This window comes from Streptomyces sp. NPDC001351 (genome assembly GCF_042896045.1).
In the GTDB taxonomy this organism is placed as follows: domain Bacteria; phylum Actinomycetota; class Actinomycetes; order Streptomycetales; family Streptomycetaceae; genus Streptomyces.
Window position 1 is genome coordinate 712,559 of sequence record NZ_JBIAWS010000001.1, and the last position, 226,555, is coordinate 939,113.

The window sequence follows — 226,555 nt, forward strand, 5'->3', positions numbered from 1 at the left end:
CTGATGGCCGAGGACGGTCCCCGCGTCATCGACTTCGGCATATCCCGTGCCGTGGAGAACCACAACACCCTCACCGAGACCGGCCAGATGATCGGCACCCCGCCCTTCATGTCACCGGAGCAGTTCACCGACGCCCGCACGGTCGGACCCGCCTCGGACGTCTTCTCGCTCGCCGCGCTCCTGGTCTTCTCGGCCACCGGACGCGGCCCCTTCGACGCCGACAGCCCGTACCTGACCGCCTTCCGGGTCGTCCACGAGCCGCCCGAACTGGACGGCGTACCGGGCCCGTTGCGCGCGGTCCTGGAGCGCTGCCTGGTCAAGGACGCCGCCGACCGGCCCTCACTGGACGTACTGGCGAAGGAGTTCGCCGAGGCCCTGCCCGAGCCCGGCCCCATGGACCCGGACACCACGACCGTCCGCCTCGCCGACCCGGGGACCTTCGAGGAGACATACGCCGGGACCGGCGGCGCGGGGCCAGGAAAGGTCACCCGGTCCGGGCGCACGCGACGCCGCAGGCTGCGCCCCTTGCCGGTGGTGGCCTGCGCGGTGGGCGTGCTGGCCCTGGGGACGGGGTGGTACATACGCTTCGGACCCGGCTTCCCGGACGGCGCCCCGGCGGCGGCTTCCGCCTCGTCCGCGGACTCCCGCTGGGCGGCCGTTCCCACCGGCTGGCAGCCCTGGCAGACGACGATGTACGAGACGGCACAGCGGGGCGAGACCAACCCGCTCGCGAAGGACAGCGCGGACGCGGGCGACGCCACCTGCCAGACGTACGAGAACGCGGTCTACTGCGCGGGCAACAACATCCTCCCGGTCCGTCTGGACGGCCGTACCGGCAAGACAGTCTGGCGCTCCGCGCTCGCGACCTCCGCCGAGGGCGCGGACAAGGCGCGGGACAACTTCGAACTCCTCGGGGTGCGGGACGACGCGATGCTCCTCCAGCACGACGTCTACGGGGCCGACGGCAGCACCAAGGCGAGCATCGTCGCCCTCGACACCAGGAGCGGCGAGCAGCTGTGGTCCCGTCTGCGCAACAACGTCACCGTCGACCAGATCGTCTCCGGCGACCTCGTCCTGACCCCCGACCCCACCGGCCGGCTGGTGACGGCCCGTTCCGCGCGCACCGGCACCGACCGCTGGACCCTGCAGCTGCCCTCCGACGACTACTGCCAGTTCACAACGGCCGGCTCCCGCCTGTACGCGCAGTGCTTCCCGGACGACGCGGCCAAGGGCGCCGTACTCCTGGAGCTGAACAAGGCCGACGGATCGGTGCTGCGGCGGCTGAAGACCCCGTACACGAGCAGCCTGCTCGGCACCGTCGGCGGCCGGCTGGCCTTCGTGGTCGGCGGTACAACCGGCCCGGCCCGCCCCGAGGACCTGAAGTTCGGCGAGATCTGGCTGCTCGACCCGGACACCGGCGCCGCCACCACCACGAAGCTGACGACGACCTACGACGGCTCGGTGCGGCTGGCCGCCGACACCCTGTGGATCACCCAGGCCAACGGCCGGGTGACCGCCGTGTCCCCGCTGACCGGCAGACCGCTGTGGCAGACCCGCACCGGCGTGGAGGGCTCGGGACAGCCCACGTACGACGCCCGCACCCGCACCCTCTACCTGGCCAGCACCAGCGGCCGGGTCGCCGCCCTCGACACCCGCAAGGGCACGCTGCTGTGGGAGACGGGCGCCCACGCCGACCAGCTCGCGAGCGGCGACGTGACCAAGTCCAAGGTGCTCCTGTACGACGGCGCGCTGGTCGTGAGCACCCCGGACGGCACCGTCTTCAGCCTGGATCCCGCGCACCCCGGGCGGAAACCCGTCCCGGGGTGACAGCGGGGCAGACGGCTACGGCAGCGCCAGCATCCGCTCCAGCGCCAGCTTCGCGAACGCCTCCGTCTCCTTGTCGACCTCGATCCGGTTGACCAGGTTGCCCTCGGCCAGCGACTCCAGCGCCCAGACCAGATGGGGCAGGTCGATGCGGTTCATGGTCGAGCAGAAGCAGACCGTCTTGTCGAGGAAGACGATCTCCTTGCCCTCGGGCGCGAAACGGTTCGCGAGCCGTCGTACGAGATTGAGCTCCGTGCCGATGGCCCACTTGGACCCGGCGGGTGCGGCCTCCAGGGCCTTGATGATGTACTCCGTCGAGCCCACGTAGTCCGCCGCGGCCACGACCTCGTGCTTGCACTCCGGGTGGACCAGCACGTTCACGCCCGGGATGCGCTCGCGCACATCGTTCACCGAGTCCAGCGAGAACCGGCCGTGCACCGAGCAGTGGCCGCGCCACAGGATCATCTTCGCGGCGCGCAGCTCGTCCGCCGTCAGCCCGCCGTTCGGCTTGTGCGGGTTGTAGACGACGCAGTCCTCCAGGGACATGCCCATGTCGCGGACGGCGGTGTTGCGGCCGAGGTGCTGGTCGGGCAGGAACAGCACCTTCTCGCCCTGCTGGAAGGCCCACTCCAGGGCCCGCTGGGCGTTGGAGGAGGTGCAGATCGTGCCGCCGTGCTTGCCCGTGAACGCCTTGATGTCCGCGGACGAGTTCATGTACGAGACCGGCACGACCTGCTCGGCTATCCCGGCCTCGGTCAGCACGTCCCAGCACTCGGCGACCTGCTCGGCGGTGGCCATGTCCGCCATCGAGCACCCGGCCGCGAGGTCCGGCAGGACGACCTTCTGGTCGTCGGAGGTCAGGATGTCCGCGGACTCCGCCATGAAGTGCACACCGCAGAACACGATGTACTCGGCCTCCGGGCGCGCCGCCGCGTCCCGGGCCAGCTTGAACGAGTCACCCGTGACGTCGGCGAACTGGATGACCTCGTCGCGCTGGTAGTGGTGGCCGAGCACGAAGACCTTGTCGCCGAGCTTCTCCTTGGCCGCGCGGGCGCGCGCCACCAGGTCCGGGTCGGACGGGGACGGCAGGTCGCCGGGGCACTCGACGCCCCGCTCGCTCTTCGGGTCGGCCTCGCGGCCGAGCAGCAGCAGGGCGAGAGGAGTCGGCTGTACGTCGAGCTCCGGGGTCTGGGCGGTGGTCACGACACGCACCCTTTCTGTTCTGCGGGAGGTTCTGCTGGAGGTCCTGCGGATGGACGTTCTAGGACATGCTTCTCGTCGAACTGACGCTATCTATCATAACCCGCTTCACGTCAGTTTGACGATGGTCATTGCGTCGATGTGACATGAATCCCGATGAGCCGTTTTCCGCCCGCCATCGCATGTGCGAGCATGAAGGAGGTGCCGAAAAACAGGCACCCGGCCCGGAATGAATCCGCGGCCTTGCCGGTTGCACCAGTCGGCAAGCAGTCTCCGTACAACCCGGGAGAGATGTAGATGTCCGTATCGGACGAGACCAGCACCGTCACCGACGGCATCATCCTGTCCGACGCCGCCGCGGCGAAGGTCAAGGCCCTGCTCGACCAGGAAGGCCGTGACGACCTGGCCCTGCGTGTCGCCGTTCAGCCCGGCGGCTGCTCCGGCCTGCGCTACCAGCTCTTCTTCGACGAGCGCTCCCTCGACGGAGACGTGGTCAAGGACTTCGGCGGCGTCAAGGTCGTCACCGACCGCATGAGCGCCCCGTACCTGGGCGGCGCGTCGATCGACTTCGTCGACACCATCGAGAAGCAGGGCTTCACGATCGACAACCCGAACGCGACGGGCTCCTGCGCCTGCGGCGACTCCTTCAGCTGAGCCCCACAGACTCCTTCAGCTGAGCCCCACATCTGAATACGCCGAAGGCGGCGGCCCCCTCCGACGGGGCCGCCGCCTTCGCTCGTCCGGCGGGCTACTGCACCCCGGCCGTCGCCTGCGGCCGCAGCGGGCCCGGCTTCGGCAGCGAGATCTCCTTGCCGTCCGAGCCCACGACCTTCCGGTCGCCGAGCGGCTCGTCCAACTGCACGGTCCGCGTCAGCTGCTTGGCGATCATGATGCAGACCTTGTTCTTCCATGGTGTCTCGGTCACCGTGACGGTCACCTTGTCGGCGCTCTCGCTCGCCTTCGCGTCGTAGTCGCCGCACACCCCACCGGTGAAGAGCACGGTCAGGTTCCTGCCGTCGGCCGTGTAGCTGTCCACCTTGACGTCACGGGTGGCCGGCGCGCTCGCCGAAGGCGTGGGCGCCCCGGACGGCGTCGTCGAGCGCGAGGCCAGGTACTTCGGGTCGACGGCCGGATACGTCACCGTGAAGCCGTTCTGCGCGCCCGCACCCTTCACCTGGAACAGCCAGGACGGCACCAGCGCCTGCCGCCCGTCCACCGCGTGCACGGCCAGCCCGAACACCGCGCCGTCCACCGTGACGGTCTGCTTCGCCGGCGTCGCGCCCGCCCCGGACGTCGACTGCCCGCACGGCGCCTCCAGCCGGTCCTTCAGCGGTACGGGGCTGGCGCAGCCGCCGATGCCCATGCGGTGGTCGGTCGTGGGTGCCGAGTTCATCAGGTCCAGCGTCTTCCGCGCACCCAGCACGGGATACGTGTCACCCTTCACCGGCGCCTTCAACTGCCCGCTGCCGCCCACCACTTCGCCCTGGGCGCCGACGGTCAGCCCGGTCGTCCAGCCGTAGGTGGGCAGCCCGCCGACCAAGGGGTTCGCGTTCACCACCCGCTGGGCGCCCATGACCTGGCTCGCGTCCACCTTCGCGTCGTCCTGGCCGACCGCCTTCAGCACCGGCGCCGCGGCCCTCTTCGCGGCGGCCTCGCTCACCGTGGCGCCGGCCGGGTTCGCGGGATCCTTCGTGCACGCGATGGCGCTCCGACAGGCGTCGGTGCCGGCCGCGTACCGGTGGAACGTCCACGTCCCCGGCGCCTGCTTGTCCACCACCAGGCTCGGCCCGGATCCGTCCTTGGCGGGCCCGACCTGCCAGGCCTGCCCCTGCGCCACCGGCGTTCCGTCCAGCCCGAGCGCCTCGGCCAGCCGCGCCACCTCGCCCTTGGTGACCTCGCCGGCCGCCCGGTACACGGGCGCGGAATCCGGCCCGTCGGGCAGCGTGCCGTCGGCCTTGTACTGCACGCCGTACGGGTTGGGTTCCCCGGGCGCGATCCCGTTCGTAGCACCCTCGGAGTAGCCGTCGAGCGCGAGCGGCGGGGGAGTGGTGCCGTCGCCGGAGGCCCCGGAGCCCGTACGCCCGCCGGACCCGCCGGAGGCCGAAGCGGCGAGGTACGCCCCGCCACCGCCCACCAGCAGCACGGCAGCGGCGACGGAGGCGATGAGCACGGGGGAGCGGCGCCGGGAGGGACGGGGCTCCTGCGCGTCCGGATCGGGCGTGGCGTCGTGAATCTCAGCGCCGCCCTCGACGGCCGCCGGAGCCTCGGCTGCCTCGGCCTCCGCGCCGCCCCCGGCCTCTGCGGCAGCCTCGCTCTCCGCGGCCGTCTCGGTCTCCTCGGCTACGGCGGTTTCCTCGGCTGCCGCGGTCTCCTCGGCTGCGGCGGATTCGTCGTCCGTCACGGCCGTCTCGGCTACGGCGATCTCGTCGTCCGTCACGGCTGCCTCGACTACGGCGGTCTTGTCGTCCGTCACGGCCGTCTTGGCTACGGCGGTCTCCTCAACCGCCGCCGGCTCCTCGGCTACGGCGGCCGCCGTAGCGTCCTCCCTCTCGGCCGCACCACGTTCCGCGCCGGTTTCCTCCCCAGGAGCGTCCGCGTCGCCCTCCGTGACGCCCGGAGCCTCGGCGCCCACCGCGCCCTGCTCCTCCACGGCACCCCGCTCCTCGGCGGAGCCGGCGGTGCCGTTCTCGTCCGGGGCGTCGTTGTCGGGTCGCTCGCTGTTCACCGCATCGCTCCTTCGCCTGCACAGCTGTCCTGTGACCCTGACCCGACCCTGTCAAAACGGGCCCCGGGAGGGTCGTATCGCACATCCCCTTGGCGGGGGACGGCGATGGGACGCAGCAGGGGAGCGCGCGGTTCCCTTCACATGCGCCGGCGCGGCGACCGGGCCGTAGCGGGCTTGCGGACCCGTGCTCAGTCGCCGTAGTCCGACATCGAGTCCAGCAGGCGGGCCGACTTCGGCGGCACGATCACGCCGTGGATGAGTGACGGGGAGACCGGACGGGAAGTGATGCGGTCGGGGGCGGCCCAGTGGGGGACCATCCGGGCGCAGTCGCCACGCAGCGACGCGAGGTCGCCTTCCAGGTCGACCGGGACCGGGGCATGGACCTTCAGGTTCGTCATACCGGAACCGTATGCACGCCGAAGCCGGTGAAGAAAGATCTACTATCGGGTAGTTTCGGCCACTTCAGAGCCCGGCTACGACCCGGTAGCGTGAACTGTCAATCCACGCTCCCGTCTCTCACAGGAGAGTCCCCGCCGTGCGCATCGCAGTCACCGGCTCCATCGCCACCGACCACCTCATGACCTTCCCCGGCCGCTTCGCCGACCAGCTTGTCGCGGACCAGCTGCACACGGTCTCGCTCTCCTTCCTGGTCGACAACCTCGACGTACGCCGGGGCGGCGTCGGCGCCAACATCGCCTTCGGCATGGGTCAGCTCGGCACGACCCCGATCCTGGTCGGCGCCGCCGGCTTCGACTTCGACGAGTACCGCGCCTGGCTGGACCGGCACGGCGTCGACACCGACTCGGTCCGTATCTCCGAGACCCTGCACACCGCACGCTTCGTGTGCACCACGGACTCGGACCACAACCAGATCGGCTCCTTCTACACGGGCGCCATGAGCGAGGCCCGCCAGATCGAGCTGAAGACCGTCGCGGACCGCGTGGGCGGCCTCGACCTGGTCCTGATCGGCGCCGACGACCCGGAGGCGATGCTCCGCCACACGGAGGAGTGCCGCTCCCGGTCCATCCCCTTCGCCGCCGACTTCTCCCAGCAGATCGCCCGGATGAACGGCGACGAGATCCGGATACTGCTGGACGGCGCCACGTACCTCTTCTCGAACGAGTACGAGAAGGGCCTGATCGAGTCCAAGACGGGCTGGAGCGACGCCGAGATCCTCGCCAAGGTCGGCCATCGCGTCACCACCCTCGGCTCCCGGGGCGTCCGCATCGAGCGGGCCGGCGAGGACCCGATCGAGGTCGGCTGCGCGGAGGAGGAGCGCAAGGCCGACCCCACGGGCGTCGGCGACGCCTTCCGCGCCGGATTCCTCTCCGGGCTCGCCTGGGGCGTCTCCCTGGAGCGCGCGGCCCAGGTCGGCTGCATGCTCGCCACGCTCGTCATCGAGACGGTCGGCACCCAGGAGTACCAGCTGCGGCGCGCCCACTTCATGGACCGGTTCGCCAAGGCCTACGGCGACGAGGCCGCCGCCGAGGTCCAGAAGCACCTGGCCTGACCTACGAGACCCGGCGGACCACGTACGCGGCACCGTGGTCCGCCGGCTCCTCACCCACGTACTCCTGGCCCCGCATCTCGCACCAGGCGGGGATGTCCAGCCGCGCCGCCTCGTCGTCGGACAGGACGCGCACCGTGCGGCCCACCGGTACGTCCCCGATGACCTTGGCGAGCTCGATGACGGGAATCGGGCAGCGCTTGCCGAGCGCGTCGACGACCAGCGCGTCGTCCTGCCGCACGGTTGCCGCCGCAGCCGGTGCCCCCAGCTTCTCCCGCACCCCCGCCACCGCCCCCGGCAGCACCTTCAGGAACCGCTCGACGTCCTCCTCCGGCGTCCCCATCGGCAGCGAAACCCGCACATTCCCCTCACTCAGCACCCCCATCGCCTTCAGCACATGGCTGGGCGTCAGCGTGCTGCTGGTGCAGGACGACCCGGAGGAGACGGAGAAACCCTCCCGGTCCAGCTCGTGCAGCAATGTCTCCCCGTCGACATAGAGACAGGAGAAGGTGACGATCCCCGGCAGCCGCCGCCGCGGATCCCCGACCACCTCCACGTCCGGCACCGACTGCGGCACCCGCACCCGGATCCGCTCCGTCAGCTCCCGCAGCCGTACCGCCTCTTGCTCTGCCTCCGCCCGCACCGCCCGCAGCGAGGCTGCCGCGGCCACGATCCCCGGCAGATTCTCGAACCCGGCGGCCCGCCCCGACTCCCGCTCGTCCGCGGGCCCTTGCGACACGAACCGCACACCCTTTCGTACGACGAGCAGCCCCACCCCGGAGGGCCCGCCCCACTTGTGCGCACTGGCCGTGAGCAGCGACCAGTCGCCCGCCACCGGCCCCCACCCGAGCGACTGCGCCGCATCCACCAGCAACGGCACACCGGACTCCCGGCACACCGCAGCCACTTCGGCCACGGGCTGCTCGGTCCCCACCTCGTGGTTGGCCGACTGAAGACAGGCCAGCGCGGTGTCCGGACGCAGGGCGTCCGCGTACGACGCAGGCGTCACCCTGCCCTGCCGGTCCACCTCGATCTGCGTGACGCTCCCCCCGCCGGCCTCGTGCGCGTCAGCCGCATGGAGCACCGAGGAGTGTTCGACCGCCGACACGATCAGGTGACGCCCAACCCGGTGACGCCCGGCCAACGCCCCAGCGATCCCGGCATGCACGGCCCGCGTCCCGGAAGAGGTGAAAACCAGCTCGTCGGCACGGCATCCCACAGCCTCGGCGGCCGCTTCCCGAGCCGCATCCAACAGCATCCGAGCCCGCCGCCCTTCGCGGTACAGCCGTGCGGGATCTGCCCACCCTTCATCCAGCGAGGCCAGCAGAGCCTGCCGGGCAACGGGATGAAGAGGAGCACTGGAAGCAGCGTCGAAGTAGGCCACGCAGCAACGCTAAACCGCCGTTCACTGCAGCGGCCTCAAGGGGCGCGGGGAACTGCGCGACAAGCCACATACGGCCCGCACCCGCCAAACCAGCGAACCACCCCATTGCATAGGCCCCCCTCCCCGCGACCCCCCGGAGGGCGTCGGCTAGGGTTTGGTCCGCATAAACATCCAAACCCCTGCCCGACGCAGGGCGGCGACCGACCACCGAAGAAGGCAGGCCGCAGCCAACCGCGCGGGCGAGACTCTCGGGAAGGCGCTACGTGAGTCCCAACGGCTCCGACCGCTCGCCGCGGCGCCCGATGCGGCGGAAGCTGCTGCAGGCAATGACCGCGGGCCTGGTCCTGGCGACCGCCACCGGTTGCACATACAAGGACTTCCCCCGCCTTGGTATGCCCACCCCGACCACGGAAGAGGCTCCGCGGATCCTCTCCCTGTGGCAGGGCTCCTGGGCTGCCGCGCTCGCCACCGGCGTGCTGGTGTGGGGCCTGATCCTGTGGAGTGCTTTCTTCCACCGGCGCAGCCGCACGAAGGTCGAAGTTCCTCCGCAGACCCGGTACAACATGCCGATCGAGGCGCTGTACACGGTGGTTCCGCTCGTCATCGTCTCGGTGCTGTTCTACTTCACGGCCCGCGACGAGTCGAAGCTGCTCAGCCTCTCCGACAAGAAGCCCGACGTCACCGTGAACGTCGTCGGCTTCCAGTGGAGCTGGGGCTTCAACTACATCGAGCCCGTGCCCGGTGTCACCGGTGACGCGAAGACCGACCAGAACCTGGCCGGCATTCCGGACCGGTTCAAGAACGCGTTCCCGGCGAACGCCGGCGGTGTCTACGACGTCGGTACGCCGGCCACGAGGAACCCGCAGACCGGCAACCCGGGTCCGACGCTGTGGCTGCCCAAGGGCAAGACGGTCCGCTTCGTCCTGACCTCGCGTGACGTCATCCACTCCTTCTGGGTGGTGCCGTTCCTGATGAAGATGGACGTCATCCCGGGCCACACCAACGCCTTCCAGGTGACCCCCAACAAGGAGGGCACCTTCCTCGGCAAGTGCGCCGAGCTCTGCGGCGTCGACCACTCCCGGATGCTGTTCAACGTGAAGGTCGTCTCCCCCGAGCGCTACGAGCAGCACCTCAAGGACCTCGCCAAGAAGGGGCAGACCGGTTACGTTCCCGCCGGCATCGCGCAGACGAGCCACGAGAAGAACCGGGAGACGAACAACCTGTGAGCATCGTCAACGAACCCCAGGGCGCCGCGGCAGAGTCCCACTACGCGGACGAGCTGCCGGTCCGGCGCAAGCAGCCCGGCAACGTGGTCATCAAGTGGCTCACCACCACTGACCACAAGACGATCGGGACGCTCTACCTCGTCACGTCGTTCGCGTTCTTCCTGATCGGCGGCGTGATGGCGCTGCTGATGCGCGCCGAGCTGGCCCGTCCGGGCCTGCAGATCATGACGAACGAGCAGTTCAACCAGGCGTTCACGATGCACGGCACGATCATGCTGCTGATGTTCGCGACGCCGCTGTTCGCGGGCTTCACCAACTGGATCATGCCGCTGCAGATCGGCGCGCCCGACGTGGCGTTCCCGCGGCTGAACATGTTCGCCTACTGGCTCTACCTGTTCGGCTCGACGATCGCGGTGGGCGGCTTCCTCACCCCGCAGGGTGCGGCCGACTTCGGCTGGTTCGCCTACTCCCCGCTGTCGGACGCGGTCCGCTCACCGGGTGTCGGCGCCGACCTGTGGATCATGGGTCTGGCCTTCTCCGGCTTCGGCACGATCCTCGGTGCGGTCAACTTCATCACCACCATCATCTGCATGCGTGCGCCGGGCATGACCATGTTCCGCATGCCGATCTTCGTGTGGAACGTGCTGCTGACCGCGGTGCTGGTCCTGCTCGCCTTCCCGGTCCTCGCCGCCGCGCTGTTCGCGCTGGAGGCGGATCGGAAGTTCGGGGCACATGTCTTCGACGCGGCCAATGGCGGCGCCCTGCTGTGGCAACACCTCTTCTGGTTCTTCGGCCATCCAGAGGTGTACATCATCGCGCTGCCGTTCTTCGGCATCATCTCCGAGGTCATCCCGGTCTTCTCCCGTAAGCCGATGTTCGGCTACATGGGCCTGATCGGCGCGACGATCGCCATCGCGGGTCTGTCCGTGACCGTGTGGGCCCACCACATGTACGTCACCGGCGGTGTACTGCTCCCGTTCTTCTCCTTCATGACGTTCCTCATCGCCGTACCGACCGGCGTGAAGTTCTTCAACTGGATCGGAACGATGTGGAAGGGGTCCCTTTCCTTCGAGACCCCGATGCTCTGGGCGACCGGCTTCCTGGTCACCTTCACCTTCGGTGGTCTGACGGGTGTCATCCTGGCCTCGCCGCCGATGGACTTCCACGTCTCGGACTCGTACTTCGTGGTGGCCCACTTCCACTACGTGGTCTTCGGCACCGTCGTCTTCGCGATGTTCTCCGGCTTCCACTTCTGGTGGCCGAAGATGACCGGCAAGATGCTCGACGAGCGCCTCGGCAAGATCACCTTCTGGACGCTGTTCATCGGCTTCCACGGCACCTTCCTGGTCCAGCACTGGCTGGGCGCCGAGGGCATGCCCCGTCGTTACGCGGACTACCTCGCGGCCGACGGCTTCACCGCCCTGAACACGATCTCGACGATCAGCTCGTTCCTGCTCGGCATGTCGATCCTGCCGTTCCTCTACAACGTGTGGAAGACGGCCAAGTACGGCAAGCCGGTCGGCGTCGACGACCCGTGGGGCTACGGCCGCTCGCTCGAGTGGGCGACGTCCTGCCCGCCGCCGCGGCACAACTTCCTCACCCTGCCGCGGATCCGCAGCGAATCCCCGGCGTTCGACCTGCACCACCCTGAGATCGCCGCTCTCGACCAGCTCGAGAACGCGCCTCACGGTGAGAAGGCTCTGGCTGGTGGCAAGGAGGCCGGCAAGTGAAGGTTCAGGGCACGATGTTCATGTGGCTGAGCGTCTTCGTCCTCGCCATGGCGGTGGTCTATGGCATCTGGTCGAAGGAGCCGGCCGGTACCACGGCACTCTTCCTGGCCTTCGGTCTGTGCATCATGGTCGGCTTCTACCTCGGCTTCACGGCCAAGCGGGTCGACGCGGGTGCCATGGACAACAAGGAGGCGGACGTCGCGGACGACGCCGGCGAGGTCGGGTTCTTCAGCCCGCACAGCTGGCAGCCGCTGGCCCTCGGGGTCGGTGGCGCGCTCGCCTTCCTGTCGATCGCGATCGGCTGGTGGCTGCTGTACTTCTCCGCGCCGATCATCATGATCGGCCTGTACGGCTGGGTCTTCGAGTACTACCGCGGTGAGAACCGCACCCAGTAGCACGCGCAGGGCGCATGGGGAGCCCGGACACTCCGTAAGGAGCGTCCGGGCTCCCGCTTTTGCCCCAATAACGTTCCCTCGTACGGATTACACCGCGCGCCGTCCTTGACGAACGTCCCTAGCGTGAGGGACATGAACCACTCTCCGCGCACCCGCACCGTCGTCAGCTGCACCCTGCTGGTGATCGCCCTCGGCGCGGGCGGCACCGCTTGCAGCAGCGGGGGCAACCCGCTGGCCGACAAGCCGTACGACGCGACGGACCAGATCTCCTTCAACGGCCTCAACGGTGACGGGAAGAAGGCCGACCCGGACAAGCCCCTCGAGGTCACCGCCGAGGACGGCGGCCGTATCACGGACGTCACCGCCACAGACGCCGCAGGCCGCTTCGTGGCGGGCGAACTCTCCGCCGACGGCACCCACTGGCACAGCACCTCCCCGCTCGCCGCCAACGCCCACTACACGGTCCGGGTGAGCACGGAGGACGAGGACGGGGCGCCGGGCCGCAAGGTCCTCGCCTTCGACACCAGCACCCCCAGCACCAAGAAGCGCCTGGATGTGAAGTTCGGCCCCGACTCCGGCGACTACGGCGTCGGCCAGCCCGTCACCGCCCAACTCAACCAGCCCGTCAGGGACAGGGCGCAGCGTGCGATAGTCGAACGGGCGCTGCGCGTGGACTCCGTTCCGGCCGTGCAGGGCGCCTGGCACTGGGTGGACGACAAGGAACTCCACTACCGCCCCAAGGACTACTGGCCCGCCCACACCACGGTCCAGGTGCACAGCAACCTGGACGGCATCAAGGTCGGCGACCGGCTGTGGGGCACCAGGAGCAAGCCGCTGAAGCTCACCATCGGCGACAGCATCATCGCCGTCACCGACGCCGCGGCGCACTCCATGACGGTGTACAAGAACGGCGAGGACATCAGGCAGCTCCCCGTCACCACCGGCAAGCCCGGCTTCGAGACCCGCAACGGCGTCAAGGTCGTACTGGGCAAGCAGTCCTTCGTACGCATGCGCAGCGCGACCGTGGGCATCGCCGAAGGCAGCGCCGACTCCTACGACCTGCCCGTCTACTGGGCCACCCGCCTCACCTGGAGCGGCGAGTACGTCCACGCCGCCCCCTGGTCCGTGGGCTCCCAGGGCTACGCCAACGTCAGCCACGGCTGCACCGGCATGAGCACCGCCAACGCCGAATGGTTCTTCAACACCGTCCACGAGGGCGACGTGGTGAAGGTCATCAACTCCAACGGCGAGACCATGGCGCCCTTCGGCAACGGCTTCGGCGACTGGAACCTCACCTGGAAGAACTGGCGCGCAGGCAGCGCCCTGGTGGGCGGCACACCCGACGGCCCGAGCCCGGACGACGCGGCAAGACTGAGACCGCAGAACGTCTGACACGAGGCTGAGGGACAGCGCCCCTTAAGGGGCGCGGGGAACTGCGCGACAAGCCACAACGGACCCGCAGTCGCCGAAAGACCCGTACCCCGAGCTACTAGGCGCTCTGCTGAAGTGCTTTCTGCCGCAGCAAGGAAGCCAGCGCCGAGGCGAACTCCACAGGCTCCACCGGCAGAGTGACCGCCGCATCCGCCCGGCTCCACGTGGCCAGCCACGCATCCTGAGGCCGCCCGATGAGCAGCAGCACCGGCGGGCAGTTGAACACCTCGTCCTTGATCTGTCGGCACACCCCCATGCCCCCCATGGGCACGGCCTCGCCGTCCAGGACGCACACGTCGATCCCGCCCCGGTCCAGCTCCTTGATGACGGCGGCCGGCGTCGCACACTCCAGGATCTCGACGACGGGAACGTCGGGAGCGGGCCTGCGCCCGGTCGCGAGCCGCACCTGTTCGCGGGTGTTGGAGTCGTCGCTGTAGACCAGCACCGTGGCGGTCGGCTGCATAGTTCCTCCGAGACGTCAGCGTCGTACGGAAAGGCCCGATGGGGCGGATGTTACTCCGTTCAACACCACGTCAACACCGGTATGGACGGCAGCAACACTCCGAACGGCACCCCCCGGAGTGAGGGCGGGATAAGCGACCGACATAATGTCGGTCGTGGCGACAGCAACGACAGTAGAAACCGGGCACGCGCACCCGTCGGTCAACCGGCCGAACCTCACCAGCGTCGGAACCATCATCTGGCTGAGTTCCGAGCTGATGTTCTTCGCGGCCCTCTTCGCGATGTACTTCACCCTGCGATCGGTGACCGGTCCGGATCACTGGAAGGAGATGGCGAGTCATCTCAACATTCCGTTCTCCGCGACCAACACCACGATCCTGGTGCTCTCCTCCCTCACCTGCCAGCTCGGCGTGTTCGCCGCCGAGCGCGGGGACGTGAAGAAGCTCCGGGGCTGGTTCATCGTCACCTTCGTGATGGGTGCGATCTTCATCGGCGGTCAGATCTTCGAGTACACGGAGCTGGTGAAGAAGGACGGCATCTCGCTGTCCTCCGACCCGTACGGCTCGGTGTTCTACCTGACCACCGGGTTCCACGGCATGCACGTGACGGGCGGCCTCATCGCCTTCCTGTTCGTTCTCGGCCGCACCTACGCGGCCAAGAGGTTCACCCACGAGCAGGCGACCGCGGCCATCGTCGTGTCCTACTACTGGCACTTCGTCGATGTCGTGTGGATCGGCCTCTTCGCCACGATCTACCTGATCAAGTAGCCGGGCCCGTTCCCGCGTGCGCCCGCGCGGCGCACAACCCACAAGCATCGACGCAGAAGATCCTGACACCGGGGTAATCCGTGAAAAAGCTCTCCGCACGACGACGCCATCCCATGGCGGCGCTCGTCGTCCTACTCCTCGCGCTGGCATGCACCGGGGGGCTGTACGCCGCGTTCGCACCCGCGAGCAAGGCGCAGGCCGATGACACCGCCCAGTCCCTTGCCATCGACGAGGGCAAGAAGCTCTACTCCGTGGGCTGCGCCAGCTGCCACGGCACCGGCGGTCAGGGCACCTCCGACGGTCCGAGCCTCGTGGGCGTGGGCGCCGCGGCCGTCGACTTCCAGGTCGGCACCGGCCGTATGCCGGCCCAGCAGCCGGGCGCTCAGGTCCCGAAGAAGAAGGTCATCTACTCGCAGGCCCAGATCGACCAGCTCGCCGCGTACATCGCCTCCCTCGGCGCCGGCCCGTCCATCCCGACGGCGGCGCAGTACGGCCCGGACGGTGCCGACATCGCCAAGGGTGGCGAGCTGTTCCGCACCAACTGCGCGCAGTGCCACAACTTCACCGGCAAGGGCGGTGCGCTGACGCACGGCAAGTTCGCGCCGAGCCTCGAGGGCGTCGACCCGAAGCACATCTACGAGGCCATGCAGACCGGCCCGCAGAACATGCCGTCGTTCCCCGACACCACGATGTCGGAGCAGAACAAGAAGGACATCATCGCGTACCTCCACGCGGTCAACGGAGACGACACCGAGAGCCCCGGCGGCCTTGAGCTGGGCGGACTCGGCCCGGTCTCCGAGGGCCTGTTCGCCTGGATCTTCGGACTCGGCGCGCTGATCGCGGTCGCCGTCTGGGTCGCCGCTCGGACCGCAAAGGCCAAGAAGTCATGAGTAGCCAAGACATTCCAGAAGAGAACCTGCCCGCTGAGCAGGACGCGCACGGCACCGTAAGCCTCGCGGACGAGCAGAACCCGTTCGCGGACCCCGGTCTGCCGCCCCACGAGCACCGGGTGCAGGACATCGACGAGCGGGCCGCCAAGCGGTCCGAGCGTGTGGTGGCCATGCTGTTCACGGTCTCGATGCTGGCCACGGTCGGCTTCATCGCCTCGTACGTGGCGATCCCGCACGACAAGGCGATCTTCGTCTTCCCGATCGGGCACATCAACGCGCTGAACTTCGCGCTCGGCCTGACCCTGGGCCTGGCGCTGTTCGCCATCGGCGCGGGCGCGGTCCACTGGGCCCGCACCCTGATGTCCGACGTGGAGATCGCCGACGAGCGGCACCCGATCGAGGCGTCCCCCGAGGTCAAGGCCAAGGTCATGGCCGACTTCAAGCAGGGCGCCAAGGAGTCCGCGCTCGGCCGCCGCAAGCTCATCCGCAACACGATGTTCGGTGCGCTGGCCCTGTTCCCGCTCTCCGGCGTCATGCTGCTGCGCGACCTCGGACCGCTGCCGGGGACCAAGCTGCGCCACACGCTGTGGTCCAAGGGCAAGCTGCTCGTCAACATGAACACGAACGAGCCGCTGCGCGCCTCCGACGTCGCGGTCGGCTCGCTCACCTTCGCCAAGCCCGAGGGCCTGGAGGAGCACGACGAGAACTTCCAGACCGAGATCGCCAAGGCGGCCCTGATGATCGTCCGGATCCAGCCGGACAACATCAAGGACAAGCGCGAGCTCGAGTGGTCGCACGAGGGCATCGTCGCGTACTCGAAGATCTGCACCCACGTCGGTTGCCCGATCTCGCTGTACGAGCAGCAGACGCACCATGTGCTGTGCCCCTGCCACCAGTCCACCTTCGACCTGTCCGACGGTGCCCGGGTGATCTTCGGCCCCGCCGGTCACGCCCTGCCGCAGCTGCGCATCGGCGTGAACGACCAGGGCTACCTCGAGGCGCTCGGCGACTTCGAAGAGCCCGTCGGTCCTGCATTCTGGGAGCGCGGATGAGCACCAACGAGACGCACACATCAGCCGCTGCCGCGGCGGGCGAGCGGCGCGGCAAAGCGCCGGCCGGCGAGCGCGTCGCCGACTGGGCCGACGGCCGGCTGGGGATCTACTCCCTGGCCAAGACCAACATGCGCAAGATCTTCCCCGACCACTGGTCGTTCATGTTGGGCGAAGTGTGCATGTACAGCTTCATCATCCTCATCCTCACGGGTGTGTATCTGACGCTGTTCTTCCACCCGTCGATGAACGAGGTGGAGTACCACGGCAGCTACATCCCGCTGCAGGGCCAGATGATGTCCGAGGCGTTCAACTCGACCCTGCACATCTCCTTCGATGTGCGCGGTGGTCTGCTCATCCGGCAGATCCACCACTGGTCCGCGCTGATCTTCCTCGCGGGCATGTTCGTGCACATGATGCGTGTGTTCTTCACCGGCGCGTTCCGCAAGCCGCGTGAGGTCAACTGGATCTTCGGCTTCCTGCTGTTCGTCCTGGGCATGTTCACCGGCTTCACCGGTTACTCGCTCCCGGACGACCTGCTCTCCGGCACCGGTGTCCGCTTCATGGAGGGCGCGATCCTGTCCGTGCCGGTCGTCGGCACGTACCTGTCGATGTTCCTCTTCGGCGGCGAGTTCCCGGGCGGCGACTTCGTGGCCCGGTTCTACTCGGTCCACATCCTGCTGCTGCCGGGCATCATGCTCGGCCTGATGGTGGGCCACCTGATCCTGGTCTTCTACCACAAGCACACGCAGTTCGCGGGCCCCGGAAAGACGAACAACAACGTCGTCGGCATGCCGCTGCTGCCGGTGTACATGGCGAAGGCCGGCGGCTTCTTCTTCCTGGTCTTCGGCGTCATCACGGCCATCGCGGCGATCGCCTCGATCAACCCGATCTGGGCCATGGGCCCGTACCGTCCGGACCAGGTGTCGACCGGCGCCCAGCCCGACTGGTACATGGGCTTCTCCGAAGGCCTGATCCGTACGATGCCGGGCTGGGAGATCAACCTGTGGGGCCACACGCTCGTCCTGGGCGTGTTCATCCCGCTGATCATCTTCCCGCTGGTCCTGGTCGCGATCGCGGTCTACCCGTTCATCGAGTCCTGGGTCACCGGCGACAAGCGTGAGCACCACATCCTGGACCGCCCGCGCAACGCCCCGACGCGTACCGCCTTCGGTGCGGCGTGGATCTCCTGGTACTTCGTGCTGCTCGTCGGTGGTGGCAACGACCTCTGGGCGACCCACTTCCACCTGTCGATCAATGCGATCACCTGGTTCGTCCGGGTCGCGTTCTTCGTCGTGCCGGTGCTCGTGTTCATCGCCACCAAGCGGATCTGCCTCGGCCTCCAGCGCCGCGACAGGGACAAGGTGCTGCACGGCCGCGAGTCCGGCATCATCAAGCGCCTGCCGCACGGTGAGTTCATCGAGGTGCACGAGCCGCTCAGCCAGGACGCCCTGCACACCCTCACCGCGCACGAGCAGTACAAGCCGGCCGAGATCGGCCCGACGGTCGACGAGAACGGCGTCGAGCGCAAGGTCAAGGGCTCCGAGAAGCTGCGCGCCAAGCTCAGCGAGGCGTACTACGGCGAGGAGTCCCAGATTCCGAAGCCGACCGTCGAGGAGTACAGGGAGATCACGAGCGGCCACGGCCACCACTGATCGCTGCGGCTCGCCACGCCACGGCAAGGGCCCCCGTCCGATCTTCGGACGGGGGCCCTTCTCCGTGCCCTGAGCTGGATAGGGTGGCCTCACACTCGTTTTCTTCTCCTACGACGACCAGGAGCGGCCGTATGAGCGCTGTGACCCCCGCTGGAGGCGACACCGCGGCGGGCCGTTCCTGGCCCCTGCTGCTGAACGGCCTGCTGGACGGGCAGGACCTCACCGCCGACGACACCGCCTGGGCGATGGACCTGATCATGCGCGGTGAGGCGACCGACGCCCAGATCGCCGGGTTCGCGGTGGCGATGCGCGCCAAGGGCGAGACCGTCGAGGAGATCACCGGGATCGTCCGGACGATGTACGAGCACGCGAACGTGATCGAGGTGCCGGGGCGGACCGTCGACATCGTCGGTACGGGCGGCGACGGCGCGAAGACGGTGAACATCTCCACGATGTCGGCGATCGTCATCGCGGGCACGGGCGCAAAAGTCGTCAAGCACGGCAACCGGGCCGCCTCCTCGGCGTCCGGCGCCTCGGACGTGCTGGAGAAGCTGGGCGTCAATCTGGAACTGACGCCGAAGCGGGTGGCGGAGGTCGCGGAGGAAGCCGGCATCACGTTCTGCTTCGCCATCAAGTTCCACCCGGCGCTGCGTCATGTGGCCGCCGCACGCGGCCAGTTGGGCATCCGGACGACCTTCAACGCCCTCGGGCCGCTGACCAACCCGGCGAAGGTGAGGGCCCAGGCGGTGGGCGTCGCCGACCCGCGCCTGGCGCCCCTCATCGCCGGCGTCCTCGCCGAGCGCGGCAACTCCTCCCTCGTCTTCCGCGGCGACGACGGCTTCGACGAGCTGACGACGACGGCCACCTCACGTGTCTGGATCGTCCGCGACGGCAAGGTCACCGAGGAGACCTTCGACCCCCGTGACGTCGGCATCGAACTGGTCCCGGTCGAGGCCCTGCGCGGCGGCGACCCGTCGTACAACGCGGAGGTCGCCCGCAGGCTCCTCGACGGCGAGAAGGGCCCCGTACGGGACGCCGTCCTGCTGAACTCGGCGGCCGCGCTCGTCGCCCTCGACCCGGGTCCCGGGACGCTGGCCGAGCAGATCCGGGCCGGCATGGACAAGGCGGCGCAGGCGATCGACTCCGGTGCGGCGAAGCGGGCGCTGGAGCGCTGGGTGGCGGCCAGCAACGCATAGCAGGGGAGTGCGGTCCCGCAATGCGGACACGAGTTGCGGGACCGCGATCACTTCACGTACGTTCCTGTCCAGGTCATGAGTGACAGTCATGAGGCCCCGGCCGACTGTCCGGCAACCCTCCGTCCGTGGCGGGGTGCCCCGGGTGAAGACCAGGCCGTAGGCAGCGAGGTCTACGGCAAGCGCGGACCCCTCGAGAAGCCAGGGGTCCTGGTCGTCGAGGAGCCTTCCGTGAGCAAGCGAATGCGATAGGGCCGCAGAGCCCCGCCTCCGCATCCCCTTTCCTTTCACGCCCCTGCTTGAGCCATACCGCTCGCGGGGCGAATTCCACCTGCCTCCACGGGAGTTCCGCCATGTCTGTCTCCACCGCTGCCGCCGCCACCGCCATTTGTGCCCCGCTGCCCGTTCTGGGCCGGGATGTCACCGTCCCGCTCGTCACGGGCGGCGAAGTCACCTATGCGGCGCTCGACTACGCGGCCAGCGCCCCCGCCCTGCAGCGCGTGTGGGACGACGTCGCGGCGTACGCGCCCTACTACGGCAGCGTCCACCGCGGTGCCGGCTACCTCTCCCAGCTGTCGACCGACCTCTTCGAGAACGCCCGCAGGACCGTTGCGGAGTTCCTCGACTGCCGCGCCGACGACCAGCTGATCTTCACCCGGTCGACGACGGACTCCCTCAACCTCCTGGCCGCCGCGCTCCCCGCCGACTGCCAGGTCTTCGTCTTCGAGACCGAGCACCACGCCTCGCTGCTGCCCTGGAAGGACGCCCGGGTCACCTACCTCAACGCCCCGCGCACCCCGCAGCAGGCCGTCGAGACGCTGGAGAAGGCCCTCGCCGACCGGACTGCATCCATTCAAGAGGGCCAGGGCCCGGCCCTGGTCTGCGTGACCGGCGCCTCGAACGTCACCGGCGAACTGTGGCCGGTGCGCGAGCTGGCCGCCGCCGCCCACGCGCACGGCGCCCGTATCGTCCTGGACGCCGCCCAACTCGCCCCGCACCACCCCGTCTCCGTGCAGGACCTCGACGTCGACTGGGTCGCCTTCTCCGGCCACAAGCTGTACGCGCCCTTCGGCTCCGGCGTACTGGCCGGCCGCGCCGACTGGCTGCAGGCCGCCGACCCCTACCTCGCGGGCGGCGGCGCCAGCCGCAAGGTCACCCGGCGCGAGGACGGCGGCGTGGACGTGGAGTGGCACGACAGCGCCGCCCGCCACGAGGCCGGCTCCCCGAACGTGATCGGCGCCTACTCCATCGCGTCGGCCTGCAAGGCGCTCACCGAGGCCGGCTTCGACACCCTGGTCGCCCGCGAGCAGCACCTGATCGACACCGTCCGGGCCGGCCTCGCCGAGGTGCCCGAGGTACGGGTCCTCTCCCTCTTCGGCGACGATGCCCCGCGCGTCGGCGTGATCTCCTTCGTCGTCGAGGGCTGGAACAGCTCGCACTTCGCCGCCGCGCTCTCCGCCGAGTACGGCATCGGCGTCCGCGACGGCCTCTTCTGCGCCCACCCGCTGGTCCGCACCCTCCTGGGCAGCGACCCGCAGACCCAGGGCGAATGCGGCTCCCCCGAGACCGCCCCCGGCGAAAAGTCCCTCAACGCCATCCGCGTCAGCTTCGGCGCGGGCACCCCCGACGAGCACGTCGAGCGCTTCGTCAACGCCGTGAAGGAACTGGTGGCGGACGGCGCGAAGTGGACGTACAGGACAGAGGACGGCCGCTGCGTCCCTGCGGTCTGAGCAGCCGCCCTATAGGGGCGCGGGGAACTGCGCGACCAGCCACAACGCACCGGTAGTCGCACACGAACCGCACCACGCAGACGCCTAGGCGTCGATCACGAGTCCAACCCAATGGCAAACGCAGCCTCAAGGTCATGCTGCGAGTACGTCCGAAACGCAACATGCGTATCCGTAGCCTCGACACCGGGGATCTTGCTGATGCTGCCGGGAATCACGTCAGCAAGATCCTCATGCTGCTTCACGCGAACCATGGCGATCAGGTCATACGTCCCGGTCACGGAAAAGACTTCACTCACGCTCTCCAGCGAAGCGATCCGCTCCGCGATCTCAGGGATCCGGTCCACGCTGGTCTTGATGAGGACGATCGCGGTGATCAAGGCTGGTTCTCTCCCTCGGAGGCCGGAGCTGGGGCGGATCTCACTCTAGTCGTACGGCCGAACCGGACCCAGGCGTAGACGAAGCCCAGGCCGAAGCCCACCAGGTGCGCCAGATAGGCCACCCCCGGTCCCGTCGCCGCCTGTCCGGCCGCCAGCCACTGCAGGGCCGCCCAGAAGGGCAGCACGATCCAGGCGGGGAAACGCAGGGGCAGGAAGAAGAGGAACGGCAGAAGACTGGTCACCCGCGCCCCGGGGAACAGGTACAGAAACGCACCCAGGACCGCGGAGATCGCCCCGGACGCGCCGACCAGCGACTGCTGGGACGTGGCATTGGCCGCCGCGTACCCCAGCAGGGCGAGGTAGCCGCAGCCGAGGTAGAAGAGCGTGAACTGGACGCGGCCCATCCGTTCCTCGGTCATCGCCCCGAAGACGTAGAGGAAGAGCATGTTGCCGAGCAGGTGGACCCAGCTGCCGTGGACGAACAGGGCCGTGGCGGGCGTCAGGGTGGCCCTGGGGGAGCCCTGGAACAGCTCGGCCGGGACCACGCCCCAGCGGTGGAAATAGGCGCGCTGGGCGGCGAGCAGCGCGTCACCGGAGCCGTGGACCGGATTGAGGCCGGCCGCCGGGCCGGTCACGAAGAGCAGACAGCACAGGGCGATCAGGGTGTACGTCATGGGCGCCGAGGGGCGCCGGATCGCTCTGCCGACGGTCGCGCTCCACTTGCCGATCATGAACACAGAGCATGACGTAACGGGACGCAGTCGCACAGACCGCCTCGCCGCCGTGGACGGACGGGCGGCGAGTGAGCGCCAGGCCGTAGGGTTACGAGCCACACGCCCGGGGAAGCTCGGGCGTCACTGACAATAGAAGACCTAGAAGGAAAGAGCACAGGCACGATGACGGTTCCCCTCCCGACCGCCACGACGCGGTGGCGCTGCACCCTCTGCGGCAACCTCACGCGTTTCGACGTGACCCGCTCGTCGAAGGTCGTCGAGTACGTCCACCTCGATCTGGCCGGTGAGCCCAAGGTCGAGGAGCGCGAGGTGGTCAGTGAGACCATCGAGTCGGTGCGCTGCCGCTGGTGCAACGCGGTGGATCAGGTGGAACTCGTGGACAGGCCGGGCGCCGACTCCTGAGCGGAGCGGCCCCACAGGTAATGGGGTGTGACGGATGGTGGAGACCACAGGCGGGGGGCCGGGCGACGGCACCGCCGAGGTGCTTGACCGTCCGCTGCCCGACGGAGTGCGCCGCAGGGTCGTCCAGATCGTCTCGGACGGCTTCGGCGGGCTGACCGTCGGCGAACTGCCCGCACAGCTGAGGCAGTACGCCCGTTTCGCACCGAACCGGCGGGCCAAGTTCGCCGGCAACGCGATGGCGGCCGCGCTGGAGACCGATCCGCTGTTCCGGCAGCGCATCGGGGAGAAGCTGAGAGAGGCCCAGCCGGAACTCGCCGGCGCTCTCGACTCCGGCTCGCCGCCCCCGGCCGCGGATCCCCTCGACGTGGCGGCCGCGGCCTATGTGCTGCGGCCCACCGGCTGGGTGAAGCTGGTGACCGCGGCCGGCGAGGAGGCCCAGCGGGCCGATGCCGAGCGCGCCGACGAGGAGAGCCGGGCCGAGCTGGAGCGGCTGCGTGCGGAGCTCGACCGGGCCCGGGAGCAGACCAGGGCCGACACCGAGCGGCTCCGTACCGAGCTGGACGCCGCCAAGAAGGAGGCCGACTCGCTGCACCGCAAGCTGCGAGCGGCCCTCAGCGACGTCAAGCGGGGCGAGGCCGCCCTCCGCAAGATCCAGAGCGAGATCGAGACCGTACGCGCCGAGGGGCAGGCGCAGGTGTCCGCCGCCGAGAGCGAGTCCCGCCGGCTGAAGTCGCGGCTCGGGGAGGCGGAGGCCGCCCTGGAGGCCACGCGCAAAGCAGCGCGCGAGGGGCGCAGTGTCGAGGACATGCGCGTGCGCCTGCTTCTGGACACCGTCCTGGACGCGGCCCAGGGACTGCGCCGGGAGCTGGCCTTGCCGCCGGTGTCCGTGCGGCCGGCGGAGACCGTCGATGCGGTCGAACCGGGGCGAATGACCCCGAAAGACATCGCTGCGCGCGCTTTGTCCGAAAATGACCCCGCGATCCTGGATCAGCTGCTCGAGCTGCCGCAGGCGCACCTGGTCGTCGACGGTTACAACGTCACCAAAACGGGTTATCCCCAAATGCCTCTGGAGAAGCAGCGGTTGAGGCTCCTCGGGCAGCTTTCGCAACTCGCTGCACAGACCGGCGCCGAGGTCACCTGTGTCTTCGACGGGGCCGAGTTGGCCGCTCCCGTGCTGCTCGCGCCGCCGCGCGGAGTGCGGGTGCTGTTCTCCAAGGCGGGCGTCACGGCGGACGAGTTGATCCGCCAGCTGGTGCGCGCGGAGCCCCCCGGGCGGCCCGTCATCGTTGCTTCCACGGACCGCGAGGTGGCCGACGGAGTGGCCCGCGCGGGGGCGCGGCCGATCGCCTCGGCGATGCTTCTGAAGCGGCTGTCCTGAGCCGTTCCCGGGCCGCTGTCCCGAAGGTCGAACTTCTAGGTTTAATGCCCGAATTGGCGCAATCGTCACGCAACGTAGCGTCAACCTGGCGTCACCGCACGTGGGTTATGTGCAAAGAATGCATTGCGTCACTAAGATTTTCCACGCGAGGATTTGAAGTGATCACAAGAAGGTCACTAAGGTCTGGCCTCGAACCTCCGAGCGGGTGATCACTCACAAGAAGGAGCCCTCTTCCGTGGCGTCCCATCGTCGACCGAAGCAGCCGAGCCGGGCTCGTGTGACCGTGCTCACCACCGCAGCTGCTGCCGCTGTTGCCCTCAGCGCCCAGGCCGCGAATGCCGCGCCGAGCGAGAAGCCCTCCAAGGACGAGGTCAAGGCCAAGGTCGACAAGCTGTACGAGGAGGCCGAGCAGGCCACCGAGAAGTTCAACGGCGCCAAGGAGAAGCAGCAGAAGCTCCAGAAGGAGATCTCCACCATCCAGGACAACGTCGCCCGGGGCCAGGAGGAGCTCAACCAGCTGCGTGACTCCATCGGTCTGGCGGCGGCGGCGCAGTACCGCACCGGCACCATCGACTCGTCCCTGCAGCTCTTCCTGTCGTCGAACCCGAACGACTACCTGGACAAGGCGTCCACCGCCGACCAGCTCAGCGCCCAGCAGGTCGAGGCGCTGAAGAAGATCCAGGAGAAGCAGCGCGAACTCGCCCAGGAGCGCGCCGAGGCCTCCGACAAGCTCAAGGACCTCGCCTCCACCCGCACGGAGCTGGGCAACAAGAAGAAGGACATCCAGGGCAAGCTCGCCGAGGCGCAGAAGCTGCTCAACTCCCTGACGGCCGCGGAGCGGGCCTCGCTCGCCGCCGCCGACGCCCGCGCCAGCCGCTCGGCCAGCGCGCGGGTGGACCTCGGCAACGCGACCGCCGCCTCCGCCCGGGCCCAGGCCGCCTTCGACGCCGCCAAGACCCAGCTGGGCAAGCCGTACGTCTACGGCGCCACCGGCACCGCCTCCTACGACTGCTCGGGCCTGACCTCCTGGGCCTACGGCCAGGCCGGCGTCTCGATACCGCGCACCTCGCAGGCGCAGGCCAACGCGGGCACCCGGATCTACTCCGAGAGCCAGCTCCAGGTCGGCGACCTCGTGCTCTTCTACGGCGACCTGCACCACGTGGGCCTGTACGCGGGCAACGGCATGGTGCTGCACGCCCCGCGCACCGGCACCGTCGTGCGCTACGAGTCGATCAGCGACATGCCGTTCCAGTTCGGCGTCCGGATCTGACACGCGTCCCTGAGGATCCGTTTCAAGATCAGGACACCGGTCCGCCCGAACGGGCGAATTACGTGAACCCGCACTGACCCCACGCCCCGCCCATGACCTGCGTCAGAGGCGGGGCGTCGCGTTGTGTGCCCGCAGAGGTCGCTGGCCGTCGTGCACTCGCATGGCTAGCATCGCCGCGTCCCTCGACGGAAGTCGTCGGACCTACCGCCGGACGGGCGGGAAGTCACGCCTGCTCAGGCCGCGCAAGACCAGCCCACATGGGCCGGCGGAGGCCCCTGGAACAGGAACCCGTGGTGGCATCGCGAAGCGGTGCGGACCAGAATCTCCTGCCCCCGGGGGCCGGAGAGGGCGTCCATGTCTGCCGCGTTTCCCCCGGAGCCCGGGGGAGAACCGGTGGCGTCCGGCAATGGAAGGAGCGTCGCTACTCGTGAGGTCCCACCGCCGCCCTGCACCGTCCGGGTTCAACCGGGGCGCCGGCACCGCCTTGTGTGTGCTGTCCGCCGCGGCCTCCGCGCTCGGCGCCGTCCCGGCCGACGCCGCTCCGTACGACCACACCCGGGCCGAGGTGGACCGCCTCTACGCGGAGGCCGAGAAGGCGACAGAGGCCTACGACAAGGCCGACGAGACCGCGAGCAGGCTGCGGAAGCAGGTGCACGACGCGCAGGACCTGATCGCCCGGCAGCAGGAGCGCATCAACTCCGTGCGGGAGTCGCTCGGTTCGCTGGCCGTCGCCCAGTACCGCTCCGGCGGCATCGACCCGACCCTCGCCCTGCTCTTCTCCGACAACCCGTCCGACTACCTCGACAAGGCCTCCGTCCTGGACCGGATCAACGCCCATCAGGCGGGCGAGCTCAGAGACCTCCAGTCCTCGATGCGCGACGTCGCCCAGGAGCGCGCCGAAGCGGTCGGCAAGCTCGCCGAGCTGGAGAAGAGCCGTAAGGTCGTCGCCGTCCACAAGAGGATCGTGGAGAAGAAACTCGCCGAGGCCCGTCGGCTGCTCAACTCCCTGCCGTACGGGGAGCGTGCCGCCTACGGCCGCGCCTCCCGGGACGACCGCGGCGAGCTCTTCCCCGACTTCGGCAGCGCCATGCCGGCCTCGGCCCGTGCGGCCGCCGCGATGGCCGCCGCCCGCTCCGCGCTCGGCATGCCGTATGTGTGGGGCGCCACCGGTCCCTACGGCTTCGACTGTTCGGGGTTGATGCAGTGGTCGTACGCGCAGGCCGGGGTCCAGCTGCCGCGCACCTCGCAGGAGCAGGCATACGCCGGCCGGCAGATCCCGCTCTCCGAGGCACGCCCCGGCGACCTGGTCATCTACCGCTCCGACGCCAGCCACGTCGGGATGTACATGGGCAACGGCCAGGTGATCCACGCGCCCTACCCCGGCGCGCCCGTGCGCTACGACCCGGTGGACATGCTGCCGGTGTCCTCGGTCACCAGGGTCTGACCAACCGCCCCTGTCGGCCTTACGATCGGAAAGTGGCTGGTCGTGGGCGGGCGTCGAGGTTGTCAGTGGTGGCGCTCGTGCTGCTGCTCGTCTCTTTGGTGGCATGCGGCGGCCAGCCCGCCGGCGGCAGTGCCGGGGCCGATCTGCAGCGGGTCCTCGACCGGCGGTCCACCGCCGTCCTCGACCGCGACCGGGCGGCCTTCCTGAAGACGGGCGCGCCAGGCTGGTTCGAGAACCTGCGCGGGGTGCCGCTGGCGTCCTGGTCGTACCGTGTGACGGCCCTGCACCGCACCGGCGACGAGGCGACCGCCAACGCCGAACTGCGCTACCGCATCGAGGGATACGACCACGCGCCCGTCACTGTAGGCCGCACCCTGACCCTCTCCCGGAAGAGCGACGGGCACTGGTACGTGGACGCGGACAGGCCCGCCAAGAAGTCCTCCCAGCAGCTGTGGGACCAGGGCGCGGTGACCGTCGTACGCGGCAGCCACAGCATCGTGCTCGGCACCGGTCAGTCCAGCGAGGCGCTGCACTCGTACGCGGACCTCGCGGACCGTGCGGTGCCCGCCGTGTCCGGGGCCTGGGGCAGCGACTGGGCGGGGCATGTGGTGGTGCTCGTCCCGGGGTCGGTGGGGGGCATGGCGGGGCTGCTCGGCTCGCCCGCCTCCCAGTACCGCGGGATCGCGGCGGTCACCACGGGCGAGGTGGGCGGCCCGCCGACCGCGCCCGCGGACCGCATCATCGTCAACCCGGACGCGTACGCCCTGCTCGGCCCGCTGGGCAAGCAGGTGGTGCTCACCCACGAGACCACCCATGTCGCGACCCGCGCCCACACCAACGCCGCCACCCCGCTGTGGCTGTCCGAGGGGTACGCCGACTGGATCGGCTACCTCGGCACCGGCCGCACCCCGGCCGAGGCCGCGCCCGAGCTGGCGCGCGCGGTGAGCGAGGGGCGGGTGCCGGAAGACCTGCCCACCGACAAGGACTTCGGCTTCAGCGGCGACGCGACGAATCTGGCGCAGGCCTACGAGGGCGGCTGGATGGCCTGCCGGCTGATCGCGCAGCAGTGGGGTCTCGAGCAGCTCGGGCAGTTCTACCGCGCGGTCGGCGACCACCGGCAGCGGGCGGGCTCGGTGGAGGGCGCGATGCGGAAGGTGCTGGGGACGACACCGGAGAAGTTCACCCGGCAGTGGCGGGACTATCTCCGGACTCAACTCGGCTGATCGAGCCGGGCGATGGCTTCCCTGAGCCAGGCGCGCTCGGCCTCGCCGGTGGCTCGTGCGACCCTCAGCATGCCTTCCCGGAACAGGTCGCTCGTCTCCTCCGCGCGCACGGGTCTGCCGTCGTCGTAGAAGAAGCTCGAGGGTGTCTCCAGGAAGTCCAGGCGGCGGTGCAGCACCGCGGCCTGTTCGCGGGGGTCCGGCAGGTGCCGCAGGAAGGACAGGACCGTGTTGAAGCGGACCTGGTCGGTGATCTCCGCCTGCTTCGGGTGGCGCAGCCGCTCCAGCAGGTCCTCGCGGCCCTTGTCGGTGAGGGAGAGCGTGCGGCGGGGTGCTGCGCTCGCTCCGGGTTCGGTGTGCTGGTCGAGCTTGCCCGCGGCGACGAGACGGGTGAGGGCGGGGTAGAGCGCGCCGTCGCTGACCGGGCGGACATGGCCGCTCAGCGCCTTGATGCGCTCCTTCAACTCGTAGCCGTGCAGCGGCTGTTCGGCCAGGAAGCCGAGGATCGACAGCTCGAGCAACGTTTCCTCCTTGCGGGGTGCAGTGCGGCCATGCTACCTCTTATCGAGCTACCTCTATTCGAGGTAGCTCGTTTCGAGGGGGACAGTCGTGAACGCGCACCGCAGACAGCTCATATCGCTCGCTCACCCCGTCTACTTCTCACTCCTCGCCTCCGTCGCCGCCGGGATCATCAACACAGTCTGGGTCTCGCGGCTCGGCGGTGCGGCGGTGGCCGCCGTGGCCGTGGCGACCAACACCGAGAACGTGCTGCTCGGCGTCTCGCTGGTCTTCGCCTCCGGTACGACCGTGCTGGTCGCGCACGCCAGGGGAGCGCGGGATCCGGGGGCGATGCGGGCGGCGGTGCACGGGGGCTGGGCACTGTGCGCGCTGGTCACGCCGGTCGTTGTCACGGGCGGGCTGCTGCTGCGGGAGCCGCTGGCACGGCTGGTGCTGGGCGGGGGCGACGGTGCCGCGCTGTCGCTCGCCGTCGGCTACTTCGCGATCTCACTGCCGGGTATCGCCGTCTTCTTCGCGCAGAACCTCGTTGACGGAATCCTCAAGGGCGCGGGCGACACGAGGACTCCGATGCGGCTCGCGCTGCTGGCCAACGGGCTGATCCTGGTCTGCGACCCGTTCCTGATCCACTGGTACGGGGTGCAGGGCGCCGCTGCCTCGACGGTGCTGTGCCGGTGCCCGGCCCTTGGGGTGGGGTTGTTCGCGGTGCGGCGGAACGCCCTGCTGCGTGAGGCGGTCGGGGTGCGGGCCGCCGAGCCGGTCCGGGCCGCGCTCCGCCGCACCCTCACCACCGGCCTGCCCATGTCCGCCGACTTCACCGTGCGGCAGGGCGGCGCGCTGGTCCTGGTCGCCGTCGTGGCGCGGCTCGGGGTGACGGCCGTGGCCGCGTACTCGATCGCGTACAAGGTCATGTATGTGGCGACCATGGCCTTCTACTCCGTGCGGCAGGCCGCCTCCATCCACACCGCGCACACCCGGGGCGCCGGGAGGGACGCGCGCCGGGCCATCGGGCGGCAGGCGGTGCTCGTGTCCGGGACGGTCGGGCTCGGGGCCGCCGCGGCCCTGTTCCTCACCGCCCCCTGGATCATGGCCGCCTTCGGTGCGGGGCCGGACGTCGCCCGCGCCGGTGTTCTGTTCCTGCGCTGCATCGGGCCCTACCTGCTGCTGATGGCCTGCTTCATCGCGCTCGGCGGGGTGTTCGAGGGGAGCGGGGGAGCGCCGGTGCTGCTGCGGGTGACGGCACTCGGCACCGCGGTCCAACTCACGCTGGCGTACGGCCTGTCGGGGCTCGGCCTGCCGGGCATCTGCCTGGCGCTGGCGCTCGCGATGGGGGTGCAGTGCGCGGTGGTGGGCGTGTTGTTCCGGCGGGCCGCCCGGCGTCAGGGGGACGTCGAGTTCTCCCTGGTGCGCGTCGCCTGAGTGGGCAGGGGCGGTACCGGGTCGCGGGAGACCGTCGACTGCCACAGCTCCACGGCCCCGAGCACGGCGGCGACGACCAGCAGGCCGTTGCGGAGGACCAGCAGGGCGACGCCGAGGGTGTCGCTCATGACGACGTGCTGGAACCAGACCGGGAACTCCAGCACCGTCACGAAGGCGGCCGAGAGCACCAGCGCCACGGGCACCCCCATGCGGCTGCTGCGGAAGCACAGGCAGACGGCCGCGAGACCGACCAGCCACACCATGTACTGCGGGCTGATCACCCGGCTGGTGACCGTGAACATCAGCACCGCCACGAAGGCCGCGTCCGCGAGCGTGTTCGGCAGGAACCGCGTGGCCATCAGCCGCCACAGCAGCAGCCAGCCGAAGACGACGCCGGTCAGGAACAGGGCCGCAGTGCTGACCAGGCTGACATACGGGCCGAGGAATTCGATCGAGCCGTAGTTCAGCAGCACCTGGCCGTTCCAGCCGAACTGCCGGGCGACGTGGAAGACGAGGGAGCCCAGCGACTCGACCTCGGTGCCGCGGTTGCGCTGGAAGTTCAGAAAGGCGAACGCGCCGGGCATGGTCACCGCGAACACCGCCGCCAGTGCCGCCACGGTCGCCGCCGCCCAGGCCCAGGTGCCGCGTTTACGGGCGCCGACCAGCAGGAGCGCCGGCCACACCTTCAGCATCGCCCCGAAGCCCACCAGGACGCCCATCACGCGTGGATGCCGGGCGCCCGCGAGCAGCCCGGCCACGGCCACCGCGGTGACCATCACGTCGTAGCGTGCGTACACGGTCGGCCCGAGCAGCGGTACGCCCAGCACCCACACCCAGGTGCCGCGCAGGGTCTTGCCGGGGCGCAGGCCCGCGTACAGGAGCAGCGACAGGACGACCAGGTCCGCCAGGAAGGCGAGGAAGAAGAAGGCGGTCGCGTAGTCGAGGAAGCCCAGCAGCGCGGGGGAGAGGACCGGGAGGGCGGCGGCGGGCGGGTACTGCCAGGTGACGTCGTCCAGCGGGAAGGTGCCGTGGCGCAGGGTCTCGTACCAGCCCTGGTAGATCACGGACACGTCGCTCGTGACGTCCGGCCCGGGAAAGACGAACACCTTGAGGACGAACAGCAGCAGCATCAGCCTGGTCAGGCCCCAGGTCACCAGCAGTCCCGCAAGGGGCCGCCTTCCACCCGCAATGTCCACCGGAGCCCCGTTTCCGTCCGCTTTCCGTTCCGGTCTTGAGGGGAACATGATGTCCTGTGCAGCTGTGTGCGTGCCATAAACGTGGCCGTGCCGAGCTGTGCGCGACCGTTGGATGCCCGTTGGATAGGGTCGGCGGCGATGCACAAGACCCTGATCGTGACGAACGACTTCCCGCCCCGGCCGGGCGGTATCCAGGCGTTTCTGCACAACATGGCGCTACGGCTGGACCCCGGTCGTCTCGTCGTCTACGCGTCCACCTGGAAGCGCGGCCGGGAGGGGACCGAGGCCACGGCCGCCTTCGACGCCGAGCAGCCCTTCACCGTCGTACGTGACACCACGACGATGCTGCTGCCCACGCCGGGTGCGACCCGGAAGGCGGTCGGGCTGCTGCGGGAGCACGGCTGTACGTCGGTGTGGTTCGGGGCGGCGGCGCCGCTCGGCCTGATGGCGCCGGCCCTGCGCAAGGCGGGCGCCGAGCGGCTGGTGGCCACCACCCACGGGCACGAGGCGGGGTGGGCGCAGCTGCCGGCCGCGCGGCAGCTGCTGAGCCGTATCGGCGAGTCCACCGACACGATCACCTACCTCGGCGAGTACACGCGCTCACGGATCGCCACCGCCCTGACCCCTGCGGCGGCCGGGCGGATGGTGCAGCTGCCGCCGGGCGTCGACGAGAAGACCTTCCACCCGGAGTCGGGCGGCGCCGCGATCCGCGCCCGGCTCGGCCTCACCGACCGGCCGGTGGTCGTGTGCGTGTCCCGGCTGGTCCCGCGCAAGGGCCAGGACACCCTGATCCTCGCCATGCCCCGCATCCTGGCCGCCGAGCCGGAGACGGTACTGCTGATCGTCGGCGGCGGCCCGTACGAGAAGGACCTGCGGCGACTGGCCCACGAGACCGGCGTGGCCGACTCGGTCCGCTTCACGGGCGCCGTGCCCTGGTCCGAGCTGCCCGCCCACTACGGCGCGGGCGACGTCTTCGCCATGCCGTGCCGGACGCGACGGGGCGGGCTGGATGTGGAGGGGCTGGGGATCGTCTACCTGGAGGCCTCGGCCACCGGCCTGCCGGTCGTGGCGGGCGACTCGGGGGGCGCCCCTGACGCCGTACTGGACGGCGAAACGGGCTGGGTGGTGCGAGGCGGCTCCGCCGAGGAGGCAGCCGACCGGATCGTGGTGCTCCTGGGGGATGCGGAGCTGCGGCGGGGGATGGGGGAGCGGGGCAGGCGGTGGGTTGAGGAAAGGTGGCGCTGGGACCTACTGGCGGAGCGGCTCAAGGCCTTGCTGTAGTGCAGCGCCCCTTCAGGGGCGCGGGGCTGTGTCGATATGCGGCTCCGCCGCGTGGGCGCGAGAACCACAAACAACCCGCAGCCGCCAACAACGAATATGTGGCACCCCACTAGGCGGAACCCGAAAATCCGCCCATGCTGCGCACATGACAGCAAAACTGATGCAACGTCAGCTGACGAGACGTCAAATCCTGGGAATGGTGGCTCTGCAGACGGCCGCCGCGGCGGGCCTGACCCGCATAGGCCTCGAATCCGCCCACGCAGCCGAGCCCGACGCAGTCGACACCGCCCCGGCGATAGTCATCGGCTCCGGCTACGGCGGCGCCGTAGCCGCCCTCCGCCTCGGCCAGGCCGGCATCCGCACCCTCGTCCTGGAGATGGGCCGCCTGTGGAACACCCCCGGCCCCGACGGCAAGATCTTCTGCAACACCGCCAACCCGGACCAGCGCTCCATGTGGTTCCGCACCCGCACCGAGGCCCCGCTGGCCAGCTTCCTGTGGCTGGACGTCGTCAACAAGGACATCACCCCCTACCCCGGCGCCCTGGACCGCGTGCACTACGACAACATGTCCGTGTACGTCGGACGCGGCGTCGGCGGCGGCTCCCTGGTCAACGGAGGTATGGCGGTCACCCCGCTCCAGTCGTACTTCACCGAGCAGTTCCCGACCGTGGACGCGAGCGAGATGTACGGCACGTACTTCCCGCGGGCCCGTTCCATGCTCGGCGTCAACACCGTCGACCCCACGTGGTTCGAGTCCACCGAGTGGTACCAGTTCACCCGGACCTCCCGTAAGGCAGCGGCCAACACCGGCCTGAAGACCACCTTCGTGCCGAACGTCTACGACTTCGACTACATGCAGCGCGAGGCAGCCGGTACGGCGACCAAGTCCGCGCTCGGGCAGGAGGTCATCTACGGCAACAACTACGGCAAGCGGAGCCTCGACAAGACGTACCTGGCCTCGGCGCTCGGCACCGGGAACGTCACCATCAACACCCTGGAGAAGGTGAAGGCCATCGGCCGGGCGAGCGACGGGAGCTGGACGCTGACCGCGGACCGGATCGACACCACCGGCGCGGTCGTCGAGACCAAGCACTACAGCTGTACGTACCTCTTCCTCGGCGGCGGCAGCCTCGGCACCACGGAACTCCTCGTCCGGGCCCGGGACACGGGCGCCCTGCCCGCGCTCAACTCCAGCGTCGGCGCCGGCTGGGGCACCAACGGCAACACCATGCTGGGCCGCGCCAACCACATCTGGGACACCACCGGGGCCAACCAGTCGACCATGCCGGTCATGGGCATCGACGACTGGGCCAACACCGACAATCCGGTCTTCGCGGAGATCGCCCCGCTGCCCATCGGGTTCGAGACCTGGGTCAGCCTCTATCTGGCGATCACCAAGAACCCGGAGCGGGCGAGCTTCACGTACGACTCCTCCACCGGCGGGGTCAAGCTCGGCTGGAGCGCCGCGCAGAGCGCCGTCTCGGTCGCCATGGCCAAGAAGCTGTTCGACCGGATCAACTCGGCCAACGCCACGATCTACCGCTACGACCTGTTCGGCTCCCCGAGCAAGATCTTCGCCGACGACTTCTGCTACCACCCGCTGGGCGGCTGTGTCCTCGGCAAGGCGACCGACAACTACGGCCGGGTGAAGGGATATTCGAAGCTGTACGTCACCGACGGCTCGCTGGTGCCGGGCTCGATCGGCGTGAACCCGTTCGTGACGATCACCGCGCTCGCCGAACGGACGATGGCGCGGGTCCTCGTGGAGGACACCGCGCCATGAGCCGTCGTAGGACCGGGACGTACTACTTCGCGTAGATCGCCTCGATCTCGTCCGCGTAGTCCTTCGCCACCACATTGCGCTTGAGCTTCAGCGACGGCGTCAGGTGGCCGGACTCCTCGGTGAACTGGGAGGACAGAATGCGGAACTTCCGCACCGATTCCGCCTTCGACACCGCGGCGTTGCCGTCGTCGATTGCCGACTGGATCGCGGCCTGCAGGTCCGCGTCCTCGCGCAGCGACGCCGCGGTGGAACCCGCCGGCTTGCCGTGCTCGTCGGCCCAGCGGCCCAGGAACTCCTCGTCGACGGTGACCAGCGCGCCCACGAACGGCCGCCCGTCGCCCACCACCATGCACTCCGCGACCAGCGCGTGCGCCCGGATACGGTCCTCGATCACGGCCGGGGCGACGTTCTTGCCGCCCGCGGTGACGATGATCTCCTTCTTGCGGCCGGTGATCCTGAGGTAGCCGTCCTCGTCGAGGGTGCCGATGTCACCGGTGTGGAACCAGCCGTCGGCCAGCGCCTCCGCGGTCGCCGCCTCGTTGTTCCAGTACCCCTTGAACAGGTGCTCGCCGTGCAGCAGCACCTCGCCGTCGTCCGCGATACGGATCACCGAGCCGGGCAGCGGCTGGCCGACCGTGCCGATCTTCTGGCGGTCCCAGGGGTTGAAGGCGGTGGCGGCACAGGACTCGGTCAGGCCGTAGCCCTCCAGGACCGAGAAGCCGATGCCGCGGAAGAAGTGACCCAGGCGCTCGCCCAGCGGGGCGCCGCCGGAGATCGCGTACTCGCCGCGGCCGCCGAGCACGGCGCGCAGCTTGCTGTAGACGAGCTTGTCGAACGTCTTGTACTTGATCTTCAGACCCAGCGACGGACCGGACGGCGTGTCCAGCGCGCGGCTGTAGGCGATCGCGGTGTCCGCCGCCTTGTCGAAGATCTTGCCCTTGCCGTCCGCCTGCGCCTTGGCGCGCGCCGAGTTGTAGACCTTCTCGAAGACGCGCGGGACGCCGAGGATCAACGTCGGCCGGAACGAGGCCAGTTCGTCGGTGAGGTTCTTGATGTCCGGGACCAGGCCCAGCTTGATCGGCGCCATCATCGGCGCGATCTGCACCAGGCGGCCGAAGACATGCGCGAGCGGCAGGAACAGCAGCACGGAGCAGTCACCCGTGCGGAACAGCGGGCGCAGCCGCTCCACGATGTTGCCGCACTCCGCGAAGAAGCTGCGGTGGGTGAGCACACAGCCCTTGGGGCGGCCGGTGGTGCCGGAGGTGTAGACGATCGTCGCCGGGTCGTCGGCCCGCGCCAGCGAGCTGCGGTCCTCGACCATGGCGTCGGTGACGTCCTTGCCGAGGTTGCCCAGCTCCTCCAGGGCTCCGGCCTCGATCTGCCAGACGTGCTTGAGGGCGGGCAGCGACTCGCGCACCGACTCGACGGCGGCCGCGTGGTTGTCCAGCTCGACGATCATGGCGGTCGCGCCCGAGTCGGACAGGATCCACTGCACCTGCTCCGGCGAGCTGGTCTCGTACACCGGCACGGTGACCGCGCCCGCGCTCCAGATCGCGAAGTCCAGCAGCGTCCACTCGTACCGGGTGCGGGACATCAGGCCGACCCGGTCGCCGGGCTGGACGCCGGAGGCGATCAGCCCCTTGGCGGCCGCGTGAACCTCGGCCAGAAAGGTGGTCGCCGTCACGTCCTGCCAGGCGCCCCCCACCTTGCGGGCGATCACGGCGACGTCCGGATGCTGCGCGGCGTTTCTGCGGACGATGTCGGTCAGATTGCCGTCCGCAGGGACCTCGTACAAAGCCGGAAGGCTGAACTCGCGCAAGACTGCTGCTCCTAATAAGGCGCCGGCGCCACGACGTTGTGTGATGCGACGGTGGGTCCAAGGCTCGGGCAGGTGCTCAGAGATTCAGTGGTTGAAATACTGAGCACGACTGGACTGCCCGGACGTTACCCGCCGGTATGGCTTCTTCGACAGGGGGTCCCGGCGAGATGTTCGCTGCGTCACACAGGTTGGTGTTCCTTTGCGTACGGTAGTCCACCCGCTAACTGACTGGCCAGTAACGGCGGGACCGGCCGCCACTGTTCACGTTCACCCCACACGCTTACCCTTGATCGCCATGGCATCCACACCACCCGGCAAGCGCAGGACACGCGTCCATGTGGTCAGCGATGTGCACGGCAACGCCCGTGACCTGGCCCGCGCCGGCGAGGGCGCCGATGCCCTGATCTGTCTGGGCGACCTGGTCCTCTTCCTCGACTACGCCGACCACTCGCGCGGGATCTTCCCCGACCTGTTCGGCGAGGAGAACGCCGACCGCATCGTCGAGCTGCGCACCGCCCGCCGCTACCGGGAGGCACGGGAGTTCGGCGCCCGGCTGTGGGGCGGCATCGGCACGGACCGGGCCGCCGCGATCGAGCAGGCGGTGCGCAAGCAGTACGCCGAGATGTTCGCGGCCTTCCCGACACCGACGTACGCCACCTACGGCAATGTCGACATGCCGCCCCTGTGGCCGGAGTACGCCGGCCCGGGCACGACCGTGCTCGACGGCGAGCGCGTGGAGATCGGCGGCCGCACCTTCGGCTTCGTCGGCGGCGGCCTCAAGTCCCCCATGCGCACCCCGTACGAGATCAGCGACGAGGAGTACGCGGCGAAGATCGAGGCCGTCGGCGAGGTGGACGTGCTGTGCACCCACATCCCGCCGGAGGTGCCCGAGCTGGTCTACGACACGGTGGCGCGCCGCTTCGAGCGCGGCAGCCGGGCCCTCCTGGACGCGATCCGCCGCACCCGCCCCCGGTACGCGCTGTTCGGCCACGTCCACCAGCCCCTGGTGCGGCGGATGCGGATCGGGGCCACGGAGTGCGTGAACGTGGGGCACTTCGCGGGGACGGGCAAGCCCTGGGCGCTTGAATGGTGAATGAACGCAGGTGGGGGTGAAGGCGGGCGCTCACGTGCGCGGTAGCCTTCACGCTGCGCGCACCGTGCGCACGACGACCTCTTTACCGGCCCGCATCTGGAGGAGCCACGGCGATGGCGGAACACACCAGCTCGAGCATCACGATCGAGGCGGCACCGGCCGATGTCATGGGGGTGATCGCAGACTTCGCCCGCTACCCGGACTGGACCGGTGAGGTGAAGGAGGCGGAGGTCCTCGCGACCGACGCCCAGGGCCGCGCGGAGCAGGTGCGCCTCGTCATGGACGCCGGCGCGATCAAGGACGACCAGGTGCTGGCGTACACCTGGACCGGTGAGAACTCGGTCTCCTGGACCCTGGTCAAGTCGCAGATGCTGCGGGCGCTCGACGGGTCGTACATCTTGAAGGCGGTGGGGGCCGGGGCGACCGAGGTCACGTACCAGCTGACGGTGGACGTCAAGATTCCGATGCTCGGGATGATCAAGCGGAAGGCCGAGAAGGTCATCATCGACCGGGCCTTGGCCGGGCTCAAGAAGCGGGTGGAGTCGGGGGAGAAGTAACGGGGGCTCGCCGTAGGGGTGCTTGTGGGAGTCCGGGTGCGGGTCCGTTGTGGCTGGTCGCGCAGTTCCCCGCGCCCCTGGGGGAGGGTCCGTTACCGTTCAGCCTCATGCGCACCATCCTGATCACCGGGCCTGGCGGTAGCGGTCGTACCACCGTTGCGGCCGCCACCGCTCTGGCCGCCGCCCGCGAGGGCACCCGCACCCTGGTTCTGAGCGCCGACCGCACCGACACCCTTGGCGGGGTCCTCGGCGCGATCACGGGACCGGCCCCGACCGCCGTCGAACCCAACCTCACCGCATGGCGACCCGACGCCGCCGCCGGTTTCCGGGACGATCTCACCGCCTTCCAGGAACGCGCTGCCAACGTCCTCGATCTGCTCGGGGCCTCCCGGCTCGACGCCGAGGAGGTCACCCCCCTTCCCGGTGCCGAGGAGCTGAACCTCCTGCGGGCCCTGCGGGACGCGGCTCTCGCGGAGGCCCATGATCTGCTGGTCGTCGATCTGCCGCCGACCCCGCAGGCGCTCGCCCTGCTCGCCCTGCCCGAAGAACTGCGCCGCTATCTGCGCCGGCTGCTGCCGCCCGAACGGCAGGCGGCCCGGGCCCTGCGGCCCGTTCTCGGGCGGCTCGCCGGGGTCCCCATGCCCTCGGAGTGGCTGTACGAGACGGCCGCCCGCTGGGACACGGAGCTCGGCGCCGTCGAGGCGGTCCTCGCCGACCGGAACACCGTCGTACGGCTGGTCGCCGAACCCGGGCCGGCCGGCGCCGACGCCGTGCACTGGGCCGGCCTCGCCCTGGCCCTGCGCGGTCTGCGCACCGACGTCCTGGTCGCCAACCGGGTGCTGCCCGAGGCGAACGGCTGGCTCGCCGGGCTCGTCGCCCAGCAGCGCAAGGTCGTGGAGGAATGGCAGGAGCCGTACGAGGTCCGGACGGTTGCCCACCTCGGCCGGGACCCGCGCGGCACGGACGACCTCACCGCGCTCGCCGTCCCCGGCACCCTGGACGTCAACGGCACGACCTCCACCGTCGAGTGGCCCGTCACCGACCGGCTCGCCGACGACGGCGTGCTCGTCTGGCACCTCCCGCTGCCCGGCGCCATACGCGACGACCTGGACCTCATCCGGCGCGGCGACGAACTCGTCGTCGCGGCAGGCCAGTTCCGGCGTATCGTCCCGCTGCCGTCGGTCCTGCGCCGCTGCACCGTCGACGGGGCCGCGCTGCGCGAGGGCGAACTGCGCATCCGGTTCGTGCCCGACCCGGATCTGTGGCCGGAGAGGCCGTGAACCACATACGCCCATTCGGGTAACGTCGTAGAGACGAACCGTAGTCAGGAGGTCGTCATGAGCGAAGAGCGCCCCCCGTCCGACGCCGGCCATCACGAGGTGATCGACGAGGTGCGGGCGACCGACGCCGACGCCTGGGCGAAGGCCTGCGCCGAGGACCTGGCGGCGGAGAAGGCCCGCCGCCGCGCCGAGTACGGCCAGCCGCCGATCTCCGCAGGCGAGGAACTGCGCAAGCTCGTCGACGCCGTCTCGGAGAAGCTGTCGTCGATCCAGTCGCCGCTGCTCGGCTCCGTCGCCGGACCGGCCGCCCAGCAGGTGGTGAAGCAGGTCGTCCAGCAGGCGAAGGCCGCGGTCGAGCCCGTCATCGAACGCAATCCGGACGTCTTCGACCATCTCGCCGCCGCGGGCAACGAACTGCTCGCCGCCTACCGCTCCGCGGTCCAGGCCCAGGAACAGCGCTGGACGAGCCGTACGACGGACCTGCACAAGGATCTGGACGAGCGCCGGGACGGCGACGAGGGCGGCACCGGCCCCGGGCAACGCATCGACCTGGACTGACTCCTCCCTCGGTTCCCTCCCCGGGCCTCGCCGGCCGCTCCCGGCTGCCCAGCGACTGGACGTCGGGGCCTTGGCGGCAGGGGCTCGGGTACGGTTGGCCGTAGCGGGGCTCGACCGAAACTGAGGGATTCATGGGACTCACCATCGGCGTCGACATCGGCGGTACCAAGATCGCGGCCGGTGTGGTCGACGAGGAAGGCAACATCCTCTCGACGCACAAGGTGCCGACCCCGGGCACGCCCGAGGCGATCGTGGACGCCATCGCCTCCGCCGTGGAGGGCGCACGCGCCGGGCACGAGATCGTGGGCGTGGGCATCGGTGCGGCCGGTTACGTCAACCGCCAGCGCTCGGAGGTCTACTTCGCGCCCAACATCGACTGGCGCAACGAGCCGCTGAAGGCCAAGGTCGAGGCCCGCGTGGGCCTGCCGGTCGTCGTGGAGAACGACGCCAACGCGGCCGCCTGGGGCGAGTACAAGTTCGGCGCGGGCAAGGGCCACCGCAACGTCATCTGCATCACCCTCGGCACCGGCCTCGGCGGCGGCATCATCATCGGCAACAAGCTGCGCCGCGGGCACTACGGCGTGGCCGCCGAGTTCGGCCACATCCGCATGGTGCCGGACGGCCTGCTGTGCGGCTGCGGCAGCCAGGGCTGCTGGGAGCAGTACGCCTCCGGGCGCGCCCTGGTCAGATACGCCAAGCAGCGCGCCAACGCCACCCCCGAGAACGCCGAGATCCTGCTCGGCCTCGGTGACGGCAGCCCCGACGGCATCGAGGGCAAGCACATCTCCATGGCCGCCCGCCAGGGCGACCCGGTCGCCGTCGACTCCTATCGCGAGCTGGCCCGCTGGGCCGGCGCGGGCCTCGCCGACCTGGCCTCCCTCTTCGACCCCTCCGCCTTCATCGTCGGCGGCGGCCTCTCGGACGAGGGCGAACTGGTCCTCGACCCGATCCGCAAGTCGTACAAGCGCTGGCTGGTCGGCGGCAACTGGCGCCCGGTGGCCGAGGTCATCGCCGCCCAGCTGGGCAACAAGGCGGGCCTGGTCGGAGCAGCAGACCTGGCCCGGGAACCCGACCCCATCATGTGACGCCGACTTCCTGCGAGACGGCGACTGCGCTTCCCTGAGGGGCGCGGGGCTGTATAAACATGCGGCTCCGCCGCGTGGGCGCGACCAGCCACATACCACCGGTGGTCGCCTACAACCTCGCGCCCCGAGCCAATGGGCGTACATTGATCCACATGGAGCTGCTGCCCAACTCCCACACGGAACCCGACGGTTCAGCCGTCATCCGAGTCCTCAGCTACAACATCCGCTCCATGCGTGATGACACGGACGCCCTGGCCAGGGTCATCACCGCCTGCGCCCCCGACCTGGTTCTCCTGCAGGAAGCCCCCCGCTTCTTCCGCTGGCGCAAGAAACTGGCCCGTCTCGCATCGGCGGCAGGCCAAGTCGTCCTCACCGGAGGCGCCACCGCCTCCGGTCCGGCGATCCTCTGCACGCTCCGGGCGACCGTCGAGCGAACCGAGGACGTCCTCCTCCCCCTCACCCCCGGCCTGCACCGCCGCGGCTTCGCCACCGCAGTGGTCCGCTTCGGCGGCGCCCGCCTCGGTGTGGTCAGCTACCACCTCTCCCTGCAGGCGGACGAGCGGTACGAGCAGGGCGGCATGCTCCTCGACCGGCTGGCCGGCCTCGGGGTGGAGCACGCGATCGCGGGCGGCGACCTCAACGACCGCCCCACCGGCCGCACCTTCCGCCGCCTCGCCGACGGCCTGCAGGACTGCTGGGCCGCGGCCCCCTGGGGCAGCGAGTACACCTGGACGCCCCCGAACCCGTTCCAGCGGATCGACGCGATCTTCGCCACCAAGGGCATCGAGGTGCTCGGCTGCGGCGTCCCGCTCGGCCACCCCGGCGTGACGGAGGCAGACCTGAGGGCGGCCACGGACCACTTTCCGGTCCTGGCCGCCCTCAAGATCCCGGCGGGCTAGACGACGGCTCCGCGCCCCGGGTCGTCGTCGTCCTCGTCGTCCGTCTTCATCCGCATCACCAGCGTGGCGAAACCGCCCAGGAAGCCGCCGATGCCGAGCGTGGCCAGCCACCAGGTCATGTCCCAGCTCAGCAGCACCGCCAGCAGGAGCAGGACCGGACCGCCGATCACGCCCAGCCAGGCGAACTTCGCGGTCGTGTCGGCGGTGGGCAGCGGCGGCGGCTCCGGGGGGACGAAGTGGCCCTCGTCGTCCTCCTCGAAGTCGTCCTCGGACGGCTCGGCGGCCGTGTAGTCGCGCGGGCCGACGCCGGGCGCGAAGGAGACGGAGCCGCCCAGGGGCTTCTTCGGCTTCTCCTGCTCCGGCGCCTCGCCCCGGGAGCCCCCGGAGTCGTCGTTGGTCTCCGGCTCCAGCAGCGCCAGGTCCTCGACTGACTTGAACGGCTTGGTGCCCGGTGGGTCCTTCGGCTCCTCGCCGTAGCCGGCGACGATCGCGGCCCACGCGGCGTCCTCGTCGAAGGGGACGCCCTGCTCCTCCGGCTCGCGGTCCTCGCGGTCCGAGTCGTGCTCAGCCACCTGCGGCCGTCCCTTCCTTGCCGACACTGGGTGCGAGCCGGCCGATGAACGCGAGGCTCTCTTCGAAAATCCGGTCCGCATCGTGGTCCAACGTCGCCACGTGGTAGCTCTGTTCCAGCAGTATCTCCGTCACGTCCCTCGATGAGACCCGGCCGAGGATCCGCGCCGAGTCGGCCGGCGGCACGACATGGTCCTGCGGGCTGCGCAGCACCAGCAGCGGCTGCGTGACCTGGGGCAGCTCGCCGTCGACCAGCCGGAAGAAGTTCCGCAGGGAGTGCGCCGCGTGCAGCGGAACCCGGTCGTACCCCAGCTCGGCGCTGCCCTCCTTCGCGATGTCGCTGGCGATCCCCTTCGTCGTGCGCACGAGATGGCGGGCCACGGGAAGGGCGTACGGGGAAAAGCCGTGCATGCGGTTCGCCGGGTTGACGACCACCACGCCGCCGACCGCCTCCCCGTGCTTCGCCGCCAGACGCAGCGCCAGGGTGCCGCCCATGGACAGGCCGGCCACGAACACCTCGCCGCAGCGCTCGCGCAGGGACCGCAGCTCGCGGTCCACCTCGGCGTACCAGTCCTGCCAGCCGGTGAGCTGCATGTCCTCCCAGCGGGTGCCGTGCCCGGGCAGCAGCGGCAGCGAGACCGTGAGGCCGTGTTCGGCGAGATACTCGGCCCAGGGGCGCAGCGACTGGGGGGAACCGGTGAAGCCGTGGCAGAGCAGGACGCCGACCTCCCCGCCCTCATGGCGGTACGGCTCGGCTCCAGGAAGGACCGGCACCTTCGGTCTCCTGTTCATGTGAGTGACGTGAAGTCCAGGTGCTTCACCGTACGCGACCGCACTGACACCGACCAGGGTCGTCGGATCCTTTGACAGTGCTCCGGGTTAAGGTCTGACCGACGGAAACAGGAGGCACACGGGTGTTGTACGGCACGATGAAGGTTGCCATCGGGGGACCGCTGAAGGTCGCCTTCAGGCCCTGGGTGGAAGGCCTGGAGAACATTCCGGCGGAGGGCGCCGCCATCCTGGCGAGCAATCATCTCTCCTTCTCCGACTCGTTCTTCCTGCCCGCGGTCCTCGACCGCAAGGTCACCTTCATCGCCAAGGCCGAGTACTTCACCACGCCCGGCGTGAAGGGCCGGCTGACGGCCGCCTTCTTCAAGGGCGTCGGCCAGCTCCCGGTGGACCGCTCCGGTGCGCGCGGCGCGGGCGAGGCCGCGATCAAGAGCGGCCTGGAGGTCCTGGAGCGCGGTGAGCTGTTCGGCATCTACCCCGAGGGCACACGCTCGCCCGACGGCCGCCTCTACCGCGGCAAGCCCGGTGGTCTCGCACGTGTGGCGCTCGCCTCGGGCGCGCCGGTCATCCCGGTCGCGATGATCGATACGGAGAAGATCCAGCCGCCGGGCAAGGTCATGCCCAAGCTGATGCGCCCGGGCATCCGCATCGGCAAGCCCCTCGACTTCAGCCGCTACCAGGGCATGGAGCACGACCGCTTCGTGCTGCGCGCGGTCACCGACGAGGTCATGTACGAGATCATGAAGCTCTCCGGCCAGGAGTACGTCGACATGTACGCGACCGCGGCGAAGCGCCAGATCGCGGAGGCGGCGAAGGCCGAGAAGGAACAGGCCAAGGAGCAGGCCAAAGAGCAGGCCAAGGAGCAGGCCAAGAAGGACAAGTCCGAGGCCTAGGCTCTCGGTCGAGGGGGGGTGGGGGACATGCCCAAGCGCGAGCGCGTCATGCGCATGTCGGTCGAGCAGCCGCTGTGGCGTGCGCTCACCGCGTACCGGGTGCTCACGATGCTGTACGCGGTCGGCCTGTTCGCCACCGCCTACGACGAGTACGACCACGCGGGCGTGGCCATCGCCTACTACGTCGTCCTGTTCGTGTGGACGCTCGCCACCCTGCCCCGCGTCCAGAGCGCGGCCGCCTGCACCAAGCGCTTCCTCGCGGTCGACCTCGCCATCGCCCTCACCGGCATCCTGCTCACCCCGCTCGCGGTCAACGAGCAGCACATCCAGAGCGGCGGGCCCACCCTGCCGTCGATATGGACCGCCGGCTCGGTCCTCGCGTACGCCATCAAGGGCGGCTGGCGCTGGGCCGCGTTCGCGTCGACGCCGGTCGCCGCCGCCAACCTGATCGAGCGCGGCGCCCCCGCCCGCGACACCGTGCACAACGTGATCCTGGTCTGGGTCGCCTCCATCGCCATCGGCTACGTCGTCGAGGTCGCCCGCGCCTCCGAGCGCACCCTCGCCCGCGCCCTGGAGATCGAGGCCGCGACCCGGGAGCGGGAGCGGCTCGCCCGGGACATCCACGACGGCGTGCTGCAGGTGCTGGCCATGGTCCAGCGCCGGGGCGCGGTCCTCGGCGGCGAGGCGGCCGAACTGGGCCGGATGGCCGGCGAGCAGGAGGTCGCGCTGCGCACCCTGGTCTCCGGCGGGCTGGTCCCCGTCTCGCGGGTGTCGGAGGACGCCGCCGAGGGCGCGGTGGTACGGGCCGTGGAGGAGCCCTCGTACGACGAGGACGGCCCGGTGGACCTGCGGGCGCTGCTCGCCCCGTACGCCGCCGCGAAGGTCAGCCTCGCCGAACCGGGAGCGGCCGTTCTGCTCCCCAGGGCCGCCGCGAGGGAACTGGCCGCGGCCGTCGGTGCCGCCCTGGACAACGTGCGCAGGCACGCCGGAGAGGACGCGCGCGCGTGGATCCTCGTCGAGGACGAGCCCGGTGAGGTCGTGGTGACCGTGCGGGACGACGGCCCTGGCATCCCGGAGGGTCGGCTCGCCCAGGCCGAGGGGGAGGGGCGGCTCGGCGTCGCCCTGTCGATCCGCGGCCGGCTGCGCGACCTCGGCGGCAGCGCCGAACTGATCTCGGTGCCCGGCCAGGGCACGGAGGTCGAACTGAAGGTACCGAAGGACGCGAAGGACCCACGGGGGAAGGCAGAGCGGCGATGACGGACTCCACCGACGAGCGGCAGGGCGCGATCAAGGTCATGGTGGTCGACGACCACCCGATGTGGCGCGATGCCGTCGCCCGCGACCTGGCCGAGTCCGGTTTCGACGTGGTCGCCACCGCGGGCGACGGCGACCAGGCCGTGCGCCGCGCCAAGGCCGCCGGCCCCGACGTGCTCGTGCTCGATCTGAACCTGCCCGCCAAGCCCGGCGTCCAGGTCTGCAAGGAGCTCGTCGGGCACAACCCCGCGCTGCGTGTCCTCGTGCTGTCGGCGAGCGGTGAGCACGCCGACGTCCTGGAGGCGGTGAAGTCCGGCGCCACCGGCTATCTGCTGAAGTCCGCGTCCACGGACGAACTGCTGGACGCGGTGCGCCGCACGGCCGTCGGCGACCCGGTGTTCACGCCGGGCCTGGCCGGACTGGTCCTCGGCGAGTACCGCCGCCTCGCCTCCGAGCCCGCGCCCGCCGCGGACACCGACCAGCCGGGCGCCCCGCAGCTCACCGACCGCGAGACCGAGGTGCTGCGCCTGGTCGCCAAGGGCCTGAGCTACAAGCAGATCGCCGAACGCCTGGTCATCTCCCACCGCACGGTCCAGAACCACGTCCAGAACACCCTCGGCAAGCTCCAGCTGCACAACAGGGTGGAACTCGTCCGGTACGCCATAGAGCGCGGACTCGACGACGAGTGAGAGCGCCACGGGAGCTTGACGGCGGGTAAACCAACCGCCCGCTGATTCACCGGAATTGCCCTTCCAGCCCATCCCTCTGTGACCTGGATCACCATTAGCGTGGCTGTCACCAGGCAACTGCGGCGAAGGGACATTTCCATGCGGGTCGGAGTACTGACCGGAGGCGGCGACTGCCCCGGACTCAACGCCGTCATCCGGGGCATCGTCCGCAAGGGCGTGCAGGAGTACGGCTACGACTTCGTCGGCTACCGGGACGGCTGGCGCGGCCCCCTCGAAGGCGACACTGTCCGCCTCGACATCCCCGCGGTGCGCGGCATCCTGCCCCGCGGCGGCACCATCCTCGGCTCCTCGCGCACCAATCCGCTCAAGCAGGAGAACGGCATCCGCCGGATCAAGGAGAACCTCGCCAAGCAGGAGGTCGAGGCGCTCATCGCGATCGGCGGCGAGGACACCCTGGGCGTGGCGGCGCGCCTCACCGACGAGTACGGCGTGCCCGTCGTCGGCGTACCGAAGACGATCGACAACGACCTGTCCGCCACCGACTACACTTTCGGCTTCGACACCGCGGTCGGCATCGCCACCGAGGCCATCGACCGTCTGCACACCACCGCCGAGTCCCACATGCGCGTCCTGGTCTGCGAGGTGATGGGCCGGCACGCCGGCTGGATCGCCCTGCACTCCGGCCTCGCGGGCGGCGCCAACGTCATCCTCATCCCCGAGCAGCGCTTCGACCTCGAACAGGTCTGCGCCTGGATCACCTCCCGCTTCAAGGCCTCGTACGCCCCCATCGTGGTCGTCGCCGAGGGCGCCATGCCCAAGGACGGCGACGTGGTCCTCAAGGACGAGTCGCTGGACTCCTTCGGGCACGTCCGCCTGTCCGGGGTCGGCGAATGGCTCGCCAAGGAGATCGAGAAGCGCACCGGCAAGGAGGCCCGCACGACCGTCCTCGGTCACATCCAGCGCGGCGGCACCCCGAGCGCCTTCGACCGCTGGCTGGCCACCCGCTTCGGCCTGCACGCCATCGACGCCGTCCACGAGGGCGACTTCGGCAAGATGGTCGCCCTGCGCGGCACCGACATCGTCCGCGTCCCGATCGCGGAGGCGACGGCGAAGCTGAAGACGGTGGACCCGGAGCTGTACGAGGAGGTCGGGGTCTTCTTCGGCTGATCCTCGGGCGACGAGGAAACGGAAGTCTGGGGGCCGCGCGCCCCCAGACGGCTACACGGTCGTGTTGCGCAGCCGGCCCACCAACTCCCGTACGACAGCCGCACCGTTCAGCGTGAGGATCGACTCCGGGTGGAACTGCACGCCGGCGAACCCAGGGCCCCGTACGGCGTGCACTTCCCCGTTGTCCGCCCGGCTCACCTCGACCCCGTGCGCGGCCAGCTCCTGCGTCACCTCGTCGTCGCAGCGCGCCACGAAGCTGTTGTAGAAGCCGACGGTCTCCGTCCGCCCGAACAGCTCGATCGTCGTCTGCGCCCCCTGGTACGGCACTTCCTTCCGTACGATCTCCAGCCCCAGCTCGGCCGCGATCAGCTCGTGCCCGAGGCAGACGCCGAGCACGCCGTGCCGGTGCTCACGGATGACCCGCGCCGTGAGGTCGCGCAGGAACCGCATCTTGGGGTCGTCCAGGTCGGACGGGTCACCGGGGCCGGGGCCCAGCACGAGGGGTCCCTCATGGGCGAGGACGGCTTCCCCGAGGCCCGGCTCGTCGTAGCGCCGGACGGTGACCTCCAGCCCGGCCGAGCGCAGCACATGCGCCAGCATCGAGGTGAAGGTGTCCTCGCCGTCGACCACGAAGGCGTGCCCGTCGAGTTCGTAGGACCGCTCCTGCATCCGCAGCCAGAACGGCGCCAGCGAAGCCCGGCGCCCGTCGAGCGCGGCACGCACGCGTGGGTCGTCGGCGAGCCGCACGCGCGCGTGCCCCTCGCGCGGCCGGGAGGGGCGTACGCCCAGGGCCGCCAGCACGCCCGCCGCCTTCGCATGCGTCTCGGCGACCTCGCTCGCCGGGTCCGAGCCGCGGACGAGGGTGGCACCGACCGGGACGCGCAGATGGCCTTCGGGGGAGATGTCCGCCGTACGGATCAGGATGGGGGAGTCGAGGGTCTGCGCGCCGCCGGAGTCCCGGCCGAGCAGCGCGAGCGCGCCCGCGTAGTAGCCGCGCCCGCCGACCTCGTGCCGCTCGATGACGCGGCAGGCGTTCTGCACCGGCGAGCCGGTGACCGTGGCCGCGAACATGGTCTCCTTCAGCACCTCGCGCACGTCCAGCGAGGACTTCCCGCGCAGCTCGTACTCGGTGTGCGCGAGATGGGCCATCTCCTTCAGACGCGGCCCGACGACGACGCCGCCCATGTCGCCGACGGTGCACATCATCTTGAGCTCCTCGTCGACGACCATCGACAGCTCCTCGATCTCCTTGCCGTCGGCGAGGAAGTCCAGCAGGTGCTCCGGCGTCGGGCCCTCGGCGGGATAGCGGTACGTCCCGCTGATCGGGTTCATCACGACCGTGCCGCCGGACATCCGCACATGCACCTCGGGACTGGCCCCGACCAGGGTGCGCTCCCGGGTGTGCACCACGAACGTCCAGTACGCGCCCCGCTCGCCCTCCAGCAGCCGCCGGAACAGCGCGAGCGCGTCCGCGCGGGAGAACCCCGGGATCTCCCCCTCGTACGTCCGCCGGATGACGAAGTTGGCGCCCTCGCCCCGCCCGATCTCCTCGTGCAGCACCCGGCCGACGATCTCGCCGTACTCCTCGTCCTCGACGTCGAAGCCGCCGCCCGCCACCCGCACCTCGTGCGCCGGGAGCTGCGCGAGGGCGTCGGCGAGCGGGATCTCGTAGGACTCCTCGGGGGTGAGGAAGGCCAGCGGTGTCCCGTCGTCGCGGACGTCGAAGCCGCGTTCGCGGATCTGGCGGAAGGGGACGAGCGCGAGGCCCTCGTCGGGGAGGTCGGCCAGGCGGTCGTAGATGGAGACCGGGCCGAGCAGCACCTCCACGGTGTTCTCGGCGTGGCCCGGCGTGTGGCGGCGCAGCAGGGCGAAGGGGCGTGGATCGTCGAGCAGATCAGCCAGGTGCATGAGTCCGTTTCTTCCTTCTCGCTGAAGAGGAACGGACCCCGGAAACGCCGAAGGCCGCCCCTCGGGCGGCCTTCGCGAAGTCTTGCGTACGCGCAGTCAGTGGGCCGCCGGATGAGCGGTCCACCACCAGTTCTGGGTCGAAAGCGCGAACATGCGGTGCACCTTACCGCACCACCGCGCCGTCCGGACCGTGATCTCTTCGTCTCACCAGTCGAGCGGAGGGAAAAGCAGTCGACACGACCCCGTAATGTTTACGGGGTGACCGTGAACGCTAAGACCAGCGCGAGCGCTGGCAACACCTGGCGAGATCTGCCCGCGGCGCAGCAGCCCGAGTACCCCGACACCGAGGCTCTGCGCGCAGTCGTTGCGGACCTCGAGTCGTATCCGCCGCTCGTCTTCGCGGGCGAGTGCGACCAGCTGCGCGCCCGGATGGCGGCCGTCGCCAAGGGAGAGGCGTTCCTCCTCCAGGGCGGCGACTGCGCCGAGGCCTTCGACGCGGTGTCCGCCGACCACATCCGCAACAAGCTCAAGACGCTGCTGCAGATGGGCGCCGTGCTGACGTACGCCGCCTCGGTGCCGGTCGTGAAGGTCGGCCGCATCGCCGGCCAGTACTCCAAGCCGCGCTCCAAGCCGACCGAGACCCGCGACGGCGTGACGCTGCCGACCTACCGCGGCGACTCCGTCAACGGCTTCGACTTCACCGAGGCCTCCCGCGTCCCGGACCCCGAGCGGCTGAAGCGGATGTACCACGCGTCCGCCTCCACGCTGAACCTGGTGCGCGCCTTCACCACGGGCGGGTACGCCGACCTGCGCCAGGTGCACGCCTGGAACCAGGACTTCGTGAAGTCGTCCCCGTCCGGGCAGCGCTACGAGCAGCTGGCCCGGGAGATCGACAACGCGCTGAACTTCATGCGGGCCTGCGGCACCGACCCGGAGGAGTTCAAGACCGTCGAGTTCTACGCCTCGCACGAGGCGCTGCTGCTCGACTACGAGTCCGCGCTCACCCGCGTCGACTCGCGCACCGGGCAGCTGTACGACGTCTCCGGGCACATGGTGTGGATCGGTGAGCGCACCCGGCAGCTGGACGGCGCGCACATCGAGTTCGCCTCGAAGATCCGCAACCCGATCGGCATCAAGCTCGGCCCGACCACCACGGCCGAGGAGGCGCTGCAGTACATCGACCGCCTCGACCCGGACCGCGAGCCGGGCCGGCTGACCTTCATCGTCCGCATGGGCGCGGACAAGATCCGCGACAAGCTTCCCGAGCTGGTCGAGAAGGTCACCGCCTCCGGCGCGACCGTGGCCTGGGTGACCGACCCCATGCACGGCAACACCTTCGAGGCGGCCTCCGGTCACAAGACCCGCCGTTTCGACGACGTACTGGACGAGGTCAAGGGCTTCTTCGAGGTCCACAAGGGCCTCGGCACCCACCCGGGCGGCATCCATGTCGAGCTCACCGGTGACGACGTCACCGAGTGCGTGGGCGGCGGCGACGAGATCTTCGTCGACGATCTGCACCAGCGCTACGAGACGGCCTGTGACCCGCGTCTGAACCGCAGCCAGTCCCTCGACCTGGCGTTCCTCGTCGCGGAGATGTACCGGGACCAGTAACCGCTGGTCACAGCGATGGGGCGCGGATCACATACGATCCGCGCCCCTCTGCTCTTTTGCGGGCACAGGGCGACGGGTAAGGTTAGGTTAGCCTCACCGATCAATCGGGACGGCACCACTTCGATCCCGGCGGGAGGTGAACCGCGTGTTCGTCTGCAGTTGCTTCGGCATCACAGAGCAGCAGGTCAAGAAGCACGCGGAGGACGGTGCCTGCACCCCGCGCCAGATAGCGTCGGCCTGCAGGGCGGGTACGGACTGCGGTTCGTGCGTACGCCGTATCCAGGCGCTGCTGGGCCGGGGCGAGTGCCCCCGCCGTGAGCTCGCAGACCAGGGCAAGCCGGTCCTGACCGCGCTGGACGAGGCGGCCTAGCTCTCCGGCTGCTCGATCAGCTGCGCGATGTAGAGCGCCTCGCCGAGCTTCTCGACCAGTTCCAGCTGGGTGTCGAGGTAGTCGATGTGATGCTCCTCGTCCTCGAGGATCGACTCGAAGATGTTCGCGGACGTGATGTCGCCCTTGTTCCGCATCACCTCGATGCCCCGCTTGAGGCGGTCGATCGCCTCGACCTCGACCTGCCGGTCCGCCTCGAACATCTCCTTGACCGTCTGTCCCACGCGCACGTGGAAGAGCCGCTGGTAGTTCGGCAGCCCCTCCAGGAAGAGGATCCGGTCGGTGAGCACCTCCGCGTGCTTCATCTCGTCGAACGACTCGTGCCGCGTGTACTTGGCGAGCTTCGTCCAGCCGAAGTTCTCCTGCATCTTCGCGTGCAGAAAGTACTGGTTGATCGCGGTCAGCTCGCCGGTGAGCTGCTCGTTGAGGAATTCGATGACCTCGGGGTCGCCCTGCATCGCTAAGGCTCCTTCCAAGCGGGGGGAACTGGCAGGTTGCGCCGCATGATTGCACCGGCGACGAAGATCGTCCAGTAAGTCTGCGCTTAGTAAGTAAGTCCATGCTCGGTGCTAATTGCCCCGGTTTGGTGACGGCGGTCAAGTGCACCGTCCGAGGTCTGTCAGGATGGAGTCATGGGTCAGCCGGTGGAGCGTGAATCGGGAGAACGCGATTCAGGAGGAGCAGCACAGTCCGAGCTTCCGCCGGGGCAGCGTCTGCAGCGCGGCTGGCCGGTCACGCATTACGGGCCCGTGCCCAAATTCCGCCCGGAGCGCTGGGAGTTCAGGGTCTTCGGTGCCACCGCGGACGGCGAGAAGCACTGCTGGACCCATGAGGAGTTCACGGCCCTGCCGTACACCACCGTCGTGGCCGACCTGCACTGCGTCACGAAGTTCAGCATGCTCGGCGCCGAATGGGGCGGCATTCCGGCTCGTACGATCCTCGAGATCGCGCCGCCCGCGCCCGCCGTCACCCATGTGATGGTGTGGGCCGAATACGGATTCAGCTCCAACCTCCGCCTCGCGGACTTCGCCTCCGAGCGGACCATCTTCGCCACCCACAAGGACGGTGAGCTGCTGACGGCGGAACACGGCTTCCCGCTCCGCCTCGTCGTGCCCCATCTGTACGCCTGGAAGGGCCCCAAGTGGGTGCGCGGCGTGGAGTACATGACCGCCGACCGCCGTGGCTTCTGGGAGGAGCGCGGCTACCACAACATCGGCGACCCGTGGAAGGAGCAGCGCTACTCCTACCAGGAAGGGCCCGGGGAGGGCCCCGAGCTCTGATCCCGGTCTTCGCAGGTCAGTGGTGGTATCCGTGCACCACCGCATGGCCCTTGCCGCGGCCGATCATCCACTTGTTGACGGGCGTCGTCACGAAGAAGGCGAGCGCGAGCGAGATCGCGAGCGAACCCCAGAACAGCAGGTCGGCCAGTTCCGCGTCCATCGCGTCCGGCCACAGCACGATCACGCCGTTGTCGATCAGCTCCATCACCGCGATGGACAGGGTGTCCGCGGCCAGCGCCACCCGGAAGGCCGTACGGAAGTCGACGCCGGCCCGCAGCACCCCGCGCAGCGTGAGCGAGTAGCCGAAGAGGAACGCGAGGACGATCGCCAGTACCGTCGTCGCCACGTTGCCCCAGCCGAAGGCCGTGCCGATCACCATGCCCAGCACCTCGCCGATGGCGCAGCCGGTGAGGCAGTGGAGGGTTGCCTGCGCGGCCATGCTCCAGGTGGCGGCCGCCGGGTGGTGGTGCGCGTGTGTCTCGTGTGCGTGTGCCTGTGCGTGTGCCTCGTGCTGCACGACTGCCCCCAATGTCAGGTAACGGTTCCCGCACCGAGCAGGAACCGTATACCCCCTAGGGGTATTCCGGAACGAGTCAGTAATCGCGCAGTTTTTTCAGCCGCTCCACATCGGCCGCGTGCCCCTCCTTGCCGCCGGGCGTCTCGATGATCAGCGGTACGCCCTCGGTCGCGGGGTGGGTCATCAGCGCCCGGAACGGGTCCTCGCCGATGTGACCTGCGCCGATGTTCTCGTGCCTGTCCTTGTGTGCGCCGACCACGTCCTTGGAGTCGTTGGCGTGGATCAGCTTCAGTCGGCCCTCGCCGACCGTGTCCACCAGCAGATCGAGCGTCTGGTGCATGCCGCTCGGGCCGGTCAGGTCGTGCCCGGCCGCGAAGATGTGGCAGGTGTCCAGGCAGACGCCCAGCTTCGGATGGGCGTCCAGCGCCTCGAAGTACGGCCCGAAGTCCCAGGTCCGCGAGCAGAGCGAGGCACCCTGCCCGGCCGTCGACTCCAGCAGCAGGAACGGATCGTCGTCGTGGGTGAGCTCGTCCAGCAGCGGCAGCATGTACTGCCGTACCTGCTTCAGGGCCACGGAGCGGTCCCGGCCGCCCGTCGCGCTGCCCGTGTGCACGACCACGCCGAGCGCCCCGATCTCCCGCCCGCGCCGCAGCGAGTGCCGCAGCGACTCCACCGACCTCTCCACGGTCGCCTCGGTGTGCGAGCCGAAGTTGATCAGGTACGGGGCGTGGACGTACGCCGGGATCGACTCGGCCGCGCACACCTCGCGGAACTCCTCGTCCTGCCGCGGATTGCCGGCGGGCGTGGCCCAGCCGCGCGGGTTGGCGACGAAGACCTGCACGGTCTCGGCCTTCAGGTCGTGGGCGTAGGACAGACCGACGGAGTGGAGACCACCGGCGACAGGGACATGGCCGCCGACGGGGTTGCGGGACTGCTGACTCTTCACCCGTTCAGGGTGTCATGCGCCGCGACCTGCTCCGTCACCGGATCTTGATGGTGATCGTCGACCCCTTGGGTGCCGTGTCCCCGCCCTTCACGGACTGGTTCTTGACGGTGTCGCCGAACAGGCCGAGCAGACCGCGGTCCTCCTCGACCTTGAAGCCGGCGCCCTCCAGGGCCTTGTGCGCGTCGTCCACGCTGTCGCCGGTGACGTCCGGGACCTCGACCATCTCCGGGCCCTTGGACAGCGTGAGCGTCACCGTGTCGCCGTCGGCGGCCTGGCTGTCGCCCGCGGGTGTCTGCGCCGCGACCTGGCCCTTGTCGTACTCGGAGTTGATCTGTGCGGAGGCGACCTTCACCGTCAGGCCGGCGCCCTCCAGGTCGGACTTGGCGGAAGCCAGGTCCTCACCCGTGACGTCCGGGACGTCCACCGGGCTGCCCTTGCTGACGACCAGGGCGATCGCCGCGCCCGCGTGCCGCTTGGTGCCCGCCTCGGGGGTCGTGGAGATCACGGAGCCCTTGGGGACGTCCTCGCTGAACTCCCGGGTGACCATGCCCGGCTCGAGCCCGCTCTTCTTCAGCCGGGCCCTCGCCTCGGCCAGTGGTCGCGCCGACACGTCGGGCACCTGCACGGTCTCCGGGCCGTCGGAGATGGTGAGCGCCACCGACCTGTTGTCGCGGATGCGGGTGCCGGGCGCGGGGTCCGAGCTGATGACCGTGCCCCGCTGCACCGTGTCGCTGTACGCGTGCTTGACCGCGCCGAGGTCGAGGCCCGCCTTCTGCAGTTGCCGGGTGGCCTGTGTCTGGGTCTTCGCCAGCAGGTACGGGACCTTGGTGAACTGGCCGGAGTTGATGTACCACACGCCCGTGCCGATCCCGAGTATCAGCAGTACGGCGACGAGGACCGTGAGCGGACCGCGCCGGGAGCGCGCGCCACGGCGCCGCGGCGGCAGCGGCGGGGGTGTCTCCAGGCGGCTCGTGCGGTGCAGGACGGCCTCGTCCTCGTTCACCGGCAGCGGGCGCGATGGGGGTCCCCCCGCGCGAGCGAAGCCGAGCGTGGGGGACGTCAGCGCGCGCGGGATCACGCTCGTACGGTCCTCGGAGATGCTCCGGTGGTCAGCGGCGAAGGCCTGCGGCGGCAGTGCGTCCAGCTGGTCCGCGCTGAGCGCGGCGCGCACGTCGCGGGCCTGCGCGAGCAGCGCCACCGCGTCCTGCGGGCGCAGGTCGGGGGTGCGGGCGGTCGCCGACGCGACCAGCTCGTCCAGCCGGTACGCCAGGCCCGGCACGGCGGCCGACGGCGGCGGGACGTCCTCGTGGATGTGCTTGTAGAGGACGGTGGCCGGGGAGTCCCCGCCGTGCGGCCGGTCGCCGGTCAGCATCTCGTACAGGACGACACCGCACGCGTACACGTCGACCCGGGGGTCGGCCGTGCCGTGCTCCATCTGCTCGGGAGCGAGGTAGGAGACGGTGCCCAGGACGGTGCCGGTGGTGTTGGTGACCGTGTCCACGGAGCGCACCAGGCCGAAGTCGGCGACCTTGACCCGGCCGTCGTCCCCTATCAGCACGTTCTCCGGCTTCATGTCGCGGTGGACGAACCCGGCGCGGTGCGCGGCGCCGAGCGCGGCGAGCACCGGCTCCAGGATGTCCAGGGCGGCGCGCGGCTGCAGCGCCCCGCGCTCGCGCAGCACGTCTCGCAGGGTGCACCCGGCGACGTACTCCATGGCCAGGTAGACGTACGACCCGTCGGTGCCCTGGTCGAAGACCTGCACCACGTTCGGGTGTGCGAGCCTCGCGACCGACTTGGCCTCGCGGATGAACCGGTCGACGAAGGTGCCGTCGGCCGCGAGCGTCGGATGCATCACCTTGAGCGCGAGCACGCGGTCCAGGCGGGTGTCCAGGGCCCGGTAGACCGTGGCCATCCCGCCGACCGCGATCCGCGCGTCCACGCGATAGCGCCCGTCGAGCACCTGCCCGACCAGAGGGTCCTGAAGGGTCGTATCCACGCAGGTGAGTGTACGAGCCGTGACTGACAGGGCTGCCGGTTCGGGTGAGATCGGAGCGGGACTGCAGCCGACCTGTGACGGACGTCGCACCCACTTCCGGAACTTGTCGAACGCGCGTTCAGAACGCGGGGCGTTCGGGATCCAGGTGCGCGCGCCCCTCATGCGGCGAGGACGCCTCCGCGAAATGGCGGCGCGGGATGCGGCCCGCCCGGTACGCGAGCCTGCCCGCCTCCACGGCGTGCTTCATGGCCTCGGCCATCAGCTGCGGCTCCTGTGCCCGCGTCACCGCTGAGGCGAGCATCACACCCGCACACCCCAGCTCCATCGCGAGCGCCGCGTCCGAGGCCGTACCGGCGCCCGCGTCCAAAATCACCGGCACGCGCGCGTGCTCGGTGATCAGCTGGAAGTTGTGCGGGTTGCGGATGCCGAGCCCGGAGCCGATGGGTGAGCCGAGCGGCATGATCGCCGCGCAGCCGACGTCCTCCAGCTTGCGGGCGAGAACCGGGTCGTCGTTGGTGTACGGCAGCACGGTGAAACCGTCGTCGACCAGGGTCTCGGCGGCGTCCAGCAGCTCGATCGGGTCCGGCAGCAGGGTGCGCTCGTCGGCGATCACCTCAAGTTTGATCAATTCGGTGCCGAGTGCCTCGCGCGCGAGGCGGGCGGTCAGCACGGCCTCCCCGGCGGTGAAGCAGCCCGCCGTGTTCGGCAGCACCCGGATGCCGAGCTTCTCCAGGACGGACACCACCGAGCCGTGCACCGAGGGGTCCACGCGCCGCATCGCGACCGTCGTCAGCTCCGTGCCGGACGCCATCAGCGCCCGCTCGAGGACGTCGAGGCTGGGGGCACCGCCGGTGCCCATGATCAGGCGGGACGTGAAGGACGTACCGCCGATGACAAAGGGGTCGTCGGCCATGGGTCAGCCTCCTTGGACGGCGGTGAGGACCTCGACGCGGTCGCCCTCACGGAGGGACGTCGACGGCCACTGTGCGCGCGGCACGACGGTTTCGTTCAGGGCGGCGGCCACTCCGGAGGGAGCCGGGGTCAGCGCGCGGACGACGGTGTCGAGAGCCGTGCCGGAAGCGAACTCCCGGAGCTCTCCGTTGACGGAGATGTTCATGCGGGCTGCTCCAGGAGCGCGAAACGCTTGGGGGTGAACGGGCGTGCCTCGTCCGGGAGTTCACCGGTGGCCAGGACATGCGCCATGGCGTCGCCGGTGACCGGCGTGAGCAGCACGCCGTTGCGGTAGTGGCCGGTGGCCAGCAGCAGACCGGGCAGTTCGGTCGGCCCGAGCAAGGGCGCGTTGTCCGGGGAGCCGGGGCGCAGGCCGGCCCGCGTCTCCGTCAGCGGCAGCTCGGTGATCCCGGGGACCAGTTCGTGGGCGTCGCGCAGCAGCTCGTACACCCCGCCCGCGGTGACCGTCGTGTCCCAGCCCAGCTCCTCACTGGTCGCACCGATCACCAGCTCGCCGCTCTCGCGCGGCACCAGGTAGACATGGCTGCCGCGGACGACGGCGCGCACCGTGCGGCTCAGGAACGGCGCGTACCGCTTCGGCACGGTCAGCCGCAGCACCTGCCCCTTCACGGGGCGCACGGGCGGCAACACCTCGTCCGGGACGCCCGGCAGCCGTCCGCTGAGGCTGCCGGCGGCCAGGACCACCTGGCCCGCGCCCAGCTCCGCGCCGTCCGTCGTGGTGACGCCGCAGGCCCGGTCCCGTACGACATGGAAACGCTCGGCCCACGCCCGGTGGAACACCACTCCGGCCCGCTCGCACGCGGCCACCAGCGCGCGTGCCAGCCGCCGCGGGTCGATCTGGTGGTCACCGTCCACCCTCAGGCCGCCGCGCACGCCCGGTGCGAGCATCGGCTCCAGGCGCCGGCACTCGCGCCCCGACAGCCACTCCGACTCCAGGCCCGACTCCCGCTGCAGCGCGTGCAGTTCGCGCAGATGGGCGCGGTCGTCGGCGTCCAGGGCGACGGCGAGCGTGCCGCACCGGCGGTAGCCGAGGTCCTGGCCGGTGAGCTCGGTGAGCTCGGCCGCGAAGTCCGGGTAGCGGCGGGCCGAGGCCAGATTGAGGCCGAGCAGTGTCTGCTCGCCGTAGTGCAGTTCCGTGACCGCGGCCAGCATCCCGGCGGCCACCTGGGCGGCCCCGCCGCCCGGTTCGGGGTCCACGACGGCCGTGGAGAAGCCGCGCTGCGCGGCCCGCCAGGCCGTGACCAGGCCGATGATTCCGCCCCCGATGACGAGGACGTCTGACGTACGTGACGACATGGGCGTCCAGCCCCTCCCTTCGCCGGCATGACCCGGATCAGGTTCGTACGGTCGGAGGCCGCCAGCCTCCCTCTCAGCCCGGTGCGTCCGGGCTCCCGCGAGTGCTTGTACGTTGGCCACCCTAGCCCGACCCGCCGTGCCTCTGTAAGGGAGCCTTCCGTCATGCCCCGCTCGCTGGACGGCCTCGTCCTCGCCCCCGTCGCCGACCAGGCCCCAGGTCAGGTGGGTACCCGGACCCGGTTCACGTACCACGAGCAGGACGGCGAGATCTGGGCCGAGTACGCGGGCGGCGACGTCGTACGCGGGCATCTGGTGGGTACTCGGTCAGGTGACCGGCTGGACTTCCGGTACGTCCAGCTGAAGAACGACGGGACGACGTCCTCCGGGCACTGCGTCTCGGCCGTCGTGGAGTTGCCGGACGGGCGGGTGCGCCTGGAGGAGACCTGGGAGTGGGAGTCGCAGTCCGGCAGCGGAACGAGTGTTGTGGAGCAGGTCACTGAGCACGACTCCTGACTGACAAATAGTCAGTTGTCTATGGTGATCAGGTGAGCGAGCAGACGCGGGAAGTGAGCACGTCACCGGGGCGGCGCGTGGTCGTCGTCGGCGCGGGCATGGCCGGTGTCCAGACGGCGGTCGCCCTGCGCGAACAGGGCTTCACCGGCACCGTGACGGTGATCGGCGCCGAACCCCATCAGCCCTACGACCGGCCGCCGCTGTCCAAGGCCGTTCTGCTCGGCAAGTCCGAGGGCTCCGCCTTCGACGTCGACTTCGAGGCGCTCGGCATCGAACTGCGACTGGGATGCGAGGTGCTCGGCGTGCGCCCCGGCGGGCACGAGCTGGACACCGAGGCCGGGCCCGTGCCGTACGACGTCCTGGTCCTCGCGACAGGCGCCGAACCGATCACGCTCCCGGGCACCGAGGGCGTGCCCGGCGTGCACCTGCTGCGCACCCTGGACGACGCCGCGCGGCTGCGGCCCGTGCTGGCCAGGCAGCACGACATCGTGGTCGTCGGCGCGGGCTGGATCGGCGCGGAGTTCGCCACGGCCGCGCGCGAGGCGGGCTGCGCGGTGACCGTCGTCGAGGCCGCCGACCGGCCGCTCGCCGGCGCGCTGCCCGCGGAGGTGGCCGCACCGATGGCCGCCTGGTACGCCGACGCGGGCGCCGAACTGCGCACACACGCGCGCGTGGCGCACATCGAGCCCGGCGCGGTCGTCCTCGCCGACGGCTCCCGGCTGCCCGCGGGCGCCGTCGTGGTCGGCATCGGCGCGCGCCCCGCCACCGACTGGCTGACCGGCGCCGGCATCGAGCTCGGCGCGCACCGCGAGGTCCTCGCCGACGCCCGTCTGCGCACCTCGGCACCGGACGTCTACGCCGTCGGCGACTGCGCCTCCTTCCCCTCGGGACGGTATGGCGAGCGCCTGCTGGTCCATCACTGGGACAACGCCCTCCAGGGCCCGCGCACGGTGGCCGCGAACATCATCGGCGAGGCCACCGGCGAGCCCCCCGCGGTCTACGACCCGGTCCCGTACTTCTGGTCCGAGCAGTTCGGCCGCTTCGTCCAGTACGCCGGTCACCACACCGGCGCCGACACGACCGTGTGGCGCGGCGACCCGTCGGGCCCCGCCTGGTCCGTCTGCTGGCTGCGCGAGAGCCGCCTGGTCGCCCTGCTGGCGGTCGGCAGGCCGAGGGACCTGGCGCAGGGCAGACGGCTGATCGAGGCGGGCACCCCGATGGACCCGGAGCTGCTCGCGGACCCGGCACGGCCCATGAAGACGGCCACGGCGTAGCACGGCGGGACGGCGGTCCCGACAGGCGGCGAAACCCCCAGGTCGGACGCTTCTGGCTTCCGACTGTCAGTGCGGGATGGCAGGCTTGAGTCCGTGACCGAGATTGACGCAAAGATCGATGCTCTCGTCCCCGCCTGGCTCACCCTCCCCGACATCGCAGAGATGCTCGATGTCGAGGTGACGCGTGTGCGGCAGCTGGTCAAGGAGGGCCAGCTCATCGCCGTACGCCGAGGTGAGAACCGCGCGCTGCACGTCCCCGCCGCATTCATCGACGAGGCCGAGCAGAGGGTCGTCAAGGGCCTGACCGGCACCCTGACACTCCTGAGGGACGACGGCTTCACCGACGAAGAGATGATCGAGTGGCTCTTCACCCCCGACGACAGCCTGCCCGGCACCCCCGCGCAGGCGCTGAGCGAGAACCGCGGTACGGAGGTGAAGCGCCGAGCCCAGGCGCTCGCCGTCTGATCCGAACAGACTGAACCGAACACCGTCCGGCGTACGGGCCGGGCTCCGCGCAGGCAGGGCCGCGGCCGTGGTTCACTGCGGCCCGCAGGAACCGACGGCCACGGCCGGCCGCGCCCGTACGCCGCCGACCAGGAACGACACCCACGGGGGACCCTCGTATGCCCGACACCGCCACCGCCGCACGCGCCGAGCTCGCCGACGCCGTCGTCTACCTCTGCACGGACGCCCGCAGGCGCCAGGGCGACCTGCCGGAGTTCCTGGACGCCGTCCTGGCGGGCGGGGTCGACATCGTGCAGTTGCGCGACAAGGGCATGGAGGCCGCCGAGGAGCTGGAGCACCTGAAGGTCTTCGCCGACGCCTGCGCCCGTCACGGCAAGCTCCTCGCCGTCAACGACCGCGCGGACGTGGCGCACGCCGCCGGCGCCGACGTGCTCCACCTCGGCCAGGGCGACCTCCCGGTCCCCGCGGCCCGCGCGATCCTCGGTGAGGACGTCCTCATCGGCCGCTCCACCCATGCCGAGTCCGAGGCCGCCGCGGCCGCCGTCCAGGAGGGCGTCGACTACTTCTGCACCGGCCCCTGCTGGCCGACCCCCACCAAGCCCGGCCGCCACGCCCCCGGCCTCGACCTGGTCCGCCACACCGCCTCCCTGGGCACCGAGCGCCCCTGGTTCGCCATCGGCGGCATCGACCTCGGCAACCTCGACGAGGTGCTTGAAGCCGGCGCCCGCCGCGTCGTGGTCGTCCGCGCGATCACGGAGGCCGACGATCCGGGCGCGGCGGCGCAGGAGTTCGCGAAGCGGCTGCGGAGCGCGTAGCGCAGGCCCGATCGGGAACTGGCGTCCGACGGATTGTCCGATGGGCGTCAGGCGGATTGTCGGATGGGAATCTGGCAGGTTGTCCGATGTAATGCGCGGTAGCTTGTCGGACGGAATACCTGACGGCTTGTCCGAAGAATGTCCGCCGGGTTGTCCGATAGGTGGACAACAAATAGACAAATCCGGCAAATATCCCGCATCCGGTTGGGGGAGTCGCCGCCCCCTGACTAACCTGCGGGTATGGCCCTCGGAACCGCATCCACCAGGACTGACCACGCGCGCACGGTGCGTGACATGCTCGCGACCGGCAAGACGACGTTCTCGTTCGAGTTCTGGGCTCCGAAGACGGAGAAGGGCGAACGCAACCTCTGGGACGCGCTCCGCAGGGTCGAGGCCGTGGCCCCCAGCTTCGTCTCCGTGACGTACGGCGCGGGCGGCTCCACGCGCGCGGGCACGGTGAAGGCGACCGAGCAGATCGCCGCCGACACCACGCTCACCCCGGTCGCCCACCTCACCGCGGTCAACCACTCCATCGCCGAGCTGCGCAACATCATCGGCCAGTACGCCGACGCCGGGATCCGCAACATGCTCGCCGTGCGCGGCGACCCGCCCGGCGACCCCATGGGCGACTGGGTGCCGCACCCGACGGGACTGACCTACGCCGCCGAACTCGTCCAGCTCATCAAGGAGTCGGGCGACTTCTGCGTCGGCGTTGCGGCCTTCCCGGAGATGCACCCGCGCTCCGAGGACTGGGACACGGACGTCGCCCACTTCGTCGACAAGTGCCGGGCCGGCGCCGACTACGCCATCACACAGATGTTCTTCCAGCCGGAGTCCTATCTGCGGCTGCGTGACCGGGTCGCCGCGGCAGGCTGCGAGACCCCCGTCATCCCCGAAGTCATGCCGGTGACCAGCGTGAAGATGCTGGAGCGGCTGCCGCAACTCAGCAACGCAGTCATCCCCGCCGCCCTGAAAGAGCGGATCCTCACAGCAAAAGACGATCCGACCGCTGTACGCTCCATTGGCATCGAATTCGCCACGGAGTTCTGCGCGCGGCTGCTGGCCGAGGGAGTGCCCGGACTGCACTTCATCACGCTCAACAACTCCACGGCGACGCTGGAAATCTACGAAAACCTGGGCCTGCACCACCCCCCGCAGGCCTAGACCGGCCGCACGGGTATACGACACACTGCGTAGCGGCGACTCGGAGAGGGGCGTACATGGGCTGGACGGTCCTCTACATCGCGTTCGGCATCGTCGCGCTGTGGCTGCTGGGCGAGGTGCTGCTGCAGTACAAGGCGCGTCTGCGCTGGCGGCTGCTCGCGTTCGCCGGCTTCCTCGGCGTCGTGCTCGGGGTGCTGATCCCCTCGGTGATCGTCATCGGTCTGGGCGCTGCCGCATTCGCGGTCGGCCAGACCTACGTCACGCTGTCGTTCCGCCGCGGCTTCGCGTCGGGCTGGGCGGTCAGCCGCACGGGCTTCGCGGGCGTCGGCAAGCGCGGCGGCGAACCGGAGCACCAGGACCCGACCCTGGAGGTCTCCGACCTCGAGCCGGGCGACGGCGGCCACGACGACCACGGCGACTACCACCGCGACAGCGTGTCCTACGGCAACGAGGACGACTACGACCGCGACGACGTCTTCACGCCCGCCCGCTCCTCCCAGGCCGCTGCCGCCGAGACCACCGCGGTCTACGAGCCGCAGCCCCTGCCCGAGGACACCGGCTCCTACGGCATATACAGCGACACCGCGTACGCCGCCGCCGACGCGTCCTACGCGAACATGGGGCAGTCCCAGGACCAGTACGCGACGGCCGCCCAGGGCGCCGACCAGTCCTACGGGTACGACTACTCCGGCTACAACCAGCAGCAGTACGGCTACGACACCACCGGTCAGCAGCAGTACGCGGCCTACTCCGACCCGTACATCGGCACCCAGACCTACGGCGGCGGCTACGACGCCTACGGTCAGTACGGCCAGCAGGGCTACGGCCAGGACCAGTACGCCACCGGCAGCTACGACGGCCAGACCCCGTCCGGCGGGGTCTGGGTCCCGCAGCAGCGCACCGACGAGGCCTACGGCGGCGAGCTCCCGCAGGAGCAGCCCTACCCCTACCAGGACAACGGGCAGGGGCAAGGGCATGGCCATGTCCAGGGGAACGGATACGACGAGCAGTACCGCTTCTGAACGCGCAGTACCGTTTCTGGGGGCCCGGCACCGCTTCTGAGGACCGCCCGGGCCGGGACGCTACTGAGAGCCCCGGAACTCCGGCCCCTCCACGATCAGACCGGCCACCAGCGCCCCTGACATACCGGTGTGCGGCAGCCCCCCGCCGGGGTGCGACCAGCCGCCGGCCCGGTACAGGCCCGGGAAGCGGGTGGTGTTGGCCGGGTGCAGGAAGCGCCCCTCCCCGGCGGCCAGCGAGGGAGCGGACACGCCGCCGAAGCCGGCGCCCGTCTCCTCCTCCCCGCGGCCCGGCGACCGGACCTCGCGCCACAGCAGCCGCTCGCGCAGACCGGGTATCGCGGCCTCGGCCGCCGCGACGAGCAGATCCGCGAGACGTTCACCCCGCTCCGACCGGTGCAGGGCGGCTTCCGCCGGGACCACCGCGGACAGGACCACCGACTCGTGCTCCCCGTCCGGTCGCAGCGCCGGGTCGTCCGGCCGCAGCACGGTCACCGTGGGCCGCACGGGCTCGTCCGCCGCGGAGTGCAGAGACTCCAACTCGGCCGCACGGTCGGGCGCGTGCACGACCGTCTGATGCACCGCGCCGGCCTCCCGGGGGCCGCGCAGCGCCAGCAGCACGGTGAACCGTCCGGGGCGGGCTGCCGTGTCGGGTCGCACATCCCCCTCGTCGTCGAGCCGCCGCTCCGTCAGCCCCTGCAGCCGTGCGGGATGCACTGCGGCGACCACGTGGTCCGCCTCCGCCACCGTCCCGTCAGCCAGTTCCACCCCGGCCGCCCTGCCGTCCTTCTCGAGCACCGCCGTCACCTCGGCGCCGAAGTGGAACTCGACCCTGCGGGCCACGCACCGCTCGTACGCCGCGCGCGCCAACTCCCGTATGCCGCCGCGGACATACCAGCTCCCGAAGGCATGCTCCATGTACGGCAGCACGGCCGCGCTCGCCGGGGTGACGCGCGGGTCGAGGCCGTATGCGAGGGCGTAACTCTCCAGGAGCGCCGTGAGCCGGGGATCGCGCAGTTCCCAGGCGCCGATCTCGGCGAGCGTGGCGGCGCGGCGGGTGCGCAGCAGCCGCTTGTGCGGGACCGCCGGGTAGGGCTCGCGATCGGCCAGCACCGGCCAGTTGGGCCACAGGGGCTCCTCCAGCAGCGGTCGGCGGGTGCGGTCCCATGCCTCCCGGGCCCGCACCAGGAAGTCGCCCCAGCGGCCGCCCGCGCCCGCCCCGAGCGCCTCGTCCAGGGCGGCGACGACCCCCGCGCGCGAGGCGTTCGGCAGCGCGACCGCGGTGCCGTCCGCGAAGACGTGCCGCGAGGACGGGTCGACCTGGACCAGTTCGACGCACTCCTCCAGCGGCTCCTTGCCGGTCTTGATGAACAGATCGCGCCAGACCGCGGGCAGGGTCAGCAGCCCGGGACCGGTGTCGAAGCCGAACCCGTCCCGCTCGAAGCGCCGCACCCCGCCGCCGTAGGTCTCCGCACGCTCGTACACCACCACCCGCTGCCCCGCGACGGCCAGCCGGGCGGCAGCCGCCATCGCGCCCATCCCGGCGCCGATCACCACGATCCGTCCCATGCCTGCGACTTTAGAGCCTGGGTCCGACACCCGGCCGGGCACCCGCCGCCCGACTGCAGCTCACACTGCCGGTCACGGCACTGGCGGCCCGCCCGGGCAAAGCCCCAGCCCCCGGCCCGAGGGGAGTACGGGAGCGGAGGCGAACCTGACCAGTCGGCAACGGAGCGTTCTGCGCATGAGTGCGGAGGTCTGAGTATCCGTACCTAGGGAGTGAGATGAGTACGCGCGCGGATGGGGCCCGACCTGCGCGAACGAGAGAGTGGAGACACGGAAAGGGGCACGGCTCCGGCACCGGCGACACGGGGCGCCGGAACGGAGCCGCCCCGGATCCGCTCCTTCCGCCGGCCGAGGTCGGCGGGAGCGAGGCACGGGGGAACCCGGGGGAACGACCGAAACGGGGGCCCAACCGGGGAAAACCCGGGGGGGAGCACAACGGGGGAGCACGAGAAGGCGCCGGTTCGAGGTGGCCCGCGGGGGACGCGGCCACACCGGACCGGCGCTTTCGTATGCGATCAGCTGCCGCTGCGGCCGCTGACGCGCCCCTGCAGCAGCCGGGACAGCGCCGCGTGGACGTCGTCCAGGGAGCGCTCCGGCTGGAAGGACTGCCAGTCGAGCGCGGCCACCAGGACCATGCCGACCAGCGCCGACGCGGTCAGCGGCACATCGATCTCGTCGCTGAACTCGCCGCCCGCGACGCCCGCGCGCAGGACGTCCTCGACGACCGCGACCGCCTGCTGTCTGACCACCATCAGGGTCGACTGCCAGGCCCGGTTGGTGCGCCACAGCTCGGCCACGTACAGCTGCGTGAAGGCCGGATAGCGTTCGATGAAGACGAGCCCGGCCCGGATCATCGCGTCCAGGGCGTCCACCTTGGTGCCGCCGTCCCTGGCCGTGCGCTCGGCCGCCTCCCGGAGGGAGGCGGTGAGCAGGCCGACCCCGTGCCGCAGCAGCTCCTCGAAGAGGACCGACTTGCTCGCGAAGTTGTAGTAGACCGTGCCCTTCGCGACCCCGGCCCGCTCGGCGATCTCGTCCACCGTGGTGGCGGAGAAACCCTGCTCGGCGATGAGCGTGACGGCGGCCTCGTAGAGCTTCTGCCGGGTGGCCTCGCGGCGGGTGCCGCCGCCCGACGTGGCGCTGCTGCTTTCCATGGGCCTGATTGTCACAGGAGCCGTGCCCCTGGACGTCACCTCCGCGCTCACAGGCTCAGCTCCGGGTGCAGCCGGTCAAGGGTCCACACCTGCCGGCGGCGGGCCGACACGGCGGTCAGTGCGAGGGCACCCGCGGTGAACGCGACGAGCACCACGCACGCGTGCCACACCGGCCCCAGGCCGCCGCCCGTGATGAGCCTCCTGAGGGCCCCCACGATGTAGCTCATCGGCAGGAAGGGGTGGATCGCGTTGAAGAAACCGGGGCTGGTCTGTACCGGATACGTGCCGCCCGCCGAGGTCAGCTGGAGCATCAGCAGGGCGAGGACGAGGATCCGGCCGGCCGCTCCGAAGCGGGCGTTCAGCCACTGCACGATCGCCCCGAAGCACGCCGTCACCAGGAACAGGAAGCCGATCGTCCCGGCCGCCCGGGCCATCTGCAGACCGATCGCCCAGTGCAGGACCGCCATCAGGGACACCGTCTGCAGGACGCCGATCGCCACCACGGGGAGCCAGCCGGCCAGCGCGATGCGCCACGCGGGGGCGCCCGTGGCGAGCGCGCGCCGGTTCATCGGCGGGATCAGCATGTACGCCACCATCGCGCCCACCCACAGGGACAGCGGGATGAAGTACGGGGCGAACCCGGTGCCGTAGTTGGGCGCCTTGTGCAGGTCCTTGGAGACGAGCTTGACGGGGTCGGACATCACCTCGGTGCGCTGGTTGCGGTCCTTCTTGTCGTAGTCGGGGATCTTCCCGGCGCCGTCGTGCAGTCCGCCCGCGAGCTTCCCGGAGCCGTCGACCAGCTTGAACATGCCGCCGTTGAGCGTCTCGGCACCGGTCTTCAGCTGCCCGACACCCTGGTCCAGGGCTCCCGCGCCGCCTTTCGCCGTGCCGAGGCCCTGGTGCAGCTTCTGCGCGCCGGCGGCGACCCTCCCGGCGCCCTCGTTCAGTTTGTTGATCTTGGCGACGGCGTCGGAGAGGTCCTCGGACAGGTGCGGTGCCCGGTCGGCGAGCGCCTGGCCCTGGGTCTGGAGAGTGGTCAGGTTGCCGTCGAGCTTCTTCAGGTCGCCGTGCTCGTCGGCGATCAGCGTGTTCAGGTCGTCGGCGATCGTCGCCACGTCGGCGGCCGCGTCCTTCGCCTTCTTCAGATCGGAACAGGCCGGATCCGGCAGCACGGCGTTCTCGCAGCGCGCCCGGTAGACCTCGTTCAGCGTGTCGGAGGCCGCGTGGGCGCCCTTGGCGGCGGCCGGGGCCGTCCTCACCAGGGTGTCGAGGTTGTCGCGGATCGCCTTCGAGGAGGCGGCGACGAGCCGGGCGGTGTCCCCGATGGTCTTCTCGTTGTCCTTGAGGAACGGGCCCGCCTTCTTGTCGATCGCGTTGACCTTGTCGGCGAGCGTCTGCGTGCCCGCCGCGACCTGCTGCGAGCCGTCCGCCAGGTCGCCCGCGCCCGAGTCGAGCTTCGTCAGGCCCCCGGACAGCCTGCCGCTGCCGTCCTTGGCGTCCTTCAGGCCGCTGGCGAGCTCCTTGGAGCCCTTCTCCGCCTTCCCGATCCCGCCATTGAGCTGGTCCGCGCCGTTCGCGGCCTTCACCGTCGCGCCGTGGATGTCGGAGAACGAGATGAAGATCTTGTCCAGGAAGGACCGCGACGCCTTCGCGGACGCGGCCTGGCGCACCTCGCTGAACACCGTCCGCGAGATCTGCCCGACGATGTAGTTGTTCGCGTCGTTCGTGCGCACCTGGAGCGCGCCCGTCTCCGGGGAGGCGCCCGCGCTGGATGCGATCCGTCTGCTGAAGTCGGCCGGCATGGTCAGCGACAGGTAGTACGTGCCGTCCTCCACGCCCGCGCGTGCGTCGGCGGCACTCACCTCGTGCCAGTCGAAGGTGTCGCTGTCGCGCAGCCCCTCGGTGATGGCGTCGCCCGCCGCGATCCTCTTCCCGTCGGCCGTCGCCCCCTTGTCGTCGTTGACGAGCGCCACGGGGATGCGGTCCAGACGGCCGTACGGGTCCCAGAACGACCACAGGTACAGGGCGCCGTACAGCAGCGGCAGCACCAGCAGCGCCACCAGGGCGGCACGCGGCAGCCTGCCCCGGCGGAACCGCCTGAGCTCAAGAGCGGCCAGTTTCGGCGAGCGCATCGGCCTTCTCCTTCTCCGTGGTGGCCTTCTCCGTGGTCGCTACGACGACGGTGTCCTGCGGGGCCTCGCTGCACACCGCCACGACGGTCGTCCCGTCCGCGGCGATCGACCTCAACAGCGCCCAGACCTCGGCACGTTCGGCGTCGGAGAGCTTCAGGTCGGTGTCGTCGACGCCGAGCAGCCGGGGCCGGCCGAGCAGGGCGAGCGCGATGGACAGCCGCAGGGCCTCCAGCCGCTCCAGATCGCGTACGGCCGTCCGGGAGCCCTTGGGCAGGGTCTCCCGGTCAAGACCGGCGGCGGCCAGCGCGGTGTCGATGCGCAGTCTGGCCTCGGCCGTGCGCTCCTTGCGTGGCCGCAGCAGCGCGCGCAGCGAGTCGCCGAACCGCCGCTGCAGCAGCGCCCGTTCGAGCAGATGCTCACCCACGGTCAGGGCCGGCTCGAGGTCGGTGACGCCGGCGACATGCGCGAGCCCGCTGACCCGGCGAACGGCCGCCATCTGTTTGGGCAGCTTCCACTCGCCCACCTCGGCCGCTCCCGCGGTGGGCTTCATCCGTCCCGTGAGCGCGAGCAGCAGGCAGGTGCGGCCGGACCCGGACGGTCCCTCGATCGCGATCAGCGAGCCGGGCTCCGCGTCGAACGTGACGTCGCGGAACGCCCAGCCGCGTGGGCCCCTGACACCGAGGCCGCGGGCCGTGACACCGATTCCGGGCACGGTTCCCCCCATCCCCTTAATTTGAACTGACTGGTCAGTGCAAAAACTACTCCGAACCTTCGATCGAAGCAAAAGCGCAGGTCAGAACGGATTGTCAGTGGCATACCGCACGATGGGCACATACGGCAGCCCGTATCAGGGCATGCCGTCACGCAGACGACAGGAGGTTCGTCATGGCCAGCTATCACGCAGCAGCCGCCCGCCGGCGCCGCGCCACCGGCCCTGCCCCCTCACTGACCGGCCCGGCGAGCGACGTCCACCCGGTGCTCCGCCGGACCACGGCCCCGCCCGCCGCCCTCGACCTGCTCGCCCAGGCCCGCGCCGGACTGGACGAGGCAGCCGTCCTCGAAACGTCCAACGAGCGCTATGCCACCGCACACCTCGCCGCCCTGCGCACGGCCGCCGCCGTGCTCGCCGCGCGAGGCCGCCCCGAGCCCACCTCCCGACGCCGCGCCCGCATCAGGAGCGCCTGGGAAGTGCTCCCCGAGATCGCGCCCGAACTGACCGAGTGGAGCGCGCTGTTCGCCTCCGGGGCCCGGCGCCGCGCCCGGGCCGAGGCGGGCATCCAGGGCGCGGCCAGCCGCCGGGACGCCGACGACCTGATACGCGACGTGGCGATGTTCCTGCGCCTCGTCGAGCGGATGCTCGTCCTCCAGCCGGTCCTGCCGCAGCCACGCCAGGACGCCGACCACCCGCAGGCCGACGCGGACAGCGACCGCGGCTTCCCGGACACGGGCTGAGCGCGTCCGCCGTACGAGACGATCGGCGGGCAGACCCGCACGGTGACCAGGTGGGGCGGTGGAGGCAATAGGGTGGAGAGCGCCTGAAGCCTTCCCTCCCGCACCCCGGCCGGGGAGGCACCCCGTTCGCTCCGCCGTGCCATGGGCGGTGCCGCGCCGAGGAGTCAACTGCCGTGTCGGACCCGAGCCGCCCCCGCGCCTCCCTCCGTACCGCCGTGGTCTGGGAGGTCCTCCAGGACGCCCTCGAACGCCGGGTGAAGGCCACCGGGCGGGAGTCCCTCGACATCCTCGACACCGGGGGCGGCAGCGGCAAGTTCGCGGTGCCCGTCGCCCGCCTCGGCCACCGGGTCACCGTCGTCGACCCCAGCCCCAACGCGCTGTTCGCGCTGGAGCGCCGCACCGCCGAGGCCGGCGTCGCCGACCGTGTGACGGGCGTCCAGGGCGACGCCCACGGCCTCTTCGACGTGGTCGAGCGCGGCGGCTACGACGTGGTGCTGTGCCACGGCGTCCTGGAGTACGTCGACGACCCGGCCGAGGGCGTGCGCAACGCCGTGGCCGCCCTGCGCTCCGAGGGCGTGCTCAGCCTGCTCGCCGCTGGCCTCGGCGGCGCCGTGCTCGCACGCGCCCTCGCCGGCCACTTCAAGGAGGCGAGGCAGGCCCTCGCCGATCCGAACGGCCGCTGGGGCGCGGGCGACCCCGTGCCGCGCCGCTTCACCGCCGAGCAGCTCACCGGGCTGGTCGAGGGCGAGGGCCTCAGGGTAGGCGCCGTGCACGGCGTACGGGTCTTCGCCGACCTCGTCCCGGGCGTCCTCGTGGACACCGAGCCGGGCGCCCTGGAGGCGCTGCTCAAGCTGGAGGAGGCGGCGGCCGAACTCCCCGCCTTCCACTCCGTGGCCACCCAGCTCCATGTGCTCGGCGAGACACAGGGGGCCACCGAGGCCTGAGCCGACTCCTGTGGTGCGCCGCTGATCAGGGACTTGGCCGCACATGGAGTACGCCACAGGCCCCCCGATCGGGCGTTCAGCGCCGTATGATCGAGGGAGACCACCCGGCATGACGGGTCGGCCGCTGGGGAATGCAGGATTCAGCGAGCCGGTACGTCCATGGCGGATTCCGGTTGGCCAATTGGCGCAGAGGGGCGGGTTTCAAGGGGGCGATTCCCTGCCTATCCTGAAGGGACCCCCCGGGTCGCCCCGGCGACTGCACGATGAGGAGGACTCCGTGCCGCTCTCGGAGCACGAGCAGCGCATGCTCGAGCAGATGGAGCGAGCGCTGTACGCCGAAGATCCCAAGTTCGCGTCGGCGCTTGAGGGAAGCGGGCTGCGTACGTACACCCGACGGCGGGTCTACCAGGCGGTCGCGGGCTTCCTCGTGGGTATCGCGCTCCTCATGGCTGGAATGGTGGCCAAGCAGGTCTGGCTCAGCGTGGTGGGCTTCCTGGTCATGCTGGGGTGTGCCGTGCTCGCCGTGACCGGCTGGCGCAAGGCCCCCAAGCCGGGCGAACAGCCCGCGGCCGGTGCCCCGCACCCGCGCCGTCAGGGACGGCAGAAGCGCTCCGTGATGGACCGCATCGAGCAGCGCTGGCAGCGCCGCCGCGACGAGCAGGGCCACTAGCTCCTCTTCCACCGTCCGTGCCCGGACGGTTCCTCGCAGACACAGGTGAGGGGGTGACCACCCCGGCGGGTGGTCACCCCCTCACGTATGCCCCGAAGACCGGCGCGGTGCGGCGGGCCGCACCGCGCCGTCAGCCGCTCTGCTGCCCGGAGGGGCGCCGCACCAGCGCCGACCAGCGCTCGGCACAGCGGGCCTTGACGGCCGTCCAGCGGCCCGTGAGGTCCCACACCGCGCGGACGGCGGAACGGGGTGCCACGACCGCCCGCACCCGGGTGGTCCGGCTCGCCTTGGACCGCAGCGCCGCCCGCAGCCTGCGCACCTGGTCGGCCAGTCCCGGCACGTCCCGCGGCTCGGGCGCGAACAGCACCTGTTCCACGGCACTCGCCACCCGGTGCACCGACTCGGCGGTCTCCGCGTCCAGCTGCCCCAGTCGCACGATGCGTGCGGCCGCCTTGCGCGGGGTCAGCGCGTCGTCCGGCAGGATGCCGTAGTCCCAGGCCGTGTCGGTGAGTTCGCGCCAGACGGCCAGGACGTGGCCCGCGGCCACCTCCGCGGCGTACCGCGCATCCGCCTCCACGGGCAGGGCCGTCACGTCGACATCGTCCGTGCTCCCCGCGTCCGCGCCCCGTGCCTTGCGGCCCGCCCGGGCCGGCGACAGGGCGGAGACGGTGTGCTGGGCCGAGGCCAGCCGCACCGAGCGCCGCCGCAGCCGCCACAGCATGGGCAGCAGCGGCACGGCGACCGCCAGGAGCCCCAGCAGGGACCATCCGGCGATCTTGTACCAGGGCAGTCCGTCGTCGCCCGGCGTGGCTGTCTCCAGGGGGAGCGCGGCGGCGCAGGCCTCGAGCTTCTTCTGCTGCGCCGAGCAGCTCGTGCTCGCCGAGGGCGCCGCCGACGCGGACAGACCCGCCGACTGCGAGGACCGCGGCACCGGCGGGAGATTGTTGTCCGGCGTGTCCGGCTGCGTGTACGAGGGGGCCACGCCGCGGTTCGGCGTCGGCTCGAAGCGGGTCCAGCCCACGCCCTCGAAGTACAGCTCGGGCCAGGCGTGCGCGTCCTTGAGCCCCACGGACACCGAGCCGTCCGCCTGGGGCGTGCCCGGGGCGAAGCCCACCGCGACCCGGGCGGGTATGCCCAGGCTGCGGGCCATCGCCGCCATCGCGAAGGAGAAGTGGACACAGAAGCCCTGCTTGTCCTTCAGGAACTTGGCGATCGCGTCGGGACCGGTACCCACCTGCACCTGGGTGCTGTACTGGAAGCCGCCGCTGAAGGCGAAGTAGTCCTGGAGCTTGACCGCCTGCTCATAGTGGCTGGTCGCGCCGTCGGTGACCTTGCGGGCGGTCCTGGCCACCACCGCGGGCAGCGAGTCCGGCAGTCTGGTGTAGTCGCGCTTCAGGGACGCGGGCGGCTCCGGCGCGTCGGCGAGCTGCTCCGCCGTCGGCTGCACATCGAGGCTCTTGACCAGATAGGTCTTCCCCCGGGTGGTCTCGCCGTGGTCGCCGACCAGTGTCATGCCCACCGGCTCGTAGCGCCATTTGCCGCTGACGTCCACGCCGCTGGGCGGGTACGGCATCGGCAGCCAGTCCTGGGCGTACCAGTCGGCGGCCGAGATCCGGGTCTGTATCTCCGCCCGCTTGACGTCCCCACCGAGGCCGACCGGGATGGGGAAGCTCTCCGGTACGCCGGTGACGTGCCGCTTGGACGGTTTCCAGGTGCTGCCGTCGAAGTCGTCCAGGGACACGATCCGCAGGTACATGTTCGAGATGTCGTTGCTGTTCGTCTTCAGGGACAGGACCTCGCGGTCCTGGTCCACGTTCAGACTGTCGCGCAGGGACACCAGCGGGTTCACCGCGGAGATCGTGCCGCCGCCGCCGTTGCCGCCGCCCATGCCCGTCCCGGCCGCGTCCAGCAGGCCGCCGTTCATCGCGGGCAGGGCGATCGGCACCACCAGGGCGACACCGAGCGCGACCACTCCGATACGGCGTCCGGTGCGCACCGGTGCCACCGCGCCGGGCTCCCCGCCCGGGCTGCGCGCAGCCCCGCCGAAGACCCGGCCCCACTGTGAGAGCCGTTCGCGCCCCTCGGCCAGGAGCAGCATCAGATAGCCGCCGGCCGCGACCAGGAACCACAGCCAGTCGGCGCCGCCGTGGGACAGCCCTCCGGCGACGGAGTACAGCGCCAGCAGCGGCAGTCCGGCCGGTGCGGCGCTGCGGAAGGTCACCGCGAGGGTGTCCACCGCGAGACCGATGACGAGGACCCCGCCGAGGACCATCAGCCGGATGCCGTCGGACTCCAGGGGCGCCGGGATCGCATACCGCGCGATGTCGTCGCTGCCCTGCTGCAGCAGGTCCGCGAAGTGACGGAACGCCTCGGGGCCGGGGACGATGCCTATGAGGGCCTGCTGCCGGGCGAAGACCAGGGTCAGCATCATCAGCGTGACCAGGGCCTGTGCCGCCACCGTCAGCGGCCGCGCCAGCGGCACCCGCCGGGTCGCCGCGCCCACGCCCGACTGCACGGCGAGCATGACCGCCACCTGCAGGATCCAGGTGGCCGGCGAGACCAGCGGCAGCAGGGCGCAGGACGCGAGCAGCGTGGCCGCCCAGGCGCACAGCGCCAGTCGTGCCCGCCCGCTCATGAGCCCGTCCCCCCACCGTTCGTCCCGCTCGTCGCGGCGAGGCCCGCGCGCTCACGGTCCGCCAGACGCCACAACTCCGCGAGCGATGCGGCCCGCGGCACCTTGAGGGCCGTCCAGCCCGCCTCCCGCAGCATCCGCAGCCGTTCCTCGCTCCCGTCCAACGGACCGGGCACATCGGTCGGTTCCCGCACCCAGGCGTCGCTGTCCAGCAGGAAGGCGAGTGCGCCTCCGCTGCGCTGGCGCATCTTGGCGGCCACTGCTGCCTGCTCCTCGTCGAGATCGCCGAGGAAGGCCACCAACAGCCCCTCGTTCCCGCCCCGCAGCACGTCGTACGCCCGCGACAGGCCCGCCCCGTCGGAGTGGTCGACCACCGCGAGGGTGTCCATCATCAGCCCGGCCGCGTCCGCCGTCTCCTGGCTGGCGCCCGCGAACCCGTCCGCGCCCTCGCCGGGCACCGAGTTGCCGGTGTCGGTCAACAGCCGGACGGAGAAGCCCCGTTCGAGCATGTGCACCAGGACGGAGGCCGCGCCGGAGACCGCCCACTCGAAGGCCGAGTCGGGACCGGCGCCCTGGAAGGCGAGGCCCCGGGTGTCCAGCAGCACCGTGCAGCGGGCGCGTTGGGGCTGCTCCTCGCGACGCACCATCAACTCGCCGTAGCGGGCGGTGGAGCGCCAGTGGACGCGGCGCAGATCGTCGCCGTAGCGGTAGCCGCGCGGGATCACGTCGTCCTCGCCGGCCAGCGCGAGCGAGCGCTGCCGCCCGTCGCCGTACCCCTTCGACTCGCCGCTCAGGCGCACCGGAGGCAGCGCCTCCACGCGCGGGATCACCGTCAGGGTGTCGTACGTGGAGAAGGACCGGGTCAGCTCGCACATCCCGAACGGATCGGTCAGGCGCAGCTGCAGCGGGCCCAGCGGATAGCGGCCGCGCAGGTCCGAGCGGACCCGGTAGGACACCTCGCGGCGGCCGCCCGGCTCCACCCGGTCCAGGACGAAGCGGGGGCGCGGGCCGAGCACGTAGGGCACCCGGTCCTGGAGCATCAGCAGGCCCGTGGGCAGCCGCGAGACGTTGTCCATCCGCAGATGGACGCGGGCCTCGCTGCCGGCGGGCACGCGCGCGGGGGTCAGACGGCGGCTGCCGGCCACCCGGTAGCGCGTGCGGTAGAGGAACAGCGCGCAGATCAGGGGCAGCGCGGCGAGCAGCAGCCCCACCCGCAGCAGATCGCTCTGTCCCAGGACGTAGGCGCAGATGGCGGCCGCGATCCCGGCGGCCAGGAAGGAGCGTCCGCGGGTGGTCAGGCCCGCCAGGGCGGTACGGACGCCGCCCTTCTCGCTGTGGCCGCTGTCCGGGTGGCCCGTCCCCCCGGAGGTCATCACAGCCTCCGCGGCGGCTGCTGGGGGTACGCGGGCGCACCGCGGCCGAGGCCGCCGAGGCCGGGCTGCTGGGGCGCCGCGGGCACCGCCGTGCGCTGCAGGATCTCCTGCACGACCTGTTCCGAGGTACGGCGGTTGAGCTGGGCCTGGGCGGTGGGCAGCAGCCGGTGGGCCAGGACGGCGACGGCGAGCGCCTGCACGTCGTCCGGCAGCGCGTACTCCCGGCCGCTCAGGGCGGCGGAGGCCTTCGCCGCGCGCAGCAGGTGCAGCGTCGCACGCGGGGAGGCGCCGAGTCTGAGGTCGGGGTGGTTGCGGGTGGCGGCGACCAGGTCCACCGCGTAGCGCCGGACCGTTTCGGCGACGTGCACGCCGCGCACGGCCTCGATCAGCTTCACGATGTCATGCGCGTGCGCCACCGGCTGCAGGTCCTCCAGGGGGGACACACCGCCGTGCACGTCGAGCATCTGCAGCTCGGCCTCCACGCTGGGGTAGCCCACGGAGACCCGGGCCATGAAGCGGTCGCGCTGGGCCTCGGGCAGCGGGTAGGTGCCCTCCATCTCGACCGGGTTCTGGGTGGCCACCACCATGAAGGGGCTGGGCAGTTCGTAGGTCTGCCCGTCGATGGTGACCTGGCGCTCCTCCATCGACTCCAGGAGCGCGGACTGCGTCTTGGGCGAGGCGCGGTTGATCTCGTCGCCGATCACGATCTGCGCGAAGATCGCGCCCGGCTTGAACTCGAAGTCCCGGCGCTGCTGGTCCCAGATGGACACACCCGTGATGTCCGAGGGCAGCAGGTCGGGGGTGAACTGGATGCGCCGCACCGAACAGTCGATGGACTTGGCCAGCGCCTTGGCCAGCATGGTCTTGCCCACGCCGGGGACATCCTCGATCAGAAGATGTCCCTCGGCGAGCAGTACGGTCAGCGAAAGCCGTACGACCTCGGGCTTGCCCTCGATCACTCCTTCCACCGAACTGCGGACCCGCTCCACAGTGGCAGTCAGATCTGTAAGGCTCGCTCGATCGTCATAGGTCGTCACCCGGCCCTCCTCGGCCCGTTCTTTCTCCGGGCCGACGCTTGCTGTGCGGACCGGCCCACCCCGAAACACGGACACCACGCGTGAATAGTTCCGCGTGACGCCACACCCCGCATTCTTGCTGCCGTTACCGTTTCGTGTCACTCGACTGTGGACAACTGGCTGCGGTATGTCAGGTTTTACGACGCTTGGGCTCCAGCATGCGCGGGATTTGCGAAAAACGAGAAGGGCCGAGCGCCTTAGGCAGCGCCTTAGGCGGGGTCGATCTCGCGCAGCAGACCCGTCTTCACGTCGAAGACGAAGCCGCGTACGTCGTCGGTGTGCTGCAGGAACGGCGAGGTGCGCACCCGCTGCATGGACTGCCGTACGTCCTGGTCGACGTCCCGGAAGGCCTCCACCGCCCAGGCGGGGCGCTGGCCGACCTCGTCCTCCAGCTCGGTGCGGAAGTCCTCGGTGATGGCCTCCAGGCCGCAGCCCGTGTGGTGGATGAGGACGATGCTGCGGGTGCCGAGCTTGCGCTGGCTGATGGTGAGCGAGCGGATCACGTCGTCGGTGACGACACCGCCCGCGTTGCGGATGGTGTGGCAGTCGCCGAGCTCCAGGCCGAGTGCGGCGTGCAGGTCGAGGCGGGCGTCCATGCAGGCCACGACCGCCACGTGCAGCACCGGGCGGGCGTCCATCCCGGGGTCGGTGAATGCCTCGGCGTATCGTCCGTTCGCCTCGACCAGGCGGTCGGTGACGGTGCCGCCGCGTATGGCGCCTTCGGACTCGGTGGGAACAGATGCAGAAGTCGTCATACCCATGACGGTACTGGTCACCGGCGATCCGGTCGTGGTGCGAGAGCGGGAGAAGAGCGTCATCACAGTCCTCTTGTGAGGTAACCCACATGGGTGGCGGAGGTGAAGCCGTACGGGTGAATTTCCCGGATTTGCGGCTTCGCACTCACGCCAGGGCGCGACGCGCAGGCCAGTTGATTGACCGCGAGACACCGTGGACTAAAGTGACGCGAAGCGGGAGGCGAGGCTCTCCCTGCTGGACTGAATTCCCCGGAGACCCCCGCTCGCACGGACGGTCTCCCCACGTGCGCGGCGCGTACGTACGGCTCGGCCTCCTCCCGCTCCCGGTCGGCTGACGCTCCTGGCGCCGGCAGACCTCCCCTTCACGAGCGGGCGGGGACCCGGCGGTGCGTACGGCCCGCGCCGGATCTGAGAGGGCCCAGGATCAAATGGGGCGCGAAGCGCATTCGAATGAGGGCGGTGGTGGGCGACGGGAGGGACAGAGTCGACATGTCCCGGTGATGCTCCAGCGGTGCCTGGACCTGTTGGCCCCCGCCCTGCAGCGGCCGGGAGCGGTGGTCGTCGACTGCACCCTCGGCCTCGGCGGCCACAGCGAGGCCCTGCTCACGCAGTTCCCCGAGGCCCGGCTGGTCGCCCTGGACCGCGACAAGGAGGCGCTGCGCCTGTCCGGCGAGCGGCTCGCGCCCTTCGGTGAGCGCGCCACCCTGGTGCACGCGGTCTACGACGAGCTCCCGGACGTACTGCAGCGGCTCGGCATCGCGCGCGTGCAGGGCGTCCTGTTCGACCTCGGCGTCTCCTCCATGCAGCTCGACGAGGCCGACCGCGGCTTCGCCTACGCCCAGGACGCCCCCCTCGACATGCGCATGGACCAGACGACCGGCATGAGCGCCGCCGAGGTCCTCAACACCTACCCGGCGGGCGAACTCGTCCGGATCCTGCGGGCCTACGGCGAGGAGAAGCAGGCCAAGCGGATCGTGGCCGCCATCGTGCGCGAGCGTGAGAAGGAGCCGTTCAGCAACAGCGCGCGGCTCGTCGAGCTCATCCGGGACGCGCTGCCGCAGGCTGCCAAGCGCACCGGCGGCAACCCCGCCAAGCGCACCTTCCAGGCCCTGCGCATCGAGGTCAACGGCGAGCTCTCCGTCCTGGAGCGGGCGATCCCGGCCGCCGTGCAGGCGCTCGACGTGGGCGGACGGATCGCCGTCCTGTCGTACCACTCGCTGGAGGACCGCCTGGTCAAGCAGGTGTTCGCGGCCGGCGCCGCCACCACCGCGCCCCCCGGGCTGCCGGTCGTGCCCGAGCAGTACCAGCCCCGGCTCAAGCTGCTCACCCGTGGTGCCGAACTTCCCACCGAGGAAGAGGTCGCCGAGAACCGGCGGGCGGCACCGGCGCGACTGCGCGGAGCCCAGCGCATCAGGGAGTCCATCGAATGAGGGACGTGAACGAGTTGGCGAGCGAGCGGGCCTGGCAACCGGACTCACTGGAGGCCGAGTGAGCAGGAAACCCGAACTGAGGGGGCGGGCCGCTCGTCTCGCACGCCTCTTCCCCGGACCGGGAAGCCGTGCACAGGCGGCCCGCACCCCCTTCGTCCTGCTCGTCGTGCTCCTCCTGGGCGGCGGCCTGATCGCGCTCCTGGTGCTGAACTCCGCGCTCAGCGAAGGCTCGTTCAAGCTCGACGACCTCCAGAGGGACACCAAGAGCCTCACCGACGAGGAACAGGGGCTCCAGCGGGACATCGACTCCTACTCCGCCCCGGAGGCCCTCCAGCAGCGGGCCCGCGAACTCGGCATGATCCCCGGCGGGGATCCCGCGTTCCTGAATCCCGACGGCACCGTCAAGGGCGTCCCCTCGGTCGCCGGCCAGCAGGCCGTCAGCCGGGCCGCCGAGCAGTCCGCGGTCCAGATGCCGCTCGTCCTGCTCCCGCCGGAGCCCGCCGCGGCCCCGCCGGCCCCCGGCACGCCCTCCGCCCCGGCAACCGATCCCGCCCAGACGACCACGACCCCCGGCAGGTGACGGAAGTGCCAGACACGTCTGGAGAAAGGCAACCCCCGCGCCGCCGCGTGCCCGGCCCCGCGCGCCCCGACCGCCCCGCCGCCGGCGCCCGGCGCCCGGGCTCCGGAGCCCGCCCCGCCCGCCGCCCGGCACCGGGCCGTCCCGCGGCCTCGGCCGCCCTGCGGCTGGGCAGCCCCCGCCCCCGGCTGCGCATGGTCAGCCTGGCGCTCACCCTGGTGCTGATCGCCTTCGTCGTACGGCTGCTGCAGGTGCAGGCCGTGGACGCGAGCGCCTACGCCGCCAAGGCCGACCAGAACCGCTATGTGGGCCATGTCCTGACCGCGGAGCGCGGCGGCATCCTCGACCGCAACGGCGTGGCCCTCGCGACCAGCGTGGACGCCTACGACCTCACGGCCGACCCCACGATGTTCACCCGCGACCAGCTGAGGGTCGGCAACGGCCCCGAGCAGGCCGCCGCGCTCCTCGCGCCGATCCTCGGCATGGACCAGGACACGCTCGTCCACAAGCTCCGCCCCAAGAACAAGAAGCTGCGCTACGTCCTGCTGGCCCGCCGCCAGACCCCGCAGGTCTGGAAGCAGATCAAGGACCTGAAGACCGCGCTCACCGCCAAGGGGGAGAAGGACAAGACCACGGTCAACGTCCTCGCCGGCGTCTTCGCCGACCCCAGCAGCAAGCGGATCTATCCCAACGGGGACCTCGCCGCCGGGATACTGGGCTGGGTCAACGACCAGGGCAAGGGCGGCGGAGGCGTCGAGCAGGAGCTCAACAAGGAACTGGCCGGCAAGGACGGCAAGATCCGCTACGCCCAGTCCGGCGGCCGCCTGGTGCCCACCGCGGGCTCCACCGAGACGCCCGCCGTGCCCGGCAGCGACGTCGAGCTCACCCTCGACCGCGACATCCAGTGGGCCGCGCAGAACGCGATCAGCCAGCAGGTGAGGAAGTCCGGGGCGGACCGCGGGTACGTGATAGTGCAGGACACCCGCACCGGCGAGATCCTGGCGATGGCCAACGCGCCCGGCTTCGACCCCGGCGACCTCTCCAAGGCGAACCCGAACGCCCTGCACAACTGGGCCGTCGAGGACGCCTACGAGCCCGGCTCCACCGCCAAGATCATGTCGATGGCCGCCGTGCTCCAGGAGAACGTCGCCACCCCGCTGACGCATGTCGTCGTGCCGAACCGGCTGCACCGCGGCGACCGGCTCTTCAAGGACGACATCGACCACGACACCTGGAACCTCACGCTCAACGGCGTGCTCGCCAAGTCCAGCAACATCGGCACCATCCTGGCCACCGGCCAGCTGGGCAGGACACAGACGCAGGCCAACAAGGTCCTCTACTCGTATCTGCGCAAGTTCGGCATCGGCAGCTACACCGGACTCGGCCTGCCCGGCGAGACCAAGGGCATCCTCGCGCCGCCCGAGAAGTGGTCGACGTCGCAGCAGTACACGATTCCTTTCGGCCAGGGCTTCTCCATCAACGCGCTGCAGGCGGCGTCCGTCTACTCGACCATCGCCAACGGCGGCGTCCGCATCCAGCCCACGCTGGTGCGCGGCACGAAGGGACCCGACGGGCGCTTCACCCCGACCCCGCAGCCCCAGAAGACAAGGGTCGTCAGTGCGAAGACGGCGAGGACCCTCGCCCAGATGCTGGAGTCGGTCGTCGACGACCGGGAGGGCACCGGCAACAAGGCGCGCATCCCCGGCTACCGGGTCGCGGGCAAGACGGGTACGGCCAACCGCGTGGATCCGGCCACCGGCCAGTACCGTGGCTACACCTCCTCGTTCGCCGGATTCGCACCCGCGGACAACCCCCGCATCACCGTGTACTGCGCCATCCAGAACGCCACGAGCGGGAGTTACTTCGGCGGCCAGATCTGCGGACCCATCTACAAGGAGGTGATGGAGTTCGCACTGAAAACCCTCCAGGTCCCGCCCACGGGTGCGCAGGCCGCGAACCTGCCCGTCACCTTCTGATCAGCGCAACCAGCCAGGAACACTCCGTGACCATGATCACTCCCGACTCGGGCAACCCGGGCGCCCCCAGCCCCTCGCCCGCCCGTCACCCACCACCACCCTTGCCGGACCGCGCTGCGCGCGGGCCCCTCTTTCGCTCCCAAGCGGGTGCGCCCGGTACGCTCACCGCCGTGCCACACGCTGATCAGTCCCAAACCACCCAGAAGGGCGCATCCGTGACATACCCGGGGCCGCCCAGGCCGGTGCAGGTCTCCGCCACACCCCTCGCGGAGCTCGCCGATCAGCTGGGTGCCACCGCGCCGGAGAGCCCCGCCGAGGTCACGGGCATCACCCATGACTCGCGCGCCGTCCGCCCCGGCGACCTGTACGCCGCCCTCCCCGGTGCCCGTCTGCACGGCGCCGACTTCGTCACCCAGGCCGCCGGCCTCGGCGCGGTCGCCGTGCTGACCGACCCGACCGGCGCCGAGCGCGCCGCCGCGACCGGCCTGCCGGTCCTGGTCGTCGACGACCCGCGCGGACGGATGGGCGAGCTGGCGGCCACGATCTACGGCCACCCGGGCCGCGATCTGCTCCAGATCGGCATCACCGGCACCTCCGGCAAGACCACCACCGCCTACCTCGTCGAGGGCGGCCTGAAGACCAAGAGCAACACCGGTCTGATCGGCACGGTCGAGATGCGCATCGGCGACGAGCGCATCAAGTCCGAGCGCACCACCCCCGAAGCCACCGACCTGCAGGCCCTGTTCGCCGTCATGCGCGAGCGCGGCGTCGAGGCGGTCGCCATGGAGGTCTCCAGCCACGCCCTGGTCCTCGGCCGGGTCGACGGCTGCGTCTTCGACATCGGCGTCTTCACCAACCTCAGCCCGGAACACATGGAGTTCCACTCCGACATGGAGGACTACTTCCGGGCCAAGGCACAGCTGTTCACCCCGAAACGCAGCAGACTGGGCGTCGTCAACTTCGACGACGAGTACGGCCGCAGGCTGGTCGACGAGGCCGGCGTCCCGGTCGTGACCTTCTCGGCGGAGGGCCACCCCGACGCCGACTGGCGCGCCGAGGACGTCCAAGTCGGTCCGCTGGACTCGACGTTCACCGTGATCGGCCCCGAGGGCGAGCGGATCGAGGCGAAGGCGCCGCTGCCGGGCGGCTTCAACGTAGCCAACACCCTCGCCGCGATCGTCGCCCTCGCCGCCGCGGGACTCGACCCGCAGACCGCCGCCGACGGCATCGCCGCCGTCCCGGGCGTGCCGGGCCGCCTGGAGCGCGTGGACGCCGGACAGCCGTATCTCGCGGTCGTCGACTACGCCCACAAGACCGACGCCGTCGAATCGGTCCTGCGCGCCCTGCGCAAGGTCACCGAGGGCAGGCTGCACGTCGTGCTCGGCTGCGGCGGTGACCGGGACAGGACCAAGCGCGCGCCGATGGGCGCCGCCGTCGCCCGCCTCGCCGACACCGCCGTACTGACCTCCGACAACCCCCGCTCCGAGGACCCCCTCGCGATCCTTGCAACCATGCTCGAGGGCGCGGCGTCCGTACCAGCACACGAACGCGGCGAGGTCCAGGTCTTCGAGGACCGGGCCGCCGCGATCGCCGCAGCCGTCGCCCGAGCACGGCCCGGGGACACCGTGCTGGTCGCGGGCAAGGGCCATGAGCAGGGCCAGGACATCGCCGGGGTGGTCCGTCCCTTCGACGACCGCCAGGTGCTTCGAGAAGCCATCCAGAAGACCCAGGGATGAACTTGTGATCGCCCTCTCTCTCGCCGAGATCGCAGAAGTCGTCGGCGGGCAGACGCACGACATACCGGATCCGTCCGTCCAGGTCACGGCTCCGGTCGTCCGGGACTCCCGCGAGGTACAGCCAGGCAGCCTCTTCGTCGCCTTCGTCGGCGAACGGGTCGACGGCCACGACTTCGCAGCTCAGGTCGTCGAAGCGGGCGCGGTCGCCGTACTGGGGTCGCGCCCCGTCGGCGTGCCCGCGATCGTCGTCGAGGACGTCCAGAGCGCCCTCGGAGCCCTCGCCCGTCATGTCGTACGGCGCCTCGGCGCGACCCTCGTCGCCCTCACCGGCTCCGCGGGCAAGACCAGCACCAAGGACCTGATCGCCCAGGTCCTGCAGCGCAAGGCTCCGACGGTGTTCACGCCCGGCTCGCTCAACAACGAGATCGGGCTGCCCCTCACCGCCCTGTCCGCCACCGAGGAGACCAGGTTCCTCGTCCTGGAGATGGGCGCCCGCGGCATCGGCCACATCCGCTACCTCACCGATCTGACGCCCCCGAGGATCGGCCTCGTCCTCAACGTCGGCACCGCCCACATCGGCGAGTTCGGCGGCCGCGAGCAGATCGCGCAGGCCAAGGGCGAACTGGTGGAGTCCCTTCCGGAGGACGGCGCCGCGATCCTCAACGCGGACGACCCCCTCGTACGGGCCATGGCATCCCGTACCAAGGCGAAGGTGCTTCTCTTCGGAGAGGCCGACGAAGCGGACGTACGCGCCGAGAACGTGCGACTCACGGACAGCGGACAGCCTGCCTTCACGCTCCACACACCCTCCGGTGCAAGCGATGTGACCATGCGCCTGTACGGTGAGCACCACGTGTCGAACGCGCTCGCCGCGGCCGCCGTCGCCCATGAGCTGGGCATGTCCGCAGCTGAGATCGCCACCGCGCTCTCCGAGGCGGGCTCCCTCTCCCGCTGGCGCATGGAGGTCACCGAGCGACCGGACGGCGTGACCATCGTCAACGACGCCTACAACGCGAACCCCGAGTCCATGCGAGCCGCCCTGCGCGCGCTCGCGGCCATGGGCAACGGGCGGCGGACCTGGGCGGTGCTCGGCAAGATGGCCGAGCTCGGGGACGAGGCGCTCGCCGAGCACGACGCGGTCGGACGGCTCGCCGTCCGGCTCAATGTCGGCAAGCTCGTCGCGGTCGGGGGCAGGGAAGCGTCCTGGCTGCAACTGGGCGCATATAACGAGGGTTCGTGGGGTGAGGAGTCGGTGCACGTGTCCGACGCACAGGCGGCGGTCGACCTGTTGCGCAGCGAGTTGCGCCCGGGAGACGTCGTACTCGTGAAGGCGTCCCGTTCGGTCGGCCTCGAGAGTGTCGCCCAGGCGCTCCTCGAGACCGGTGCCGAGGGTGAGGTTGCCGCCCGATGATGAAGCAGATCCTGTTCTCGGGAGTCATCGGCCTCTTTCTGACACTGGTCGGCACCCCGCTGCTGATCAAGCTGCTGGCCCGCAAGGGCTACGGCCAGTACATCCGGGACGACGGCCCGCGCGAGCACGCCAGCAAGCGCGGTACGCCGACCATGGGCGGCATCGCCTTCATCCTCGCGACGGTGGCCGCGTACTTCCTCTCCAAGATCATCACCGGCTACGCCCCGAGCTATTCGGGTCTGCTGGTCCTCGGCCTGATGTGCGGCATGGGCCTGGTCGGCTTCCTCGACGACTACATCAAGATCGTCAAGCGGCGCTCGCTGGGCCTCAGGGCCAAGGCGAAGATGGCCGGACAGCTGATCGTCGGCATCAGCTTCGCGGTGCTCGCCCTGCAGTTCCAGGACGCCCGCGGCAACGCCCCGGCCTCCACGAAGCTGTCGTTCATCACGGACTTCGGCTGGTCGATCGGCCCGGTGCTGTTCGTCGTCTGGGCCCTGTTCATGATCCTCGCGATGTCGAACGGCGTGAACCTGACGGACGGTCTGGACGGTCTGGCGACCGGCGCCTCCGTCCTCGTCTTCGGTGCCTACACCTTCATCGGCGTCTGGCAGTTCCAGGAGTCCTGCGCCAACGACCAGACCCTCACCAACCCCGTCGCCTGCTACGAAGTGCGCGACCCGCTCGACCTCGCGGTCATCGCCTCCGCGCTGATGGGCGCCTGCCTGGGCTTCCTGTGGTGGAACACCTCGCCGGCCAAGATCTTCATGGGTGACACCGGTTCACTCGCCCTCGGCGGTGTCCTCACGGGCCTGGCCATCCTCTCCCGCACGGAGCTGCTGGTGGCCATCATGGGCGGCCTGTTCGTCCTCATCACCATGTCGGTGGTCATCCAGGTCGGCTCCTTCCGCCTCACCGGCAGGCGCGTCTTCCGGATGGCGCCACTCCAGCACCACTTCGAACTCAAAGGCTGGTCCGAGGTCCTTGTGGTGGTCCGCTTCTGGATCATCCAGGGCATCTGTGTGATCGTCGGACTGGGCCTCTTCTACGCGGGATGGGCAGCGGACAAGTGACCGACTGGCAGGGCAAGCACGTCACCGTCGCCGGGCTCGGCGTCTCCGGTATCCCGGCGGCCAAGGTGCTGCACGCGCGCGGGGCGATCGTCACGGTCGTCAACGACGGCGACGACGCACGCGCGCGTGAGCAGGCCGCCGAGCTGGAGGCACTGGGGATCGCCGTGCGCCTGGGTGACGGTGCGACTCTGCCGGAGGGCACCGAGCTGATCGTCACCACACCGGGCTGGAAGCCGGACAAGCCGCTGTTCGTCGCGGCCCGCGAGGCCGGTGTCGACATCTGGGGCGACGTCGAACTCGCCTGGCGCCTGCGGGGCCCCGACGCTGCCCCCTGGCTCGCCGTCACCGGCACCAACGGCAAGACCACCACCGTGCAGATGCTGGCGTCGATCCTGAAGGCCGCCGGGCTGCGCACCGCGGCCGTCGGCAACATCGGCGTCTCGCTGCTGGACGTGGTGCTGGGCGAGGAGCAGTACGACGTCCTCGCCGTGGAATTGTCCAGCTACCAGCTCCACTGGGCGCCCTCCCTGCGTGCCCACTCCGCCGCCGTCCTGAACCTGGCGCCCGACCACCTCGACTGGCACGGCTCGATGGAGGCGTACGCCGCCGACAAGGGCCGTATCTACGAGGGCAATCGCGTCGCCTGCGTCTACAACGTGGCCGACAAGGCCACCGAGGACCTGGTGCGCGAGGCCGACGTCGAGGAGGGCTGCCGGGCCATCGGCTTCACCCTGGGCACGCCCGGGCCCTCCCAACTCGGCGTCGTGGACGGCATCCTGGTCGACCGCGCCTTCGTCGAGAACCGGCACAAGAACGCCCAGGAGCTCGCCGAGGTCTCCGACGTCAACCCGCCGGCCCCGCACAACATCGCCAACGCCCTTGCGGCGGCGGCCCTCGCGCGCGCCTTCGGGGTGCCCGCCGCGGCCGTACGCGACGGCCTCAGGAACTTCACCCCGGACGCGCACCGCATCGCGCATGTGGCGGATGTTGCCGGGGTCGCGTACATCGACGACTCCAAGGCCACCAACACGCATGCGGCCGAGGCCTCGTTGGCGGCGTACGAGTCCATCGTGTGGATCGCGGGCGGGCTCGCCAAGGGCGCGACCTTCGACGAACTGGTCGCCAAGTCGGCAAAGCGACTTCGCGGAGTCGTCCTGATCGGCAAGGACCGCGCCCTCATCCGTGAAGCCCTCGCGCGACACGCGCCCGAAGTACCCGTCGTCGACCTCGACCGGACCGACACTGGGGCGATGCTCGCGGCTGTCCAGGAGGCCCAGCGGCTCGCGGCCGCAGGCGACACGGTGCTGCTGGCCCCGGCCTGTGCCTCGATGGACATGTTCGCCAACTACAACAAGCGCGGTGACGCGTTCGCAGAAGCGGTCCGCGAACTCGACGCCTGACCCGGCCGCCTGCAGCCGGGCGACCTTGGGAGGGACGCGTGGGATCGTCCAGGGCTAGGGCCTGTCCGGCGGATCGGGCAGGCCGTGACGTGCGGCGCGTCTTGGCCGCCGCGAGCGCGGACCGGTGCGCCGCAGACGGGCATGCCCGGGCCCGCGACGCCGGGCTGACGGGCTCCAGGGACAGCGGAGGCCCCGATGCCCGGTAGCCGGACCGGGCGGCCGCCCGTGCAGGGGGCCGTCAGGCGGCCCGCCGCAGCCGGGCCGGTTCGCGAGAACCCGCTGCGCCGCTTCTACCTCAACGCCAAGCGCGCCTGGGACCGGCCGCTGACCGCCTACTACCTGATCATGGGCGGGAGCCTGCTGATCACCGTGCTCGGTCTGGTGATGGTCTACTCGGCCTCCCAGATCACGGCGCTGCAGATGTCCCTGCCGGGCTCGTACTTCTTCCGCAAGCAGCTCCTCGCCGCCGTCATCGGCGGTGTCCTGCTGCTGATCGCCTCGCTCATGCCGGTGAAGCTGCACCGCGCGCTCGCCTACCCGATGCTCGCGGGCGCGGTCTTCCTGATGGCGCTGGTGCAGGTGCCGGGGATAGGGATGTCGGTCAACGGCAACCAGAACTGGATCTCGCTCGGCGGCTCCTTCCAGATCCAGCCCAGCGAGTTCGGCAAACTGGCGCTGGTGCTGTGGGGCGCCGACCTGCTGGCCCGCAAGCAGGACAAGAAGCTCCTCAACCAGTGGAAGCACATGCTGGTGCCGCTCGTTCCGGTCGCCTTCATGCTGCTCGGGCTGATCATGCTCGGCGGCGACATGGGTACGGCGATCATCCTGACGGCGATCCTTTTCGGCCTGCTGTGGCTGGCCGGGGCGCCCACCCGGCTGTTCGTCGGTGTGCTGTCGATCGCGGCCGCGATCGGTGTGATCCTCATCAAGACCAGCCCCAACCGCATGGCCCGGCTCGCCTGCATCGGCGCCACCGAGCCGAAGGCCGGGGTCGCCGACTGCTGGCAGGCCGTGCACGGCATCTACGCCCTCGCATCAGGCGGAATCTTCGGATCCGGGCTCGGCGCGAGTGTGGAAAAATGGGGGCAACTCCCGGAAGCACACACGGACTTCATCTTCGCCGTCACCGGTGAGGAACTGGGCTTGGCAGGGACGCTGTCGGTGCTCGCCCTCTTCGCGGCTCTAGGCTATGCGGGTATCCGCGTGGCCGGACGTACGGAGGACCCCTTCGTCAGGTATGCCGCGGGAGGCGTGACCACCTGGATCACGGCCCAGGCCGTGATCAACATCGGTGCGGTGCTTGGCCTGCTGCCGATCGCCGGAGTCCCCCTCCCGCTGTTCTCCTACGGAGGATCCGCCCTGCTGCCGACCATGTTCGCCATCGGGCTGATGATCGCGTTCGCGCGTGACGAGCCCGCTGCGCGGGCGGCGCTTTCCATGCGGCAACCCCGCTTTGGTAGAAAGCGGGCGGGAGGCGCCGTGCGGGATCGGGGGCCTCGGAGATGGAACACGATGCGACGGCGTGCCTCGGCGGCGCGCTCGTCCGGAGAGCGGTGAATTTCGGTGCATGTCGTACTCGCCGGTGGGGGGACCGCCGGCCACATCGAGCCCGCGCTCGCCCTCGCGGACGCCCTGCGCAGGCAGGACCCGACCGTGGGGATCACGGCCCTGGGCACGGAGCGGGGCCTTGAGACCACGCTCGTTCCGCAGCGGGGTTACGAGCTCGCGCTGATCCCGGCGGTACCGCTGCCGCGCAAGCCGACCCCCGAGCTGATCACCGTCCCGGGCCGGCTGCGCGGCACGATCAAGGCGACCGAGCAGATCCTGGAGCGCACCAAGGCGGACGCCGTCGTCGGCTTCGGCGGCTATGTCGCGCTGCCCGGCTACCTCGCCGCCAAGCGCCTCGGCGTGCCGATCGTCATCCACGAGGCCAACGCCCGACCCGGCCTCGCCAACAAGATCGGCTCGCGCTACGCCGCCAGGGTCGCCGTCTCCACCCCGGACAGCAAGCTGCGCGACGCCCGCTACATCGGCATCCCGCTGCGCCGGACCATCGCCACCCTCGACCGGGCCGCCGCCCGCCCCGAGGCCCGCGCGGCCTTCGGCCTCGACCCCAACCTGCCCACGCTGCTGGTCTCCGGCGGCTCGCAGGGCGCCCGCCGCCTCAACGAGGTCGTCCAGCAGGTCGCGCCCTGGCTGCAGCAGGCCGGCATCCAGATCCTGCACGCGGTCGGCCCGAAGAACGAACTGCCGCAGGTGCAGCAGATGCCGGGAATGCCCCCCTATATCCCGGTAAGTTACCTGGACCGGATGGACCTCGCGTACGCCGCGGCCGACATGATGCTCTGCCGCGCGGGCGCGATGACCGTCGCCGAACTCTCCGCCGTCGGACTCCCGGCCGCCTACGTCCCGCTGCCCATCGGCAACGGCGAACAGCGGCTGAACGCCCAGCCGGTGGTGAAGGCCGGCGGCGGTCTGCTGGTCGACGACGCGGAACTGACGCCCGACTGGGTTCGGGCGAACGTGCTGCCCGTGCTCGCCGACCCGCACCGGCTGTACGAGATGTCCCGCGCCGCCGCCGAGTTCGGCCGCCGGGACGCCGACGACCTGCTCGTCGGCATGGTGTACGAGGCGATCGCCGCCAAGCGTGCACACCACTAGGCACGTGTGACGAAAGGCAGGAAGCGTGGCCGGACCGACCACCGCCGAGCGCGGTGAACGCCAGCAGGAGTCGTCCGGCCCGCCTCCGGCGCGGCGGTTGAGGCTGCGCCGCCTTCGTATGATCATCATCCTTGCCGTGCTGCTCGTCCTTCTCGGGGCGGGCACGGTCTGGCTGTTGTACGGCTCGCAATGGGTGCGCGTGGAGCGCGTGTCGATCTCCGGAACCCAGGTGTTGACGCCCGCGCAGGTGCGCGAGGCCGCCCGGGTTCCGGTCGGGTCGCCGATGATTTCCGTCGACACCGATGCGATTGAGGCGCGACTGCGCCGGAAACTGCCCCGAATTGACACGGTTGACGTGGTCCGTTCCTGGCCTCACGGAATCGGGCTGAAAGTGAGTGAGCGTACTCCGGTTCTCATTGTGCAAAAGGGTGGAAAGTTCGTCGAAGTGGACCGCAAGGGTGTCCGTTTCGCCACGGTTTCCGAAGCCCCGAAAGGCATTCCCGCACTGGAATTGAGCACCTCCTCCTCCCAGTCCTCCGCCGCGAGCCTGCGACGCTTCGGCGAGGACCGCTTGGTGGCGGAGGCGGCGCTCGTCGCCCGCGCCATTCCGGCCGCCGTCGCGCGCGCCACCGAGACCGTCAAGGTCCGTTCGTACGACGACATCTCACTGGAGTTGAGCGACGGCCGGGACGTCCTGTGGGGGAGCAGCGAGAAGGGGGCCGCGAAGGCCCGTACGCTCACCGCGCTCATGAAAGCGGCGCCGGATGCGCGGCACTTCGACGTCTCGGTTCCCACCGCCCCTGCGTCATCGGGGAGTTGACGCGCATCCGCGCAGGCCAGCACCCTGGTTGGGCAGCGCTATGGCTGATCACATAGGGTGAAAAGAAAAACGGGAGGTTCGGCGTGTTCGTTGAACGTGCGCCACTTGTCGACTTAGTGTCCTGTTCGGAAGACTCCAGCGAACAGTCACACTGGTAACCCTAAACTTCAACGTTAGGGTTCGGGTCGGCGTAACGGACCGTCCCATTCGGCATCAGTCGCCGGATCGCATCCTCTGCGAAGCGGCGACACGTAACTCGAGGCGAGAGGCCTTCGACGTGGCAGCACCGCAGAACTACCTCGCAGTCATCAAAGTCATCGGTGTCGGCGGCGGTGGTGTCAATGCCATCAACCGGATGATCGAGGTCGGTCTCAAGGGCGTCGAGTTCATCGCCATCAACACCGACGCACAGGCGCTGTTGATGAGCGACGCCGACGTCAAGCTCGACGTCGGCCGCGAACTCACCCGCGGACTCGGCGCCGGAGCCAACCCGGCCGTCGGCCGCAAGGCCGCCGAGGATCACCGCGAGGAGATCGAGGAGGTCCTCAAGGGGGCCGACATGGTCTTCGTGACGGCCGGTGAAGGCGGCGGCACCGGCACCGGCGGCGCGCCCGTCGTGGCCAACATCGCCCGTTCCCTGGGCGCCCTCACCATCGGTGTGGTCACGCGCCCGTTCACCTTCGAGGGACGGCGCCGCGCCAACCAGGCCGAGGACGGCATCGCCGAACTCCGCGAAGAGGTCGACACCCTCATCGTCATCCCGAACGACCGGCTGCTGTCCATCTCGGACCGCCAGGTCTCGGTGCTCGACGCCTTCAAGTCGGCCGACCAGGTCCTGCTCTCCGGTGTGCAGGGCATCACCGACCTGATCACCACCCCCGGCCTGATCAACCTCGACTTCGCCGACGTCAAGTCCGTGATGTCCGAGGCCGGTTCCGCCCTCATGGGCATCGGCTCGGCCCGCGGCGACGACCGCGCGGTGGCCGCCGCCGAGATGGCGATCTCCTCGCCGCTCCTGGAGGCCTCCATCGACGGCGCCCGCGGGGTGCTGCTCTCCATCTCCGGCGGCTCCGACCTCGGCCTGTTCGAGATCAACGAGGCGGCCCAGCTGGTCAGCGAGGCCGCCCACCCCGAGGCCAACATCATCTTCGGCGCGGTCATCGACGACGCCCTCGGCGACGAGGTGCGGGTCACCGTGATCGCGGCCGGTTTCGACGGGGGCCAGCCTCCCGCCCGCCGGGAGACCGTCATGGGCTCGACCTCGTCCTCGGCCCGCCGTGACGAGCCCACCCCGGTACGGCAGCCCGAGAGCCGCCCGTCCTTCGGCTCGCTCGGCAGCGTCACGCCGAAGGAGGACCCCGAGCCCGCACCGGAGCCGGCCGGCGACATCACGGCCGCCCCGCCGGTCCCGCCGTCCCGGTCCTACGCGGACAGCGCGGCCGAGGAACTGGACGTGCCGGACTTCCTGAAGTGATAGGAAAGCGCTCCGCAGCGAGCACCGTGAACGGCGCGCACTTCGCCTTCACCGACCGGTGGGGCGGGGTGAGCGCCGTTCCGTACGAGGAGCTCAACCTCGGCGGAGCCGTCGGCGACGACCCCGGTGCCGTACGGACCAACCGCGAACTGGCCGCCAAGTCCCTTGGACTGGAACCGGCTCGGGTGGTCTGGATGAACCAGGTGCACGGCGCGGAGGTGGCGGTGGTCGACGGCCCCTGGGGTGACCGTCCGGTGCCCGAGGTCGACGCCGTCGTCACGGCGCGGCGTGGTCTCGCCCTCGCCGTCCTCACCGCCGACTGCACGCCCGTTCTGCTCGCCGACCCGGTCGCCGGAGTCGTCGCCGCGGCCCACGCGGGGCGGCCCGGGATGGTCGCCGGGGTCGTCCCGGCCGCCGTACGGGCCATGACGGAACTCGGCGCCGAGCCGGGCCGGATCGTCGCCCGCACCGGACCCGCCGTCTGCGGCCGCTGCTACGAGGTGCCGGACACGATGCGCGCCGAGGTGGCCGCCGTCGAACCGGCGGCGTACTCCGAGACGAGTTGGGGCACGCCGGCGGTGGATGTGACCGCCGGAGTGCACGCGCAGCTCGAGCGGCTCGGGGTGCACGACCGGGAGCAGTCGCCGGTGTGCACGATCGAGTCGGCCGACCACTTCTCGTACCGCCGCGATCGAACCACGGGCCGACTCGCGGGATATGTCTGGCTGGACTGAGGGGCATGAGGGACCGTAAGGACGAACTCGCCGAAAACCTGGCGAAGGTGGAGCGTCGCATCGCCGCCGCCTGTGCGGCCGCCGGGCGTAAGCGCGAGGAGGTGACCCTGATCGTGGTCACCAAGACGTATCCGGCGAGCGATGTGCGGATTCTGTCGGAACTCGGGGTGCGGCACGTGGCCGAGAACCGCGACCAGGACGCGGCACCCAAGGCCGCGGCCTGCTCGGATCTGCCCTTGACTTGGCATTTTGTGGGTCAATTGCAGACCAACAAAGTGCGTTCGGTAGTCGGTTATGCCGGATTGGTGCAGTCCGTCGACCGGGCCCGGCTCGTCACCGCGCTCTCCAAGGAGGCGGTGCGGCAGGAGCGCGAACTCGGCTGTCTGGTCCAGGTCGCGCTCGATGCCGGCGAGAGCGGGCGCGGGGAGCGCGGGGGCGTCGGGCCCGGCGGAATCGAAGAGTTGGGCGAGCTGATCGCCGGGGCGCCGGGTCTGCGGCTGGACGGTCTCATGACCGTCGCGCCGCTCACCGGGCCCTACGCGGGGCGTGAACTCGCTGCGTTCGAGCGGTTGATGGATTTGTCGACGGACCTGCGCCGAGCTCATCCGGCTGCGAACATGGTCTCGGCAGGAATGAGTGCGGACCTCGAACAGGCCGTGGCCGCCGGAGCGACACATGTACGCGTCGGTACTGCGGTACTCGGAGTCCGCCCCAGGCTCGGGTAACGTCGCCAAGAAGTCGGACCACAGCAGAAAATATGGTCAGTGCCACCGAAGGCGGGCGCAACGACCTCGTGGATCGCGGGCACTTGGCAGTCGTCAGCCGATCCACCACAGAGCGGAGGACTCAGAGCATGGCCGGCGCGATGCGCAAGATGGCGGTCTACCTCGGCCTCGTGGAGGACGATGGGTACGACGGCCGGGGATTCGACCCCGATGACGACTTCGAGCCCGAACTGGACCCCGAACCCGAACGGGACCATCGGAGGCACGAGCCGTCCCACCAGTCCCACGTAGCACATCAGTCCCAAAGGGATGAAGAGGTGCGAATCGTACAACCGCCCGCCGCGCGCGAGCCGGTCGCACGTTCCGCTTCGCTCCCCGCGGAATCCGGTCGTCCGGCGCGCATCGCGCCCGTGGCGTCCATCACACAAGAACGCGCAAGTCTGGAGAAGAACGCACCGGTGATCATGCCCAAGGTCGTGTCGGAACGAGAGCCTTACCGGATCACCACGCTTCACCCGCGGACCTACAACGAGGCCCGTACCATCGGGGAACACTTCCGTGAGGGCACCCCGGTGATCATGAATCTGACTGAGATGGATGACACAGACGCGAAGCGACTTGTCGACTTTGCGGCCGGTTTGGTGTTTGGTCTTCACGGCAGCATCGAGCGGGTGACCCAGAAGGTGTTCCTGTTGTCTCCTGCTAACGTCGATGTCACGGCGGAGGACAAGGCCCGCATCGCAGAGGGCGGGTTCTTCAACCAGAGCTGAGACGCACGACCGGAAACAGCAGTACAAAGTAGTACCCAGCAGCACGGAAACAGGGGAGAGGGAAGCACCAGCAATGAGCGTGGTCCTGGATGTCATCTACATCGCGCTGATGTGCTTCCTCATCGTGCTCATCTTCCGGTTGGTCATGGACTACGTCTTCCAGTTCGCCCGCTCATGGCAACCCGGCAAGGCGATGGTGGTCGTTCTGGAGGCCACCTACACTGTCACCGATCCACCGCTCAAGCTTCTGCGGCGGTTCATCCCGCCGCTGCGTCTCGGGGGCGTGGCGCTCGACCTGTCCTTCTTCGTACTGATGATCATCGTCTACATCCTGATCTCGATCGTGAGCCGGCTGTGATGAGCGATGTGACCTACCGTCTTGCCGATGCCGACGACTACGTTGAGGTGAAGAGATGCCGTTGACCCCCGAGGACGTGCGGAACAAGCAGTTCACGACCGTCCGCCTCCGAGAAGGCTATGACGAGGACGAGGTCGATGCCTTCCTCGATGAGGTCGAAGCCGAACTGACCCGCCTGCTCCGCGAGAACGAGGACCTGCGGGCCAAACTGGCCGCGGCCACGCGTGCTGCTGCTCAGAACCAGCAGAACATGCGCAAGCCCCCGGAGGGTCCCGGCGGTCCCGGTCCGCAGGATCAGCAGCAGGGCATGCCTCCGCAGGGGATGCGCGGTCCGGGTGCTCCCGTACCCGCCGGCATATCGGGCCCGCCGCAGCAGCAGATGGGTGGCCCCATGGGTGGTCCGCCCCAGCTGCCGAGCGGTGCCCCGCAGCTGCCCGCCGGTCCCGGCGGTCAGGGCGGTCCCCAGGGTCCCGGCCCGATGGGTCAGGGTCCGATGGGCCAGGGCCCCATGGGTCAGGGTCCGATGGGCGGCCAGCCTCCCATGCAGCAGCAGATGGGTGGTCCGATGGGCGGCCCCATGGGCGGTCCGATGGGCGGCCCCGGTCAGGGCCCTGGTGGCGACAGCGCCGCCCGTGTCCTCTCGCTGGCCCAGCAGACCGCCGACCAGGCGATCGCCGAGGCCCGCTCCGAAGCCAACAAGATCGTCGGCGAGGCCCGCAGCCGCGCCGAGGGCCTCGAGCGTGACGCCCGTGCCAAGGCCGACGCGCTGGAGCGGGACGCGCAGGAGAAGCACCGCGTCGCGATGGGCTCCCTGGAGTCCGCCCGCGCCACGCTGGAGCGCAAGGTCGAGGACCTGCGCGGCTTCGAGCGCGAGTACCGTACGCGCCTGAAGTCGTACCTCGAGTCCCAGCTGCGTCAGCTGGAGACCCAGGCCGACGACTCGCTGGCCCCGCCGCGTACCCCGGCGACCGCGTCGCTTCCGCCGTCCCCGGCGCCTTCCATGGCACCGGCCGGCGCGAGCGCCCCGTCGTACGGCGGCAACCCGACCATGGGTGGCGCCCCGGCTCCCGCTGCTCCGTCCTACGGCGGCCAGCAGCAGATGTCCCCGGCGATGACCCAGCCGATGGCACCGGTGCGGCCGCAGGGCCCGTCGCCGATGGGTCAGGCTCCCTCGCCGATGCGCGGGTTCCTGATCGACGAGGACGACAACTGACGGCCGCCACCACGGCCATTAGTACGCCGTAGGCGTCGGCAGCGTTCAACAGGGCGGGGCCCCGGATCTCGATCCGGGGCCCCGCCCTGTTGTGTGCGTTGATCAACGTTCGAGCTCCGCTGCCGGACATGCGCCAGGGCCCGGCTTCCCCACTCGGGGAAGCCGGGCCCTGGCGCGTTCGCTTACGCCTTGCGCAGGCGGAACGTGAGGGACAGACCCTCGTCGGTGAACGGCTCGCCGTAGGTGTCGTCCGCCTCGCCCTGGGCGCTGTGCTCATTCAAGAAGGCGGTGGCCAGGACCTCGTCCGCGATCAGGGCCGCGTGCTCGGTGAGAGCCGCGATGACCGCGGGGTCGGTGGACGTCCAGCGCAGGGCGATACGGTCGGCCACGTCGAGGCCGCTGTTCTTGCGGGCCTCCTGGATCAGGCGGATCGCGTCACGGGCCAGGCCCGCCTGACGCAGCTCCTCGGTGATCTCCAGATCGAGGGCGACCGTGGCACCCGAGTCGGAGGCCACCGACCAGCCCTCGCGCGGGGTTTCCGTGATGATCACCTCGTCCGGGGCGAGCGTGATCGTCTCACCGTCGACCTGGACCGACGCCGTCCCCTCGCGCAGGGCCAGGGACAGCGCGGCCGCGTCCGCTTCCGCGACGGCCTTGGCCACGTCCTGGACGCGCTTGCCGAACCGCTTGCCCAGGGCACGGAAGTTGGCCTTCGCGGTCGTGTCGACCAGGCTGCCGCCGACCTCGCTGAGCGACGCCAGGGATGTGACGTTCAACTCCTCCGTGATCTGCGTGTGCAGCTCCCGGTCGAGGGCGTCGAAGCCGGTCGCGGCGATGAGCGCACGGGACAGCGGCTGGCGCGTCTTGACGCCCGACTCCGCGCGCGTGGCCCGGCCCAGCTCGACGAGCCGGCGCACCAGCACCATCTGCTTCGACAGCTCCGGGTCGATCGCGGTGAGGTCCGCCTCCGGCCAGGAGGCCAGGTGCACCGACTCCGGGGCGCCCGGGGCGACCGGCACGATCAGGTCCTGCCAGACCCGCTCGGTGATGAACGGGGTCAGCGGGGCCATCAGCTTGGTGACCGTCTCGACCACCTCGTGCAGGGTGCGCAGCGCAGCCTTGTCGCCCTGCCAGAAGCGGCGGCGCGAGCGGCGGACGTACCAGTTGGAGAGGTCGTCGACGAACGCCGACAGGAGCTTGCCGGCGCGCTGGGTGTCGTACGCCTCCAGGGACTCGGTCACCTGGTCGGTCAGCGCGTGGAGTTCGGACAGCAGCCAGCGGTCCAGGACCGGGCGGTCCGCCGGGGCCGGATCGGCCTCGCTGGGCGCCCAGTTGGAGGTGCGCGCGTACAGGGCCTGGAAGGCGACCGTGTTCCAGTACGTGAGGAGCGTCTTGCGGACGACCTCCTGGATGGTGCCGTGACCCACGCGGCGCGCCGCCCACGGGGAGCCTCCGGCCGCCATGAACCAGCGCACCGCGTCGGCGCCGTGCTGGTCCATCAGCGGGATCGGCTGCAGGATGTTGCCCAGGTGCTTGGACATCTTGCGGCCGTCCTCGGCGAGGATGTGGCCGAGGCAGACCACGTTCTCGTACGAGGACTTGTCGAAGACCAGCGTGCCGACGGCCATCAGCGTGTAGAACCAGCCGCGGGTCTGGTCGATCGCCTCGGAGATGAACTGCGCCGGGTAGCGGCTCTCGAACAACTCCTTGTTCTTGTACGGGTATCCCCACTGCGCGAACGGCATCGAACCCGAGTCGTACCAGGCGTCGATGACCTCCGGCACGCGCGTGGCCGACTTGGCGCACTTCGGGCAGGCGAAGGTGACGTCGTCGATGTACGGGCGGTGCGGGTCCAGTTCGGACTGGTCGGTGCCCGTCAGCTCGGTGAGCTCGGCGCGGGAGCCGACCACGGTGAGGTGGTCGTCCTCGCAGCGCCAGATCGGCAGCGGGGTGCCCCAGTAGCGGTTGCGGGACAGCGCCCAGTCGATGTTGTTGTTCAGCCAGTCGCCGTACCGGCCGTGCTTGACCGTGTCGGGGAACCAGTTGGTGTTCTCGTTCTCCTGCAGCAGGCGGTCCTTGACGGCCGTGGTGCGGATGTACCAGGACGGCTGCGCGTAGTAGAGGAGCGCGGTGTGGCAGCGCCAGCAGTGCGGGTAGCTGTGCTCGTACGGGATGTGCCGGAAGAGGAGGCCGCGCTGCTGGAGGTCCTCGGTGAGCTGTTCGTCCGCCTTCTTGAAGAAGACGCCGCCGACCAGGGGGACGTCCTCCTCGAAGGTGCCGTCGGGGCGGACGGGGTTCACCACGGGCAGGTCGTAGGCGCGGCAGACCTTGAGGTCGTCCTCACCGAAGGCGGGGGACTGGTGGACCAGGCCCGTACCGTCCTCGGTCGTGACGTACTCGGCGTTGACGACGAAATGCGCCTCGGCCGGGAACTCGACGAGCTCGAAGGGTCGTTGATACGTCCAGCGCTCCATCTCGGCGCCGGTGAAGGTCTGGCCCGTGGTCTCCCAGCCCTCGCCGAGCGCCTTGCCGACGAGCGGTTCGGCGACGACGAGCTTCTCCTCGCCGTCGGTCGCGACGACGTAGGTGACCTCGGGGTGGGCGGCGACGGCCGTGTTGGAGACCAGCGTCCAGGGGGTCGTCGTCCACACCAGGAGCGCGGCTTCGCCGGCGAGCGGACCGGAGGTGAGGGGGAAACGGACGTACACGGACGGGTCGACGACCGTCTCGTAGCCCTGCGCCAGCTCGTGGTCCGACAGGCCGGTGCCGCAGCGGGGGCACCAGGGGGCGACGCGGTGGTCCTGGACCAGGAGGCCCTTGTTGAAGATCTCCTTCAGCGACCACCAGACCGACTCGATGTACTCCGGGTCCATCGTGCGGTAGGGGTCGTTGAGGTCGGTCCAGTAACCCATGCGGGTCGTGAGGGCCTCGAAGGCGTCGGTGTGGCGGGTCACCGACTCGCGGCACTTGGCGTTGAACTCGGCGATGCCGTACGCCTCGATGTCCTTCTTGCCGGAGAAGCCGAGCTCCTTCTCGACCGCCAGCTCCACCGGGAGGCCGTGGCAGTCCCAGCCGGCCTTGCGGGCCACGTGGTAGCCGCGCATGGTGCGGAAGCGGGGGAAGACGTCCTTGAAGACGCGCGCCTCGATGTGGTGGGCGCCCGGCATGCCGTTGGCGGTGGGCGGGCCCTCGTAGAAGACCCACTCGGGGCGGCCCTCGGACTGCTCCAGGGTCTTGGCGAAGATCTTCTGCTCGCGCCAGAAGTCGAGCACGGCGTGCTCGAGCGCGGGCAGGTCGACCTGGGCGGGCACCTGGCGGTACGTCGGCGATGTCATCAGCGAGCTTCCTCCGGCGGACTTGCTGCCTTCCGTCCGGAGGGACGAGAGCCGTGTCTTTCTCTACGCCGGTTTCGGCGCGCTCCCGCGGTACCACCCTCCTTGGCTCTCCGGTGCGTGCCGCGCAACGGTGAGCCCCCTCATTGGGGTCGCGATGCCGGTTCTACCGGCCACAGCCCTTCGGCTGCGGCTTTCTTCCGGCGGCTCCGGGGTGATCTTCACGTCGCGCTCGCCCCCGGGCTTCCACCGTCCCCGGGTCGCTCTGGGCTGCGTACGCCGCTACTCGTCCCCATCCACGCTTTTCGCTCCGCCCAGTGTACGGCGCCGCGCGGACAGCGGCCGACCGGTTTTCTCGCCCGCGTGAGCGGGGGCGGCGTACGGACGGAGATGACCCGAATGGAGCGGTACGCGTGTTCGGATTCTGGGACGGGCCCTCCGGCGGATTACCCCGCGGGGAGCTGGGCACAACGCATGCAGGCTTGCGGAGCGGCGTGCGTGAGCCGGGCGAATCGGGCGGTGCCCCGTTGCCGCGGGACTGAAGTCGATTTATCGTCCCAGCACGATTCGCGTGCAAGATCACAATATGTGAAGGGGCCGCGGCCATGGTGGCGAAGAAGACCGCCGTACAGCAGTCGGCGTCCGACGGGTCCCCCCAGGCCTCCGGCGGTGCGGCCAAGGATGTGACCGGGAAGAAGACCGCGCGGGGAGGGGCCACGGCACGTGCGGTCAAGCCGCCCCCTGGGAAGAAGTCCGCCAAGGCGGCGACCGCCCCCGGAACGTCTCGTTCGAAGAGACCGGTCGAGGAGGAAGCACCCGAGAGACCCGCGGGCACCGCAAGGCCGGCCGCCGGAAAGAAGACGGCGAGCGGCAAGGGGGCGGCCACCGCAAAGGGTGCTGCCGGGAGGCGCGCGGCGGAGAAGGGCCCGTCAAAGAAGGCGGCGACGGAGAAGCCCGCGGCGAAGAGCTCCGTTGCGAAAAAGGCCGCAGCGAAGAAGGCGGCGGCCAAGAACGCCGGTGTTTCTGAGGGTGCTGCCGAGGAGGGCGGTCGCGCGGGGGCGGGGGAGAAGAGGGCGGTTGGTGGTAGGGCGGCGGCCAAGAGGACCGCCGCTCCGACGGGTGCGGCCGAGGAGGGCCGTCCTGAGGGGGCGGGGGTCGACGGGGCGATTGCGAGGAAAGGCGGCGGTGGTAAGGCGGCGGCCCCGAAGGCCGGCATTCGTGAGGGTGCTGCCGAGGAGGGCGGTCGCGCGGGGGCCGTATCGGGGAAGGCGGGCGGGGGCAGGGCCGTGGCCGGGGGAAGTGCTGCTCGGGATGGTGCTGAACGGGGTACTGGGCAGTCGGCGGCGAAGAAGGCGGGCGCGGCGGTGAAGGAGTCGGCTGTGAAGAGAGCGGCAGGCAAGAAAGACGCAGCCGGCAGAGCCGCCGGCCCGGACGCGACCGCCGAAACCGGCACGGGCGGGCGGGAAGGCGGCGGCAAGGGCGGCAAGTCCGCGGCGGCGAAGAGCACGGTCGAGGGTGGCGGCGCCCGATGGGCGGGTAAGGAGACCGCTGTCGCGAAGCGTGACGGCAGGAAGAGCACGGCCAAGAAGGCGGGCGCGGCCAAGGCCGCGGAGCAGACGGGAGCCACGACGGTGGTTGCGAAGAAGACTCCTGGCACGGCCGCGGCGGCCAAGACCGCCGTACCCAAGGCACGGGTCGCCGCGGCGGAGCCGGGCGAGCTTGCAGTGCGCCCCGGTGAGGACCCCTGGACCCCGGAGGAGGTCGAGGAGGCCCGTGCCGAGCTGCTGTCCGAGATGGAGCGGCTGCGCGAGGAGATCAGCTCGTCCGAGAGCGCCGTCGCCGGTCTGATGCGGGACTCGGGGGACGGCGCGGGCGACGACCAGGCGGACACCGGCACCAAGAACATCACACGCGAGCACGAGCTGGCCCTCGCGGCCAACGCGCGCGAGATGCTCACACAGACCGAGCGCGCCCTGGTACGGCTGGACGCCGGTACCTACGGCCTGTGCGAGAACTGCGGCAACCCCATCGGCAAGGCCCGTATGCAGGCCTTCCCGCGGGCCACCCTGTGCGTGGAGTGCAAGCAGAAGCAGGAACGCCGGTACTGAGGCCGTACGCGCGCGTGTCGTACCCTCGTCCTCAGTCAGGTACCTAGGTTGAAGGACTCACGTGGCAGAGGCGGAGCGCATCATCGGTACGCCGGACACCCCAGAGGCGGCGGGGACCGAGCCGGAGCAGGGCGAGACCGCACGCCCCAGGGGCAAGCGCCGTATCGCCGTGCTGTTCGCGGTCGCCGCCTTCGCGTACGCCCTCGACCTGGTCAGCAAGATGATCGTGGTCGCCAAGCTGGAGAACCACGCGCCGATCCAGATCATCGGGGACTGGCTGCAGTTCGAGGCGATCCGCAACGCGGGCGCGGCCTTCGGCTTCGGCGCGGCCTTCACCGTGATCTTCACGGTGATCGCGGCGGCCGTGATCGTGGTGATCGCCCGGCTCGCCCGCAAGCTCTACAGCCTGCCCTGGGCGGTCGCGCTCGGCCTGCTGCTCGGCGGTGCGCTCGGCAACCTCACCGACCGGATCTTCCGCTCGCCGGGCGTCTTCGAGGGCCGCGTCGTCGATTTTATTTCGCCCAAGGGCTTCGCCGTCTTCAACCTGGCGGACTCGGCGATCGTGTGCGGCGGCATCCTGATCGTGCTGCTGTCGTTCAGGGGGCTCGACCCGGACGGGACCGTCCACAAGGACTGAGTCCGGGCTTTCCACAGGCTCGTTCGGGGCTGTCGGCGGTGTCCGGCATACTCGACGGGTGAGCACGATTCCCGAGATCCGTACCCTGCCCGTGCCCGACGGCCTGGAGGGCGAGCGCGTCGACGCCGCCATCTCCCGCATGTTTGGCTTCTCCCGGACCAAGGCGGCCGAGCTCGCCGCCGCGGGGAAGGTCACGGTCGACGGGTCGGTGGTCGGCAAGTCCGAGCGGGTGAGCGGGGGAGCCTGGCTCGAGGTCGAGATGCCGCAGGCGCCCGCTCCGGTGCAGATCGTCGCGGAGCCGGTCGAGGGCATGGAGATCGTCCACGACGACGATGACGTGGTCGTGATCGTCAAGCCGGTCGGTGTCGCCGCCCACCCGAGCCCCGGCTGGAGCGGGCCGACCGTCATCGGCGGCCTCGCCGCGGCCGGCTACCGCATCTCCACCTCCGGCGCCGCCGAGCGCCAGGGCATCGTGCACCGCCTCGACGTCGGCACCTCGGGCCTGATGGTGGTCGCCAAGTCGGAGCGCGCGTACACCTCGCTCAAGCGCCAGTTCAAGGAGCGCACGGTCGACAAGCGCTACCACACGCTCGTCCAGGGCCACCCCGACCCGACCAGCGGCACCATCGACGCTCCCATCGGCCGCCACCCCAACCACGACTACAAGTGGGCGGTCACGGCGGACGGAAAGCCCTCGGTCACGCACTACGACCTCATCGAGGCCTTCCGCGCGGCCTCGCTGCTCGACGTCAAGCTCGAGACCGGGCGCACCCACCAGATCCGCGTCCACATGGCCGCCCACCGCCACCCCTGCGTCGGCGACCTGACGTACGGAGCCGACCCGACGCTCGCCAAGCGGCTGCACCTGACCCGCCAGTGGCTGCACGCCGTGCGGCTCGGCTTCGAGCACCCCTCGGACGGCCAGTGGGTGGAGTTCGCCAGCGACTACCCGGCCGATCTGCAGAAGGCCCTCGACCAGGTCCGCGAGGAGACGTACGGATGAGCACGCACGCGTACGAGGTGCGTGTCGCCGAGGACCCCGCCGACCGGGAGGCGTGCTTCGCGGTGCGCAAGGAGGTTTTCGTCCGGGAGCAGGGTGTCCCGGAGGACCTCGAGTACGACGCGTACGACGCCGTGGCCGTGCAGGTGCTGGCCGTGCGGGAGGACGGGGTGCCGCTCGGCACCGGACGCCTGCTGTACGGGGAGGCGGCCGCCGCCAAGGTCGGCGACGACCTGACGGTGGGGTCGCTCGGGCGGCTCGCCGTCGCCAAGGAGGCCCGTGGGCTCGGCGTCGGCATCGCCCTCGTGCGGGCCATCGAGGACGCGGCACGCGCGCGCGGGCTCGCGGCGGTGGATCTGCACGCGCAGACGCATGCGCTGGGGTTCTACGAGCGGCTGGGATACGAGGCGTACGGGCCGGAGTACCCGGAGGCGGGCATCCCGCACCGGGCGATGCGGCGCGCTCTGTAGCAAGGCCCGAAAAGGCTCGCGGCGACGGCGGCATGGCAGGCTTGAAAGCCGCTGCCCGTATGTCGACCTTCCCGGAGCGCTGACCGTGGATCAGTTGGCCCTGCTGTTCGTGCTGTTGCTCGGGGCCCTGGTGAGCGTCCCGGTCGGGGACCGGTTCGGACTGCCGGCGCCGGTGCTGATGACCCTCTTCGGGATCGTGCTCGCCGTGGCCGACTTCGTGCCGAACGTCGACGTCCCGCCGGAGCTGATCCTGCCCCTGCTGCTCCCGCCGCTGCTGTACGCGGCGGCGCGGCGCACGTCCTGGCGGCAGTTCGCGGCGAACCGGCGGCCGATCTTCCTGCTGGCGGTGGCGCTGGTGTTCGTCACCACCGTGTGCGTGGCCGTCGTCGCGCACACGATCGTGCCGGGGCTGCCCGTCGCCGCCGCCGTGGCACTCGGCGCGCTTGTCGCACCGCCCGACCCGGTCGCCGCGACCGCGGTCGCCGGACAGCTCGGGCTGCCCCGCCGGCTCGTGTCCATCCTGGAGGGCGAGGGCCTGTTCAACGACGTCACGGCGATCGTGCTGTACCACGTGGCGATCGCCGCCGCCGTCAGCGGCAGCTTCACACCGGGACGTGCGGCGCTCGACCTGGTGCTGTCCGCCGTGGTGGCCGTGGCGGTGGGGCTCGCGCTCGGCTGGGGCGCCAACCGGCTCATGGATCTGCTGGGCGACGCGACCCTGCAGATCGGGATGACGCTGCTCGTGCCGTACGCCTCGTACGTCCTCGCGGAGGAGCTGCACGGCTCCGGTGTGCTCGCCGTGCTCACGACCGCCCTGTTCCTCGCGGAGTACGCCACCGACGCCGACGACGTGCTGGCACGGCTGACCGGGCATGCCTTCTGGGACATCGTCGACACGCTCGTCACGGGTGTCGCCTTCGGGCTGATCGGCCTCGAACTGCACAACGCGATCCGGACGGCGTCCGGGCGCTGGGGCGAGATGCTCGGCTGGGCGGGCGTGATCGTGGCCGTCGTGGTCGTCGTACGACTGGTGTACCTGTTGCCGGCGACCTGGCTCACCAAGCGGCTGCACGCCGGACGGGACCACGACGAGGACATCCCGATGAGCGTGCGGGAGACCGTCGTCATGTGGTGGTCGGGGATGCGGGGAGTGGCCTCGGTGGCCCTGGCGCTGGCGATTCCGCTGAGGACCGACGACGGTTCGGCCTTTCCCGACCGGGACGAGATCGTGTTCATCGCCTTCGGGGTGATCATGGGGACGCTGGTGCTGCAGGGGCTGACCCTGCCGTGGCTGGTGAAGCGGCTGGGGGTGGAGGCCGACACGGAGCGGGAGAAGGAGTTCGAGAAGTCCCTCGCCGTCCGGGCGGCCAAGGCGGCCAAGCGGCGGCTGAGGGAGATCGAGAAGGTCGAGGAGCTGCCGGAGGAGCTGTCCGAGCAGATGCTGCGGCGGGCCTTCGAGATCGGGGTGCGGATCAGCCCGGAGATGGGCGACGAGGAGCGGCGGGAGGCGCATGAACACCGCGTGCGCCGGCTGAAGCGGGTGCGGCGGATCCAGGGCGAGATGCTCAGCGCGGCACGGCACGAGGTGCTGGCCGCGCGCAGCGAGCCCGGGGCGGATCCGGAGATCGTGGACCGGGTGCTGCGCCATCTCGACGTACGGAGTCTGCGCTGAGGACGGTTTCGTGATCTGCACATGGCGGGCGCGTAAATGCAGCGCCCCGCCCGGATGCGGTGCGTAGGGTCGGATCATGTCTCGCAATGTCGTAATCAGTGGTGGCGGTACGGGGATCGGACGTGCCGCGGCGCAGGTCTTCGCGGCGGACGGGGACCGGGTCCTGCTGCTCGGGCGGCGGGCGGAGGTACTGGAGAAGGCCGCGGTGCCGGGCGCTTCGACCCACGCGGCGGATCTGAGCGATCCGGCCGCCGTGCGCGGCGTCGCCGACTTCGTGGAGCGGGAGTTCGGGACCGTGGACGTACTGATCCACGGTGCCGGGGGCACCGGGCAGCTGGAGCCCGCCGCCGAGAGCGAGGACCCGCTCGACCGGGTCGCGCACAACTGGACCGTCAACTTCCGGATCAACACCCTCACGGCGGCCCTGCTCACGGAGGCCCTGAAGGACCGGCTGGCCACGCCGGGCGGGCGGGTGCTGTTCGTCAGCTCCATCGCCGCCTACCGGGGGTCCGGCAGCGGGGCGTACGGCGGCGCCAAGGCCGCGTTGCACCCGTACGCCCATGACCTCGCCCGGGAGCTGGGGCCGCGCGGGATCACCGCCAACGTGGTCGCGCCCGGGTACATCGAGGACACCGAGTTCTTCGGGCCGCAGATCGACCCCGCGCGGCGCGCACGGCTCGTCGACGACACCCTGGACAAGCGCGCCGGCACCCCTGGCGACGTGGCCGCGACCCTGCACTGGCTCGCCTCGCCGGGCGCCGGGCACGTCACCTCGCAGGTGATCCAGGTCAACGGGGGCGCGGAGCGCGGCCACTGAGGCCGTCAGGGCCTGTCCGGCGGATCAGCTCGGCGTCGACTCCCTCCTCTGCCTTGCAGCTGCACGCTCCCCCACGCTCGAACCACCTCGCGCGGGGGCACCCCCATGACCCCGCTCGGGCCCGCTGCAAGGCGCAGCTTCTTGCAGCCGACCTGATCCGCCGGACAGGCCCTAGCCGCGGCCGGTCCTCGGCGCGGGTGTGCGGCGGGCCGCGCCGTCCGGGGAGCTGTCGAAGGAGCGCCGGCTCGCCGGCAGGGCCGCGTCCGAGGTGTTGACGCGGGGCAGCGCATACGGGTGCTGCTCGCAGAGCCAGCGGACCATGTGCTCGCGGACGGTGACCCGCACCGTCCATATGTCGTCGGCGTCCTTGGCCGTCACCAGGGCCCGCACCTGCATGGTGTTCGGGGTGGTGTCCGTGACGGCCAGGCCGTAGTCGCGGCCGTCCCAGGCCGGGCACTCGCGCAGGATGTCGCGGAGCTTCTCGCGCATCAGCTCCACCGGCGCCGAGTGGTCGAGGTGCCAGTAGACGATGCCCGTCATCTGACTGCTGCCGCGGGACCAGTTCTCGAAGGGCTTCGAGGTGAAGTACGAGACCGGCATGGTGATCCGGCGCTCGTCCCAGGTCCGCACGGTCAGGAACGTCAGCGTGATCTCCTCGACCGTGCCCCACTCGCCGTCCACCACGACCGTGTCGCCGAGCCGCACCATGTCGCCGAAGGCGATCTGCAGGCCCGCGAACAGGTTGCTGAGCGTCGACTGGGCGGCGACACCGGCGACGATGCCGAGGATGCCGGCCGAGGCCAGCAGCGAGGCGCCCGCGGCACGCATCGCCGGGAACGTCAGGAGCATCGCGGCCGTGGCCACCACGCCGATGACCGCCGCGACCACCCGCATGATCAGCGACACCTGGGTGCGCACGCGCCGTACCCGGGCCGGATCGTGGTGGAGGCGGGCGTAACGGGAGTAGGACGTCTCCACGACGGCCGCCGCGATACGGATCATCAGCCAGGCCGTCGACCCGATCAGCACCAGGGTCAGCGTCCGGCCGATGCCGACCTCGTGCTCCTGCAGCAGCTGCGCCTCGTCGTAGGAGCCTCTGAGCATGGCCGAGCACAGCACCAGCTGGTAGGGGATGCGGCCGCGGCGCAGCAGTCCCCACAGCGGGGTCTCGCCGTGCCGCTCGTCGGCCTTGCGCAGCAGCAGATCGGTGGCCCAGCCGATGAACAACGTGAGCACGACCGAGCCGCCGATCACGATCAGCGGGCGGAGTACGTTCTCCATGCCTGCGAACCTAACCGGCTCCGGGGGGTCATGAACATGTGAGTTCGGGCTCGTACGGGGTACGGCCGCGAGGCGGCGCTGTCAGTCCCGGCTGGCACGATGGCCTCATGAACATCATGCTCTTTCACTCGACCTACGGTCTGCGGCCCGCGGTGCGCGAGGCCGCGGACCGGCTGCGCGGCGCCGGGCACGAGGTGTGGACCCCGGACCTCTTCGACGGGCGTACGTTCGAGACGGTCGAAGAGGGCATGGCCTTCAACGACGAGATCGGCAAGGACGAGCTGCTGAAGAGAGCCGTCCTGGCCGCCGCGCCCTACTCGGAGCGGGGCCTTGTGTACGCCGGGTTCTCGCTCGGCGCCTCCATCGCCCAGACCCTCGCGCTCGGCGACGAGAAGGCGCGCGGGCTGCTGCTCCTGCACGGCACGTCGGACATCGCGCCCAACGCGGCCGTGGACGACCTGCCGGTCCAGCTGCATGTCGCCGAGCCGGACCCGTTCGAGACGGACGACTGGCTGAGCGCCTGGTATCTGCAGATGGGCAGGGCGGGCGCTGACGTCGAGGTCTACAGATACGCGGGGGCGGGCCACCTCTACACCGACCCCGGGCTGCCGGACTACGACGAGGAGGCCGCCGAGGCCACCTGGCGGGTGGCGCTCGGCTTCCTCGAGACCCTGTAGAAGCCCTCCGGCCCGCTATACGGGGTCGTACGTCCGCTCGACCTTCTGGGTGCCGGTGCGCGTGCGGTACGAACGCACCCAGGCGGAGGTCGCGTCGGCCTTCGTGCGGTCGGACAGGACGTAGTAGTCCATCTGCGCGCGCTCGGCGGTGAGGTCCAGGACGCCGTAGCCGTGGCGGTCGGTGTCGACCCAGTGGACGTGCCGGTTGGCCGCCTTGATGATCGGCGAGGCGATCGCGGAGACCGTGCCCTCGGGGACCTTCACGATGTCGTCGAGGTTGTCGGAGGTCACCGAGGTGACGACGAACTCCGTGGCGGCCGAGGCGGACAGCGGGTACGTACCGGCGTCCACCGGCACGTCGTTGGCCCACGCCATGTGGATGTCGCCGGTCAGGAAGACGGTGTTGCCGATCGCGTTCGAGGTGAGATGGGCCAGCAGCTCGCGGCGGTCGTCGGTGTAGCCGTCCCACTGGTCGGTGTTCACGGCGAGGCCGTCCTGCGGCAGGCTCAGCAGCTTGGCCAGCGGCTTGAGCAGGTCGGCGGTGAGCGAGCCGATGACGAACGGCGCGATCATCACCGAGTTGCCGACCAGCCGCCAGGTGGTGTCGGAGGCCTTCAACCCCGCCTTCAGCCAGTCGAGTTGGGCCCGCCCGGTGATCGTGCGGTCCGGGTCGTCCACCGAGCCGGAGCCCGTGGACGCCTGCTGGGAGCGGAAGGAGCGCAGGTCGAGGAGGGAGAGGTCGGCGAGCTTGCCGAAGCGCAACCGGCGGTAGGTGGTGCCCGCGATCGCCGGGCGGACCGGCATCCACTCGAAGTAGGCCTGCTTGGCGGCCGCCTTGCGGTCGGTCCAGGTGCCCTCGGCGCCCTCGGTGTGGTTGACCGCGCCGCCGGACCACGCGTTGTCGGCGAACTCGTGGTCGTCCCAGATCGCCACGACCGGCGCCTTGTGGTGCAGGGCCTGCAGATCCGGGTCGGTCTTGTACTTGCCGTGCCGGGTGCGGTAGTCGGCGAGGGTGATGATCTCGTTCGTCGGCGCGTGCGGGCGGACGACGGTGCCGCGGGCCGCGTACTCGCCGGACTTGTACTCGTAGATGTAGTCGCCGAGATGCAGCCAGGCGTCCAGGTCGTTTCGGGCCGCGAGATGGCGGTACGCGGCGAAGTAGCCGGCCTCCCAGTTGGCGCAGGTGACCACGCCGAAGCGCAGGCCCGGCACGGCGGCGTCGGCGGCGGGCGCCGTACGGGTGCGGGCGAGCGGGGAGTCGGTGGGGCCGGCGGAGAACCGGAACCAGTAGTCGGTGGCCGGCTCCAGGCCCCGGATGTCCGCCTTGACGGTGTGGTCGGAGGCGGCAGTCGCGGTGGTCGAGCCCTTGGCGACGATGTTCGTCAGCGCCTTGTCCTTGGCGACGACCCAGCTGACCTCGGTGTCCGGGCCGAGCCCCGAGCCGGGTATGGCCTCGGCGGTGGGCGTCACCCGGGTCCACAGCAGGATGCCGTCGGGCAGCGGGTCGCCGGAGGCGACGCCGTGCAGGAAGGCGGGGGCGTCCGCGGCCGCGCGGGCCGGGAGCGCGGCGGCGAGCGGTCCGGCCAGGACAGCGGTCGCCGCCGCGGCCTTGACGACCGTACGGCGGCGCGGAGAGAGCGAGTTGAGGGCCTGGGACGCCCCGGATGATCTGTATCGACTGGTCACGACCGAACAGGTTACTGATCGGTATGCGTGAGAGCGGGCGAACCCGGAATGTTCGCCCGCTCTTCATGCGGAGGCTGGATTCCCCGTGGGCGTCAGCCCTTTCGGCGTCAGCCCTTGAGGGCCGCCCCCACCACCCTGTTGAAGTCGGCCACCGTCAGGAGCGGCGTGCTCTTGCCGTCGGCGAAGAGCTGCTTGCCGTCCATGACGAAGCCCGGGGTGCCGGTCACGCCGTCCTTGTTGTCGTCGAAGGTCTTCGACATGGCCATCGCCCAGGCGTCGTAGGTGCCCTTCTTGACCGCGTCCTGGAACTTCGTGTTGTCCTTCAGCGCGGGAACGGTCTGGGCGATCTTGATGAGGTAGGAGTCGTCCTTGAACTTGTCCTGCGTCTCGTCCGGGTGCCACTGCGCCGAGTACATCGCGGTCTTGTAGTCGAGGAAGGCCTGGTCGCTGACGTTCAGCGCGGCGCCCAGAGCGCTCAGCGCGTTCTTGGAGCCCTGGCCGTTGTCCTTCCGGTCGATGAAGGTGGCGCCGACGTACTGGAACTTGAACTTGCCCTCGTCGAGGTCCTTCTTGAAGGTCGGGCCGACGACCTGCTCGAACTGGGCGCACACGGGGCAGCGCGGGTCCTCATAGACCTTGAGGGTCTTCTTGGCGGTGCTCTTGCCGATGACGACCGTGGTGCCGTTGGCCCCCGTGGTGTTGGCGGGGGCCGTGACCTTGGCGTCCTTCAGGCCCTCCCAGTAGCTGGGCTTGTTGGCCTGGACGACGGCGTAGCCTATGCCGCCGGCCGCCGCCAGTACGGCCACCACCGAACCGGCCACAATGGCCTGCCGCTTGGCCTTGGCCCTCTTGGCCTGGCGCTCGCGCTCCTGCCGCAGCCGCTCTCGGGCCGCCGTCTTCGAGGCCTGGCTGTTCCGCTTGCTCATGTCGGTGTTCTCCATGTGGGACCGCATACGTCGTACGCGGGATACGTGTGGGGGACTGGTCGTGCTCAGGTGCTGTGCGCAGTGACGGTGTATGCCGTGCGGCGCACCTGGTGTCGCTCAGGCGAAGACGACCGAGCACGGCGGGCCACGCCGTCCCAGGGAGTGCACGAGGATCCGCTCGCGGGCGCCGGCCGCGGGGCCGCCGGTGTGCCGTACGAGGGGCGCCGGCGCGGCAGGCCGGACGGTCACCGCGGCGGCCGCCAGCAGCAGCGGACGGAAGGTGGTCGCGGTCACCGCGCGGACCAGTTGGGCCAGCGCCCGCTCGCCGCGGCGCAGCCAGGCGGCGGCCAGCAGGCCGACGCCTACATGAGCGGCCAGCAGCAGCCAGGCGGTGGCCGGGTCGGCGTGGGCGAGCAGGGCGGCGAGCCGGTCGGTGCCGGTGCCGGTCACGCGTGCCAGCGGGGCGGTCGCCCCGGAGCCGATGCCGGTGCCGTTGCCGCACAGCACGTCGAAGCCGACCGAGCGCAGGGGACCGGCGACCGGACCGCCCGCGCGGCCGTAGCAGACGTGCTGGCCGGTGGTGAAGACCGTGTCGGCGGCCAGCTCCAGCGGGATCAGCAGGGCGGCGATCCGCGCGAAACCGCGCTCCCGTCCGGCCAGGGCGTAGGCGACCGTGAACACGGCGGCGGCGACCGCGGCCACCGTGTTGAGCGGCAGCGGGACCCGCGACAGCAGCACGTGCGACGCGGTGCTGAGCGTCACGACGAGTGCCGTGAACAGCGCCGCGCGAAGCGCTCTGATGCGGGTCCCGGATATGTCCATAGCGTGGAGAGTCTGTCATGTGGTCCTGTAAGGGACCCCTAAAAGTGCCCTGTGAGACGGCGGACCGACAGCAGACCGTCAGAGACCCGGGATCCGGCCGTTGCGGAACAGGTCCACGAAGATCTGGTGGTCGGCACGCGCGCGTGCGCCGTAGCCGTGCGCGAAGTCGGTCAGCACGCCCGCGAAGCCGTCCTCGTCGGCGGCGATCGCCGCGTCGATGGCGCGCTCGGTGGAGAACGGCACCAGCGACTCACCGGAGGTGTCGTCCGCCGCCGCGTGCATGGCGGCCGTGGCCCGGCCCAGGTCGGCGACGACGGCCGCGATCTCCTCCGGGTCGTCGATGTCGCCCCAGTCCAGGTCGACGGCGTACGGCGACACCTCGGCGACCAGCTGGCCCGCGCCGTCCAGTTCGGTCCAGCCCAGCCACGGGTCCGCGTGTGCCTGCAGGGCGCGCTGGGAGATCACCGTGCGGTGGCCCTCGTGCTGGAAGTAGTCGCGGATCGCCGGGTCGGTGATGTGCCGGGAGACGGCCGGGGTCTGGGCCTGCTTGATGTAGATCACCACATCGTTCTCCAGGGCGTCGCTGTGGCCCTCGAGAAGGATGTTGTACGACGGCAGACCGGCCGATCCGATGCCGATGCCGCGGCGCCCGACCACGTCCTTCACCCGGTACGAGTCCGGGCGGGCCAGGGAGGCGTCCGGCAGCGTCTCCAGATAGCCGTCGAAGGCGGCGAGCACCTTGTAGCGGGTGGCAGCGTCCAGCTCGATGGAGCCGCCGCCGGGCGCGAAACGGCGCTCGAAGTCACGGATCTCCGTCATCGAGTCCAGCAGCCCGAAGCGGGTGAGGGAGCGCGCGTCACGCAGGGCGTCCAGGAGCGGCCCCTGCGCGGTGTCGAGCGTGAAGGGAGGCACCTCGTCGCTCTTCGCGCCCGTCGCCAGGGCGTGGATGCGCTCGCGGTACGAGCCTGCGTACACCTCGACCAGCTCGGTGATCTGGTCGTCGGCGAGCGCCTTCGCGTAGCCGATGAGGGCGATGGAGGCGGAGAAGCGCTTCAGGTCCCAGGTGAAGGGGCCGACGTACGCCTCGTCGAAGTCGTTGACGTTGAAGATCAGGCGGCCGTTCGCGTCCATGTACGTGCCGAAGTTCTCCGCGTGCAGGTCGCCGTGGATCCACACGCGCGAGGTGCGCTCGTCCAGGTACGGGCCGCCGCGCTTCTCAGCGTCCAGGTCGTGGTAGAAGAGGCACGCCGTACCCCGGTAGAACGCGAAGGCCGAGGCGGCCATCTTGCGGAACTTCACGCGGAACGCGGCCGGGTCGGCGGCCAGGAGCCGGCCGAAGGCGGTGTCGAAGACGGCGAGGATCTCCTCGCCGCGCTGCTCGTCGATGAGCTGGGGAACCGACATCGCGGGGTGCCTCCTGGTGCCTGGATGTGTACGACGGCGTTTCTGTTTTTCCAACGGTCGAGGGTGCGCGGAAGTGCCCGCGATCCTCGCAGTGAAGGTACGCGGGGCAGCCCCCGGATTGTCAGTCCCGAGGCATAGACTTCGACGCTGACCCCAGGACTGTCCGCCAGCCCGTCGTCCAGCGTTTCCCTTGGAGGCCCGACCGTGTCAAAGCCGCCGTTCACGCACCTGCACGTCCACACCCAGTACTCGCTGCTGGACGGTGCCGCGCGGCTGAAGGACATGTTCAACGCGTGCAACGAGATGGGCATGACCCATATCGCCATGTCCGACCACGGCAACCTGCACGGGGCGTACGACTTCTTCCATTCCGCGAAGAAGGCCGGGGTCACCCCGATCATCGGCATCGAGGCGTATGTCGCCCCCGAGTCGCGGCGCAACAAGCGCAAGATCCAGTGGGGCCAGCCGCACCAGAAGCGCGACGACGTCTCCGGTTCCGGTGGTTACACCCACAAGACGATCTGGGCGGCGAACTCGACGGGTCTGCACAACCTCTTCCGCCTCTCCTCGGACGCCTACGCCGAGGGCTGGCTGCAGAAGTGGCCCCGTATGGACAAGGAGACCATCTCCCAGTGGTCCGAGGGCCTGATCGCCTCCACCGGCTGCCCCTCCGGCGAGCTCCAGACCCGGCTGCGGCTCGGCCAGTACGACGAGGCGCTGAAGTCGGCCGCCGAGTACCAGGACATCTTCGGCAAGGACCGCTACTTCCTGGAGCTGATGGACCACGGCATCGAGATCGAGCGCCGGGTCCGCGACGGCCTGCTCGACATCGGCAAGAAGCTCGGCATCCCGCCGCTGGTCACCAATGACTCGCACTACACGTACGCGCACGAGGCGACCGCCCACGACGCCCTGCTGTGCATCCAGACCGGCAAGAACCTCTCCGACCCCGACCGCTTCAAGTTCGACGGCACCGGCTACTACCTGAAGTCCACGGACGAGATGTACGCCATCGACTCCTCGGACGCCTGGCAGGAGGGCTGCCGCAACACCCTCCTGGTGGCCGAACAGATCGACACCACCGGCATGTTCGAGGCGAAGAACCTCATGCCGAAGTTCGACATCCCCGAGGGCTACACCGAGGTCACCTGGTTCAAGGAGGAGGTCCGCCGCGGCATGGAGCGCCGCTTCCCCGACGGCATCCCCGAGGACCGCCAGAAGCAGGTCGAGTACGAGATGGACGTCATCATCCAGATGGGGTTCCCGGGCTACTTCCTCGTCGTCGCCGACTTCATCATGTGGGCCAAGAACAACGGCATCGCGGTCGGCCCGGGCCGAGGCTCCGCGGCCGGCTCGATCGTCGCGTACGCCATGGGCATCACCGACCTCGACCCGATCCCGCACGGCCTGATCTTCGAGCGGTTCCTCAACCCCGAGCGCGTCTCCATGCCCGATGTCGACATCGACTTCGACGAGCGCCGGCGCGTCGAAGTGATCAGGTACGTGACCGAGAAGTACGGCGCCGACAAGGTCGCCATGATCGGCACCTACGGCAAGATCAAGGCCAAGAACGCGATCAAGGACTCCGCGCGCGTGCTGGGCTACCCGTACGCCATGGGCGACCGCATCACCAAGGCGATGCCCGCCGACGTCCTCGGCAAGGGCATCGACCTCAACGGCATCACCGACCCCTCGCACCCCCGCTACTCGGAGGCGGGAGAGGTCCGCGGGATGTACGAGAACGAGCCGGACGTGAAGAAGGTCATCGACACCGCCAAGGGCGTCGAGGGCCTCGTCCGGCAGATGGGCGTGCACGCCGCCGGCGTGATCATGTCCAGCGAGACCATCACCGAGCACGTGCCCGTGTGGGTGCGCCACACCGACGGCGTGACCATCACGCAGTGGGACTACCCGAGCTGCGAGTCGCTCGGCCTGCTGAAGATGGACTTCCTCGGCCTGCGCAACCTGACGATCATGGACGACGCCGTCAAGATGGTGAAGTCCAACAAGGGCATCGACCTGGAGCTGCTGAGCCTCCCGCTGGACGACCCCAAGACCTTCGAACTGCTCCAGCGCGGCGAGACCCTCGGCGTCTTCCAGTTCGACGGCGGCCCCATGCGCTCGCTGCTGCGTCTGATGAAGCCCGACAACTTCGAAGACATCTCCGCCGTCTCCGCGCTCTATCGTCCCGGCCCGATGGGCATGGACTCGCACACCAACTACGCGCTGCGCAAGAACAAGCTCCAGGAGATCACCCCGATCCACCCCGAGCTGGAGGAGCCGCTCAAGGAGGTCCTGGACGTCACCTACGGCCTGATCGTCTACCAGGAGCAGGTGCAGAAGGCCGCCCAGATCATCGCCGGCTACTCGCTCGGCGAGGCCGACATCCTGCGCCGCGTGATGGGCAAGAAGAAGCCGGACGAACTGGCGAAGAACTTCACCATCTTCCAGGCCGGCGCCCAGAAGAACGGCTACAGCGACGAGGCCATCCAGGCCCTGTGGGACGTGCTGGTCCCCTTCGCCGGCTACGCCTTCAACAAGGCGCACTCGGCCGCGTACGGCCTGGTCTCGTACTGGACGGCGTACCTCAAGGCCAACCACCCGGCCGAGTACATGGCCGCGCTGCTGACCTCCGTCAAGGACGACAAGGACAAGTCGGCGGTCTACCTCAACGAGTGCCGCCGCATGGGCATCAAGGTGCTCCCGCCGAACGTCAACGAGTCGGTGCACAACTTCGCCGCCCAGGGCGACGACGTGATCCTCTTCGGCCTCGAGGCCGTCCGCAACGTCGGCACCAACGTGGTCGAGTCGATCATCAAGAGCCGCAATGCCAAGGGCAAGTACGCCTCCTTCCCCGACTACCTCGACAAGGTCGAGGCGGTCGCGTGCAACAAGCGCACCACGGAGTCGCTGATCAAGGCGGGTGCCTTCGACACCCTGGGGCACACCCGCAAGGGCCTCACCGCGCACTTCGAGCCGATGATCGACAATGTCGTCGCGGTCAAGCGCAAGGAGGCCGAGGGCCAGTTCGACCTCTTCGGCGGCATGGGCGAGGAGGAGAGCAGCGAGCCCGGCTTCGGACTCGACGTGGAGTTCACCACCGAGGAGTGGGACAAGACCTATCTGCTCGCCCAGGAGCGGGAGATGCTCGGTCTGTACGTCTCCGACCACCCGCTCTTCGGCCTGGAGCACGTGCTGTCCGACAAGGCCGACGCGGGCATCTCCCAGCTCACCGGCGGTGAGCACGCGGACGGCGCGGTCGTCACCATCGGCGGCATCATCTCGGGCCTGCAGCGCAAGATGACCAAGCAGGGCAACGCCTGGGCGATCGCCACCGTCGAGGACCTCGCGGGCTCCATCGAGTGCATGTTCTTCCCCGCGACCTACCAGCTGGTGTCGACCCAACTCGTCGAGGACGCCGTCGTGTTCGTCAAGGGCCGCCTCGACAAGCGGGAGGACGTACCCCGTCTGGTCGCGATGGAACTCCAGGTCCCGGACCTGTCCAACGCGGGCACCAACGCGCCCGTGATCCTCACCATCCCGGCCACGAGGGTCACCCCGCCGATGGTCAGCCGCCTCGGCGAGATCCTCAGCCACCACAAGGGCGACAGCGAGGTCCGCATCAAGCTCCAGGGCCCGACCAAGACGACGGTCCTGCGCCTGGACCGGCACCGCGTCAAGCCGGACCCGGCGCTCTTCGGTGACCTGAAGGTGCTGCTCGGGCCGTCCTGCCTGGCCGGCTGAGCGGCGCTCGCGCGCGGGCGAACGGACCGAGGACGAAGGGCGCATCCGGTGATCCGGATGCGCCCCTCTGTGTGCCTGGGTCTCAACAACCCGTTGTGCAGATGTCAGTTGTGAGCCCGTCAGTTGTGACCGAAGCGTTTCTGCTTCCCCTTGCGCGCCATGTCACCGGGGGTCACCTGGCTCAGGTGCTGATCGGTGCGCGACTCCATCGAGGACTGCTGGGTCGCCTGCTGACCGCGCTCGGTCTGCGGCTGCTTTCGCTCACGGTTCTTGTTCTTGGCCATGGTTCTGCCTCCTGTGGGGGATCTAGGGGCCAGGGCCGCGACCAGATTCACATAGGCTGACAATGAGCGCATTTCGGATAATTACCGTCTGTGACAGGGCATCTCGGAGCGCGAGCACGCGGGACGCGAGCCGAAACGCCACGCCGAAGATCGAGTTCGGGCCGTTAACCCCCGCGCAGTCGGGCAGACTCGAAGGAAGCCCGAAGCAAACCTCCCGGAAAGAGGGTGGATCGCGTGGACCGCTGCATCGTCCTGGTGGACGCCGGGTATCTGCTGGGGGCCGCCGCCAGTCTCCTCGCCGGGGAGCCCTCACGCTCCCGCATCACCGTCGATCACGCCGCCCTCATCCAGGCCCTTCGCGAACGCGCCGAGTCCGACACGGAACGGCCGCTGCTGCGCATCTACTGGTTCGACGGCGCCCCCGACCGCGTCCCGCAGCCCGAGCACCGCAGGCTGCGCGTGATGCCCCGGGTCACCGTCCGGCTCGGCGCCCTGACCCGCAGCGACGGACGCTGGGCGCAGAAGGGCGTCGACGCCGCCATGCACGCCGAGCTCACCGAGCTCGCCCGCAACCGCGCCTGCTCCGACATCGTCCTCGTCACCGGCGACGGCGATCTGCTGCCGGGCATGATGGCCGCCAAGGAGCACGGCGTCGCCGTACACCTGTGGGCCGTGCAGGCCGCCGACGGGGACTACAACCAGTCCGAGGACCTGGTCGCCGAAGCGGACGAGCGGCGCGTTCTCGACCGTACGTGGATCACCAAGGCCGTACGGGCCAAGGAACTCGGCGGGATCTGCGCGCCGCCGCCCGTGCCGCGGCCCGAGATCGCCGCGATCCTCTCCGCGCCGCTGCCGGAGTCCGCGCTCGCCGCGGACGAGCGGAGCCCCGAGGACGGCGAGCACGCGCCCGCCGTGGCCCGCTCCGAGAACGGCACGCAGGAGCGGGTGCCCGCGCCCAAGGGCGTACCCACCCCGAAGGACCTGGCGGCACTGCGCGCCCCCGGGGTGCAGCCCGACCGGCATCCCGCGAACGCGACCCTGCGCTGGTCCTCCGACAAGGGCTGGGTCGACCGGCCCCCCGCGGAGGCCCCCGAGGCCGCCTCGATGCCGACACTGGCCCAGCTGACCACCGCGGAGCAGCGGTGGGCCGACCGCGAGGAGGACATCACCACGGTCGGCGGCGACCCGTACGAGGTCGGACAGGTGTTCGCGCGGCGGTGGATGGAGCGCCTGGGCGACCAGAGCCATCTGCAGAAGCTGTCCGGGATGTACCCCCGCGTCCCGCACCGCATCGACGGGGAGCTTTTGCGCTACGCCGCCCGGTTCGGTCTGCTCGCCCACAAGGACGACCAGATCGACGAGCACGACCGGTATGCGATCCGGGCCGGGTTCTGGCGGGAGATCGACGTGCGGACGGCGGCGGAGCACGCTCCCGCAGGTGAGTAGGCCCGCACCGGGGTGCTGACCGTTGTTCCCCACAGGGTTCTTTACCGGCGGTTGTGCCGCTTTGGACGAACCCGAGAGCGGACGGAGCCCGCAGACCCCGTACCCTCGTCCTTTGTGAGTACGCGCGCGGCACAGGCACTTCGGCACGGTGGGGACGTCGTGTGCGCGGTGCGCGGACTGACCAAGACCTATCCGGCGGTGCGCGGGCGGCGGGGCGCGCCGGGGACGCCCGCGGTGCGGGCCACCGACGATGTGCACCTCGACATCCGGCGCGGCGAGATCTTCGGCCTCCTCGGGCCGAACGGTGCGGGCAAGTCCACTCTCGTACGGCAGCTGACCGGGCTGATGCGGCCCGATGCCGGGCGGGTCGAGATCCTCGGGCACGACATCGTGCGGCACCCGGAGCGGGCCGCGCGGATCCTCGCCTACCTGGGACAGGAGTCCAGCGCCCTCGACGAGCTGACCGTGTCCCTCGCCGCCGAGACGACCGGGCGGCTGCGCGGCCTCGAGGCCCGTGAGGCGCGGGCCGAGCGGGATGCCGTACTGGAGGAACTGGGACTCACGCCCCTTGCCGGGCGGCCGCTGAAGAAGCTGTCCGGCGGGCAGCGGCGGCTGGCGTGTCTTGCCGCCGCGCTGATCGGGGAGCGGCCGTTGCTGGTGCTCGACGAGCCCACCACCGGGATGGATCCGGTGGCCCGGCGGGCCGTGTGGGCGGCCGTGGACCGGCGGCGGGCCGAGCACGGGACGACGGTTCTGCTGGTCACCCACAACGTCATCGAGGCCGAGACGGTTCTCGACCGGGTCGCCGTCCTCGACCAGGGGCGGGTGATCGCCTGTGACACCCCCGCCGGGCTCAAGGAGCAGGTCGCGGGGGAGGTCCGGGTCGAGCTGGTGTGGCGCGAGAGCGCGCCGCTGCACGTGCCCGAGGTCGCCGCGCTGCGTGAGCGGGCCGCCGAGTCCGGGCGCCGCTGGACGCTCAGGCTCGACCCCGAGGAGGCCCGCGCGATCGTCGCCACCGTCACCGGTGGCAGCGCGTTCGCCGCGCTCGACGACTTCACGCTGGCCACGCCCAGCCTGGAGGACGTGTATCTGGCGCTGGGGGGCGCCGCGCAGCAGGGGCTGGTGAAGGCGTGAGCGTTGTCGTCGGTGTGAGTGCGCGGGCTGCCGCGGCCGTATGGTCCCTACGAGCGATCGGCTCAGCGGGCTCAGTGGGCCCGAGTGAGAAGGGGAGCAGCGCGTCGTGAGTGTCGTACCCGCCGGGGTTCTGCCGGGCGGCGCCCTGGCCGTGGAGGAGGACGGCCGCGGTGCGGCCGAGCTCGGGCCGCGGGCGCGGATGTGGCCGGCCCTCGTCGCCGTGTACCGGGCGCAGCTGTCGCGCGCGCGGGTGGCCCGGATCCCGCTGCTGTTCGTGGCGACCTTCCAGTCGGTCGGGATCATGATCCTGATGCGGGGGGTCGTGGACGGCGGCGGCGAGGCCGAGTCGGTGGTCGCCGGGGCGTCGGTGCTCGTGGTGGCGTTCGTCGCGCTGAATCTGCTCGCGCAGTACTTCGGGCAGCTGCGGGCGAGCGGCGGGCTCGACCATTACGCGACGCTGCCGGTGCCGCCTGCGTCCGTGGTGCTGGGGGCAGCGGGGGCGTACGCCTCCTTCACCGTCCCGGGGACCGTGGTCACGGCGGTGTTCGGGTGCGTGCTGTTCGGGCTGCCGCTGGCGCATCTGTGGGTGCTCGCCGCGGTGATCCCGCTGGCGGGGGCGGCGCTGGCCGGGCTGGGCGCGGCGCTCGGGCTGCTGGCTCCGCGGCCGGAACTGGCCACTCTGCTGGGCCAGTTGGGCATGTCCGCGGCGCTGCTGCTCGGGGTGCTGCCGGCCGACCGGATGCCCGAGGTCGTACGGTTCGCGCGGGATCTGCTGCCGTCGACGTACGGCGTCGAGGCCTTCGCGCGGACCTTCGGGGCGCATCCCGACTGGGCCTTCGTGGCCGGGGACCTCGCCGTGTGCGCCGCGGTGGGTGTGGTCTCGCTGGCCGTCGCCACGTGGGCGTACCGTCGGGCGGCCGTCCGGTGACGCGCCGCACAGACGGGCCTGGCACGATGGCAGGGTGACCGCACCGTTGACTCCGCCTCCGCCGCCGCATGAACAGTCCTCGCAGAATGCGTGGCAGCCCCCGGCTGCCGGGTACGTGGCCCCTGTGGCGCATGACGCCGCGTGGGACGGCACGTACGGACAGGACGGGCCCGGGATGAAGACCGAAGTGCGGGAGGCTGCCGTGATCACGGCGGCGGTGACGGTCGCGGGCGCGCTGCTCGGGGTGTTGTGGTGGTGGCTGGCGCCGCATGTGCCGCTCGTCGGTGACGTGGTCGACAAGAGCTGGGTCGTCTATCTCTCCGACAGCGAGGGGGAGCAGGCGATCGGGGTGGACGGAACGTTCACGCTGCTTGCGGTGGCCTTCGGTGCGGTGAGTGCGCTCGGGGTCTTTTTCTGGCGGCGGCGTGGGGGTGTGCCGTTGGCGGTGGCGCTGGGGGTCGGGGGGCTGCTCGCGTCGTTGCTGGCCTGGAAGCTCGGGGTGTGGCTGGGGCCGTCGCAGGATGTGATCGCCCATGCGAAGCATGTGGGCAAGGGGGTGATGTTTTCAGCGCCGCTGAAGCTCGGCGCGAAGGGGGCGTTGTTGGCGTGGTCGTTGGCTGCGCTGGTGGTGCACCTTGGGTTGACGGCGCTGTTCGGGCCTCGGGATCCGGAGCCGTACCAGGAACACGGGGGTGTTCCCAAGGATCCTTATGGGGCGCCGATGGCCTAGGGGCGGCTCCTTTGGGGGTCGCGGGGATTTCTTTCGCCCCCGCCGCCCCTACCCGTCCCGTCCCTGGGGGCTGCCGCCCCCAGACCCCCGCTTTCGGCCTGAACGGCCTCGTCCTCAAACGCCGGACGGGCTGAAAGATCAAGCCCGGCCGGAGTTTGAGGACGTCAGGTTGTCCTACGCGGGGCGGTGGCCGTGGTTGGAGCGGCCTTTCTTCAGGCGCCACTTGCGTTTGCGGGTTTTCTTCGACATGTCCCTCGTACTTAACCGAGGGAGGGGCAGTCGTCGAGGGGTCATGCACGGCCGATGGGGGCCACCACCGCTTCCGTCAGCTTCGTCAGGTCCTCGGGGGAGAGTTCCACCTCCAGGCCGCGGCGGCCCGCCGAGACGCAGATCGTGGCGTGGGCGGAGGCCGTGGCGTCCAGGACCGTGGGGAGTTTCTTGCGCTGGCCCAGGGGGGAGATGCCGCCCCGGACGTAGCCGGTGGTGCGTTCGGCGAGGGCGGGGTCCGCCATGGCGGCCCGTTTGCCGCCGACCGCCGAGGCCAGGGCCTTGAGGTCCAGCTGGCCCGCCACGGGGACCACGGCCACCGTCAGGGCACCGTCCACGTCCGCGACCAGGGTCTTGAAGACGCGCTCCGGGGACACGCCCATCGCCTCCGCCGCCTCCTCGCCGTAGGAGGGGTGGGAGGGGTCGTGGTCGTAGGCGTGGATCGTGTACGGCACCCCGGCGGACGTCAGGGCGACCGTCGCGGGGGTGCCGCCCTGCTGCTGGTTCTTCTTCGGCTTCTTTGCCATGTCGGCCTTCGCAGTGACTTCTGCAGTGACGTCTGCAATGACTTCTGCAGTGACTTCAGTTGAGGCTTGTGCGGCCGCGCGTCAGCTCCGACGCCGGCAGTGACGGCAGGTTACGGATGATCGCCGTCTCGGAGCGAAGGAGTTTCAGCTCGTCGCGCAGCCGGGACGCGGTGTCCGGGGCCTGGAGCAGGCGCTGCTTGGTGGGGGTGTCCAGCATCATCGCCGCCGCCACCAGGTAGGAGACCACGGACGGTTCGTCCGGGAGGTCGGCACCGGTCGTGAGGGACCGTTCCCGCGCGCCCGCCAGGCGCTTCTGGTACTGGCGGAATGCCCGCAGCACGCCTTCGGCCAGGGCGCCCGCCTCGTCGCCCGGCTCTTCCGGAAGCTCCTCCAGGTCCGCCATCAGGAAGGGGCCCGACGTGTCCACGGACACCAGGCGTACTCGGGTCGTGCCCGTCGCCAGGACCTCGAAGGTGCCGTCCTCGCGTTCACGGATCGTCGCCGCGTCCGCGACGCAGCCCGTCGAGTGGAACGACTTCGCCGGGTCGGGGCCGAAGCCCGCCGCCGGCCCGAGTTCGGGCAGGGCCGTGGGGTCCGGCATGCCGGGCGCGCTCGGCGCCACCTCGTGGCCGTCGCGGATCGCCACGACGGCGAACCGGCGCGGTTCGTCCTCGGGTGCCTTGAGCAGGTCGCGCATCATGGCGCGATAGCGCTCCTCGAAGACGTTCAGGGGCAGTACCAGCCCCGGATACAGCACCGAGTTCAGAGGGAAGAGCGGGAGACGGACGGTGGTCACGACGCAAGAGCCTAGTGGTCGGCGGAGCGGGCGCGTCCGGCGCGCCCACTTCGTGGATGCCGGGGCGAGGGCATGAGGCCCGTCGTACGGGTGAGGATCTCGCCGCGCACCTTCAGGAAGAGCGCCAGCGGGTCGTCCGACAACCGGCCCCACGGGAAGGACGTGGCGTACGGGCCGATCCGGTGCAGCTCGGTGAGCGCCTCCTCCCAGCGGTCGAGCCGTACGAGGACGTACATCAGCTTGTTGCGGATCTCGGCCGGCCACGGGTCGGCCGCCGGGAAGCGGGCGGAGAACGCGATCGCCCGGTCGGCCGCCGCGTCCAGCCGTGCGCGCGGCACCTCGGCGCCGACGCCGTCCGTCAGCCAGGCGAAGGCCGCCCGCGAGGGCAGCGCCTGGATGAGGGAGTCCGCCGGGGCGTCCTGCGCCGCCAGGTCCGCGAAGTCGAAGCACTCGCGGTGGGAGCCCTGCCAGGACGCGGCCAGATAGCGCAGCGCCGCCACATGGCAGCCGTAGTGGTGCGGGGCGCGGCGCAGTGCCGCCTCCCACAGCTCGCCGAAGTACTTCGGGCCCGCGCCGGTGCCCCGCGCATGGTCCAGCGCGAGCCGCCAGGGCACGGGGTCGTGGTCGTCGCCGCGCGCGGCCGCCGTGATCAGGGGGCTCACCTCGCGCAGCAGCTCCGCACGTGCCGGGGAGCGCCAGGCGTCGTCCACCGCGAGCTGGGCCTTGATCAACAGCACGTCCGGGTCGTGCGGGGTGGCGGCGGACCACGCCCCCAGCCATTCCGGGCGGGCGTGCGCGAAGGCCGCGAGACGTCTCGTGTACCGGTCGCGGGTCTCCCAGTCGCCGCGCGTGCGCGTGTCGGCGAGCAGCGCGGAGGCGGGGCCGTGCTCGCCGCCCGCAGCCGCGACCAGCGCGGAGCCGAGGCGGTCGTCGGGCACGTCGAGCAGCACCTCGTCGTCGGCGGGGAGTCCGGCGGCGGGGCGCGCGGCGGCCTGGGGGGTCCGGGCCGCGCGGCTGAACGGATGCAGCAGAGCCATGGTGTCGACCATTGAAAGGCCGCTGGTCAACCTCGCGCCAGGGCCCACGGACAAGTCGTGGAAAGTTGTACGCGGGGCGGTCAAGTGCAGGTAAAGGGTGACTGTTCGACAAGTGGTGGGCTGTTGCGTGCGAAACCCCAGGTGTTCCCAGGACCTCAGTTCCGTCTCAGCAGCCGCGTCGCCCCCGCCGCCACCGTCGTCGCCAGGATCCAGCCGAGCAGGATCATCGCCGCCGACAGCCACTGCCAGCCGCCGCTCAGCTGCCAGACGCCGACCTGGCCCAGGTCGATCACCGGGAGCAGCAGGTCCAGCGCGAACAGGGCCGGGTTCCACGGCGGGTGGGCCCCCGGCTGGAGCGGCGGATGGCTCGCATGCGCGAAGGCCAGCGAGCCCGCCGCCCACAGCACCGCCATCCAGACGGCGGCCCGGCCTGGCCGGTAGCCGTAGGCCACCGTCCAGTCCTGCGCGTACCCCCACAGCTTGGCGGCGATCGGCAGGCTCTCGCGGCGCCGGCGCTGCTTGGCGAGGAGCACCTCGCGCGCGTCCTCGTCCTCGCCGCCGGCCCGCAGCACGGAGGCGAGTCGCTCGTACGGCTCCGGGTTGTACTCGGCGGTCGCGGCGGTCACCCACTCCAGCCGCTCGGTCAGCGGGAAGGGGCCCTGCGGTACCAGGTTCTCGTACTGGAAACCGCCCATGTGGAGATTGCCGGGACCGGGCCAGGCGGTCGCACGGTCGACCAGGTTGACCACCCGCGCGCCCGACAGGACGACCTTGCCGCGCTGCGGCCGCTCCCCGAGGAAGCGCAGCTCGGGCGTCTGCACCCGGCGCAGGGACAGCTCCTGGTCGTCGGTGAAGGTGAACCGGGCCCGCTCCAGGTCGACCGCGTCCTCGAAGCGCCCGTCGTCCAGGCGCATCCCGCCCTGGCACTCGAAGCGCTGGATCCGCGTCCCGCGCGCGGGCGTCGCACCGCTCAGCATCGAGGCGCCGACGCCCGCGGGCGTCAGGTACAGGGTGCGTCCGACGCTCAGCTGGGGCGCGTTCAGCGCGAGCCTGCCGTACGGGTTGGCCAGCCGGGCGCCGCGCAGGCTCAGCGACACGCCGATCTTCGCGCTGCGCAGACTCAGCTCCCCGTGCGACTCCAGCAGCTCGGCCTGCAGATCCTGGCCGACCATCATGCCGTCGCCGGCGATCGAACGCCCGCTGCGGTCGCGGTGGACGATCGCCTGGTTGAGCATCAGATCCGTACCGATGTGCGCGTCGGTCAGCCGGATGCCGTTGAGGAAGCGGCAGCGCGGGAGGTGCAGATCGCCCTCCGTGTGCACACGCGCGGCCTCCAGGCGGGGCACCGAGCAGTCCACCATCCGTATGGTCGTGAAGTGGGCCTCCGGCAGCAGCACGTCCCGCTCGAAGCGGCAGCCGCGCATCTCGACGTACGGCACCACCACACCGCCCGCGAGGTCCAGCGAGCCGCTGATCTGCACCCCGCGCAGTTTCAGCGAGGACACCCGGCCCGCGAGCGCGGGCGGGCCGTCGAGCAGCAGCCAGCACACGATGCGCGCCCGCACGGTCCGCTCGGGCCCCCAGGGGTGCCCGCCGTGCGGATCGTCGACGACGGTGTCCCCGCTGCTCAGGTCGTACACACTGCCGGTGCGGAAGGCCTGCCACATGCCTGCCTCGGCGGCGGTCAGATCGTCCGGAAGGTCTCCGGCGTCTCCGGCATGGAAGCCGGCCCCCTCAGTCACAACTCCTCCAGTCCTGTCTTCGCACAACCGTTCATGCCCGCTGGGTAACCCCCGAATCACTGGACGTGAAGGTGATCTTCCGGGTTCCGCCGTGGTTCTGTATCAGCCATTGATACGCGCGGACGTCGCCGAACCCCGGTCTGAGAGAATTGGGCACGTGATCTCCCGAATCGATCTGCGCGGCGACGCCCTCCCCGAGGGCCCCGCCCTGCGCGACCTGCTGCCCCGAGCCGACTTCGACGTTCAGGCCGCCCTGGAGAAGGTGCGTCCGATCTGCGAAGCCGTGCATCATCGGGGCGACGCGGCGCTGATCGACTTCGCCGAGAAGTTCGACGGGGTCAGGCTGGAGCAGGTGCGGGTGCCCGTCGCGGCCCTCGAAAAAGCCCTGGAAGAGCTCGACCCGGCCGTTCGCGCGGCCCTGGAGGAGTCCATCCGGCGCGCCCGCCTCGTCCACCGCGAGCAGCGCCGTACGAGCCACACGACCCAGGTCGTGCCGGGCGGCTCGGTCACCGAGAAGTGGGTGCCGGTGGAGCGCGTCGGGCTGTACGCGCCCGGCGGCCGGTCCGTGTACCCGTCCTCCGTGGTCATGAACGTCGTCCCGGCGCAGGAGGCCGGCGTCGAGTCCATCGCCCTCGCCTCGCCCGCGCAGGCCGAATTCGGCGGGCTGCCGCACCCGACGATCCTCGCCGCCTGCGCGCTGCTCGGCGTCGACGAGGTGTACGCGGCCGGTGGCGCGACCGCCGTCGCGATGTTCGCGCACGGCACCGAGTCCTGCGCGCCCGCCAACATGGTCACCGGCCCGGGCAACATCTGGGTCGCCGCCGCCAAGCGCTACTTCACCGGCAAGATCGGCATCGACGCCGAGGCCGGCCCCACCGAGATCGCGGTCCTCGCCGACGACACGGCCGACCCGGTGCACGTCGCCTCCGACCTGATCAGCCAGGCCGAGCACGACCCGCTGGCCGCCGCCGTCCTGGTCACCGACTCCGTGGCGCTCGCCGACGCGGTCGAGAAGGAGCTGGAGCCGCAGGTCGCGGCCACCAAGCACATCGAGGACCGGATCCGCCCGGCGCTCGCGGGCCGGCAGTCCGCGATCGTCCTCGTCGACGGCATCGACGAGGGCCTCAGGGTCGTCGACGCGTACGGCGCCGAGCACCTGGAGATCCAGACGGCGGACGCCGCCGCCGTGGCCGACCGGGTGAAGAACGCCGGTGCGATCTTCATCGGCCCCTGGGCGCCGGTCTCCCTCGGGGACTACGCGGCCGGCTCCAACCACGTGCTCCCCACCGGCGGTTGCGCCTGCCACTCCTCGGGCCTGTCCGTCCAGTCCTTCCTGCGCGGCATCCACATCGTCGACTACACGCAGGACGCGCTGGCCGAGGTCGCGCACCACGTGGTCACGCTGGCGGAGGCTGAGGACCTGCCCGCGCACGGCGCGGCGATCAAGGCAAGGTTCGGGTGGAAGGTACCGACGAGCAAGTGAACCTCGGAATCGACGATCTCCCCGTACGGGACGAGCTGCGCGGCAAGTCCCCTTACGGCGCGCCCCAGTTGGACGTCCCCGTACGGCTGAACACCAACGAGAACCCCTACCCGCTGCCCGAGCCGCTGGTCGAGCGCATCACCGAGCGCGTCCGCGAGGCCGCCCGTGACCTCAACCGCTACCCGGACCGCGACGCCGTCGAGCTGCGCACCCAGCTCGCCAAGTACCTGACGGACACCTCCGGCCACGAGGTCGGGCTCGCGAACGTCTGGGCCGCCAACGGCTCCAACGAGGTCATCCAGCAGCTGCTGCAGACCTTCGGCGGACCGGGCCGTACGGCGATCGGCTTCGAGCCGTCGTACTCGATGCACGCGCTCATCTCGCGCGGCACCGGCACCGGCTGGATCTCGGGTCCGCGGAACGCGGACTTCACGATCGACCTACTGGCCGCCGAGCGGTGGATCGCCGAGCACAAGCCGGACGTCGTCTTCATCACCACCCCCAACAACCCCACGGGCAACGCGGTTCCGCGCGAGACGGTCCTCGCGCTGTACGAGGCCGCGCAGGCGGCGAAGCCGTCCGTGGTCATCGTGGACGAGGCGTACATCGAGTTCAGCCACGGCGACTCGCTGCTGCCGCTGATCGAAGGACGGCCGAATCTCGTCGTCTCCCGGACGATGTCGAAGGCCTTCGGCGCGGCCGGTCTGCGCCTCGGCTATCTCGCCGCGCACCCGGCCGTCGTCGACGCCGTCCAGCTGGTACGGCTGCCGTACCACCTCTCGGCGATCACCCAGGCGACCGCGCTGGCCGCCCTGGAGCACACCGACACGCTGCTGAAGTACGTCGAGCAGCTGAAGTCGGAGCGGGACCGGCTGGTGAGCGAGCTGCGCGCGCTCGGCTACGACGTCGTCGAGTCCGACGCCAACTTCGTGCAGTTCGGGCGGTTCGAGGGCGAGGGTGGCTCCCACGCCGCCTGGCAGAAGATCCTCGACCGGGGTGTGCTGGTACGGGACAACGGCATCCCGGGGTGGCTTCGGGTGTCCGCCGGAACCCCGGAGGAGAACGACGCGTTCCTGGACGCGGTAAGTGAACTGAAGAAGGAGCACAGCGCATGAACCGCGTAGGACGCGTGGAGCGGGTCACCAAGGAGACCTCGGTGCTCGTCGAGATAGACCTCGACGGCAGCGGCAAGGTCGATGTGTCGACAGGGGTCGGCTTCTACGACCACATGCTCGACCAGCTCGGCCGGCACGGTCTGTTCGACCTGACCGTGAAGACCGAGGGCGACCTGCACATCGACTCGCACCACACCATCGAGGACACCGCCCTCGCGCTCGGCGCCGCCTTCAAGCAGGCGCTCGGCGACAAGGTGGGGATCTACCGGTTCGGCAACTGCACCGTGCCCCTGGACGAGTCGCTCGCCCAGGTGACCGTCGACCTGTCCGGCCGCCCGTACCTCGTGCACACCGAGCCCGAGAACATGGCGCCGATGATCGGCGAGTACGACACCACGATGACCCGGCACATCCTGGAGTCCTTCGTCGCCCAGGCCCAGATCGCGCTGCATGTGCACGTGCCGTACGGGCGCAACGCGCACCACATCGTGGAGTGCCAGTTCAAGGCGCTGGCGCGCGCCCTGCGCTACGCCTCCGAGCGCGACCCGCGCGCGGCCGGCATCCTGCCTTCCACGAAGGGCGCGCTGTAAAGCCATGAACGGACTGTCGACCGTCCTGATCGTCGTCGGCCTCTTCCTGGTCGGCGGCATCATCTCCTTCGTCAAGCAGCAGATGCCGAAGAGCCTGATCGTGCTGCTCTCCGTCAGCGCCGCGATGTGTCTGGTCGCGGGTGTCCTGAGGCTGGAGGTGTGGAATTGAGCAACTCCAAGAAGGTCGTGGTCTTCGACTACGGCTTCGGGAACGTCCGTTCCGCCGAGCGTGCCCTCGCGCGCACCGGCGCGGACGTGGAGATCACGCGGGACTTCGACCGGGCCATGAACGCGGACGGCCTGCTGGTGCCGGGCGTCGGCGCCTTCGCCGCCTGTATGCAGGGCCTGAAGGAGGCGCGCGGCGACTGGATCGTCGACCGACGGCTGTCCGGCGGGCGTCCGGTCATGGGCATCTGCGTCGGCATGCAGATCCTGTTCGCGCGCGGCATCGAGCACGGCGTGGAGACGGAGGGCCTCGACGAGTGGCCCGGCTCGGTCGAGCCGCTGCAGGCCGAGATCGTGCCCCACATGGGCTGGAACACCGTCGACGCACCGGCCGGCTCCGAGCTGTTCGCCGGCCTGGACGCCGACGCGCGCTTCTACTTCGTGCACTCCTACGCCGTACACGACTGGTCGCTGGAGACGCACAACCCGACGATGCTCGCCCCGAAGGTGACCTGGTCGACGCACGGCAAGCCCTTTGTGGCGGCCGTCGAGAACGGCGCCCTGTGGGCCACCCAGTTCCACCCCGAGAAGTCCGGCGACGCCGGAGCGCAGCTGCTCACCAACTGGATCGGAACCCTGTAGACCATGGCCAAGCTCGAACTCCTCCCCGCCGTCGACGTCCGCGACGGCCAGGCCGTCCGCCTCGTGCACGGCGAGTCCGGCACGGAGACCTCGTACGGCTCTCCCCTGGAGGCCGCCCTCGCCTGGCAGCGGTCGGGCGCCGAGTGGCTGCACCTGGTCGACCTGGACGCCGCGTTCGGCACCGGCGACAACCGTGAGCTGATCGCCGAGGTCGCGAGGGCGATGGACATCAAGGTGGAGCTGTCCGGGGGCATCCGCGACGACGCCTCGCTGGCCGCCGCCCTGGCCACCGGCTGCACCCGGGTGAACCTCGGCACGGCCGCCCTGGAGACCCCGGAGTGGGTCGCCAAGGTCATCGCCGAGCACGGCGACAAGATCGCGGTGGGCCTGGACGTACGCGGCACGACCCTGCGCGGCCGCGGCTGGACCCGCGACGGCGGCGACCTCTACGAGACGCTGGAGCGCCTCAACAAGGAGGGCTGCGCGCGGTACGTGGTGACGGACATCGCCAAGGACGGCACCCTCCAGGGCCCCAACCTGGAGCTGCTGAAGAACGTCTGCGCGGCGACCGACCGCCCGGTCGTGGCCTCCGGCGGCGTGTCGTCCCTGGACGACCTCCGCGCCATCGCCGAACTGGTACCCCTCGGTGTCGAGGGCTCCATCGTCGGGAAGGCCCTGTACGCGAAGGCGTTCACCCTGGAAGAGGCCTTGGAGGCTGTGTCCCGATGACATCGGAAGCCGTACGGCGTGTGCAGAGCGGAAGTCCCTGGGAAGAGTCCTTCGGTTTCGCACGCGCCGTGGCGGCGGGCGACCGTGTGCTGGTGGCGGGCACGACGTCCTTCAAGGGCAGCGTGCTGTACGGGGAGGGCGACCCGTACGAACAGGCCAAGGTGGCCTTCACCAGCGCGATCGAGGCGATCGGTGAGCTGGGGCTCGGCGTCGAGTCCGTGATCCGTACGCGGATGTACCTGACCCATGCGCGGGACGTGGACGCCGTGGGCCGGGCCCACAAGGAACTGTTCGACACGGTGCGCCCGGTCTCGACCCTCCTGGTCGTGGAGGGCTTCGTGGACCCGCGCATCCTGGTCGAAGTGGAACTGGAAGCCTTCCGGGGCTAGAGGCAATACAGAGGAGCCGTGGATTCATGACCCTGGCGGTCCGAGTCATCCCCTGCCTGGACGTGGACAACGGCCGGGTCGTCAAGGGCGTCAACTTCCAGAACCTGCGCGACGCGGGCGACCCCGTCGAGATGGCCAAGGTGTACGACGCCGAGGGCGCCGACGAGCTGACGTTCCTGGACATCACCGCGTCCTCGGGCAACCGCGAGACGACGTACGACGTGGTCCGCCGCACGGCCGAGCAGGTGTTCATCCCGCTCACGGTCGGCGGCGGTGTGCGCACGGCGGAGGACGTGGACAAGCTGCTGCGGGCCGGCGCGGACAAGGTGGGCGTCAACACGGCCGCGATCGCCCGCCCCGACCTGATCCGCGAGATCGCGGAGCGCTTCGGCCGCCAGGTGCTGGTCCTGTCGGTGGACGCGCGCCGCACTCCCGAGGGCACCTTCGAGGTCACCACCCACGGCGGCCGTCGCGGCACCGGCATCGACGCCGTCGAGTGGGCGCACCGGGCAGCCGAGCTGGGCGCGGGCGAGATCCTGCTCAACTCCATGGACGCGGACGGCACGAAGGACGGCTACGACCTGGAGATGATCACGGCGGTCCGCAAGCACGTGACGGTCCCGGTGATCGCCTCGGGCGGCGCGGGCAGGCTGGCCGACTTCCCGCCGGCGATCGAGGCGGGCGCGGACGCCGTGTTGGCGGCGTCGGTGTTCCACTTCGGAGATCTGCGGATCGGAGAGGTGAAGCAGACGCTGAAGGAGGCGGGGCACCCGGTGAGGTGACGCCCCTGTAGAGGCGATGCATGCCCCGGTCACTCAGTGACCGGGGCATGCTCATGGACAGATGCAAAAGAAAAGTTGCACAAAATCTATTGTGCAACTTTTCTTTCGCATCTAGCGTGGGGTCATGGCGGACAGGGAGAGGGACCGACTCATCAAGGACGTGGGCACGCTCAAGGCGATCGCCCACCCACTGCGGATGCAGCTGTACCGGGCCCTGACCATCGCTCGCACGGCGACCGCGTCCCAGCTCGCCGAACAGGTCGACGAGGCCGTCTCCCTGGTCAGCTACCACCTGCGCAAGCTGGCCGAGCACGGTCTGATCGAGGAGGCCGAGCCACAGAGCGCGGACGGTCGGGAGCGCTGGTGGCAGCCCGCCTCCGACGGCGTCAGCATCCGTGACGAGGACTTCCGCGACGGCCCCGAGAAGGCCGCCGCGCACACCGCCGCGAGCCGTCTCTTCTTCGAACAGCGTGCGGACATGTACCGGCGCTATCTCGACGAGCGGGCCCACTGGAGCGACGCCTGGAGCACGGCCTCCGAGTCGTCCGAGTGGCTGCTCAAGCTCACCCCGGACGAACTCTCCGAGCTGGCCAAGGAGATGCACGCCCTCGTCCGCCGCTACGAGGAGCGCGGCCGGGCCGCCGACGCCGCGGGCGCCACCGAGAGCCGCGAGAACGTCGCCGTGCACACGTACGGCTTCCCCTTCCGCCTGTGAGAGGACGGTCCGTGTGACCACCGCACCCACGACGCTCGCCGTCCCCGCCGGACCGGTCGACGCCCCCGCCCACCGGGATCCCAACGTCCTGCGCTGGCTCGGCGCGTACACCTCGTCGGCGATCGGCGACAACGTCTACTACATCGCCCTGTCCTGGGCCGCCGTCCAGTCCGGCACCCCGGCCCAGGCCGGGCTGGTCACCGCGGCCAGTGCCCTCCCGCGTGCCCTGCTGATGCTCGGCGGGGGCGTGGTCGCCGACCGCTACGGGCCGCGCAGGACCGTCCTGGCAAGTACCGCGGCGCGCGCCGCCCTCGTGGTGACCGCGGCCACCCTGCTGCTCGCCACCAGCCCCGGGCTGTGGGTGCTGGGCGGGGTCGCGCTGCTCTTCGGTGTCGTCGACGCCGTCTTCCTGCCCGCCGCAGGCGCTCTGCCCGCGCGGATCACCGGGCGCGGCCAGCTCGCGCGGGTGCAGGGCATGCGCGGCCTCGTCACCCGGCTCGCCAATGTCCTGGGCGGACCGCTGGGCGGCCTCGGTGTCGCGGTCGGCGGTACGGCGGGCGCGTTCGGACTGGCCGCGCTGCTGGTCAGCGTGTCCCTGCCGCTGCTGCTGACCGTGCGGGTCGGTTCGCTGCCCCTCGACGACGCGCAGGCCCGGAGCGGTGCCCTGGCCGAACTGCGGGACGGCCTGCGCCACATTCGACGGAGCCCGGTGCTGCGCCCGCTGGTGCTCGCCGCGGCGCTGTTCGACCTCGGCTTCGTCGGCCCGATGAACCTCGGCCTGACCGTGCTCGCCCAGGAGCGCGGCTGGGGCTCCGCAGGCATGGGCTGGGTGCTGGCCGGGTTCGGCACCGGCGCGGGAGCCGCCTCGCTGCTGCTCACCTGGCGCGGAAGGGTGCCCCGGGCCGGGGCCGTGGCCGGCGTGGCCAACCTCCTGGGCGCCGTGGCCATCGGGGCGCTCGCCCAGGTGACGTCCGTCGCCGCGGGGACCGGCGTGGCCCTGTGCATAGGGCTCCTCGCCGGGCTGGCCGGGGCCCTGTGCGGGGCGCTGGTGCAGGCCGCGGCGGGCCCGGCCTACGTCGGCCGGGTCACCGCCGCCTCCACGCTTGTCGGCTTCGGCGTCGCACCGCTCACCTTCCCCGTGGTCGGCTGGGCGGCCGACGTGTGGGGCATCGGACCCGTCTTCGCAGTGTGTGCCGCGGTCTGCGCCCTGGGCAGCGCCGTCAGCCTCGGCACGGCCTCCCTGCGCCGCGCCGAACTGCCCCGCTGACCTGCTTGCTCAGATCCCCAGCTGCTTCGCCTCGTGCAGCCTTGCGACCGCGTCCTTGTCGCCGTCCAGTTCCACCTCGGCGGCGCTCTGCCGGCCGTAGGAGAACAGCAGCAGCTCCGACGGCTCGCCGGTCACCGTCACCACGGGGGTCCCGCGGTGGGCGACCGCCGTCTGGCCGTCCGGGCGGCGCAGCACCACGCCCGTGGGGGCGCTGCGGCCCATCAGGCGCGCCGTGCGCTCCAGGCGGGACCACAGGGTGTCCTGGAAGACCTGGTCCAGCTCGCGCGGCACCCAGTCCGGCTGCGCACGGCGGACGTCCTCCGTGTGGACGTAGAACTCGACGGTGTTCGACAGCTCGTCGACCTGCTTGAGCTGGAACGGTGAGAAGCGCGGCGGGCCGGTGCGGATGAGCTGGATCAGCTCCTCGTACGGCTTGGCGGTGAACTCCGCCGTCACCCGCTCCAGGCGCGGCGCGAGCTGCTTGATCAGGATGCCGCCGGCGGCATCGGGGCGGCGCTCGCGCACCACCACGTGCGCGGCGAGGTCACGGGTCCGCCAGCCCTCGCAGAGGGTCGGCGCATCAGGGCCCTCGGCCTCCAACAGGTCGGCCAGGAGAAGTCGTTCACGCTTGGCGAAAGTCGACATGCAGTCAGCCTACGACCACCCTTCGGGTCCGCCCACCCGTCGCCCGACCACCACCCCTCACCGAGGTGCTGCGCACCGCCATTTCCAATCAGTGGACACCGCACCGTCACTGTCAGTGGCGCGCGGCACAATGGCACCCATGACCAGTACGCCGCCCCCCAGCAGCCTCGACCCGGAGATCTCCGCGCGCCTCAAGCGCAGCGCCGACGGGCTCGTCCCCGCCATCGCCCAGCAGTACGACACCGGTGAGGTGCTCATGCTCGGCTGGATGGACGACGAGGCGCTGCACCGCACCCTCACCACCGGCCGCTGCACGTACTGGTCGCGCAGCCGCCAGGAGTACTGGGTGAAGGGCGACACCTCCGGCCACTTCCAGTGGGTCAAGTCGGTCGCCCTCGACTGCGACGCAGACACCGTTCTGGTCAAGGTCGACCAGGTCGGCGCCGCCTGCCACACCGGCGCCCGCACCTGCTTCGACGTCGACGTGCTCCTCAAGGACGGCGCCGGTTCCTGCGTACCGTCCACGGATCAGTAAGGTCTGCCGGCATGGACCTAGAGACCTTCCGTAAGCTCGCCACCGACCGCCGGGTCATCCCGGTCACGCGCAAGCTCCTCGCCGACGGCGACACCCCGGTCGCGCTCTACCGCAAGCTCGCCGCCGAGCGCCCCGGCACCTTCCTGCTGGAGTCCGCGGAGAACGGGCGCTCCTGGTCCCGTTACTCCTTCGTCGGTGTCCGGTCCGCCGGGACACTGACGGCACGCGACGGGCAGGCCCACTGGCTCGGCGCCCCGCCCGTCGGCGTCCCCGTCGACGGTGATCCGCTGGTCGCGCTGCGCGCCACCATCGAGGCCCTGCACACCCCGCACCAGGAGGGCCTGCCGCCCTTCACCGGCGGCATGGTCGGCTATCTCGGCTACGACATCGTGCGCCGCCTGGAGAAGATCGGCCCGGGGGAGCGGGACGACCTCCGGCTGCCCGAGCTCACCATGCTGCTCACCAGCGATCTCGCCGTCATGGACCACTGGGAGGGCTCGGTCCTGCTGATCGCCAACGCGATCAACCACAACGACCTCGACACGGGCGTCGACGAGGCCTACGCGGACGCGGTCGCCCGCCTCGACGCCATGGAGGCCGACCTGTCCCGCCCGGTGGCCCAGCCGCCCGCCGTGCTCCCGCCCTCCGAGCTCCCCGAGTACACGGCCCTGTGGGGCGGCCCCGACTTCCAGGAGGCCGTCGAGGACATCAAGGAGCGCATCCGGGCCGGGGAGGCCTTCCAGGTCGTCCCCTCACAGCGCTTCGAAACGCCGTGCACGGCAAGCGCGTTGGACGTCTACCGGGTCCTGCGGGCGACCAATCCCTCGCCGTACATGTACCTGTTCCGCTTCGACGGCTTCGACGTGGTCGGCTCCTCCCCCGAGGCCCTGGTCAAGGTCGAGGGTGGCCGGGCGATGGTGCATCCCATCGCCGGGACGCGGCACCGCGGGGCCACCCCGCAGGAGGACCAGGCCCTCGCCGACGAGCTGCTCGCCGACCCCAAGGAGCGCGCCGAGCACCTCATGCTCGTCGACCTGGGCCGCAACGACCTGGGGCGGGTGTGCGAGCCGGGCTCGGTCGAGGTCGTCGACTTCATGTCCGTCGAGCGGTACTCGCACGTGATGCACATCGTCTCGACGGTCACCGGCAAGGTCGCCGAGGGCCGCACCGCCTTCGACGTCCTGACCGCCTGCTTCCCGGCCGGCACCCTCTCCGGTGCTCCCAAGCCCCGGGCGATGCAGATCATCGACGAACTCGAGCCGTCCCGGCGCGGGTTGTACGGCGGCTGCGTCGGCTACCTCGACTTCGCGGGCGACTCCGACACCGCCATCGCCATCCGCACGGCCCTGCTGCGGGGCGGCACGGCATACGTCCAGGCGGGCGCCGGCATCGTCGCCGACTCCGACCCGCTCGCCGAGGACCAGGAGTGCCGCAACAAGGCCGCGGCCGTACTGCGGGCGGTCCACACGGCCAACCGGCTGGGCCGGTAGGACCCTTCCGGCGACAAGTGGGGTGCTTCTCACGTGAACCCCGGGTGACGGTTCGCCCGGGGTTCGGGCGATAGTGGAGTACGTGACTGCTGTTCCTCACCCCCGTTCCGAAGCCGACGGACCCGCGCGGTCCGGTCGCCGGAGTCTCGCCCTTGCCCTGCTGTGCGGTGCGCTCGGCGCGGCCGTGGCGTTGCTGGCCACCCGTCAGCGCTGGGCGGAGGGGACCGCGACGGTGGCCGGTGGCGCCTTCCCCCTGACCGCCAAGGGCAGCGACGTCACGGGCGTACCCGCGGCGCTCGCCATAGTGGGCCTCGCCGCGCTCGTCGCCGTCTTCGCCGTCCGCAGGGCGGGCCGTCTGCTGGTCGCGGCCCTGCTCGCGCTCTCCGGCGCCGGCACCGTCGCCGCGGCCCTGCTGGGCGTCTCCGACAGCTCCGCGCTCGACGAGAAGGCCGCGCAGGCCGCCGGCGACACCTCGGCCACCGTGGACGGCTTCTCCCACACCGCCTGGCCGTACGTCGCGGCCGTCGGCGGCCTCCTGCTCCTCGTCGCGGGCCTGCTCGCCCTGCGCTACGGCCGGAACTGGCCCGCGATGTCCGGCCGCTACGAGCGCGACGGCGCCCCGAGGCCCCGCCGCAGGGCCGCGCCCGTGGACCCCGACCGCCCCGAGGACATCTGGAAGGCACTCGACCGGGGCGAGGACCCCACGGGGGCATAGCCCGCCCCTCCCGGGTCGCCACGCGCAAGCAGCACCCCCGGGAAGCGCACGCGTGCGCGTGCGGGACAATGTCCGTTGAGCGTCCGGCTCAGACACGTAAACATCAGCGAGGAGCAAGTCATGGCGGGCAGCAGCCACGGTCACACCCCGGCCGCCTGGACCGGTGTCACGATCGCCTTCATCGGTTTCTGCGTCTCGGGTGCCTTCATGGTGATGGCTCAGCCCGTGGGCTTCTGGGCCGGCCTGGCGATCGTGGTCGTCGGCGGCATCGTCGGCTGGATCATGAGCGCGATGGGCATGGGCCAGCCGAAGGACGCGCACCAGACGTTCCAGGACGCGCTCGAGCAGAGCCAGGCGGCCGCGAGCGCCAAGAGCTGACGCACACACGACTGCCGCTGAGGGGCGATCCGGTGCCGGATCGCCCCTCACGCGTGCGGGGCGCCCGCCCGGGGGGACAATGCGAGATGTGAACGCCGAGAGCCGACCAGCGCCACCGTCCGCCACCGAATCCACGGCGGCTGCGCGGCTCGCCGTCCCCGCGGGGGTGCTGGCGGCCGTCGCCGGCGCCTTCGCGTACGTGGGGATGGTCGACCCGTACCAGCCCGGCCACTACCCGGTCTGCCCCCTCTACCGGCTCACCGGCCTCTACTGTCCCGGCTGCGGGGGCCTGCGCAGCGCGCACTCCTTCATCCACGGGGACTTCCTCGCGGCGCTCCAGGCCAACGCCCTCGCCGTCGTCGGCTATCTGGGCTTCGCCGTGCTGTGGACCGTATGGGTGGTGCGCGCCGCGCGCGGACGGCCGTTCCGTCTCGAGCTCCGGAGCCGGCAGCTGTGGGTGCTGGGGACGTTGTCGCTGGTCTTCACGGTTGTCCGGAACCTGCCGTTCGGTGGCTGGCTGCATCCTTGATCAAGGGGCGAGGGTCCAGGTACTGGGACCGGCGTCAACCGGATGTGAGGCCTACCCCTCCCTGCGGATACCATCGCAGTGACCATCTGTTTTTCCCCAGGGGTCAGCTTGGCTCAGCAGCTTGAACACCAACCGCCTGGAAGGGGGCCGCTCGCGTGAGTGTGCTCGACGAGATCATCGACGGAGTCCGTGCCGACCTCGCGGAGCGGCAGGCGCGCGTCAGCCTCGACGAGCTCAAGGAGCGCGCGGCGAAGGCTCCCGCGGCCAAGGACGGCCTGGCCGCCCTGCGCGGCGACGGTGTGAAGGTCATCTGCGAGGTCAAGCGCTCCAGCCCCTCCAAGGGCGCCCTGGCCGCGATCGCCGACCCGGCGGGCCTCGCCGCGGACTACGAGGCGGGCGGCGCGGCCGTCATCTCCGTCCTGACCGAGCAGCGCCGCTTCGGCGGCTCGCTGGCCGACCTGGAGGCGGTCCGCGCCCGCGTGGACATCCCGGTCCTGCGCAAGGACTTCATCGTCACCTCGTACCAGCTGTGGGAGGCCCGTGCGTACGGCGCCGACCTCGCTCTGCTGATCGTCGCGGCCCTCGACCAGCCCGCCCTCGAATCCCTCATCGAGCGAGCCGTCTCCATCGGCCTCACCCCGCTCGTCGAGGTCCACGACGAGGACGAGGTCGAGCGCGCGGTGGACGCGGGCGCCAAGGTCATCGGAATCAACGCCCGCAACCTCAAGACCCTCGAGGTCGACCGCGGCACCTTCGAGCGCGTGGCCCCCGAGATCCCCGAGGGCATCGTCAAGATCGCCGAGTCCGGCGTCCGCGGCCCGCACGACCTCATCGCCTACGCCAACGCGGGCGCCGACGCGGTCCTGGTCGGCGAGTCCCTGGTCACCGGCAAGGACCCGAAGTCCGCGGTCTCGGACCTGGTGGCGGCGGGCGAACACCCCGCACTTCGCCACGGCCGCAGCTGATCACCCGGTAGAGTGGCGCCGATGACTCTCACCATGACGACCGCGGACCGGTACGCGCGCCTGGCGCGCGGCTGCCGGCCTCGCGGTTGCCGCGCACCGGCACGCAGGGTGCACGGCCGCAGGGTCAGGTACATCATCGGCGACGAACCGGGACAGGTGAACGGCCGGCGATGGCAGTGCGCCCTTAGGGGCGCGGGGCGTTTCTGATTCACGGCTCTGCCGCGTGGGCGCGATCAGCCACGACGGGCCCGCAGGCAACTGACAACCCCCCGCCCCACGGCGATTAGTGTCTTCATTCACGCACTCACCGTGAGGTATCCGCATGCCCAGCGACTTCTTCATCCCAGACCCGGAGGGGCAAGTCCCCACCGCCGAAGGCTACTTCGGCGCATTCGGCGGCAAGTTCATCCCGGAGGCCCTCGTCGCCGCCGTGGACGAGGTGGCCGTCGAGTACGACAAGGCCAAGCACGACCCCGAGTTCGCCCGCGAACTCGACGACCTGCTGGTCCACTACACCGGCCGCCCCAGCTCCCTCACCGAGGTCCCCCGCTTCGCCGAACACGCCGGTGGCGCCCGGGTGTTCCTCAAGCGCGAGGACCTCAACCACACCGGCTCCCACAAGATCAACAACGTGCTCGGCCAGGCCCTGCTGACCAAGCGCATGGGCAAGACCCGCGTCATCGCCGAGACCGGCGCCGGCCAGCACGGCGTCGCCACGGCGACGGCCTGCGCGCTGTTCGGTCTCGAGTGCACGATCTACATGGGCGAGATCGACACCAAGCGCCAGGCGCTGAACGTGGCCCGGATGCGCATGCTCGGTGCCGAGGTCGTCGCGGTGAAGTCGGGCAGCCGTACGCTCAAGGACGCCATCAACGAGGCCTTCCGCGACTGGGTCGCCAACGTCGACCACACCCACTACCTGTTCGGTACGGTCGCCGGCCCGCACCCCTTCCCGGCCATGGTCCGCGACTTCCACCGGGTGATCGGCGTCGAGGCCCGCCGTCAGCTCCTCGAGCAGGCCGGACGCCTGCCCGACGCGGCCATCGCCTGCGTCGGCGGCGGCTCCAACGCCATCGGCCTCTTCCACGCCTTCATCCCGGACGCGTCCGTACGCCTCATCGGCTGCGAGCCGGCCGGCCACGGCGTGGAGACCGGCGAGCACGCGGCGACGCTGACCGCGGGCGAGCCCGGCATCCTGCACGGCTCCCGCTCCTACGTCCTGCAGGACGAGGAGGGCCAGATCACCGAGCCGTACTCGATCTCGGCCGGTCTGGACTACCCGGGCATCGGCCCCGAGCACTCCTACCTCAAGGACAGCGGCCGCGGCGAGTACCGCGCGGTCACCGACGACGCGGCGATGCAGGCCCTGCGTCTGCTGTCGCGCACCGAGGGGATCATCCCGGCCATCGAGAGCGCGCACGCGCTGGCCGGCGCCCTGGAGGTCGGCAAGGAGCTGGGCAAGGACGGCCTGATCGTCGTCAACCTGTCCGGCCGCGGCGACAAGGACATGGACACGGCCGCCCGGTACTTCGGCCTGTACGACACCGACGCCGAGGTCGCCGCCAACGCGGCCGACACCGCCGAGATCGAGGGGGACGCGAAGTGAGCGGGGCTGCATTCGACAGTAAAAAGGGCCAGCTGCTGTCCGACACCCTCGCCGGTGTCAAGGCCGAGGGACGCGCCGCACTCATCGCCTACCTCCCGGCCGGGTTCCCGACCGTGGACGGCGGCATCGAGGCGATCAAGGCCGTCTTCGACGGCGGTGCGGACGTCGTCGAGGTCGGGCTGCCGCACAGCGACCCCGTCCTCGACGGCCCCGTCATCCAGACCGCGGACGACATCGCCCTGCGCGGCGGAGTCAAGATCGCCGACGTCATGCGCACGGTCCGCGAGGCCCACACGGCCACCGGGAAGCCGGTGCTCGTGATGACGTACTGGAACCCGATCGACCGCTACGGCGTCGAGCGCTTCACCGCCGAGCTCGCCGAGGCCGGCGGTGCGGGCTGCATCCTGCCCGACCTGCCCGTGCAGGAGTCGGCCCTGTGGAGGGAGCACGCCGAGAAGCACGGGCTCGCCACGGTCTTCGTGGTCGCGCCCAGCAGCAAGGACGCGCGGCTCGCGCAGATCACCGCGGCGGGCAGCGGGTTCGTGTACGCAGCCTCGCTGATGGGGGTCACCGGCACCCGGGAGTCGGTGGGAGCGCAGGCCCAGGACCTGGTGGAGCGCACCCGCGCCACCGGCTCCGACCTGCCCGTCTGCGTCGGGCTCGGGGTCTCCAACGCGGAGCAGGCCGCCGAGGTGGCCGGCTTTGCCGACGGCGTGATCGTCGGCTCGGCCTTCGTCAAGCGGATGCTGGACGCGCCGGACGACGCGGCCGGCGTCGAGGCCGTCCGCTCGCTCGCAGGCGAGCTCGCCAAGGGCGTGCGCCGGCAGGCGTGACCGAGCAGTTCGTCTCACGTGGATCCGCCCATGTCGCGGGGGTCCTCCGAACGAGTGGATCTGGGGCCGGGGAGGCGCATTGCGCCTCCCCGGCTTCGTTCTGGGGGTGTGAGCGAGAAGAACCGTGACGGAAAGCGCACCGCCCGGGAGCGGCTGGCGGTCGAGCGTGAGAAGCAGAAGGCCGCGGAGAAGCGACGGCGGACGCTGATCGTGGGCGCGAGTGTCGTCTGCGTCCTCGGCCTCGCGGCGGTGATCGGGGTGGTCGCCGCCAACGCGGGCAAGGACAAGGAAAAGAGCTCGGGCCCGGTCGTGGCGCCTTCCGGTGCGCAGGGCAAGGACGGCCTCGCGATCGCCGTGGGCAAGGAGGGCGCCAAGCCGACGCTCACCATCTGGGAGGACTTCCGCTGCCCGGCCTGCCAGGCCTTCGAGACGGCGTACCGCCCGACGCTCCACCAGCTGACCGACTCCGGCAAGCTCCGAATCGAATACCACCTGGTCCGGCTCATCGACGGCAACCTCGGCGGCACCGGCTCGCTGCGCGCGGGCAACGCCGCCGCCTGCGCGCAGAACGCCGGAAAGTTCCGCGACTACCACGACGTGCTCTACGAGAACCAGCCCAAGGAGACCGTCGACACCTTCGCCAACAACGCCAAGCTGATCGACCTGGCGCGCAAGGTGGGCGGCCTCGACACGGCGGCCTTCCGCGCGTGCGTCGACGGCGGCAAGCACGACAGCTGGGTCGACAAGTCGAACGCCGCCTTCAAGGCCGGCCGTTTCAGCGGGACACCCACCGTGCTGCTCGACGGCAAGAACATCTACCAGGACCAGACACTGACACCGGCGAAGCTGAAGCAGATGGTGCTGACGGCCAACAAGGGGTAAGAGTTTCACGCCCGCCCGTTATGGACCCGTAGCCGGGCTGCCTGCCGTCGGCCCGGCCCGGCAGGGTAGCGTCGACACTGCCATGGAAGAACTTGCCTACATTCCGAGCCCGTCGCGCGGGGTGCTGTACCTCGGCCCCATCCCGCTGCGCGGCTACGCGTTCTGCATCATCATCGGCGTCTTCGTCGCGGTCTGGCTCGGCAACAGGCGCTGGATCGCCCGGGGCGGGCGAGCCGGCACGGTGGCCGACATCGCTGTCTGGGCGGTGCCCTTCGGCCTGGTCGGCGGTCGCCTGTACCACGTGATCACGGACTACGAGCTGTACTTCAGCCAGGGCCGTGACTGGGTGGACGCCTTCAAGGTGTGGCAGGGCGGCCTCGGCATCTGGGGCGCGATCGCGCTCGGCGCGGTCGGCGCGTGGATCGGCTGCCGGCGCCGGGGCATCCCGCTGCCCGCCTACGCCGACGCCATCGCCCCCGGTATCGCCTTCGCACAGGCCATCGGCCGCTGGGGCAACTGGTTCAACCAGGAGCTGTACGGCAAGGAGACCCACCTTCCCTGGGCGCTGCACATCACGTCCTCCGCGGACGGCCGGGTGCCCGGGTACTACCACCCGACGTTCCTCTACGAGTCCCTGTGGTGCATCGGCGTCGCGCTGCTCGTGATCTGGGCCGACCGCCGCTTCACGCTCGGACACGGGCGGGCGTTCGCGGTGTATGTCGCCGCGTACTGCGTGGGCCGGGCGTGGATCGAGTACATGCGCGTCGACGACGCCCACCACATCCTGGGCCTGCGGCTCAACGACTGGACCGCGGGGATCGTGTTCCTGCTCGCCGTGGTCTACATCGTGGTGTCGGCGAAGAAGCGGCCCGGCAGGGAAGAAGTGGTCGAGCCGGGTGCCGCGGAGGAAGCGGCCGAGGCCGACGGCGAGGCCGCTGTGTCCCTCGGCAAGGACGAGGCGGAATCCTCGGCCGCGAAGCCGGACGCGGAGGGCTCCGCGGCGGAACCCGAAGAACCCGCAGACCGCGAGGCCGCCGAGGACGAGGCGGAGAACAGCGCGAAGGACGGCGCGAAGGACAGCGCCGAGTCGGCCAAGAAGAGCTGACCGGTCGGTCGTACGTCGACGAGGGCGCCCGGGCCACGAGGTCCGGGCGCCCTCGTCTTCAGTTCCGGCGGGCGAGTGACAGCGTGCGGTGCGCCGCCGCCACCACCGCCGCGTCGATGAACCTCCCGTCCGGCAGGGCCTGGGCGCCCTGCTGGGTCATCGCCGCCTTGACGATCGTCTCGGCCTCCTCGACCTCCCGCTCCGTGGGGAGGTAGGCCCGCTCGATGATGGGGAGCTGGCGGGGGTGGATGGCCGCGCGGCCCAGCAAGCCGAGGGTGCGGCCGTGGGCGCAGGAGGCCGCCAGGCCCTCCAGGTCGCGGATGTCCGGGTGGACCGACTGCGGTGCCGGGGGCAGGCCCGCAGCCCGGGCGGCGACGACGATCCGGGAACGGCACCAGTCGAGGCCGGCGTCCTCGCGCACCCCCAGATCGGCCCGTAGGTCGGCTTCTCCGAGGGCGATGCCGCTCAGGGCGGGGTGGGCGGAGGCGATGGCGTGGGCGTGCTCGACGGCCAGGGCGGATTCCAGGAGGGCGTACAGAGCGGGCGCGCCTGTAGCGGTGGGCGTGAAGCGTTCCGCGATGCGGATGATCTGCTCCGGAGAGGTGACCTTCGGCAGCCGCAGGCCCGAGAGCCCGGGCCTGCCTGCCACCGCCTCCAGGTCCCGGTGCGCCAGCGGCCCGTCCAGGGCGTTCACGCGCACGTGCACCGGGACCGGCTGCGGGGCGGAGAGCAGCTCGGCGGTGGCCGCGCGGGCGTACTCCTTGCGGTCCGGGGCGACCGCGTCCTCCAGGTCGATGACGACGACGTCGGCCCCGGCGGTCAGCGCCTTGGCGACCACGCGCGGCCGGTCGCCGGGGGCGTAGAGCCAGGTGAGCGGGGGCGCGGTCATAGGACGCCCTCCTCACGCGGGGGCGTCGGTACGGCCGGGGTCAGTCCGAGGCCGGTCAGGACGGCCTGGGTGTCGAAGCCGTGGGCTCGGCCTGTCCAGTGGGTCGTGGCGGAGGGGTGGGAGAGGAGGTTCTGTGTCATACGGCGCCCTCCTCGTGGAGGGTTGCCAGGTCGGACGGGTTCAGGCCGAGTGCGGTCAGGACGGTCTCGGTGTCGGCGCCGTGGGGGCGGCCTGGCCAGCGGATCGCGCCGGGGGTGGCGGAGAGGCGGAAGAGGACGTTCTGCATGCGCAGGGGGCCCAGGTCGGGGTCGTCGAGGGTGGTGATCGTGTCCAGGGCCGCGTACTGCGGGTCGGTCATCACGTCCCGTACGTCCTGGACGGGCGCGACCGCGGCCTCGGCCTTCTCGAAGGCCGCGAGGACCTCGTCGCGGGTGCGCTCGGCGATCCAGTTGCCGACGGCCTCGTCCAGGACGTCCGCGTGCCGGGCGCGGTCGGCGCCCGTCGCGAACCATGGCTCGTCGATCAGGTCAGGGCGGCCCACCAGGCACATGACGCGTTCCGCGACCGACTGCGCGGAGGTGGAGACGGCGACCCAGGTGCCGTCGGCGGTGCGGTAGGTGTTCCGGGGCGCGTTGTTGGCGGACCGGTTGCCGGTGCGCTGCTGCACGTAGCCCAGCTGGTCGTACCAGGTCGGCTGGGGACCGAGGACAGTCAGGATCGGCTCGATGATCGCCATGTCGACGACCTGGCCCTCGCCGGTGCGGTCACGGGCGGACAGCGCGGTCATGACGGCGTAGGCGGTGGCCAGACCGGCGATGGAGTCGGCGAGCCCGAAGGGCGGCAGCGTCGGAGGCGCGTCCGGTTCTCCGGTGATCGCGGCGAAGCCGCTCATGGCCTCGGCGAGAGTGCCGAAGCCGGGGCGGTGCGCATACGGGCCGAACTGGCCGAAGGCGGTGACCCTGGTGAGGATCAGACGGGGGTTGGCGGCGGACAGCTCCGCCCAGCCCAGGTCCCATTTCTCCAGCGTGCCGGGGCGGAAGTTCTCGATGACCACGTCGGCGGTGGCGACGAGACGCAGCAGGGTGGAGCGGCCGCCCGGCTTCGACAGGTCGAGGGTGATGGTCTGCTTGTTGCGGCCGAGGACCTTCCACCAGAGGCCGACGCCGTCCTTCGACGGGCCGTGGCCACGGGAGGGGTCGGGCTTCGCCGGGTGCTCCACCTTGATGACCTCCGCGCCGAAGTCGCCGAGCATCGTGGCGGCGAGCGGCCCGGCGAAAAGGGTGGCGAGATCGAGGACGCGCAGGCCGGTCAGCGGGGCTTCGTTCATGACGCGAACTGCGCTTCGATCTCCGGGCGGCAGGGCATCGACGCCGACGCGCCGGGCCGCTGGACGGAGAGCGCCGCGGCCGCCCCCGCCCAGGCCAGCGCGGACCGCATCGGCCGCCCCTCGGTCAGCCCCACGGCGAGGGCGCCGACGAACGTGTCGCCGGCGCCCGTCGAGTCCACGGCGGTGACCTGCGGCGCGGGGACGGTGAGCGGTTCGGTGCCGCGGGCCGCGTACAGGCTGCCCGCCGAGCCGAGGGTGACGACCACCTCCGGCACCTGGTCGAGCAGGGCCCTGGCCGCGTCGGTCGGGTCAGGGCGGCCGGTGAGCGTGGTCGCCTCGTGCTCGTTGGGGACCAACAGGTCGGTGGCGGCGAGGAGTTCGGGCGGCAGCGGCTGGGCGGGGGCCGGGGTGAGGATCGTACGGATGCCGTGGGCGCGGGCGGCCCGCGCGCCCGCCAGTACGGCCGGGAGCGGGATCTCCAGCTGGAGGAGCAGGGCGTCGGCGGAGGCGATGAGGGCGTCGTCGCCGGGGACGAGGTGGTCGACGGTGCCGTTGGCGCCCGGGATCACGACGATCGAGTTGCCGCCCGTGTCGTCGACGACGATGTGGGCGGTGCCGGAGGGGCCTTCGACGGTACGCAGGAGGTCGGTGTCGACGCCCGAGTGCTCCAGGGTGGAGCGGAGGCGGGCGCCGAAGGCGTCGTTGCCGACCGCGCCGATCATCGAGACGGTGGCGCCCGCGCGGGCCGCGGCGATCGCCTGGTTGGCGCCCTTGCCGCCGGGCACCGTACGGAACTCCCGTCCCGTGACGGTCTCTCCGCGCTGCGGGGCCTTCTCGACGTAGGTGACGAGGTCCATGTTCGTGCTGCCCAGTACGACGATGTGGGTCATGGGCGGGATGCCTCCCGGTGGGTGAGGTGGGCCAGGGCGTCGAAGCCGATGCCGTTGAAGTCGCCGACGGAGGTGGCCAGTCGGTTCTTGAGGGGGGTGGTCCAGCGGTCGGGGAGGGCGAGGGGATCGCCGGTGAGGAGGGCGGCGACGCCGCCTGCCGTGGCGCCGTTGGAGTCCGTGTCCCAACCGCCCGATACGGCACGGCAGATGGAGCCGGTGAAGTCGCCGTTCGCGTGGGTGAGGGCGGCGGCGATCAGGGCCGTGTTGGGGACGGCGTGGACCCAGTGGTGGGTGTCGGCGTAGGTGGCGTGGAGCTCGTCCACGACGGTGTCGAAGTCGGCGTGTTCCTCGGCGAGCCGGATGGCGTGGCGGATGGCTCGGGCCAGACGGGAGCGGGGTGGGATCACCGTGAGGCCGGTGCGGAGGCAGGCGTGGATGTCGTGGGCGGCGGTGGCCGCCCGCGCGATGGTGGCCGCCGTGAACATCGCCGCGTAGACGCCGTTGGCGGTGTGGGTCAGGGTGGCGTCGCGGTGGGCCTGTTCCGCCGCGGCGGCCGGGTTGCCGGAGTTGGTCCAGCCGTGGACGTCGGCTCGGATGAGGGCGCCGATCCATTCGCGGAAGGGGTTGCGGTGGCGGGCCGTGTGGGGTGGCTCCAGGCCGAGGAGGAGGTTGCGGTAGGCGATGCGTTCGGCGGTGAAGGTGCGGCCCGCTGGGAGTTCGGACAGCCAGAGGTCGGCGACGTCGGTGGTGGTGAAGTGTTTGCCGTGGCGCTGGAGCAGGAGGAGGTTGAGGAGGGGGTAGTTGAGGTCGTCGTCCTCGGGCATGCCGTCGATGTTCTCGGCGAGGGAGGTTGTCGCCGAGCGGCGGTTCCAGGGGTGTTGCGAGAGGAGGTCTTCCGGGACGCCGCGGGCGGTGAAGTAGGTGTTCAGGGGCCAGTTGCCGGCGGACCGCGCCAGTGCGCGGATGGCTTCGAGGGGGAGTTTTTCCACTGGTTTGCCGAGGAGGCAGCCGACTGCTCTGCCCAGCCAGGCGGCTTCCAGGCTGCGCGGAGTGACCGGCCGCGGGCTGGGGGAGGGGACGGGGCCCGGCCAGTCGGGGCACAGGGCCTTGATCCGTGCCAGATCAGTTGGTTCCTCCTCCGCCAACCTGCTGGGCAGCTCCGCGAGTTCGTCCAGCAGGTCCCTCGCCAGCAGCCGCAGATAGCGCGATGCCGGGTCGGCTGACGCGCCTGCGCGCAGGGGAGCCCGAGTGCCGCCTGCGGCGTGCCATCTCGCTGCGATCGCCGACGGCTCGCGGCCGTCCAGGGCTGCCTGGCGCAGTTCGTGGCCGATCAGGTCCTCCGGCTGGACCCAGGTCAGTCGGAGCATTTTGGGTCTCCGAGGCCGATGAACGCCGACTCGTGGGTCCTGCGGCGGTGTACGTCCCGTTCGAAGATCTCGCGGGTGACGGCGGTGAGGGTCGTCGCCGGTTGCCACAGGTCCAGGCGGCTTGCCTCCGCCACCTGCTTCGACCAGTCCTCCGGGACCGGGGAACCCAGGGCCCCGGCGAGCGCGCCGGTCATCGTCGCGATCGAGTCGCAGTCGCGGCCGTAGTTGACCGCGCCCAGGACCGCGTGGCGGTAGTCGCCGCGGGCCACCAGCAACATGCCCAGGGCGACGGGGAGTTCCTCGATGGAGTGGAGGCGGGACGGGCGGCGGGCTCCGAGGGACGGGGCGCGGTAGTCCGGGCCGACCGTGTCGTAGGGGGCCACTGCTTCCCGTAGCGGAATCAGGGCCGATTCGAAGTCCGTGTGGAAGGAAGCCGCTTCGCAGACCCTCTCGATCGCCGTGCGGGTGCCGTCCTTCGCGAGGGAGAGGGCCGTGGTGACGATCGAGTCCGGGGTTGCCCCGGGGGTGGTCGCCGCGGCCACCGCCGCCGCGAAGACGCCTGCCGCCTCGCGGCCGTACGAGGACTGGTGGGCGCCCGCGATGTCGATCGCCTCGGTGTAGGCGGCCCCGGGGTCGGCCGCGTTCACCAGGCCCACCGGGGCCATGTACATCGCCGCACCGCAGTTGACGATGTTGCCGACGCCGGCCTCCCTGGGGTCGGCATGGGCGTAGTGGAGGCGGGCCACCAGCCATTTCTCCGCGAGGAAGATGCGGTGCAGGGGGAGGGCCTCCTGCTCCAGCTCCGGGATCCAGCGGGGGGTCGTCATCAGGTCGGGCACCAGGTGGTCCGCGATCGCGTAGGCGTCGAGGTGGTCGCGGACCCGGTCGTAGACCCGGATCAGGGCGTGCGTCATCAAGGTGTCGTCGGTGACGTGGCCGTCGCCCTTGTGGTACGGCGCGAGGGGGCGGGCCGTGCGCCAGGCCTCGCCGTTCCAGGGGCCGACGATGCCGTGGACGCGGCCGCTGTGGCGTTCGAGGATCTGGTCGGGGGAGTAGCCCTCGACGGGGCCGCCGAGGGCGTCGCCCACCGCCGCGCCCACGAGGGCCCCGGTGATCCGGTCCTCGAGGCTGGTTCTGGGGTTTTTGGGCCTCATGGCCCGAATCATCCTCCTGGTGGGGCCGGTTGTGTGGCTTCCAGGAGTTCGGCGAGTTCCACCAGGTCGGTGCCGGTCAGGCGGGGGAGGGCGCAGCCGGAGAGGGTGCGGCAGGCTTCCCGCCAGGTGGCGGGGATCGACGCGCCGCCGCCCAGCGCTCCGGTGAGGGCGCCTGCCAGGGCCGGGGCCGAGTCGGCGACGCGGGAGAGGCAGGCCGCGGCCGGTACCGCTTCGGCGATACGGCCGTTCGACGCGGCGGTCAGGGCCAGGGCCACCGGGACCGTTTCGGCTGCCGCGATGCCGTAGCTGTAGACGTGGTCGACGATCTGGTGTTCCAGGAGGGGGACCAGGGTGAAGGCGGTCTCGGCGTCGGCGGCCAGCTTGAGGGCGTGGCGGGCGTTGCGGCCGATCTCCGTGGTCTCGGGGAGTTCGGTGAGGGCCGCGTGGACACAGGCCTCGACGTCCGCGCCGACCAGCGCGAGTGCGAGCGCCGCCGCCATGGCCCGGGCGCCGTGCACTCCGTCGCCGTCCTGGGTGTAGCGGGCGTCGAACTCGGCCAGGTCCGCGGCGAGTCGGGGGGCGCCGGGGTGCGCCACGGCGAGTACGCAGGCCCGTACGCAGGCCGCGTCGTCGAAGTAGTGGGGGTTGTCGTGGCCGGTGGCGGGCGGGCGCAGGCCGGTGGCGAGGTTGCCGAGGCCGGCGCGGACGGAGATACGGGCGCGGAGGGGCAGGACGGCGGACTCGACCTCCGGGGCGCGGTCCGCTGCGGCGGCCACCTCGCTGGCGAGGGCGTTCCAGGTGAGGTCGATGGCGGCTCGTGTACGGCGTTGTCGGCTGAGGTCGGCGAGGGCGGTGTCGTCGCCGGCGCGCAGGAGCGCCTCCGCGGCGAAGGCCGCCCATTCGGCGTCGTCGGAGGGGCCGAGACGCAGGGGTTCGGGGGGTTGGTTCAGGGCGATGGGGACGGGGAGGGTGGTGGTGGCGTTCTGTTCGGCGAAGGTGTCGAGTTCGCGGGTGAGGCGGCGTGTCCACTCGGGCATACGGGCGGCTCGGTGGCGGGCGGCGGGCCAGCCGGCGGCGTCGCCTGCGGCGAGGCCGAGCAGGAGCCCGACGGTTCTTCCGGCCCGGGCGGTCCCCTGCGGGTGCCGAGGCTCGGCCGCCTCGGCGGGGCCCTGCGGCGGCCGGCACTCGACCGCCTCGGCTTCGCCATCGGCGGATCGGTTCCCACCCGCACCACCCGTGCGACTTTCGTCGTCGGGTGGCCCTTGTGGGGGGTTCTCGCCGTTGGCGGCTGCGGCTTTGTCCGGTGGCTCCAGGGTGGCAGGTTCGGTCGGCTCCGTCGTTCCCTCGTTCCAGGGGGCGGGCGGGCTCATCGGGACGTCTCCCTCTCATCGGGCGCGGCAAGGGTGAGGGCGGGCGGGAAGTTCGTGCGCCCGAGCACATCCGTCGCGCCCTCGGCCGGGACCAGTAGGTCCGCCACCTCCAGTACGTGGTGGCCCGCCATGGCCGGCAGGCAGCTGCCCCGGGCCGGGCCGATCGCCGCTGCCCAGGCCGGGGGGATCGCCGAGGCCCCCTGGGTCGCTCCGGCCAGTGCGCCCGCCACCGCTGCCGTCGTGTCCGCGTCCCGGCCCATGTTGACCGCCGTGAGGACCGCGTCGCGGAAGTCGCCGTCCGCCGCCGCGTAGGCGCCGAAGGCCAGGGCGACCGCCTCGGGGGCCAGGTCGGTCCAGGGGTAGCCGCCGATGACGACCGCCGAGCGGACCGCCCGTTCGCCGCGATGGGCCACGGCCACCGCGCGGCGCAGCGAGCGGGCCGTCCACGAGTCGTCCGGGACGACGGCCAGGGCCGAGGCCACGACGGCGATCGTCGGTGCGCCCGCCATCGCCGCGGCGACGCCCGCCGCGACCGCCTGGCCGCCGTAGATGCCCTCGCCGTCATGGCTCACCGAGCCGTCGATCGCCGCCAGCCGGGCCGCCTCGGCGGGGCGGCCCGCGGCGTAGACGCCGAAGGGGGCCGCGCGCATGGCCAGGCCGTCGCTCCAGGCGTGGCGGTGCTGGGCCGAGATGGGGGCGGCGAGGCCGCGGCGGAGGTTCTCCAGGGTGCCGCGTTCGCTGAATCCCGCGCCCCGGAAGGGGCCTTCGTCGCGGTCCGCGATCCACTCGTGCCAGGCCGCTTCCACGTGTGAGGGGGTGAGTGCCGAGCCGTGCCGGGCCAGCAGCAGGCCGGAGAAGATCGCGTACTCGGTGTCGTCCGTGCCGGCCGGCTTGTCCGTCACATAATCCGTGATGCGGCCCCAGCGGGCACGGATCTCCGACGGTTTCAGGTTCTCCGCCGGGGCGCCGAGGGCGTCGCCGACGGCCAGGCCCAGCAGCGCGCCGCGTGCCCGCTCGCGGAGGCCGGTGGCGTTCCCGGGCGGCGGGACCGAGGGAGTGCAGGCGATCGATGCCATACGCGGCCTCTCCGGGAGGGGGCTCGCACAGGGCGCGAACCCTTTGCCCATGTGTCCCACCGTCGGCGGTTGACCTGCGCCTGGGGCGGAGCCATGTCACCCGGTCGACATCTGTGCGCAACACCGCACGAGTGAGCAAAGAGAGGTAAAGCTGCAGGTTAGCCGAGCCTTTCCTTGCTGGCGGGAAGGGAATGCGGGGCGTAGGTTTCCTGTTGTCGAAGAGTAGAACGTGTCCAAAGTTAGCTTTGGCTTAGCTTCCCTGGGGGACCCCCGCAATGGCGATCATCGAGACCGAGGCCGCACTGCACGTGGCGCACCGCGACAACCACACGCACCGGGATGTGAACGGCGGCTGGCTGCGGCCCGCGGTCTTCGGTGCGATGGACGGGCTGGTCTCCAACCTCGCGCTGATGACCGGCGTCGCGGGCGGGGCCGTGAGTCAGCAGACCATCGTGCTGACCGGGCTCGCGGGGCTCGCCGCCGGTGCCTTCTCCATGGCCGCCGGGGAGTACACCTCGGTTGCCTCGCAGCGCGAGCTCGTCGAGGCCGAGCTGGATGTGGAGCGGGCCGAGCTGAGGAAGCACCCGGCGGACGAGGAGGCCGAACTCGCGGCGCTCTACGAGGCCCGGGGCGTCGAGCCGGAGCTGGCGCGGGAGGTGGCCCGGCAGCTGTCGAAGGACCCCGAGCAGGCCCTGGAGATACACGCCCGTGAGGAGCTCGGCATCGACCCCGGCGACCTGCCCTCGCCGCTCGTCGCCGCCGTCTCCTCGTTCGGTTCCTTCGCGCTGGGTGCCCTGCTGCCCGTACTGCCCTATCTGCTCGGTGCGACCGCGCTGTGGCCTGCCCTGCTGCTGGCGTTCTTCGGGCTGTTCGCCTGCGGTGCCGTGGTGGCCAAGGTGACCGCGCGGACCTGGTGGTTCAGCGGTTTCAGGCAGCTCGCACTGGGTGCCGCGGCGGCCGGTGTGACGTACGCCCTGGGCATCGCGTTCGGAACGGCCGTAGGATAGGGCGGCTGCAAGTTATGCGTTGGGCCGCATAAGTAGCCGTTACTCGCTGGTTTCGAATGCTTAACCACCGGGCATGAGCCGTAAGCGCTGTGGGCAATGAGGCCTGTCGCGCACCCGCGGGAAGGGCGACGCAGCCCTCCCCGTCTTTCGGGCCGATGGACACCGATCTGTCTCACTCGGTCCCCATAGCTTCCACCGCAGGCGCGGTACCCGCACTGCAGCCGCGCGGTGTCCGCATGTTGGAACGGAATATCCCGGTTCCCGAGAACCGCTCCATCATGTAACCTGCACGAAATTTTGCACTCCGCAGAGGGCCAACGTCGTCCCTCGGCAATCCGCTCCCCCAGAGCCCCAAGGGCCTGGGAGGTGCCACCAGCCACTTGAGACGACGACGGGAGAGCCGATGCGTACGCCGCGCCAGCCGTCCCAGCACTCCGCGAATGGCCAGAACTGGTCCTTCATGGATGCTCGCCCTGCTGCGCAGGGTATGTACGACCCCCGCAACGAACGCGACGCGTGCGGCGTCGGCTTCGTGGCGACCCTCACCGGCGAGGCGTCCCACACCCTGGTCGAGCAGGCCCTGACGGTGCTGCGCAACCTCGAGCACCGCGGTGCCACCGGCTCCGAGCCCGACTCGGGTGACGGTGCCGGCATCCTCTCCCAGGTCCCCGACACCTTCTTCCGTGAGGTGGCCGGATTCGAGCTGCCCGCGGCCGGTGCCTACGCGGTCGGTATCGCCTTCCTGCCGGAGGACGGCACGGCCGAGGCCGTCTCGCAGATCGAGACGATCGCCGCCGACGAGGGCCTCACCGTCCTCGGCTGGCGCGAGGTCCCCGTCGCGCCCGAACTGCTCGGCGCCACCGCCCGTTCGACGATGCCCGCCTTCCGGCAGATCTTCGTCACGGACAACGCCGCTGTGCCTGCTACGGGTATCGCCCTCGACCGCAAGGCCTTTGTGCTGCGCAAGCGCGCCGAGCGTGAGGCCGGTGTCTACTTCCCGTCGCTCTCCGCGCGCACCATCGTCTACAAGGGCATGCTGACCACCGGCCAGCTGGAGCCCTTCTTCCCGGACCTGTCCGACCGGCGCTTCGCGTCGGCCATCGCGCTGGTCCACTCGCGCTTCTCCACGAACACCTTCCCGTCGTGGCCGCTCGCGCACCCGTACCGCTTCGTCGCGCACAACGGTGAGATCAACACCGTCAAGGGCAACCGCAACTGGATGGTCGCCCGGGAGTCCCAGCTCGCCTCGGACCTGTTCGGGGACAAGGGGCTGGAGCGCGTCTTCCCGATCTGTACGCCGGACGCCTCCGACTCGGCGTCCTTCGACGAGGTGCTCGAACTCCTGCACCTGGGCGGGCGTTCGCTGCCGCACTCCGTGCTGATGATGATCCCGGAGGCGTGGGAGAACCACGACTCCATGGACCCGGCCCGCCGCGCCTTCTACAACTTCCACTCCACGATGATGGAGCCCTGGGACGGCCCGGCCTGTGTCACCTTCACCGACGGCCGGCAGGTCGGCGCGGTCCTCGACCGCAACGGCCTTCGCCCCGGCCGCTACTGGGTCACCGACGACGGCCTGGTCGTCCTCGGCTCCGAGGTCGGCGTCCTCGACATCGACCCCTCCAAGGTCGTCCGCAAGGGCCGGCTGCAGCCCGGCAAGATGTTCCTCGTCGACACGGTCGAGCACCGCATCATCGAGGACGACGAGATCAAGGCGGCCCTCGCCGCCGAGCAGCCGTACGCCGAGTGGATCGAGGCCGGCGAGATCGAGCTGGGTGACCTGCCCGAGCGCGAGCACATCGTCCACACCCACGCCTCGGTCACCCGCCGCCAGCAGACCTTCGGTTACACCGAGGAGGAGCTGCGCGTCATCCTCGCTCCGATGGCCAAGGCCGGTGCCGAGCCGATCGGTTCGATGGGTACGGACTCGCCGATCGCCGCGCTGTCCAGCCGCCCGCGGCTGCTCTTCGACTACTTCACCCAGCTGTTCGCGCAGGTCACCAACCCGCCGTTGGACGCGATCCGCGAGGAGCTCGTCACCTCGCTGCGCTCGTCCCTCGGCCCGGGGAGCAACCTGCTGGAGCCGACGGCCGCTTCATGCCGCTCGGTCACCCTGCCCTTCCCGGTCATCGACAACGACGAGCTGGCCAAGCTCATCCACATCAACGCCGACGGCGACATGCCCGGCTTCAAGGCCGCGACCCTGTCCGGCCTGTACCGGGTCTCCGGCGGCGGTGACGCCCTCGCCGCGCGCATCGAGGAGATCTGCGCCGAGGCCGACGCGGCCATCGAGAACGGCGCCCGGCTGATCGTCCTGTCGGACCGCCACTCGGACGCCGAGCACGCGCCGATCCCGTCGCTGCTGCTCACCGCGGCCGTCCACCACCACCTCATCCGCACCAAGCAGCGCACCCACGTGGGCCTGCTGGTCGAGGCCGGTGACGTCCGCGAGGTCCACCACGTCGCGCTGCTCATCGGCTTCGGTGCCGCGGCCGTCAACCCGTACCTGGCGATGGAGTCCGTCGAGGACCTGGTCCGCGCGGGCACCTTCCTGTCGGACATAGAGCCCGAGAAGGCCATCCGCAACCTGATCTACGCCCTCGGCAAGGGCGTTCTGAAGGTCATGTCCAAGATGGGCATCTCGACGGTCGCCTCCTACCGCGGCGCCCAGGTCTTCGAGGCCGTCGGTCTCGACGAGGCCTTCGTCGAGAAGTACTTCAACGGCACGGCCACCAAGATCGGCGGTGTCGGCATCGACGTCATCGCCAAGGAGGTCGCCGCCCGCCACGCGAAGGCGTACCCGGCGAGCGGCATCGCGCCCGCCCACCGTGCGCTGGAGATCGGCGGCGAGTACCAGTGGCGCCGCGAGGGTGAGCCGCACCTGTTCGACCCGGAGACGGTCTTCCGCCTGCAGCACTCCACGCGCACAGGCCGCTACGACGTCTTCAAGAAGTACACCGAGCGCGTCAACGAGCAGTCCGAGCGGCTGATGACGCTCCGCGGTCTGTTCGGCTTCAAGTCGGACCGCCCGTCGATCTCCATCGACGAGGTCGAGCCGGTCTCCGAGATCGTCAAGCGCTTCTCCACCGGCGCCATGTCGTACGGCTCCATCTCGCGCGAGGCGCACGAGACGCTCGCCATCGCCATGAACCAGCTGGGCGGCAAGTCCAACACCGGTGAGGGCGGCGAGGACCCGGACCGTCTCTACGACCCGGCCCGGCGCAGCGCCATCAAGCAGGTCGCCTCCGGCCGCTTCGGCGTGACCTCGGAGTACCTGGTCAACGCCGACGACATCCAGATCAAGATGGCCCAGGGCGCCAAGCCCGGCGAGGGCGGCCAGCTGCCCGGCCACAAGGTGTACCCCTGGGTCGCCAAGACCCGGCACAGCACCCCGGGCGTGGGCCTCATCTCCCCGCCGCCGCACCACGACATCTACTCCATCGAGGACCTGGCCCAGCTGATCCACGACCTGAAGAACGCGAACCCGCAGGCGCGGATTCACGTCAAGCTGGTCTCCGAGGTCGGCGTAGGCACGGTCGCCGCGGGTGTCTCCAAGGCGCACGCGGACGTGGTCCTGATCTCGGGTCACGACGGCGGTACGGGTGCCTCCCCGCTGACGTCCCTGAAGCACGCGGGCGGTCCCTGGGAGCTCGGTCTCGCCGAGACCCAGCAGACGCTGCTGCTCAACGGCCTGCGCGACCGCATCGTCGTGCAGACCGACGGCCAGCTGAAGACCGGCCGTGACGTCGTCATCGCCGCGCTGCTCGGCGCCGAGGAGTTCGGTTTCGCGACCGCGCCGCTCGTCGTCTCCGGCTGCGTCATGATGCGCGTCTGCCACCTGGACACCTGCCCGGTCGGCATCGCCACCCAGAACCCGACCCTCAGGGACCGGTTCTCCGGCAAGGCCGAGTACGTCGTCAACTTCTTCCAGTACATCGCCGAAGAGGTCCGCGAGATCCTCGCCGAGCTGGGCTTCCGCTCCATCGAGGAGGCCGTCGGCCACGCCGAGGCGCTCGACGTCACGCGTGCCGTCGACCACTGGAAGGCACAGGGCCTGAACCTGGAGCCGCTGTTCCACGTGCCGTCGCTGCCCGAGGGCGCGGTCCGGCACCAGGTGATCGCCCAGGACCACGGCCTGGAGAAGGCGCTCGACAACGAGCTGATCAAGCTCGCCGCCGACGCCCTGGCCGCGGACTCCGCGACCGACGCCCAGCCGGTGCGCGCGCAGGTCGCGATCCGCAACATCAACCGCACGGTCGGCACCATGCTCGGCCACGAGGTGACGAAGAAGTTCGGCGGTGCGGGCCTGCCCGACGACACCATCGACATCACCTTCACCGGCTCCGCGGGCCAGTCCTTCGGTGCCTTCCTGCCGCGCGGTGTCACGCTGCGCCTGGAGGGCGACGCCAACGACTACGTCGGCAAGGGCCTCTCCGGCGGCCGCGTGATCGTCCGTCCCGACCGGGGCGCCGACCACCTCGCCGAGTACTCGACGATCGCGGGCAACACCATCGCCTACGGTGCGACCGGCGGCGAGCTGTTCCTGCGCGGCCGTACGGGCGAGCGGTTCTGTGTCCGCAACTCCGGTGCGACGGTCGTCTCCGAGGGCGTGGGCGACCACGGCTGCGAGTACATGACCGGCGGTCGCGCTGTGGTCCTCGGCGAGACGGGCCGCAACTTCGCGGCCGGTATGTCCGGCGGTATCGCGTACGTGATCGACCTGAACGTCGACAACGTCAACGTCGGCAACGTCAGCGCCGTCGAGGCCCTCGACGACACCGACAAGCAGTGGCTGCACGACGTGGTGCGCCGCCACCAGGAGGAGACCGGTTCCACGGTCGCCGAGAAGCTCCTGGCCGAGTGGGACACCGCGATCGAGCGCTTCAGCAAGATCATCCCCAGCACGTACAAGGCAGTGCTCGCCGCCAAGGACGCCGCCGAGCAGGCGGGACTCTCCGAGTCCGAGATCACCGAGAAGATGATGGAGGCGGCGATCAATGGCTGACCCGAAGGGCTTCCTGAACCACGGCCGTGAGGTCGCCAAGTCCCGCCCGGTCGAGGTGCGTCTGAAGGACTGGAACGAGGTCTACGTCCCCGGCTCCCTGCTGCCGATCATCAGCAAGCAGGCCAGCCGGTGCATGGACTGCGGCATCCCCTTCTGCCACAACGGCTGTCCGCTGGGCAACCTGATCCCCGAGTGGAACGACTACGCCTACCGCGAGGACTGGTCGGCCGCGTCGGAGCGTCTGCACGCGACGAACAACTTCCCGGAGTTCACGGGCCGCCTGTGCCCCGCTCCGTGCGAGTCGGCGTGTGTGCTGGGCATCAACCAGCCGCCGGTGACCATCAAGAACGTCGAGGTCTCGATCATCGACAAGGCGTGGGAGACCGGCGACGTCGCCCCGCAGATCCCCGAGCGCCTCTCCGGCAAGACCGTCGCGGTCATCGGCTCGGGTCCCGCGGGCCTGGCCGCCGCCCAGCAGCTGACCCGGGCCGGCCACACCGTCGCCGTCTACGAGCGCGCGGACCGCATCGGAGGCCTTCTCCGGTACGGCATCCCCGAGTTCAAGATGGAGAAGCGGCACATCAACCGCCGTATCGAGCAGATGCGCGCGGAGGGCACCCGCTTCCGTACCGGGATCGAGATCGGCCGCGATCTCAAGGCGACCGACCTGAAGAAGCGCTACGACGCGATCGTCATCGCCGCCGGTGCGACGACCGCCCGTGACCTCCCGGTCCCCGGCCGCGAGCTCAAGGGCATCCACCAGGCGATGGAGTACCTGCCCCTGTCGAACAAGGTCCAGGAGGGCGACTACGTCACCTCCCCGATCTCGGCCGAGGGCAAGCATGTCGTGGTCATCGGCGGCGGCGACACCGGCGCGGACTGCGTGGGCACCGCCCACCGCCAGGGCGCGGCCTCCGTCACCCAGCTGGAGATCATGCCCCGCCCGAACGACGAGCGGAACAACGTCACCCAGCCGTGGCCGACCTTCCCGATGCTCTACAAGGTCACGTCCGCGCACGAGGAGGGCGGCGAGCGGGTCTACTCCGTCTCCACCACCCACTTCGAGGGCGACGAGGACGGCAACGTCCAGTGGCTGCACCTGACCGAGGTGGAGTTCATCGACGGCAAGCTGACCCCGAAGCCGGGCACGGAGCGCAAGATCCCCGCCCAGCTGGTCACCCTGGCGATGGGCTTCACGGGCACCGACCGGGAGAACGGCCTGGTCGAGCAGTTCGGCCTGGAGCTCGACGAGCGCGGCAACATCGCCCGCGACGCGGACTTCCAGACCAACGTGCCCGGCGTGTTCGTCGCCGGTGACGCGGGCCGCGGCCAGTCCCTCATCGTGTGGGCGATCGCGGAGGGCCGCTCGGCCGCCCGCGGCACCGACCGCTTCCTCACGGGCGCCAGCGACCTGCCGGCCCCGATCCGCCCGACGGACCGGGCCCTGATGGCCTGACGGCCCCTCATATACGTCCCGTACAAAGGCGTACGGAACACCGCAACGGCGCTTGCCCTGTCCCCGACCGGACGATGGCAGGCGCCGTCGCATGTCTGCGGTCGGCCGCCGGTCGGGGTGGGCTACGGCACCTTGTACGTCTCCCCGTACACCTTCCACGTCAGCGGCGTCTTCAGGTCCAGGTTCCCGTCGTACAGGAACTGCCGCTGGGCCGTCTCGACGCGGCTGGTGTCGATGTCCGGACGCACGGTCCGCATGGCCTCGACGCGGATGTCGAGGAAGACGTCCAGGTAGGTCTGCTCGGAGCCGCCCTGTGAGGGGAGGTCCGCCTCGTCCATCGCCTGTTCACGCAGGCCGTAGAAGCTGGTCGGGCCGGTGCCGGGTCCGTGCTGGACCATGGCGTCGTAGTAGACGAACTGGCCGAGTGTGCCGAGGCCGTCCAGCTTGGCGAGGCGGACGGCGGGGTCGAAGTAGACGCGGTCGCGCTCCTCGTCCTGGGCCTTCCGGAAGGCGGGCAGCTCCGCCTCGGCCTTCCAGGCGGCGGTGAAGCCCGGGTCCAGGCCCTCGTGGGAGTCCGTGCCGTCGACCTCGCGCAGCGCGGGCAGGTAGTCGGCGAGGCCGTTGTCGGGATGGTCCTCGGTGTAGCGCTCGACGAGCGCGAGCAGGTCGTGGGTACCCGTGCAGAAGCCGACGGCGCCGGCGGTGTAGCCCTGGCCGTCGTCGATGTCCTCGATGTAGCCGTAGGCACTGCGCCAGTTCAGCGTCGAGTTCTCGGCGCTGGCCACGAGCTCCTGGGCCAGTTCCTTCTTGGCGGGGGCGGCGAGGCCGGCCGGCAGGTCGGCGATCACCTCCTCGTCCTCCGCGCTCTCGTGCTCGGCCCGGCTCTTGGCGCTCTGGCGGGCCTTCTGCGCGGCGGTGGCCGACGTCCTGCTCCCGTTCCAGCCGGAGGAGTCGGCGGTTGAGAGGACGTAGACCACGCCCGTGACGACCGCGGGGAGGGCCGCGAGCAGGAGGAGACCGGCACGTCGGGGGCCTGGGGGCCGTCCCCCAGAAAAACGCAGCATAGCGAGAGGGTACGGCCGGGTGATCCCGGTCAGGCCGCCAGTTCCGTGACCTTCGCGACCGTAAGGATCACCAGGAGCGCCAGCAGGGCGACGCAGGCCCCCGCCTGGACGAAGTTGCGGCGGCCGTCACGCGGCGCATACGCGTACGCCAGTGTCACCACGCCGCCCGCCAGCAGCCCGCCGAGGTGGCCCTGCCAGGACGTGACGAACGCGGAGATCACCAGCCACAGCAGCAGGCCGCCCATGAACTGGTTGACGGACCTCATGTCGGCGCCCAGCCGCCGGGCCATCACGTAGTACGCGGCGCCGAGCCCGAAGATCGCGCCCGAGGCGCCGACCGTGGCCTGGTCGGGGGCGATCAGCAGGACCAGGACGGAGCCGCCCAGCGCCGACAGGACGTACAGGGCGATGTAGCGGATCCGGCCGAGCTGGGACTCGACCACCCGGCCGATGTTCCACAGCGCCACCATGTTCATCACGATGTGCGCGATCCCGAACGTCCCCCCGGTGGGCGGCAGATGCAGGAACGCCCCGGTGAGCAGGCGGTACCACTCACCGCCGACCACGCCTTCGAGGTGGTAGTCGGAGGGGTGATTGGCCACCCACATGTAGTGGCCGCCGTCCGGCCCGACCAGCCCACGGCCCAGCATCTCGAAGCGGTCCACGGTCGACGACCGCACCAACTCGCCCAGATACGCGAGCACATTGAGCCCGATCAGGACGTACGTCACCATGGGCGCCGAGGTGATCCGGCCGCCGAACGCCGTACGCGCCTGCCGAACCGATCGCGCGCCCTCCTTCACGCACTCCACGCACTGGTGGCCGACGGCCGCCTCCCGCATGCAGTCCGGGCAGATGTAACGGTCGCAGCGGGTGCAGCGGACGTGGGACTCCACCTTGGGATGGCGGTAGCAGGTGGTGACGGTGGACTCGGATTCCACAGCCGGCTCCTCGGAGGGGGTGGGACGGGCGGCGAGCCGGTGGGGACGGCGGCGAACAAAATAGCGAACGGCTGTGGCTGGTGGGAGCGGTGGGGTCGGCGTGACGTAACCTCGGCACGAACGAAGGGGGGAGCATGGCCGCGATCAGTCTCCGCAAGATCGAGGAGACCGCGCCCGCGCTGGTCAGCCTGTACAAGAGCGCCGGGGTGTCGCTCCACAAGCACGGGCTGGACGGGCTGCGGGCGGCGGTGTATCTCGTCGTCGACTACTCCGGGTCGATGAAGCCGTACTACAAGGACGGCAGTGTGCAGGCGCTCGCCGACCGGGTGCTGGGGCTGTCCGCGCATCTCGACGACGACGGGCGCGTGCCGGTGGTCTTCTTCTCGACGGACGTCGACGCCGAGACCGATATCGAGCTCGCCGGCCACGAGGGCCGGATCGAGCAGATCGTGGCCGGGCTCGGGCACATGGGCAAGACCAGCTACCACCTGGCGATGGACGCGGTCATCGACCACTACCTCGACAGCGGCTCGACCGCCCCCGCCCTGGTCGTCTTCCAGACCGACGGCGGCCCGATCAACAAGCTCGCCGCGGAACGCTATCTGTGCAAGGCTGCTGGGCTGCCGCTGTTCTGGCAGTTCGTGGGCTTCGGGGACCCGGGCAGCAAGCAGTTCGACTTCCTGCGCAAGCTGGACGAGCTGGCGGTACCGCAGAAGCGGATCGTCGACAACGCAGGCTTCTTCCACGCCGGATCCGATCCGGCACGGGTGACCGACGCGGAGCTGTACGACCGGCTGGTCGGCGAGTTCCCGATGTGGCTGGCCGCCGCCCGGGCCCAGGGGATCGTGCGGGCGCCCTGAGAGCCAGTTGAGGGGCGCGAATCACTCGTACGGCTGCTCTCACCGTTGGCTTACCCGGGACGCCGTGCCACCCTGATGATGATCCGACGGGGAGGCGACGAACGTATGGACGGCGCACGATCGGGGAACGAAACGGCCGGCTCCACGCGCAGGGAGCCGGCGGGGACGGGCGAGAAGCTGGCGGACTGGGCCGACGGGCGGCTGGGGCTGTACGGGCTGGCCAAGGCCAACATGCGCAAGGTCTTCCCGGACCACTGGTCCTTCATGCTGGGGGAGATCTGCCTCTACAGCTTTCTCATCCTGATCCTCACCGGCATCTATCTCACCCTGTTCTTCGAGCCGAGCGGCGTCGAGGTGATCTACCACGGCTCGTACGTCCCGCTCAACGGCGTCCCGATGACCCGGGCCTACGAGTCCACGCTCGACATCAGCTTCGATGTGCGCGGCGGGCTTCTGATCCGGCAGATCCACCACTGGGCGGCGCTGGTCTTCGTCACCGGCATGCTCGTGCACATGATGCGGGTGTTCTTCACCGGCGCGTTCCGCAAGCCGCGCGAGCTCAACTGGCTGTTCGGCTGGACCCTGCTGTTCCTCGGCATCATCACCGGCCTGACCGGCTACTCGCTCCCCGACGACCTGCTCTCCGGCACCGGCATCCGCTTCGCCGACGGCGCGATCCTGTCCGTCCCGATCGTCGGGACGTATCTGTCGATGTTCCTGTTCGGCGGGGAATTCCCGGGGCACGACATCATCTCGCGGCTCTTCCCGGTCCATGTCCTGCTGCTGCCGGGGATCATGCTGGGACTGGTCGTCGCCCATCTGATCCTGGTCTTCTACCACAAGCACACCCAGTACCCGGGGCCCGGACGGGACCAGAAGACGGTCGTCGGCATGCCCTTCCTGCCGGTCTACATGGCCAAGGCGGGCGGTTTCTTCTTCCTCGTCTTCGGCGTGCTGGCGCTCATGGGCGGCATCGCCAGCATCAACCCCGTGTGGGCCTTCGGCCCCTACCGCCCGGACCTGGTGACCACGGGCGCCCAGCCGGACTGGTATCTCGGCTTCTCCGAGGGCCTGATCCGGGTGATGCCGGGATGGGAGCTCAACTTCTGGGGCCACACCCTCGAACTCGGCGTCTTCATCCCCTTCACCCTCTTCCCGCTGCTGCTGCTCGCGCTCGGTCTGTATCCCTTCCTCGAGGCATGGATCACCGGCGACAGACGCGAGCACCACATCCTGGACCGGCCGCGCAACATGCCCGTCCGCACCGGCCTGGGCGCGGCCTGGCTGGCCCTGTACGTCGTGCTGCTGATCGGCGGCGGCAACGACATCGTCGCCACCCATCTGCATCTGTCCATCAACTCGATCACCTGGTTCGTACGGGTCTCCTTCTTCGTGGCGCCGGTCGTCACGTTCCTCGTCACCAAACGGGTCTGCATGGGCCTGCAGCGCAAGGACCGGGACAAGGTGCTGCACGGCAGGGAGAGCGGCACCATCAGACGGCTGCCGCACGGCGAGTTCGTCGAGGTCCACGAACCCCTCGCACAGGACCAGCTGTTCACTCTCACCCAGCACGAGCAGAACCCTCCCTACGAGATCGGCCCGCTCGTCGACGCGAACGGCGTACGGCGGCCGGTCAGGACGGGGCAGCGGGTGCGCGCCCGGCTGGCCCGGGTCATGTTCGGCTCGGAGTCGCACATCCCGAAGCCGACGGTGGAGGAGTACCGGGAACTCACCAGCGGCGATCACCACCACTGAGGACCAGGGCCCGGCACTCCTCGGGCCCGCCCCACGCGGTGCGCAGGGCGCGGGCCTTGGTCAGCCACAGCGACAGGTCGTACTCCGCGGTGTAGCCGATCGCGCCGTGCAGCTGCAGTGCCGTACGGGCGGTGGCGTACGCCGCCTCGGCTGCCGTGACCTTGGCGGCGGCCACGTCGGCAGGGGTCATGGTGAGCGCGGCACCGAACAACAAGGGGCGGGCGAACTCCAACGCGACCTTCGCGTCGGCCAGTTGATGCTTGACGGCCTGGAAGGAGCCTATGGGGACGCCGAACTGGGTGCGCTGCCGGACGTAGGCGACGGTCCGGTCCAGGAGCGCCAGTCCGAGGCCGAGGCACTGGGCGGCAGCGGCGAGGCGGCCCCAGGTCAGGCCACCCGCGACGGCCTCGGCGACCTGCGCGCCGGCGGCGAGCAGCTCCCCGCCGGGCGCCGGCGCGAAGAGGCGGCGGGCGGGGTCGAGGGAGCGGTGCGGTCGGCCGGGCGGAGGCGCGAGGCGCACCTCGGCGTTACCTGGCGCCGCCGTCAGCCGTACGTCGGCCATGTCCGCGTCCAGCGCATACGGTCCCGTCGTGAGCGTCGCCACGGACTCGCCGGAGGCCAGTGCGGGCAGCAGGCGTTTCGCCGGGCCCGTGTCGTCCAGGGCGGCGAGCAGGGCGGCCGCCGCGACCGTCTCCACCAGCGGGCCCGGCACCGCATGCCGCCCCAACTCGACGAATGCGACTGCGAGTTCGACGGGACGCGGGCCCAGGCCGCCGTACTCCTCGGGGACCGCGAGCGCGAAGACGCCCGCGTCGGCGATACGCGACCACAGGGCACGCCCGCTCGTGTGCTCGCCGCGGCTCCAGTCCCGTACGACCGAAGGCGTGTCGGCGGTGGTCAGCATGGCGTCCAACGAGGCCGCGAACGCACGCTGCTCGGCGTCAAGGAGGAACCGCATCAGTAACGTCCCTTCGAAACCTTCGGCATACCTTCGGGCGCGGGAGTCGCGGTGTGGTTCACAAGCGCACTGAAGGGGCGCGGGGCTGTGTTGAACATGCGGCTGTCGCCGCGTGGGCGCGCCAAGCCACGACGGCGCCGCGGACGACGAACAACCCATCGCGGCGCACCCGGCGGAGCCACTAGCGGCGCCCCTTCGGCAGGCCGAGCAGACGCTCGGCGATGATGTCGCGCTGGATCTCGTTCGTGCCCGCGTAGATCGGGCCGGCGAGGGAGAAGACATAGCCCTCGGCCCACTCCGAGTCCGCCGCCTCGGCCTCTTCGCCGAGCAGATCGAGGGCCGTCTCGTGCAGCGCGATGTCGTACTCGGACCAGAAGACCTTGTTCAGGCTGGACTCCGGGCCGATGGAGGCGCCCTCCAGGAAGCGGGAGGCGGCCGCGAAGGTGAAGAGGCGGTAGGCCCGGGCGCCGATCAGGGCGTCCGCCACCTGGGCCTGGGCGGCGGGCGGGCAGCCCTGTTGCTGCCAGAGGCGGCGCAGCCGTCCCGCCGCGGCCAGGAAGCGGCCGGGGGAGCGGAGCATCAGCCCCCGTTCATTGCCCGCCGTCGACATCGCGATCCGCCAGCCCTCGCCGGGCGCGCCGATCACGTCCTCGTCCGGCACGAACACCTCGTCCAGGAACAGCTCGGCGAACGCCGGTTTCCCGTCGAGACGGCCGATCGGGCGGACCGTGACCCCGGGCGCGCGCAGATCGAACATCAGGTAGGTCAGGCCCTGGTGGGGCTTGGGTGCCGCCGGGTCGCTGCGGAAGAGGCCGAAGGCGCGGTCCGCGAAGGCGGCCCGCGACGACCACGTCTTGTGCCCGCTCAGCAGCCAGCCGCCGTCCGCGCGCACCGCCTTCGACCGCAGGGACGCCAGGTCCGAGCCCGCCTCCGGCTCGGACCAGGCCTGCGCCCACACCACCTCGCCCGTGGCCATGGGCGGCAGCACGCGCGCTCTCTGCTCCTCGGTGCCGTGGTCGAAGAGGGTCGGGGCGAGCAGACTGATCCCGTTCTGACCGACCCGGCCCGGGGCCCCCGCCGCCCAGTACTCCTCCTCGAAGATCAGCCACCGAACCAGGCCGGAGTCCCTTCCGCCGTACGCCGTCGGCCAGTTGACGACCGACCAGCGGTCGGCGGCCAGTTCGGCCTCCCACGCGCGGTGGGCCGCGAAGCCCTCCGCGGTCTCCAGGGACGGCAGGGGAGCGCGCGGCACCCGGTCCGCGAGCCAGGCCCGGGCCTCGGCGCGGAAGGCCTCCTCTTCCTGCGTGAAGGCGAGATCCATCGGCTGCCATCCTTCCCTAACAAGTGTTTGGTAGGTTAGCGTGGGGCTATGACAGTCGTCGAGAGTCCCGTGTACGAGCCGGGGCACGGGCTGCTGAAGGGACGCACCGCCGTCATCACCGCGGCGGCCGGAGCGGGCATCGGCGGCGCGACCGCGCGGCGGTTCCTGGAGGAGGGCGCACGCGTGCTGATCGGCGACGCGCATGTGCGGCGCCTCAAGGAGTACGAGGCCGAGCTCGCCGGCGAGTTCGGTGCCGCGTCGGTCGCCGCCCTGCCGTGCGACGTCACCGACGAGGGCCAGGTGCAGGCCCTGTTCGAGGCCGCCGTGCGCGAGCACGGGCGGCTGGACGTGGTGGTCAACAACGCCGGTCTCGGCGGCACGGCGGACCTCGTCGACATGAGCGACGAGCAGTGGGCCCGAGTCCTCGACGTGACGCTGAACGGCACGTTCCGGTGCACACGGGCGGCGCTGCGGCTGATGCGGGCGGACGGACGCGGCGGAGTGGTCGTCAACAACGCCTCCGTGGTCGGCTGGCGCGCCCAGGCCGGCCAGGCCCACTACGCCGCGGCGAAGGCAGGCGTGATGGCGCTGACCCGGTGCGCGGCGATCGAGGCCGCCGAGTACGGCGTGCGGGTCAACGCCGTCTCACCGAGCCTCGCCATGCACCCGCACCTGGTGAAGGTGACCACCCCCGAACTGCTGGAGGAGCTGACCGCCCGCGAGGCCTTCGGGCGATATGCGGAGCCCTGGGAGGTGGCCAACGTGATCGTGTTCCTGGCGTCCGGCTACTCCTCGTACCTGACCGGAGAGGTCGTCTCCGTCAGCAGCCAGCACGCGTAGGACGACACATGCGCAGGACGACAATGGAACCGTGCCGACAAAGAAGAAGCCCCAGGTGACCGCCGCGCCCGCCCGGCGGCGCGAACTCCTCGAGACCGCCGCCGAGGTCTTCGCCGAGCAGGGCTACAACGCCACCACCGTACGCAAGATCGCCGACCACGCGGGCATGCTCGCGGGCAGTCTCTACTACCACTTCGACTCCAAGGAATCGATGCTGGAGGAGATCCTGCGCACCTTCCTCGATGAGCTCTGGGGCGGCTACGACACCGTCCTGGACGCCGAGCTGGGACCGCGGGAGACCCTGGAGGCCCTGGTCACCGAGTCGTTCCGGGAGATCGACCGGCACCGCGCCGCCGTCGCGATCTACCAGAAGGAGAGCAAGCAGCTGCTCGCGCAGGAGCGGTTCGCGTTCCTCGCCGAGTCGCAGCGCAAGTTCGAGAAGGCGTGGCTGGCCACGCTGGAGCGCGGTGTCGCCGCCGAGGTCTTCCGGGCCGACCTGGACGTCCGGCTCACCTACCGGTTCGTGCGCGACACCGTGTGGGTGGCCGCGTCCTGGTACCGGCCCGGCGGACAGCACAGCCCGGAGGAGATCGCCCGGCAGTACCTGTCGATGGTGCTGGACGGGATCGCCGTACGCACGTAACCCATGGGGAAGGCTGGGGAGTTGCCATGGCCGAGGCCTATATCGTCGAAGCGGTCCGTACGCCCGTGGGGCGGCGCGGAGGCGGACTGAGCGGCGTCCATCCAGCCGACCTCGGCGCCCATGTGCTGAAGGAGCTGATGACCCGCTCGGGCGTGGATCCGGCCGCCGTCGAGGACGTCGTGTTCGGCTGTCTGGACGCGGTGGGGCCGCAGGCCGGGGACATCGCGCGGACCTGCTGGCTGGCGGCCGGGCTGCCCGAGGAGGTGCCGGGCGTGACCGTCGACCGGCAGTGCGGATCCTCGCAGCAGGCCGTGCACTTCGCGGCGCAGGCCGTGCTGTCGGGCACGCAGGACCTGGTGGTCGCCGGCGGCGTGCAGAACATGTCGCAGATCCCCATCGCCTTCGCGACCCGCCAGGCCGCCGAGCCCCTGGGGTTCACCGCGGGACCCTTCGCGGGCAGCGAGGGCTGGCGCGCACGGTACGGGGACCAGCCGGTGAACCAGTTCGCCGGTGCCGAGATGATCGCCGCCAAGTGGGGAATCAGCCGCCAGGACCAGGAGGAGTTCGCGCTCAGGTCCCATCAGCGGGCGCTGCGGGCCATCGACGAGGGCCGCTTCGACCGCGAGACCGTCGCCCACGGCCCGGTGGCCGTCGACGAGGGCCCGCGCCGGGACACCTCCCTGGAGAAGATGGCCGGGCTCAGGCCGGTCCTCGACGGCGGCACCATCACCGCCGCCTGCTCCTCCCAGGTCTCCGACGGGGCGGCGGCGATGCTGCTGGCCTCGGAGCGGGCGGTGCGCGAGCAGGGACTGACGCCGCGCGCACGCGTGCACCACCTGTCCGTGCGCGGCGAGGACCCGATCCGCATGCTCTCCGCCCCGATACCGGCCACCGCCCACGCCCTGAAGAAGACGGGCCTGACCATCGACGCCATCGACCTGGTCGAGATCAACGAGGCCTTCGCGCCGGTCGTCCTCGCCTGGCTGAAGGAGACCGGTGCCGACCCGGACAAGGTCAACGTCAACGGCGGCGCGATCGCCCTCGGCCATCCCCTGGGCGCGACAGGCGTCAAGCTCATGACCACCCTGCTGCATGAACTGGAGCGAACCGGCGGCCGGTTCGGACTGCAGACGATGTGCGAGGGCGGCGGCCAGGCCAACGTGACGATCATCGAACGGCTCTGAGTGACTCCAGCGACTGCAGGATCCCCTCCGCCTCCTTCATGATCCGCTCCACCAGCTCCGCGCACGCGGGCAGGTCCTCGATCACCCCGGCGACCTGCCCGGACGCCATCACCCCGAGGTCCGTACGGCCGTCCACCATGGCCGATCTGAGCAGCATCGGGGTGTTGGCGGCGAGCAGCATCTGACTCCAGGACAGCTCCTTGCCGTGCTTGAGGGCCAGCCCGTCGCGCACCATCTGCCGCCAGGTCAGCCCCGACACCTTACGGAACCCTGCCGCCCGGCGCAGGGCGTGCAGCAGGGCCTTCGCCCGGCCGGAGTCCTCCAGCGCGGCCACCAGGTCCGTGCGCAGCATCCGGTGCGGCAGCCCGTCCACCGCCGTGGTCACCGTGACGTCCTTGACCGTTGCCGCCAGATACCTGGCTTTCACCGCGTCCGGCACCGTCGAGTCGGAGGTGAGCAGGAACCGCGTGCCCATCGCGACCCCCGCCGCCCCGTACGCCAGCGCCGCGACCAGGCCCCGGCCGTCGAAGAATCCGCCCGCCGCCACCACCGGTATCCGCACCGCGTCCACCACCTGCGGCAGCAGCACCGTCGTCGCGACCTCGCCGGTGTGCCCGCCGCCCTCGCCGCCCTGCACGATCACGGCGTCCGCGCCCCACGCCGCGACCTTCTCGGCATGCCGGCGGGCCCCTATGGAGGGGATGACGACGACGCCCGCCTCCTTGAGCTCCGCGATCAGCTCGGCGGAGGGCGCGAGGGCGAAGGAGGCCACCCGCACGCCCTCCTCGACCAGGATCCGCACCCGGTCGCCCGCGTCCGAGGCGTCGGCCCGCAGATTGACCCCGAACGGCTCGTCCGTACGGGACTTGACCTCCCGTATCGCATCCCGCAGCCGGTCGGCCGTCATGGTCGCGGAGGCCAGGATGCCCAGCGCGCCCGCGTTCGCCGAAGAGGAGACCAGACGCGGGCCCGCCACCCACCCCATGCCCGTCTGCACGATGGGATGCCGGACCCCGACCAGCCGGGTGAGAGCCGTCTCCATCACGAACCGACCTCCCCGGCACGGCTGCCGGCAGGGTCGATCACCTCACGGATCAGCCGCAGCTCCCCGGCGGTCGGCTCACGCGTCGGCGGCACCTCGTCCGGGACGGCCAGATCGAAGCCCGTCGCCTCCCTGACCTGCTCCACCGTGACACCCGGGTGCAGTGACGCGAGCCGCATCGAGTGGTCGGGGGTGGCGAAGTCGAAGATGCCCAGATCGGAGACGACACACGGGATGCGGTGGTGGCGCGCACCGGCCGCACGGTCGTATCCGACACCGCAGACCATGTCGACCTTCTCGACGAACACGCGCCGTGAATGTCTCGGCACCCAGTAACTCGTCGGATTGTTCAGAGTGTTGACCGGTGCGCCCCGCACCCCGAGCAGCTGCCGTGTGGGCCGTTTCCAGTCGCCGATGCACGAGATGTTCTGGTTGCCGAACCGGTCGATCTGGCTCGCGCCCATCATCACGTGCCGGCGGCCACTGGAGACCAGGGCAAGATGCTGCCGGTACGGCAGCCAGCCCTCCGGCGTCCCGTCCGGACGGACCAGCGTCGCCTCGCCGTCGGTCAGCAGCAGGTCCGGGGAGAACGTGAGCCGGGCGAGACGGGCACCGATGGACGGGATCAGTCCCATGGGGCTGGCGAGCACCTCGCCGTTGCCCCGCCAGGCCTCGGCGCAGGCGATCACGCAGTACTCGGCACGGCTCACCTCGCTCATGTCGCCTCCCTGACCGCCGACTGATAGGCCTGTTCGTCCCCGGCCAGGAAACGCGCCGCGAATTCCGGCCACGGCGTGGTCGCGTACGTCTTCTGGAAGGCCTCGTCCCGCTCGTAGTCCGGCGCGCAGGAGGTGAAGTGCGCTCCGTTCGGCGCCTCGATGACACCCGACACCGTGTGCCGCTTGATCAGCAGGGTCTGCGGTGCGGCCTCCTTCGTCAACTCGGCGGTGTCGACGATCCGTTCGCACGACATGTACGCCGCGTCCGCCGCCTCGCAGTACAGGTCGTCGAAGTACGGGTCGGGGCCCAGATACTGTCCGTTGCCCAGCCGGTCGGCGCGGCCCATGTGCACCAGGGCCGCATCCATCCGCAGGGCGGGCATCGCCACGAACGTCTCCCCGTCCTCGTAGGGCGAAGTCACCGTCCTGAGGCCGGGGTTGACCCGCATCACGTCCGAGCCGATCCCGGCCCGCACCGGCAGGAACGGCAGCCGGTTCGCCGCCGCGTGCAGCCCCCACATGAACATCGCCTCGTCGATCTCCATCAGCTCGAAGGCACCGCCCTCGCGGGCCGCGCGGTAGTGCGGTTCGAGGGGGATGGAGTCGAGGGTGACGAAGGGCGCCACCAGTTTCCGGATCCGTCCGGCGGCCGCGAGCATGCCGACGTCCGGGCCGCCGTACGAGATGACGGTCAGGTCGCCGATGCCGGACCGGAGCAGCGCCCTGACCAGGGCCATCGGTTTGCGCCGTGAACCCCAGCCGCCGATGCCGAGGGTCATGCCGCTGTGCAGACGGGAGACGACCTGCTCGGCGGTCATCGTCTTGTCACTCACGCCTGTGCGCCCTCCTTCTCGTCCCTCTGGTTCTTCTCCTTGCCGAAGGTGTCGCGGACCCGGTCGCCCACCCCGACCGTGTTCGCCTCGTAGGTGAAGCCCTGCTCGAAGCGGTAGCTGCGGCGTACGTCGACCGGATCGATGCCGTTGATGGCGGCCTTGGCCAGCCGCAGCAGCTCCCCGTCCTTGGCCGCTATCTCGCCCGCCAACTCCAAGGCGGCGGTCTGCAGTTCCTCCCGCGGCACCACCCGCCACACCGAGCCGTGCGCGTGCAGCTCGGCGGCGGTCGCGGTGCGGGAGGTGTAGTACAGCGCGCGCATCAGGTGCTGGGGGACCAGCCGGGACAGGTGCGTGGCCGCGCCCAGGGCGCCGCGGTCCAGCTCGGGCAGCCCGAAGGTGGCGTCCTCGCTCGCCACGATAACGTCCGCGTTCCCCACCAGCCCGATCCCGCCGCCCAGGCAGAAGCCCTGCACCGCCGCCACCACGGGCACCGCGCACTCGTACACCGCCGCGAACGCCTCGAAGCAGCCGCGGTTGGCGCCGGCCAGCGCGCTCGGCCCCTGCGCCTGTATCTCCTTGATGTCCACGCCCGCGTTGAACCCCCGCCCCCGCGCGGCCAGCACCACGCACCGCACCTGCGGGTCGCGGCCCGCCGCGCGCACCGCGTCGGCCAGGGCGAACCAGCCGTCCACCGGCAGCGCGTTCACCGGCGGGAAGTCGACCGTCACGACGGCGATGCCATTTTTTCCGGGCCCGTTTTCCGGGGACGAGGTGGAGACACCCATGGGCACATCAGCTACCTTTCCAACCAACGCCTTTCCACCAAACATTTGTTAGGTGCGAGGCTTCGAAGCTAGCAGCCCTCGGATCGGAGCGGGAAGGCCTGTGGATAAGTTGCCCCGGCCGCAGCTGAGCGGCAGGACCGTCGTCGTCACCGGCGGCACCCGCGGTGTCGGAGCCGGGATCGCGCAGGCGTTCGTCGAAGCCGGTGCGCGGGTCGTGGCCTGTGCGCGCAGGCCGCCCGAAGTTCCGGTCGAGGGCGTCGAGTTCGCGCCCCTCGACCTGCGCGACCCGCCCGCCGTACGGTCCTTCTTCGCCGGACTGCCCCGGCTGGACGTCCTGGTCAACAACGCGGGCGGCGGGCCCTACCGGCTGCTGGCCGACGCGGAAGCCGAGCGGCACGCGCGCGTACTGGAGCTGAACCTCCTCGCGCCCCTGACGGCCTCCCTCGCCGCCTACGAACACCTGAGGCGGGCGCAGGGCTCCGTGGTGATGATCGGCAGCGTCAGCGGCAGCCGCCCCTCGCCCGGTTCCGCCGCCTACGGGGCGGCCAAAGCGGGCCTGGAGAGCCTCGCCCGCTCGATGGCCGTGGAGTGGGCGCCCGAGGTGCGCGTCAACACCCTCGTCGTCGGCATGGTCCGCACCGAACTGGCCCACCTCCACTACGGCGGCGAGGACGGCATCGAGGCGGTCTCCCGCACGGTGCCCCTCGGCCGCCTTGCCACCCCCGCCGACGTGGCCGCGGCCGCCGTGTTCCTGGCCTCCGGCGCGGCCGCGTACATCAGCGGGGCGAGCCTGCTGGTGCACGGGGGAGGGGAGCGGCCGGCGTTCCTGGATGCGGCAACTGCCAACAAGGAGACGTGAGATGAGCGGAATCTGCGACGGGCGGGTCGTGGTCGTCACCGGCGCCGGCCGCGGCCTCGGGCGGGCGCACGCGCACGCGTACGCGGCCGAGGGCGCCCGGCTGGTCGTCAACGACCTGGGGGTGGGCCTGGACGGGGCGCCGGGCCCCGACGGTCCGGCCGGGCGGGTGGTGGAGGAGATCCGCGCGGCGGGCGGCGAGGCGATCGCCCACGGCGGCGACATCGCCACCACCGAAGGGGCGGCCTCCCTGGTCGCGACGGCCCTGGAGACGTACGGCCGGCTCGACACCCTCGTCAACAACGCCGGCTTCCTGCGCGACCGGATGCTCGTCAACCTCGACGAGGACGACTGGGACGCCGTCCTGCGCGTCCACCTCAAGGGCCACTTCCTGCCGCTCAAGCACGCGGCCGCGCACTGGCGGGCCGAGGCCAAGGCGGGCCGCATGCCGGTGGCCCGGATCGTCAACACCAGCAGCGGCGCCGGGCTGCTGGGGTCGGTCGGGCAGGGCAACTACAGCGCCGCGAAGGCCGGCATCGTCGGCCTGACGCTGGTCGCCGCGGCCGAACTGCGCCGGTACGGCGTCCAGGTCAACGCGGTGGCGCCCGCTGCCCGCACGCGGATGACGGAACGGACCTTTGCCGAGACGATGACGGCGCCCGCCGCCGGCTTCGACGCGATGGCCCCCGGAAACGTCTCCCCGCTCGTCGTCTGGCTCGGCTCCGCGGCGAGCGCCGGTGTGAGCGGACGCGTGTTCGAGGCGGAGGGTGGTCGGATCACGGTCATGGAGGGCTGGCGGCCGGGTCCGAGCGCCGACAAGGGAGCGCGCTGGAGTCCCGGCGAGGCGGGCGAGGCGGCGCTGAAGCTGCTGGCGGAGGCGGCACAGCCGGGCGCGGTGTACGGGGCCTGAGCGCGCTCAGCCGGTGAGACGGGCGGCGGCCTTGCGCTGCTCCTCCGTCATCACCTGCAGGAAGCGGATCACGGTCTCCAGCTCGTCCGTGCTGAACTCCTCGCACGCCGCGGCGATGTCGCGCGCCCACTCCTCGAAGAACGCGAAGAGATGGGCGATCTTCTCCCGGTTCAGCTCGACGAGCACCCGCCGCTTGTCCGTGGGGTGCTTGATCCTGCGGACGAATTCCTTGGCTTCGAGGCGGTCGACCAGGCCGGTGACGGAGGCGGGAGCAAGGCCGGTGCGCTCGGCGAGGTCCTTCGCGGTGAGCGGCCCGTGCCGCTCCAAAAGGTCGAGGGCCTTCTCCTCGCTCGGGATCAGCCCCTGTCTGGCGGACACCGCGGAGTGGAACATCACGGTGGCCCCGCTGTTCTCCCGGCCCACGGTGAACAGCCGCAACAGGGTGTCGGCCCGCCGCTTGTCGTCCGTGGGGAGGGCCGCCTCCAGGTTCGGCACCAGGCGCCGTTCGGATCCCGTCTCGCTGCCGCTCATGGCGTCAGCGTAGCAAATATTTCGTTCGGTCGAACTAAGCACTTGCGATCACCGAGGCATCGATGCAAGTCTTTCGTTCGCCCGAACGAAATAAATCGGGCTCGACGACATCCGAACCCAACGGGAGACGCCATGACCACCACCCTTGCCATGTCCCCGCCCACCGAGGCGGATCCCTATCCGCGCCGCTGGGCCGCCGCCGTAGTGATGATGATCGCGGCGCTGATGGACCTGCTGGACGTCACGATCGTCAATGTGGCGATCCCGTCCATCGGCCGTGACCTGCACGCCTCGCAGAGCGAGCTGCAGTGGCTGGTCTCCGCCTATCTGCTGGGCTTCGCCGCCACACTGATCGTCTCCGGGCATCTCGGGGACCGCTTCGGGCGCCGCGGACTGTTCCTCGCCGGTACCGCGGGCTTCGGCCTGGCGAGCCTTGGGTGCGGCCTCGCCCAGACGCCCGGGCAGCTGATCGCCGCGCGGGCCGTGCAGGGTGTGCTGGCGGCGGTGCTGATTCCGCAGGTGCTCGGCTCGTTCCGCACCCTGTTCGCGGGCAAGGAGCGCGGGGCCGCGTTCGGGATGTACGGGGCCGTCGCCGGCTTCGCCTCGGCGGTGGGCCTGCTGCTGGGCGGTCTGCTGACCGATGCCGATCTGTTCGGCTGGGGCTGGCGCTCGGTGTTCCTGGTGAACGTACCGGTGGCGGTGGCCACGCTGATCGCGGGCCTGGTGCTCGTGCCGGCCACCAAGGAGCGCTCGGCCGGGCGGCCGGACCTGCTCGGGAGCATGGTGCTGGCGGCCGGGCTGGTGGCGATCGTGCTGCCACTGGTGCAGGGCCGGGGGAACGGATGGCCGGTGTGGGGCTGGTTCTGCCTCGCCGCGGGCGTCTGCGCCGTCGCCGGGCTCGGGGTGTTCGAAGCGCGCCGGCGCGGTGCGGGGACGGTGCCGCTGCTGCCGGCGCGGGCGTTCAGGCTGCCCGCGTTCTCGGTGGGCGTGCTGGTGCAACTGCTGTTCTCGGTCGGTATGCAGGGTTTCTTCCTGGTCTTCGCGCTCTGGCTGCAGGGGAGCGAGCGGTACACGCCGATGCAGGCCGGAGTGGTGACCGTGGCCTTCTCGGCCGGGAGCTTCCTCACGGCGCCTGCCGCCGACGGCCTCGCGGTGCGGTTCGGGCGCCTGGTGCTCGGGGCCGGCGCCCTGATGATGGCCGCCGGTCTGGGCTGGGTGTGGGCAGCGGTCACCGACGCGCCCGCCGTACACGCCGGCGCCTGGCCGCTGGTGCCCGGCCTGGTGATCGCGGGCGCCGGACTGGGCTTCCTGGTGGTGCCGCTGGTGAACGTGGTGCTGTCCGCGGTGCCGGCGGAGCTGGCGGGCGGGGCGTCCGGGATCTTCTCCACGGCACAGCAGTTCGGGGGCGCACTGGGGGCGGCCACGGTCGGCACGGTGTTCTTCGACCACGCGGGCAACGGCCTGACGGACGCGCTTACGGCGGCGATGCCCTGGGTGACCGCGACATTCGTGACGTGCGCGGCTCTGTGCGCCGCACTCCCACGCCGAGCAGCGCAGACCCCCGCCGCGGCGCCGGGAGCCGAACAGCACCCCTAGGTGTCACATTCCAGCACCGTCCGGCACAGCGCACACCGCGCGCGGACACGCCCCCGTACCGGCACCCGGATCCTCTGATGGCAGGTCGGGCAGGGGAACGAGACACGCAGGCGGCCGCCGCCGTCGGGGGTGAAGGTGTAGGGCACGCCGGGCTGCGGCCCGGGGGCGTGGCGGCGGTCGCGGGCGTAGCGGCGGCGCCCCGCCCAGCCGGCGGCCGTCAGCGGAGGCTGCTGCTCGTCGTGGCGGGCCTGTGCCATGCCCCGGGTGTAGGCCTCGTAGGCCTGGGGGCTGGTGAACCAGATCGACGGGTCCTCGTGGAAGACCAGCGCGCGTTTCGCCAGGACGTAGCCGAACTCCTCGGGGGTCAGATAGCCGAGCTTCTGGGAGGAGGCCGAGTCCTCCCGGTAGGCGTCCAGCAGCAGCCAGCCCGCGCCCAGGTAGGTCGTCGCCGTGTCCGTGAGGATCTCGTTGTCGCGGGTGCCGGGGAAGGACAGGTCCAGGCGGTGCAGATACACGTGCATGATCTCGTGCGCCAGGGCGGCGCCGATGTCGCGGCGGTGGGTGCGGAAGCGGTCGTTCAGCTCCACGAAGTACTCGGGGCCCGCGGCGAGTTCGACGTTCGCCGCGTGCTGCATCTCGCGGAAGCCGACGATCAGCCGGGCGTCCGGCAGCCGGTAGTGGCGCACCAGCTCGCGGGCCACCCGCTGTGCGCCCAGATAGAGGTCGTCGGTGTCGCAGAAGGCCACATCGGCGGGCAGGACGCTGCTGGAGAAGGTCTGGATGGTGTCGTACGACAACCGTTTGTACAGCGCGGTGATGGCGGCCCGCACCGTCTCCAGGTGTGGGTAGCCGTGCTCGACCGGTCCGCCGTTCGCCACGCCCGAACCCCCAAGACGCCCTGAACCCGATTCCACTGTACGGGGAGCTGAGCGGATTTTCCCCGGCCGGTTTCCAGGACGCGCGCACGACCCCGCGCCCTTGTCATGCGCGCCTCCTGATCTTCAGGCCGCAGTCCGCTCGCCCATCCCGTCGGCCTGCGAGATCGCTAGAGGGTCTGCAGGAGCACGGCCCCCGCCGCCTCCTCGAACTCCAGCAGCCACACCTCGTTGTCGCCCTCCCGCAGCACCGGACCGGGCACGTACAGGGAGCGCTGGGGGCCGGCCGACCAGTAGCGGCCCAGGTTGAACCCGTTGACCCAGACGAATCCGCGAGTCCACCCCGGCAGTTCGAGCCGCGCGTCCCCGGCGCCCCGCACGGTGACCACCCCCCGGTACAGCCCCGGGGCGCCGCCTGCGTCAAGCGGCTGGAAAGGGACGCCCCCGATGGCGTCCAGCGCATCCAGACGCAGCCCACGCGCGCGTACCCCGTGCAGATACTGCCGCTCGTGCAGCAGACCCCCGGTGATGCCCTTGGGCTCCCCGCTGCGCGGCCCGTAGTTGACGCGCCCCAGGGACTCCACCCACAGCTCCACGCGCGCGTGTCCCGCGACCGGCTCCTTGAGCTGCTCGTCGCCCTCGGCGAGCACACCAGCCCGCTCACCGTCGACGTACACCACCGCCAGATCCCGCAGGCCGCGCGCGGTCAGCGGGTACGGCTGCCGCGGCCCGGGCACCGTCACCGCGTACCGGACGAGCCCGCGGTCCACGTCCAGTTCCTCGAAGGTGGGCGGCACGGGCCCCGAGCTCTCCGTGCCTCCCCGCGCCTCCAGTACGACACCCAACGGCGCCCATCCGTCCAGGCGCACCTCGGCCGCCGCCCCCAACCGCGCGGGCGCGGGCGGCAGTTCGGGCAGCGGGTCCCCGGCGTACTCGGCGAGGACCTCACGCAGCCGCCAGAACTTCTGCGTCGGCCGGCCGAACTCGTCGATCGGGGCGTCGTAGTCGTACGACGTCACATCCGGCTCCAGCGGCCCCTCGTGCAGCGCGCCGCCGCCCCTGTTGGCGCCCGCCCAGCCCGCGAAACTGGTCCCGCCGTGTGCCATGTACAGGTTGACCGAGGCCCCGCACTCCAGGATCTCCCGCAGGGCGGCAGCGGCGTCGTCGGCGCCGCGGGTGATGTGCTCACCGCCCCAGTGGTCGAACCAGCCGCACCAGAACTCCATGCACATCAGCGGCCCTTCGGGGCGGTGCCGGCGCAGCGTCTCGAAGCCCTCGCGCGCGCGGGAGCCGAAGTTCACCGTGGCGAGCACCCCCGGGACGCAGCCACCGCTCAGCATGTGGTCCTCCGGGCCGTCCGACGTGCACAGCGGCACCGTGACACCCGCATCCCGCAGCAGGTCGGCGAGGCGGCGCAGATACTCGGCGTCCGAGCCGTAGCTGCCGTACTCGTTCTCCACCTGCACCATGATCACCGGGCCGCCGCGGTCGATCTGCCGGTCCACGATCCCAGGCAGCAGCACGCCGAACCAGCGCTCCAGATGTGCCAGGAACCGCTCGTCACGGGTACGCGCGCGCGTGCCCAGCTCGCCCGTCAGCCAGTGCGGCAGCCCGCCGTTCTCCCACTCGGCGCAGATGTACGGCCCCGGCCGCACGATCGCCCACATCCCCGCCTCGCGGGCCGCGTCCAGGAAACGGCCTAGGGCCTCCACGCCGTCGTACCTGCCCGGCCCCGGCTCGTGCAGGTTCCACGGCACATACGTCTCCACGCAGTTCAGGCCCATCGCCCGCAGCATCGCCAGCCGGTGGCCCCAGTGCTCCTCGTGCACCCGGAAGTAGTGCAGTGCCCCGGACAGCAGCCGCACCGGCCGCCCGTCCAGCAGGAAATCCGTTTCCCCCACCTTGAACTCCGTCATGCGCCCCAGCCTCACCCCTTGGCGGCGATCACGTCCATGGACAAAGATCAGCGCTGCTTGGACGAAAACACGCCCGCCGGACGACGACCCGGACAACAGCGTTCGTCGGCGGCTTGGACAACGGCCGGGAAACGGCCCGGACCACGCCGGGAGGAGCACGCCGATGTACCGCACCTGGATGCGGTTCTTCACGCCCGGACCGGCCCACCACCGCCTCGGCCTCGTCTGCCTCGGCGTCGGCCTGCAGCACGGCGCACTACCCACCGTCGGCCCCCGCACTCTCGATCACCACGTCGCCGTCGTCATCAACACCGGCAGCGGCTGGTACCAGCACCCCGACGGCCGCCGCACCACCGTCACCGCACCCGCACTGCTGTGGCTCACCCCCGGCACACCGCACCACTACGCACCCGAAGCCGGCACCGGCTGGGACGAGGGCTTCGCCGTCTTCACCGGGCCGGCCGCCACCACGTACACCGAACTCGGCTACATCGAACCCGACCGCCCCGTCGTCCCCCTCTCCGACGCCACCGGCCCACGCGCCGTCATCGGCCGCATCGCCCGCGCCGCCCGCCGCGGCAACCCCCTCCTGGAAGTGGAGACCGGCGCCGCCGTCCACGAACTCCTCGTCGCCCTGCGCCGCGCCCGGGCCGACCTCGCCCCCGACGGCGACCTCATCCTCAAGGCCCTCGCCCGCGACGCCTGCCTGCCCCTCACCGTCGCCGACCACGCCGCCCGGCACGGCATGACCCCCGCCGAACTGCGCACCGCCGTACGCCGCACCGCCGGCTGCAGCCCCAAGGACTACCTGCTCGGCATCCGCCTCGGCCGCGCAAAGGAACTCCTCGCCGCCACCGAACTCCCCGTCGCCGCCGTCGCCCGCCGCGTCGGCTACGCCGATCCCGCCTACTTCTCCCGCCTGTTCACCAGCCGCGTCGGCATGCCGCCCGTCCGCTTCCGCGCCCAGCAGTACCTCGCCGTCCCCGGCGGCTGGAGCAACCACGTCCCCGACCCCGACGATCCACCGATGATCGAACCAACGTCCGCCACGTAGGCTGGGCGCCCATGACCACCAGCAACACCGGCACCCGCGACGTCGACCCCGCCGTCCGCGAGGAACTCGCCCGGCTGCGCGACAGCATCGACAACATCGACGCGGCCGTCATCCACATGCTCGCCGAACGCTTCAAGGCCACCCAGCAGGTAGGCCACCTCAAGGCCGCACACAAACTGCCGCCCGCCGACCCGGCCCGCGAGGCCCGCCAGATCGAGCGGCTGCGCGCCCTCGCCGAAAGCGCCAAACTGGATCCGGCGTTCGCTGAGAAGTTCCTGAATTTCATCATCGCCGAAGTGATCCGCCACCACGAACGCATCGCCGACGACGCCGTGAACGGCTCCGCAAAAACGGCGAATTGACCTCGGTCGATGCCGCAGAGGACGTGACAGAAGGGCCCGCACGGGGCATGCTGCGCTGTGCACTCCTTGTCAGCTGACGGCCACGGCACGTCAGCACCTCGGACATAAGCTGGTTGTCCACGCGGGAGGGACGACGGGCCATGCCGGAAGCCAAGATCCTCATCGTGGACGACCACGAGGACACCCTGTACGCCCTGGAGAGCGCCCTGGCCCCGCTGGGCTATCAGCTGGGCCGCGCCACCAACGGCGACGAGGCCCTCAAGCAGGTGCTCCGCGGACAGGTCGGCCTGCTGCTGCTCGACGTCCGCATGCCCGGTGTCAGCGGCCTGGACGTGGTGCGCTACATGCGCCGCGTGGAACAGACCCAGCACATCCCGGTCATCCTCCTCACCGGCTTCGGCCCCGACCAGTTACTGACCTCCACAGCCTTCGCCCTCGGCGTCGCCGACCTCGTCATGAAACCCATAGACCCCTGGTCGCTGCGCACCAAGGTCCGCTACCTCTACGACGCCCACCGCCGCCACCTGGCCCTCGAGCAGGAGATCCGCGAGCTGCGCGCCCTCGTCAAGGACCACACCGACGCCGACGACCCCGCCCAGCGCACCGCCGCCCTGCCCCACCCCGACGCCCACCTCCCCGCCCAGCGCCTGCGCCAGGCGCTGGGCGGGGAGCTCGAAGGGGAGCGGACATAGGGCGCGTACCGGTCCGCCCCTGTGCCTTGTCAGTGCCATCGGGCAGCATTACCTGCATGTCCGTTCTGACGCGCGACGAAGCGCAGACCCGTGCCAAGCTCCTCGACGTCCACCGCTACACGATCGACCTCGATCTGACCACCGGCGACGAGACCTTCGACTCCCGCACCGTCATCCGCTTCACCGCGCGCACGGACGCCGACACCTTCGTCGAGCTCAAGCCCGCCCAGCTGCGTACCGCCACCCTCGACGGACAGCCCCTCGACCCGGAAACCCTCGACGGCAACCGCCTGCCCCTGAAGAACCTCACCGCCGGCGAGCACGAACTGCACCTCGACGCGAGCATGCGCTACTCCCGCACCGGCGAGGGCATGCACCGCTTCACCGACCCCACCGACGGCGAGACCTACGCCTACACCCAGCTGTTCATGGACGACGTCCAGCGCGTCTTCGCCGCCTTCGACCAGCCCGACCTCAAAGCCGTCTTCGACCTCACCGTGACGGCCCCCGAAGGCTGGAGCGTCCTCGCCAACGGCATCACCGACCACCTCGGCGAAGGCCGCTGGCAGGCCGCCACCACCCCCCTGATCTCCACCTACCTCGTCGCCGTCGCCGCCGGACCCTGGCACTCCGTGCACACCGAACACCGCGACCTGCCCTTCGGCCTGCACTGCCGCCGCTCCCTCGCGCCGTATCTGGACGCGGACGCCGAGGAACTGTTCGAGATCACCAAGCAGTGCTACGACCGCTACCACGAGAAATTCGAGGAGCCCTACCCCTTCGACTCCTACGACCAGGCCTTCGTCCCCGAGTTCAACGCCGGCGCCATGGAGAACCCCGGCCTGGTCACCTTCCGCGACGAATTCGTCTACCGCTCCGCCGTCACCGACACCGAGCGCCAGACCCGCGCCATGGTCATCGCCCACGAGATGGCCCACATGTGGTTCGGCGACCTCGTCACCCTCCGCTGGTGGGACGACATCTGGCTGAACGAGTCCTTCGCCGAGTACATGGGCTACCAGACACTCACCGAGGCGACCCGCTTCACGGACACCTGGACCGAATTCGGGGTCGTCCGCAAGGCCTGGGGCTACGACGCCGACCAGCGCCCGTCCACCCACCCGGTAGCCCCCGAGAACGTCAACGACACGGCCTCCGCCCTCCTCAACTTCGACGGCATCTCCTACGCCAAGGGCGCCTCCGCGCTACGCCAACTCGTCGTCTGGCTCGGCGAGAAGGACTTCCTCGCCGGCATCAACACCCACTTCGCCCGCCACAAGTTCGCCAACGCCGCCCTCGCCGACTTCATCGACTCCCTCGCCTCCGCCACCGAACGCGACGTCCACGCCTGGGCCGACGCCTGGCTGCGCACCACCGGCGTCGACACCCTCACCCCCGTGGTGACCCCCGGCGACGACGGCACCTGCGCCCTCACCGTCGAACACACCGGCAGCCGCCCGCACCGCATCGCCGTCGGCCTCTACGACCCGGACGTCGCCGACGAGGGCCGCCACCTCATCCTGCGCGACCGCCTCGACCTCGACATCCCGCACACCACGCCCGAGCCCCTCGGCAAACGCCCCGCGCTGCTCCTCCTCAACGACGGCGACCTCACCTACGCCAAGATCCGCTTCGACCCCGAGTCCTTCGACGCCGTCCGCACCAGCCTCTCCGGCCTGCCCGACCCCCTCACCCGCGCGGTCGTCTGGAACGCCCTGCGCGACGCCGTCCGCGACGGCCACCTCCCGCCCACCGCCTACCTGGACACCGCCCGCGCCCACCTCCCGCACGAAACCGACCTCGCCCTCGTCCAGGGCGTCCTCGCCTTTGCCGCCACCAAGGTCGCCGACCGCTACCTCACCCCCGAACAACGCCCGGCGGCCCTGACCACCCTCACCTCCCTGTGCCGCGACCTCATCCGCCGCACCGAGGACGGCGACAACCCCGGCCTGCGCCTGATCGCCGTACGCCACCTCATCGACGTAGCCGCCCACCCCGACACCATCGCCGCCTGGCTCGCCGACGGCACCGTCCCCGGCGGCCCCGAACTCGACCCCGAACTGCGCTGGCGTGTCCTCGCCCGCCTCGCCGTCCTCGGCGCCACCGACGAGCAGGCCGTCGCCGCCGAACTCGACCGCGACCCCTCCGCCACCGGTCAGGAAGGCGCCGCCCGCTGCCGCGCCGCCCTGCCCGACGCCGAAGCCAAGGCCAAGGCCTGGCAGGCCATGTTCGGCACGGACGAGCACACCGACCTGTCCAACTACCTCTTCAACGCCACCGCCCGCGGCTTCTGGCAGCCCGAACAGGCCGACCTGGTCCGCCAGTACGTGCCCCGCTACTACGAGGACGCCGTCGCCGTCGCCGCCCGCCGCGGCCCCGCCATCGCCACCGCCGTCGGCCGCTGGGCCTTCCCCGCCCACGCCGTCGACGCCGAGAACCTGCACCTCGGCCAAGAGTGCCTCGACACCGCCGACCCGATCCCCGCCCTGCGCCGCAGCCTGACCGACGAACTCGACGACCTGGCAAGGGCGTTGCGGGTGAGACAGGCGTAGGACCCGGGACGTACGACGTCACGGGTGTGGCTGGCCCCTGAGGACGATGCGGGGAGCTGATCGTCCTTCCTGGGCTCGGCCGGGCGAAGGACGATCAGCCCGAACTCTCCTCAGGAGACAAGCCCGTGATCGCAGTGGCCGGCGCCACCGGCAACGTCGTCCGTGCCCTCGTCCAACGCCTCGTCGCCGACGGGCTGCCGGTGCGGGCCCTGACCCGTGATCCGCAGCGAGCCGCACTGCCCGACGGGGCCGAGGTGGTACGGCTCCGACCCGACCGGCCCGAGGCCCTGTTCGAGGGAGCGACCAAGCTCTTCCCCTACCTCCAGACCGGCACCGACCTGCCGGCGGCCGCCCGCGCGGCCGGCGTCCGGCACGTCGTCCTGCTCTCCTCCGGGATCATCCAGGACGGCGCCGACGAGACCCACCCCATCCACGTCATGCACGCCACCGCGCAACGGGCGATCCGCGACAGCGGCCTGGAGTGGAACTTCCTGCGCCCCAGCGTGTACGCCACCGACGCCCTGTGGGGGCACCCGCACGCCCTTCAGGCAGCGGGGGAGGGCACCGCAGATCCGCACCGGTGACACCGTCCGAGGCGACTTCGCTGCGGATTGAGCGCCCCCTCCACGAGGACGACACCGCCGCCCTCGCCGAACGCGCCCCCCTCGACCCCGGCCGCGAAGGCGCCGTCCACCGCCTCACCGGGCCCGAGGCGGTCAGCAACGCAGATCAGATCGCCACCATCGGCCAGGCGATCGGACACGAGCTGCGCTTCGTCCGACGACCACACGGGCGACTTCCGGGCCGGACACCGGCAAACGGCGCGACCCCTATACCCCAACACCCCCAAAACCCCCTGAACCGCAACAGGTTTTTCCCGTAGGAAAGCCGTAAGGACACCCTTTCGGGTTCCGATCGTTGAACCTCTCGGGCACGCGCACGCATCCACCGACAAGCTGGAACCCCCCTCTGCCCGCGCGCCCGGGAGGAACCCATGAGCACAACGAGCCTCGCCTCCGGCCCCGAAGGCCCCCACGCGCTACGGCCGTTGCTCGACACCGTGCTCCAAGCACTCGACGAGGGCGCACACGCACGCGGAGGCCCCCTGCCCGCCGGCGGACCCGCCGCCGTCGCCGCACGCCTACGGGCCGCCCTCGGCGACGTACTGCCGCAACACGGCGACCCCCACGCCCTGCACACCCTCGTGCACGCCCTCGCCGCAGGCGCCGCCGACCCCGCCGACCCGCTGTGCGCCGCCCACCTGCACTGCCCGCCCCTCGCCGTCGCCACCGCCGCCGACCTCGCCGCGAGCGTCCTCAACCCCTCCCTCGACTCCTGGGACCAGGCCCCCGCGGCATCCGAGCTGGAAACGCTCGTCACCCGCGCCCTCGCCGCCGAGATCTACGCGGGAGCGGCCACCCCGCCCTCACCCGACGCCCTGATCACCACCGGCGGCACCGAATCCAACCAACTCGCCCTCCTCCTCGCCCGCGAGACACACGGCACCGGCCTCCGCCTGATCTGCGGAGCCAACGCCCACCACTCACTGCCCCGCGCCGCCTGGCTCCTCGGCCTGCCCGACCCCGTCACCATCCCCGCACCCACCGGCACCCTCGACCCCGCCGCCCTCGACAAGGCCCTCACCACCCTCCCCGGCCCCCACCTCGTCGCCGCCACCGCCGGCACCACCGACGCCGGACTCATCGACCCCCTCCCCGAGATCGCCGCCCTGTGCACCGCCCACCACGCCCGCCTGCACATCGACGCCGCCTACGGCGGAGGCCTCCTCCTCAGCGACCGCCACCGCAACAAACTCACCGGCCTCGGCCACGCCCACACCATCACCCTCGACCTGCACAAACTCGGCTGGCAGCCGGTCGCAGCCGGTCTCCTCGCGGTACGCGACGCCCACGACCTCACCGCCCTCGACCAGCACGCCGACTACCTCAACGCCGACGACGACACCGAAGCCGGCCTCCCCGACCTCCTCGGCCGCTCCCTGCGCACCACTCGTCGCCCCGACATCCTCAAGATCGCCGTCACCCTCAAAACCCTCGGCCGCACCGGCCTCGGCGCACTCGTCGACCAAGTCTGCGAGCGGGCACAGGAGTTCGCCGCCCTCGTCTCCAGCCATCCGGGCTTCGAACTCCACGACCGCCCCACCATCAGCACGGTCCTGTTCCGGCCCGCACACACCACCGACGAAGCCGTCGCCGCCGTACGCCGAAAACTCCTCCACCAGGGCCGCGCCGTCCTCGGCCGCGCCCCCCTCGACGGCCGCCTCTGGCTCAAAGCCACCCTGCTCAACCCCGAAACCCGCCCCGACGACCTCGCCACCCTCCTCGCCCTCGTCGAAAAGGCCGCCGACGACCCCGCCTGAGCGAAGCCGCCCCAGACGAAAGCCGCCCGACACGAGAGCCGCCCGACACGAAAGCCGCCCGCGAAGTCGAAGCACCCACCCAAGACTCCGCAGAACCCGCCGAAGACCCGTGGAAGGAACCACCCCGATGAGCACGCCCCCGCACCCACACCACGAGCCCGACGCACCCCGCGACCTCGTCGGCATCGGCATCGGCCCCTTCAACCTCTCCCTCGCCGCCCTCGCCCACCCCCTCACCGAACTCGACACCGCCTTCTACGACCAGCGCCCCTCCTTCGCCTGGCACCCCGGCCTCCTCATCGACGGCTCCCGCATCCAAGTCCCCTTCCTCGCCGACCTGGTCACCCTCGCCGACCCCACCAGCCCCTGGACCTTCCTCAACCACCTCAAATCCCGCGACCGCCTCTTCCCCTTCTACTTCGCCGAGCGTTTCCACATCCAGCGCGCCGAGTACGACACCTACTGCCGCTGGGTCGCGGCCGGCCTCCCCGGACTCCACTTCGGCCACCAGATCGACGCCGTCCGCTGGGACCCCGAACGCGACGTCTTCGAAGTCGACTACACCCAACTCGGCCCAGACGGAGAAGCCGAAGCCCTCGGCCGCATCCACACCCGCAACATCGCCCTCGGCATCGGCACCGAACCCCACATCCCCGAACCCCTCAAAACACTCGTCGAAGCCCCCGGCGTACCCGTCGTCCACTCCGCCGACTACCTCGCCCACCGCGACACTTTCCTGACCGCCGACCACGTCACCGTCATCGGATCAGGACAGTCGGGCGCCGAAATCTTCCTCGACCTGCTCCGCGCCCGCCCCGCCGGCCGCGAAAAAATCCACTGGCTCGGCCGCACCGAGGCCTTCGCCCCCATGGAGTACTCCAAACTCGGCCTCGAACACTTCACCCCCGACTACACCCGCTACTTCCACGCCCTCCCCGAAGCCGTCCGCGACCGCCTCGTCACCAGCCAGTGGCAACTCCACAAAGGCATCGACGCCGACACCATCGCCGCCATCCACGACGAGCTCTACCACCGCACCCTGAACGGCGGCTGGCCCGACGTCGTGCTCACCCCCGGCGTCCGCGTCCGCACCGCAGGCCGCCTCGCCACCACCAAAGTCGAACTCCACCTGGAACACACCCAGCAGGACTCCCGCTCCCGCCTCACCACCGACGCCGTCATCCTCGCCACCGGCTACCGCGAACGCCCCCTCGACCGCCTCCTCGCCGGCCTCGACCCCTACCTGCGCCGCGACAGCCAGGGCCGCCCCCGCATCGACGAACGCTTCCGCCTCGCCCTCGACCCCTCCATCAGCGCCGCCGACTGCCACATCTACGTCCAGAACGCCGAACGCCACACCCACGGAGTCGGCACCCCCGACCTCGGCCTCGCCGCCTGGCGCTCCGCCACCATCCTCAACTCCCTCACCGGAAAGGAGACCTACCCCCTCCCCGCCCGGACCGCCTTCACCACCTTCGGACTCGACCAGCAGCAACACCCACACATCCCACGTGCTCGCCAGGCACCCGTCCTCACCCCCCTCGTCGACGACAGGCAATGAGCCACGGCCAGGCAATGAGCCACGGACCGGCAGGAAGAACTCCGGCGGTGGTGACGTTGGAGCAAGCCATGACCACGACCTGGATCGCCGCCCACCGCACCGCCGTCATCAACCCGCACGAGGCCTTCCGCCTCTTCGAACCCCGCGGCTTCACCGACCAGACCATCAGGCAGTCGATCCGCCTCGCCGGCGGCGGCGAAGCACTACGACTACGGCTCAGCAACCGCTACGGCAAGGAACCCCTCCACATCGGCGGCGCCCACCTCGCCGTACGCACCCACGGCAGCGGCATCGACCCCGCCAGCGACACACCCCTGCGCTTCTCCGGCGCCGACACCGTCACCATCCCCGTCGGCGAGGACATCACCAGCGACCCCGTCGAACTCCCCGTCAGCGCCGGCGAAGAACTCACCGTCAGCCTCTACCTGCCCGGCGACACCGGACTGACCACCTACAGCGCGGTGCCCTACGACATCGGGCACGCCGTCCCCGGCAACCAGCTCTCCGCCGAACACCTCCACCACGCAGAAGAGTTGCCCACCGGCCACTTCCTCACCGGCGTCGACGTCCTCGCCCCCGCCGACACCCGCATCGCCGTAGCATTCGGCGACTCCTGGATCGAAGGCGCCTTCACCACCCCCGGCACCAACAACAGCTTCCCCGCACAACTGGGCCGCCGACTCACGCGCGGCTGGATCGTCAACCAGGGCATCTCCGGCAACCGCCTGCTCACCGACGAAGTCGGCGAACACCTCCTCGCCCGCCTCGACCGCGACGTCCTCGCCGTACCAGGCGTCAGTCACGTCCTCATCCACGCCGGCCTCAACGACATCGGCCTGCCCGGCGCCCAGTCGTACCCCGAGCCCGCCGCCGACATGCCCGGCGCCGACGACCTCATCGCCGGCTTCACCGCCCTGGCCGACCGCATCCACACCGCCGGACTCATCGCCATCGGCAGCACCCTCGGCCCCTACGAAGGCACCATCTACGACGGCGTCGACACCCCCGAGGGCCAGGCCCTACGCCGCCAGATCAACGACTGGCTCCGCAGCCCCGACCACCCCTTCGACGCCGTCATCGACATCGCCACCGCCGTCGCCGACCCGGACCGACCAACCCACATCCACGCCGACTTCAACGCCGGCGACGGCCTCCACGTCAACGACGCCGGCGCAAAAGCCATCGCCGACGCCGTGGACCTGTCACTGCTCAAGCTCTAGACACTCCAGAAAATGACGCTCTAGAAAACCGGCACGCCACCCCGCGTCAGCCGCCAGTCCACCGACGCAAAGTCCTTCGGATCCAGCACACCCTTCGCCGTCACCCACTCCGCGATCCGCGTCCGGATCTCCGTCGACTCCGACCACAGCTCCTGCGCGGACGCCACATGCGGGAACGCACCACCACCGTTGGCCCGGTAGTTGTTCACCGCGAACACGAACTCCTGCGCGTCGTCCAGCGCGGCACCGTTGAAGGTCACATTCCTGACCCGTGACCCCGCCGCCTGGGCGATGTCGATCTCGTACGACAGCCCCGACACATAGTCGTAGTTGTAGTCCGGGCGATTGTTCGCGTTCGTCAGCTTCTCCACGTCCACCACCGCGTCCGGCGCCGTCTGCACGAAATACTCCGCCGAGTACTCCAGATACGCCTTGAGCTGCGCACCCGTCAGCAACTTCGCCACCAGCGTGTTGTCGTACACGTACAGGCTGGAAAGATCCCGGATGGTCACATCGCCGGCCGGGATCTCGGACGTCCGGGAGAACGGCGAAGCCTGCGCGATCACCGGCAGCGAGGCATACGAGGTGCCCGCCAGCGCCGCCTTGACGACATCCTCCTGCACCCTGGTGATCAGATCGATGATCGGCGCATCCTTGTACCGCGCCTCCACCGTCGTCAGCGTCTGCGTCGCCGTACCGACCACCTGGTTGACGTACGTGACCACCTTCGCGTGCTCGTCACCGAGCAGCTTGGTGATCTTCGGGTCATCGGCAACCGAGTTCGAATTCAGCACCTTCGACGACACCGACTCGACGGACCAGCGGCCCTTCGCGAAGACCAGCTCGATGTCGAACAACGACAGCCGCTCCGCGTAAGCCAGCGGCTCCGACAACACCACCGTCTTCCCGGTCCTGGTGTTGGTGACCCTCAGCTCCGGGATCTCCACGTGCGCGTGACCGACCAGAATCGCATCGATGTCCGGCACCTGCTGCGCCACCAGAGCCGCCGAATTCTCGACGTACGGCAGCTGGTCACCGTACGACGACGTACCCGAGGAACCGGAGTGCGCGGACACGACCACCACATCCGCACCCATCGACTTCAGCCTCGGCACCCACTTCGCCGCCTGCTCCTCCAGACCCGGAAACTCCAACTTGCCCTGCACATAAGCCTTGTCCCAGATCGCAATACCGGGATTGGCCAGACCCAGCACCGCCACCTTCACCGACGGCAACCCCGGCACCCGGAACTTCTTGATGACATACGGCGGGAAAGCCGGCCGCTGCGTCTTCGCGTCCAGCGCATTCGCACCCAGCAGCGGGAAATGCAGCTGCTCCTCGAACTTCCGCAGCGTCTCCAGACCGTAGTTGAACTCGTGATTGCCCAGCGCCGCCGCGTCATACCCGATCGCATTCATCGCCTGCGCCATCGGGTGCACCGGACCGCCCTTCGCGGTGATCGGGTCGACCTTCGCGTAGTAGTACGTCAGCGGGGTGCCCTGGATCGTGTCACCCGCGTCCAGCAACAGCGTGTTGCAACGCCCCTTCTCCGCACGCACCTGGTTCACCAGCGTCGAGACACGGGACAGGCCCTGCGCGTTGCCGGCCTTGTCCGAGTACTCCGCGTCCTTGAAGTAGTCCCAGTTGAAGACATGCCCATGCAGATCGGTCGTGCCCATCACGGTCAGCGAGTACCGCTTCGCGGGCTTCTTCGCCGCCGTGCCCTCCGCGGCCTGAGCCGACGGAGCCGCGACGGCACCCGCCACCGCCACCCCCGCTCCGGTCGCAGCGGACTTCTGCAGGAACCTCCGGCGGTTCAAGGGCATGTCTTGATCTCCTAAGGGAATGGTCAACAATGCGCGTAGATTCTGACCCGTGCATGACCGACCGCAACAGGTCCAGCAGGTTGCGATTGGATGACCGAAGCGGTCAACCACACGGCCCCAGCAGGCCAAGAGGTGACAGAGTGGGGCGTATGACCACCCCTTCGCCGGACACCCCCCACCCCGCCGTCCCCTACGGCACCCCCGACGCCCCCCGCATCGCCGTACGCGGCGAAGCCCACCTCGAAGTCGACCCCGAAATCGCCCGCATCGGCATCACCGTCGCCTCCCGTGGCAAAGACCGCCGCGCCGCCCTCGACGACCTCACCCGCCGCAACACCACCGCCCTCGACCTCATCAAGACCTACGGCGACGCCGTGGAGCGACTGGAGACCGGCTCCTTCTCCATCACCCCCGAACTCAAGGAACACGGCCGCGGCGAACGCATCCACGCCTACCACGGCCGCGTCCACATCACCGCCGAGCTCACCGACTTCACCGCCCTCGGCGAACTCACCACCCGCCTCGCCGACCTCGAACTCGCACGAGTCGACGGCCCCTGGTGGGCGCTGCGCCCCGACTCGCCCGCCCACCGCCAAGCCCGACAACAGGCCGTCAAAGAAGCAGTCCAGCGAGCCAGGGAATACGCCGAGGCCCTCGGCACCTCACTCGCGGCCCTTGTGGAACTCGCCGACATCGGCGCCGAAAACGCCCAGCCCTATCCACCCGCCCCCGGAGCCCGCATGCGCTCCATGGCCTACGGCGCACCCGCCGAGGACACCGCCGCCGCACTCGACCTCGAACCCCAACGCCAGCACGTGTACGCCGCCGTCAACGCCCGATTCACCATGGCACCGCCACAGCTCTAGAACCCAGATCCCGAGCCGTTCGAATGCTCATCGGAGCATGCATCTGCACACTTCAATACTTGTCAACACCCCTTCATCCAAAGGTTGTTGAGTAGTCACGCACACCAAATTCTCTACCCGCTGGTAAGGCCTACGCTCAAACCATGCGCCGAGCAAAAATCGTCTGCACCCTGGGCCCCGCCACCGACTCCTACGACCAGATCAAAGCCCTCGTAGAAGCCGGAATGGACGTAGCCCGCTTCAACCTCAGCCACGGCACCCACGCCGAACACGAGGACCGCTACCAGCGCGTGCGAAAGGCCGCCGACGAAACCGGCCGCAGCGTCGGACTCCTCGCCGACCTTCAAGGCCCGAAGATCCGCCTCGGTCACTTCGCCGAAGGCCCCGTACTCCTTGAACGCGGCGACACCTTCACCATCACGGTCGAAGAGGGCACCGAAGGCAACGGCCACACCTGCGGCACCACCTACCCCGGCCTCGCCACCGACGTCACCCCCGGCGAACGCATCCTCGTCGACGACGGCAAGGTCTGCCTCGAAGTCACCGCCGTCGACGGCCCCCGCGTCCACACCACGGTCGTCGAAGGCGGCATGGTCTCCGACCACAAAGGCCTCAACCTGCCGGGCGTCGCGGTCTCGGTCCCCGCCCTCTCGCCCAAGGACGAGGACGACCTCCGCTGGGCCCTGCGGACCGGCTTCGACGTCATCGCCCTCTCCTTCGTCCGCAGCGGCCGCGACATCGAAGACGTCCACCGCATCATGGACGAAGAGGCACGCCGACTGCCCGTCATCGCCAAGGTGGAGAAGCCGCAGGCGGTCGAGGCGATCGACGACATCGTGGCCGCCTTCGACGGCATCATGGTCGCGCGGGGGGATCTGGGCGTGGAAATGCCGCTGGAACAGGTCCCGATCGTCCAGAAACGCGCCATCAAACTGGCGAAGCGCAACGCCAAGCCGGTCATCGTGGCCACCCAGATGCTCGACTCGATGATCGAGAATTCGCGCCCCACGCGCGCGGAGGCCAGCGACGTCGCGAACGCCGTCATCGACGGCACGGACGCCGTGATGCTGTCCGGCGAGACGAGCGTCGGCAAATACCCCATCGAAACGGTCCGCACGATGGCCAAGATCGTCGAAGCGGCGGAGGAGGACATCCTCGCGAAGGGCCTCCCACCCCTGACGGAACGGAACAAGCCCCGCACCCAGGGCGGCGCGGTCGCCCGAGCGGCGGCGGAAATGGGTGACTTCCTGGGCGCGAAGTTCCTGGTCGCCTTCACCCAGTCCGGCGACACGGCCCGCCGCCTTTCCCGCTACCGCTCACCGATCCCGCTGCTGGCTTTCACGCCGGAGCCGGCGACGCGGTCGCAGCTGAGCCTGACGTGGGGTGCGGAGACGTTCCTCGGGCCGCATGTGGACTCGACGGATGCGATGGTCGAGCAGGTCGATGAGCTGTTGTTGAAGTACGGCCGCTGCCAGAAGGGGGACGTCGTGGTGATTACGGCGGGGTCGCCTCCGGGGGTTTCGGGGTCGACGAACATGGTGCGGGTGCATCACATTGGGGAGGATGACAGTCCCAAGTAGGGGGTCGGGGTTAGTACTTGGGGCCCACGTGGGCGTCCATGAGGGCTACGGAGGCTTTGCGGGCGACCGGCGCTCGTGTTTCTTGCCAGGGCCGTGCTGGGGGAACATGCAGGTCCAGTGCTTTGTGTACGACGTCACCTCGACGCAGCCCGGTTTGTGGCGTTGGCTGACGCGGGTTAGCGGCATGACCTTGCGCATGGCGTTCTCGGCGGCGGTGATGAGGCCCGTCTGCACGGCGTTGCAGAAGACCGACAGGTGGTTCTGTTTCGGCTTCGAGATGATGTGGCCATCGCCAAGGTAGAGGCCCAGAAGGTGCGCGTATGCGGTCGCATCGAACTCGCGGCCCGTGCATTTGGGGGAGTCCGTTGGCTCCTCGTACACCTCGCCGCGCGCTCTGCGGTCCTCGCTGCGCCACCACCCGACGGTCCCGCGCGGAATGTTGAGGCGCTCTGCGACCAGCCGATTGGGGACGCCCTGGCGCATGAGTGCGACGGCCTGGGCGCGAATCGAAGGGCTGTGCTGTTCCATGTGACCACTCTGCGTCACGGATCGTGACCATGTGCAGCAAAAAGCGGATGTTCACGAGAACGTGGACATCCGCTTTCTGATCAGAAGTGCCGGGTGCGGGATTCGAACCCGCAAGCCCTCTCGGGCAGATGTGTTTGAGACATCCGTGTATGCCATTCCACCAACCCGGCAAGACTGGCTGATCGGAAGCATACCGGGTCACCGCACGCAGCCGCAGCTAGGTAGGCTGCTCGCAGCAGCACCTGCCCGGCCCGTAACAAGGAGCCCCCGTGACCGCCCCCGAGTCGCCCCAGCCCGTAGACGCGCCCGACGACGACAAGTCGCACGTGCCTCCGCTGACGACCCGTGTCGTCATCGCCGAGGACGAGGCCCTGATCCGGCTCGACCTCAAAGAGATGCTGGAGGAAGAGGGCTACAGCGTCGTCGGCGAGGCCGGTGACGGCGAGCAGGCCGTCGAGCTCGCCCGTGAGCACAAGCCGGACCTCGTGATTCTCGACGTGAAGATGCCCAAGCTGGACGGTATCTCGGCGGCCGAGAAGATCGCCGAGGAGCGCATCGCCCCCGTCCTGATGCTTACGGCCTTCTCGCAGCGCGACCTCGTGGAGCGGGCTCGCGACGCCGGTGCGATGGCGTACCTCGTGAAGCCGTTCAGCAAGAGTGATGTCGTTCCGGCCATTGAGATGGCTGTCTCGCGCTTCACGGAGCTGAAGGAGCTGGAGAAGGAGGTCGCCGACCTCACGCTCCGCCTGGAGACGCGCAAGCTCGTCGACAGGGCGAAGTCCATCCTCCAGACGGAGTACGGGCTGACGGAGCCGGCCGCGTTCCGGTGGATCCAGAAGACGTCGATGGACCGTCGGATGTCGATGCAGCAGGTTGCGGAGGCGGTCATTCAGGACGCGGATGAGAAGAAGGCCGCGAAGGGCTGACCCCGGCGCCCGCACACGGACCGAGGCCCGCGTCCCTGGGGAACCAGGGGCGCGGGCCTCGTCGTACCAGCAAAAAAGGGCAGTCTCAGTCCTCGCCGAGGTACGCCTTGCGTACGGACTCGTCGTGCAGCAGGTCCTCGCCGGTGCCGGAGAGGACGATGTTGCCGACTTCCATGACGTGGCCGTGGTCGGCGAGTGAGAGTGCTGCCTGGGCGTTCTGCTCGACCAGGAGGATGGTCGTGCCCTGGGCCTTGAGTTCCACGATTGTCGCCATGATCTTCTGCATCATGATCGGGGAGAGGCCCATGGACGGTTCGTCGAGCATCAGCAGCTTGGGCTGGGACATGAGCGCGCGGCCCATGGCCAACATCTGCTGTTCGCCGCCGGAGAGGGTGCCGGCGGCCTGCTTGCGGCGCTCTCCCAGGATGGGGAAGAGGTCGTAGGCCCGCTGGATGTCCTTTTCGATGCCTGCCTTGTCGCTGCGGAGGAACGCGCCGAGGCGGAGGTTGTCCTCGATCGTCATGCGGGGGAAGATGTGCCGGCCTTCGGGGGAGTGTGCGAGGCCGAGGGAGACGATCTGGTGGGCGGGGATCTTCTTGAGCGACTTGCCGTTGAACTTGATCTGGCCGCCGACCGGCTTGAGCAGGCCGGAGAGCGTGCGCAGGGTGGTCGTCTTGCCGGCGCCGTTGGTGCCGATGAGGGTGACGACCTCGCCTGCCTCGACCTTGAAGGAGATGCCTTTGACGGCCTCGATCTTGCCGTAGGCGACGCGGAGGTCCTCGACCTCCAGGAGTGCGGTCATCGGTCGTTCTCCTTGCCGGGCGCGTCGGCCTGGTTCTCTGCGGCTTCGACCTCGGCGACTTCCGCGTCGCCGGGGGCGTTGTCGAAGGGTTCTCCGAGGTAGGCGGCGATGACGCGTTCGTCGCCCTGGACGGTTGCGCTGTCGCCCTCGACGAGCTTCTCGCCCTGTACGAGTACGGCGACGCGGTCGCAGAGGTTGAAGATGAACCGCATGTCGTGCTCGATGACGAGGACGGCGATGCCCATGTCGCGGATGGCGAAGACGAGTTCCTCGGTGGCCCGGGTCTCCTGCGGGTTCATGCCTGCCGTCGGCTCGTCGAGGAGCAGCAGGCCGGGCTCGCTGGCGAGGGCGCGCGCGATCTCCAGCTTGCGCTGCTCGCCGTAGGGCAGGTTGCGTGCGAGGTGTTCGGCCTTGTGTTGGAGGCCGATGAACTCGAGGAGTTCCATGGCTCGTTCGCGGGAGGCTTTTTCCGCGCGGTGGAAGCCGGGCCCGCGCAGGACGGCGGACCAGAAGCCTTCCTTGGTGCGGGTGTGGCGGCCGACGAGGACGTTTTCCAGGACTGTCATGTTGCCGAACAGTCGGATGTTCTGGAAGGTGCGGGCGATGCCTGCGGCGGTGACCTTGAAGGATTTCGGTGGCAGGACGTTGCCTTTGAAGCGGACTTCGCCCTCGGTGGGGATGTAGAGGCCGGTGAGGCAGTTGAAGAAGGTTGTTTTGCCTGCGCCGTTGGGGCCGATGAGGCCGACGATTTCGCCGCTGTTGACGGTGAGGTCGACGCCTCGTACGGCGGTGAGGCCGCCGAAGCGCATGGTGACGCCGCGGGCGTCGAGGACGGTTTCGCCGGGGGTGGTGGCGCCGGGGGTGCTGTCCTGGGTGGTGGTGTCGGTGGTCATGTGTGCTCAGGCCCCTGTCGTGCTCAGGACGGTGGGCGCTTCGGCCTCTTCGTGGAACTCCAGTTGGCGGCGCCGGTTGGCGACGAGGCCTTCGGGGCGGAAGCGCATCAGCAGGATGAGTGCGAGGCCGAAGGCAAAGAGCTGGTAGTCGCCGAGGAACTGGAGTTTGTTGGGGATGAGGTAGAGCAGGGAGGCGCCGATGAGGGGACCGCCGATGGTGCCCATGCCGCCGAGGACGACTGCGGCGAGCAGGAAGGCGGAGTTGGGGGGGATGGGTCCGGCGAACTGGTACTGCTCGGGGGTGACGGTGTAGGTGACGTGGGCCTGGACGGTGCCGGCGAGGCCGGCGAGGGAGGCGCCGACGGCGAAGGCGATGAGTTTGACCTTGAAGCCGTTGATGCCCATGGCGAGGGCGGCGGTTTCGTCCTCGCGGATGGCGACCCAGGCGCGGCCGATGCGGGAGTCGCCGCTGCGTCGGAAGACGAGGACGACGACGGCCGTGATGATCAGCATCAGCAGGAAGTAGTTGGCGAACCGGCCGATGGTGAAGCCAAGGATGTCGTGGGGGGCGCCGAGGTCCCAGCCGAGGATCTTCAGGTTCGGGATCGAGGAGATGCCGTTGGAGCCGTTGGTGAGGCTGGGGCCGGAGGTGCCGTCGAGGTTGTTGGCGGTGATGCGGAAGATCTCTCCGAAGCCCAGTGTCACGATGGCCAGGTAGTCGCCGCGCAGTCGCAGGGTGGGGGCGCCGATGACGACGCCGAAGACGAGCGAGGCCAGTGCGCCGACGAGGACGGCTGCCCAGAACGGGAAGTGCACGTGGAAGGGTGAGCTGGGGGAGCCGGAGACCAGGGCGGCGGCGTAGGCGCCGACGCCGAGGAAGGCGACGTAGCCGAGGTCGAGGAGGCCGGCGAGGCCGACGACGATGTTGAGGCCGAGGGCGACGGTGGCGAAGATCAGGATGTAGACGCCGAGGGTCGCGTACTGGTCGTCGGTCTGGGTGAAGGGGAACAGGGCCGCTGCGACGAAGGCGCCGATGACGGTGATGTTCTGGTGCCGGGCGGTGATCTGGGTGGCCTGGGCGACGAGGCCGGACTTGTTGAGGGCGGCGAAGCCGAAGCCGGCGGTGATGAGGAAGCCGATGAAGAGTTCGTCGTACTCGGTGCCGATGCCGTAGGTGAAGACGAGCAGGCTCAGGGCGAGGACGCCGGCGATGATCAGGATCTCGACGTAGGCGGGGAGTTTGCCGACGGGGCGGGGGGAGCCTGCGGCGAAGGCGGCCTTGATGGTGTCCCGCTTGTGGGCGGCCTTGTTCTTGAACTTTTCCCAGTCGCTGTCGTCGGGGTCGATCGGGTCGGGCTCGGGGTGTTGGAAGGGCAGTGCCAGGGAGCCGATGAGTGCGGCGAGTGTGGCGATGGCGACGAGGAAGCCGCCCGGGTCGAGGTTGACGAGGCCGCCGAGTTCGTCGCTGATCGCGATGACCGTGTACCAGGCGGTGGCGAAGGAGGCGAGGGCGGCGAATCTGAGGGCGGCGTCGCCGCCGGCGGGTACGAGGTGGCGGAGGCCCTTGATTCCGTAGCCGGCGAGGCCGAAGAGGGTGGTGAGGGCGCCGCCGATGAGGACGAGGACCTGCAGGCCGCCCGGGTAGCCGTAGACGGTGAGGTCGCCGGGGAACGCGGCGGTCCAGGTCCATGACATGAACGTGGATACGACGGTGAGTATGCCGCCGCCGGTGGCGAGGGCGCGGCCGATGGGCGTCGGGATGCCGATGAGGCCGGTCGGGGTCGACGCGGCGGGGGTGCCCGGGGTTTCGGGTGCGGTGGTCTGTGTGGTCATCGGTGTCACGCCCTGTCCGCGACGCGCTCGCCGAGCAGGCCCTGGGGCCTGAAGAGGAGCACGAGGATGAGGAGTACGAAGGCCCAGACGTCGGCCCAGGACTGGCTGCCGAACTTTTCCATGCCGGGGATGTTGGAGATGTATGCGGAGGCGAGGGTTTCGGCGACTCCGAGGACGACGCCGCCGATCATGGCTCCGTAGATGTTGCCGATGCCGCCGAGGACGGCTGCGGTGAAGGCCTTGAGGCCGAGGATGAAGCCCATGCGGAAGTCGATCTCGCCGTACTTGAGGCCGTAGGCGACGCCTCCGACGGCGGCGAAGGTGGCGCCGAGGGCGAAGGCGACCACGATGATGCGGTCGGTGTTGATGCCCATGAGTTTGGCGGTGTCGGGGTCCTGGGCGGTGGCCTGCATACCGCGGCCGGTGCGGGTCTTCATCACGAAGTAGGCGAGGACGGCCATGCTGATGGGGGCGGCGATGAGCAGGAAGATGTCGCCGGTCTGGATGGTGACGTCGCCGATGTGGAAGGGGCCGCCGTCGATCTGGGGGAAGGTGATCGAGGACTTGGCGTGCGGGTACCAGGCCCAGACCGCCTGCTGGAGGGCGAGGGAGAGGCCGATGGCGGTGATGAGGGGCGCGAGGCGGGGGGCGGTGCGCAGTGGGCGGTAGGCGAACCGTTCCGCTCCGACGGCGACCGTGACGGAGACGATGATCGCGCCGATGAGCATCAGCGGCAGGGCGATCAGCATGGATGTGCCGTCCGGCAGGACGTACAGGTAGACCGTCAAAGCGCCGAAGGCTCCGGTCATGAAGATCTCGCCGTGGGCGAAGTTGATGAGCTGGACGATGCCATAGACCATCGTGTAGCCGATGGCGACCAGCCCGTACATGGATCCCAGTAGCAGGCCGTTGACCAGCTGCTGCGGCAGTTCGTTCACCGCATGTCCTCCGAGACTATTCGGATGTTTTCGACGGATGGGGCCGGATGCGAGAACGCGCGGGGCGCTTGTGGAACAGCGCCCCGCGCGGCTCGTGAGTGGTGCGGGTGAGGGTCAGCCGGTGTAGGTACCGGACTTGACGGCGGCGAAGGCACCGTTCTTGACGGCGTAGACGGTGAGCTGCTTGTTGGTGGCGTCACCGAACTCGTCGAAGGAGACCTTGCCGGTCACACCGTCGAAGGAGACGTTCTGCATGGCTGCGGTGATCTTGGCGCGGGCGTCGGAGGGCAGCTTGCCGCCGTTGTCGGCGACGACCTTCTTGACGGCCTGGATGATGGCCATGGTGGAGTCGTAGGAGTAGCCGCCGTAGGCGCCGTAGTCCTCCGAGTAGCCGCCCGCCTTGTAGTCCGCGACGAACTTCTTGGCGGAGGGGAGGGTGTCGACGGGCGCGCCGACGGAGGTGGCGAGGTCGCCGTTGCTCTTGGGGCCGGCCAGCTTGATGTAGGTCGGGTCGAAGATGCCGTCACCGCCGACCACCGGGATGTTGGCGCCCGCTGCCTTGATCTGCTTGCTGAGCGGGCCGCCGTTCGGGTACTCGCCACCGAAGTAGACGACGTCGGCGCCGGAGTTCTTGACCTGGGTGGCGACCGAGGAATAGTCCTTGGTGTCGGGGTTGATGTGCTGGGTGCCGACGACCTTTCCGCCCAGCTTCGTGAACTCCTGGGTGAACGTGGCGGCGAGGCCGACGCCGTAGGTGCCCTTGTTGTCGATGACGAAGACCTTCGTCTTCTTGCTGGTGTTGTAGACGTACTGCGCGGCGAAGGGGCCCTGGATGGCGTCCGTGGTCGCGGTGCGGAAGTACGACTTGAAGGGGCGGACCTTCTTCGTCTGCCAGTTGGTGCCCTGGGTCAGGGTGGGGTTGGTGTTGGCCGGGGAGACCTCGACCAGCTTGGCGTCGTCGAAGACCTTCTGCATGGCCTGGGCGACGGCGGAGTTCAGCGGGCCGACCACGCCGAGGACGCTCTTGTCGGCGACCAGGGCGGTGGCGTTCTGCTGTCCGGCGGAGGCCTGCTTCTGGTCGTCCTTGGCCTCGATCTTGAAGGTGATGCCGTCGACCAGCTTTTCCTTGTTGGCCGTCTTGACGGCCAGGTCCACGGAGTTCTTGATGCCCAGGCCCAGAGCGGACAGGTCGCCGGTCAGCGGGGCGTCGACCCCGATGGTGACGGTGGTGCCGCCGCTGCTGGAGCCCCCCTTGTCGCTGCTGCCGCGCGAGCCGCAGGCGGTGAGGGTGAGTGCTCCCGCTGCCAGCGTGGCGGTTATGGCGATGAGCGAACGTTGACGCACGGTCAGTCCTTTCCCTGGACGGCACTCCCTCCTGGAAGTGGCCGAGTCGTGGTGCCGGGTCGAAGTGGGACTTCGGCAGCACGGTGACTGGCGGTGACTCTAAGCGGGTTGAGGAAGTCTGGAGGAGGGTCTGGGTGAGGCTGTGACTGTCTTGTTATGACATCGCGTAATGCAGAGCGGTGCTCGGTGGGTGGAACAGCGGAATTCCAGCCGATTCGCCCTGTCCACATTCTGAGAACCTGCAGGACTCACCGGGTACTGTCAGGTGCTTCAAGCATTTTGGTAATTACGCGGAGCTGTGGTTGCAGATGCCTTGCAGGGCGGTTGTGAGGTGCTGTGCGTAACGCTGCCCCAGGATGAAACTGTGGACTTCTATTGCACGCGTATTACGCAGAGTTACGTCCAGGAAAGGGAGTCCGGCGCTTTCCGGTGCTTTCCGGCATTGCGTGACGTGCATGGTGATCACGACCCTGCGGCTTCTTCCCGCCTGCGTCCGGAACGGCGTGCGGGGCTGCGTGGTCAGGGACATGCCGGCGTAGGGCTGGGTGATGTCTCTGACGGTGACCGGCGGGCCCGACAGCACGCTCAGGTCCACCGCGAAGCTGAAGCTCTCGGGCTGCGCCGGCTTCGGTGCGGTCACGGGGTCGATGTAGGTGAGGTCCACGACCTGGGACGGGTAGGGCGGGGCGGGGGCCGGCGGCTTGTGCGGCCGGGTGAGATAGAGGTAGGCGCCGCCCGCGAACAGGACGGCGGCCATGACGGCGCTGAGGGTGGCGCGCCGGTGCCGGTCGTACCACTGCGGGAGGCGTCCGCGCGGGCGGCGGGGCGGGGCGGTGTGCACCTCCGGGGCGTCCCATGCGCGGGTGCCCTCGCCCGGTTCGACGGGGCCGACGCTGCTCACTGCCACGGCCCGTTGCTCGCACTGCCGGTGCGGTACCGGTCCCGGCAGTCATCGTGCGCCCGGCGTCCGATCAACTCGTCGGCGCCTTTGGCGCGTTGGCGTTTGCTGCCCATCGTCTCATGGTCCCCGTGGATGCCGCTGTCCAGCACCTCGCGCGACCGGTGAGAGACGACCCGGCACAGTCCGCCCGTCACCACTGCCGGCACGCAGCCCGGCGCCGCCCCCGCCCGGAGGGCTCCTCCCGTTCTCATGGCATGACGCTATGGCCTGATCGGCGGGTCGGGCCAGAGGCGGGACGGTCAGCCGGCGGCGCTCACATGCGCCCCGTCGCCGGGCCGGACGTCGCGCAGCAGGCAGGTCAGGCGGGCGCTGCACACGCGCCGTCCCTCTTCGTCGCTGATCACGATCTCGTACGTGGCGGTGGAGCGGCCGCGGTGCAGGGGTGTGGCGACGCCGGTGACCAGGCCGGAGCGGGCGCCGCGGTGGTGGGTGCAGTTCAGGTCGACGCCGACCGCGATCTTGGAGCTGCCGCCGTGGAGCATGGAGCCGACGGAGCCGAGGGTCTCGGCGAGGACGGCGGAGGCGCCGCCGTGCAGCAGGCCGTAGGGCTGGGTGTTGCCCTCGACGGGCATGGTGCCGACGACGCGGTCCGCGGAGGCCTCGACGATCTCCACGCCCATGCGGGTGCCGAGGTGTCCGGCGGAGAAGAGAGCCGGGAGGTCGACGCCGAGTGCGGCGTACTCGTCGATGACCTCCTGCGGGAACTTCACGTGCTGCTGCTCGCCCATGGGTCCGGCTCCGTTCGTCCTGATCACTCGTCCAGCCTGCCTGAGCAAACGCTCAGTCGGTCGCCGATTGTTCCAGACGTACGATGACGGACTTGCTGGCCGGGGTGTTACTGGTGTCCGCGGTGGAGTCCAGCGGCACGAGAACGTTGGTTTCGGGGTAGTAGGCGGCGGCGCAGCCGCGTGCCGTGGGGTAGTGCACGACGCGGAAGCCGGGCGCTCTGCGCTCCACGCCGTCCTTCCACTCGCCGACCAGGTCGACGTACGAGCCGTCGGCGACGCCGAGCGCCCGTGCGTCCTCGGGGTGGACCAGGACGACGCGGCGGCCGTTCTTGATGCCGCGGTAGCGGTCGTCGAGGCCGTAGATGGTGGTGTTGTACTGGTCGTGCGAGCGCAGCGTCTGCAGCAGCAGACGGCCTTCGGGCAGCTTCGGGTACTCCACGGGCGCCGCCGTGAAGTTCGCCTTGCCTGTCGCCGTCGGGAAGCGGCGTTCGTCGCGCGGGGCGTGGGGGAGGGTGAAGCCGCCGGGGCGGGCCACGCGCGCGTTGAAGTCCTCGAAGCCGGGGACCACGCGCGCGATGCGGTCGCGGATGGTGGCGTAGTCCTTCTCGAACTCCTCCCAGGGCATCGTGTCCTCCTCGCCCAGCACACGGCGGGCCAGGCGGCAGATGATCGCCGGCTCCGACAGCAGGTGTGTGCTCGCGGGCTCCAGGCGGCCGCGGGAGGCGTGCACCATGCCCATGGAGTCCTCCACGGTCACGAACTGCTCGCCACTGCCCTGCATGTCGCGCTCGGTGCGGCCGAGGGTGGGAAGGATCAGGGCACGCGCGCCCGTGACCACGTGCGAGCGGTTGAGCTTGGTCGACACGTGCACGGTGAGGCGGGCGCGCCGCATGGCCGCCTCGGTGACCTCGGTGTCGGGCGAGGCGGACACGAAGTTGCCGCCCATCGCGAAGAACACCTTCGCCCGGCCGTCGCGCAGGGCGCGGATGGCCTGGACGACGTCGTAGCCGTGCTCGCGCGGCGGTGCGAAGCCGAACTCCTTCTCCAGGGCGTCCAGGAAGGCGGGGGCGGGGCGCTCGAAGATGCCCATCGTCCGGTCGCCCTGCACGTTCGAGTGACCGCGCACCGGGCACACGCCCGCACCCGGGCGGCCGATGTTGCCGCGCAGCAGAAGGAAGTTGACGACCTCGCGGATGGTCGGCACGGAGTGCTTGTGCTGGGTCAGGCCCATCGCCCAGCACACGATGGTGCGCTTGGAGGCCAGGACCATCTTCAGGGCCGCGTCGATCTCCGCGCGCGTGAGACCGGTCGCGGCCAGGGTCTCGTCCCAGTCGGCTGCCTTGGCGGCTGCGGCGAACTCCTCGTAGCCGTGGGTGTGTTCGCGCACGAACTCCTCGTCGACCGCGCCCTCGCTCTCCAGGACGAGCTTGTTGAGGAGGCGGAAGAGGGCCTGGTCGCCGCCGATGCGGATCTGCAGGAACAGGTCGTTGAGGGCGGCGCCCTTGAGCATGCCCTGCGGGGTCTGCGGGTTCTTGAACCGCTCCAGGCCGGCCTCGGGCAGCGGGTTCACGCTGATGATCTTCGCGCCGTTGGCCTTGGCCTTCTCCAGGGCGGAGAGCATGCGCGGGTGGTTGGTGCCCGGGTTCTGGCCGGCGACGATGATCAGGTCGGCCTTGTAGAGGTCCTCCAGCAGGACGCTGCCCTTGCCGATGCCGATGGTCTCGCTCAGCGCCGAACCGGACGACTCGTGGCACATGTTGGAGCAGTCGGGCAGGTTGTTCGTGCCGAGCCGGCGGGCGAACAGCTGGTAGAGGAAGGCCGCCTCGTTGCTGGTGCGCCCCGAGGTGTAGAAGAGCGCCTCGTCGGGGGAGGCGAGGGCGGAGAGCTCCTCGGCGACGATGTCGAAGGCGCGCTCCCAGCTCACCGGCTCGTAGTGGGTGCCCCCTTCGGGCAGATGCATGGGGTGGGTGAGCCGGCCCTGCTGCCCCAGCCAGTAACCGCTGCGGGAGGCGAGGTCGGCGACGGAGTGCGCGGCGAAGAACTCCGGGGTGACCCGGCGCAGGGTGGCCTCCTCGGCGACCGCCTTCGCGCCGTTCTCACAGAACTCCGCCTTGTGCCGGTGGTCCGGCTCCGGCCAGGCGCAGCCCGGGCAGTCGAAGCCGTCCTTCTGGTTGACACGCAGCAGCGTCAGCGCCGTCCGCTTCACGCCCATCTGCTGCTGGGCGATGCGCAGGGTGTGCCCGATGGCGGGCAGCCCCGCCGCCGCGTGCTTGGGCCCGGCGACCTGCGGCGCGTCCTGGACCGGATCACCCTTGGGCGGCTTCGTCGCCATCGCGCACTCTCCATTCACAGACACCTGCGAGCTACCACTTCGATCCTCGCACGCGCCGCTGACAGCGCGGGTCCCAGGGCGTGCGGAGAGCGGGCGTCAGGCGTGCGGGGGTCTGAGTGTCAGTGGGGCGTGGCAGGATCGGGGACGTGGCAGAGACAGCATCGAAGAAGACCGAGACGACCTCCGGCGGCAAGCGGCCCCGCCTCATGCTCATGGACGGGCACTCGCTGGCCTACCGAGCGTTCTTCGCGCTGCCCGCGGAGAACTTCACGACCGCGACCGGGCAGCCGACGAACGCGATCTACGGCTTCGCGTCGATGCTGGCCAACACCCTGCGTGACGAGGAGCCCACGCACTTCGCGGTGGCCTTCGACGTCTCCCGCAAGACCTGGCGCTCCGAGGAGTTCACGGAGTACAAGGCCAACCGCTCCAAGACCCCGGACGAGTTCAAGGGCCAGGTCGAGCTGATCGGCGAGCTCCTGGACGCGATGCACGCGGCACGGTTCGCGGTCGACGGCTTCGAGGCGGACGACGTCATCGCCACCCTCGCCACCCAGGCCGAGGCCGAGGGCTTCGAGGTGCTGATCGTCACCGGCGACCGCGACTCCTTCCAGCTGGTCAGCGAGCACACGACGGTGCTGTATCCGACGAAGGGCGTCTCCGAGCTGACCCGGTTCACCCCGGAGAAGGTCTTCGAGAAGTACGGGCTGACGCCCGCGCAGTACCCCGACTTCGCTGCGCTGCGCGGCGACCCGTCCGACAACCTGCCGGGCATCCCCGGCGTCGGGGAGAAGACCGCCGCGAAGTGGATCAACCAGTTCGGTTCGTTCGCGGAGCTCGTCGAGCGCGTCGAGGAGGTCAAGGGCAAGGCCGGGCAGAACCTGCGCGAGCACCTGGAGGCGGTCAAGCTCAACCGCCGCCTGACCGAGATGGTGCGTACGGTCGAGCTGCCCAAGGCGGTCGCCGACCTGGAGCGCGCCCCCTACGACCGCACGGCCGTCGCGATGGTCCTGGACACCCTGGAGATCAGGAACCCCTCGCTGCGTGAGCGGCTGCTGGCCGTCGACCCGGGTGGCGAGGAGGCCGAGGCGACGCCGGCGGCCCCGGGTGTGGAGCTGGACGGGACGGTGCTGGGCACGGGCGAGCTGGCCGGCTGGCTCACCGAGCACGGCACCGGGACGCTCGGCATCGCCACGGTCGATGCCTGGGCACTGGGCACCGGCTCGGTCGCCGAGGTCGCTCTCGCCACCGCCGAGGGGCCGGCCGCCTGGTTCGACCCGTCCCAGCTGGACGAGGCCGACGAGAACGCGTGGGCGGCGTGGCTGGCCGCCGAGGACCGCCCCAAGGTCCTGCACAACGCCAAGGGCGCCATGCGCGTCCTGGCCGAGCACGGCTGGTCCGTCGCCGGAGTCTCGATGGACACCGCCCTTGCCGCCTATCTGGTCAAGCCGGGCCGCCGTTCCTTCGACCTGGACGCGCTGTCCCTGGAGTACCTGGGCCGTGAGCTGGCCCCCGCCGCCGCGGCCGACGGGCAGCTCGCCTTCGGCGCCGACGACGGCGCGGAGGCCGAGGCGCTCATGGTGCAGGCCCGCGCGATCCTCGACCTCGGCGAGGCCTTCCGTGGCCGTCTGGAGGAGGTCGGCGCCACGGACCTGCTGCGCGACATGGAACTGCCCACCTCGATCCTGCTCGCCCGCATGGAGCGGCACGGCATCGCCGCCGACCGGGCCCACCTGGAGGCCATGGAACAGATGTTCGCGGGCGCCGTGCAGCAGGCGGTGAAGGAGGCGCACGCGGCGGCGGGCCACGAGTTCAACCTGGGCTCGCCCAAGCAGCTCCAGGAGGTCCTCTTCGGCGAGCTGGGCCTGCCCAAGACGAAGAAGACCAAGACCGGCTACACCACCGACGCCGACGCCCTGGCCTGGCTCGCCACCCAGACGGACAACGAACTGCCGGTGGTCATGCTCCGTCACCGCGAGCAGGCGAAGCTGCGCGTCACCGTCGAGGGCCTGATCAAGACGATCGCCGCCGACGGCCGCATCCACACCACCTTCAACCAGACGGTCGCCGCGACCGGCCGCCTGTCGTCCACGGACCCCAACCTGCAGAACATCCCCGTCCGGACGGACGAGGGCCGCGCCATCCGCCGTGGCTTCGTCGTCGGCGAGGGTTTCGAGTCGCTGATGACCGCCGACTACAGCCAGATCGAACTGCGCGTGATGGCCCATCTCTCCGAGGACGAGGGCCTGATCGAGGCGTTCACCTCCGGTGAGGACCTGCACAACACGGTCGCCGCGCAGGTCTTCTCGGTCGACCGGGAGCACGTCGACGCGGAGATGCGCCGCAAGATCAAGGCCATGTCGTACGGCCTGGCGTACGGTCTGTCGGCCTTCGGCCTGTCCCAGCAGCTGAACATCGACGCGGGCGAGGCACGGGTCCTGATGGACACCTACTTCGAGCGGTTCGGCGGCGTCCGGGACTATCTGCGCCGCGCCGTCGACGAGGCACGGGCCACGGGCTACACGGCGACCCTCTTCGGCCGCCGCCGCTATCTGCCCGATCTCAACAGCGACAACCGCCAGCGCCGCGAGGCGGCCGAGCGGATGGCTCTGAACGCGCCGATCCAGGGCACCGCCGCGGACATCGTCAAGATCGCCATGCTGAAGGTGGACGACGCGCTGCGGGCGGCGGACCTCACCTCCCGCATGCTCCTGCAGGTCCACGACGAAATCGTCCTGGAGATCGCCCCCGGCGAGCGTGCCGCCGCGGAGGAGATCGTCCGCCGCGAGATGGCTGACGCCGTGCATCTGAGGGTGCCGCTCGGTGTCTCGGTGGGGGTGGGGTCCGACTGGGAGTCGGCTGCGCATTAGCCTCCGGCGGTGGGCGAGGGTTCGGTGCTGCTGGCCAGGCGGCGAACGGGCCTTCCGGCCAGGGGTGAGTCCTCCACGCAGGGGCTCGTCGTGGCTGGTCGCGCAGTTCCCCGCGCCCCTTCGGGGGCGCGGTGGCTGGTCGCGCCCACGCGGCGGAGCCGCATATCGACACAGCCCCGCGCCCCTTCAGGGTGCGGCCGAACCCGGCGCGCAGGGGCGAGCCCTCTGAGCAAGAGGCCCGCGCTCTTTGCGGGCGCGGTCGAACCCGGCGCGCACGGGCGAGCCCCCGCCGCACCCGTCATGCCCCGCAGGGAACCGTCACTCAGGTGGCCCCCGCGAAAAGGCCCCCACCGCCTTCGCACCGTAAGGATGCGGGCATGGGTATACGCATGCTCAACCGCCGGCCGGCGGGAGCGGAGGCGAGTGCCGAGACGGCGCCCGTCGTGCCACCCGCGCCGGTGCCGGCCTTCGCCGCTCGTGCAAGCACCGCCCGCATCCCCACCGACCTCGCCGTCGTCCTGCGCCGCACGGCGGCGGGCCTCCGGCGCCTGCTGCCGCGGCCCGGTTCGGGATCCGCGGAGCCGCCCGCCTGGCGGCTGTGGGCGGGGCTGGGGCGCAGTTACGTCGCCGGGCTGCTCGTCCGTGTCCGCCGCGGCCGCCACGCCCGTACCGTCAGGGTGTTCATCGTGACCGCGGGCACCCTCACCGACCGGCCGGACGGCCCTGCTCCGCGCTGACCCGCTCCGGCTCCCCGGCAGACGGCACCGGCCGCCACACCCGGACCCCGGCCACGTACAGCAGCAGCCCGAGCAGCAGCCCCGCGCCCGCACCGAAGCACACGGCCGGAATCAGCTCCCAGGGCCCCGCCACCGCGCCCCAGTACGCCCACCACCGCACCGCCCGCTCCACGGCCCACGCCCCCGCACACCCGCAGAGCACCACACAGGCCCACCACCGGTCCCGCACCGACAGCACGGGGACCGCACGCGGAACCGGGTGCGCCGGAGCCCTGCGCAGCGCCCGCGTCACCCATGCTCCGATCACCACCGCGCCCACCACCGAACTCCCGTACTGCAGGTCCGAGTACAGGGGAGACCCCCACAGCACCCGGCCCAGCACCGGAAACAGCCGCACGCCCCACCGGTCGTGATGCGTGAAGGCGTCCCACACCACATGGGTCAGGGCGCCGAGCGCCGCGGAGGCGTACCACCACCCCGCCAGGGACGGCCGTAGGCGCGCGCGTGGCGACCCGCAGCGCAGCAGGACGGCCGGCCGCGGCTGCCAGGGCCGCGGCAGCAGCGCCACCAGCGGCTCCCGCACCAGCAGCCACAGCCCGACCAGTGCCCAGGCCACCAGCACGTCGACCGTGAAGACGCCGAAGAAGGAGTGCGTGACCTCTCCGAACTCCATCGCACCGGGCACCGCACTTGCCGCGTAATAGGTCATGTCGGGCGCGAAGGAACCGGCCACGAGGACGGCCGGAATCAGTCGTCCTCGGCCGGATCCGTCGCTGCGTACGGCGGGCAGGACGGCGGCCGCATGGCTCAGGGTGAACGGCAACTGGGCTCCTCACGCCGGACATTGCCCGAGCGGACGGCCCGGGTGATCGCTCCGGTCCAGTATGCGTGCCACGATTCCACGCCATTCGTACATGACCAACTGGTGAATATCGGGCACGAACGGGTCCCCGTGGAAAGGAAGTTGTCGTAGGGTCGCCTGGGTCACCGTGCCGGGCGGCACGGTCGAACAGGTGAACACGGCGGCTCGACAGGAATCCGAGAGAAACAAGAGAGCGAAACGAGGGCAACCCGCACGCCGGGTCGATCGTCACAACAGGGCGGGCGCACTGTGCGCCGGGCAGACGAAGACGGGCGCTGACGCGTCCACGGGAGGGGTTCACTCTATGGCGGCGCAATTCGGCATGAGGCTGCGCAAAGGAGCGGCAACCACAGCCGTGGCAGCGGCCGCGGTCGCTGCCCTGTCCGCGTCCCAGGCTCCGGGGGTCACAGTCGACGACCACGGCAGACGGACCGCCTCGGAGGCCCAGCCCTCACCGGATGTGACCGCGGGCGACGGCGCCGCGACCGGCAACTCGCCGTACTACACCGATCTTCCGCCGCTCAACAGCCCGAACCCCTCGCCGACTCCGGGTGCCACCGGCACCCCCGTGGCGCAAGGCGCCGCCGAGGCGGGCATACCGGCCACCGTCCTCGACGCCTACAAGAAGGCCGAGGCCGAGCTGCGCGCGTCCAAGCCCGGCTGCAACCTGCCCTGGCAACTGCTCGCCGCGATCGGCAAGGTGGAGTCGGGCCAGGCCCGCGGCGGCCGCGTCAACGCCGACGGCACCACGATCACCCCGATCCTCGGGCCTCAGCTCGACGGCAACGGCTTCGCGCTGATCAAGGACACCGACGGCGGCAAGTACGACGGCAACAGCAGCTACGACCAGGCCGTCGGCCCCATGCAGTTCATCCCGTCGACCTGGGCGTGGGCGGGCCGCGACGGCAACGGCGACGGGGTCAAGGACCCCAACAACGTCTACGACGCCGCCCTGGCCGCCGGCCACTACCTGTGCCGCAACGGCTGGGACCTGTCCGTGCCGGCCGACCTCAACCAGGCCATCCTCAGCTACAACGACTCCCAGGACTACCTGCACACCGTCCTGTCGTGGCTGGAGTACTACCGAAAGGGCACCCACGAGATCCCGGACGGCAGCGGCAGCGTCCCCTCGGGCCGCAGCGACGACGGCCAGAAGGCCAATCCCAAGCCCTCGCCCACGCCGCCCGCCAAGCCGAAGCCGCCGAGCAGCGGCTCCCCGACCCCCGGCGCACCGCCGTCGGGCACGCCCGGCACGCCGAGCACGCCAGGCAGCCCGTCGCCCACCCCCACCCCCACCCCCACCGACACCGTGGACCGCCTGGCGGACGCGGGCACCGCGAAGCTCACCGCGATGGCCGGTGACCCGTTCACCAAGAAGATCAGCACCAAGGCCGTGACCAAGTCCGGCAAGGCGGTCGGCAAGGTCAGGGTCCGCTTCACCGTGGTCGGCGACACCGACACCACCTTCACCGGCGGCGAGTCCGTCGCCACGGTGGTCACCAACAGCTCCGGCGTGGCCGTCGCCCCCACCCTGCAGGCGGGCGAGAAGACGGGCGACTTCACCGTCCGCGCCACCGTCGTGGGCCGCGCGGTCACCGGCCTCGACTACACCGCCACCGTCACCGAGCGCGTCGCCGACAGCGTCGTGCGCACCAGCGACACCGCGCTGACCTGCACCCCGGGCGGCGAGTTCGCCGACCAGGCCGAGGTGAAGGCCATCTACAAGGGTGCCGTCGCCGACAAGGTCGCGGTCACCGCAACGCTGATCAAGTCGGTGCTCGACCCGACCGAGAACGACAAGGGCCCCTACTTCAAGGACGCCGACGGCAAGGCCGTACGCACCCTGACCGGCCTCACGACCGATGCCAAGGGCCTGCTGACGCTGCCGAAGCTGTACGCCGACGACAACACCGGCAACTTCATCCTCCGCATCACCACCGCGGGCGGTGCAACCCTCGACATCCAGCTGACGGTCGCGGCGCCCGACTCCTCGTCGAGCCCCAGCCCGTCACCCAGCCCCTCCGCGTAATTCCCCGTATCGTCCCTGCGACGGCGGCGGTGCTCCTCGGCCAGAGGGCGCCGCCGCCGTCGTTGTGTGTGCAACGTGTTCTCATCTCGCTCGCCCGTTGCTACGGTGCCGGACCTGACGATGTATCAGTTCCCGTCCGTGTTCCCGTCCCCGGGGAGGCAGGCATGCGCGCCCTGATCGCCGCCGCGACCGGTCTCGCCGTCGCCCTCGCGCTGGTCTTCACGATCACGGCCATGGGCAGTCCCACGGGCAGGACGTCCCCGAAACCGCTGCTGACGACGGTGCCCGCACACCCGTAACCGCCCGGGAGGGAGGCCGAGATGCGCCGCAAGGCCAGTCTGGTCCTGCTCGCCTTCGCCGTGTTCTTCGCGGCGCTGTCCCCGCTGCTGCGCTGGTACGCCTTCCCGCGCCTGGCCAAGATCCCGGCCGACCAGTACCAGGACATGGTCCTCGAGGCGAAGAACGCGACCCTCCTCGACTACGGCACGATGAAGGCCCGCACGGTCCCCGAGGTCACCATCGTGCAGACCCTCAAGGGCAATGTGGAGGCCGCGAAGAAGATCGAGAAGACGGCCGGGCGGGACGTCGTCGTCTGGGACGGCCTCTCCTATGTCCAGGGCCCTGACGGCAAGATGGTCTCGCGGATCCCCGAGCGCTACATCTTCGACGCCCACAGCCAGGCCCCGGTCCACGCCACCGGTGAGATGGTCGACGGCGACCCGGTGAAGCGGACGGGCATCGAGTTCAAGTGGCCGTTCCTGACGCAGAAACGGGACTACGAGTACTTCGACGCCCAGACCCGCACCACCAACCCCATCCACTACAAGGGCACTCAGAACTTCCGCGGCCTGGAGGTCTACTACTTCGAGCAGACCATCCCCTGGACCAAGGTCAAGTTCCCCCGGACCATGCCCGTCCAGGGCATCACCCCCGAGTCGGTCGCGAAGACAGGCACCACGCGCTGGTACACCACGGTCCGCAAGTTCTGGGTCGAGCCCGTCACCGGCGCCCCCGTGTACGGCGAGGAGATCCACAAGGAGGAACTCCGCGGCGGCACGCTCCTGGGAGGCCGGGACAAGGTCACCGCCTTCGCCGGCCACGTCAAGATGCGCGAGGACTACATCAGGCACACCGTCGCCCTGGTCAAGTCCAACCGCACCCTGGTCCTGCTGATGACGTCCTATCTGCCCTGGGGCTTCCTGACCCTCGGCGTCCTGCTGCTCGCCCTGTCACTGTGGCTCGAGGCCCGCAGCCGCCGCCCCGGCGACCCGGAACCGGCCGAGTCCACCACGGCGGAACCGGTCACCGCCTGAGCCGCGCATTCGTGTGCCGGGTCGGCTCCGCGCCGGCGGGATCCTCCGGCCACGGATGCTTCGGATACCGGCCGCGCAGCTCCGCCCGTACGCCCTTGTAGCCGTCCCTCCAGAAGGAGGCGAGGTCGGCCGTGACCGCTGCCGGGCGGCCGGCGGGGGAGAGCAGATGCACCAGCAGCGGCACCCCCGCGACGGCGGGCGACTCGTGCAGCCCGAACATCTCCTGCAACTTCACCGCGAGCACCGGCTGCTCCGGATTGCCGTAGTCGATCCGGATCCTGGACCCACTGGGAACGGCGATCCGCTCCGGGGCGAGCTCGTCGAGCCGCCCCGCCTCCCCCGAGGCCCACGGCAGCAGGCGGGTGAGCGCCTGGCCCGCGTCGATCCGCGCGAGGTCGGCCCGCCGCCGGGCCCGGCCCAGCTCGGGCTCCAGCCACTCGTCCACGCGCGCGTGCAGCGCATCGTCGGTGACGTCGGGCCACGGCGCCCCCAGATGCAGACGCAGAAACGCCAGCCGCTGCCGCAGCACGAGCGCGTCGGGCGACCACCTGAGCAGCCCGAACCCTTCCTGCCGCAGCCCTTCGAGGAGCGCAGCGCGTACGCGTACGGGGTCGGCGTCCGCGAGCGGTCGCACCGCCAGCTCGATCGCCCCCAGTCGCTCCACCCGCCGCGCCACGACGTCCCCGTCGGCCCAGTGGACCTCCTGGCCCTCGGAGTACAGCGAGGCCGCCGCCGACCGGGCCAGGTCCTCGTCCACAGCGGCGGCGAGCTGCACGCGCGCGTGCCCGTTGCCCACGGGACGATCCGCGACGGCCACCGCGATCCAGTCGGCGCCGCGCAGAGGACTGCCGTCGCGGAGTTCGGCGCGTGTCCCGGAGGCCATGAGAAACGATCCACCGTCGGCCTTGGCCACCCGCTCGGGAAAGGCAAGGGCCGCCACCACCCCGACAAGACGGTCATCACCACCATCCGCCCCCGACGGGCCGAGCGCGAACGAAGCGGCGACCGCGCCACCCTGACCGCCCCGAGGACCCACACCGCTACCGGCCGCGGCGGGTCGCAGGCGCTGTGCCTCGTCGGGACGAGGAGGCCCGGTGGCTGCGTTGCTGTTGGCCGTCCGGGGTGTGGCGTCGGTGCCGCCTGTCCCTGGATCGGGCTCCCTGGCCGGTGGCCGCAACTCCGTGGCGGCGGGCCGCAGGCGTTGCGCTTCCTCGGGGAGAGCAGGCGCGCTGCCGGCCGTCGCGGGCGAGGCGTCGGTGCCGTCGTCGTCCGGAACGGATTCCCCGCCCGGTGGCCGTGTGAACTCCTTCGCGACGGCCCGCAGGCGCTGTGCTTCCGTGCGCCAGCGCGTCGCATAGGGGTCGCCGCCGCGGCGTGCGGAGCGCAGAGCGGTGGCCAGGTCGTCGCCGTAGTCGCGCGGAGGCTCCTCGGAGAGCAGCGCCACCGCCTCGGCGCCCTCGCCGGCCGTGTCCAGCAGGGCCCGGCCCAGCCGCGGATGCACGCCGAGCCGGGCCAGTGCGGCGCCCCGCTTCGTGGCCCGTCCGGCGGGGTCCACCGCTCCGATCGCCCTCAGCACGGCCCGCGCCGCCGCCATCGCCCCGCCCGGCGGCGGGTCCAGCAGCGCCAGCCCGGACGCATCCGGATCGCCCCAGCACGCCGACTGCAGGGCGAACGCCGTCAGGTCGGCCAGCTTGATCTCCGGCGCCGGGAAACGCGGCAGGCGGGCGTCCTCGGCCTCCGTCCAGCACCGGTAGACCGCTCCCGGCGCCTCACGCCCGGCCCGCCCCGCCCGCTGCCGTCCGGCCGCCTGCGAGGCCCGCACCGTCGTCAGCGCACTCAGCCCGCGGCCGTGGTCGACACGCGGCTCACGCGCCAGCCCCGAGTCGACGACCACCCGCACACCCGGGACCGTCAGCGACGACTCGGCCACCGACGTGGCAAGCACGACCCGGCGCCGTTCACCCGGCGCCAGCACAGCGTCCTGCACGGCGGCCGGCGCCCTCCCGTGCACCTGCAGCACCTCGACGCCGCCCAGCTCGCCCAACTGCCCCGCCACGCGCGCGATCTCGCCCACGCCCGGCAGGAAGCACAGCACGTCTCCGTCCCGCTCGCCCAGCGCCCGCCGCACCACCGACGCCACATGCGTCAGCAGCGCCGGATCGACCCGCATGCCGTGCGGCGGCCGCACCGGACGGGACGGCGGGGCCCACACCACCTCCACCGGATGCGAGACGCCCTCGGCCTCGACCACGGGCGCCCCGCCCAGCAACCGCGCCCACCCCTCGGCGTCCGTGGTCGCCGACGCGGCCACCAGCCGCAGTTCCGGCCGCAGCGTCTCCCGTACGTCCCACAAGAAGGCCGCCGCGGTGTCCGCGTCCAGATGCCGCTCATGGCACTCGTCGAGCACCACCACGTCCACACCGGCCAGCTCCTGATCGCGCTGCAGCCGCTGCAGCAGCACCCCGGTCGTCACGACCTCCACGCGCGCACGGCGCCCGACGACCCGCTCGCCGCGCACGGTGTACCCGACGCTCCCGCCGGCCTTCTCGCCCAGCAGCCACGCCATGCGCCGGGCAGCGGCACGGGCCGCGATACGACGCGGTTCGGCCACCACCACACGGCGCGCGGGCCCGTCCCCGAGCAGCCCGGCCAGCGCCAACGGCACCAGCGTCGTCTTGCCGGTGCCGGGCGGCGCCACCAGAACGGCGGTGCCGTGCCCCTCCAGCGCATCGCTCAGGGCGGGCAGCGCACCACGTACCGGCAGCGCGTCCAGGGCGTCGTAACGGATCACGCACTCAGTCTCGTACGCACACGAAGATCGCGGTCCCCGGGATCAGATTCCCGCGGAGCGGCGACCAGCCGCCCCACTCGGAGGTGTTCCAGGCCGGCCATTCCGGCTCGACCAGGTCCACCAGCCGGAAACCCGACGCGACGACGTCCCGGACCCGGTCGCCGAGCGTCCGGTGATGCTCGACGTACACCGCGCGGCCCTCCTCGTCCTGCTCGACGTAGGGCGTGCGGTCGAAGTAGGAGGCGGAGACGGTCAGGCCCTCGGGGCCGGGCTCGTCCGGGAACGCCCAGCGGATCGGGTGGGTCACCGAGAAGACGAAACGCCCGCCCGGCCGCAGCACCCGCCGCACCTCCGTCAGGACCCGCACCGGGTCGGCGACGAACGGCAGCGCCCCGTACGCCGAGCACGCCAGGTCGAAGGAGCCGTCCGCGAAGGGCAGCGCACCCGCGTCGGCGCACACCAGAGGGAACGTTTTGCCGATGCGCAGCGCGTGCTGCAGCTGGCGGTGCGAGATGTCCAGGGCGACCGGGCGGGCACCCTGGGCGGCCAGCCAGCGCGCGCACTGGGCCGCACCGGCGCCGATCTCCAGCACGTCCTTGCCCTTGAGCTCCTCCGGCGGGCCGAGCAGCTCGGCCTCCACCTCGTCGAGGCCCTCGGGACCCCACACGAAACGGTCGTCGCCCAGGAAGGTGCCGTGCTCGACCTGGTACTCGTCCGCGTTCCGGTCCCACCAGCCCCTGTTGGCGCGGGCGCTCTCCGTGACGTCGGACGCGCGGCGGGTGGCTTCCGGCTCGAACGCGGAATCGGAAGATACGGGCTCTTGGATGATCGGCTCCCTCGTCGTACTCTTCCGTCACCCTCATGGCGCAGTCGGCCTCTCGGCAGTGTCACGGAAGAGGTCTCTCAGGCCTGCGTGGCCTCCAGAGACAGTTCTTGTGCCGGGTATGCGGCGATCCGCCCCGGGTGTGCGCGTTCGCGCATTGACCCTGTCCGGCTGCCCCCGTATGCTACAAGTTGCGCTGCGGGCCTGCGCACCTCAGACGTAGCAGGCTGCGCTCGCATCTGTTGTATGTCCCCTCGGTTGTCGAGGCGCCATCACCAGTATCTGGTTTTCCAGTTGGCTGTTGGGGCGCTTCCTTGGCTGTCCGGCTTCTTCAGAGCGATACGGGCTCCCGGCGTAGCAGTACCTACGACTTCAATGTCCGTACCGGAGCCCTTTCCCACATGACGAGCAGCACCGAGACCACCGCCACCACCCCGCAGGTTGCGGTCAACGACATCGGTAACGAGGAAGCCTTCCTCGCCGCGATCGACGAGACGATCAAGTACTTCAACGACGGCGACATCGTCGACGGCGTCATCGTGAAGGTCGACCGGGACGAGGTCCTGCTCGACATCGGTTACAAGACCGAAGGTGTCATCCCGAGCCGCGAGCTCTCGATCAAGCACGACGTCGACCCGAACGAGGTCGTCGCCGTCGGTGACGAGATCGAGGCCCTTGTTCTCCAGAAGGAGGACAAGGAAGGCCGCCTGATCCTCTCGAAGAAGCGCGCCCAGTACGAGCGTGCCTGGGGCACCATCGAGAAGATCAAGGAAGAGGACGGCATCGTCACCGGTACCGTCATCGAGGTCGTCAAGGGTGGTCTCATCCTCGACATCGGCCTCCGTGGCTTCCTCCCGGCCTCCCTGGTCGAGATGCGCCGCGTCCGCGACCTCCAGCCCTACGTGGGCAAGGAGCTCGAGGCGAAGATCATCGAGCTGGACAAGAACCGCAACAACGTGGTCCTGTCCCGCCGTGCCTGGCTGGAGCAGACCCAGTCCGAGGTCCGCCAGACGTTCCTCACGACCCTGCAGAAGGGTCAGGTCCGCTCCGGTGTGGTCTCCTCGATCGTCAACTTCGGTGCCTTCGTGGACCTGGGTGGCGTCGACGGTCTGGTCCACGTCTCCGAGCTGTCCTGGAAGCACATCGACCACCCCTCCGAGGTTGTCGAGGTCGGCCAGGAAGTCACCGTCGAGGTCCTCGACGTCGACATGGACCGCGAGCGCGTCTCCCTGTCGCTGAAGGCGACCCAGGAAGACCCGTGGCAGCAGTTCGCCCGGACCCACCAGATCGGTCAGGTCGTCCCGGGTAAGGTCACCAAGCTCGTTCCGTTCGGTGCGTTCGTCCGCGTGGACGAGGGCATCGAGGGCCTGGTCCACATCTCCGAGCTGGCCGAGCGCCACGTGGAGATCCCGGAGCAGGTCGTCCAGGTCAACGACGAGATCTTCGTCAAGGTCATCGACATCGACCTCGAGCGCCGTCGCATCAGCCTCTCGCTGAAGCAGGCCAACGAGTCCTTCGGTGCCGACCCGGCCTCGGTCGAGTTCGACCCGACCCTGTACGGCATGGCCGCGTCCTACGACGACCAGGGCAACTACATCTACCCCGAGGGCTTCGACCCCGAGACCAACGACTGGCTCGAGGGCTACGAGAAGCAGCGCGAGGAGTGGGAGCGCCAGTACGCCGAGGCGCAGACCCGCTTCGAGCAGCACCAGCAGCAGGTCATCAAGAGCCGCGAGGCCGACGCCGCCGCTGCCGCCGAGGGCGGCGAGGCCGCCGGTGCGGCTCCGGCCGCGGGCGGTGGCTCGTACTCCTCCGAGGGTGCGGACACCTCCGGTGCGCTGGCCTCGGACGAGGCGCTGGCTGCGCTTCGCGAGAAGCTCGCGGGTGGCCAGAGCTGAACGCTGCCGCTGAGGCTTAGCCGGTAACTGAAGGGCCGTACCTTTCGAGGTGCGGCCCTTCTGCGTTGCCCGGGGCTGTTCCTCAGCTGCGGGCCGGTGGGGGTTTCTCGCGCAGTTCCCCGCGCCCCTAGAAGCCGTTGCCCATCCGCCCGCTGCCATGAAAAGGCCGCAAGAGATGGCTGATCAGGCGTACTGGCGGGAATGCCCTTGCTCCAGGGGGCGTTGGAACGTACGAACACGAGGAGGAGCGGTCACTGTGCTTGATCCGCAGGGTTTGTACGCATGGGAGCCGAAGGGGCTGGCTGTCGTCGACATGGCGCTCGCCCAGGAGTCGGCCGGTCTTGTCATGCTCTACCACTTCGACGGATACATCGACGCGGGCGAGACCGGCGACCAGATCGTCGACCGGATCCTTGACTCGCAGCCCCACCAGGTCGTCGCCCGCTTCGACCACGACCGGCTCGTGGACTACCGCGCCCGCCGTCCGCTGCTGACCTTCAAGCGCGACCGGTGGACCGAGTACGAGGAGCCCACCATCGACGTGAGGCTCGTCCAGGACGCCACCGGGGCGCCCTTCCTGCTGCTGTCCGGCCCGGAGCCGGACGTCGAGTGGGAGCGGTTCGCCGCGGCCGTCCAGCAGATCGTGGAGCGGCTGGGCGTGCGCCTGTCCGTGAACTTCCACGGCATTCCGATGGGCGTTCCGCACACCCGTCCCGTGGGCCTGACCCCGCACGGCAACCGCACCGATCTCGTCCCGGGCCACCGCAGCCCCTTCGACGAGGCACAGGTCCCCGGCAGCGCCGAGTCCCTGGTCGAGTACCGCCTCATGGAGGCCGGCTTCGACGTCCTCGGTGTCGCCGCGCACGTGCCGCACTACATCGCCCGGTCCCCGTACCCGGACGCCGCCCTGACCGTCCTGGAGGCCATCACCGCGGGCACCGGCCTGGTGCTCCCCGGCATCGCGCACTCCCTGCGCACGGACGCGCACCGCACCCAGACCGAGATCGACCGGCAGATCCAGGAGGGCGACGAGGAGCTCACCACCCTCGTCTCCGGCCTGGAGAACCAGTACGACGCGGTCGCGGGCGCCGAGAGCCGGGGCAACATGCTCGCCGAGCCCGTCGAGATCCCGTCGGCGGACGAGATCGGCCTCGAGTTCGAACGCTTCCTGGCGGAACGCGAGGGCGACAACTGACCTCCGGTGGTCCCGCTGTCAGTGGCAGGCCCTAAGCTGCCGCTCATGCTGACTGTGGGGCTGACCGGCGGGATCGGTGCCGGCAAGAGCGAGGTGTCACGGCTGCTCGTCGAGTGCGGCGCCGTGCTGATCGACGCCGACCGGATCGCGCGCGAGGTCGTCGCGCCGGGGACACCCGGTCTTGCGGCGGTCGTGGAGGCCTTCGGCGAGGACGTGCTCGGCGCCGACGGCGGTCTCGACCGGCCGAAGCTGGGCTCGATCGTCTTCGCCGACCCGGAGAAGCTGGCCGTCCTGAACTCGATCGTGCATCCCCTGGTGGGCGCCCGCTCCCGTGAGCTCGAGGCGGCGGCCGCCGAGGACGCGGTCGTCGTCCACGACGTGCCACTCCTCGCGGAGAACGGCCTCGCGCCGCTGTACGACGTCGTGATCGTCGTCGACGCGAGCCCCGAGACCCAGCTCGACCGGCTGGTACGGCTGCGCGGCATGACCGAGGAGGACGCACGCGCGCGCATGGCCGCGCAGGCGACCCGAGACAAGCGCCGGGAGATCGCCGACGTCGTGATCGACAACGACGTACCGCTGGAAGACCTGCGGCGCCGGGTGAAGGACGTCTGGGCGGACCTCGTACGCAGAGCGCAGGCCGCGTCCGGGCCGTCCGGTGCGCCACGGTCGCCACGGCCGTCGCAGGAATAGGGCCCCCTGATCGGGGCGTTGAACCCTTCGAGTGAGGGAAGGACTCTGCCGTGCCCGAGACCAGCGGTTCCACCGGACGTACTCCGGAGACGCATGTCATCGACTTCCGTGCCGCCGAGCAGCTGCTCAACGCACGGGACCCGCGGGGCGCGGTGAAGCTGCTCGACTCCGTGATCGCCGCCCACCCGGAGAACACCGCGGCCCGGCTGCTGCGCGCGCGTGCCTTCTTCGCCGCCGCGCAACTGCGGCCCGCCGAGCTGGAGTTCACGATCGTCCTGGAGCGCGAGCCGGACAACGCGTTCGCGCACTTCGCGCTCGCCCGGACCTATGAGCGCCGGGGTGAGGCCGAGCAGGCCAAGCGCCATTTCAGACTGGCGGCAGCGCTCGACCCCAACCCGCAGTACCTGAAGGCGGCACGGTTCGACTCCTGAGCGGCTGCTAGCGGGGCCGGCTCTCCGGTGGCCGGTACGGGGGAATATCCCGGCCCGGCTGGTAGTGCGGGCCCTCGCGGATGTGTTTGAGGATCACGGTCATGTCGACCGTGACCACCAGCCACAGCACACCGCACGCGGCGGCCCACCCGGGGCGCCCCACCAGGGCGAACGCGGCCGTGCCGAAGATCGCCCAGACCATCCCCCACACGCTCAGCCAGAACCGCGCCCGCAGTGCACTGCGCGCGGTCGTCGGCTCACTGCCCGTACGCATCGGGATCACCACTCCTGTTGGCAACGTACTCTTCGGGACGGACGTTCACCAAGGGGAACGGGACTAGGGGGTCGCCGCGTGCTGCCGGACGCCGATGAGCTCGCCGAGGTGCTGCTGGACCTCGCCGTACCGCACGAGGACATCAACCAGCTCGTACGGATGGGCCGCCGGGTGACGGACGACCCGGAGCTGCTGCGCGCCCTCGAGGGGTCGGTGGAGGAACTCGTCAGGGGGATGGGGGAGGTCGGCACCGCGGTCGACCTGCCCCAGCTGGACTGGGCTTCGGGCCCGCTGCAGCGCTGCTTCCCTGTGTACGTGTTCGTGGCCGCGCTGCCGTACACGCGCGCGTACCACCGTGCGCGGGGCGTCCCGGACGACGTCTCCCGCCGTACCCTCGCCGACCTCGGACGGAACATGGCCGTGCACCGCAGGCGGCACCGCCGGGCGGGGGTGCAGGCGCCGTGGTGGCTCACCCACCACTTCCGGGGCGAGCTGTACCAGATCGGCCGGCTGCAGTTCGAACGGGCGCGGCACGGGCAGCGCACTTCGCGGGTGCTCGCGGCGGCCGGTCTGGACGTGGCGCCGGGCACGCCCTGTCTGAACCTCCACATCCCCGACTACCTCGGACCGCTGTCACCGGCTGCCTGCGAGCGCTCGCTGGTGCTGGCGACGGAGTTCTTCGCACGGCACTACCCCGAGGAGAAGTACCGGGCCGCGCTCTGCCACTCCTGGCTGCTGGACGCGCAGTTGAAGGAGTACCTGCCGGCGGACTCCAACATCGTGCGGTTCCAGGACCGCTTCCGGGTGGCCCGCGAGGACCGGGAGCCTGCCGACAAGGAGCCGGTCCAGTTCGTGTTCGGCGACCCGGAGTTGCCCGTCGAGAGCCTGCCCCGGCGTACGGCGGTGGAGCGGGCGGTCGGCGACCACCTCAGGGCGGGCCGCCACTGGTACATCGGGCACGGCTGGTTCCCGTTGTAGGGAATTCCACGAAAGTCCGCTCGGCGGCGATGAGTTCCCGAGCGGCGGCCGGTCTACCCCTGTGACAGCACGACGAACCGCTCACCACAGGAGAACCCCATGTCCGAGACCACCGCCCGCGTCGCTTCCGCCCCCGTCGTCGCCGAGTCCGCGACCGCCCGCGGCCGCCGCGCCCGGATCGCCCTGCGCACCCTGCAGGTGCTGCTCGCCCTCTTCTACGGCATCGCGAGCGCCCTGCCCAAGCTGATCGGGAACCACTACGCCGTCGACGCCTTCGCGAAGATCGGCTGGGGCAGCACCGGCATGTACACCATCGGCGCCCTCGAACTGGCCGGTGCGGTGGCCCTGTTGATCCCGGTGCTGCAGTCGGTGGCGGCGATCGCACTGAGCGGGCTCATGGTGGGCGCGTTCGTCGTCCAGACCACCGTCTTCGACGGTGAGAACGCCGCGACCCCGCTGATCCTGATCGTGCCGCTGGCCCTCATCGCCTGGGCCCGGCGGGGCTCCACCCGGGAACTGCTGAAGCTCGTACGACGACGGGCGTGAGCCCCGAAGACACGGGTGGCGTCCGGCCCGAGCCGGACGCCACCCGCTTGTGTGTGTCAGCGCCCGCTCGGCCTCGGCTTGCCGCCCTCCATGAGCCCCCGCAGGCGTTCCATGTCCCGGCGGTCCCGCTTGGTCGGGCGGCCCGTGCCACGGTCGCGGATGCCGGCCGGGGCGGCGAAGGGCTGGCGGGGCGGCGGGGGCGGAGAGTTGTCGATGTAGCACTGGGCGGCCACGGGGGCGCCCACACGCTTGCGGATGAGCCGCTTGACGACGACGATCCGCTCCCAGCCCTCCTGCCGTACGCGCACCTCGTCGCCGATCCGGACGGTGTGCGCGGGCTTCACACGCACCCCGTTCACCTGCACATGCCCGCCCTTGCAGGCGGCAGCGCCGACCGAGCGGGTCTTCGCCAGACGTACGGCCCAGATCCAGCTGTCGATCCGCACGCTCACACCCTCCGCCGGGCCCGCGGCCTCTGCGGCGGCGATGGCGGCGGCGATCCTGGGATCGACCGCCTCGGGCGCCGCCTGCTCGGCGGGGCCGGGCCCGCCGCTCTCCTCGTCAGCTTCGGAAGCCATGCTCCCGACCTTAACGGTGCCCGGCGGCAGCCGCGGTCACCGCCCGCGTTCCACGTACTTCTTGAAGTGCTGCAGATCGGTGCGGACGATCCGCTCGATCGTGCTCGCCTGGGCGAAGCCCCGCGGACCGCCGAAGGCCGCCCGGAGGGCGTCGGGGTCGTACTCGAGGCGTGCCTGGACCCGGGTGCGGTTCCGGTCGATCGGCTGCAGGGAGAAGGAGCCCGTCAGCTCCGGGGTGCCCATGGTGTGCCACTCCATCACGCGTTCCCCGCGGTCGGAGACCTCGGCGTCGAGTTCCCGGCCCCGGCCGCCGGCCTCGACATCCAGATGTGCCCGCCCTTGCGGCTCCGCATGGGCGTCGCGCACTCCCTCCACGAAGCGCGAGTAGTTCTCCACCCGGTGGAGGCTGTCCCAGGCCTTGGCGATCGGGACTCCGACATCGACGTGTTCTTCGAGGGTGCTCATGGCCCACCTCCAGGTTCGGCTCATGGCGCATGCCGGCGGCTATGTCGTGCCGTTCCACACGTACGGCCCGCCGCCACGCCATTCGATCAGCTCGGGGTCGTCGACGGCCCGGTCCTCGTCGGCGGGCAGGCCCGCACTGTGCAGGAAGTCCAGCACGTCGAAGAGGGTGTAGGCGGTGCCGACGCGCTTGCCGCGGATCGTCACGCGCCGTCCGCCGTCCGCCTGCGGCGCAAGCACCACGACTGGGGGGACGACAGGGGGTTGCACGTCCATGACTCCAGCATGGGCCGGGATCGCCGGACTCGCCGCTCGGCGCCCGCGCATCCGGTGGTCCTACCGTGGGGGCATGGACAGCCTCGCCGAGCTCGACACCCGTATAGCGGGCTGCTCCGCGTGCCCTCGGCTCGTGGAGTGGCGGGAGGAGGTCGGGCGGACGAAACGCGCTGCGTTCCAGGACTGGACGTACTGGGCGCGCCCGGTGCCCGGCTTCGGTCCCGCCGATGCCTCGCTCCTGATCATCGGCCTCGCGCCCGCCGCCCACGGCGGCAACCGCACCGGCCGCATGTTCACCGGCGACCGCTCCGGAGACGTGCTGTACCGGGCGCTGTACGACGTCGGCCTCGCCTCGCAGCCCACGTCGGTGACCGCGGACGACGGCCTGGAACTGCACGGCGTCCGCGTCACCGCGCCCGTGCACTGCGCCCCGCCCGAGAACAAGCCCACCCCCGGGGAGCGGGACACCTGCCGCCCCTGGCTGGTCCAGGAGCTCACGCTGCTGCGGCCGACGCTGCGCGCGGTCGTCGTGCTCGGCGCCTTCGGCTGGCAGGCCGCGCTGCCCGCGTTCACCGAGGCGGGCTGGACGGTGCCCCGGCCACGGCCCGTCTTCGCCCACGGCGCACGTGTGCCGCTCGACGGCCTGGACCTCTTCGGCTGCTTCCACGTCAGCCAGCGCAACACCTTCACCGGCAAGCTCACCCCCGAGATGCTGCGGGACGTGCTGCGCGGGGCGGGGGAGGCGGCGGGACTGCCCGTGAAATGAGGGGCGGGGAGGGTCGTAGGAGCGTTACGGTGCACGGATGCCCCTCTACCCGGAGATCGAACCGTACGACCACGGCATGCTCGACGTCGGTGACGGCAACCGCGTGTACTGGGAGACCAGCGGCAATCCGCACGGCAAGCCCGCGGTCGTGCTGCACGGCGGGCCGGGGTCCGGCTGCACACCCTACTCACGGCGTCTTTTCGACCCTGCCGCCTACCGGATCGTGCTGCTCGACCAGCGCGGCTGCGGACGCTCGACGCCGCGTGCGAGCGCGTACGACACCGACATGAGTGTCAACACGACGGCTCATCTCATCGCCGACCTGGAGCTGCTCCGTGCTCATCTGCGGATCGAGCGCTGGCTGGTGTGGGGCGCGTCGTGGGGCTCGGTGCTGGGGCTGCGGTACGCGCAGACGCATCCGGCGGCGGTGTCCGAGCTGGTCCTGACCCTCGTCGCCACCGGTGCCGACGCGGAGCACGTGCTGCTGACCCGGGGGCTGGGGAGGATCTTCCCGGAGGCCTTCGAGCGGTTCCTGGCCGAGCTGCCCGCCGACGACCGGGACGGCAATCTCGCCGCCGCGTACAACCGTCTCCTGGAGTCCCCCGACCCTTCCGTAAGGGAGCGGGCGGCGCGTGCCTGGACCGACTGGGAGACGGCGATCATTCCCGCGCCGCCGCGCTCGGTGGAGCGTTTCGAGGACCCGGAGTTCCGCATGGGCTTCGCCCGGACGGTCACGCACTACTGGGGCAACGACTGCTTCTTCGGCGAGGGCAACGACGAAGGCGTGGTCCTGCGGGACGCGCCCCTGCTCAAGGACATTCCCGGCACCCTCGTCCAGGGCAGCCTCGACTTCGGCAACCTCCTCGGCACCGTCTGGCGCCTGCACCACGCCTGGCCCGGCAGCGAGCTGATCGTCGTCGACGAGGTCGGGCACGACACGCGGGCGCCGGGAGTCGCCGATGCGCTGGTGGCGGCGACGGACAAGTACGCGGTCACTCGGAGGCGACCTGCGCGCCGAGCTTCTTCAGCTGGGTGCTGATGACGGCGTCCGGTACGACGGCCGCCTCCTTGCCCCGGCTCGACGTGCTGAACATGGCGACCGTCGAGCCCTGCCGGACGGCCACCAATGCGTACGGAACGCGGACGGCGTCGTCGTATCCGGCCCCCGTCACCAGCTGCGTCAGCCGCAGGGACACGGACTCGTCGCCGTAACCGGCGTCGGGCTGAACCTTGACGCCTTCGTAGGCGAGCTCGGCGGTGACGTCCTTGAAGCTCCCGCACTTCGCGGCGGCCGTCCGCAGCCGGTCCATCACCCGCAGCGCGTCCGCGACACTGTGCGAAGAGAGGGTCAGCCGTGTCGGCAGGCCGGCCTTCCTCGCGTGGACGAACCGGCCGACCCGCGCGGTGGCGGTGAAACCGCTGCCTCCCCCCACCGCGTGCATCACGGGAGCGCACTCCTCGGGAACAGTCGTCTTGTGCGACGAGCCGACGGACGTGAACGAGCGCTCCACCTCGTACCCGTCGAGGTCGGCCCCCTTGACCGCGGCCTTTTCCAGGGCCTTCGCGGTCAGGGTTCTGGCCTGGGCACCGGAGGTCCCGGTCCTCGCCGTCCTGTCCGGCGTGGCGCCCTGCTGCGAGTCGCCCCCGGATCCGCATGCGGCCAGCAGGCCGAAGGTCATGAGCATGGCAATGGAAAGGCCACCGAGTCCTGCCGCACGCGCCACTGTCGTCCCCCGCCCGATTGATCGTCGAGCAGCAGAGTAGAGCGTCCACGGTCGAGCCGGGGCGGGATTTTCCAGGGCGATGTCAGCTGGGCATCTCGGCCTCGCCGAACAGGTGCCGCACCGTGGAGCGGTAGTTGGTCCGCACATGCGCGAGGGCGTGCGCGCGGGCGCGGTCCGGGTTGCCGGAGGCGATCGCCTCGTACAACTCGCGGTGTTCCACGAGGAGTTGGGGCCACTCCTCGTTCCGCCGGGTCATCCAGCGCAGTCGCCCGGCGACCGGCTCCAGGGCCTCGGTCAGCAGGCTGTTGCGGGCCATCGCCACGATGCGGTCGTGCAGACGGCTGTTGATGTCCGTGATCACTTCCGCGTCCCCCGCCTCGGTCGCGGTGGCCGCGAGGTCGAGCAGTTCCTCGACCTGGGCCAGGTCCTGCGGTGTCGCGCGGGCCGCGGCGAGCCCGGCGGCGTAGACCTCAAGGGCCTCGCGCAGTTCGAACAGCTCCTGGACGTCGTGCGGGGTCAGACGGCGTACGACCGTGCGGCGCGGCGTCTCGAAGTGGACGAACCCCTCGGCGACCAGCGCGCGGATCGCCTCGCGGACCGGCACCCGGGAGACCCCGAAACGGTCGGCCAGTTCCCGCTCGACCAGCCGGTCGCCAGGCCGCAGACTGCCCGCGATGATCTCCTGCCGCAGACCGGCCAGGACCCGCTCGCGCACGGCGCCCAGGGGTTCGATCTTCGTCGTCGTGGAGCTCATGGAGCCATCTTCTCCGACACCGGGGGTGTTTTACCGAGCGTTAACAATGACGACATCGGTCGGAATGCTTGACGGCGGGACCATGGCCGCAGTTTGGTATACCAAACGGTTGCCGTCTCCACCCTCCGCTCCCGTCCCATGGAGGCCCCGTGTCCCTCGCCGACCGCGCCGAAGCCACCGGCGCACCAGCGTTCGTCCCCGATCCCCGGCTCACCAACGAAGACCTCGCGCCCGCCGAGAAGCGGAACTGGAAGGTCTTCGACCTCTTCGCCATGTGGATGTCCGACGTCCACAACCTCGGCAACTACACCTTCGCCGCCGGACTGCTGGTCCTCGGTATGAACGTGTGGCAGGTCTTCACCTCCCTGCTCGTCGGCTTCGTGCTCATCTACATCGGCATGAACTGGATGGGGAGGATCGGCCAGCGCCACGGCGTGCCCTTCCCGGTCGTCAGCCGCATCAGCTTCGGTGTCTGGGGCGCCAACATCCCGGCCCTCATCCGGGCCGTGATCGCCATCATGTGGTACGGCATCCAGACCTACCTCGCCTCCGTCGCCGTCAATGTGATGCTGCTGGCCGCCTGGCCGGGTCTGGAGTCCTGGACGCACCACTCCTTCCTCGGGCTCAACGCGCTCGGCTGGGTGTCGTTCCTGTCCCTGTGGCTGATCCAGGCGCTGATCATCAGTCAGGGCATGGAGTCCGTGCGCAAGTTCCAGGACTTCTGCGGCCCGGCGATCTGGCTCGTGATGATCGCGCTGGCGGTCTGGGTCCTGTCCAAGGCCGACTGGAGCATCTCGCTCACCTCCACCCCGCACCCGGTCTCGACCGGCGAGCAGTGGCGGCAGTGGTTCGGCGCGATCGGTCTGATCCTCGCCACGTACGGCACACTGATGCTCAACTTCTGCGACTTCTCCCGCTTCGCGCCCGACTACAAGACGGTCCGCCGCGGCAACTTCTGGGGCCTGCCCATCAACTCGACGGCCTTCGTGGTCGTATCGGTGATCGTCACCGCCGGCTCGCTGAAGGCGTTCGGCCAGGCGATCACGGACCCCGCGGAGCTGGTGGCGAAGGTGGGCAACACCTGGGTGCTGGTCGTGGCCGCGTTCACCTTCGCCGTCGCCACCATGGGCGTCAACATCGTCGCCAACTTCGTCTCACCGGCGTACGACCTGGCCAACGTCTGGCCGCAGAAGATCACCTTCAAGGTCGGCGGCATGATCAGTACGGTGGCGGCCCTGGTCGTGACCCCGTGGAACCTGTTCTCCAACCCCACGGTCGTCAACTACTTCCTCGGCGGCCTCGGCGCCTTCCTCGGCCCGCTGTTCGGCGTGATCATGGTCGACTACTACCTCGTCAAGCGCGGCCGCGTCGACGTGGACGAGCTCTTCGACGCCCGCCCGGGCTCCCGCTACTACTACCGCAAGGGCGTCAACCCCAAGGCGCTGGCTGCGTTCCTGCCGTCGGCGGCGGTCGCGGCGGTGCTCGCCCTGGTGAAGACCTTCAGCGATGTGGCCCCGTACTCCTGGTTCATCGGCACGGCCCTGGGCGCCGGCCTCTACCTGGTGATCTGCCGGTCCGAGCGGGCCACCGAACCGACTCCCGTGGAGGTCTGACGACCGTGCGGATCGTCGTCACCAACTGCAACACCACGCAGGAGATGACCGAGGAGATCGTACGAGGTGCCCGGGCCGCCGCAGGCCCGGGCACCACCGTGCTCGGTCTGACGCCCGCGTGGGGCCCGGAGTCGGCGGAGGGCTGGCTCGACAGCTATCTGTCGGCCACGGCCGTCATCGACCTGCTGCGCACCTACGAGGGCCCGTCGTACGACGCCGTCGTGATGGCCGGCTTCGGGGAGCACGGGCGGGAAGG

The 226,555-nt window shown here is 70.5% G+C and carries 209 protein-coding genes, 1 tRNA gene and 2 riboswitches (2 of these 212 cut by a window edge); of the genes, 129 read left to right on the forward strand and 81 right to left on the reverse strand.

Annotated elements, in window-relative coordinates:
* Positions 1-1,827: the 3' portion of a protein kinase gene (locus ACFY1U_RS03245; protein WP_390692419.1), read on the forward strand. The gene continues 426 nt to the left of window position 1, outside the view; the window shows 1,827 of its 2,253 coding nt (coding positions 427-2,253); its start codon lies beyond the left edge, outside the window; its stop codon occupies positions 1,825-1,827.
* 15 nt (positions 1,828-1,842) lie between these two features.
* On the opposite strand, the gene nadA is transcribed toward ACFY1U_RS03245, so the two are convergent.
* Positions 1,843-3,027: a quinolinate synthase NadA gene (gene nadA, locus ACFY1U_RS03250; protein ID WP_390692420.1), complete on the reverse strand. Its 1,185-nt coding sequence runs from the start codon at positions 3,025-3,027 to the stop codon at positions 1,843-1,845.
* Between the two features lie 294 nt (positions 3,028-3,321).
* Between nadA and ACFY1U_RS03255 the strand changes: the two genes are divergently transcribed.
* Complete coding sequence (locus tag ACFY1U_RS03255) at positions 3,322-3,678, forward strand: iron-sulfur cluster assembly accessory protein (RefSeq protein ID WP_030582488.1); 357 nt, start codon at positions 3,322-3,324, stop codon at positions 3,676-3,678.
* Between the two features lie 94 nt (positions 3,679-3,772).
* Here ACFY1U_RS03255 and ACFY1U_RS03260 read toward each other — a convergent pair whose 3' ends face one another.
* Both ACFY1U_RS03260 and ACFY1U_RS03265 read right to left on the reverse strand, forming a co-directional pair.
* Positions 3,773-5,749, reverse strand: coding sequence for a hypothetical protein (locus tag ACFY1U_RS03260; protein ID WP_390692421.1), 1,977 nt, complete (start codon positions 5,747-5,749; stop codon positions 3,773-3,775).
* 188 nt (positions 5,750-5,937) lie between these two features.
* Complete coding sequence (locus tag ACFY1U_RS03265) at positions 5,938-6,147, reverse strand: hypothetical protein (protein ID WP_030932599.1); 210 nt, start codon at positions 6,145-6,147, stop codon at positions 5,938-5,940.
* Positions 6,148-6,284: 137 nt separating this feature from the next.
* On the opposite strand from ACFY1U_RS03265, the gene ACFY1U_RS03270 reads away from it, so the two are divergent.
* On the forward strand, positions 6,285-7,259 hold the full coding sequence (locus ACFY1U_RS03270; RefSeq protein ID WP_390692422.1) for a carbohydrate kinase family protein: 975 nt from the start codon (positions 6,285-6,287) through the stop codon (positions 7,257-7,259).
* A 1-nt stretch (position 7,260) separates the two neighbouring features.
* Here ACFY1U_RS03270 and ACFY1U_RS03275 read toward each other — a convergent pair whose 3' ends face one another.
* Positions 7,261-8,640 (reverse strand): cysteine desulfurase/sulfurtransferase TusA family protein, encoded by a 1,380-nt coding sequence (locus ACFY1U_RS03275; protein ID WP_390692423.1) that lies wholly within the window; start codon positions 8,638-8,640, stop codon positions 7,261-7,263.
* Positions 8,641-8,903: 263 nt separating this feature from the next.
* Between ACFY1U_RS03275 and coxB the strand changes: the two genes are divergently transcribed.
* The 4 genes from coxB to ACFY1U_RS03295 all read left to right on the forward strand — a co-directional run bounded on the left by coxB (position 8,904) and on the right by ACFY1U_RS03295 (position 13,383).
* The gene (gene coxB, locus ACFY1U_RS03280; RefSeq protein ID WP_390692424.1) at positions 8,904-9,866 is read left to right on the forward strand and encodes a cytochrome c oxidase subunit II; all 963 of its coding nucleotides are present in this window, start codon (positions 8,904-8,906) and stop codon (positions 9,864-9,866) included.
* Complete coding sequence (gene ctaD, locus ACFY1U_RS03285; protein WP_390692425.1) at positions 9,863-11,596, forward strand: cytochrome c oxidase subunit I; 1,734 nt, start codon at positions 9,863-9,865, stop codon at positions 11,594-11,596. The genes coxB and ctaD overlap by 4 nt, the downstream gene beginning before the upstream one ends.
* Positions 11,593-11,991 carry a cytochrome c oxidase subunit 4 gene (locus ACFY1U_RS03290; protein ID WP_390692426.1) on the forward strand — a complete coding sequence of 133 codons (399 nt, stop codon included), beginning with the start codon at positions 11,593-11,595 and terminating at the stop codon, positions 11,989-11,991. Before ctaD ends, ACFY1U_RS03290 begins: the two co-directional genes overlap by 4 nt.
* Positions 11,992-12,123: 132 nt before the next feature.
* Positions 12,124-13,383 (forward strand): Ig-like domain-containing protein, encoded by a 1,260-nt coding sequence (locus ACFY1U_RS03295; protein WP_390692427.1) that lies wholly within the window; start codon positions 12,124-12,126, stop codon positions 13,381-13,383.
* Positions 13,384-13,480: 97 nt separating this feature from the next.
* Here the strand turns inward: ACFY1U_RS03295 and ACFY1U_RS03300 are convergent, their stop codons facing one another.
* The gene (locus tag ACFY1U_RS03300) at positions 13,481-13,885 is read right to left on the reverse strand and encodes a hypothetical protein (RefSeq protein WP_390692428.1); all 405 of its coding nucleotides are present in this window, start codon (positions 13,883-13,885) and stop codon (positions 13,481-13,483) included.
* Between the two features lie 145 nt (positions 13,886-14,030).
* On the opposite strand from ACFY1U_RS03300, the gene ACFY1U_RS03305 reads away from it, so the two are divergent.
* The 6 genes from ACFY1U_RS03305 to ACFY1U_RS03330 all read left to right on the forward strand — a co-directional run bounded on the left by ACFY1U_RS03305 (position 14,031) and on the right by ACFY1U_RS03330 (position 21,168).
* Positions 14,031-14,651 (forward strand): heme-copper oxidase subunit III, encoded by a 621-nt coding sequence (locus tag ACFY1U_RS03305; protein WP_390692430.1) that lies wholly within the window; start codon positions 14,031-14,033, stop codon positions 14,649-14,651.
* Positions 14,652-14,731: 80 nt separating this feature from the next.
* Positions 14,732-15,541, forward strand: a complete 810-nt coding sequence (locus ACFY1U_RS03310; protein WP_390692431.1) for a c-type cytochrome — start codon at positions 14,732-14,734, stop codon at positions 15,539-15,541.
* Positions 15,538-16,593, forward strand: coding sequence for a Rieske 2Fe-2S domain-containing protein (locus ACFY1U_RS03315; RefSeq protein ID WP_390692432.1), 1,056 nt, complete (start codon positions 15,538-15,540; stop codon positions 16,591-16,593). The genes ACFY1U_RS03310 and ACFY1U_RS03315 overlap by 4 nt, the downstream gene beginning before the upstream one ends.
* A complete protein-coding gene (locus ACFY1U_RS03320) occupies positions 16,590-18,245 on the forward strand; it encodes a cytochrome bc complex cytochrome b subunit (protein WP_390692433.1) in 1,656 nt (551 codons plus the stop codon). Before ACFY1U_RS03315 ends, ACFY1U_RS03320 begins: the two co-directional genes overlap by 4 nt.
* Positions 18,246-18,376: 131 nt before the next feature.
* Positions 18,377-19,441, forward strand: coding sequence for an anthranilate phosphoribosyltransferase (trpD, locus tag ACFY1U_RS03325; RefSeq protein WP_390692434.1), 1,065 nt, complete (start codon positions 18,377-18,379; stop codon positions 19,439-19,441).
* Positions 19,442-19,512: 71 nt separating this feature from the next.
* A riboswitch (SAM riboswitch) is annotated at positions 19,513-19,629 on the forward strand.
* Positions 19,630-19,791: 162 nt separating this feature from the next.
* Positions 19,792-21,168, forward strand: coding sequence for an aminotransferase class V-fold PLP-dependent enzyme (locus ACFY1U_RS03330; protein WP_390692435.1), 1,377 nt, complete (start codon positions 19,792-19,794; stop codon positions 21,166-21,168).
* Positions 21,169-21,263: 95 nt separating this feature from the next.
* On the opposite strand, the gene ACFY1U_RS03335 is transcribed toward ACFY1U_RS03330, so the two are convergent.
* A complete protein-coding gene (locus ACFY1U_RS03335; protein WP_099928230.1) occupies positions 21,264-21,545 on the reverse strand; it encodes an Lrp/AsnC family transcriptional regulator in 282 nt (93 codons plus the stop codon).
* Complete coding sequence (locus ACFY1U_RS03340) at positions 21,542-22,276, reverse strand: rhomboid family intramembrane serine protease (protein WP_390692436.1); 735 nt, start codon at positions 22,274-22,276, stop codon at positions 21,542-21,544. Before ACFY1U_RS03340 ends, ACFY1U_RS03335 begins: the two co-directional genes overlap by 4 nt.
* A 165-nt stretch (positions 22,277-22,441) precedes the next feature.
* Here ACFY1U_RS03340 and ACFY1U_RS03345 point away from each other — a divergent pair, with 165 nt between their 5' ends.
* The 5 genes from ACFY1U_RS03345 to ACFY1U_RS03365 all read left to right on the forward strand — a co-directional run bounded on the left by ACFY1U_RS03345 (position 22,442) and on the right by ACFY1U_RS03365 (position 27,996).
* The gene (locus tag ACFY1U_RS03345; RefSeq protein ID WP_009309707.1) at positions 22,442-22,681 is read left to right on the forward strand and encodes a hypothetical protein; all 240 of its coding nucleotides are present in this window, start codon (positions 22,442-22,444) and stop codon (positions 22,679-22,681) included.
* A 34-nt stretch (positions 22,682-22,715) separates the two neighbouring features.
* Positions 22,716-24,059, forward strand: coding sequence for an NYN domain-containing protein (locus ACFY1U_RS03350; protein ID WP_390692437.1), 1,344 nt, complete (start codon positions 22,716-22,718; stop codon positions 24,057-24,059).
* A gap of 235 nt (positions 24,060-24,294) precedes the next feature.
* A complete protein-coding gene (locus tag ACFY1U_RS03355; protein ID WP_390692438.1) occupies positions 24,295-25,329 on the forward strand; it encodes an NlpC/P60 family protein in 1,035 nt (344 codons plus the stop codon).
* Positions 25,330-25,756: 427 nt separating this feature from the next.
* Positions 25,757-26,773 (forward strand): NlpC/P60 family protein, encoded by a 1,017-nt coding sequence (locus ACFY1U_RS03360; RefSeq protein WP_390692439.1) that lies wholly within the window; start codon positions 25,757-25,759, stop codon positions 26,771-26,773.
* Between the two features lie 32 nt (positions 26,774-26,805).
* Positions 26,806-27,996 carry a hypothetical protein gene (locus tag ACFY1U_RS03365; RefSeq protein ID WP_390692440.1) on the forward strand — a complete coding sequence of 397 codons (1,191 nt, stop codon included), beginning with the start codon at positions 26,806-26,808 and terminating at the stop codon, positions 27,994-27,996.
* On the opposite strand, the gene ACFY1U_RS03370 is transcribed toward ACFY1U_RS03365, so the two are convergent.
* On the reverse strand, positions 27,984-28,514 hold the full coding sequence (locus ACFY1U_RS03370) for a PadR family transcriptional regulator (protein ID WP_390692441.1): 531 nt from the start codon (positions 28,512-28,514) through the stop codon (positions 27,984-27,986). The two genes, ACFY1U_RS03365 and ACFY1U_RS03370, sit on opposite strands and share 13 nt — an antisense overlap.
* An 88-nt stretch (positions 28,515-28,602) precedes the next feature.
* On the opposite strand from ACFY1U_RS03370, the gene ACFY1U_RS03375 reads away from it, so the two are divergent.
* Positions 28,603-29,928 carry an MATE family efflux transporter gene (locus tag ACFY1U_RS03375; protein ID WP_390692442.1) on the forward strand — a complete coding sequence of 442 codons (1,326 nt, stop codon included), beginning with the start codon at positions 28,603-28,605 and terminating at the stop codon, positions 29,926-29,928.
* Here ACFY1U_RS03375 and ACFY1U_RS03380 read toward each other — a convergent pair.
* Complete coding sequence (locus ACFY1U_RS03380; protein ID WP_390692443.1) at positions 29,889-31,124, reverse strand: glycosyltransferase 87 family protein; 1,236 nt, start codon at positions 31,122-31,124, stop codon at positions 29,889-29,891. The genes ACFY1U_RS03375 and ACFY1U_RS03380 overlap by 40 nt on opposite strands.
* Before the next feature lie 138 nt (positions 31,125-31,262).
* Here ACFY1U_RS03380 and ACFY1U_RS03385 point away from each other — a divergent pair, with 138 nt between their 5' ends.
* Together ACFY1U_RS03385 and ACFY1U_RS03390 are read left to right on the forward strand one after the other, a co-directional pair.
* Positions 31,263-32,405: a glycosyltransferase family 4 protein gene (locus ACFY1U_RS03385; protein WP_390692444.1), complete on the forward strand. Its 1,143-nt coding sequence runs from the start codon at positions 31,263-31,265 to the stop codon at positions 32,403-32,405.
* A 196-nt stretch (positions 32,406-32,601) separates the two neighbouring features.
* Positions 32,602-34,188, forward strand: a complete 1,587-nt coding sequence (locus ACFY1U_RS03390) for a GMC oxidoreductase (protein WP_390692445.1) — start codon at positions 32,602-32,604, stop codon at positions 34,186-34,188.
* Between the two features lie 22 nt (positions 34,189-34,210).
* Here ACFY1U_RS03390 and ACFY1U_RS03395 read toward each other — a convergent pair whose 3' ends face one another.
* Positions 34,211-36,007 (reverse strand): AMP-dependent synthetase/ligase, encoded by a 1,797-nt coding sequence (locus tag ACFY1U_RS03395; RefSeq protein ID WP_390692446.1) that lies wholly within the window; start codon positions 36,005-36,007, stop codon positions 34,211-34,213.
* 337 nt (positions 36,008-36,344) lie between these two features.
* Here ACFY1U_RS03395 and ACFY1U_RS03400 point away from each other — a divergent pair, with 337 nt between their 5' ends.
* The 6 genes from ACFY1U_RS03400 to ACFY1U_RS03425 all read left to right on the forward strand — a co-directional run bounded on the left by ACFY1U_RS03400 (position 36,345) and on the right by ACFY1U_RS03425 (position 41,479).
* Entirely contained in the window at positions 36,345-37,100 is a 756-nt protein-coding gene (locus ACFY1U_RS03400) for a metallophosphoesterase (RefSeq protein WP_390692836.1), read from the forward strand.
* A 113-nt stretch (positions 37,101-37,213) separates the two neighbouring features.
* On the forward strand, positions 37,214-37,657 hold the full coding sequence (locus ACFY1U_RS03405) for an SRPBCC family protein (RefSeq protein WP_390692447.1): 444 nt from the start codon (positions 37,214-37,216) through the stop codon (positions 37,655-37,657).
* 107 nt (positions 37,658-37,764) lie between these two features.
* On the forward strand, positions 37,765-38,937 hold the full coding sequence (locus ACFY1U_RS03410; protein WP_390692448.1) for an ArsA family ATPase: 1,173 nt from the start codon (positions 37,765-37,767) through the stop codon (positions 38,935-38,937).
* 57 nt (positions 38,938-38,994) lie between these two features.
* Positions 38,995-39,495 (forward strand): DUF5304 domain-containing protein, encoded by a 501-nt coding sequence (locus ACFY1U_RS03415; protein WP_390692449.1) that lies wholly within the window; start codon positions 38,995-38,997, stop codon positions 39,493-39,495.
* A 131-nt stretch (positions 39,496-39,626) separates the two neighbouring features.
* Positions 39,627-40,580, forward strand: a complete 954-nt coding sequence (locus ACFY1U_RS03420; protein WP_123964607.1) for an ROK family glucokinase — start codon at positions 39,627-39,629, stop codon at positions 40,578-40,580.
* 152 nt (positions 40,581-40,732) lie between these two features.
* Positions 40,733-41,479 carry an endonuclease/exonuclease/phosphatase family protein gene (locus ACFY1U_RS03425; RefSeq protein WP_390692450.1) on the forward strand — a complete coding sequence of 249 codons (747 nt, stop codon included), beginning with the start codon at positions 40,733-40,735 and terminating at the stop codon, positions 41,477-41,479.
* Here the strand turns inward: ACFY1U_RS03425 and ACFY1U_RS03430 are convergent.
* Together ACFY1U_RS03430 and ACFY1U_RS03435 are read right to left on the reverse strand one after the other, a co-directional pair.
* Positions 41,476-42,051: a hypothetical protein gene (locus tag ACFY1U_RS03430; protein ID WP_390692451.1), complete on the reverse strand. Its 576-nt coding sequence runs from the start codon at positions 42,049-42,051 to the stop codon at positions 41,476-41,478. The two genes, ACFY1U_RS03425 and ACFY1U_RS03430, sit on opposite strands and share 4 nt — an antisense overlap.
* Positions 42,044-42,823 carry an alpha/beta hydrolase gene (locus ACFY1U_RS03435; RefSeq protein ID WP_390692837.1) on the reverse strand — a complete coding sequence of 260 codons (780 nt, stop codon included), beginning with the start codon at positions 42,821-42,823 and terminating at the stop codon, positions 42,044-42,046. The genes ACFY1U_RS03430 and ACFY1U_RS03435 overlap by 8 nt, the downstream gene beginning before the upstream one ends.
* A gap of 155 nt (positions 42,824-42,978) precedes the next feature.
* Between ACFY1U_RS03435 and ACFY1U_RS03440 the strand changes: the two genes are divergently transcribed.
* The 4 genes from ACFY1U_RS03440 to ACFY1U_RS03455 all read left to right on the forward strand — a co-directional run bounded on the left by ACFY1U_RS03440 (position 42,979) and on the right by ACFY1U_RS03455 (position 46,841).
* Positions 42,979-43,731 (forward strand): lysophospholipid acyltransferase family protein, encoded by a 753-nt coding sequence (locus ACFY1U_RS03440; RefSeq protein ID WP_390692838.1) that lies wholly within the window; start codon positions 42,979-42,981, stop codon positions 43,729-43,731.
* 27 nt (positions 43,732-43,758) lie between these two features.
* Positions 43,759-44,988, forward strand: coding sequence for a MacS family sensor histidine kinase (gene macS / locus ACFY1U_RS03445; protein WP_390692452.1), 1,230 nt, complete (start codon positions 43,759-43,761; stop codon positions 44,986-44,988).
* Positions 44,985-45,674: a response regulator gene (locus ACFY1U_RS03450; protein ID WP_390692453.1), complete on the forward strand. Its 690-nt coding sequence runs from the start codon at positions 44,985-44,987 to the stop codon at positions 45,672-45,674. The genes macS and ACFY1U_RS03450 overlap by 4 nt, the downstream gene beginning before the upstream one ends.
* A 138-nt stretch (positions 45,675-45,812) precedes the next feature.
* Positions 45,813-46,841, forward strand: a complete 1,029-nt coding sequence (locus ACFY1U_RS03455) for a 6-phosphofructokinase (RefSeq protein ID WP_390692454.1) — start codon at positions 45,813-45,815, stop codon at positions 46,839-46,841.
* A 51-nt stretch (positions 46,842-46,892) separates the two neighbouring features.
* On the opposite strand, the gene ACFY1U_RS03460 is transcribed toward ACFY1U_RS03455, so the two are convergent.
* Both ACFY1U_RS03460 and ACFY1U_RS03465 read right to left on the reverse strand, forming a co-directional pair.
* The gene (locus tag ACFY1U_RS03460; protein ID WP_390692455.1) at positions 46,893-48,749 is read right to left on the reverse strand and encodes an anthranilate synthase family protein; all 1,857 of its coding nucleotides are present in this window, start codon (positions 48,747-48,749) and stop codon (positions 46,893-46,895) included.
* 96 nt (positions 48,750-48,845) lie between these two features.
* Positions 48,846-48,902, reverse strand: a complete 57-nt coding sequence (locus ACFY1U_RS03465; RefSeq protein ID WP_078912442.1) for a trp operon leader peptide — start codon at positions 48,900-48,902, stop codon at positions 48,846-48,848.
* A gap of 105 nt (positions 48,903-49,007) precedes the next feature.
* Between ACFY1U_RS03465 and ACFY1U_RS03470 the strand changes: the two genes are divergently transcribed.
* A complete protein-coding gene (locus ACFY1U_RS03470) occupies positions 49,008-50,360 on the forward strand; it encodes a class II 3-deoxy-7-phosphoheptulonate synthase (protein ID WP_390692456.1) in 1,353 nt (450 codons plus the stop codon).
* Positions 50,361-50,496: 136 nt separating this feature from the next.
* Positions 50,497-50,730 carry a bacterioferritin-associated ferredoxin gene (locus tag ACFY1U_RS03475; RefSeq protein ID WP_390692457.1) on the forward strand — a complete coding sequence of 78 codons (234 nt, stop codon included), beginning with the start codon at positions 50,497-50,499 and terminating at the stop codon, positions 50,728-50,730.
* Here the strand turns inward: ACFY1U_RS03475 and bfr are convergent.
* Positions 50,727-51,206: a bacterioferritin gene (bfr, locus tag ACFY1U_RS03480; protein ID WP_390692458.1), complete on the reverse strand. Its 480-nt coding sequence runs from the start codon at positions 51,204-51,206 to the stop codon at positions 50,727-50,729. The genes ACFY1U_RS03475 and bfr overlap by 4 nt on opposite strands.
* Before the next feature lie 174 nt (positions 51,207-51,380).
* Here bfr and ACFY1U_RS03485 point away from each other — a divergent pair, with 174 nt between their 5' ends.
* Positions 51,381-52,028: a sulfite oxidase-like oxidoreductase gene (locus ACFY1U_RS03485; RefSeq protein ID WP_390692459.1), complete on the forward strand. Its 648-nt coding sequence runs from the start codon at positions 51,381-51,383 to the stop codon at positions 52,026-52,028.
* Positions 52,029-52,044: 16 nt separating this feature from the next.
* On the opposite strand, the gene ACFY1U_RS03490 is transcribed toward ACFY1U_RS03485, so the two are convergent.
* The 6 genes from ACFY1U_RS03490 to thiO form a co-directional block, all read right to left on the reverse strand.
* The gene (locus tag ACFY1U_RS03490) at positions 52,045-52,545 is read right to left on the reverse strand and encodes a DUF4396 domain-containing protein (protein ID WP_390692460.1); all 501 of its coding nucleotides are present in this window, start codon (positions 52,543-52,545) and stop codon (positions 52,045-52,047) included.
* 76 nt (positions 52,546-52,621) lie between these two features.
* Entirely contained in the window at positions 52,622-53,491 is an 870-nt protein-coding gene (locus ACFY1U_RS03495; protein ID WP_390692461.1) for a deoxyribonuclease IV, read from the reverse strand.
* Between the two features lie 34 nt (positions 53,492-53,525).
* Positions 53,526-55,487 carry a Stk1 family PASTA domain-containing Ser/Thr kinase gene (gene pknB, locus ACFY1U_RS03500; protein WP_390692462.1) on the reverse strand — a complete coding sequence of 654 codons (1,962 nt, stop codon included), beginning with the start codon at positions 55,485-55,487 and terminating at the stop codon, positions 53,526-53,528.
* 118 nt (positions 55,488-55,605) lie between these two features.
* Positions 55,606-56,400: a thiazole synthase gene (locus ACFY1U_RS03505; protein ID WP_390692463.1), complete on the reverse strand. Its 795-nt coding sequence runs from the start codon at positions 56,398-56,400 to the stop codon at positions 55,606-55,608.
* 3 nt (positions 56,401-56,403) lie between these two features.
* Positions 56,404-56,604 (reverse strand): sulfur carrier protein ThiS, encoded by a 201-nt coding sequence (gene thiS / locus ACFY1U_RS03510; RefSeq protein WP_390692464.1) that lies wholly within the window; start codon positions 56,602-56,604, stop codon positions 56,404-56,406.
* Entirely contained in the window at positions 56,601-57,755 is a 1,155-nt protein-coding gene (thiO, locus tag ACFY1U_RS03515) for a glycine oxidase ThiO (RefSeq protein WP_390692465.1), read from the reverse strand. Before thiO ends, thiS begins: the two co-directional genes overlap by 4 nt.
* A riboswitch (TPP riboswitch) is annotated at positions 57,753-57,864 on the reverse strand. (Overlaps the previous gene by 3 nt.)
* Positions 57,865-57,917: 53 nt before the next feature.
* Here thiO and ACFY1U_RS03520 point away from each other — a divergent pair.
* From ACFY1U_RS03520 to ACFY1U_RS03545, 6 genes are all read left to right on the forward strand, one after another.
* A complete protein-coding gene (locus ACFY1U_RS03520) occupies positions 57,918-58,268 on the forward strand; it encodes a hypothetical protein (protein ID WP_390692466.1) in 351 nt (116 codons plus the stop codon).
* A gap of 32 nt (positions 58,269-58,300) precedes the next feature.
* Positions 58,301-59,542 carry an NAD(P)/FAD-dependent oxidoreductase gene (locus ACFY1U_RS03525; protein ID WP_390692467.1) on the forward strand — a complete coding sequence of 414 codons (1,242 nt, stop codon included), beginning with the start codon at positions 58,301-58,303 and terminating at the stop codon, positions 59,540-59,542.
* 93 nt (positions 59,543-59,635) lie between these two features.
* Positions 59,636-60,007, forward strand: a complete 372-nt coding sequence (locus ACFY1U_RS03530) for an Rv2175c family DNA-binding protein (protein ID WP_390692468.1) — start codon at positions 59,636-59,638, stop codon at positions 60,005-60,007.
* Positions 60,008-60,165: 158 nt separating this feature from the next.
* Entirely contained in the window at positions 60,166-60,822 is a 657-nt protein-coding gene (gene thiE, locus ACFY1U_RS03535; RefSeq protein ID WP_390692469.1) for a thiamine phosphate synthase, read from the forward strand.
* A 240-nt stretch (positions 60,823-61,062) separates the two neighbouring features.
* Positions 61,063-61,986 carry a methylenetetrahydrofolate reductase [NAD(P)H] gene (gene metF / locus ACFY1U_RS03540; RefSeq protein WP_390692470.1) on the forward strand — a complete coding sequence of 308 codons (924 nt, stop codon included), beginning with the start codon at positions 61,063-61,065 and terminating at the stop codon, positions 61,984-61,986.
* A 56-nt stretch (positions 61,987-62,042) separates the two neighbouring features.
* On the forward strand, positions 62,043-63,008 hold the full coding sequence (locus ACFY1U_RS03545) for a hypothetical protein (protein ID WP_390692471.1): 966 nt from the start codon (positions 62,043-62,045) through the stop codon (positions 63,006-63,008).
* A gap of 60 nt (positions 63,009-63,068) precedes the next feature.
* Here ACFY1U_RS03545 and ACFY1U_RS03550 read toward each other — a convergent pair whose 3' ends face one another.
* From ACFY1U_RS03550 to ACFY1U_RS03565, 4 genes are all read right to left on the reverse strand, one after another.
* Complete coding sequence (locus ACFY1U_RS03550) at positions 63,069-64,574, reverse strand: phytoene desaturase family protein (RefSeq protein ID WP_390692472.1); 1,506 nt, start codon at positions 64,572-64,574, stop codon at positions 63,069-63,071.
* 512 nt (positions 64,575-65,086) lie between these two features.
* On the reverse strand, positions 65,087-65,722 hold the full coding sequence (locus ACFY1U_RS03555; RefSeq protein ID WP_390692473.1) for a TetR/AcrR family transcriptional regulator: 636 nt from the start codon (positions 65,720-65,722) through the stop codon (positions 65,087-65,089).
* 47 nt (positions 65,723-65,769) lie between these two features.
* Positions 65,770-67,854 (reverse strand): YhgE/Pip family protein, encoded by a 2,085-nt coding sequence (locus tag ACFY1U_RS03560; protein ID WP_390692474.1) that lies wholly within the window; start codon positions 67,852-67,854, stop codon positions 65,770-65,772.
* Positions 67,826-68,578 (reverse strand): ATP-binding cassette domain-containing protein, encoded by a 753-nt coding sequence (locus ACFY1U_RS03565; protein WP_390692475.1) that lies wholly within the window; start codon positions 68,576-68,578, stop codon positions 67,826-67,828. The genes ACFY1U_RS03560 and ACFY1U_RS03565 overlap by 29 nt, the downstream gene beginning before the upstream one ends.
* Positions 68,579-68,739: 161 nt before the next feature.
* On the opposite strand from ACFY1U_RS03565, the gene ACFY1U_RS03570 reads away from it, so the two are divergent.
* From ACFY1U_RS03570 to ACFY1U_RS03580, 3 genes are all read left to right on the forward strand, one after another.
* Complete coding sequence (locus tag ACFY1U_RS03570) at positions 68,740-69,306, forward strand: SAV_6107 family HEPN domain-containing protein (RefSeq protein ID WP_390692476.1); 567 nt, start codon at positions 68,740-68,742, stop codon at positions 69,304-69,306.
* Between the two features lie 173 nt (positions 69,307-69,479).
* Positions 69,480-70,250 (forward strand): class I SAM-dependent methyltransferase, encoded by a 771-nt coding sequence (locus ACFY1U_RS03575; protein WP_390692477.1) that lies wholly within the window; start codon positions 69,480-69,482, stop codon positions 70,248-70,250.
* Positions 70,251-70,527: 277 nt separating this feature from the next.
* Positions 70,528-70,920 carry a DUF3040 domain-containing protein gene (locus ACFY1U_RS03580; RefSeq protein WP_390692478.1) on the forward strand — a complete coding sequence of 131 codons (393 nt, stop codon included), beginning with the start codon at positions 70,528-70,530 and terminating at the stop codon, positions 70,918-70,920.
* A gap of 130 nt (positions 70,921-71,050) precedes the next feature.
* Here ACFY1U_RS03580 and ACFY1U_RS03585 read toward each other — a convergent pair whose 3' ends face one another.
* From ACFY1U_RS03585 to ACFY1U_RS03600, 4 genes are all read right to left on the reverse strand, one after another.
* Positions 71,051-73,555 carry a DUF3488 and DUF4129 domain-containing transglutaminase family protein gene (locus ACFY1U_RS03585; protein WP_390692479.1) on the reverse strand — a complete coding sequence of 835 codons (2,505 nt, stop codon included), beginning with the start codon at positions 73,553-73,555 and terminating at the stop codon, positions 71,051-71,053.
* On the reverse strand, positions 73,552-74,925 hold the full coding sequence (locus tag ACFY1U_RS03590; RefSeq protein WP_390692480.1) for a DUF58 domain-containing protein: 1,374 nt from the start codon (positions 74,923-74,925) through the stop codon (positions 73,552-73,554). Before ACFY1U_RS03590 ends, ACFY1U_RS03585 begins: the two co-directional genes overlap by 4 nt.
* Positions 74,925-75,962 carry an AAA family ATPase gene (locus tag ACFY1U_RS03595; protein WP_390692481.1) on the reverse strand — a complete coding sequence of 346 codons (1,038 nt, stop codon included), beginning with the start codon at positions 75,960-75,962 and terminating at the stop codon, positions 74,925-74,927. The genes ACFY1U_RS03590 and ACFY1U_RS03595 overlap by 1 nt, the downstream gene beginning before the upstream one ends.
* A gap of 248 nt (positions 75,963-76,210) precedes the next feature.
* Complete coding sequence (locus ACFY1U_RS03600) at positions 76,211-76,756, reverse strand: beta-class carbonic anhydrase (protein ID WP_390692482.1); 546 nt, start codon at positions 76,754-76,756, stop codon at positions 76,211-76,213.
* Positions 76,757-77,184: 428 nt separating this feature from the next.
* On the opposite strand from ACFY1U_RS03600, the gene rsmH reads away from it, so the two are divergent.
* The 16 genes from rsmH to ACFY1U_RS03680 all read left to right on the forward strand — a co-directional run bounded on the left by rsmH (position 77,185) and on the right by ACFY1U_RS03680 (position 95,111).
* The gene (rsmH, locus tag ACFY1U_RS03605) at positions 77,185-78,186 is read left to right on the forward strand and encodes a 16S rRNA (cytosine(1402)-N(4))-methyltransferase RsmH (RefSeq protein WP_390692483.1); all 1,002 of its coding nucleotides are present in this window, start codon (positions 77,185-77,187) and stop codon (positions 78,184-78,186) included.
* 58 nt (positions 78,187-78,244) lie between these two features.
* Positions 78,245-78,766 carry a septum formation initiator family protein gene (locus tag ACFY1U_RS03610; protein ID WP_390692484.1) on the forward strand — a complete coding sequence of 174 codons (522 nt, stop codon included), beginning with the start codon at positions 78,245-78,247 and terminating at the stop codon, positions 78,764-78,766.
* Positions 78,767-78,771: 5 nt separating this feature from the next.
* Positions 78,772-80,739 (forward strand): penicillin-binding transpeptidase domain-containing protein, encoded by a 1,968-nt coding sequence (locus ACFY1U_RS03615; protein WP_390692485.1) that lies wholly within the window; start codon positions 78,772-78,774, stop codon positions 80,737-80,739.
* A 215-nt stretch (positions 80,740-80,954) separates the two neighbouring features.
* Entirely contained in the window at positions 80,955-82,475 is a 1,521-nt protein-coding gene (locus tag ACFY1U_RS03620; protein WP_390692486.1) for a UDP-N-acetylmuramoyl-L-alanyl-D-glutamate--2,6-diaminopimelate ligase, read from the forward strand.
* Positions 82,476-82,479: 4 nt separating this feature from the next.
* The gene (gene murF, locus ACFY1U_RS03625; protein ID WP_390692487.1) at positions 82,480-83,886 is read left to right on the forward strand and encodes a UDP-N-acetylmuramoyl-tripeptide--D-alanyl-D-alanine ligase; all 1,407 of its coding nucleotides are present in this window, start codon (positions 82,480-82,482) and stop codon (positions 83,884-83,886) included.
* The gene (mraY, locus tag ACFY1U_RS03630; RefSeq protein WP_390692488.1) at positions 83,883-84,956 is read left to right on the forward strand and encodes a phospho-N-acetylmuramoyl-pentapeptide-transferase; all 1,074 of its coding nucleotides are present in this window, start codon (positions 83,883-83,885) and stop codon (positions 84,954-84,956) included. The genes murF and mraY overlap by 4 nt, the downstream gene beginning before the upstream one ends.
* A complete protein-coding gene (gene murD / locus ACFY1U_RS03635) occupies positions 84,938-86,356 on the forward strand; it encodes a UDP-N-acetylmuramoyl-L-alanine--D-glutamate ligase (RefSeq protein WP_390692489.1) in 1,419 nt (472 codons plus the stop codon). Before mraY ends, murD begins: the two co-directional genes overlap by 19 nt.
* A gap of 195 nt (positions 86,357-86,551) precedes the next feature.
* The gene (gene ftsW / locus ACFY1U_RS03640; protein WP_390692490.1) at positions 86,552-87,913 is read left to right on the forward strand and encodes a putative lipid II flippase FtsW; all 1,362 of its coding nucleotides are present in this window, start codon (positions 86,552-86,554) and stop codon (positions 87,911-87,913) included.
* Positions 87,914-87,919: 6 nt separating this feature from the next.
* A complete protein-coding gene (gene murG / locus ACFY1U_RS03645; protein WP_390692491.1) occupies positions 87,920-89,017 on the forward strand; it encodes an undecaprenyldiphospho-muramoylpentapeptide beta-N-acetylglucosaminyltransferase in 1,098 nt (365 codons plus the stop codon).
* Between the two features lie 25 nt (positions 89,018-89,042).
* Positions 89,043-89,837: a cell division protein FtsQ/DivIB gene (locus tag ACFY1U_RS03650; RefSeq protein ID WP_390692492.1), complete on the forward strand. Its 795-nt coding sequence runs from the start codon at positions 89,043-89,045 to the stop codon at positions 89,835-89,837.
* A gap of 277 nt (positions 89,838-90,114) precedes the next feature.
* A complete protein-coding gene (gene ftsZ / locus ACFY1U_RS03655) occupies positions 90,115-91,311 on the forward strand; it encodes a cell division protein FtsZ (protein ID WP_390692493.1) in 1,197 nt (398 codons plus the stop codon).
* A gap of 26 nt (positions 91,312-91,337) precedes the next feature.
* A complete protein-coding gene (gene pgeF, locus ACFY1U_RS03660) occupies positions 91,338-92,045 on the forward strand; it encodes a peptidoglycan editing factor PgeF (RefSeq protein WP_390692494.1) in 708 nt (235 codons plus the stop codon).
* 5 nt (positions 92,046-92,050) lie between these two features.
* Positions 92,051-92,770 (forward strand): YggS family pyridoxal phosphate-dependent enzyme, encoded by a 720-nt coding sequence (locus tag ACFY1U_RS03665; protein ID WP_390692495.1) that lies wholly within the window; start codon positions 92,051-92,053, stop codon positions 92,768-92,770.
* Positions 92,771-92,898: 128 nt separating this feature from the next.
* Positions 92,899-93,540, forward strand: a complete 642-nt coding sequence (locus tag ACFY1U_RS03670; protein WP_115908675.1) for a cell division protein SepF — start codon at positions 92,899-92,901, stop codon at positions 93,538-93,540.
* A gap of 73 nt (positions 93,541-93,613) precedes the next feature.
* Positions 93,614-93,898: a YggT family protein gene (locus ACFY1U_RS03675; protein ID WP_016435858.1), complete on the forward strand. Its 285-nt coding sequence runs from the start codon at positions 93,614-93,616 to the stop codon at positions 93,896-93,898.
* 55 nt (positions 93,899-93,953) lie between these two features.
* On the forward strand, positions 93,954-95,111 hold the full coding sequence (locus ACFY1U_RS03680; protein WP_344404059.1) for a DivIVA domain-containing protein: 1,158 nt from the start codon (positions 93,954-93,956) through the stop codon (positions 95,109-95,111).
* Positions 95,112-95,293: 182 nt separating this feature from the next.
* Here the strand turns inward: ACFY1U_RS03680 and ileS are convergent, their stop codons facing one another.
* Complete coding sequence (gene ileS / locus ACFY1U_RS03685; RefSeq protein ID WP_390692496.1) at positions 95,294-98,446, reverse strand: isoleucine--tRNA ligase; 3,153 nt, start codon at positions 98,444-98,446, stop codon at positions 95,294-95,296.
* Between the two features lie 1,376 nt (positions 98,447-99,822).
* Between ileS and ACFY1U_RS03690 the strand changes: the two genes are divergently transcribed.
* The 6 genes from ACFY1U_RS03690 to ACFY1U_RS03715 all read left to right on the forward strand — a co-directional run bounded on the left by ACFY1U_RS03690 (position 99,823) and on the right by ACFY1U_RS03715 (position 105,147).
* Positions 99,823-100,551: a TraR/DksA family transcriptional regulator gene (locus tag ACFY1U_RS03690; protein WP_390692497.1), complete on the forward strand. Its 729-nt coding sequence runs from the start codon at positions 99,823-99,825 to the stop codon at positions 100,549-100,551.
* A gap of 61 nt (positions 100,552-100,612) precedes the next feature.
* A complete protein-coding gene (gene lspA / locus ACFY1U_RS03695) occupies positions 100,613-101,188 on the forward strand; it encodes a signal peptidase II (RefSeq protein WP_390692498.1) in 576 nt (191 codons plus the stop codon).
* A 58-nt stretch (positions 101,189-101,246) separates the two neighbouring features.
* Positions 101,247-102,191, forward strand: coding sequence for an RluA family pseudouridine synthase (locus tag ACFY1U_RS03700; protein ID WP_390692499.1), 945 nt, complete (start codon positions 101,247-101,249; stop codon positions 102,189-102,191).
* Positions 102,188-102,658, forward strand: coding sequence for a GNAT family N-acetyltransferase (locus ACFY1U_RS03705; protein ID WP_390692500.1), 471 nt, complete (start codon positions 102,188-102,190; stop codon positions 102,656-102,658). Before ACFY1U_RS03700 ends, ACFY1U_RS03705 begins: the two co-directional genes overlap by 4 nt.
* Positions 102,659-102,743: 85 nt before the next feature.
* Positions 102,744-104,330: a Na+/H+ antiporter gene (locus ACFY1U_RS03710; protein ID WP_390692501.1), complete on the forward strand. Its 1,587-nt coding sequence runs from the start codon at positions 102,744-102,746 to the stop codon at positions 104,328-104,330.
* Positions 104,331-104,406: 76 nt separating this feature from the next.
* Entirely contained in the window at positions 104,407-105,147 is a 741-nt protein-coding gene (locus ACFY1U_RS03715) for an SDR family NAD(P)-dependent oxidoreductase (RefSeq protein ID WP_390692502.1), read from the forward strand.
* Positions 105,148-105,318: 171 nt separating this feature from the next.
* Here ACFY1U_RS03715 and ACFY1U_RS03720 read toward each other — a convergent pair whose 3' ends face one another.
* On the reverse strand, positions 105,319-106,428 hold the full coding sequence (locus tag ACFY1U_RS03720; protein ID WP_390692503.1) for a mechanosensitive ion channel family protein: 1,110 nt from the start codon (positions 106,426-106,428) through the stop codon (positions 105,319-105,321).
* 107 nt (positions 106,429-106,535) lie between these two features.
* Between ACFY1U_RS03720 and ACFY1U_RS03725 the strand changes: the two genes are divergently transcribed.
* The gene (locus ACFY1U_RS03725) at positions 106,536-107,105 is read left to right on the forward strand and encodes a dienelactone hydrolase family protein (protein WP_390692504.1); all 570 of its coding nucleotides are present in this window, start codon (positions 106,536-106,538) and stop codon (positions 107,103-107,105) included.
* Positions 107,106-107,120: 15 nt separating this feature from the next.
* Here ACFY1U_RS03725 and ACFY1U_RS03730 read toward each other — a convergent pair whose 3' ends face one another.
* From ACFY1U_RS03730 to ACFY1U_RS03745, 4 genes are all read right to left on the reverse strand, one after another.
* Positions 107,121-108,791, reverse strand: a complete 1,671-nt coding sequence (locus ACFY1U_RS03730) for an alkaline phosphatase D family protein (RefSeq protein ID WP_390692505.1) — start codon at positions 108,789-108,791, stop codon at positions 107,121-107,123.
* Between the two features lie 107 nt (positions 108,792-108,898).
* Entirely contained in the window at positions 108,899-109,717 is an 819-nt protein-coding gene (locus tag ACFY1U_RS03735; RefSeq protein ID WP_390692506.1) for a thioredoxin domain-containing protein, read from the reverse strand.
* Positions 109,718-109,834: 117 nt separating this feature from the next.
* Complete coding sequence (locus ACFY1U_RS03740; protein WP_390692507.1) at positions 109,835-110,539, reverse strand: hypothetical protein; 705 nt, start codon at positions 110,537-110,539, stop codon at positions 109,835-109,837.
* Between the two features lie 78 nt (positions 110,540-110,617).
* Positions 110,618-111,943 (reverse strand): DUF2252 domain-containing protein, encoded by a 1,326-nt coding sequence (locus tag ACFY1U_RS03745; protein WP_390692508.1) that lies wholly within the window; start codon positions 111,941-111,943, stop codon positions 110,618-110,620.
* A 204-nt stretch (positions 111,944-112,147) separates the two neighbouring features.
* On the opposite strand from ACFY1U_RS03745, the gene dnaE reads away from it, so the two are divergent.
* Positions 112,148-115,687, forward strand: a complete 3,540-nt coding sequence (dnaE, locus tag ACFY1U_RS03750) for a DNA polymerase III subunit alpha (protein ID WP_390692509.1) — start codon at positions 112,148-112,150, stop codon at positions 115,685-115,687.
* A 119-nt stretch (positions 115,688-115,806) separates the two neighbouring features.
* On the opposite strand, the gene ACFY1U_RS03755 is transcribed toward dnaE, so the two are convergent.
* Complete coding sequence (locus ACFY1U_RS03755; RefSeq protein ID WP_390692510.1) at positions 115,807-115,971, reverse strand: hypothetical protein; 165 nt, start codon at positions 115,969-115,971, stop codon at positions 115,807-115,809.
* A 234-nt stretch (positions 115,972-116,205) separates the two neighbouring features.
* On the opposite strand from ACFY1U_RS03755, the gene ACFY1U_RS03760 reads away from it, so the two are divergent.
* The 4 genes from ACFY1U_RS03760 (at position 116,206) to ACFY1U_RS03775 (ending at position 120,209) form a co-directional block, all read left to right on the forward strand.
* Positions 116,206-117,417, forward strand: a complete 1,212-nt coding sequence (locus tag ACFY1U_RS03760) for an NYN domain-containing protein (RefSeq protein ID WP_390692511.1) — start codon at positions 116,206-116,208, stop codon at positions 117,415-117,417.
* Between the two features lie 159 nt (positions 117,418-117,576).
* On the forward strand, positions 117,577-118,551 hold the full coding sequence (locus ACFY1U_RS03765) for an ABC transporter ATP-binding protein (protein WP_390692839.1): 975 nt from the start codon (positions 117,577-117,579) through the stop codon (positions 118,549-118,551).
* Positions 118,552-118,657: 106 nt separating this feature from the next.
* The gene (locus tag ACFY1U_RS03770; RefSeq protein ID WP_390692512.1) at positions 118,658-119,479 is read left to right on the forward strand and encodes an ABC transporter permease; all 822 of its coding nucleotides are present in this window, start codon (positions 118,658-118,660) and stop codon (positions 119,477-119,479) included.
* 34 nt (positions 119,480-119,513) lie between these two features.
* Complete coding sequence (locus ACFY1U_RS03775; protein WP_390692513.1) at positions 119,514-120,209, forward strand: AAA family ATPase; 696 nt, start codon at positions 119,514-119,516, stop codon at positions 120,207-120,209.
* Positions 120,210-120,499: 290 nt separating this feature from the next.
* Here ACFY1U_RS03775 and ybaK read toward each other — a convergent pair whose 3' ends face one another.
* The 4 genes from ybaK to ACFY1U_RS03795 form a co-directional block, all read right to left on the reverse strand.
* Positions 120,500-121,003 (reverse strand): Cys-tRNA(Pro) deacylase, encoded by a 504-nt coding sequence (gene ybaK / locus ACFY1U_RS03780; protein WP_390692514.1) that lies wholly within the window; start codon positions 121,001-121,003, stop codon positions 120,500-120,502.
* A gap of 55 nt (positions 121,004-121,058) precedes the next feature.
* On the reverse strand, positions 121,059-121,799 hold the full coding sequence (locus ACFY1U_RS03785) for an LON peptidase substrate-binding domain-containing protein (RefSeq protein WP_390692515.1): 741 nt from the start codon (positions 121,797-121,799) through the stop codon (positions 121,059-121,061).
* Positions 121,800-121,810: 11 nt separating this feature from the next.
* A complete protein-coding gene (locus tag ACFY1U_RS03790; RefSeq protein WP_390692516.1) occupies positions 121,811-122,848 on the reverse strand; it encodes a hypothetical protein in 1,038 nt (345 codons plus the stop codon).
* Between the two features lie 143 nt (positions 122,849-122,991).
* Positions 122,992-124,578: an oxidoreductase gene (locus ACFY1U_RS03795; protein ID WP_390692517.1), complete on the reverse strand. Its 1,587-nt coding sequence runs from the start codon at positions 124,576-124,578 to the stop codon at positions 122,992-122,994.
* A gap of 157 nt (positions 124,579-124,735) precedes the next feature.
* Here ACFY1U_RS03795 and hisD point away from each other — a divergent pair, with 157 nt between their 5' ends.
* From hisD to ACFY1U_RS03845, 10 genes are all read left to right on the forward strand, one after another.
* Positions 124,736-126,061 (forward strand): histidinol dehydrogenase, encoded by a 1,326-nt coding sequence (gene hisD, locus ACFY1U_RS03800; protein ID WP_390692518.1) that lies wholly within the window; start codon positions 124,736-124,738, stop codon positions 126,059-126,061.
* The gene (locus tag ACFY1U_RS03805; RefSeq protein ID WP_390692519.1) at positions 126,058-127,176 is read left to right on the forward strand and encodes a histidinol-phosphate transaminase; all 1,119 of its coding nucleotides are present in this window, start codon (positions 126,058-126,060) and stop codon (positions 127,174-127,176) included. The genes hisD and ACFY1U_RS03805 overlap by 4 nt, the downstream gene beginning before the upstream one ends.
* A complete protein-coding gene (gene hisB / locus ACFY1U_RS03810; RefSeq protein WP_015661105.1) occupies positions 127,173-127,766 on the forward strand; it encodes an imidazoleglycerol-phosphate dehydratase HisB in 594 nt (197 codons plus the stop codon). Before ACFY1U_RS03805 ends, hisB begins: the two co-directional genes overlap by 4 nt.
* 4 nt (positions 127,767-127,770) lie before the next feature.
* Positions 127,771-127,935, forward strand: a complete 165-nt coding sequence (locus ACFY1U_RS03815; RefSeq protein ID WP_030932891.1) for a hypothetical protein — start codon at positions 127,771-127,773, stop codon at positions 127,933-127,935.
* The gene (gene hisH / locus ACFY1U_RS03820) at positions 127,932-128,573 is read left to right on the forward strand and encodes an imidazole glycerol phosphate synthase subunit HisH (protein WP_390692520.1); all 642 of its coding nucleotides are present in this window, start codon (positions 127,932-127,934) and stop codon (positions 128,571-128,573) included. Before ACFY1U_RS03815 ends, hisH begins: the two co-directional genes overlap by 4 nt.
* A 3-nt stretch (positions 128,574-128,576) precedes the next feature.
* On the forward strand, positions 128,577-129,302 hold the full coding sequence (priA, locus tag ACFY1U_RS03825) for a bifunctional 1-(5-phosphoribosyl)-5-((5-phosphoribosylamino)methylideneamino)imidazole-4-carboxamide isomerase/phosphoribosylanthranilate isomerase PriA (protein WP_390692521.1): 726 nt from the start codon (positions 128,577-128,579) through the stop codon (positions 129,300-129,302).
* Positions 129,299-129,691: a RidA family protein gene (locus ACFY1U_RS03830; RefSeq protein ID WP_390692522.1), complete on the forward strand. Its 393-nt coding sequence runs from the start codon at positions 129,299-129,301 to the stop codon at positions 129,689-129,691. The genes priA and ACFY1U_RS03830 overlap by 4 nt, the downstream gene beginning before the upstream one ends.
* A gap of 26 nt (positions 129,692-129,717) precedes the next feature.
* Complete coding sequence (hisF, locus tag ACFY1U_RS03835; protein ID WP_351469707.1) at positions 129,718-130,473, forward strand: imidazole glycerol phosphate synthase subunit HisF; 756 nt, start codon at positions 129,718-129,720, stop codon at positions 130,471-130,473.
* A gap of 124 nt (positions 130,474-130,597) precedes the next feature.
* A complete protein-coding gene (locus ACFY1U_RS03840) occupies positions 130,598-131,188 on the forward strand; it encodes an ArsR/SmtB family transcription factor (protein ID WP_390692523.1) in 591 nt (196 codons plus the stop codon).
* Between the two features lie 13 nt (positions 131,189-131,201).
* The gene (locus tag ACFY1U_RS03845; RefSeq protein WP_390692524.1) at positions 131,202-132,455 is read left to right on the forward strand and encodes an MFS transporter; all 1,254 of its coding nucleotides are present in this window, start codon (positions 131,202-131,204) and stop codon (positions 132,453-132,455) included.
* A gap of 9 nt (positions 132,456-132,464) precedes the next feature.
* Here the strand turns inward: ACFY1U_RS03845 and ACFY1U_RS03850 are convergent, their stop codons facing one another.
* Positions 132,465-133,100 carry a TIGR03085 family metal-binding protein gene (locus ACFY1U_RS03850; protein WP_390692525.1) on the reverse strand — a complete coding sequence of 212 codons (636 nt, stop codon included), beginning with the start codon at positions 133,098-133,100 and terminating at the stop codon, positions 132,465-132,467.
* 139 nt (positions 133,101-133,239) lie between these two features.
* Between ACFY1U_RS03850 and hisI the strand changes: the two genes are divergently transcribed.
* The 11 genes from hisI to lgt all read left to right on the forward strand — a co-directional run bounded on the left by hisI (position 133,240) and on the right by lgt (position 142,138).
* The gene (hisI, locus tag ACFY1U_RS03855; RefSeq protein WP_390692526.1) at positions 133,240-133,635 is read left to right on the forward strand and encodes a phosphoribosyl-AMP cyclohydrolase; all 396 of its coding nucleotides are present in this window, start codon (positions 133,240-133,242) and stop codon (positions 133,633-133,635) included.
* A gap of 11 nt (positions 133,636-133,646) precedes the next feature.
* Positions 133,647-135,125, forward strand: a complete 1,479-nt coding sequence (locus ACFY1U_RS03860) for an anthranilate synthase component I (protein WP_390692527.1) — start codon at positions 133,647-133,649, stop codon at positions 135,123-135,125.
* Between the two features lie 73 nt (positions 135,126-135,198).
* Positions 135,199-135,840 (forward strand): TIGR02234 family membrane protein, encoded by a 642-nt coding sequence (locus ACFY1U_RS03865; RefSeq protein ID WP_390692528.1) that lies wholly within the window; start codon positions 135,199-135,201, stop codon positions 135,838-135,840.
* A gap of 120 nt (positions 135,841-135,960) precedes the next feature.
* A complete protein-coding gene (locus ACFY1U_RS03870; RefSeq protein ID WP_390692529.1) occupies positions 135,961-136,218 on the forward strand; it encodes an HGxxPAAW family protein in 258 nt (85 codons plus the stop codon).
* Between the two features lie 79 nt (positions 136,219-136,297).
* Positions 136,298-136,747 carry a DUF2752 domain-containing protein gene (locus tag ACFY1U_RS03875; RefSeq protein WP_390692530.1) on the forward strand — a complete coding sequence of 150 codons (450 nt, stop codon included), beginning with the start codon at positions 136,298-136,300 and terminating at the stop codon, positions 136,745-136,747.
* 155 nt (positions 136,748-136,902) lie between these two features.
* Positions 136,903-137,712, forward strand: coding sequence for an indole-3-glycerol phosphate synthase TrpC (gene trpC, locus ACFY1U_RS03880; RefSeq protein ID WP_351469682.1), 810 nt, complete (start codon positions 136,903-136,905; stop codon positions 137,710-137,712).
* 33 nt (positions 137,713-137,745) lie between these two features.
* On the forward strand, positions 137,746-137,919 hold the full coding sequence (gene trpM / locus ACFY1U_RS03885; protein ID WP_390692840.1) for a tryptophan biosynthesis modulator TrpM: 174 nt from the start codon (positions 137,746-137,748) through the stop codon (positions 137,917-137,919).
* A gap of 115 nt (positions 137,920-138,034) precedes the next feature.
* On the forward strand, positions 138,035-139,318 hold the full coding sequence (gene trpB / locus ACFY1U_RS03890; protein ID WP_390692531.1) for a tryptophan synthase subunit beta: 1,284 nt from the start codon (positions 138,035-138,037) through the stop codon (positions 139,316-139,318).
* A complete protein-coding gene (gene trpA / locus ACFY1U_RS03895) occupies positions 139,315-140,151 on the forward strand; it encodes a tryptophan synthase subunit alpha (protein WP_390692532.1) in 837 nt (278 codons plus the stop codon). The genes trpB and trpA overlap by 4 nt, the downstream gene beginning before the upstream one ends.
* Before the next feature lie 108 nt (positions 140,152-140,259).
* Complete coding sequence (locus tag ACFY1U_RS03900) at positions 140,260-141,033, forward strand: DsbA family protein (RefSeq protein ID WP_390692533.1); 774 nt, start codon at positions 140,260-140,262, stop codon at positions 141,031-141,033.
* Between the two features lie 82 nt (positions 141,034-141,115).
* Positions 141,116-142,138: a prolipoprotein diacylglyceryl transferase gene (gene lgt / locus ACFY1U_RS03905; protein ID WP_390692534.1), complete on the forward strand. Its 1,023-nt coding sequence runs from the start codon at positions 141,116-141,118 to the stop codon at positions 142,136-142,138.
* 58 nt (positions 142,139-142,196) lie between these two features.
* On the opposite strand, the gene ACFY1U_RS03910 is transcribed toward lgt, so the two are convergent.
* The 8 genes from ACFY1U_RS03910 to ACFY1U_RS03945 are packed head-to-tail and all read right to left on the reverse strand — an operon-like array spanning position 142,197 to position 150,211.
* Complete coding sequence (locus tag ACFY1U_RS03910; protein WP_390692535.1) at positions 142,197-143,027, reverse strand: HpcH/HpaI aldolase/citrate lyase family protein; 831 nt, start codon at positions 143,025-143,027, stop codon at positions 142,197-142,199.
* Positions 143,024-143,167, reverse strand: a complete 144-nt coding sequence (locus tag ACFY1U_RS03915; RefSeq protein WP_390692536.1) for a hypothetical protein — start codon at positions 143,165-143,167, stop codon at positions 143,024-143,026. Before ACFY1U_RS03915 ends, ACFY1U_RS03910 begins: the two co-directional genes overlap by 4 nt.
* Positions 143,164-144,354, reverse strand: a complete 1,191-nt coding sequence (locus ACFY1U_RS03920; protein WP_390692537.1) for a CaiB/BaiF CoA transferase family protein — start codon at positions 144,352-144,354, stop codon at positions 143,164-143,166. The genes ACFY1U_RS03915 and ACFY1U_RS03920 overlap by 4 nt, the downstream gene beginning before the upstream one ends.
* A complete protein-coding gene (gene rbsK, locus ACFY1U_RS03925) occupies positions 144,351-145,244 on the reverse strand; it encodes a ribokinase (RefSeq protein ID WP_390692538.1) in 894 nt (297 codons plus the stop codon). Before rbsK ends, ACFY1U_RS03920 begins: the two co-directional genes overlap by 4 nt.
* Positions 145,241-146,611 carry an ADP-ribosylglycohydrolase family protein gene (locus ACFY1U_RS03930; RefSeq protein ID WP_390692539.1) on the reverse strand — a complete coding sequence of 457 codons (1,371 nt, stop codon included), beginning with the start codon at positions 146,609-146,611 and terminating at the stop codon, positions 145,241-145,243. The genes rbsK and ACFY1U_RS03930 overlap by 4 nt, the downstream gene beginning before the upstream one ends.
* Positions 146,599-147,765: an ADP-ribosylglycohydrolase family protein gene (locus tag ACFY1U_RS03935; RefSeq protein WP_390692540.1), complete on the reverse strand. Its 1,167-nt coding sequence runs from the start codon at positions 147,763-147,765 to the stop codon at positions 146,599-146,601. The genes ACFY1U_RS03930 and ACFY1U_RS03935 overlap by 13 nt, the downstream gene beginning before the upstream one ends.
* An 8-nt stretch (positions 147,766-147,773) precedes the next feature.
* Positions 147,774-149,135, reverse strand: coding sequence for an ADP-ribosylglycohydrolase family protein (locus ACFY1U_RS03940; protein ID WP_390692541.1), 1,362 nt, complete (start codon positions 149,133-149,135; stop codon positions 147,774-147,776).
* Positions 149,132-150,211 carry an ADP-ribosylglycohydrolase family protein gene (locus ACFY1U_RS03945; protein ID WP_390692542.1) on the reverse strand — a complete coding sequence of 360 codons (1,080 nt, stop codon included), beginning with the start codon at positions 150,209-150,211 and terminating at the stop codon, positions 149,132-149,134. Before ACFY1U_RS03945 ends, ACFY1U_RS03940 begins: the two co-directional genes overlap by 4 nt.
* Before the next feature lie 275 nt (positions 150,212-150,486).
* On the opposite strand from ACFY1U_RS03945, the gene ACFY1U_RS03950 reads away from it, so the two are divergent.
* From ACFY1U_RS03950 to ACFY1U_RS03960, 3 genes are all read left to right on the forward strand, one after another.
* On the forward strand, positions 150,487-151,218 hold the full coding sequence (locus ACFY1U_RS03950; protein WP_390692543.1) for a VIT1/CCC1 transporter family protein: 732 nt from the start codon (positions 150,487-150,489) through the stop codon (positions 151,216-151,218).
* A gap of 403 nt (positions 151,219-151,621) precedes the next feature.
* Positions 151,622-156,223 carry a glutamate synthase large subunit gene (gene gltB, locus ACFY1U_RS03955; protein ID WP_390692544.1) on the forward strand — a complete coding sequence of 1,534 codons (4,602 nt, stop codon included), beginning with the start codon at positions 151,622-151,624 and terminating at the stop codon, positions 156,221-156,223.
* The gene (locus ACFY1U_RS03960) at positions 156,216-157,679 is read left to right on the forward strand and encodes a glutamate synthase subunit beta (protein ID WP_390692545.1); all 1,464 of its coding nucleotides are present in this window, start codon (positions 156,216-156,218) and stop codon (positions 157,677-157,679) included. Before gltB ends, ACFY1U_RS03960 begins: the two co-directional genes overlap by 8 nt.
* 122 nt (positions 157,680-157,801) lie before the next feature.
* Here ACFY1U_RS03960 and ACFY1U_RS03965 read toward each other — a convergent pair whose 3' ends face one another.
* On the reverse strand, positions 157,802-158,743 hold the full coding sequence (locus tag ACFY1U_RS03965) for a chitosanase (RefSeq protein WP_390692546.1): 942 nt from the start codon (positions 158,741-158,743) through the stop codon (positions 157,802-157,804).
* Positions 158,744-158,772: 29 nt separating this feature from the next.
* The gene (locus ACFY1U_RS03970; protein ID WP_390692547.1) at positions 158,773-159,684 is read right to left on the reverse strand and encodes a rhomboid family intramembrane serine protease; all 912 of its coding nucleotides are present in this window, start codon (positions 159,682-159,684) and stop codon (positions 158,773-158,775) included.
* Positions 159,685-159,818: 134 nt separating this feature from the next.
* On the opposite strand from ACFY1U_RS03970, the gene ACFY1U_RS03975 reads away from it, so the two are divergent.
* The gene (locus ACFY1U_RS03975) at positions 159,819-160,544 is read left to right on the forward strand and encodes a vWA domain-containing protein (protein ID WP_390692548.1); all 726 of its coding nucleotides are present in this window, start codon (positions 159,819-159,821) and stop codon (positions 160,542-160,544) included.
* Positions 160,545-160,649: 105 nt separating this feature from the next.
* Complete coding sequence (locus ACFY1U_RS03980) at positions 160,650-162,299, forward strand: cytochrome bc complex cytochrome b subunit (RefSeq protein ID WP_390692549.1); 1,650 nt, start codon at positions 160,650-160,652, stop codon at positions 162,297-162,299.
* Here the strand turns inward: ACFY1U_RS03980 and ACFY1U_RS03985 are convergent.
* The gene (locus ACFY1U_RS03985) at positions 162,274-163,257 is read right to left on the reverse strand and encodes an acyl-CoA dehydrogenase family protein (protein ID WP_390692550.1); all 984 of its coding nucleotides are present in this window, start codon (positions 163,255-163,257) and stop codon (positions 162,274-162,276) included. The genes ACFY1U_RS03980 and ACFY1U_RS03985 overlap by 26 nt on opposite strands.
* Before the next feature lie 181 nt (positions 163,258-163,438).
* The gene (locus tag ACFY1U_RS03990) at positions 163,439-164,578 is read right to left on the reverse strand and encodes an acyl-CoA dehydrogenase family protein (RefSeq protein ID WP_390692551.1); all 1,140 of its coding nucleotides are present in this window, start codon (positions 164,576-164,578) and stop codon (positions 163,439-163,441) included.
* Between the two features lie 48 nt (positions 164,579-164,626).
* Between ACFY1U_RS03990 and ACFY1U_RS03995 the strand changes: the two genes are divergently transcribed.
* The 3 genes from ACFY1U_RS03995 to ACFY1U_RS04005 are packed head-to-tail and all read left to right on the forward strand — an operon-like array spanning position 164,627 to position 167,245.
* Positions 164,627-165,418, forward strand: coding sequence for an SDR family oxidoreductase (locus ACFY1U_RS03995; protein WP_390692552.1), 792 nt, complete (start codon positions 164,627-164,629; stop codon positions 165,416-165,418).
* Between the two features lie 31 nt (positions 165,419-165,449).
* Positions 165,450-166,061 (forward strand): TetR family transcriptional regulator, encoded by a 612-nt coding sequence (locus ACFY1U_RS04000; protein ID WP_115908728.1) that lies wholly within the window; start codon positions 165,450-165,452, stop codon positions 166,059-166,061.
* 26 nt (positions 166,062-166,087) lie between these two features.
* Positions 166,088-167,245 (forward strand): acetyl-CoA C-acetyltransferase, encoded by a 1,158-nt coding sequence (locus ACFY1U_RS04005; protein WP_390692553.1) that lies wholly within the window; start codon positions 166,088-166,090, stop codon positions 167,243-167,245.
* On the opposite strand, the gene ACFY1U_RS04010 is transcribed toward ACFY1U_RS04005, so the two are convergent.
* The 4 genes from ACFY1U_RS04010 to ACFY1U_RS04025 are packed head-to-tail and all read right to left on the reverse strand — an operon-like array spanning position 167,229 to position 170,624.
* Positions 167,229-168,287 (reverse strand): NAD(P)H-dependent flavin oxidoreductase, encoded by a 1,059-nt coding sequence (locus ACFY1U_RS04010; protein WP_390692554.1) that lies wholly within the window; start codon positions 168,285-168,287, stop codon positions 167,229-167,231. The two genes, ACFY1U_RS04005 and ACFY1U_RS04010, sit on opposite strands and share 17 nt — an antisense overlap.
* Positions 168,287-169,006 carry a CoA-transferase subunit beta gene (locus ACFY1U_RS04015; protein WP_390692555.1) on the reverse strand — a complete coding sequence of 240 codons (720 nt, stop codon included), beginning with the start codon at positions 169,004-169,006 and terminating at the stop codon, positions 168,287-168,289. Before ACFY1U_RS04015 ends, ACFY1U_RS04010 begins: the two co-directional genes overlap by 1 nt.
* Complete coding sequence (locus ACFY1U_RS04020; RefSeq protein WP_390692556.1) at positions 169,003-169,839, reverse strand: CoA transferase subunit A; 837 nt, start codon at positions 169,837-169,839, stop codon at positions 169,003-169,005. Before ACFY1U_RS04020 ends, ACFY1U_RS04015 begins: the two co-directional genes overlap by 4 nt.
* Entirely contained in the window at positions 169,836-170,624 is a 789-nt protein-coding gene (locus ACFY1U_RS04025; protein WP_390692557.1) for an enoyl-CoA hydratase family protein, read from the reverse strand. The genes ACFY1U_RS04020 and ACFY1U_RS04025 overlap by 4 nt, the downstream gene beginning before the upstream one ends.
* 100 nt (positions 170,625-170,724) lie before the next feature.
* Between ACFY1U_RS04025 and ACFY1U_RS04030 the strand changes: the two genes are divergently transcribed.
* Complete coding sequence (locus tag ACFY1U_RS04030) at positions 170,725-171,483, forward strand: SDR family oxidoreductase (protein WP_390692558.1); 759 nt, start codon at positions 170,725-170,727, stop codon at positions 171,481-171,483.
* A 1-nt stretch (position 171,484) separates the two neighbouring features.
* On the forward strand, positions 171,485-172,390 hold the full coding sequence (locus ACFY1U_RS04035) for an SDR family oxidoreductase (RefSeq protein WP_390692559.1): 906 nt from the start codon (positions 171,485-171,487) through the stop codon (positions 172,388-172,390).
* Positions 172,391-172,396: 6 nt separating this feature from the next.
* Here ACFY1U_RS04035 and ACFY1U_RS04040 read toward each other — a convergent pair whose 3' ends face one another.
* On the reverse strand, positions 172,397-172,921 hold the full coding sequence (locus tag ACFY1U_RS04040) for a MarR family winged helix-turn-helix transcriptional regulator (RefSeq protein ID WP_390692560.1): 525 nt from the start codon (positions 172,919-172,921) through the stop codon (positions 172,397-172,399).
* A 132-nt stretch (positions 172,922-173,053) separates the two neighbouring features.
* On the opposite strand from ACFY1U_RS04040, the gene ACFY1U_RS04045 reads away from it, so the two are divergent.
* Positions 173,054-174,517 carry an MFS transporter gene (locus ACFY1U_RS04045; protein ID WP_390692561.1) on the forward strand — a complete coding sequence of 488 codons (1,464 nt, stop codon included), beginning with the start codon at positions 173,054-173,056 and terminating at the stop codon, positions 174,515-174,517.
* Here ACFY1U_RS04045 and ACFY1U_RS04050 read toward each other — a convergent pair.
* Positions 174,514-175,395, reverse strand: coding sequence for a hypothetical protein (locus ACFY1U_RS04050; RefSeq protein ID WP_390692562.1), 882 nt, complete (start codon positions 175,393-175,395; stop codon positions 174,514-174,516). The two genes, ACFY1U_RS04045 and ACFY1U_RS04050, sit on opposite strands and share 4 nt — an antisense overlap.
* A 167-nt stretch (positions 175,396-175,562) precedes the next feature.
* Complete coding sequence (locus ACFY1U_RS04055) at positions 175,563-177,308, reverse strand: beta-galactosidase family protein (RefSeq protein WP_390692563.1); 1,746 nt, start codon at positions 177,306-177,308, stop codon at positions 175,563-175,565.
* Between the two features lie 163 nt (positions 177,309-177,471).
* Between ACFY1U_RS04055 and ACFY1U_RS04060 the strand changes: the two genes are divergently transcribed.
* The 8 genes from ACFY1U_RS04060 (at position 177,472) to ACFY1U_RS04095 (ending at position 187,129) form a co-directional block, all read left to right on the forward strand.
* Positions 177,472-178,362 (forward strand): helix-turn-helix domain-containing protein, encoded by an 891-nt coding sequence (locus tag ACFY1U_RS04060; RefSeq protein ID WP_390692564.1) that lies wholly within the window; start codon positions 177,472-177,474, stop codon positions 178,360-178,362.
* 11 nt (positions 178,363-178,373) lie between these two features.
* Positions 178,374-178,724 (forward strand): chorismate mutase, encoded by a 351-nt coding sequence (locus ACFY1U_RS04065; protein WP_030933038.1) that lies wholly within the window; start codon positions 178,374-178,376, stop codon positions 178,722-178,724.
* Between the two features lie 140 nt (positions 178,725-178,864).
* The gene (locus ACFY1U_RS04070; protein WP_390692565.1) at positions 178,865-179,416 is read left to right on the forward strand and encodes a two-component system response regulator; all 552 of its coding nucleotides are present in this window, start codon (positions 178,865-178,867) and stop codon (positions 179,414-179,416) included.
* A 56-nt stretch (positions 179,417-179,472) separates the two neighbouring features.
* A complete protein-coding gene (pepN, locus tag ACFY1U_RS04075; protein ID WP_390692566.1) occupies positions 179,473-181,968 on the forward strand; it encodes an aminopeptidase N in 2,496 nt (831 codons plus the stop codon).
* A gap of 125 nt (positions 181,969-182,093) precedes the next feature.
* Positions 182,094-182,552: an NAD(P)H-binding protein gene (locus ACFY1U_RS04080; RefSeq protein WP_390692567.1), complete on the forward strand. Its 459-nt coding sequence runs from the start codon at positions 182,094-182,096 to the stop codon at positions 182,550-182,552.
* Positions 182,553-182,962: 410 nt separating this feature from the next.
* Positions 182,963-184,348 carry a pyridoxal phosphate-dependent decarboxylase family protein gene (locus ACFY1U_RS04085; protein WP_390692568.1) on the forward strand — a complete coding sequence of 462 codons (1,386 nt, stop codon included), beginning with the start codon at positions 182,963-182,965 and terminating at the stop codon, positions 184,346-184,348.
* Positions 184,349-184,475: 127 nt separating this feature from the next.
* Positions 184,476-185,909 carry a lysine N(6)-hydroxylase/L-ornithine N(5)-oxygenase family protein gene (locus tag ACFY1U_RS04090; RefSeq protein ID WP_390692570.1) on the forward strand — a complete coding sequence of 478 codons (1,434 nt, stop codon included), beginning with the start codon at positions 184,476-184,478 and terminating at the stop codon, positions 185,907-185,909.
* Positions 185,910-185,977: 68 nt separating this feature from the next.
* Complete coding sequence (locus ACFY1U_RS04095; protein WP_390692571.1) at positions 185,978-187,129, forward strand: GDSL-type esterase/lipase family protein; 1,152 nt, start codon at positions 185,978-185,980, stop codon at positions 187,127-187,129.
* 20 nt (positions 187,130-187,149) lie between these two features.
* On the opposite strand, the gene ACFY1U_RS04100 is transcribed toward ACFY1U_RS04095, so the two are convergent.
* Complete coding sequence (locus ACFY1U_RS04100; protein WP_390692572.1) at positions 187,150-188,955, reverse strand: bifunctional metallophosphatase/5'-nucleotidase; 1,806 nt, start codon at positions 188,953-188,955, stop codon at positions 187,150-187,152.
* A gap of 149 nt (positions 188,956-189,104) precedes the next feature.
* On the opposite strand from ACFY1U_RS04100, the gene ACFY1U_RS04105 reads away from it, so the two are divergent.
* Together ACFY1U_RS04105 and pyk are read left to right on the forward strand one after the other, a co-directional pair.
* Positions 189,105-189,821: an SIMPL domain-containing protein gene (locus ACFY1U_RS04105; RefSeq protein ID WP_390692573.1), complete on the forward strand. Its 717-nt coding sequence runs from the start codon at positions 189,105-189,107 to the stop codon at positions 189,819-189,821.
* A 143-nt stretch (positions 189,822-189,964) separates the two neighbouring features.
* Positions 189,965-191,401, forward strand: a complete 1,437-nt coding sequence (gene pyk, locus ACFY1U_RS04110) for a pyruvate kinase (RefSeq protein WP_390692574.1) — start codon at positions 189,965-189,967, stop codon at positions 191,399-191,401.
* 45 nt (positions 191,402-191,446) lie between these two features.
* On the opposite strand, the gene ACFY1U_RS04115 is transcribed toward pyk, so the two are convergent.
* Positions 191,447-191,929 (reverse strand): hypothetical protein, encoded by a 483-nt coding sequence (locus ACFY1U_RS04115; protein WP_390692575.1) that lies wholly within the window; start codon positions 191,927-191,929, stop codon positions 191,447-191,449.
* A gap of 87 nt (positions 191,930-192,016) precedes the next feature.
* Positions 192,017-192,099 (reverse strand) — tRNA-Leu (locus ACFY1U_RS04120).
* A 99-nt stretch (positions 192,100-192,198) separates the two neighbouring features.
* On the opposite strand from ACFY1U_RS04120, the gene ACFY1U_RS04125 reads away from it, so the two are divergent.
* The gene (locus ACFY1U_RS04125) at positions 192,199-192,855 is read left to right on the forward strand and encodes a response regulator (protein ID WP_115908746.1); all 657 of its coding nucleotides are present in this window, start codon (positions 192,199-192,201) and stop codon (positions 192,853-192,855) included.
* 85 nt (positions 192,856-192,940) lie between these two features.
* On the opposite strand, the gene ACFY1U_RS04130 is transcribed toward ACFY1U_RS04125, so the two are convergent.
* The 9 genes from ACFY1U_RS04130 to ACFY1U_RS04170 all read right to left on the reverse strand — a co-directional run bounded on the left by ACFY1U_RS04130 (position 192,941) and on the right by ACFY1U_RS04170 (position 202,686).
* Complete coding sequence (locus ACFY1U_RS04130) at positions 192,941-193,657, reverse strand: ABC transporter ATP-binding protein (RefSeq protein ID WP_390692576.1); 717 nt, start codon at positions 193,655-193,657, stop codon at positions 192,941-192,943.
* Positions 193,654-194,550 (reverse strand): ABC transporter ATP-binding protein, encoded by an 897-nt coding sequence (locus tag ACFY1U_RS04135; RefSeq protein ID WP_390692577.1) that lies wholly within the window; start codon positions 194,548-194,550, stop codon positions 193,654-193,656. Before ACFY1U_RS04135 ends, ACFY1U_RS04130 begins: the two co-directional genes overlap by 4 nt.
* 6 nt (positions 194,551-194,556) lie before the next feature.
* Complete coding sequence (locus ACFY1U_RS04140) at positions 194,557-196,383, reverse strand: branched-chain amino acid ABC transporter permease (RefSeq protein WP_390692578.1); 1,827 nt, start codon at positions 196,381-196,383, stop codon at positions 194,557-194,559.
* Positions 196,384-196,388: 5 nt separating this feature from the next.
* A complete protein-coding gene (locus ACFY1U_RS04145) occupies positions 196,389-197,321 on the reverse strand; it encodes a branched-chain amino acid ABC transporter permease (protein ID WP_390692579.1) in 933 nt (310 codons plus the stop codon).
* 114 nt (positions 197,322-197,435) lie between these two features.
* Complete coding sequence (locus ACFY1U_RS04150) at positions 197,436-198,665, reverse strand: branched-chain amino acid ABC transporter substrate-binding protein (protein ID WP_390692580.1); 1,230 nt, start codon at positions 198,663-198,665, stop codon at positions 197,436-197,438.
* 286 nt (positions 198,666-198,951) lie between these two features.
* Positions 198,952-199,566 carry a Tat pathway signal sequence domain protein gene (locus ACFY1U_RS04155; RefSeq protein WP_390692841.1) on the reverse strand — a complete coding sequence of 205 codons (615 nt, stop codon included), beginning with the start codon at positions 199,564-199,566 and terminating at the stop codon, positions 198,952-198,954.
* Entirely contained in the window at positions 199,563-199,817 is a 255-nt protein-coding gene (locus ACFY1U_RS04160; protein WP_390692581.1) for a hypothetical protein, read from the reverse strand. Before ACFY1U_RS04160 ends, ACFY1U_RS04155 begins: the two co-directional genes overlap by 4 nt.
* Before the next feature lie 48 nt (positions 199,818-199,865).
* Positions 199,866-200,354 (reverse strand): PaaI family thioesterase, encoded by a 489-nt coding sequence (locus ACFY1U_RS04165; protein WP_390692582.1) that lies wholly within the window; start codon positions 200,352-200,354, stop codon positions 199,866-199,868.
* A 52-nt stretch (positions 200,355-200,406) separates the two neighbouring features.
* Entirely contained in the window at positions 200,407-202,686 is a 2,280-nt protein-coding gene (locus ACFY1U_RS04170; protein ID WP_390692583.1) for an FdhF/YdeP family oxidoreductase, read from the reverse strand.
* Between the two features lie 146 nt (positions 202,687-202,832).
* Here ACFY1U_RS04170 and polA point away from each other — a divergent pair, with 146 nt between their 5' ends.
* Positions 202,833-205,556 (forward strand): DNA polymerase I, encoded by a 2,724-nt coding sequence (polA, locus tag ACFY1U_RS04175; RefSeq protein ID WP_390692584.1) that lies wholly within the window; start codon positions 202,833-202,835, stop codon positions 205,554-205,556.
* Between the two features lie 377 nt (positions 205,557-205,933).
* A complete protein-coding gene (locus ACFY1U_RS04180) occupies positions 205,934-206,293 on the forward strand; it encodes a hypothetical protein (RefSeq protein WP_390692585.1) in 360 nt (119 codons plus the stop codon).
* Here ACFY1U_RS04180 and ACFY1U_RS04185 read toward each other — a convergent pair.
* A complete protein-coding gene (locus ACFY1U_RS04185; RefSeq protein ID WP_390692586.1) occupies positions 206,259-207,116 on the reverse strand; it encodes a DUF4184 family protein in 858 nt (285 codons plus the stop codon). The two genes, ACFY1U_RS04180 and ACFY1U_RS04185, sit on opposite strands and share 35 nt — an antisense overlap.
* A gap of 343 nt (positions 207,117-207,459) precedes the next feature.
* Here ACFY1U_RS04185 and ACFY1U_RS04190 point away from each other — a divergent pair, with 343 nt between their 5' ends.
* The 3 genes from ACFY1U_RS04190 (at position 207,460) to ACFY1U_RS04200 (ending at position 210,497) form a co-directional block, all read left to right on the forward strand.
* Positions 207,460-209,184, forward strand: coding sequence for a lytic transglycosylase domain-containing protein (locus tag ACFY1U_RS04190; protein ID WP_390692587.1), 1,725 nt, complete (start codon positions 207,460-207,462; stop codon positions 209,182-209,184).
* A gap of 164 nt (positions 209,185-209,348) precedes the next feature.
* Positions 209,349-209,483, forward strand: a complete 135-nt coding sequence (locus ACFY1U_RS04195) for an SPW_0924 family protein (RefSeq protein WP_390692588.1) — start codon at positions 209,349-209,351, stop codon at positions 209,481-209,483.
* Between the two features lie 21 nt (positions 209,484-209,504).
* On the forward strand, positions 209,505-210,497 hold the full coding sequence (locus ACFY1U_RS04200) for a DUF3068 domain-containing protein (RefSeq protein WP_390692589.1): 993 nt from the start codon (positions 209,505-209,507) through the stop codon (positions 210,495-210,497).
* Here the strand turns inward: ACFY1U_RS04200 and ACFY1U_RS04205 are convergent.
* The gene (locus tag ACFY1U_RS04205) at positions 210,487-213,288 is read right to left on the reverse strand and encodes an ATP-dependent helicase C-terminal domain-containing protein (protein WP_390692590.1); all 2,802 of its coding nucleotides are present in this window, start codon (positions 213,286-213,288) and stop codon (positions 210,487-210,489) included. The genes ACFY1U_RS04200 and ACFY1U_RS04205 overlap by 11 nt on opposite strands.
* Before the next feature lie 4 nt (positions 213,289-213,292).
* A complete protein-coding gene (locus ACFY1U_RS04210) occupies positions 213,293-214,114 on the reverse strand; it encodes a class I SAM-dependent methyltransferase (RefSeq protein WP_390692842.1) in 822 nt (273 codons plus the stop codon).
* Positions 214,115-214,512: 398 nt separating this feature from the next.
* On the opposite strand from ACFY1U_RS04210, the gene rpsA reads away from it, so the two are divergent.
* The 4 genes from rpsA to ACFY1U_RS04230 all read left to right on the forward strand — a co-directional run bounded on the left by rpsA (position 214,513) and on the right by ACFY1U_RS04230 (position 218,328).
* Positions 214,513-216,009 carry a 30S ribosomal protein S1 gene (gene rpsA / locus ACFY1U_RS04215; RefSeq protein ID WP_099928071.1) on the forward strand — a complete coding sequence of 499 codons (1,497 nt, stop codon included), beginning with the start codon at positions 214,513-214,515 and terminating at the stop codon, positions 216,007-216,009.
* A gap of 256 nt (positions 216,010-216,265) precedes the next feature.
* Positions 216,266-217,204 carry a PAC2 family protein gene (locus tag ACFY1U_RS04220; RefSeq protein WP_390692591.1) on the forward strand — a complete coding sequence of 313 codons (939 nt, stop codon included), beginning with the start codon at positions 216,266-216,268 and terminating at the stop codon, positions 217,202-217,204.
* A gap of 45 nt (positions 217,205-217,249) precedes the next feature.
* Positions 217,250-217,897, forward strand: coding sequence for a dephospho-CoA kinase (coaE, locus tag ACFY1U_RS04225; RefSeq protein ID WP_390692592.1), 648 nt, complete (start codon positions 217,250-217,252; stop codon positions 217,895-217,897).
* 50 nt (positions 217,898-217,947) lie between these two features.
* Positions 217,948-218,328, forward strand: a complete 381-nt coding sequence (locus ACFY1U_RS04230) for a tetratricopeptide repeat protein (protein ID WP_123964467.1) — start codon at positions 217,948-217,950, stop codon at positions 218,326-218,328.
* 7 nt (positions 218,329-218,335) lie between these two features.
* Here ACFY1U_RS04230 and ACFY1U_RS04235 read toward each other — a convergent pair whose 3' ends face one another.
* Entirely contained in the window at positions 218,336-218,602 is a 267-nt protein-coding gene (locus ACFY1U_RS04235; RefSeq protein WP_390692593.1) for a DUF6343 family protein, read from the reverse strand.
* A gap of 78 nt (positions 218,603-218,680) precedes the next feature.
* Here ACFY1U_RS04235 and ACFY1U_RS04240 point away from each other — a divergent pair, with 78 nt between their 5' ends.
* Positions 218,681-219,580, forward strand: a complete 900-nt coding sequence (locus ACFY1U_RS04240; protein ID WP_390692594.1) for an acyltransferase domain-containing protein — start codon at positions 218,681-218,683, stop codon at positions 219,578-219,580.
* A 99-nt stretch (positions 219,581-219,679) separates the two neighbouring features.
* Positions 219,680-220,126 carry a DoxX family protein gene (locus tag ACFY1U_RS04245; protein WP_390692595.1) on the forward strand — a complete coding sequence of 149 codons (447 nt, stop codon included), beginning with the start codon at positions 219,680-219,682 and terminating at the stop codon, positions 220,124-220,126.
* Positions 220,127-220,182: 56 nt separating this feature from the next.
* Here ACFY1U_RS04245 and ACFY1U_RS04250 read toward each other — a convergent pair whose 3' ends face one another.
* Genes ACFY1U_RS04250 through ACFY1U_RS04260 form a run of 3 tightly spaced genes read right to left on the reverse strand, consistent with a single transcriptional unit; the run spans position 220,183 to position 221,442 of the window.
* On the reverse strand, positions 220,183-220,704 hold the full coding sequence (locus ACFY1U_RS04250) for an RNA-binding S4 domain-containing protein (RefSeq protein WP_390692596.1): 522 nt from the start codon (positions 220,702-220,704) through the stop codon (positions 220,183-220,185).
* A 36-nt stretch (positions 220,705-220,740) separates the two neighbouring features.
* Complete coding sequence (locus ACFY1U_RS04255) at positions 220,741-221,169, reverse strand: SRPBCC family protein (protein ID WP_390692597.1); 429 nt, start codon at positions 221,167-221,169, stop codon at positions 220,741-220,743.
* A gap of 39 nt (positions 221,170-221,208) precedes the next feature.
* Positions 221,209-221,442, reverse strand: a complete 234-nt coding sequence (locus ACFY1U_RS04260) for a hypothetical protein (RefSeq protein WP_365832464.1) — start codon at positions 221,440-221,442, stop codon at positions 221,209-221,211.
* A 73-nt stretch (positions 221,443-221,515) separates the two neighbouring features.
* On the opposite strand from ACFY1U_RS04260, the gene ACFY1U_RS04265 reads away from it, so the two are divergent.
* Both ACFY1U_RS04265 and pip read left to right on the forward strand, forming a co-directional pair.
* Entirely contained in the window at positions 221,516-222,208 is a 693-nt protein-coding gene (locus ACFY1U_RS04265; protein WP_390692598.1) for a uracil-DNA glycosylase, read from the forward strand.
* A gap of 37 nt (positions 222,209-222,245) precedes the next feature.
* A complete protein-coding gene (gene pip, locus ACFY1U_RS04270) occupies positions 222,246-223,247 on the forward strand; it encodes a prolyl aminopeptidase (protein WP_390692599.1) in 1,002 nt (333 codons plus the stop codon).
* Here the strand turns inward: pip and ACFY1U_RS04275 are convergent.
* Positions 223,201-223,887 carry a hypothetical protein gene (locus ACFY1U_RS04275; RefSeq protein WP_390692600.1) on the reverse strand — a complete coding sequence of 229 codons (687 nt, stop codon included), beginning with the start codon at positions 223,885-223,887 and terminating at the stop codon, positions 223,201-223,203. The genes pip and ACFY1U_RS04275 overlap by 47 nt on opposite strands.
* A gap of 127 nt (positions 223,888-224,014) precedes the next feature.
* Positions 224,015-224,686, reverse strand: coding sequence for a GntR family transcriptional regulator (locus ACFY1U_RS04280; RefSeq protein ID WP_390692601.1), 672 nt, complete (start codon positions 224,684-224,686; stop codon positions 224,015-224,017).
* Between the two features lie 149 nt (positions 224,687-224,835).
* Between ACFY1U_RS04280 and ACFY1U_RS04285 the strand changes: the two genes are divergently transcribed.
* Positions 224,836-226,299 (forward strand): NCS1 family nucleobase:cation symporter-1, encoded by a 1,464-nt coding sequence (locus ACFY1U_RS04285; RefSeq protein WP_390692602.1) that lies wholly within the window; start codon positions 224,836-224,838, stop codon positions 226,297-226,299.
* Between the two features lie 5 nt (positions 226,300-226,304).
* Positions 226,305-226,555, forward strand: the start of a protein-coding gene (locus ACFY1U_RS04290) for an aspartate/glutamate racemase family protein (RefSeq protein ID WP_390692603.1). 496 nt of this gene lie beyond the right edge of the window; only the first 251 of its 747 coding nucleotides appear in the window; it begins with the start codon at positions 226,305-226,307; its stop codon lies beyond the right edge, outside the window.

Bases quoted from the DNA above. Each gene is read 5' to 3' on its own strand.
- ACFY1U_RS03755 (WP_390692510.1), bottom strand. From the start codon at position 115,971: ATGGCCAAGAACAAGAACCGTGAGCGAAAGCAGCCGCAGACCGAGCGC.
- ACFY1U_RS03255 (WP_030582488.1), top strand. From the start codon at position 3,322: ATGTCCGTATCGGACGAGACCAGCACCGTCACCGACGGCATCATCCTG.
- ACFY1U_RS03790 (WP_390692516.1), bottom strand. From the start codon at position 122,848: ATGGTCGACACCATGGCTCTGCTGCATCCGTTCAGCCGCGCGGCCCGG.
- rsmH (WP_390692483.1), top strand. From the start codon at position 77,185: ATGGGGCGCGAAGCGCATTCGAATGAGGGCGGTGGTGGGCGACGGGAG.
- ACFY1U_RS03420 (WP_123964607.1), top strand. From the start codon at position 39,627: ATGGGACTCACCATCGGCGTCGACATCGGCGGTACCAAGATCGCGGCC.
- ACFY1U_RS03485 (WP_390692459.1), top strand. From the start codon at position 51,381: ATGGGTCAGCCGGTGGAGCGTGAATCGGGAGAACGCGATTCAGGAGGA.
- ACFY1U_RS03930 (WP_390692539.1), bottom strand. From the start codon at position 146,611: ATGCTCCGACTGACCTGGGTCCAGCCGGAGGACCTGATCGGCCACGAA.
- rpsA (WP_099928071.1), top strand. From the start codon at position 214,513: ATGACGAGCAGCACCGAGACCACCGCCACCACCCCGCAGGTTGCGGTC.
- trpM (WP_390692840.1), top strand. From the start codon at position 137,746: ATGACGACCGCGGACCGGTACGCGCGCCTGGCGCGCGGCTGCCGGCCT.
- ftsW (WP_390692490.1), top strand. From the start codon at position 86,552: ATGCCCGGTAGCCGGACCGGGCGGCCGCCCGTGCAGGGGGCCGTCAGG.
- ACFY1U_RS04195 (WP_390692588.1), top strand. From the start codon at position 209,349: ATGCGCGCCCTGATCGCCGCCGCGACCGGTCTCGCCGTCGCCCTCGCG.
- ACFY1U_RS04200 (WP_390692589.1), top strand. From the start codon at position 209,505: ATGCGCCGCAAGGCCAGTCTGGTCCTGCTCGCCTTCGCCGTGTTCTTC.
- gltB (WP_390692544.1), top strand. From the start codon at position 151,622: ATGCGTACGCCGCGCCAGCCGTCCCAGCACTCCGCGAATGGCCAGAAC.
- ACFY1U_RS03405 (WP_390692447.1), top strand. From the start codon at position 37,214: ATGGCGGAACACACCAGCTCGAGCATCACGATCGAGGCGGCACCGGCC.
- ybaK (WP_390692514.1), bottom strand. From the start codon at position 121,003: ATGGCAAAGAAGCCGAAGAAGAACCAGCAGCAGGGCGGCACCCCCGCG.
- ACFY1U_RS03265 (WP_030932599.1), bottom strand. From the start codon at position 6,147: ATGACGAACCTGAAGGTCCATGCCCCGGTCCCGGTCGACCTGGAAGGC.
- ACFY1U_RS03340 (WP_390692436.1), bottom strand. From the start codon at position 22,276: ATGATCGGCAAGTGGAGCGCGACCGTCGGCAGAGCGATCCGGCGCCCC.
- pip (WP_390692599.1), top strand. From the start codon at position 222,246: ATGCCCCTCTACCCGGAGATCGAACCGTACGACCACGGCATGCTCGAC.
- ACFY1U_RS03980 (WP_390692549.1), top strand. From the start codon at position 160,650: ATGGACGGCGCACGATCGGGGAACGAAACGGCCGGCTCCACGCGCAGG.
- ACFY1U_RS04275 (WP_390692600.1), bottom strand. From the start codon at position 223,887: ATGACCTTCGGCCTGCTGGCCGCATGCGGATCCGGGGGCGACTCGCAG.
- ACFY1U_RS04180 (WP_390692585.1), top strand. From the start codon at position 205,934: ATGGGTATACGCATGCTCAACCGCCGGCCGGCGGGAGCGGAGGCGAGT.
- ACFY1U_RS03715 (WP_390692502.1), top strand. From the start codon at position 104,407: ATGTCTCGCAATGTCGTAATCAGTGGTGGCGGTACGGGGATCGGACGT.
- ACFY1U_RS03670 (WP_115908675.1), top strand. From the start codon at position 92,899: ATGGCCGGCGCGATGCGCAAGATGGCGGTCTACCTCGGCCTCGTGGAG.
- ACFY1U_RS03965 (WP_390692546.1), bottom strand. From the start codon at position 158,743: ATGCTGCGTTTTTCTGGGGGACGGCCCCCAGGCCCCCGACGTGCCGGT.
- ACFY1U_RS03745 (WP_390692508.1), bottom strand. From the start codon at position 111,943: ATGTCGGTTCCCCAGCTCATCGACGAGCAGCGCGGCGAGGAGATCCTC.
- ACFY1U_RS03705 (WP_390692500.1), top strand. From the start codon at position 102,188: ATGAGCACGCACGCGTACGAGGTGCGTGTCGCCGAGGACCCCGCCGAC.
- ACFY1U_RS03680 (WP_344404059.1), top strand. From the start codon at position 93,954: ATGCCGTTGACCCCCGAGGACGTGCGGAACAAGCAGTTCACGACCGTC.
- ACFY1U_RS04260 (WP_365832464.1), bottom strand. From the start codon at position 221,442: ATGGACGTGCAACCCCCTGTCGTCCCCCCAGTCGTGGTGCTTGCGCCG.
- thiE (WP_390692469.1), top strand. From the start codon at position 60,166: ATGCCCGACACCGCCACCGCCGCACGCGCCGAGCTCGCCGACGCCGTC.
- ACFY1U_RS04190 (WP_390692587.1), top strand. From the start codon at position 207,460: ATGGCGGCGCAATTCGGCATGAGGCTGCGCAAAGGAGCGGCAACCACA.
- ACFY1U_RS04250 (WP_390692596.1), bottom strand. From the start codon at position 220,704: ATGGCTTCCGAAGCTGACGAGGAGAGCGGCGGGCCCGGCCCCGCCGAG.
- ACFY1U_RS03570 (WP_390692476.1), top strand. From the start codon at position 68,740: ATGGCCAGCTATCACGCAGCAGCCGCCCGCCGGCGCCGCGCCACCGGC.
- ACFY1U_RS03315 (WP_390692432.1), top strand. From the start codon at position 15,538: ATGAGTAGCCAAGACATTCCAGAAGAGAACCTGCCCGCTGAGCAGGAC.
- ACFY1U_RS04040 (WP_390692560.1), bottom strand. From the start codon at position 172,921: ATGAGCGGCAGCGAGACGGGATCCGAACGGCGCCTGGTGCCGAACCTG.
- ACFY1U_RS04170 (WP_390692583.1), bottom strand. From the start codon at position 202,686: ATGGCGACGAAGCCGCCCAAGGGTGATCCGGTCCAGGACGCGCCGCAG.
- pyk (WP_390692574.1), top strand. From the start codon at position 189,965: ATGCGCCGAGCAAAAATCGTCTGCACCCTGGGCCCCGCCACCGACTCC.
- ACFY1U_RS03565 (WP_390692475.1), bottom strand. From the start codon at position 68,578: ATGGGGGGAACCGTGCCCGGAATCGGTGTCACGGCCCGCGGCCTCGGT.
- trpD (WP_390692434.1), top strand. From the start codon at position 18,377: ATGAGCGCTGTGACCCCCGCTGGAGGCGACACCGCGGCGGGCCGTTCC.
- ACFY1U_RS03295 (WP_390692427.1), top strand. From the start codon at position 12,124: ATGAACCACTCTCCGCGCACCCGCACCGTCGTCAGCTGCACCCTGCTG.
- ACFY1U_RS03915 (WP_390692536.1), bottom strand. From the start codon at position 143,167: ATGACACAGAACCTCCTCTCCCACCCCTCCGCCACGACCCACTGGACA.
- ACFY1U_RS03720 (WP_390692503.1), bottom strand. From the start codon at position 106,428: ATGGAGAACGTACTCCGCCCGCTGATCGTGATCGGCGGCTCGGTCGTG.
- ACFY1U_RS03600 (WP_390692482.1), bottom strand. From the start codon at position 76,756: ATGACGACTTCTGCATCTGTTCCCACCGAGTCCGAAGGCGCCATACGC.
- ACFY1U_RS03300 (WP_390692428.1), bottom strand. From the start codon at position 13,885: ATGCAGCCGACCGCCACGGTGCTGGTCTACAGCGACGACTCCAACACC.
- ACFY1U_RS03545 (WP_390692471.1), top strand. From the start codon at position 62,043: ATGGGCTGGACGGTCCTCTACATCGCGTTCGGCATCGTCGCGCTGTGG.
- ACFY1U_RS03860 (WP_390692527.1), top strand. From the start codon at position 133,647: ATGGACCTAGAGACCTTCCGTAAGCTCGCCACCGACCGCCGGGTCATC.
- ACFY1U_RS03555 (WP_390692473.1), bottom strand. From the start codon at position 65,722: ATGGAAAGCAGCAGCGCCACGTCGGGCGGCGGCACCCGCCGCGAGGCC.
- ACFY1U_RS03935 (WP_390692540.1), bottom strand. From the start codon at position 147,765: ATGAGGCCCAAAAACCCCAGAACCAGCCTCGAGGACCGGATCACCGGG.
- macS (WP_390692452.1), top strand. From the start codon at position 43,759: ATGCCCAAGCGCGAGCGCGTCATGCGCATGTCGGTCGAGCAGCCGCTG.
- ACFY1U_RS03960 (WP_390692545.1), top strand. From the start codon at position 156,216: ATGGCTGACCCGAAGGGCTTCCTGAACCACGGCCGTGAGGTCGCCAAG.
- thiO (WP_390692465.1), bottom strand. From the start codon at position 57,755: ATGTCGTCACGTACGTCAGACGTCCTCGTCATCGGGGGCGGAATCATC.
- ACFY1U_RS04060 (WP_390692564.1), top strand. From the start codon at position 177,472: ATGTACCGCACCTGGATGCGGTTCTTCACGCCCGGACCGGCCCACCAC.
- bfr (WP_390692458.1), bottom strand. From the start codon at position 51,206: ATGCAGGGCGACCCCGAGGTCATCGAATTCCTCAACGAGCAGCTCACC.
- ACFY1U_RS03920 (WP_390692537.1), bottom strand. From the start codon at position 144,354: ATGAACGAAGCCCCGCTGACCGGCCTGCGCGTCCTCGATCTCGCCACC.
- rbsK (WP_390692538.1), bottom strand. From the start codon at position 145,244: ATGACCCACATCGTCGTACTGGGCAGCACGAACATGGACCTCGTCACC.
- ACFY1U_RS04130 (WP_390692576.1), bottom strand. From the start codon at position 193,657: ATGACCGCACTCCTGGAGGTCGAGGACCTCCGCGTCGCCTACGGCAAG.
- ACFY1U_RS04090 (WP_390692570.1), top strand. From the start codon at position 184,476: ATGAGCACGCCCCCGCACCCACACCACGAGCCCGACGCACCCCGCGAC.
- ACFY1U_RS04265 (WP_390692598.1), top strand. From the start codon at position 221,516: ATGGACAGCCTCGCCGAGCTCGACACCCGTATAGCGGGCTGCTCCGCG.
- ACFY1U_RS04100 (WP_390692572.1), bottom strand. From the start codon at position 188,955: ATGCCCTTGAACCGCCGGAGGTTCCTGCAGAAGTCCGCTGCGACCGGA.
- thiS (WP_390692464.1), bottom strand. From the start codon at position 56,604: ATGAACATCTCCGTCAACGGAGAGCTCCGGGAGTTCGCTTCCGGCACG.
- ACFY1U_RS03330 (WP_390692435.1), top strand. From the start codon at position 19,792: ATGTCTGTCTCCACCGCTGCCGCCGCCACCGCCATTTGTGCCCCGCTG.
- ACFY1U_RS03990 (WP_390692551.1), bottom strand. From the start codon at position 164,578: ATGGATCTCGCCTTCACGCAGGAAGAGGAGGCCTTCCGCGCCGAGGCC.
- ACFY1U_RS04255 (WP_390692597.1), bottom strand. From the start codon at position 221,169: ATGAGCACCCTCGAAGAACACGTCGATGTCGGAGTCCCGATCGCCAAG.
- ACFY1U_RS03415 (WP_390692449.1), top strand. From the start codon at position 38,995: ATGAGCGAAGAGCGCCCCCCGTCCGACGCCGGCCATCACGAGGTGATC.
- ACFY1U_RS03520 (WP_390692466.1), top strand. From the start codon at position 57,918: ATGCCCCGCTCGCTGGACGGCCTCGTCCTCGCCCCCGTCGCCGACCAG.
- hisF (WP_351469707.1), top strand. From the start codon at position 129,718: ATGACCCTGGCGGTCCGAGTCATCCCCTGCCTGGACGTGGACAACGGC.
- ACFY1U_RS04005 (WP_390692553.1), top strand. From the start codon at position 166,088: ATGGCCGAGGCCTATATCGTCGAAGCGGTCCGTACGCCCGTGGGGCGG.
- ACFY1U_RS03665 (WP_390692495.1), top strand. From the start codon at position 92,051: ATGAGGGACCGTAAGGACGAACTCGCCGAAAACCTGGCGAAGGTGGAG.
- ACFY1U_RS03455 (WP_390692454.1), top strand. From the start codon at position 45,813: ATGCGGGTCGGAGTACTGACCGGAGGCGGCGACTGCCCCGGACTCAAC.
- ACFY1U_RS03505 (WP_390692463.1), bottom strand. From the start codon at position 56,400: ATGGCCGACGACCCCTTTGTCATCGGCGGTACGTCCTTCACGTCCCGC.
- ACFY1U_RS03410 (WP_390692448.1), top strand. From the start codon at position 37,765: ATGCGCACCATCCTGATCACCGGGCCTGGCGGTAGCGGTCGTACCACC.
- ACFY1U_RS03345 (WP_009309707.1), top strand. From the start codon at position 22,442: ATGACGGTTCCCCTCCCGACCGCCACGACGCGGTGGCGCTGCACCCTC.
- ACFY1U_RS03735 (WP_390692506.1), bottom strand. From the start codon at position 109,717: ATGAGCAAGCGGAACAGCCAGGCCTCGAAGACGGCGGCCCGAGAGCGG.
- ACFY1U_RS04165 (WP_390692582.1), bottom strand. From the start codon at position 200,354: ATGGGCGAGCAGCAGCACGTGAAGTTCCCGCAGGAGGTCATCGACGAG.
- ACFY1U_RS03320 (WP_390692433.1), top strand. From the start codon at position 16,590: ATGAGCACCAACGAGACGCACACATCAGCCGCTGCCGCGGCGGGCGAG.
- hisI (WP_390692526.1), top strand. From the start codon at position 133,240: ATGACCAGTACGCCGCCCCCCAGCAGCCTCGACCCGGAGATCTCCGCG.
- ACFY1U_RS04010 (WP_390692554.1), bottom strand. From the start codon at position 168,287: ATGGAGACGGCTCTCACCCGGCTGGTCGGGGTCCGGCATCCCATCGTG.
- priA (WP_390692521.1), top strand. From the start codon at position 128,577: ATGGCCAAGCTCGAACTCCTCCCCGCCGTCGACGTCCGCGACGGCCAG.
- ACFY1U_RS04035 (WP_390692559.1), top strand. From the start codon at position 171,485: ATGAGCGGAATCTGCGACGGGCGGGTCGTGGTCGTCACCGGCGCCGGC.
- ACFY1U_RS03940 (WP_390692541.1), bottom strand. From the start codon at position 149,135: ATGAGCCCGCCCGCCCCCTGGAACGAGGGAACGACGGAGCCGACCGAA.
- mraY (WP_390692488.1), top strand. From the start codon at position 83,883: ATGATGAAGCAGATCCTGTTCTCGGGAGTCATCGGCCTCTTTCTGACA.
- ACFY1U_RS04235 (WP_390692593.1), bottom strand. From the start codon at position 218,602: ATGCGTACGGGCAGTGAGCCGACGACCGCGCGCAGTGCACTGCGGGCG.
- ACFY1U_RS03390 (WP_390692445.1), top strand. From the start codon at position 32,602: ATGGTGGCTCTGCAGACGGCCGCCGCGGCGGGCCTGACCCGCATAGGC.
- ACFY1U_RS04245 (WP_390692595.1), top strand. From the start codon at position 219,680: ATGTCCGAGACCACCGCCCGCGTCGCTTCCGCCCCCGTCGTCGCCGAG.
- ACFY1U_RS03305 (WP_390692430.1), top strand. From the start codon at position 14,031: ATGTCGGTCGTGGCGACAGCAACGACAGTAGAAACCGGGCACGCGCAC.
- ACFY1U_RS04105 (WP_390692573.1), top strand. From the start codon at position 189,105: ATGACCACCCCTTCGCCGGACACCCCCCACCCCGCCGTCCCCTACGGC.
- ACFY1U_RS04085 (WP_390692568.1), top strand. From the start codon at position 182,963: ATGAGCACAACGAGCCTCGCCTCCGGCCCCGAAGGCCCCCACGCGCTA.
- ileS (WP_390692496.1), bottom strand. From the start codon at position 98,446: ATGACATCGCCGACGTACCGCCAGGTGCCCGCCCAGGTCGACCTGCCC.
- ACFY1U_RS04115 (WP_390692575.1), bottom strand. From the start codon at position 191,929: ATGGAACAGCACAGCCCTTCGATTCGCGCCCAGGCCGTCGCACTCATG.
- ACFY1U_RS04095 (WP_390692571.1), top strand. From the start codon at position 185,978: ATGACCACGACCTGGATCGCCGCCCACCGCACCGCCGTCATCAACCCG.
- metF (WP_390692470.1), top strand. From the start codon at position 61,063: ATGGCCCTCGGAACCGCATCCACCAGGACTGACCACGCGCGCACGGTG.
- ACFY1U_RS03385 (WP_390692444.1), top strand. From the start codon at position 31,263: ATGCACAAGACCCTGATCGTGACGAACGACTTCCCGCCCCGGCCGGGC.
- ACFY1U_RS03975 (WP_390692548.1), top strand. From the start codon at position 159,819: ATGGCCGCGATCAGTCTCCGCAAGATCGAGGAGACCGCGCCCGCGCTG.
- ACFY1U_RS03870 (WP_390692529.1), top strand. From the start codon at position 135,961: ATGGCGGGCAGCAGCCACGGTCACACCCCGGCCGCCTGGACCGGTGTC.
- coaE (WP_390692592.1), top strand. From the start codon at position 217,250: ATGCTGACTGTGGGGCTGACCGGCGGGATCGGTGCCGGCAAGAGCGAG.
- ACFY1U_RS03995 (WP_390692552.1), top strand. From the start codon at position 164,627: ATGACAGTCGTCGAGAGTCCCGTGTACGAGCCGGGGCACGGGCTGCTG.
- ACFY1U_RS03840 (WP_390692523.1), top strand. From the start codon at position 130,598: ATGGCGGACAGGGAGAGGGACCGACTCATCAAGGACGTGGGCACGCTC.
- hisB (WP_015661105.1), top strand. From the start codon at position 127,173: ATGAACCGCGTAGGACGCGTGGAGCGGGTCACCAAGGAGACCTCGGTG.
- murD (WP_390692489.1), top strand. From the start codon at position 84,938: ATGGGCAGCGGACAAGTGACCGACTGGCAGGGCAAGCACGTCACCGTC.
- ACFY1U_RS03985 (WP_390692550.1), bottom strand. From the start codon at position 163,257: ATGCGGTTCCTCCTTGACGCCGAGCAGCGTGCGTTCGCGGCCTCGTTG.
- ACFY1U_RS03560 (WP_390692474.1), bottom strand. From the start codon at position 67,854: ATGCGCTCGCCGAAACTGGCCGCTCTTGAGCTCAGGCGGTTCCGCCGG.
- ACFY1U_RS03440 (WP_390692838.1), top strand. From the start codon at position 42,979: ATGAAGGTTGCCATCGGGGGACCGCTGAAGGTCGCCTTCAGGCCCTGG.
- ACFY1U_RS04025 (WP_390692557.1), bottom strand. From the start codon at position 170,624: ATGGGTGTCTCCACCTCGTCCCCGGAAAACGGGCCCGGAAAAAATGGC.
- ACFY1U_RS04140 (WP_390692578.1), bottom strand. From the start codon at position 196,383: ATGACCACACAGACCACCGCACCCGAAACCCCGGGCACCCCCGCCGCG.
- ACFY1U_RS03725 (WP_390692504.1), top strand. From the start codon at position 106,536: ATGAACATCATGCTCTTTCACTCGACCTACGGTCTGCGGCCCGCGGTG.
- lgt (WP_390692534.1), top strand. From the start codon at position 141,116: ATGGAAGAACTTGCCTACATTCCGAGCCCGTCGCGCGGGGTGCTGTAC.
- ACFY1U_RS03945 (WP_390692542.1), bottom strand. From the start codon at position 150,211: ATGGCATCGATCGCCTGCACTCCCTCGGTCCCGCCGCCCGGGAACGCC.
- ACFY1U_RS03950 (WP_390692543.1), top strand. From the start codon at position 150,487: ATGGCGATCATCGAGACCGAGGCCGCACTGCACGTGGCGCACCGCGAC.
- ACFY1U_RS04160 (WP_390692581.1), bottom strand. From the start codon at position 199,817: ATGAGAACGGGAGGAGCCCTCCGGGCGGGGGCGGCGCCGGGCTGCGTG.
- ACFY1U_RS03590 (WP_390692480.1), bottom strand. From the start codon at position 74,925: ATGACCTCCGGGGGGACGGGCCACCCGGACAGCGGCCACAGCGAGAAG.
- ACFY1U_RS03850 (WP_390692525.1), bottom strand. From the start codon at position 133,100: ATGTCGACTTTCGCCAAGCGTGAACGACTTCTCCTGGCCGACCTGTTG.
- ACFY1U_RS04065 (WP_030933038.1), top strand. From the start codon at position 178,374: ATGACCACCAGCAACACCGGCACCCGCGACGTCGACCCCGCCGTCCGC.
- ACFY1U_RS03450 (WP_390692453.1), top strand. From the start codon at position 44,985: ATGACGGACTCCACCGACGAGCGGCAGGGCGCGATCAAGGTCATGGTG.
- ACFY1U_RS03875 (WP_390692530.1), top strand. From the start codon at position 136,298: ATGCGAGATGTGAACGCCGAGAGCCGACCAGCGCCACCGTCCGCCACC.
- ACFY1U_RS03550 (WP_390692472.1), bottom strand. From the start codon at position 64,574: ATGGGACGGATCGTGGTGATCGGCGCCGGGATGGGCGCGATGGCGGCT.
- pepN (WP_390692566.1), top strand. From the start codon at position 179,473: ATGTCCGTTCTGACGCGCGACGAAGCGCAGACCCGTGCCAAGCTCCTC.
- ACFY1U_RS03425 (WP_390692450.1), top strand. From the start codon at position 40,733: ATGGAGCTGCTGCCCAACTCCCACACGGAACCCGACGGTTCAGCCGTC.
- ACFY1U_RS04280 (WP_390692601.1), bottom strand. From the start codon at position 224,686: ATGAGCTCCACGACGACGAAGATCGAACCCCTGGGCGCCGTGCGCGAG.
- ACFY1U_RS03910 (WP_390692535.1), bottom strand. From the start codon at position 143,027: ATGACCGCGCCCCCGCTCACCTGGCTCTACGCCCCCGGCGACCGGCCG.
- trpB (WP_390692531.1), top strand. From the start codon at position 138,035: ATGCCCAGCGACTTCTTCATCCCAGACCCGGAGGGGCAAGTCCCCACC.
- ACFY1U_RS04055 (WP_390692563.1), bottom strand. From the start codon at position 177,308: ATGACGGAGTTCAAGGTGGGGGAAACGGATTTCCTGCTGGACGGGCGG.
- ACFY1U_RS04135 (WP_390692577.1), bottom strand. From the start codon at position 194,550: ATGACCACCGACACCACCACCCAGGACAGCACCCCCGGCGCCACCACC.
- ACFY1U_RS03460 (WP_390692455.1), bottom strand. From the start codon at position 48,749: ATGCACCTGGCTGATCTGCTCGACGATCCACGCCCCTTCGCCCTGCTG.
- ACFY1U_RS03675 (WP_016435858.1), top strand. From the start codon at position 93,614: ATGAGCGTGGTCCTGGATGTCATCTACATCGCGCTGATGTGCTTCCTC.
- ACFY1U_RS03815 (WP_030932891.1), top strand. From the start codon at position 127,771: ATGAACGGACTGTCGACCGTCCTGATCGTCGTCGGCCTCTTCCTGGTC.
- ACFY1U_RS03585 (WP_390692479.1), bottom strand. From the start codon at position 73,555: ATGAGCGGGCGGGCACGACTGGCGCTGTGCGCCTGGGCGGCCACGCTG.
- ACFY1U_RS03350 (WP_390692437.1), top strand. From the start codon at position 22,716: ATGGTGGAGACCACAGGCGGGGGGCCGGGCGACGGCACCGCCGAGGTG.
- ACFY1U_RS03740 (WP_390692507.1), bottom strand. From the start codon at position 110,539: ATGGACATATCCGGGACCCGCATCAGAGCGCTTCGCGCGGCGCTGTTC.
- ACFY1U_RS04045 (WP_390692561.1), top strand. From the start codon at position 173,054: ATGACCACCACCCTTGCCATGTCCCCGCCCACCGAGGCGGATCCCTAT.
- ACFY1U_RS04015 (WP_390692555.1), bottom strand. From the start codon at position 169,006: ATGAGCGAGGTGAGCCGTGCCGAGTACTGCGTGATCGCCTGCGCCGAG.
- ACFY1U_RS04070 (WP_390692565.1), top strand. From the start codon at position 178,865: ATGCCGGAAGCCAAGATCCTCATCGTGGACGACCACGAGGACACCCTG.
- ACFY1U_RS03830 (WP_390692522.1), top strand. From the start codon at position 129,299: ATGACATCGGAAGCCGTACGGCGTGTGCAGAGCGGAAGTCCCTGGGAA.